Origin of the sequence: Sphingomonas sp. PL20 (assembly GCF_017875905.1) — a bacterium.
In the GTDB taxonomy this organism is placed as follows: domain Bacteria; phylum Pseudomonadota; class Alphaproteobacteria; order Sphingomonadales; family Sphingomonadaceae; genus Sphingomonas; species Sphingomonas echinoides.
Window position 1 is genome coordinate 233187 of sequence record NZ_JAGINH010000002.1, and the last position, 229445, is coordinate 462631.

Annotated in this window: 202 protein-coding genes, 1 tRNA gene and 1 riboswitch (2 of these 204 cut by a window edge); of the genes, 101 read left to right on the forward strand and 102 right to left on the reverse strand. The window is 65.8% G+C overall.

Features of this window, described 5'->3' with window-relative positions:
• The 4 genes from H4W01_RS01300 to murA form a co-directional block, all read left to right on the forward strand.
• Window positions 1–308, forward strand: partial view of a PHA/PHB synthase family protein gene (locus H4W01_RS01300; RefSeq protein ID WP_209609569.1) — the 3' end only. Its footprint begins 1438 nt before the window's first position; the window shows 308 of its 1746 coding nt (coding positions 1439–1746); the start codon falls outside the window, past its left edge; its stop codon occupies window positions 306–308.
• A 111-nt stretch (window positions 309–419) separates the two neighbouring features.
• On the forward strand, window positions 420–1256 hold the full coding sequence (locus H4W01_RS01305) for a phasin family protein (protein ID WP_209609570.1): 837 nt from the start codon (window positions 420–422) through the stop codon (window positions 1254–1256).
• Window positions 1257–1387: 131 nt separating this feature from the next.
• Window positions 1388–1729 carry an ATP-dependent Clp protease adapter ClpS gene (gene clpS, locus H4W01_RS01310; RefSeq protein WP_029622891.1) on the forward strand — a complete coding sequence of 114 codons (342 nt, stop codon included), beginning with the start codon at window positions 1388–1390 and terminating at the stop codon, window positions 1727–1729.
• Between the two features lie 81 nt (window positions 1730–1810).
• The gene (gene murA, locus H4W01_RS01315) at window positions 1811–3094 is read left to right on the forward strand and encodes a UDP-N-acetylglucosamine 1-carboxyvinyltransferase (protein WP_209609571.1); all 1284 of its coding nucleotides are present in this window, start codon (window positions 1811–1813) and stop codon (window positions 3092–3094) included.
• Between the two features lie 116 nt (window positions 3095–3210).
• Here the strand turns inward: murA and H4W01_RS01320 are convergent, their stop codons facing one another.
• From H4W01_RS01320 to H4W01_RS01330, 3 genes are all read right to left on the reverse strand, one after another.
• Window positions 3211–3729, reverse strand: a complete 519-nt coding sequence (locus tag H4W01_RS01320) for a phosphoribosyltransferase (RefSeq protein ID WP_209609572.1) — start codon at window positions 3727–3729, stop codon at window positions 3211–3213.
• A complete protein-coding gene (locus tag H4W01_RS01325; protein ID WP_209609573.1) occupies window positions 3726–4739 on the reverse strand; it encodes an adenosine deaminase in 1014 nt (337 codons plus the stop codon). The genes H4W01_RS01320 and H4W01_RS01325 overlap by 4 nt, the downstream gene beginning before the upstream one ends.
• 64 nt (window positions 4740–4803) lie before the next feature.
• Entirely contained in the window at window positions 4804–5658 is an 855-nt protein-coding gene (locus H4W01_RS01330; RefSeq protein WP_209609574.1) for an SDR family oxidoreductase, read from the reverse strand.
• Window positions 5659–5744: 86 nt separating this feature from the next.
• Here H4W01_RS01330 and H4W01_RS01335 point away from each other — a divergent pair, with 86 nt between their 5' ends.
• A complete protein-coding gene (locus tag H4W01_RS01335; protein ID WP_209609575.1) occupies window positions 5745–6131 on the forward strand; it encodes a winged helix-turn-helix transcriptional regulator in 387 nt (128 codons plus the stop codon).
• Between the two features lie 44 nt (window positions 6132–6175).
• Here the strand turns inward: H4W01_RS01335 and H4W01_RS01340 are convergent, their stop codons facing one another.
• Window positions 6176–7513: a cystathionine gamma-synthase family protein gene (locus tag H4W01_RS01340; protein WP_209609576.1), complete on the reverse strand. Its 1338-nt coding sequence runs from the start codon at window positions 7511–7513 to the stop codon at window positions 6176–6178.
• 95 nt (window positions 7514–7608) lie between these two features.
• Here H4W01_RS01340 and H4W01_RS01345 point away from each other — a divergent pair, with 95 nt between their 5' ends.
• Complete coding sequence (locus tag H4W01_RS01345) at window positions 7609–7989, forward strand: VOC family protein (RefSeq protein WP_209609577.1); 381 nt, start codon at window positions 7609–7611, stop codon at window positions 7987–7989.
• A 30-nt stretch (window positions 7990–8019) separates the two neighbouring features.
• Here H4W01_RS01345 and pgeF read toward each other — a convergent pair whose 3' ends face one another.
• The 4 genes from pgeF to lgt all read right to left on the reverse strand — a co-directional run bounded on the left by pgeF (window position 8020) and on the right by lgt (window position 11415).
• Window positions 8020–8751 (reverse strand): peptidoglycan editing factor PgeF, encoded by a 732-nt coding sequence (gene pgeF / locus H4W01_RS01350; protein ID WP_209613198.1) that lies wholly within the window; start codon window positions 8749–8751, stop codon window positions 8020–8022.
• A gap of 35 nt (window positions 8752–8786) precedes the next feature.
• Window positions 8787–9296, reverse strand: coding sequence for a GNAT family N-acetyltransferase (locus H4W01_RS01355; RefSeq protein ID WP_209609578.1), 510 nt, complete (start codon window positions 9294–9296; stop codon window positions 8787–8789).
• Window positions 9293–10258: a class I SAM-dependent methyltransferase gene (locus H4W01_RS01360; protein ID WP_209613199.1), complete on the reverse strand. Its 966-nt coding sequence runs from the start codon at window positions 10256–10258 to the stop codon at window positions 9293–9295. The genes H4W01_RS01355 and H4W01_RS01360 overlap by 4 nt, the downstream gene beginning before the upstream one ends.
• Window positions 10259–10503: 245 nt before the next feature.
• Window positions 10504–11415 (reverse strand): prolipoprotein diacylglyceryl transferase, encoded by a 912-nt coding sequence (gene lgt, locus H4W01_RS01365; RefSeq protein WP_209609579.1) that lies wholly within the window; start codon window positions 11413–11415, stop codon window positions 10504–10506.
• Between the two features lie 65 nt (window positions 11416–11480).
• Here lgt and H4W01_RS01370 point away from each other — a divergent pair, with 65 nt between their 5' ends.
• From H4W01_RS01370 to phbB, 4 genes are read left to right on the forward strand one after another with little or no spacing between them, the layout of a single operon-like run.
• Complete coding sequence (locus H4W01_RS01370; RefSeq protein WP_209609580.1) at window positions 11481–13184, forward strand: class I adenylate-forming enzyme family protein; 1704 nt, start codon at window positions 11481–11483, stop codon at window positions 13182–13184.
• A gap of 46 nt (window positions 13185–13230) precedes the next feature.
• Window positions 13231–15468, forward strand: a complete 2238-nt coding sequence (locus H4W01_RS01375) for a xanthine dehydrogenase family protein molybdopterin-binding subunit (RefSeq protein WP_209609581.1) — start codon at window positions 13231–13233, stop codon at window positions 15466–15468.
• Entirely contained in the window at window positions 15468–16481 is a 1014-nt protein-coding gene (hemH, locus tag H4W01_RS01380; RefSeq protein ID WP_209609582.1) for a ferrochelatase, read from the forward strand. The genes H4W01_RS01375 and hemH overlap by 1 nt, the downstream gene beginning before the upstream one ends.
• 36 nt (window positions 16482–16517) lie before the next feature.
• Window positions 16518–17240, forward strand: a complete 723-nt coding sequence (phbB, locus tag H4W01_RS01385; RefSeq protein ID WP_209609583.1) for an acetoacetyl-CoA reductase — start codon at window positions 16518–16520, stop codon at window positions 17238–17240.
• A gap of 103 nt (window positions 17241–17343) precedes the next feature.
• Here phbB and H4W01_RS01390 read toward each other — a convergent pair whose 3' ends face one another.
• Window positions 17344–17748, reverse strand: coding sequence for a glycine zipper 2TM domain-containing protein (locus H4W01_RS01390; protein ID WP_010406658.1), 405 nt, complete (start codon window positions 17746–17748; stop codon window positions 17344–17346).
• A gap of 151 nt (window positions 17749–17899) precedes the next feature.
• Here H4W01_RS01390 and H4W01_RS01395 point away from each other — a divergent pair, with 151 nt between their 5' ends.
• On the forward strand, window positions 17900–18895 hold the full coding sequence (locus H4W01_RS01395) for an esterase-like activity of phytase family protein (protein WP_209609584.1): 996 nt from the start codon (window positions 17900–17902) through the stop codon (window positions 18893–18895).
• Window positions 18896–18903: 8 nt separating this feature from the next.
• Here the strand turns inward: H4W01_RS01395 and rpmB are convergent, their stop codons facing one another.
• Window positions 18904–19206 (reverse strand): 50S ribosomal protein L28, encoded by a 303-nt coding sequence (gene rpmB, locus H4W01_RS01400; protein WP_010406662.1) that lies wholly within the window; start codon window positions 19204–19206, stop codon window positions 18904–18906.
• Between the two features lie 176 nt (window positions 19207–19382).
• On the opposite strand from rpmB, the gene H4W01_RS01405 reads away from it, so the two are divergent.
• From H4W01_RS01405 to H4W01_RS01415, 3 genes are all read left to right on the forward strand, one after another.
• Window positions 19383–19670, forward strand: coding sequence for a hypothetical protein (locus tag H4W01_RS01405; RefSeq protein ID WP_010406664.1), 288 nt, complete (start codon window positions 19383–19385; stop codon window positions 19668–19670).
• Between the two features lie 77 nt (window positions 19671–19747).
• Window positions 19748–20176, forward strand: a complete 429-nt coding sequence (locus H4W01_RS01410; RefSeq protein ID WP_209613200.1) for a nucleoside deaminase — start codon at window positions 19748–19750, stop codon at window positions 20174–20176.
• 88 nt (window positions 20177–20264) lie between these two features.
• Window positions 20265–21590, forward strand: a complete 1326-nt coding sequence (locus H4W01_RS01415; RefSeq protein ID WP_209609585.1) for a hemolysin family protein — start codon at window positions 20265–20267, stop codon at window positions 21588–21590.
• 39 nt (window positions 21591–21629) lie between these two features.
• Here the strand turns inward: H4W01_RS01415 and virB11 are convergent, their stop codons facing one another.
• From virB11 to H4W01_RS01465, 10 genes are all read right to left on the reverse strand, one after another.
• The gene (gene virB11 / locus H4W01_RS01420; protein ID WP_209609586.1) at window positions 21630–22619 is read right to left on the reverse strand and encodes a P-type DNA transfer ATPase VirB11; all 990 of its coding nucleotides are present in this window, start codon (window positions 22617–22619) and stop codon (window positions 21630–21632) included.
• A complete protein-coding gene (locus tag H4W01_RS01425; protein WP_209609587.1) occupies window positions 22616–23746 on the reverse strand; it encodes a TrbI/VirB10 family protein in 1131 nt (376 codons plus the stop codon). Before H4W01_RS01425 ends, virB11 begins: the two co-directional genes overlap by 4 nt.
• Entirely contained in the window at window positions 23743–24549 is an 807-nt protein-coding gene (locus tag H4W01_RS01430; protein ID WP_209609588.1) for a TrbG/VirB9 family P-type conjugative transfer protein, read from the reverse strand. The genes H4W01_RS01425 and H4W01_RS01430 overlap by 4 nt, the downstream gene beginning before the upstream one ends.
• Window positions 24546–25280: a virB8 family protein gene (locus H4W01_RS01435; protein WP_334685408.1), complete on the reverse strand. Its 735-nt coding sequence runs from the start codon at window positions 25278–25280 to the stop codon at window positions 24546–24548. The genes H4W01_RS01430 and H4W01_RS01435 overlap by 4 nt, the downstream gene beginning before the upstream one ends.
• 2 nt (window positions 25281–25282) lie before the next feature.
• Window positions 25283–26536, reverse strand: coding sequence for a type IV secretion system protein (locus H4W01_RS01440; protein ID WP_209609590.1), 1254 nt, complete (start codon window positions 26534–26536; stop codon window positions 25283–25285).
• Window positions 26512–28884 carry a VirB4 family type IV secretion/conjugal transfer ATPase gene (locus tag H4W01_RS01445; protein ID WP_209609591.1) on the reverse strand — a complete coding sequence of 791 codons (2373 nt, stop codon included), beginning with the start codon at window positions 28882–28884 and terminating at the stop codon, window positions 26512–26514. The genes H4W01_RS01440 and H4W01_RS01445 overlap by 25 nt, the downstream gene beginning before the upstream one ends.
• A gap of 3 nt (window positions 28885–28887) precedes the next feature.
• A complete protein-coding gene (locus H4W01_RS01450; RefSeq protein ID WP_209609592.1) occupies window positions 28888–29175 on the reverse strand; it encodes a type IV secretion system protein VirB3 in 288 nt (95 codons plus the stop codon).
• A complete protein-coding gene (locus H4W01_RS01455) occupies window positions 29172–29507 on the reverse strand; it encodes a TrbC/VirB2 family protein (protein WP_209609593.1) in 336 nt (111 codons plus the stop codon). The genes H4W01_RS01450 and H4W01_RS01455 overlap by 4 nt, the downstream gene beginning before the upstream one ends.
• Window positions 29504–30121, reverse strand: coding sequence for a lytic transglycosylase domain-containing protein (locus tag H4W01_RS01460; protein ID WP_209609594.1), 618 nt, complete (start codon window positions 30119–30121; stop codon window positions 29504–29506). Before H4W01_RS01460 ends, H4W01_RS01455 begins: the two co-directional genes overlap by 4 nt.
• 72 nt (window positions 30122–30193) lie before the next feature.
• Complete coding sequence (locus H4W01_RS01465) at window positions 30194–31021, reverse strand: DUF4198 domain-containing protein (protein ID WP_209609595.1); 828 nt, start codon at window positions 31019–31021, stop codon at window positions 30194–30196.
• A gap of 203 nt (window positions 31022–31224) precedes the next feature.
• Here H4W01_RS01465 and H4W01_RS01470 point away from each other — a divergent pair, with 203 nt between their 5' ends.
• Window positions 31225–31806: a HupE/UreJ family protein gene (locus H4W01_RS01470; RefSeq protein WP_209609596.1), complete on the forward strand. Its 582-nt coding sequence runs from the start codon at window positions 31225–31227 to the stop codon at window positions 31804–31806.
• Window positions 31806–32288, forward strand: a complete 483-nt coding sequence (locus H4W01_RS01475) for a hypothetical protein (protein WP_209609597.1) — start codon at window positions 31806–31808, stop codon at window positions 32286–32288. The genes H4W01_RS01470 and H4W01_RS01475 overlap by 1 nt, the downstream gene beginning before the upstream one ends.
• 13 nt (window positions 32289–32301) lie before the next feature.
• Here the strand turns inward: H4W01_RS01475 and H4W01_RS01480 are convergent, their stop codons facing one another.
• Together H4W01_RS01480 and H4W01_RS01485 are read right to left on the reverse strand one after the other, a co-directional pair.
• The gene (locus H4W01_RS01480; RefSeq protein ID WP_209609598.1) at window positions 32302–32886 is read right to left on the reverse strand and encodes an RNA polymerase sigma factor; all 585 of its coding nucleotides are present in this window, start codon (window positions 32884–32886) and stop codon (window positions 32302–32304) included.
• 119 nt (window positions 32887–33005) lie between these two features.
• Complete coding sequence (locus H4W01_RS01485) at window positions 33006–33473, reverse strand: cupin domain-containing protein (RefSeq protein ID WP_209609599.1); 468 nt, start codon at window positions 33471–33473, stop codon at window positions 33006–33008.
• 225 nt (window positions 33474–33698) lie between these two features.
• Between H4W01_RS01485 and H4W01_RS01490 the strand changes: the two genes are divergently transcribed.
• From H4W01_RS01490 to H4W01_RS01500, 3 genes are all read left to right on the forward strand, one after another.
• Window positions 33699–34427 (forward strand): hypothetical protein, encoded by a 729-nt coding sequence (locus H4W01_RS01490; protein ID WP_209609600.1) that lies wholly within the window; start codon window positions 33699–33701, stop codon window positions 34425–34427.
• Between the two features lie 102 nt (window positions 34428–34529).
• Window positions 34530–36140: a DUF4331 domain-containing protein gene (locus H4W01_RS01495; RefSeq protein WP_334685108.1), complete on the forward strand. Its 1611-nt coding sequence runs from the start codon at window positions 34530–34532 to the stop codon at window positions 36138–36140.
• Between the two features lie 26 nt (window positions 36141–36166).
• Window positions 36167–36412 (forward strand): hypothetical protein, encoded by a 246-nt coding sequence (locus H4W01_RS01500; protein ID WP_209609601.1) that lies wholly within the window; start codon window positions 36167–36169, stop codon window positions 36410–36412.
• Between the two features lie 182 nt (window positions 36413–36594).
• Here H4W01_RS01500 and H4W01_RS01505 read toward each other — a convergent pair whose 3' ends face one another.
• Entirely contained in the window at window positions 36595–38733 is a 2139-nt protein-coding gene (locus tag H4W01_RS01505) for a TonB-dependent receptor (RefSeq protein ID WP_209609602.1), read from the reverse strand.
• Window positions 38734–38917: 184 nt separating this feature from the next.
• Between H4W01_RS01505 and nikR the strand changes: the two genes are divergently transcribed.
• On the forward strand, window positions 38918–39391 hold the full coding sequence (nikR, locus tag H4W01_RS01510) for a nickel-responsive transcriptional regulator NikR (protein WP_010406720.1): 474 nt from the start codon (window positions 38918–38920) through the stop codon (window positions 39389–39391).
• Window positions 39392–39687: 296 nt separating this feature from the next.
• Here nikR and H4W01_RS01515 read toward each other — a convergent pair whose 3' ends face one another.
• Window positions 39688–40536: an alpha/beta hydrolase gene (locus tag H4W01_RS01515; protein ID WP_209609604.1), complete on the reverse strand. Its 849-nt coding sequence runs from the start codon at window positions 40534–40536 to the stop codon at window positions 39688–39690.
• Window positions 40537–40561: 25 nt separating this feature from the next.
• Window positions 40562–41926 (reverse strand): alpha/beta fold hydrolase, encoded by a 1365-nt coding sequence (locus tag H4W01_RS01520; protein ID WP_209609605.1) that lies wholly within the window; start codon window positions 41924–41926, stop codon window positions 40562–40564.
• Between the two features lie 107 nt (window positions 41927–42033).
• Between H4W01_RS01520 and H4W01_RS01525 the strand changes: the two genes are divergently transcribed.
• Entirely contained in the window at window positions 42034–42945 is a 912-nt protein-coding gene (locus H4W01_RS01525; RefSeq protein WP_209609606.1) for a LysR family transcriptional regulator, read from the forward strand.
• Between the two features lie 260 nt (window positions 42946–43205).
• On the opposite strand, the gene H4W01_RS01530 is transcribed toward H4W01_RS01525, so the two are convergent.
• A tRNA-Ser gene (locus H4W01_RS01530) sits at window positions 43206–43298 on the reverse strand.
• Between the two features lie 170 nt (window positions 43299–43468).
• Here H4W01_RS01530 and H4W01_RS01535 point away from each other — a divergent pair.
• The 4 genes from H4W01_RS01535 to H4W01_RS01550 all read left to right on the forward strand — a co-directional run bounded on the left by H4W01_RS01535 (window position 43469) and on the right by H4W01_RS01550 (window position 47248).
• Window positions 43469–44311 carry a DUF1134 domain-containing protein gene (locus tag H4W01_RS01535; protein WP_209609607.1) on the forward strand — a complete coding sequence of 281 codons (843 nt, stop codon included), beginning with the start codon at window positions 43469–43471 and terminating at the stop codon, window positions 44309–44311.
• Window positions 44296–44739, forward strand: coding sequence for a DoxX family protein (locus tag H4W01_RS01540; protein WP_209609608.1), 444 nt, complete (start codon window positions 44296–44298; stop codon window positions 44737–44739). The genes H4W01_RS01535 and H4W01_RS01540 overlap by 16 nt, the downstream gene beginning before the upstream one ends.
• Window positions 44736–44885, forward strand: a complete 150-nt coding sequence (locus H4W01_RS01545; RefSeq protein WP_209613526.1) for a hypothetical protein — start codon at window positions 44736–44738, stop codon at window positions 44883–44885. Before H4W01_RS01540 ends, H4W01_RS01545 begins: the two co-directional genes overlap by 4 nt.
• Before the next feature lie 170 nt (window positions 44886–45055).
• Window positions 45056–47248, forward strand: coding sequence for a KAP family P-loop NTPase fold protein (locus H4W01_RS01550; RefSeq protein ID WP_209609609.1), 2193 nt, complete (start codon window positions 45056–45058; stop codon window positions 47246–47248).
• A gap of 113 nt (window positions 47249–47361) precedes the next feature.
• Here the strand turns inward: H4W01_RS01550 and H4W01_RS01555 are convergent, their stop codons facing one another.
• On the reverse strand, window positions 47362–48684 hold the full coding sequence (locus H4W01_RS01555; protein ID WP_209609610.1) for a dihydroorotase: 1323 nt from the start codon (window positions 48682–48684) through the stop codon (window positions 47362–47364).
• Between the two features lie 92 nt (window positions 48685–48776).
• Between H4W01_RS01555 and ygfZ the strand changes: the two genes are divergently transcribed.
• From ygfZ to aroC, 8 genes are all read left to right on the forward strand, one after another.
• Complete coding sequence (ygfZ, locus tag H4W01_RS01560; protein ID WP_334685109.1) at window positions 48777–49526, forward strand: CAF17-like 4Fe-4S cluster assembly/insertion protein YgfZ; 750 nt, start codon at window positions 48777–48779, stop codon at window positions 49524–49526.
• 110 nt (window positions 49527–49636) lie between these two features.
• Window positions 49637–50824 carry an MFS transporter gene (locus H4W01_RS01565; protein WP_209609611.1) on the forward strand — a complete coding sequence of 396 codons (1188 nt, stop codon included), beginning with the start codon at window positions 49637–49639 and terminating at the stop codon, window positions 50822–50824.
• 174 nt (window positions 50825–50998) lie between these two features.
• Window positions 50999–53476: a circularly permuted type 2 ATP-grasp protein gene (locus H4W01_RS01570; RefSeq protein WP_209609612.1), complete on the forward strand. Its 2478-nt coding sequence runs from the start codon at window positions 50999–51001 to the stop codon at window positions 53474–53476.
• Between the two features lie 175 nt (window positions 53477–53651).
• Window positions 53652–54530 carry a transglutaminase family protein gene (locus H4W01_RS01575; protein ID WP_010406751.1) on the forward strand — a complete coding sequence of 293 codons (879 nt, stop codon included), beginning with the start codon at window positions 53652–53654 and terminating at the stop codon, window positions 54528–54530.
• Window positions 54531–54608: 78 nt separating this feature from the next.
• Window positions 54609–55544, forward strand: coding sequence for a DnaJ C-terminal domain-containing protein (locus H4W01_RS01580; protein WP_010406752.1), 936 nt, complete (start codon window positions 54609–54611; stop codon window positions 55542–55544).
• Between the two features lie 22 nt (window positions 55545–55566).
• Window positions 55567–56532: a YihY/virulence factor BrkB family protein gene (locus H4W01_RS01585; RefSeq protein WP_435804032.1), complete on the forward strand. Its 966-nt coding sequence runs from the start codon at window positions 55567–55569 to the stop codon at window positions 56530–56532.
• A complete protein-coding gene (fabI, locus tag H4W01_RS01590; RefSeq protein ID WP_334685110.1) occupies window positions 56529–57332 on the forward strand; it encodes an enoyl-ACP reductase FabI in 804 nt (267 codons plus the stop codon). Before H4W01_RS01585 ends, fabI begins: the two co-directional genes overlap by 4 nt.
• Before the next feature lie 155 nt (window positions 57333–57487).
• Complete coding sequence (gene aroC, locus H4W01_RS01595; protein ID WP_209609614.1) at window positions 57488–58555, forward strand: chorismate synthase; 1068 nt, start codon at window positions 57488–57490, stop codon at window positions 58553–58555.
• 83 nt (window positions 58556–58638) lie between these two features.
• On the opposite strand, the gene H4W01_RS01600 is transcribed toward aroC, so the two are convergent.
• A complete protein-coding gene (locus H4W01_RS01600; protein WP_209609615.1) occupies window positions 58639–59007 on the reverse strand; it encodes a hypothetical protein in 369 nt (122 codons plus the stop codon).
• A gap of 71 nt (window positions 59008–59078) precedes the next feature.
• Between H4W01_RS01600 and H4W01_RS01605 the strand changes: the two genes are divergently transcribed.
• The gene (locus H4W01_RS01605; protein ID WP_209609616.1) at window positions 59079–60377 is read left to right on the forward strand and encodes an Hsp70 family protein; all 1299 of its coding nucleotides are present in this window, start codon (window positions 59079–59081) and stop codon (window positions 60375–60377) included.
• A gap of 3 nt (window positions 60378–60380) precedes the next feature.
• On the opposite strand, the gene H4W01_RS01610 is transcribed toward H4W01_RS01605, so the two are convergent.
• The 6 genes from H4W01_RS01610 to H4W01_RS01635 are packed head-to-tail and all read right to left on the reverse strand — an operon-like array spanning window position 60381 to window position 73594.
• Window positions 60381–62312 carry an alpha-L-fucosidase gene (locus H4W01_RS01610; protein ID WP_209609617.1) on the reverse strand — a complete coding sequence of 644 codons (1932 nt, stop codon included), beginning with the start codon at window positions 62310–62312 and terminating at the stop codon, window positions 60381–60383.
• A gap of 18 nt (window positions 62313–62330) precedes the next feature.
• Window positions 62331–64649, reverse strand: a complete 2319-nt coding sequence (locus tag H4W01_RS01615) for a GH92 family glycosyl hydrolase (RefSeq protein ID WP_209609618.1) — start codon at window positions 64647–64649, stop codon at window positions 62331–62333.
• Window positions 64646–66076, reverse strand: a complete 1431-nt coding sequence (locus H4W01_RS01620) for a glycoside hydrolase family 125 protein (RefSeq protein WP_209609619.1) — start codon at window positions 66074–66076, stop codon at window positions 64646–64648. The genes H4W01_RS01615 and H4W01_RS01620 overlap by 4 nt, the downstream gene beginning before the upstream one ends.
• Complete coding sequence (locus tag H4W01_RS01625; RefSeq protein WP_209609620.1) at window positions 66073–68622, reverse strand: glycoside hydrolase family 3 C-terminal domain-containing protein; 2550 nt, start codon at window positions 68620–68622, stop codon at window positions 66073–66075. The genes H4W01_RS01620 and H4W01_RS01625 overlap by 4 nt, the downstream gene beginning before the upstream one ends.
• Window positions 68619–71222: a beta-mannosidase gene (locus H4W01_RS01630; protein ID WP_334685111.1), complete on the reverse strand. Its 2604-nt coding sequence runs from the start codon at window positions 71220–71222 to the stop codon at window positions 68619–68621. Before H4W01_RS01630 ends, H4W01_RS01625 begins: the two co-directional genes overlap by 4 nt.
• Window positions 71222–73594 carry a beta-N-acetylhexosaminidase gene (locus H4W01_RS01635; protein ID WP_435804034.1) on the reverse strand — a complete coding sequence of 791 codons (2373 nt, stop codon included), beginning with the start codon at window positions 73592–73594 and terminating at the stop codon, window positions 71222–71224. Before H4W01_RS01635 ends, H4W01_RS01630 begins: the two co-directional genes overlap by 1 nt.
• 257 nt (window positions 73595–73851) lie before the next feature.
• On the opposite strand from H4W01_RS01635, the gene H4W01_RS01640 reads away from it, so the two are divergent.
• Together H4W01_RS01640 and galA are read left to right on the forward strand one after the other, a co-directional pair.
• Complete coding sequence (locus tag H4W01_RS01640; RefSeq protein WP_209609621.1) at window positions 73852–74589, forward strand: GntR family transcriptional regulator; 738 nt, start codon at window positions 73852–73854, stop codon at window positions 74587–74589.
• Window positions 74590–74629: 40 nt separating this feature from the next.
• Window positions 74630–77539 (forward strand): beta-galactosidase GalA, encoded by a 2910-nt coding sequence (gene galA, locus H4W01_RS01645; RefSeq protein ID WP_209609622.1) that lies wholly within the window; start codon window positions 74630–74632, stop codon window positions 77537–77539.
• 117 nt (window positions 77540–77656) lie between these two features.
• On the opposite strand, the gene nagE is transcribed toward galA, so the two are convergent.
• The 6 genes from nagE to H4W01_RS01675 form a co-directional block, all read right to left on the reverse strand.
• Complete coding sequence (gene nagE / locus H4W01_RS01650) at window positions 77657–79381, reverse strand: N-acetylglucosamine-specific PTS transporter subunit IIBC (protein WP_209609623.1); 1725 nt, start codon at window positions 79379–79381, stop codon at window positions 77657–77659.
• The gene (ptsP, locus tag H4W01_RS01655) at window positions 79378–81882 is read right to left on the reverse strand and encodes a phosphoenolpyruvate--protein phosphotransferase (RefSeq protein ID WP_209609624.1); all 2505 of its coding nucleotides are present in this window, start codon (window positions 81880–81882) and stop codon (window positions 79378–79380) included. Before ptsP ends, nagE begins: the two co-directional genes overlap by 4 nt.
• A 43-nt stretch (window positions 81883–81925) precedes the next feature.
• Window positions 81926–83083, reverse strand: coding sequence for an N-acetylglucosamine-6-phosphate deacetylase (gene nagA, locus H4W01_RS01660; RefSeq protein ID WP_209609625.1), 1158 nt, complete (start codon window positions 83081–83083; stop codon window positions 81926–81928).
• Complete coding sequence (locus tag H4W01_RS01665; protein ID WP_209609626.1) at window positions 83080–84120, reverse strand: SIS domain-containing protein; 1041 nt, start codon at window positions 84118–84120, stop codon at window positions 83080–83082. The genes nagA and H4W01_RS01665 overlap by 4 nt, the downstream gene beginning before the upstream one ends.
• A gap of 68 nt (window positions 84121–84188) precedes the next feature.
• Window positions 84189–84947 carry a copper homeostasis protein CutC gene (locus tag H4W01_RS01670; RefSeq protein WP_209609627.1) on the reverse strand — a complete coding sequence of 253 codons (759 nt, stop codon included), beginning with the start codon at window positions 84945–84947 and terminating at the stop codon, window positions 84189–84191.
• Window positions 84944–85945, reverse strand: a complete 1002-nt coding sequence (locus H4W01_RS01675; RefSeq protein WP_209609628.1) for a N(4)-(beta-N-acetylglucosaminyl)-L-asparaginase — start codon at window positions 85943–85945, stop codon at window positions 84944–84946. The genes H4W01_RS01670 and H4W01_RS01675 overlap by 4 nt, the downstream gene beginning before the upstream one ends.
• Before the next feature lie 172 nt (window positions 85946–86117).
• Here H4W01_RS01675 and H4W01_RS01680 point away from each other — a divergent pair, with 172 nt between their 5' ends.
• Complete coding sequence (locus H4W01_RS01680; protein ID WP_209609629.1) at window positions 86118–89153, forward strand: TonB-dependent receptor domain-containing protein; 3036 nt, start codon at window positions 86118–86120, stop codon at window positions 89151–89153.
• Between the two features lie 49 nt (window positions 89154–89202).
• On the opposite strand, the gene H4W01_RS01685 is transcribed toward H4W01_RS01680, so the two are convergent.
• The 18 genes from H4W01_RS01685 to rimP form a co-directional block, all read right to left on the reverse strand.
• Window positions 89203–90483 carry an arsenic transporter gene (locus H4W01_RS01685; RefSeq protein WP_209609630.1) on the reverse strand — a complete coding sequence of 427 codons (1281 nt, stop codon included), beginning with the start codon at window positions 90481–90483 and terminating at the stop codon, window positions 89203–89205.
• On the reverse strand, window positions 90483–90923 hold the full coding sequence (gene arsC, locus H4W01_RS01690) for an arsenate reductase (glutaredoxin) (protein ID WP_209609631.1): 441 nt from the start codon (window positions 90921–90923) through the stop codon (window positions 90483–90485). The genes H4W01_RS01685 and arsC overlap by 1 nt, the downstream gene beginning before the upstream one ends.
• Window positions 90920–91273 (reverse strand): ArsR/SmtB family transcription factor, encoded by a 354-nt coding sequence (locus H4W01_RS01695; RefSeq protein ID WP_209609632.1) that lies wholly within the window; start codon window positions 91271–91273, stop codon window positions 90920–90922. The genes arsC and H4W01_RS01695 overlap by 4 nt, the downstream gene beginning before the upstream one ends.
• Window positions 91274–91364: 91 nt before the next feature.
• Entirely contained in the window at window positions 91365–93308 is a 1944-nt protein-coding gene (locus H4W01_RS01700; protein ID WP_209609633.1) for a TonB-dependent receptor plug domain-containing protein, read from the reverse strand.
• Window positions 93309–93487: 179 nt separating this feature from the next.
• A riboswitch (cobalamin riboswitch) is annotated at window positions 93488–93704 on the reverse strand.
• Window positions 93705–93843: 139 nt separating this feature from the next.
• Window positions 93844–96204, reverse strand: a complete 2361-nt coding sequence (gene pnp / locus H4W01_RS01705; protein WP_209609634.1) for a polyribonucleotide nucleotidyltransferase — start codon at window positions 96202–96204, stop codon at window positions 93844–93846.
• A 175-nt stretch (window positions 96205–96379) separates the two neighbouring features.
• On the reverse strand, window positions 96380–96649 hold the full coding sequence (gene rpsO, locus H4W01_RS01710) for a 30S ribosomal protein S15 (protein ID WP_010406799.1): 270 nt from the start codon (window positions 96647–96649) through the stop codon (window positions 96380–96382).
• A gap of 19 nt (window positions 96650–96668) precedes the next feature.
• Window positions 96669–97682, reverse strand: coding sequence for a tRNA pseudouridine(55) synthase TruB (truB, locus tag H4W01_RS01715; protein WP_209609635.1), 1014 nt, complete (start codon window positions 97680–97682; stop codon window positions 96669–96671).
• Complete coding sequence (locus tag H4W01_RS01720; protein ID WP_209609636.1) at window positions 97679–98383, reverse strand: site-2 protease family protein; 705 nt, start codon at window positions 98381–98383, stop codon at window positions 97679–97681. The genes truB and H4W01_RS01720 overlap by 4 nt, the downstream gene beginning before the upstream one ends.
• Window positions 98384–98399: 16 nt before the next feature.
• Entirely contained in the window at window positions 98400–98978 is a 579-nt protein-coding gene (locus H4W01_RS01725; protein WP_209609637.1) for a thymidine kinase, read from the reverse strand.
• An 8-nt stretch (window positions 98979–98986) separates the two neighbouring features.
• Window positions 98987–99271 carry a hypothetical protein gene (locus H4W01_RS01730; RefSeq protein ID WP_209609638.1) on the reverse strand — a complete coding sequence of 95 codons (285 nt, stop codon included), beginning with the start codon at window positions 99269–99271 and terminating at the stop codon, window positions 98987–98989.
• A 611-nt stretch (window positions 99272–99882) separates the two neighbouring features.
• Window positions 99883–100065: a hypothetical protein gene (locus H4W01_RS01735; protein ID WP_209609639.1), complete on the reverse strand. Its 183-nt coding sequence runs from the start codon at window positions 100063–100065 to the stop codon at window positions 99883–99885.
• A 357-nt stretch (window positions 100066–100422) separates the two neighbouring features.
• Window positions 100423–101598: an acyltransferase family protein gene (locus tag H4W01_RS01740; protein WP_334685112.1), complete on the reverse strand. Its 1176-nt coding sequence runs from the start codon at window positions 101596–101598 to the stop codon at window positions 100423–100425.
• A gap of 178 nt (window positions 101599–101776) precedes the next feature.
• Window positions 101777–102169, reverse strand: a complete 393-nt coding sequence (gene rbfA, locus H4W01_RS01745; protein ID WP_209609641.1) for a 30S ribosome-binding factor RbfA — start codon at window positions 102167–102169, stop codon at window positions 101777–101779.
• 201 nt (window positions 102170–102370) lie between these two features.
• Window positions 102371–105163 (reverse strand): translation initiation factor IF-2, encoded by a 2793-nt coding sequence (infB, locus tag H4W01_RS01750; RefSeq protein WP_209609642.1) that lies wholly within the window; start codon window positions 105161–105163, stop codon window positions 102371–102373.
• On the reverse strand, window positions 105160–106017 hold the full coding sequence (locus H4W01_RS01755; protein WP_334685113.1) for a DUF448 domain-containing protein: 858 nt from the start codon (window positions 106015–106017) through the stop codon (window positions 105160–105162). Before H4W01_RS01755 ends, infB begins: the two co-directional genes overlap by 4 nt.
• Entirely contained in the window at window positions 105998–106246 is a 249-nt protein-coding gene (locus H4W01_RS01760; protein WP_209609643.1) for a tautomerase family protein, read from the reverse strand. Before H4W01_RS01760 ends, H4W01_RS01755 begins: the two co-directional genes overlap by 20 nt.
• A complete protein-coding gene (gene nusA / locus H4W01_RS01765) occupies window positions 106246–107868 on the reverse strand; it encodes a transcription termination factor NusA (protein WP_010406823.1) in 1623 nt (540 codons plus the stop codon). The genes H4W01_RS01760 and nusA overlap by 1 nt, the downstream gene beginning before the upstream one ends.
• Entirely contained in the window at window positions 107868–108452 is a 585-nt protein-coding gene (gene rimP / locus H4W01_RS01770; protein WP_334685114.1) for a ribosome maturation protein RimP, read from the reverse strand. Before rimP ends, nusA begins: the two co-directional genes overlap by 1 nt.
• A 180-nt stretch (window positions 108453–108632) precedes the next feature.
• Here rimP and H4W01_RS01775 point away from each other — a divergent pair, with 180 nt between their 5' ends.
• A complete protein-coding gene (locus H4W01_RS01775; protein ID WP_209609644.1) occupies window positions 108633–109874 on the forward strand; it encodes a PQQ-dependent sugar dehydrogenase in 1242 nt (413 codons plus the stop codon).
• Window positions 109875–109893: 19 nt separating this feature from the next.
• Here the strand turns inward: H4W01_RS01775 and H4W01_RS01780 are convergent, their stop codons facing one another.
• Both H4W01_RS01780 and H4W01_RS01785 read right to left on the reverse strand, forming a co-directional pair.
• Complete coding sequence (locus H4W01_RS01780) at window positions 109894–110271, reverse strand: PaaI family thioesterase (RefSeq protein WP_010406830.1); 378 nt, start codon at window positions 110269–110271, stop codon at window positions 109894–109896.
• Window positions 110271–110720 (reverse strand): PaaI family thioesterase, encoded by a 450-nt coding sequence (locus tag H4W01_RS01785; protein ID WP_209609645.1) that lies wholly within the window; start codon window positions 110718–110720, stop codon window positions 110271–110273. The genes H4W01_RS01780 and H4W01_RS01785 overlap by 1 nt, the downstream gene beginning before the upstream one ends.
• A 188-nt stretch (window positions 110721–110908) precedes the next feature.
• On the opposite strand from H4W01_RS01785, the gene H4W01_RS01790 reads away from it, so the two are divergent.
• The 6 genes from H4W01_RS01790 to H4W01_RS01815 are packed head-to-tail and all read left to right on the forward strand — an operon-like array spanning window position 110909 to window position 115873.
• Window positions 110909–111067, forward strand: a complete 159-nt coding sequence (locus H4W01_RS01790) for a hypothetical protein (protein ID WP_154651335.1) — start codon at window positions 110909–110911, stop codon at window positions 111065–111067.
• Window positions 111060–111968, forward strand: a complete 909-nt coding sequence (locus H4W01_RS01795; RefSeq protein WP_209609646.1) for a hypothetical protein — start codon at window positions 111060–111062, stop codon at window positions 111966–111968. The genes H4W01_RS01790 and H4W01_RS01795 overlap by 8 nt, the downstream gene beginning before the upstream one ends.
• A complete protein-coding gene (locus tag H4W01_RS01800; protein WP_209609647.1) occupies window positions 111968–112870 on the forward strand; it encodes a transposase in 903 nt (300 codons plus the stop codon). Before H4W01_RS01795 ends, H4W01_RS01800 begins: the two co-directional genes overlap by 1 nt.
• A 41-nt stretch (window positions 112871–112911) precedes the next feature.
• Complete coding sequence (locus H4W01_RS01805) at window positions 112912–113505, forward strand: winged helix-turn-helix domain-containing protein (protein WP_334685115.1); 594 nt, start codon at window positions 112912–112914, stop codon at window positions 113503–113505.
• A 47-nt stretch (window positions 113506–113552) separates the two neighbouring features.
• A complete protein-coding gene (locus H4W01_RS01810; RefSeq protein WP_209609648.1) occupies window positions 113553–115088 on the forward strand; it encodes an acyl-CoA synthetase in 1536 nt (511 codons plus the stop codon).
• Window positions 115085–115873: a crotonase/enoyl-CoA hydratase family protein gene (locus tag H4W01_RS01815; protein ID WP_209609649.1), complete on the forward strand. Its 789-nt coding sequence runs from the start codon at window positions 115085–115087 to the stop codon at window positions 115871–115873. Before H4W01_RS01810 ends, H4W01_RS01815 begins: the two co-directional genes overlap by 4 nt.
• Window positions 115874–116051: 178 nt before the next feature.
• Here the strand turns inward: H4W01_RS01815 and H4W01_RS01820 are convergent, their stop codons facing one another.
• From H4W01_RS01820 to H4W01_RS01830, 3 genes are all read right to left on the reverse strand, one after another.
• Window positions 116052–116480, reverse strand: a complete 429-nt coding sequence (locus tag H4W01_RS01820; RefSeq protein WP_209609650.1) for an acyl-CoA thioesterase — start codon at window positions 116478–116480, stop codon at window positions 116052–116054.
• Window positions 116481–116629: 149 nt separating this feature from the next.
• Window positions 116630–117412 carry an SDR family NAD(P)-dependent oxidoreductase gene (locus H4W01_RS01825; RefSeq protein ID WP_010406847.1) on the reverse strand — a complete coding sequence of 261 codons (783 nt, stop codon included), beginning with the start codon at window positions 117410–117412 and terminating at the stop codon, window positions 116630–116632.
• A 115-nt stretch (window positions 117413–117527) separates the two neighbouring features.
• The gene (locus tag H4W01_RS01830; protein WP_209609651.1) at window positions 117528–118700 is read right to left on the reverse strand and encodes an acetyl-CoA C-acetyltransferase; all 1173 of its coding nucleotides are present in this window, start codon (window positions 118698–118700) and stop codon (window positions 117528–117530) included.
• Window positions 118701–118801: 101 nt separating this feature from the next.
• Between H4W01_RS01830 and H4W01_RS01835 the strand changes: the two genes are divergently transcribed.
• The gene (locus H4W01_RS01835; protein WP_209609652.1) at window positions 118802–119467 is read left to right on the forward strand and encodes a nitroreductase; all 666 of its coding nucleotides are present in this window, start codon (window positions 118802–118804) and stop codon (window positions 119465–119467) included.
• A gap of 147 nt (window positions 119468–119614) precedes the next feature.
• Here the strand turns inward: H4W01_RS01835 and H4W01_RS01840 are convergent, their stop codons facing one another.
• From H4W01_RS01840 to H4W01_RS01850, 3 genes are all read right to left on the reverse strand, one after another.
• Window positions 119615–121057, reverse strand: a complete 1443-nt coding sequence (locus H4W01_RS01840) for a DEAD/DEAH box helicase (protein ID WP_209609653.1) — start codon at window positions 121055–121057, stop codon at window positions 119615–119617.
• A 381-nt stretch (window positions 121058–121438) separates the two neighbouring features.
• Complete coding sequence (locus H4W01_RS01845; protein ID WP_209609654.1) at window positions 121439–122737, reverse strand: amidohydrolase family protein; 1299 nt, start codon at window positions 122735–122737, stop codon at window positions 121439–121441.
• Complete coding sequence (locus H4W01_RS01850; RefSeq protein ID WP_209609655.1) at window positions 122734–124173, reverse strand: amidohydrolase; 1440 nt, start codon at window positions 124171–124173, stop codon at window positions 122734–122736. The genes H4W01_RS01845 and H4W01_RS01850 overlap by 4 nt, the downstream gene beginning before the upstream one ends.
• Before the next feature lie 246 nt (window positions 124174–124419).
• Between H4W01_RS01850 and H4W01_RS01855 the strand changes: the two genes are divergently transcribed.
• Window positions 124420–124644 (forward strand): hypothetical protein, encoded by a 225-nt coding sequence (locus H4W01_RS01855; RefSeq protein ID WP_209515971.1) that lies wholly within the window; start codon window positions 124420–124422, stop codon window positions 124642–124644.
• A gap of 427 nt (window positions 124645–125071) precedes the next feature.
• Complete coding sequence (locus tag H4W01_RS01860; protein WP_209609656.1) at window positions 125072–126985, forward strand: DUF4209 domain-containing protein; 1914 nt, start codon at window positions 125072–125074, stop codon at window positions 126983–126985.
• Window positions 126986–127147: 162 nt separating this feature from the next.
• Here H4W01_RS01860 and H4W01_RS01865 read toward each other — a convergent pair whose 3' ends face one another.
• Window positions 127148–128302, reverse strand: a complete 1155-nt coding sequence (locus H4W01_RS01865) for an acyl-CoA dehydrogenase family protein (RefSeq protein WP_209609657.1) — start codon at window positions 128300–128302, stop codon at window positions 127148–127150.
• 134 nt (window positions 128303–128436) lie between these two features.
• Here H4W01_RS01865 and H4W01_RS01870 point away from each other — a divergent pair, with 134 nt between their 5' ends.
• Entirely contained in the window at window positions 128437–129438 is a 1002-nt protein-coding gene (locus H4W01_RS01870) for a fumarylacetoacetate hydrolase family protein (protein ID WP_209609658.1), read from the forward strand.
• A gap of 10 nt (window positions 129439–129448) precedes the next feature.
• Here H4W01_RS01870 and H4W01_RS01875 read toward each other — a convergent pair whose 3' ends face one another.
• Genes H4W01_RS01875 through H4W01_RS01885 form a run of 3 tightly spaced genes read right to left on the reverse strand, consistent with a single transcriptional unit; the run spans window position 129449 to window position 135499 of the window.
• A complete protein-coding gene (locus tag H4W01_RS01875) occupies window positions 129449–132793 on the reverse strand; it encodes an error-prone DNA polymerase (protein ID WP_209609659.1) in 3345 nt (1114 codons plus the stop codon).
• Complete coding sequence (locus tag H4W01_RS01880) at window positions 132790–134862, reverse strand: Y-family DNA polymerase (protein ID WP_209609660.1); 2073 nt, start codon at window positions 134860–134862, stop codon at window positions 132790–132792. Before H4W01_RS01880 ends, H4W01_RS01875 begins: the two co-directional genes overlap by 4 nt.
• Window positions 134780–135499: an ImuA family protein gene (locus tag H4W01_RS01885; protein WP_126845601.1), complete on the reverse strand. Its 720-nt coding sequence runs from the start codon at window positions 135497–135499 to the stop codon at window positions 134780–134782. The genes H4W01_RS01880 and H4W01_RS01885 overlap by 83 nt, the downstream gene beginning before the upstream one ends.
• Window positions 135500–135769: 270 nt before the next feature.
• Here H4W01_RS01885 and H4W01_RS01890 point away from each other — a divergent pair, with 270 nt between their 5' ends.
• The 7 genes from H4W01_RS01890 (at window position 135770) to H4W01_RS01920 (ending at window position 143411) form a co-directional block, all read left to right on the forward strand.
• Entirely contained in the window at window positions 135770–137068 is a 1299-nt protein-coding gene (locus H4W01_RS01890; protein ID WP_209609661.1) for a 3-methyl-2-oxobutanoate dehydrogenase (2-methylpropanoyl-transferring) subunit alpha, read from the forward strand.
• A 172-nt stretch (window positions 137069–137240) separates the two neighbouring features.
• Complete coding sequence (locus tag H4W01_RS01895) at window positions 137241–138248, forward strand: alpha-ketoacid dehydrogenase subunit beta (RefSeq protein WP_209613209.1); 1008 nt, start codon at window positions 137241–137243, stop codon at window positions 138246–138248.
• A gap of 97 nt (window positions 138249–138345) precedes the next feature.
• Complete coding sequence (locus tag H4W01_RS01900) at window positions 138346–139698, forward strand: dihydrolipoamide acetyltransferase family protein (RefSeq protein ID WP_209609662.1); 1353 nt, start codon at window positions 138346–138348, stop codon at window positions 139696–139698.
• Window positions 139699–139730: 32 nt separating this feature from the next.
• Entirely contained in the window at window positions 139731–140552 is an 822-nt protein-coding gene (locus H4W01_RS01905; protein ID WP_209609663.1) for a protein phosphatase 2C domain-containing protein, read from the forward strand.
• Window positions 140553–140755: 203 nt separating this feature from the next.
• The gene (locus tag H4W01_RS01910) at window positions 140756–141460 is read left to right on the forward strand and encodes a hypothetical protein (RefSeq protein WP_334685116.1); all 705 of its coding nucleotides are present in this window, start codon (window positions 140756–140758) and stop codon (window positions 141458–141460) included.
• 117 nt (window positions 141461–141577) lie between these two features.
• Window positions 141578–142774 (forward strand): bifunctional alpha/beta hydrolase/OsmC family protein, encoded by a 1197-nt coding sequence (locus H4W01_RS01915; RefSeq protein ID WP_209609665.1) that lies wholly within the window; start codon window positions 141578–141580, stop codon window positions 142772–142774.
• Window positions 142775–142859: 85 nt separating this feature from the next.
• Window positions 142860–143411 (forward strand): rRNA large subunit pseudouridine synthase E, encoded by a 552-nt coding sequence (locus H4W01_RS01920; protein WP_209609666.1) that lies wholly within the window; start codon window positions 142860–142862, stop codon window positions 143409–143411.
• A gap of 9 nt (window positions 143412–143420) precedes the next feature.
• On the opposite strand, the gene H4W01_RS01925 is transcribed toward H4W01_RS01920, so the two are convergent.
• On the reverse strand, window positions 143421–144617 hold the full coding sequence (locus H4W01_RS01925) for an acetyl-CoA C-acyltransferase (RefSeq protein ID WP_209609667.1): 1197 nt from the start codon (window positions 144615–144617) through the stop codon (window positions 143421–143423).
• A gap of 127 nt (window positions 144618–144744) precedes the next feature.
• Here H4W01_RS01925 and H4W01_RS01930 point away from each other — a divergent pair, with 127 nt between their 5' ends.
• From H4W01_RS01930 to hisC, 5 genes are all read left to right on the forward strand, one after another.
• Window positions 144745–145437: a response regulator transcription factor gene (locus tag H4W01_RS01930; protein WP_334685117.1), complete on the forward strand. Its 693-nt coding sequence runs from the start codon at window positions 144745–144747 to the stop codon at window positions 145435–145437.
• Window positions 145434–146999 (forward strand): sensor histidine kinase, encoded by a 1566-nt coding sequence (locus H4W01_RS01935; RefSeq protein ID WP_209609668.1) that lies wholly within the window; start codon window positions 145434–145436, stop codon window positions 146997–146999. Before H4W01_RS01930 ends, H4W01_RS01935 begins: the two co-directional genes overlap by 4 nt.
• A 568-nt stretch (window positions 147000–147567) precedes the next feature.
• Window positions 147568–148746: an NAD(P)/FAD-dependent oxidoreductase gene (locus tag H4W01_RS01940; protein ID WP_209609670.1), complete on the forward strand. Its 1179-nt coding sequence runs from the start codon at window positions 147568–147570 to the stop codon at window positions 148744–148746.
• 145 nt (window positions 148747–148891) lie between these two features.
• Window positions 148892–150610 (forward strand): DEAD/DEAH box helicase, encoded by a 1719-nt coding sequence (locus tag H4W01_RS01945; RefSeq protein WP_209609671.1) that lies wholly within the window; start codon window positions 148892–148894, stop codon window positions 150608–150610.
• Between the two features lie 186 nt (window positions 150611–150796).
• A complete protein-coding gene (hisC, locus tag H4W01_RS01950; protein WP_209609672.1) occupies window positions 150797–151891 on the forward strand; it encodes a histidinol-phosphate transaminase in 1095 nt (364 codons plus the stop codon).
• A gap of 127 nt (window positions 151892–152018) precedes the next feature.
• Here the strand turns inward: hisC and H4W01_RS01955 are convergent, their stop codons facing one another.
• Window positions 152019–153263, reverse strand: a complete 1245-nt coding sequence (locus H4W01_RS01955) for an NAD(P)/FAD-dependent oxidoreductase (protein ID WP_209609673.1) — start codon at window positions 153261–153263, stop codon at window positions 152019–152021.
• A gap of 179 nt (window positions 153264–153442) precedes the next feature.
• On the opposite strand from H4W01_RS01955, the gene H4W01_RS01960 reads away from it, so the two are divergent.
• The 4 genes from H4W01_RS01960 to H4W01_RS01975 all read left to right on the forward strand — a co-directional run bounded on the left by H4W01_RS01960 (window position 153443) and on the right by H4W01_RS01975 (window position 156695).
• On the forward strand, window positions 153443–153985 hold the full coding sequence (locus H4W01_RS01960; RefSeq protein WP_209609674.1) for a GNAT family N-acetyltransferase: 543 nt from the start codon (window positions 153443–153445) through the stop codon (window positions 153983–153985).
• An 83-nt stretch (window positions 153986–154068) separates the two neighbouring features.
• Entirely contained in the window at window positions 154069–155601 is a 1533-nt protein-coding gene (locus tag H4W01_RS01965; RefSeq protein WP_334685118.1) for a PAS domain-containing sensor histidine kinase, read from the forward strand.
• Window positions 155591–156244 carry a response regulator transcription factor gene (locus H4W01_RS01970; protein ID WP_209609677.1) on the forward strand — a complete coding sequence of 218 codons (654 nt, stop codon included), beginning with the start codon at window positions 155591–155593 and terminating at the stop codon, window positions 156242–156244. The genes H4W01_RS01965 and H4W01_RS01970 overlap by 11 nt, the downstream gene beginning before the upstream one ends.
• A 58-nt stretch (window positions 156245–156302) precedes the next feature.
• Window positions 156303–156695 carry a response regulator gene (locus H4W01_RS01975; RefSeq protein WP_334685119.1) on the forward strand — a complete coding sequence of 131 codons (393 nt, stop codon included), beginning with the start codon at window positions 156303–156305 and terminating at the stop codon, window positions 156693–156695.
• Here H4W01_RS01975 and H4W01_RS01980 read toward each other — a convergent pair.
• Together H4W01_RS01980 and H4W01_RS01985 are read right to left on the reverse strand one after the other, a co-directional pair.
• Window positions 156692–157702, reverse strand: a complete 1011-nt coding sequence (locus tag H4W01_RS01980) for an acetate/propionate family kinase (protein ID WP_209609679.1) — start codon at window positions 157700–157702, stop codon at window positions 156692–156694. The genes H4W01_RS01975 and H4W01_RS01980 overlap by 4 nt on opposite strands.
• A complete protein-coding gene (locus H4W01_RS01985) occupies window positions 157690–160101 on the reverse strand; it encodes a phosphoketolase family protein (RefSeq protein ID WP_209609680.1) in 2412 nt (803 codons plus the stop codon). The genes H4W01_RS01980 and H4W01_RS01985 overlap by 13 nt, the downstream gene beginning before the upstream one ends.
• Window positions 160102–160315: 214 nt before the next feature.
• Between H4W01_RS01985 and H4W01_RS01990 the strand changes: the two genes are divergently transcribed.
• The 4 genes from H4W01_RS01990 to H4W01_RS02005 all read left to right on the forward strand — a co-directional run bounded on the left by H4W01_RS01990 (window position 160316) and on the right by H4W01_RS02005 (window position 164175).
• On the forward strand, window positions 160316–161536 hold the full coding sequence (locus H4W01_RS01990) for an AAA family ATPase (RefSeq protein ID WP_209609681.1): 1221 nt from the start codon (window positions 160316–160318) through the stop codon (window positions 161534–161536).
• A gap of 176 nt (window positions 161537–161712) precedes the next feature.
• Window positions 161713–162102, forward strand: coding sequence for a hypothetical protein (locus H4W01_RS01995; RefSeq protein ID WP_209609682.1), 390 nt, complete (start codon window positions 161713–161715; stop codon window positions 162100–162102).
• A gap of 207 nt (window positions 162103–162309) precedes the next feature.
• Complete coding sequence (locus tag H4W01_RS02000) at window positions 162310–163419, forward strand: Acg family FMN-binding oxidoreductase (RefSeq protein ID WP_209609684.1); 1110 nt, start codon at window positions 162310–162312, stop codon at window positions 163417–163419.
• Window positions 163420–163506: 87 nt separating this feature from the next.
• Window positions 163507–164175 carry an NAD(P)H-dependent oxidoreductase gene (locus H4W01_RS02005; protein WP_010406940.1) on the forward strand — a complete coding sequence of 223 codons (669 nt, stop codon included), beginning with the start codon at window positions 163507–163509 and terminating at the stop codon, window positions 164173–164175.
• Window positions 164176–164327: 152 nt separating this feature from the next.
• Here the strand turns inward: H4W01_RS02005 and H4W01_RS02010 are convergent, their stop codons facing one another.
• The gene (locus H4W01_RS02010; RefSeq protein WP_209613211.1) at window positions 164328–165200 is read right to left on the reverse strand and encodes a LysR family transcriptional regulator; all 873 of its coding nucleotides are present in this window, start codon (window positions 165198–165200) and stop codon (window positions 164328–164330) included.
• A 101-nt stretch (window positions 165201–165301) separates the two neighbouring features.
• Here H4W01_RS02010 and H4W01_RS02015 point away from each other — a divergent pair, with 101 nt between their 5' ends.
• The 7 genes from H4W01_RS02015 to mmsB all read left to right on the forward strand — a co-directional run bounded on the left by H4W01_RS02015 (window position 165302) and on the right by mmsB (window position 172682).
• Window positions 165302–166801 carry a CoA-acylating methylmalonate-semialdehyde dehydrogenase gene (locus H4W01_RS02015; RefSeq protein ID WP_209609686.1) on the forward strand — a complete coding sequence of 500 codons (1500 nt, stop codon included), beginning with the start codon at window positions 165302–165304 and terminating at the stop codon, window positions 166799–166801.
• A gap of 80 nt (window positions 166802–166881) precedes the next feature.
• Window positions 166882–167274, forward strand: coding sequence for a hypothetical protein (locus H4W01_RS02020; protein WP_334685120.1), 393 nt, complete (start codon window positions 166882–166884; stop codon window positions 167272–167274).
• A gap of 113 nt (window positions 167275–167387) precedes the next feature.
• A complete protein-coding gene (locus H4W01_RS02025) occupies window positions 167388–168482 on the forward strand; it encodes a polysaccharide deacetylase family protein (protein WP_209609690.1) in 1095 nt (364 codons plus the stop codon).
• The gene (locus tag H4W01_RS02030; protein ID WP_209609692.1) at window positions 168479–169624 is read left to right on the forward strand and encodes an acyl-CoA dehydrogenase family protein; all 1146 of its coding nucleotides are present in this window, start codon (window positions 168479–168481) and stop codon (window positions 169622–169624) included. Before H4W01_RS02025 ends, H4W01_RS02030 begins: the two co-directional genes overlap by 4 nt.
• Before the next feature lie 114 nt (window positions 169625–169738).
• The gene (locus H4W01_RS02035) at window positions 169739–170782 is read left to right on the forward strand and encodes an enoyl-CoA hydratase/isomerase family protein (RefSeq protein ID WP_209609694.1); all 1044 of its coding nucleotides are present in this window, start codon (window positions 169739–169741) and stop codon (window positions 170780–170782) included.
• Window positions 170783–170892: 110 nt separating this feature from the next.
• Window positions 170893–171666, forward strand: coding sequence for an enoyl-CoA hydratase (locus H4W01_RS02040; protein WP_209609695.1), 774 nt, complete (start codon window positions 170893–170895; stop codon window positions 171664–171666).
• Window positions 171667–171803: 137 nt separating this feature from the next.
• Complete coding sequence (gene mmsB, locus H4W01_RS02045; RefSeq protein ID WP_209609696.1) at window positions 171804–172682, forward strand: 3-hydroxyisobutyrate dehydrogenase; 879 nt, start codon at window positions 171804–171806, stop codon at window positions 172680–172682.
• A gap of 99 nt (window positions 172683–172781) precedes the next feature.
• On the opposite strand, the gene H4W01_RS02050 is transcribed toward mmsB, so the two are convergent.
• The 9 genes from H4W01_RS02050 to cyoA form a co-directional block, all read right to left on the reverse strand.
• Window positions 172782–173012 carry a hypothetical protein gene (locus H4W01_RS02050; protein WP_209609697.1) on the reverse strand — a complete coding sequence of 77 codons (231 nt, stop codon included), beginning with the start codon at window positions 173010–173012 and terminating at the stop codon, window positions 172782–172784.
• Window positions 173013–173087: 75 nt separating this feature from the next.
• Window positions 173088–174602 carry an acetyl-CoA hydrolase/transferase family protein gene (locus H4W01_RS02055; RefSeq protein ID WP_209609698.1) on the reverse strand — a complete coding sequence of 505 codons (1515 nt, stop codon included), beginning with the start codon at window positions 174600–174602 and terminating at the stop codon, window positions 173088–173090.
• Between the two features lie 124 nt (window positions 174603–174726).
• Window positions 174727–175269 carry a response regulator transcription factor gene (locus tag H4W01_RS02060; RefSeq protein ID WP_209609699.1) on the reverse strand — a complete coding sequence of 181 codons (543 nt, stop codon included), beginning with the start codon at window positions 175267–175269 and terminating at the stop codon, window positions 174727–174729.
• Window positions 175266–176504: an ATP-binding protein gene (locus H4W01_RS02065; protein WP_209609700.1), complete on the reverse strand. Its 1239-nt coding sequence runs from the start codon at window positions 176502–176504 to the stop codon at window positions 175266–175268. The genes H4W01_RS02060 and H4W01_RS02065 overlap by 4 nt, the downstream gene beginning before the upstream one ends.
• Before the next feature lie 38 nt (window positions 176505–176542).
• A complete protein-coding gene (locus H4W01_RS02070; protein WP_209609701.1) occupies window positions 176543–177238 on the reverse strand; it encodes an SURF1 family protein in 696 nt (231 codons plus the stop codon).
• The gene (cyoD, locus tag H4W01_RS02075; RefSeq protein ID WP_209609702.1) at window positions 177235–177657 is read right to left on the reverse strand and encodes a cytochrome o ubiquinol oxidase subunit IV; all 423 of its coding nucleotides are present in this window, start codon (window positions 177655–177657) and stop codon (window positions 177235–177237) included. The genes H4W01_RS02070 and cyoD overlap by 4 nt, the downstream gene beginning before the upstream one ends.
• A complete protein-coding gene (cyoC, locus tag H4W01_RS02080; RefSeq protein ID WP_209609703.1) occupies window positions 177654–178295 on the reverse strand; it encodes a cytochrome o ubiquinol oxidase subunit III in 642 nt (213 codons plus the stop codon). The genes cyoD and cyoC overlap by 4 nt, the downstream gene beginning before the upstream one ends.
• Complete coding sequence (gene cyoB / locus H4W01_RS02085) at window positions 178292–180316, reverse strand: cytochrome o ubiquinol oxidase subunit I (protein WP_209609704.1); 2025 nt, start codon at window positions 180314–180316, stop codon at window positions 178292–178294. The genes cyoC and cyoB overlap by 4 nt, the downstream gene beginning before the upstream one ends.
• A 1-nt stretch (window position 180317) precedes the next feature.
• Window positions 180318–181403 carry a ubiquinol oxidase subunit II gene (gene cyoA / locus H4W01_RS02090; protein WP_209609705.1) on the reverse strand — a complete coding sequence of 362 codons (1086 nt, stop codon included), beginning with the start codon at window positions 181401–181403 and terminating at the stop codon, window positions 180318–180320.
• Window positions 181404–181521: 118 nt separating this feature from the next.
• Here cyoA and H4W01_RS02095 point away from each other — a divergent pair, with 118 nt between their 5' ends.
• Both H4W01_RS02095 and H4W01_RS02100 read left to right on the forward strand, forming a co-directional pair.
• Complete coding sequence (locus H4W01_RS02095; RefSeq protein ID WP_209609706.1) at window positions 181522–182847, forward strand: MFS transporter; 1326 nt, start codon at window positions 181522–181524, stop codon at window positions 182845–182847.
• Between the two features lie 217 nt (window positions 182848–183064).
• Window positions 183065–183406, forward strand: coding sequence for a hypothetical protein (locus tag H4W01_RS02100; RefSeq protein ID WP_010406969.1), 342 nt, complete (start codon window positions 183065–183067; stop codon window positions 183404–183406).
• A 182-nt stretch (window positions 183407–183588) separates the two neighbouring features.
• On the opposite strand, the gene H4W01_RS02105 is transcribed toward H4W01_RS02100, so the two are convergent.
• The 8 genes from H4W01_RS02105 to H4W01_RS02140 all read right to left on the reverse strand — a co-directional run bounded on the left by H4W01_RS02105 (window position 183589) and on the right by H4W01_RS02140 (window position 193977).
• A complete protein-coding gene (locus H4W01_RS02105) occupies window positions 183589–184266 on the reverse strand; it encodes a flagellar hook assembly protein FlgD (RefSeq protein ID WP_209609707.1) in 678 nt (225 codons plus the stop codon).
• Between the two features lie 12 nt (window positions 184267–184278).
• Entirely contained in the window at window positions 184279–186708 is a 2430-nt protein-coding gene (locus H4W01_RS02110; RefSeq protein ID WP_209609708.1) for a flagellar hook-length control protein FliK, read from the reverse strand.
• A 60-nt stretch (window positions 186709–186768) separates the two neighbouring features.
• Window positions 186769–188853: a flagellar biosynthesis protein FlhA gene (gene flhA / locus H4W01_RS02115; RefSeq protein ID WP_209613212.1), complete on the reverse strand. Its 2085-nt coding sequence runs from the start codon at window positions 188851–188853 to the stop codon at window positions 186769–186771.
• A gap of 5 nt (window positions 188854–188858) precedes the next feature.
• Window positions 188859–190193, reverse strand: a complete 1335-nt coding sequence (locus H4W01_RS02120) for a sigma-54-dependent transcriptional regulator (protein ID WP_154651343.1) — start codon at window positions 190191–190193, stop codon at window positions 188859–188861.
• Between the two features lie 5 nt (window positions 190194–190198).
• Window positions 190199–190552, reverse strand: a complete 354-nt coding sequence (gene fliN, locus H4W01_RS02125) for a flagellar motor switch protein FliN (protein WP_010406976.1) — start codon at window positions 190550–190552, stop codon at window positions 190199–190201.
• A 13-nt stretch (window positions 190553–190565) separates the two neighbouring features.
• The gene (gene fliF, locus H4W01_RS02130) at window positions 190566–192116 is read right to left on the reverse strand and encodes a flagellar basal-body MS-ring/collar protein FliF (protein WP_334685121.1); all 1551 of its coding nucleotides are present in this window, start codon (window positions 192114–192116) and stop codon (window positions 190566–190568) included.
• Between the two features lie 159 nt (window positions 192117–192275).
• Window positions 192276–192935 (reverse strand): FliH/SctL family protein, encoded by a 660-nt coding sequence (locus H4W01_RS02135; protein WP_209609710.1) that lies wholly within the window; start codon window positions 192933–192935, stop codon window positions 192276–192278.
• Between the two features lie 13 nt (window positions 192936–192948).
• Window positions 192949–193977: a flagellar motor switch protein FliG gene (locus H4W01_RS02140; protein ID WP_435804090.1), complete on the reverse strand. Its 1029-nt coding sequence runs from the start codon at window positions 193975–193977 to the stop codon at window positions 192949–192951.
• Between the two features lie 84 nt (window positions 193978–194061).
• Between H4W01_RS02140 and H4W01_RS02145 the strand changes: the two genes are divergently transcribed.
• Window positions 194062–196926 (forward strand): hypothetical protein, encoded by a 2865-nt coding sequence (locus tag H4W01_RS02145; protein WP_209609712.1) that lies wholly within the window; start codon window positions 194062–194064, stop codon window positions 196924–196926.
• 2 nt (window positions 196927–196928) lie between these two features.
• Window positions 196929–197354 (forward strand): flagellar basal body protein, encoded by a 426-nt coding sequence (locus tag H4W01_RS02150; protein ID WP_209609713.1) that lies wholly within the window; start codon window positions 196929–196931, stop codon window positions 197352–197354.
• 10 nt (window positions 197355–197364) lie between these two features.
• Here H4W01_RS02150 and H4W01_RS02155 read toward each other — a convergent pair whose 3' ends face one another.
• Window positions 197365–198198 carry a DeoR/GlpR family DNA-binding transcription regulator gene (locus tag H4W01_RS02155; protein ID WP_209609714.1) on the reverse strand — a complete coding sequence of 278 codons (834 nt, stop codon included), beginning with the start codon at window positions 198196–198198 and terminating at the stop codon, window positions 197365–197367.
• A 163-nt stretch (window positions 198199–198361) separates the two neighbouring features.
• On the opposite strand from H4W01_RS02155, the gene H4W01_RS02160 reads away from it, so the two are divergent.
• Together H4W01_RS02160 and H4W01_RS02165 are read left to right on the forward strand one after the other, a co-directional pair.
• The gene (locus tag H4W01_RS02160) at window positions 198362–201076 is read left to right on the forward strand and encodes a TonB-dependent receptor (protein ID WP_334685122.1); all 2715 of its coding nucleotides are present in this window, start codon (window positions 198362–198364) and stop codon (window positions 201074–201076) included.
• 67 nt (window positions 201077–201143) lie between these two features.
• On the forward strand, window positions 201144–203270 hold the full coding sequence (locus tag H4W01_RS02165) for a phosphocholine-specific phospholipase C (protein WP_209609715.1): 2127 nt from the start codon (window positions 201144–201146) through the stop codon (window positions 203268–203270).
• A 13-nt stretch (window positions 203271–203283) separates the two neighbouring features.
• Here the strand turns inward: H4W01_RS02165 and H4W01_RS02170 are convergent, their stop codons facing one another.
• Both H4W01_RS02170 and H4W01_RS02175 read right to left on the reverse strand, forming a co-directional pair.
• On the reverse strand, window positions 203284–204039 hold the full coding sequence (locus H4W01_RS02170) for an acid phosphatase (protein ID WP_209609716.1): 756 nt from the start codon (window positions 204037–204039) through the stop codon (window positions 203284–203286).
• Window positions 204032–206170, reverse strand: coding sequence for a phosphocholine-specific phospholipase C (locus H4W01_RS02175; RefSeq protein WP_209609717.1), 2139 nt, complete (start codon window positions 206168–206170; stop codon window positions 204032–204034). The genes H4W01_RS02170 and H4W01_RS02175 overlap by 8 nt, the downstream gene beginning before the upstream one ends.
• Window positions 206171–206291: 121 nt before the next feature.
• Between H4W01_RS02175 and H4W01_RS02180 the strand changes: the two genes are divergently transcribed.
• Together H4W01_RS02180 and H4W01_RS02185 are read left to right on the forward strand one after the other, a co-directional pair.
• Complete coding sequence (locus H4W01_RS02180; RefSeq protein ID WP_010406990.1) at window positions 206292–206849, forward strand: HD domain-containing protein; 558 nt, start codon at window positions 206292–206294, stop codon at window positions 206847–206849.
• Window positions 206850–206877: 28 nt separating this feature from the next.
• Window positions 206878–207612: a UTRA domain-containing protein gene (locus H4W01_RS02185; RefSeq protein WP_209609718.1), complete on the forward strand. Its 735-nt coding sequence runs from the start codon at window positions 206878–206880 to the stop codon at window positions 207610–207612.
• On the opposite strand, the gene phhA is transcribed toward H4W01_RS02185, so the two are convergent.
• Window positions 207609–208475 (reverse strand): phenylalanine 4-monooxygenase, encoded by an 867-nt coding sequence (gene phhA, locus H4W01_RS02190; protein WP_209609719.1) that lies wholly within the window; start codon window positions 208473–208475, stop codon window positions 207609–207611. The two genes, H4W01_RS02185 and phhA, sit on opposite strands and share 4 nt — an antisense overlap.
• Before the next feature lie 87 nt (window positions 208476–208562).
• On the opposite strand from phhA, the gene H4W01_RS02195 reads away from it, so the two are divergent.
• A complete protein-coding gene (locus H4W01_RS02195) occupies window positions 208563–209255 on the forward strand; it encodes an esterase/lipase family protein (protein ID WP_209609720.1) in 693 nt (230 codons plus the stop codon).
• Between the two features lie 100 nt (window positions 209256–209355).
• Here the strand turns inward: H4W01_RS02195 and H4W01_RS02200 are convergent, their stop codons facing one another.
• Window positions 209356–209634, reverse strand: a complete 279-nt coding sequence (locus H4W01_RS02200; RefSeq protein ID WP_209609721.1) for a hypothetical protein — start codon at window positions 209632–209634, stop codon at window positions 209356–209358.
• Window positions 209634–210683, reverse strand: coding sequence for a glycerophosphodiester phosphodiesterase (locus H4W01_RS02205; protein WP_209609722.1), 1050 nt, complete (start codon window positions 210681–210683; stop codon window positions 209634–209636). Before H4W01_RS02205 ends, H4W01_RS02200 begins: the two co-directional genes overlap by 1 nt.
• Before the next feature lie 111 nt (window positions 210684–210794).
• Here H4W01_RS02205 and H4W01_RS02210 point away from each other — a divergent pair, with 111 nt between their 5' ends.
• From H4W01_RS02210 to H4W01_RS02230, 5 genes are read left to right on the forward strand one after another with little or no spacing between them, the layout of a single operon-like run.
• A complete protein-coding gene (locus H4W01_RS02210) occupies window positions 210795–211295 on the forward strand; it encodes a 2Fe-2S iron-sulfur cluster-binding protein (protein WP_209609723.1) in 501 nt (166 codons plus the stop codon).
• Entirely contained in the window at window positions 211292–212266 is a 975-nt protein-coding gene (locus tag H4W01_RS02215) for an FAD binding domain-containing protein (RefSeq protein ID WP_209609724.1), read from the forward strand. Before H4W01_RS02210 ends, H4W01_RS02215 begins: the two co-directional genes overlap by 4 nt.
• Window positions 212263–214470, forward strand: coding sequence for a xanthine dehydrogenase family protein molybdopterin-binding subunit (locus H4W01_RS02220; RefSeq protein WP_209609725.1), 2208 nt, complete (start codon window positions 212263–212265; stop codon window positions 214468–214470). The genes H4W01_RS02215 and H4W01_RS02220 overlap by 4 nt, the downstream gene beginning before the upstream one ends.
• A 36-nt stretch (window positions 214471–214506) precedes the next feature.
• Window positions 214507–215427, forward strand: coding sequence for an XdhC family protein (locus H4W01_RS02225; protein ID WP_209609726.1), 921 nt, complete (start codon window positions 214507–214509; stop codon window positions 215425–215427).
• A 4-nt stretch (window positions 215428–215431) separates the two neighbouring features.
• Window positions 215432–216007, forward strand: coding sequence for a nucleotidyltransferase family protein (locus tag H4W01_RS02230; protein WP_209609727.1), 576 nt, complete (start codon window positions 215432–215434; stop codon window positions 216005–216007).
• A gap of 1 nt (window position 216008) precedes the next feature.
• On the opposite strand, the gene H4W01_RS02235 is transcribed toward H4W01_RS02230, so the two are convergent.
• The 3 genes from H4W01_RS02235 to H4W01_RS02245 all read right to left on the reverse strand — a co-directional run bounded on the left by H4W01_RS02235 (window position 216009) and on the right by H4W01_RS02245 (window position 219511).
• Window positions 216009–216707, reverse strand: a complete 699-nt coding sequence (locus tag H4W01_RS02235) for an SDR family NAD(P)-dependent oxidoreductase (RefSeq protein WP_209613214.1) — start codon at window positions 216705–216707, stop codon at window positions 216009–216011.
• A 61-nt stretch (window positions 216708–216768) separates the two neighbouring features.
• Entirely contained in the window at window positions 216769–218148 is a 1380-nt protein-coding gene (locus H4W01_RS02240; RefSeq protein WP_209609728.1) for a methyl-accepting chemotaxis protein, read from the reverse strand.
• Between the two features lie 19 nt (window positions 218149–218167).
• Entirely contained in the window at window positions 218168–219511 is a 1344-nt protein-coding gene (locus tag H4W01_RS02245) for a methyl-accepting chemotaxis protein (RefSeq protein WP_029622943.1), read from the reverse strand.
• A 241-nt stretch (window positions 219512–219752) separates the two neighbouring features.
• Here H4W01_RS02245 and sdhC point away from each other — a divergent pair, with 241 nt between their 5' ends.
• The 4 genes from sdhC to H4W01_RS02265 all read left to right on the forward strand — a co-directional run bounded on the left by sdhC (window position 219753) and on the right by H4W01_RS02265 (window position 223008).
• Entirely contained in the window at window positions 219753–220163 is a 411-nt protein-coding gene (sdhC, locus tag H4W01_RS02250) for a succinate dehydrogenase, cytochrome b556 subunit (RefSeq protein ID WP_083834118.1), read from the forward strand.
• 1 nt (window position 220164) lies between these two features.
• Window positions 220165–220563, forward strand: coding sequence for a succinate dehydrogenase, hydrophobic membrane anchor protein (gene sdhD, locus H4W01_RS02255; RefSeq protein ID WP_209609729.1), 399 nt, complete (start codon window positions 220165–220167; stop codon window positions 220561–220563).
• Window positions 220556–222358: a succinate dehydrogenase flavoprotein subunit gene (gene sdhA, locus H4W01_RS02260; protein ID WP_010407029.1), complete on the forward strand. Its 1803-nt coding sequence runs from the start codon at window positions 220556–220558 to the stop codon at window positions 222356–222358. Before sdhD ends, sdhA begins: the two co-directional genes overlap by 8 nt.
• Before the next feature lie 89 nt (window positions 222359–222447).
• Window positions 222448–223008: an ATP-dependent Clp protease proteolytic subunit gene (locus H4W01_RS02265; protein WP_209609730.1), complete on the forward strand. Its 561-nt coding sequence runs from the start codon at window positions 222448–222450 to the stop codon at window positions 223006–223008.
• 63 nt (window positions 223009–223071) lie between these two features.
• On the opposite strand, the gene H4W01_RS02270 is transcribed toward H4W01_RS02265, so the two are convergent.
• Window positions 223072–223809: an SDR family NAD(P)-dependent oxidoreductase gene (locus H4W01_RS02270; protein ID WP_209609731.1), complete on the reverse strand. Its 738-nt coding sequence runs from the start codon at window positions 223807–223809 to the stop codon at window positions 223072–223074.
• A gap of 92 nt (window positions 223810–223901) precedes the next feature.
• Between H4W01_RS02270 and H4W01_RS02275 the strand changes: the two genes are divergently transcribed.
• From H4W01_RS02275 to sucD, 8 genes are all read left to right on the forward strand, one after another.
• The gene (locus H4W01_RS02275) at window positions 223902–224255 is read left to right on the forward strand and encodes an ArsR/SmtB family transcription factor (RefSeq protein ID WP_209609732.1); all 354 of its coding nucleotides are present in this window, start codon (window positions 223902–223904) and stop codon (window positions 224253–224255) included.
• A gap of 70 nt (window positions 224256–224325) precedes the next feature.
• A complete protein-coding gene (locus tag H4W01_RS02280; RefSeq protein WP_209609733.1) occupies window positions 224326–225111 on the forward strand; it encodes a succinate dehydrogenase iron-sulfur subunit in 786 nt (261 codons plus the stop codon).
• A 193-nt stretch (window positions 225112–225304) separates the two neighbouring features.
• Entirely contained in the window at window positions 225305–226414 is a 1110-nt protein-coding gene (gene zapE, locus H4W01_RS02285; protein ID WP_209609734.1) for a cell division protein ZapE, read from the forward strand.
• Window positions 226415–226477: 63 nt separating this feature from the next.
• Entirely contained in the window at window positions 226478–226804 is a 327-nt protein-coding gene (locus H4W01_RS02290) for a YbjQ family protein (RefSeq protein ID WP_209609735.1), read from the forward strand.
• Window positions 226805–226814: 10 nt separating this feature from the next.
• The gene (locus H4W01_RS02295) at window positions 226815–227114 is read left to right on the forward strand and encodes a hypothetical protein (protein ID WP_209609736.1); all 300 of its coding nucleotides are present in this window, start codon (window positions 226815–226817) and stop codon (window positions 227112–227114) included.
• A gap of 151 nt (window positions 227115–227265) precedes the next feature.
• Window positions 227266–228228, forward strand: a complete 963-nt coding sequence (gene mdh, locus H4W01_RS02300) for a malate dehydrogenase (RefSeq protein ID WP_209609737.1) — start codon at window positions 227266–227268, stop codon at window positions 228226–228228.
• A 53-nt stretch (window positions 228229–228281) separates the two neighbouring features.
• Window positions 228282–228578: a GIY-YIG nuclease family protein gene (locus H4W01_RS02305; protein ID WP_010407049.1), complete on the forward strand. Its 297-nt coding sequence runs from the start codon at window positions 228282–228284 to the stop codon at window positions 228576–228578.
• A 62-nt stretch (window positions 228579–228640) separates the two neighbouring features.
• Window positions 228641–229445 carry the 5' portion of a succinate--CoA ligase subunit alpha gene (gene sucD, locus H4W01_RS02310; protein ID WP_209609738.1) on the forward strand. It continues 80 nt past the right edge of the window, so only the first 805 of its 885 coding nucleotides appear in the window; the start codon lies at window positions 228641–228643; the stop codon falls past the right edge of the window.

Genomic DNA, 229445 nt, shown 5'->3' on the forward strand with positions numbered 1-229445 from the left:
GGGCGCTGATGCGGCTCTTCTCGGGCGAGCGGCGCTTCGTGCTGGCGGGGTCGGGGCATATTGCCGGGGTGGTCAACCCGCCGAGCGCGAACAAATATCAATATTGGGTCAATCCCGAACCGGTCGACACGCTTGAGGCCTTCGTCGCCGGGGCGCAGGAGACCAAGGGGAGCTGGTGGCCCGATTGGGTGGCATGGCTGCGCGATCAGGACGCGGCGATGGTCCCGGCCAAGGGCGCGCGCCAGCCGGGCAAGGGGGCGCTCAAGGCAATCGAAGACGCGCCGGGACGCTACGTAAAGGCGCGCTGAAGCGCGCGGGAACTCCGTAATTTCACTTATGCTGCAGTGCAACATTTTGCTTGTATTGACCGCCAATGTTGCTATATTGCAGTGCAGCATTGGTGTGGGAGAAATCCGGTCATGGCAAGCAAAGGCCCGAAGTCAGACGCGGCACCAAAAGCCGCAAAGCCGACCGCGAAGGTTGACGCTCCGGCGGCTGTAGCCCCCCCGGCTGTTGCTCAGGCAAAACCCGCCGCGCCCAAGACGCGGACCGCTGCGGCGGCCGTAAAAGCTCCCTCGGTTCCTGCAGCGCTCCCGGTTTCGGTCCCGGCAGCGTCGGAACCGGTCGTCGCGGCCCCGGCCGCCGACGTGGTTGTTCCGGCACCGATCGTGGCAGAACCCGAGGTCGCTGCGCCGATCGTGTCTTTGCCCGAGCCTGTGCGTACCCCAGACCCGATTGTTACCGCCGAAGCCCCTAAACCCGTCGCCGCCGCCGCGCCGACTGTATCGCAGAAGGAAATCTTCACCATGGAAAACACCATCAAAGCCGCTACCGACAAGGTCCAGGAACAGGCCAAGGCGCTGTTCGCCGATGTCAACGATCGCACCAAGACGGCCGTTGAAAAGGGCACCAAGCTGGTCGAGGAATTCAACGAATTCTCGAAGGGCAACGTTGAAGCCATCGTCGAATCGTCGAAGATCGCTGCCAAGGGCATCGAGACGATGGGCCAGGACGCCGCCGAATATGGCCGCAAGCATTTCGAAGGCGCGACCGCTGCGCTGAAGAGCCTGTCGAGCGTCAAGACCCCGTCGGACTTCTTCAAGCTGCAGAGCGACTATGTCCGCAGCGCGTTCGACTCGATCGTCGCCGAAACCTCGAAGAACACCGAGTCGCTGGTGAAGCTCGCCGGTGAGGTCGCCCAGCCGATCTCGAACCGCGTTGCGCTTGCCGCCGAGAAGATCAAGATCAGCGCCTAAGCCGATCTTCGTCCGTATCGGACAGGAGAGGGCGGTCCCGAATGGGGCCGCCCTTTTCGTTTGCCCCCTTGCCCTCACCCCCGGCAATGCCATATTTTAGGCACTAGATGATCGACAGCAGCGCAATCTCGATGGCGGAACGCCGTGATGACGGAACCGGGGACGGGCCGGACGACGGCACCGGCCTGGGCGTCGCGACGCGCACTCGCGCCAAGACCAAGCAACCGACCCCCTATCGCGTGCTGCTGCTGAATGACGATTACACCCCCATGGAGTTCGTGGTGCTGGTGCTGCAGCGCTTTTTCCGCATGGATATGGAAGCGGCGACCCGGGTGATGCTCCACGTCCACCAGAAGGGCGTCGGCGTGTGCGGCATCTTCAGCTACGAAGTCGCCGAGACCAAGGTCAGCCAGGTCATCGATTTCGCCCGGCAGAACCAGCATCCGCTACAATGCATGTTGGAAAAGGCCTGATTTAGCCGGACGTTCCTGCGCGTCTCGTCGCAATTCGGCTATCGTGCTTGCGCGGGCGGTGCGAGGCGATAAACGAGATCCATGGATCGTATTCTCATTCGCGGCGGCAATCGCCTGTCGGGCCGTCTCCCCATCTCCGGTGCCAAGAACGCCGCGCTCACGCTGATGCCGTGCGCGCTGCTGACCGAGGAGCCGGTGACGCTGCGCAACCTGCCGCGTCTGGCCGATGTCGACAGCTTCGGGCATCTGCTCAACCAGCTCGGTTGCTCGACTCGGATCGAGGGCGCGCGGCCCGAGGATTTCGGTCGGGTGATGACGATCCGCGCGGGCAAGCTGACCGCGACCGAAGCACCGTATGACATCGTGCGCAAAATGCGCGCGTCGATTCTGGTGCTGGGCCCGCTGATCGGGCGCGCAGGCGAGGCGACCGTGTCGCTGCCGGGCGGCTGCGCGATCGGCAATCGCCCGATCGATTTGCATCTGAAGGCGCTGGAGGCGATCGGCGCGCAGCTCGAAATGGCGGCGGGCTATGTCAAGGCGATCGCGCCGGGCGGGCGTCTGCCGGGCGGCAAATATACCTTCCCGATCGTCTCGGTCGGCGCGACCGAAAATGTCGTGATGGCGGCGGTGCTGGCCAAGGGCGGCAGCCGCATCGAAAATGCCGCGCGCGAGCCCGAGATCGTCGACCTGTGCAATTTGCTCGTCGCGATGGGCGCGAAGATCAGCGGCATCGGCACCGAGACGCTTGAGATCGAAGGCGTCGACCGGCTGCACGGCGCGACCTATCGCGTGATGCCCGACCGGATCGAGGCGGGCAGCTATGCCTGCGCCGCTGCCATCACGGGCGGTTCGGTCGAACTGGTCGGCGTGAAGATGGACGATATGCGCGCCACCACCGCCGCCTTGATCGCGGCCGGGGTGACGTTGGAGGAGCGCGGCGACAATCTGCTGGTTTCCGCCACCAACGGCATCAAGCCGCTGACGCTGTCGACCGCGCCCTTCCCCGGCTTTGCGACCGATATGCAGGCGCAGTTCATGGCGATGCTGTGTCTGGCCGATGGGGCCAGCGTACTGACCGAGACGATCTTCGAGAACCGCTACATGCACGTGCCCGAACTGGCGCGGATGGGCGCGGACATTCTGGTGCAGGGCCGCACCGCCGTCGTGCGCGGCGTGCCCAAATTGGTCGGCGCGCCGGTGATGGCGACCGATCTGCGCGCGTCGATGAGCCTGATCATCGCTGGCCTCGTCGCCGAGGGCGAGACGCAGGTCAGCCGCGTCTATCACCTCGATCGCGGCTATGAGCGGCTCGAGGAAAAGCTGAGCGCGGTTGGAGCGGATATCGAGCGCGTCGGGGACGGTTAAAGTCGTCCGCCACCACTCCCGTTCGTTTCGAGCGTAGTCGAGAAACTTGGCACAGCGCTTGTTGCTGTTTCTCGACTACGCTCGAAACGAACGGGTTAAAGGACCGCGATCCCGCTTTAAGCCGTCCGCTCCGGCACGGCCGCGGCGTCGGCCTGGATGGCGAGGTCGGGCGCAACTGCTTCCCATGGGAAGATGAACCAGTCCTTGGTCACCGCGCGGTCGATTTCGCGCGCGTGATAGTCGACGCGCTCGCCCGAGCGGATATTGTCGAGCAGCGTCGCGAACCGCACGCTGCCCGGCACCGCGCCCGCCGCCGCCAACATCGCTCGTAGCCGCGCGATCGTGCGGCCCGTATCGTTGATGTCGTCGAGGAACAGGAAACGCTCGCCGCCGCGCGTCCGCGCTGCCAGGCGTGCGATCGGGTCGAGCGCGAAATCCTCGACCTGCGCCGAGAAATCGACCGAGAGCATCGGCAAGCCGCTTGCGTGGCTGAGGAACACCGCCGGGACCAGCCCGCCGCGCCCGATGCCGATCAGGAAGGTCGGTGCCCATGCTGCATCCTCGCCCAGACGTGCCGCCAGCAGATGGATGTCGGCGACGAAACGTTCCTGCGCAATCGGCGTGTAAATGGTCATGCCGCCGCCTCCGCATAGGCATCGAGCCGCGCCAGATGCTCGGCCACGGCGGCATCGGGAAGGAAGGACCCGAGGAAGCTGTTGCGCGCCAGCGTGACCAGATCGGCGCGATCAAGCCCGCGCGCGGCCGCGACCGCACGATAATTGTCGGCCACATAGCCGCCGAAATAGGCGGGGTCATCGGAATTGATCGTCGCACGTAACCCGGCGCGCAGCATCTGGTCGATCGGGTGCTCGGCCATATCGCCCACCACGCACAGCTTGAGGTTGGACAGCGGACACACCGTCAGCGTCATGCCCATGCGCGCGAGCCGGGTGACGAGCAGCGGGTCCTCCAGGCTGCGATTGCCATGGTCGAGCCGGTCGACGCCGATCACGTCGAGCGCCTGCGCTACATAATAGGGCGGGCCTTCCTCCCCGGCATGGGCGACCAGCTTCAAACCCTTCGCGCGTGCCGCTGCGAAAACGCGCGCGAACTTTTCTGGCGGGTGGCCGAGTTCGGATGAGTCGAGCCCGACCGCCGCGATCCGGTCGAGCCACGGCTCGGCGGCCTCCAGCGTCGCAAAGGCATCGGCTTCATCAAGGTGCCGCAGGAAGCTCAGGATCAGCAGCACGGTCATGCCGTGCTTGGCCTCTGCCTCGGCAATGGCGGAGAGCAGTCCGGTGATGACCGTGTCGAACGGAATCCCGCGCGCGGTGTGCGTCTGCGGATCGAACATGATTTCTGCATGGACGACCCCGTCGGCGGCCGCACGATCGAAATAGGCGGCGGCGAGATCGTGGAAATCCTGCTTGGTGCGCAGCACGTCCGCCCCGGCATAATAAATGTCGAGAAAGTCCTGCAGCCGCGAGAAGTTATACGCGGCGCGGACCTCCTCAACGCTTGCGAACGGGATCGCCACCCGATTGCGCTGTGCGAGCGCGAACATCAGTTCTGGCTCAAGACTGCCCTCGATATGCAAATGGAGTTCGGCCTTGGGCAAGCCGGTGATGAAGTCGGGATCGGTCATTCGCGCACCATTGCCAGGTTGCTGGCCGTGGGCAAGCGGCGAACCACCACCCACGGCATCCGCTTCACCCGTTAAGCGCACTTTCCAGCGTCGTGCGCCACGGCGTGGTCGGTCGGCCGATCACTTCGCTCAACGCATGGCTATCGTCGAACAGCGCGCCGTTGGCCGCCTTGGTGTCGCTTTCGGCCAGCATCGCGGCAATCGCTGCGGGCAGGCCAACCCCCTCCAGCGCAGCGCGATAGTCGGCTTCGGGCAGATCCTGATAGGCGACTGGCTTGCCCGAAAGATCGCTCAGCGCCGCGGCCAGATCGGCAAGGGTGAACGCCTCGTCGCCAGCCAGTTCATAAATGGCAGGCTTGGCCGCGTCCGCCGTCAGTACGGCCACAGCCGCCGCCGCGTAATCGGCGCGCGCAGCCCCCGAAATGCGGCCCGTGCCGGCGCTGCCCAACACCGCCCCATGCGCGACCGCCATCGGCGCGCTTTGCGCATAATTTTCGGTGTACCAGCCATTGCGCAGCAGCGCGTGCGGCACGCCGCTTTCGGCCAAGGCCAACTCGGTCGCACGATGTTCGACCGCGAGGTTGAGCGGGTTGGTGTCGGCATGGAGCAGGCTGGTATAGGCGATGAAGCCGACCCCGGCGGTCTTGGCGGCGGCGATGACGGCCTGATGCTGTGCTACGCGCTGGCCGATCTCGCTCGACGAGATCAGCAGCAGCCGCTCGACACCGACGAGCGCGCTGGCAAGGGTTTCGGCGTGATTATAGTCAAACGCCCGAACAACCACCCCCCGCGAGGCCAAATCGGCGAGCTTGGCCGGGTCACGCACCAGCGCGACGATCGTCTCGGGGGCAACTCTCTCGAGCAAGCCAGCAATGACAAGGCGACCCAGTTGGCCCGACGCTCCGGTAACAGCAATCATGATGGCACTCCCAAAAACCATTGAGACGCACCATCTAGGGGTGTAGCTTATGAAAAATAAGTACGCACAAAAAGGTAAGTGATGAAATGTTAGAGTGGAGCGCCACCCCGCTTTCGGAAGCGCTGGAACGCGGCGACGTGCTGAGCCCGGACTGCCCGTCCCGCCTCATCCTCAATCATGTCACCAGCAAATGGGGGGTGCTGACGCTGCTGTCGCTGCGGTCGGGCACGCTGCGCTTCAGCGCGTTGCGCCGCAAGGTCAGCGGCGTGAGCGAGCGGATGCTGGCGCAGACGTTGCAGCAATTGGAGGGGTGTCGCCTGGTCGATCGGCGGAGCTATGCCGAAGTGCCACCGCGCGTCGAATATTCGCTGACCCCGCTCGGGCGCGAGGCGGCCGACCGAGTCGCCGCGCTGGCGGACTGGATCGAAGCGTCGCTGCCGTTGCTGCTGGAGCCAGCACCGGTCGCAGCGTGATAGTCAGCCCGGGCGGACGCCGTGCGCCGCCCGGGCCACGCTTATCAGATCGCTGCCAACGCCTGCTCGAAATCGGCGATCAGGTCATCGGCGTCCTCGACCCCGATCGAGATGCGCACGAGATTGTCGGTGATGCCGAGCGCCTGTTTGCGCGCATCGGGCACCGACAGATGCGTCATCGCCGCCGGGTGCGAGGCGAGCGTCTCGGTGCCGCCCAGCGACACCGCCAGCTTGGCGATTTTCAGCGCGTCGAGAAAGGCGAACGCCTCCTTCTCGCCGCCCTTCAGGATCAGCGAGAAGGTCGATCCCGCACCGGTGCAATGGCGCGCATAGATGTCGGCCTGGCGCTCCATGCCCGGCGTATCGGCTAGGAAGCCAAGGTAACCGACTCGCTCGACCTTGGGGTGGCTACGCAGGAAGCCACACACCTTGACCGCATTTTCGCCCGCGCGGCTCATGCGCAGTTCGAGCGTCTCGAGACTGCGCATCAGCATCCACGCGGTATTGGGGTCGCAGATCGTGCCGATCGTGTTGCGCATCAGGCGGATCGTGTTGATGTGCTCCTTGGACCCCAGCACGCCGCCTGCAACCAGATCGCTATGGCCGCCGGCATATTTGGTCAGCGAGTAGACGACGATGTCGGCCCCATGTTCGAGCGGCTTGAGCCAGAGCGGGCCGAGGAAGGTGTTGTCGATCGCGATCGGTGGTTTCGCGCCCTTGAAGATTGCGTCACGGCTCGCCGCCACCGCCTGAATGTCGACCAGCGCGTTGGTCGGGTTGGCGGGGCTTTCGAGATAGATCAACGCGACATTGCCGGTCGCCGCCTTGCTCATCACCGCATCGATTTCCTCGCGCGTCGCGCCCGCCGGAAAATCGAGCCAATGCACGCCGAAACGGCCGAGAATGCGCGCGATCAGCGTCTCGGTCGCGGCATAAAGCGGGCCCGAATGGACGATCGTGTCGCCGGGTTTGACCATCGACAGGAACAGGGTGGCGATGGCCGACATGCCGCTGGAGAAGACCAACGCATCCTCTGCCTCTTCCCACACGCCCAGGCGATCTTCGAGAATCTCCTGATTCGGCCCGTTGAAGCGCGAATAGACCAGCCCTTCGGAGCCGCCGGGCCGCTTGCCGGTCACCCCTTCGAAATGGCGCTTGCCTGCGGCGGCATTGGGGAAAACATAGGTCGAGGTCGCGAAGATCGGGGGCTTGAGCGAGCCTTCCGACAGCATCGGATCATAGCCATGGCCCATCATCAGCGTGGACGCCTTCAGCTTGCGGTCGCCGATCTTTTCGATCGAGGGCTTGGGCTTGGTGCGTGGCGCGACGCCGGTCAGATCGGCTTCGGTCTGCGGGTCGGTCCGGTCGGTGGGCGTCGCCATGAGGGTGCATCCTGTGTCGAAAAATGATAGGAGGCTTTACCGCGAGATAGTCTCGAATGATACTATTTCGCGGCGGATCCGTGGGGGGACAGGACATGCCGATCGCAATCGTTTCAGTGCCCGTGACCGATGTGGCACGCGCGCGGACTTTTTACGTGGAGACGCTCGGACTGGTGGTGCTGCGCGACGAGGCGATGGGCCCCGATATGCGCTGGGTGCAGTTGCAGCCCAAGGATGGCGGCGCGACGGTTGCGCTGGTGACATGGTTCGATGCGATGCCCCCTGGTTCGGTGCAGGGGCTGATGCTGGCGGTGGACGATATCGATGCCGAACATGCGCGGCTGGCGGCGGCCGGGGTGACGGTGTCACCGGTCGACGAACAGCCATGGGGGCGCTTCACGATGCTGCAGGACCCGGACGGCAATGGCTGGATCGTCGCGCAATTGACCAATCCCGGCGAAGTGAAGACTCGGTAACGGGCTTTTGACCGCCCGTTGGGGGAGGCGTCAGAGGCCGATGATCGAAATCTGGCGGCCATAGCCCGGTTCGCCGCGATGCGTTGCGCGGCGGAAGCTGAAGAAGCGCGCTTCATCGGCATAGGTGTCGAGCCCGAGCATCGCCACGCGGGTGACCCCGGCGGCGGCGATGCGGTTCGCGACATAGGCTTCCAGATCGAACTGGAAATGGCCCGCGCGGCCTTCGGCGAAGAAGCGTTCATTGGCCGGGTCGTCGGCTTCAAAGCGGCGCGCAAAGGCTTCGTCCACTTCGTAACTGGCGCGCGCGATGCACGGGCCGATCGCGGCGGCGATGCGGTCGCGCTGCGCACCGAGCGCTTCCATCGCCTGGATCGTCGCATCGGTCACGCCGCCGAGCGCGCCCTTCCACCCGGCATGCGCCGCGCCGATGACGCCGGCCTGCACATCCGCCAGCAACACCGGCGCGCAATCGGCGGTGACGATGCCGAGCGCGAGACCGGGGCGATCGGTCACCAGCGCATCGGCATGCGGGCGCGCATCGTCCGCAAACGGCGTGGCCACAGTGACGCAATCGGCGGAATGCACTTGATAGGGCGATAGCAATCGCGCGCCGGGCTGCACCGCCGCCACGGCCCGCGCGCGGTTTTCGATGACGGCGGCCGCATCGTCGTCGGAGCCGATACCGACGTTCAGCCCGGCATGCACGCCGGTCGAGACGCCGCCGACCCGCCCGAGAAAGCCATGCGGGGCCCCCGCCAGCATCGGCGCGCGGATCACCTCGACCAGTGCGGGCGCGCTCACAGCACCAGCCGCATCAGATTGTCGTCATCGACGGTCGAGCCGACGCGAAACGCGATCCGCCCAATGTCGCGAAAGCCGTATTTCTCATAGAAACGGTGCGCCCTGTGATTGTCGACATAGACGCTCAGGATCACCTCGCGCGCGCCGTGGCTGCGCGCATGGTCGAGCGACCACGCCATCAGCTCCTGCGCGACGCCCTGTCCGTGCCAGTCGCTGAGCACATAGAATTGGTAGAGCTCGATCGCATCGGGTCGCCATTCGCCGGGGAAGGTGACCGGCCCCATTTTGACGAAGCCGATGATCTGCCCCTCGTCCAGCGCCAGCCGAATCGCGAAATCGGGGTCGGACAGTTGCGCGGGCAAGCCATTGGGCCCGAACGCCTCGTCGAGAAACGCGCTCAGATCGGATTCGGGATAGAGCATGCCGAAGGTTTCGGTGAAGGACTGCCGCGCCATTGCGGCCAGCGCTGGCCCGTCGATCGTCCGGGCGTCTCGGTAATGGATCATGCAAACCCCGCTGGGAGTGGCCAGTCGGGGGAGGAAACCGCCAGAACCTGGAATAAAGTGCCCATCGCCTGGGTCAGGCGCTGGTGATCGGCGGTGATACCCTCGGCGCGGTCGGGCGCGGCTCGGGCGAGCGCCGCCGCGCGCGCCGCGATACCAAGCGCGCCGAGGAATGCGCCCTGGCCGATCGGCCCCGCAACCTGCGCGCCCTCGACGATCGCCGCCGCGGCGAGCGTGCCGAAATCGACATGCGCGGTCAGGTCCTGCTCGCCGGGCGCCTCATAGGGGTTGGCGTAGGCATGGCCGCGCACCGCCTGCAGCGTGTCGCCGACGGCGGGGCCATCATAGCCGTAATCGACCACCAGCAGCGCGCCGCCTTGCGCGACGATGCGCTGGGCGAGGCTGCGCAGGATCGCCACGCTGGCGGGCGACGTCTCGATCACCGATCCGGCGGCGGCATCGCGCAACACTTCGGGGATGACGCCATCGGGCACTTGCTTGCCGGCAATCGGCAGGAACAGCGTGTCCTGGCAGGCAACCAGCCGCTCGAACCAGCCGCCCGCACCTTTGACGAGTTGCCGGATCGGCAGCGCGTCGAAGAATTCGTTGGCGATAACGATCAGCGGGCGATCGGTGGGCAATGTGTCGATCGCGTCGTGCCAGGTCGCGTGCGGCAAGCGCTCGGCTTGCGCCGCGCGCAGCACCGGGCTGGTCTCCACCAGATGCACCGGCGGCGCGAAACCGGCCTTGCCCGCCGCGCGCAGCGCGTCGGTCGAAAGCGTTCCGCGACCGGGGCCGAGTTCGACCCACGCCGCGTGCGGCCGCCCGGCGCGGTCCCACAGATCGGCACCCCACAGCCCGATCAGCTCGCCGAACATCTGGCTGATCTCGGGCGCGGTGGTGAAATCGCCGCCGCTGCCGAGCGGATCGCGCGTCGCATAATATTGCTGGTTGGCCGCCGCCATGAACTGCGCGAGCGAAATCGGCCCGGCGAGCGTGATCGCACGGGCGAGGCGGTCGGCTAGCGGTGCGGTCGTTTCATCTCCCCTCCCGCTTGCGAGTTCGGGGTCGACAGCGCCCCGCGCTGTCGAGGATGTGCCGGGGGCACATCCGACCCCGAACTGGGCTGGGGGAGGGGCTGTTATAGGATCGAGGGACGCTGCGGCCATTCCCTCCCCTAACCCCTCCCGCAAGCGGGAGGGGGACTTTTTCATGCCACGCTCGCGTCGCCCGCGATCGGCACGACGCGGTGGCGGCGGCCCTTAGCGGTGACGATCAGATAGAGCCCGCCGATAATCATCGGCAGCGTCAGCACTTGTCCCATATGGATCGTGTGCGCGAAGAAACCGCCCCACCATTGATTGAACTGCGCATCGGGCTCACGGAAAAATTCGACCGTGAAGCGTGCCAGACCATAGCCAAGCAGGAACAGCCCGACCAATTTGCCCGGCTCATAGCGCGCCTTGGTCTTCCAGAAGGCAAACCACAGCACCGCGAACAAGGCGACGCCCTCCAGCCCGGCTTCGTACAATTGGCTCGGGTGGCGGGCGGGTTCGATCATGCCGCTTTGCACGGTGTCGTTGAACACGATTGCCCATGGCACGTCGGCGGGCTTGCCCCACAATTCGCCGTTCACGAAATTGGCGATCCGCCCGAAGAACAGACCGAACGGCACCGCGCAGGCGAGATAATCGTGGACACGGAGCCAATCGAGCTTTTGCGAGCGTGCGAACAGGATGATGCCGATCGAGGTGCCGATCATGCCGCCGTGGAACGACATGCCGCCATCCCACAGCTTGAACAGGCCCCAGGTGGTCAGCAATTGCGGCGCATAGAACAGCGCATAGCCCAGCCGCCCGCCCAGGATGATGCCGAGCGTGGCATAGAATACCAGATCGTCGGCATGGCGGCGCGCCATCGGTGCGCCCGGCTGGCGCAGCAGCTTCAGCAGATACCACCAGCCGACCAGGATGCCGGTGATATAGGCGATCGAATACCATTTGATCTGGAAGAAACGCAGGTCGATCGCCACCGGGTTGAGGTGGAGATCGGCGAAATGGAGGTGGCCCTGCGCGGCCGAAGCGGCATTGGCGAGCACGGGCAGGGCGGCGGTCAGGATCAAGGCTTTTCCCCGAGGATTTGCGCCTCCATAATGGGGGAAGGCGATAAGACCAAGTGGAGAGCGAGATGCCGAGCAAACTGGACCTGCGGATGGATGCCGCGCTGGCGGGGCTGACGGGCCCCGGGGCACCATTCGGCTTGGGATCCGTAACGGCAGGTGGCGTCGAGCTGCCGCTGATCACCGGCGTGCCGCAGACCTTGCCCCCCTATTTCGCGCATTATTGTGCGAATCACGCCGAGCTGCCTTTCCTGGTGGCGGGTCCCGAGCGGCTGACCTTTGCCGAGGTCTATGCGGTCGCGCAGGGCGTCGCGAAGAGCCTGATTGCACACCATCACGTTGCCCCCGGCGACCGGATCGGCATCGCGATGCGCAATTCGCCGTCGTGGATCGCGCTGTACATGGGCATCGTGATGGCGGGCGGTGTCGCGACGCTGCTCAACGGCTGGTGGCAGTCCGAAGAGCTGGCGACGGCGGTGGCCGAGGTCGAATGCCGTCTGGTCTTTGCCGACCCGCCGCGCGCCAAACGGCTGGCGGATATCGATGGGCTCGATGTCGCGGTGGTGACGGTGGATGACGTGCAGCCGCTTGGCGTCGCGCTGGCGGCGCTGGCCGGGCCGGCCGATGTCGCCCTGCCGACGATCGCGCCCGAAGACCCCGCCACGATCCTGTTCACCTCGGGCTCGACTGGGCAGTCGAAGGGCGCGATCAGCAACCACCGTGCGGTAACGCAGGGTGTGTTCAACTATCTGGCGCAAGCGCTGGTGATGCTCGGTATTACGACTGCCGACGGCAATCCGCCGGTCGGCCAGCCCGCGACCTTGCTCAACGTGCCGCTGTTCCATGTCACCGCCGAAGTGCCGGTGTTCCTGCAAAGCTTCGCGATGGGGCGCAAACTGGTGCTGATGCCGAAATGGGATGCCGAAGAAGCGATGCGGCTGATCCAGGCGGAAAAAATCAGCTATTTCGTCGGTGTGCCGCTGATGAGCTTCGAAATCCTGACGCACCCCAAGCGCGCCGAGTATGATCTGTCCTCGGTTACCGATTTCGCGGCGGGCGGCGCGCCACGCCCGGTCGAGCATGTCCGCCGCATCGCCGACGAAATGGGCGGCCCGAAGCCGCTGCTCGGTTATGGCCTGACCGAGACCAATGGCGTGGGCTGCGGCAATTTCCGCGACAACTATTTGGCCAAGCCCAATTCGACCGGCCGCGCATCGGCACCCCTGGTTGATCTCGCGATCCTGGATGGTACGGGCAAGCCGGTCGCGCAGGGCGAGCGCGGCGAGGTCGGCATTCGCTCGATCTGCAACTTCACCGAATATTATGGGCGGCCTGATGCCACCGCCGCCGCCTTCACCGCCGATCGCTATTTTCTGACCGGCGACATCGGTTATCTGGACGAGGATGGGTATCTGTTCATCGTCGATCGCAAGAAGGACATCATCATCCGCGGTGGCGAGAATATCTCGTGCCAGGAAGTCGAGGCCGCGATTTACGAGCATCCGGCGGTGGCCGAGGCAGCCGTATTCGGCCTTCCCGACGAACGCTTTGGCGAAGTGCCGGGCGCGGTGGTGCTGCCGCGCGAGGGCGAGACGCTGACGACCGAGGCGCTGTGCGCATTCCTGTTCGCGCATGTTGCCGCCTTCAAGGTGCCGCAGCGCATCTGGATCGTCGACAGCGCCTTGCCGCGCCTGGGCACCGAGAAGATCGACAAGGTATCGATCCGCACCAAATATCGCGCACTGGCGGCGGCGGAGACCGTGACGGCATAGCCACACCGAACTGGCGGTGCGACGCTTGGCGCGATAGAGCAAAGCGATGGCTTCCCCCGCACCCCCGAAGATCGATCGTCGCACGCTGCTGATCGGTGGTGGGGCGGGGATCGGGCTGGTGGTCGCCTGGGGGCTGTGGCCACGGCGCTATTCCGGCAATCTCACCGCCGACAAGGGCGAGAGCGTGTTCGGCGCGTGGCTCAAGATCGGCGACGATGGCCATGTCACCGTCGCCGTGCCGCAGGCCGAGCATGGGCAGGGCGTCTATACCACGCTGCCGCAAATCATCGCCGATGAACTGGGCGCGGACTGGCGGACGGTCGCGGTGGAGGCGGCCCCGTTCAACCCGCTCTACGCCAATGCGCTTGGCGCGCGCGAACTGTTCGAGCAGCCGGGCGACGGCCTGGTCAAGGCGTGGCGCGAGGCCCATGCCGGGCGGATGGGGCTGATGCTGACCGCCGGATCGACCTCGATCCGCGCATTTGAGGACCCTTTGCGCGCGGCGGGGGCGGCGGCGCGCGTGTTGTTGTGCCAGGCTGCGGCCAAACGGTGGAAGGTCGCGTGGCAGGCGTGCACCACCGCCGAGGGTTTCGTCGTCCACGGCAAGGACAGGTTGCGCTTTGCGGAGCTTGCGGCTGAGGCGGTCAGTGGCACCCTGCCCGATCCGTTGCCGCTGCGGGGGGATGGTGGCGACCGGCTGTCGGGCCAGTCGCTGCCCCGGCTCGATGGCCCCTCCAAGATCGACGGTTCGGCCAATTTCGCAGGCGACGTGCGCCTGCCCGACATGGTCTATGCCAGCATCCGTCAGGGTCCAGTGGGTGACAGCACGTTGCTGCGGGTCGACCGCACGGCGGCAGAGCGCATTCGCGGCGTGTTGCAGGTCGTCACCAACGATCGCTGGGTCGCGGCGATCGCCAATAATTGGTGGGCGGCGAACACGGCGCTCGATGCGCTCGCCCCCCGGTTCGAGACCAAAAGCCGCTTGGTCAACACCGCCAGCATCACTGCGGCGCTGAAGGCCGCGCTCGACGGGCCCGGCGCACGCATCGCGCGGCAAGGCGATCTGTCGGCGGTGTTCAAGGGCGCGCGCGTGGTGACCGCCGATTATCATGTCGGCCTTGCCGCGCACGCCGCGATCGAGACGATGACGGCGACCGCGCAGTATCGGGACGGGCGGCTGGAGCTGTGGTTGCCGACCCAGGCACCGGGATTGGCGCGCAGCGCGGCGGCGGCAGCGATTGGCCTGGCTGAGGATGCGGTGCTGGTGCATCCGATGCTGATCGGTGGATCGTTCGGCGCGAATCTGGAAACGCAGTGCGCGGCGCAGGCGGCGGTGCTGGCGCACAGCCTCAAGCGCCCGGTGCAACTGGTGTGGAGCCGGTCGGAGGATCTGCTGCACGATCGTTATCGCCCCCCGGCAATGGCCCGGATGGCGGCGCGGCTCGGCGGCAATGGGCAGATCCTCGGCTGGTTGGCCAAGATCGCCGCCCCTGCCACCGGGCAGGAACTGGCGGCGCGCTTGCTGGCGCACGATGCGGGGTTCCGCACGGCACAAGCCGTCGCGCCGTTCGGCGATGGCTATGCGGTGGCCGGGGCCGCGCCGTTCTACCGTATTCCGGCTTATGCGATCGACCATCACCCGGCCGATATCGGTGTGCCAACCGGACATTGGCGCTCGGGCGCGCATAGCTACACGACGTTTTTTACCGAGTGTTTTCTGGATGAACTGGCGCATGTCGCGGGGACCGAGCCGCTGTCCTTCCGCATCGGCATGCTGGGCGGGGATGCGCGGCTGGCGCGGTGCCTGTCGACCGCCGCGTCGCTTGGCGGTTGGGAAGGCGGCATTGCGGGAAGCGGGCAGGGCATTGCCTGCCACAGCTTTCGCGGCAGCCATATCGCTGTGCTGGTCGAGGCGCATGTCGGCGAGGGCCAGGCGGTCAGCGTCGATCGCATCGTCGCCGCAGTCGATTGCGGGCGGCAGATCAATCCCGACATCGTCCGCCAGCAAATCGAGGGCGGGTTGCTGTTTGGCATGGCGGCGGCGACCGGCAGTGCGACCGGGTTCAAGGCCAATCTGGCCGAGGCGCGGGGCTTTGGTGATCTCGGCCTGCCGCGACTGGCCGACACGCCCGACATTACGGTCGAGCTGATTTCGAGCGAGGCGGAGCCGGGCGGGGTGAGCGAGCTCGCCGTGCCGCCGGTTGCGCCCGCAATTGCCAATGCCCTGCAAGCCGCTACGGGCTATCGCTTGCGCCGCCTGCCGCTCACTCCGGGAACCGTTTGATGCCACCGATTCTCCCCGCCGGACATCCGGTCGTGCCCAAGCCGAAGATCGGCGTTCTGCTGACCAATCTGGGCACGCCGGACGGGCCCGATACCAAGTCGGTTAAACGCTATCTCGCCGAATTTCTCTCGGACCGGCGTGTGGTGGAGATTCCGCCGCTGATTTGGCAGCCGATCCTGCGCGGCATCATCCTCAACACCCGTCCGCAAAAATCCGCGGAAGCCTATGCCCAGGTGTGGAGCGCCGACGGCTCGCCTTTGGCCGCGATCACCAAGGCGCAGAGCGCGGCGATGCAAGGGGCGTTCGGCGCGGACGTGCTGGTCGATTGGGCGATGCGCTATGGCAATCCCTCCATCCCCGATCGCCTGCAGGCGATGAAGGATGCGGGCTGCGAACGGATCCTGGTCGCGCCGCTCTATCCGCAATATTGCGGGGCGACGACTGCGACCGCCAATGACAAGGCCTTTGCCGCTTTGGCCAAGATGCGCTGGCAACCGGCCTTGCGCACCTTGCCGCCTTATTATGACGACCCCGCTTATATCGATGCGCTGGCGCAATCGCTGACGGCGGGGCTGGCCGCGCTCGATTTCGAGCCGCAGGCGATCGTTGCCAGTTTCCACGGCATGCCGCAGCGCACGCTCGAACTGGGCGATCCCTATCACTGCCATTGCCAGAAGACCGCGCGGTTGCTGGGCGAGCGGCTGGGGCGGCCGCTGACGGTCACCTTCCAATCGCGCTTCGGGCGCGCGAAGTGGCTCGAACCGGCGACCGACGCGACGCTCGATGCGCTGCCGGCCAAGGGCATTACCAAGGTCGCGATTTTCGCCCCCGGCTTTTCGGCCGATTGCCTTGAAACGCTGGAGGAACTGGCGATTCGGGGGCGGGAGAGCTTCGAGGAAAATGGCGGCACCCATTTCGCCTATATCCCCTGCCTCAATGCCGATGAGATCGGCATCGGAATGCTGCGGGTTTTACTTGCGCGTCAACTTGAAGGGTGGACGCCATCCGCCTAGCGTGGGCTAGGCGATAGATCCTGGGAGGAGAGTTTAATGGCACGCGTCGCGATCGTAACCGGCGGCACTCGCGGGATTGGGGAGGCAATCAGCCTCGCGCTGAAGGATCATGGCATGACGGTCGCGGCGACCTATGCCGGCAATGATGATCGTGCGCGCGACTTCACCGAACGCACCGGCATCGCCGCCTTCAAATGGGATGTGGCGGATTACGATGCCTGCCAGGAAGGCACGGCGAAAGTGGTCGAGGCGCTGGGGCCGGTCGACGTGCTGGTCAACAATGCCGGCATCACGCGCGACGGCACGATCATGAAGCTCAGCTACCAGGCGTGGAAAGAGGTGATCGACACCAATTTGGGCGGTTGCTTCAACATGGCCAAGGCGGTGTTCCCGGGCATGCGCGACCGCAAATGGGGGCGCATCGTCAATATCGGGTCGATCAATGGCCAGGCCGGGCAATATGGCCAAGTCAATTACGCCGCCGCCAAATCGGGCATTCACGGCTTCACCAAGGCGCTGGCGCAAGAGGGCGCGCGGGCGGGCGTAACGGTCAACGCGATCGCGCCCGGCTATATCGATACCGACATGGTCGCCGCCGTCCCGGCGGACGTGCTGGAGAAGATCGTTGCCAAGATCCCGGTCGGTCGGTTGGGGCAAGCGAGCGAAATCGCACGCGGCGTTGCCTTCCTGTGTTCGGACGAGGGCGGGTTCGTCACCGGCTCGACGCTCAGCATTAATGGCGGGCAACATATGTATTGATCGCCCGGCGCATCGCGCCCGGACATAAAGGAGGCCGACCTCTAGGGAAGCCGACCTCCGCCCCCTGTTCCGCAACGCGGGGGATCTCTGAAAAGCGTAGCGGTTAGCGGCAATAGCCCGGCTGACCGTCCTTCTGGATCGCACGACCGGCCAGGGCACCGCCGCCTGCACCCAGGACGGTGCCGAGCGTGCGGTCGCCGCCACCTGCGATCACATTGCCGAGCAAGCCACCCGCGATCGCGCCGATAATGGTCCCGCGGTCGTTATTGCAGCGGTTGCGCGCGCGGCTGTAATAGCGGCGGTCCTGATAATAGCCGTCGTCGCGATAGCCGCGCCGATCATCCCGGTACCCGCGATATCCGTCATCGCGATTGTAGCCGTCGCGATACGCCTGATCGTAAGCATAGCCTTGGCCGCCATCATAGCGCTGGGCGGCGGCAGGGGTCGCGGCCAGACCGGAAGCGGTCATGACCATCGCGGTGGCTGCGAGCGTGAGTTTCTTGAACATGATGCGTCTCCCGGTTGGTGTTTCCGATGATCCGGTTATGGCCGAGTCGGGCTGAGGTCAGCCTGAATGGCGCTGTTAGCCGCCGTTCATCGTCGCCAGTGCCCGACGAATCGCGGTTGCGTGTCGCTGCTGGCTCCCGCAGGGGCGGGGGATGCGCATTTTATGGTCGGTTTTGTTTGCCCTGCTGTTCGTGCCGGATTCGACGGTGCCAGGGCGTCGCGTGAGGCTCGGCACCGATCCGCATTTTCGCGCCGTGCCGGTGATGCTTGATCCGGCCCGACCCGACCTCACCCGCGTGGGGGATCTGGTGTGGCTGGGCGGTGTGCAGTTGCGCAGCCGCGATCCGCAATTCGGGGGCTTCTCCTCGCTCAGTGTCGCGGGCGACCGCTTCACCTTGCTGAGCGACAGCAGTGACATTGTGCGCTTCACGATGGGCTCGGATTGGAAGGTCCGTGACCCGAGCTTCGCAGAACTGCCCGCTGGCCCCGGCACGGGATGGTTCAAGCGCGACCGCGACAGCGAATCGATGAGTATCGACCGCAAGACGGGCGCGATCTGGGTCGGTTTCGAGAGTTACAACGAGTTCTGGCGTTACGATTCGCGGTTCCGCCGAGCGGAAGCGCATGGGGCTCCGCCGGTTATGTCGAAATGGCCTGAGAATGAGGGGCCAGAGGCGATGACGCTGCTTCCGACAGGAGGGATGGTCACGATTGCCGAAACCAAGCCCTGGCCCAAGGCAAGCGGGCGTGGTGGCATCGTGTTCCTCGGCGATCCGGTGCAGCGGCCGCGTTGGGGCTATCGCTTCAATTATCTGCCCCCGCGCGGCTACGATCCCAGCGACATGACGGTGCTGCCCGACGGGCGCTGGTTGATTCTCAACCGTCGCTTTGCCGGGGCACGCTTTTCCAATGTGCTGACCGTGGTCGATCCAGCGCAGGTCAGGCCGGGGGCGACGGTGCGCGGGCGCGATATCGCGACGCTGGCCGCCCCGCTCATCCACGACAATTTCGAAGGCGTGGCGGTGACGCGCGAAGGCGCTGCAACGATCATCTGGCTCGTCTCGGACGATAACCAATTGTCGCTACAGCGCAGCCTGTTGCTGAAGTTCAGGCTCGATCCGGTCGCGCCGAAGCGCAACCGGAGCTGAGAGGGGTCTTACGCGGCGGCCTGCGGCGCGGCGGTCAGCTTCTTGGCGACATCGCGCTTCAGGCGACGGGCGCGCAGCGACAGCTTGTCGTCGGTCGTCTTGACCAGCCAGTTGTCGAGGCCGCCGACATGCTCGACCGAACGCAGGCCGTGCGCCGAGACACGCAGCTTGACGCTGGTGCCGAGCGCGTCGGAGATCAGCGTGACGTTCTGCAGGTTCGGCAAGAACGTGCGCTTGGTCTTGTTGTTCGCGTGGGAAACGTTGTTACCCACCATCCGGCCCTTGCCGGTCAGTTCGCAGATCCGCGACATCGTAAATTCCTGAATGTCCGTGAGCCCATGAAGAGGCTCGTGAAGGCGGGGCGCATACCGAATGCAGTGCGGTCGGTCAACCGTCCGAGGCGATTCGATGTCGCGATGCAACCATAAGGCCGGACGCCGGTTTGGTTACGGTAACGATTCGATGTTGCGAACACGGGAGAAGATCCATGCGCTTTCTTTTAGCTTTAGTCGGCCTTGCCGCGCTTGTCGTCGTTGCGCTCGTCTCGCTCGGAATGCTCAAGATCGATACCAAGGCGGGCTCGCTGCCCACGCTCAGCGTGAACGGCGGCAAGGCACCCGAAGTCAGCGCCAATATGGCAACGGTCGAACTCGGCACCGAAAACAAGACGATCGAAGTGCCGACGGTCGGCACCACCACCAAGACGATTTCGGTACCGACGCTAAAGGTCAATAAGCCGGTCAGCGCTGACGGTAACGCCGTTACGACGCAATAACCGACCGCCCCTTGCCGCAAGTTGCCGATTCGGCGGCAACACGGCATGGCAGAACGATGTTTCCGCTTCCCCCCCCAATGCGTGCCGCGCTGGCCGCTGCTGCCGATGCGGCGGCGGCGGGGGAGGTTCCGGTCGGCGCAGTGGTGGTGCTCGACGGGCGCATCATCGCGACCGCTGCCAATGCGCCGCGCGCGCTGCATGATCCGACCGCCCATGCCGAAATGCTGGCGATTCGCGCGGCGGCTGCGGCGATCGGGTCGGATCGATTGAGCGATTGTGATGTGTGGGTGACGCTGGAGCCGTGCGCGATGTGTGCAGGTGCCATCGCCCATGCCCGAATCGCGCGCCTTTATTATGGAGCGAGCGACCCGAAGGGTGGGGCGGTGGAGTATGGACCGCGCCTGTTTTCCCAGCCGACGATTCACCATCGGCCCGAGGTGTTTCCGGGAATCGGTGACGGCGAGGCGAACGCGCTGCTGCGCGATTTTTTTAGCCGACTTCGCTGATTTCGTCCGCCTTCGCCAAATAACGGCAAGGCGATAGCCCTCGCGCGGTTGTGAAATGGCGCGATTCGCGCAAAGGAGGGGCTGCGCCATGGCACCGCTCCCCCCCTTTCCCTGGATCGACGTCGCGATCATCTTCGCGTTGATCGTGTTGAATGGCGTTTTCGCCATGTCCGAACTGGCGATCGTCTCGGCCCGCAAGGCGCGGCTGGAGGCGATGGCGCGCACTGGCTATCGGGGTGCGCGCACCGCGCTGACGCTGGCGGCGGATCCGGGCAAGATCCTGTCGACGACGCAGATCGGCATCACCTTGATCGGGATTCTGGCGGGTGCCTATTCGGGCGCGAGTCTCGGCGGCCCGGTTGCGGCGCGGCTGCATTTTCTAGGGTTGAGCGCGGCGACCACCGAAAGCATCGGCTTTGTGATCGTCATCGGCATTACGGCCTATGCTTCGCTGGTCATTGGCGAGCTGGTGCCCAAGCAAATCGCGCTGCGCGCGCCTGAACCGCTGGCGGCCGCGATGGCGGGGCCGGTGCTGGCGCTGGCATGGAGCACCGCGCCCGTGGTGTGGCTGCTCGATTCGTCCTCCGGGCTGCTGTTCCGGCTGATGGGCCTGAAGCGCGAGAGCGAAGAGCATGTCACCGCCGAGGAACTGCATCTGATCGTCGCCGAGGCGAGCAAGTCGGGTGTGATCGAGGAGCATGAGCGTTCGATCATCTCGGGCGTGGTGCGGCTGGCGGATCGGCCGGTGCGCGAGGTGATGACGCCGCGCACCGACATTGAATGGATCGACGCGACGCTCGACGACGCCGGGCTGCGCGCGGCATTGGTCGCCGCCTCGCACAGTCGGCTGCCGGTAACCGAAGGTTCGGTCGATACCGTGATCGGCGTGGTGCAGGCGCGCGACATTGCCGTCGCTTTGTTCAAGGGCGAGCCGCTCGATCTGCGCGCGCTGATGCGGCAGGCACCGATCGTGCTCGACCAGATCGACGCGATGGATGCGCTTGACGCGCTGCGCCAGGCCGAAGTGCCGATGGCGCTGATCCACGACGAATATGGCCATTTCGAAGGCATCGTCACCCCGGCGGACTTGCTCGCCGCGATCGCGGGCGAATTCGCGTCAGATACCGATCCGGATGATGCGCCCTCGGTGGTGACGCGCGACGATGGCTCGCTGCTGGTTGCCGGGCAAATGGCGGTCGACATGCTGGCCGAACGGCTCGGCATCGATTTGCCCGAGGACCGGGATTATGCGACCGTCGCGGGGCTTGCGCTCGCGGTGTTCCGCCATTTGCCGGGCGAAGGCGAAAGCTTCATCGAACAGGGCTGGAAGTTCGAAGTGGTCGATCTCGACGGGCGGCGAATCGACAAATTGCTGGTCAGCCGCGCGCGCACCGCCGGCTATCGGCCGACCTAGCCACCGTCGCCTCGCACTGCGAACCGAGTGCGGCGGACCTTATCGCCGCAACACGATCCGCCCGACTCGCCGCCCGCCTTCGCCGCGCACCAATTGCACCGACACATCGATCACGCTTTCGACATAGCGGACGATCTCGCCGCGACCGAGGCTGGTGCCCGCTTGCATCACCATCAGCGCGATCTGGTCGATTGCGGCGGCGGGGCTGTCGGCGTGGACGGTGGTGATCGAACCGGGATGCCCCGAATTGACCGCGCGCAGGAAGCTGAAGGCTTCGCTGCCGCGCAATTCGCCCAGGATGATGCGGTCGGGGCGCAAGCGGAGCGAGGCCTTGAGCAAATCCTCCGCCTCGACCTGTGCTTCGCCCTGTCCGCCGCGCACCGCGATCAGGCCAATGCTGTTGGGGTGGGTCATCTCCACTTCGGGCGTGTCCTCGATCAGCACCAGCCGTTCGCGCTCGGGCACCGCTTTCAATAGCGCGTTGAGGAAAGTGGTCTTGCCGGTCGAGGTGCCGCCCGAAATCAGGATGTTCTTGCGCGCCCGCACTGCCTGGCGGAGGAAGTCACCGATCTGTCGCGCCTCCAGCAACGCCGCCAAGGCGATGTCCTCGGCGCTTTCGTGCTGGGTATCGCCAATCGCGGTGGCGGCGAAGGCATCGCTCGCCTCGTAATCGGCGAGGGATAGCGCCCGTACCACTTGCCGACGGATCGCCATGACCAGAGCGCCGCGCGTCGCGGGTGGGGCGACGATCTGCACGCGCGCGCCGCCGGGCAGCGTCGCCGACACCAAGGGATGCTCCCGGCTGATGCCTTGATGCGTGATCGCGGCGATCTGGGTGGCGAGGCGCCACAGATTGGATTCGGTCAAATCGGGCGCGGGGTGGCGCGTGCTTTGGCCGTCGAGCGTCTCGACCCAGATTCCGCCGGGTGCGTTGATATAGATGTCGGTGACATCACCGCGCTCCAGCCACGGCGCAAGCGGGCGCAGATAGGCGTCGAGATAGGTGCCGGGCGGCGACAGCGCGTTCATTCCGCCGCCCCGCCGACTGCGGTGAAATCAAGATCGCGCGCCACGAACACGCGCACCGGTGTGCCTTGCGCGACCTTGATCGTCGGCGGGATGGTCTGGGTCGGCAGCAGCGCGGCAGCGAGGCCGGTTGCCTCCTGGCTCGACCCGATCAGGATTTGCGTGTTCGATCCGCGCGACACCGCTGCCACTGCGGCATTGACCACCGACAGCAGCACCGAATTGGTGAAGCGCTGAAAGAAATGGCGGTTGACGCTGCCCGCCAGCCCGGCGCGGCCTAGCGTATCGGCGGCGGGCGAGCCGATCTGGATCGAGGCCCCGTCGGGCCGGATCACTCGCGTCCAGATCACGAAGGCGCGCGACTGCCCCTGCGCGACTGCGCTTTTATACTGGCCAACCAGCCGACTGCCGCGCGGGATCATCACCGCGCTGCCATCGAAACTGCGCACGTCGCGGCTGACCACCGCGCGCGCGAAACCGGGCAAATCCGAATTGAGCGCGGTTTCCAATACCGCGGGTATGATTGCGCCTTGCGGCACCACCGTTGCCAGATTGTGCAGTTGCGAGGCGCGCGCGCGCTCGGGCTCGGCGGACGAGACGCGCTCGGCAAATTGTTCGTCGCCGTCCAGGCGCGCAGCACCGCCGTTCTTGCCGTCTGCGGCTTTGGCGGCATCGGTGGCACCGGCTTTGCCTGGTTCGGTGGCGGGGGCGGGAGGCGCGACCGAGAGATCGACGATCAGCGCGGGCGCTTTCAGCCGCTGCGCCTCGTTCAGCGCTGCCGCCGATGGGCCGATAAAGCCGGGGGGGGCAACCGCCACCGGCGGCAGCGGTGTGGCGATGGGCACGGAAGTGGGCGTAGCCGTCGGCATCGGTACGACGCCATGCGCCGCCGCCTCGACCGCCGCGATCTCCGCAGGCGGGGCGAGTGGGGCGACCAAGTCGGCAGGGCGGCCACTGCGCGTGACGATGCCATCGCTGACGGGTGCCCGCGCGGCGTACAGCAAGGTGAAACACAGCAGCCCAAGCGAAATCGCCCCGGCACCAATCAGCCAGCCACCCCGCTGCGGGCGCGCGGAGGCAACGGCGGGCCGGGGTGGGCCAGCGGCGCTGGGGGAAAGCGGATCGGTCATGGCTTGGCTCGCTCGGCGGATTTGGCGGCTTTTGCGGTTTTGGCGTCGAATGGCGGCGGCGCGTCGGGGCCGGGGTCGGGCTCGCGCCAGCCTTCGTTGATCAGCGTGGTCGTCTCACTGCCGTTGCGCAGCAGGAAGCGCGGCGCGATCTGTTCGACGATGGTATAGCCCTGGCGCACGCCATAATTGACCAGGCTTTCCTCGCCCTTGCCGGTCACGGCGAAGAGGGCCGGGGTGGGGGTCTGTTCGGCCCATTTGAAATAGGTGAAATGGCCGTCGTCGAACACCAGGGTCGGCAGCAGCGACCGCGCGCCGGTATAGCGGTAGCGCGTGTTGCTGCGCACCGGTGGCGGCGGCGCGGCCGGTGCGGCGGCGACTTCGACGGGGGCGGCGGGATAGACGAAGCGCACGACATAGGTGCGTGCGCCGCCATGCGCGGTCTTGCCGCGGCTGGCGTCGAGATCGAAGATATAGCGGCGCTGGTCGGTCACCACCGACATGTTGGTCAAAATGTTGGCGTCGAGCGGCTTCAGGAACAGGATGTTGGCGCGCTTGTTGGGCACCACTTGCCAGGCCAGCGCATCGCCGATCGAGACGTTTTCGATATGCTCATCGGGCGCGAACTCGATCATGACCTGGAAACCGAGCTGCCCGTGCAGCGTGACCAGATGATCGGGATCGTAAGCGATGTTGCGGATGTGCGGATCGACCCAGGCGGGGCGGTCGGGCGCGGTCGTCGCTGCGACGCATGCCGTCCACGTCACCGCCAGCGCGATCAGCCAGGGGGCGGTATTGCACTTCATCGCGTGGGCACCCCGAGCGCGCTGTCGAACTGGACCGGCGTGGGGGCGGTGTCCTCGGCGTCGCGGCGATAATGCGTCACCTGAAAGCCGAGCGGATTGACGAAGCGATCCTCCATCCGCATCGGCGCGCCCGAAAAGCGATAGTCGATCACCGCCGTCCAGCTCCGCCGTTCGCCGCCGGCCGCGCCCTGATCGTGGCGGATCGTGTCGAAGCGCACCGTCGCGCTGCCCGCGCGCGGCATCGTTACGCTCTTCACCGTGGTTGAGACGACGGTGGTCGCGGGATAGCGGGTGAGCGGGCTGTCGGGATTGCCCTTCTGGAACAGGTGGCGATAGGCGGCGCGCGTCGGGCCATCGGACCACAAGGCGGTCTTTTCGTAATTGGCGCGCAGGTCGCTTGCGTCGAAGGTCTCGCGGGCGATGACATATTGGACGATCGCGGCTTGGGCGATGGCGTTGTCCTGCGTGAGCGCTCCGGGGGCAAGGCCTTTGATCGTCTCGGCATAGCCGCTCTGGCGATCGACCAGGATCGTATAGGGCACCACGGTCTTGAGCGGGGCGAGCGCGGCCAGCGCAACCGCCTCCAGCACCGCGATCAGCGCCGCGACGCCCGCCAGCATCAGCGCCCGCCGCCGCGCCGCCTCCGCGCGCGCGATCAGATCGTCGCCCCAGCTATCCGGGCGCTGCTGCAGGATCCGCTTGAACGCGGGTTCGGGGGTGGCTTGGTGCATGGTCAATCGGGCCTTCTCGAGGCGGTGCCGGAAACGGTGCGGGTGGGGGTGATGCGTCGCGCGCCGTCGCCAAGGCGGGTTTGGTCGCGTGGTGGAGTCCAAGGATCGCGGCTGGCGGCGGCGCTGGCCCCGGTGCTGCCGAGGATACGAATGCTGGTCTCGCCGCCTTCGGCGCGGACCAGCCGATCCTCGCGCCGGGCCAGCGCGGCGACGGCGGCACTGGTGCGCGCAGCGGGGGAGGCGAGCGCTTCCACGGCGGGGGTGGACGACGCCGGTGTGCGAAGCGGGGGAGGCGTGGCGGTGGCGGCCTTGCGTTCGGGCAGGCGAAAGCCGCGAAACACGGTCGCCGCGGCGATCAGCAAACCCGTCGCCACCGCCGCGAACACCAGCACCAGCAACAGCACGCTATAGGCGGTGTCGGCGTGTACCGCCCCGGTCGCGCGCTGCTCGGCCATCGCCGCCAGCGACGGCTCGAGTATCTCCAGCATCACCGCCAGCAGAAAGATCGTCGTCATCGGGGCATAGGCAAAGGTGAGTGTCGCGCGCAGCCACCCCTCGAACAGCCCGCGCGTCACATCGAACAGCAACAGCGCGATGAAAATCGGGCCGATCGCCAGCAACACCCCCAGCACCACTTTGGCGGCGAGCAACAGGCCAAGGCTGAAGAATAGCAGCATCGCTGCCGCAGCCTTGAGCGCCAGCACCTTCACCCCGCCGCCGAGCAGCGGCAGCGCTTGCAGTGCGGCGATCTGTGGCACGGCGGCGAGCGGTCCCGTCGGCTTGGCGGGCACGGGCGGGGTGGGCGCGGCGCTCAGGATGTCGAAGGCGCGCTGCAGCCGGTCGAAAATGTCACCGCCGCTTGCGGTCGCCGAATCGAGGTGCAGCATGGCGGTCGCGATCTGCGCAGTGCCGTCGAACAGCACGCGCACCACGATCGCCTGATAGGTATCCCATTGCGTGGCAAAGGACAGGATCGCGGCGAGCTTCACCACCGACAACGTCACGTCGCCAATGCGCAAGCCGCCCCGGCCCAGCATCAATTGATAGCCGATCAGCGCGACATAGAGCGTCATCAGCGTGGTGAGGACGCCCGCGAAGCTGCCCCCGCTCTGGAACAGCCCGTCATAGCCGGTGTGGACCAGCGCACGCACCTGACAATCGGTCCCGCGCAGCAGCGCATGGACCAGATGGACATCGGGCGGGGCGGCGGGGCAGGCGTTCGACATGGCGGTCAGGCCAGCAGCCGTGGCAGCCACTGCGCCGGATCGTCGCCGACCTCGGCGCGGATCGCATCGAGGCGGCGCACGCTGCTTTCGCGGCCCGACAGGATCGTCAGCAAATCGGGCATGCCGCCCAGATTGAGCCGCGCGATCACGCTGTCCTTGCCATGTTTTATCAGGAAACAGCGCGCCGTGTCGGGCAGCGTGCGGATCAGGTCGAATTCATGCGCGGTCAAGCCAAAGCCGTCGCAATAATCGACCGCCTGCGCCTTTGGGTTGACCATGAAGATTTGCGTCGCGGCCTGTTCGATGATCGCGCTGGAAATCTGGCTGGCCAGCGCGTCCGACGCGCTTTGGGTGCAGAAGCCGACGATGCCGTTGCGTTTGCGGATCGTCTTTTCCCAATCCTTGATGCGCAGCACGAACGCGGGATCGTCGAGCGCCTTCCAGCCTTCATCGATCACGATGATGCTCGGCGTGCCGTCCAGCCGCTGTTCGACACGGTGGAACAGATACATCATCACCGGCGTGCGCGCGGCAGGATCATCGAGGATTTGTGTCATGTCGAAGCCGAGCGTCGCCACGTCGAGATCGAGCGCGTCTTCCTCATTGTCGAACAGCCACGCATAATCGCCCTTGCCGCACCACGCCGCCAGGCGCGCGGCGAGATCGAGCGTGGTCGGGCGTCCGCGCCCGCGGAACAGCTCGACGAAATAGCGCAGCCGCCGGAGCGCGCGCGGCTGGCTGAAATTGGCGTCGACCGCATCGGCGATGCGCGCCAGGTCCTCCGCGTCGAGCGCGGGGCCAGTGCCCGATACGAGCTTCGCCACCCAGTCGCACAGAAAGCGCCGGTTGGCGGGCTCGTCCTCCAGCAGCAGCGGGTTGAGCCGGGTCGGCTGGCCGGGGCGCAGCAGATCATAACGCCCACCAATCGCGCGCAGGAAGATTTCCGCGCCGCGATCCTTGTCGAAATAGATCGTGCGCGGCGACAGCTTTTGCGCCTGGGCGAGCAGGAAGCCCATCACCACGGTCTTGCCCGCGCCCGATGGGCCAATCACGGTGAAATTGCCGAGATCGCCCTTGTGGAAATTGAAATAATAGGGCCCAGCCGATGTCGTCTCCAACACCGTGATCGCCGGCCCCCAATGGTTGCCCTGCGCCGAGCCGGACGGGAAGCAATGGCCGCTGGCCAGGCTGGCGAAATTGCCGCTCGACACCAAGGCGCGCCGCGCGATGAATTTGAAATTGCCGGGGAACTGCGCCCAGTACGCCGCTTCGAGATTGACGTCCTCGCGCACCGCGATCACGCCCAGTTCGCTAAAGGCGGTCTGCACATCGGCGGCGGCGAAATTGAGCGCGTCGAGCGTGTCGGCCTTGACCATCACGGTCAGGTGATGCTCGCCAAAGCCCGATCGGCCCGCCGCGACATCGTCCTTGGCCGATGCCAGCTCGTAACGCTGGCTCAGCGCCTCATCATCGGCGGCCTTCATCCGGCGCAAAGCGAGGTTCATGCGATCAAGCGTTGCCTGGCGATCGACAAAGGCGAAGCTCTCGCTCAGCACCATTTCGGCGGGAAGCCGCAGCAAATCGTCGAACATGCCGGGCACGGTTTGCGCCGGATAATCCTTGATCGACACCATCGCGGCGAAGCGACGCGGCGCATCGCCAGTGGCCGCGAGTTCGAGGGCGTCGGCCCCGAAGCTGATCCGGCGATCGGGCAGATACTGGCCGAAATCGCCGCCCGGCTCCATCACCCGGCGCAAATCCCCGCCATAGAGCAATGCGAGAAATTCGAGCGGCTCCGAACAGCGTCCGGCGGGCCCGGCATAGCTGGTGAGCAAGCGCGCGCCATAGGGTTCGAGCGAGGCGAGCAGAATGTCGCGTGCGGCGTTGAGCGCGACCAGATCGCGCATCCGTCGCGCGTTGCTTTCCGCGCGCCCGCTCCCGCGGAACAGATTCTGCAGCACCCCGATCCGCCCCGGCAGCGGACGCCGCACCAGCGTGAGGAACAGGTCGTTGACGTAGAGTTTGCGGCTGGACAGCTTGGTACGCCACGCGGCGTCGAGCGACTGGCTGAAGGGATCGGCAAAGGTTCCTTCGAACAGCGGCTGCACTTCGCGGCGGACGACATGATGATAGAGCGCAAAGCGCGCATCGGCGATGCCGCGCAGCATCGTGTCGCGCAGCGTCTTGCGGTAATTCAGCTCCTCCGAATCCGCCGTTTCGAACGGAAAGCCGGTCAGCCGGATGACTTGCATCATCCGCCCATCGCGCAGCTCGATCGTCGCATCGTCGAGCGCGCGGGCATACGGCAAATATGTGCCCGCCGAGCGTTCACGCGCGAAGCTCGGGGCCTGTTCGGCTGGGGAAGTGCGCGCCAGCATCGCTCAGGGACAGTAAGAGTTGCAGCGCCAATAGGCGTGGTTGCGCCCGCGCGGACATTGCGCGAGCTTGGTCATCCACAAATCGAAGAAGCGCGGCTCGCGCAGGCACGCGAGATATCCGCCCAGATGGATGACGAGCGACAGCAGCAGCACCAGAAACGATTTGGTGAGGAGAAACGCCTCCATCGTGATGACGGCGTTGAGCACGAAGAAGCTGTAGGTGACGCCCGCGAACATTTGCGGGCGGGTCAGCGCGCCGAACACCGGATCGCGGGCGAGCGGCGTGTTCACAGCCCCGGCCCGGTCGCGGCGGATTTGATCCCGGCGACGATCGCGGCGGCCCCGAACACGATGAAACAGCCAAGGATGACGGTTGCGCCGCGCCGCCAGTCGATGCGGCCGGTGAGCATCCCCAGCCCGGTCGCGCCGACCGCGATCACCGCCAGCGAGGTCGCCACCGCGCCGAGCAGGGTGCCCTGCACCCAATCGACCGCCGAGACGATCACGCCCGACCCCGACGGATCGAGCGAGGCCGATTGGGCGTGCGCCATCGTGTTCCACAGCAGGCCAAGGCCCGCCGCTGCGGACCGCGCAAGAATAGGAGTACGCCGAAGCGATATCATCGATCATTCCTCTGCTTGAACTTGGGGGCGACGCCCTCGACCGTGCTGCCGAGCCGCCCGAGCACCGCCCCGACATACTCGCGCGTTTCGCGATACGGCGGCACGCCGCGCCAGCGATCGACCGCGCCGGGACCGGCATTATAAGCGGCGAGGCTGAGCACGAGATCGCCGCGATAGCGCCGCATCAACCGCGCGAGATACAGCGCGCCGCCCTGATAATTCTGTTCCGAATCATACGGATCAACCCCCAGTGCGCGGGCGGTGGCGGGCATCAACTGCATCTCGCCAATCGCACCCGCGCGCGACACCACGCCCGCACGAAAGCGCGATTCCTGCCACGCCACGGCTTCGATCAACGCGGGGCTGACCCCGGTTGCCAGCCCGGCGCGCGCGGCGGCTTGCGCGGTCGGGTTGATGGCGACGCGGCGCTCTCGCACCGGAGCTGGCGGCACGATGGCGCGGCTGCCCTCGGCGGTGAATTGCGTCGGCCCGGTATAGACGTTGGTCTGCCCGTCGTTGCCGATTTCGATCACTTGCGCCGCTACGGGCACAGCGAGGCCAAGCACGGTCGTTGCCGCCGCTCTTATGCTCCACACGCCGATCCGCGCCATCATCTCGCGATCCTTCGATGCGGGGCGATTGCATCGCCGACCGCGGTTGACAGCGCCCGGATGCCAGCCGCCGCCTTACGGCGCGCGGCGCGACATTGGGGGCCGGGGATAGCCGAAGGTCAGGCTCGAAAACGTCGTTTCGAAATCCGCTTTGGGATTGCCCTTGATCGGCTTTGTCCAGATTACGTTGAGCTGCCAGTTTCCGATGCGCGGCACGCGAAATAAAGCGCGCCCGGTGGCGTCGCTCACATGCGTGGCGAGCGGGCGTTCGTCGAAATCGAGATTGTTGAGCTTGACCGTGCCGCCCACCAGCGGCTTGCCCTCGAAGAACACGCGCACCGGCAAATCGGCACCTGGCGGCAAGGTGTAGGGATCACGCTCCAGCACGAGTTCCAGGCTGAGGCCGATGCGCCGGGTCGCCACGTCGGTTGCGGGGGCGTTGCCGACCTGGATCAACGCCTTCGCGCGGCGTGAATAGAGCTCGCGTCCGGGAGAATCGGTCATGCCGGTGCGTTGGCGCAGCGCAAGTGCAGGGGTGAGCCCCTCCACTTTCAGATAATCGGTGAAGCGGATGCCGGGGAGCTCGCTCGCGGTGGCGTTGGTCGCTAGTGCGTACATATACTCGCCCGGCTGCGCGAAATGGAGCGTGGTGTCGGTCGTGGCGGACCCCAGCTTCAACTCGGGTCGCCGATCGCTGTGCCCGTCGGGGCCATAGCGGTCGAACCGGGTGATGCGGTTCGCCTCGATCAGCGATTTCGAACGATAGCTGCCATGACCGACCAGGATCGACATGCTGGTGGTGCCGCCGGGCGCGATCCAGAAGGCGTTGGGCTGGATCCAGAAATCATGCGCCAGCGCCAGGCCAGGCAGCGCCAAAACCGCCACTGCGCTTAAGCGCCACATGGTGCCGCGGCGCGGTTTTATCCGGCGCGAAGGCATCGATTTGGCGCACTGGCCCGTAAGCCTGGCACATTCCCGGGCGACAAGGTTTGCAAATGACACGGTCTCGAAATCTCCCAAGCGATGCTGGCTTTACGGAGCAGGAGCGGATTTCGGTGCAGGGACGGGCAAACAATCCGCGCGCGCCGAGGTGGGGGTCGCCGCTTGTGCCACTGGCCTGCGCGCTCACCCTGGCGAGTGTGCTCGCCGCGCCCGCCAGCGCGCATACCGGCACCGGCCTCGCCGGGGGGTTCGTTTCGGGGATGCTCCATCCGCTCAGCGGAATGGATCACTTGCTGGCGATGGTGTCGGTCGGTTTGTGGGGCGCGATCCTGGGGCGACCGTTGCTGGTGGCGTTGCCGGTGATCTTCCCTGCGATGATGGCGGGCGGGGCGATCCTTGGCATGGTCGGTGCGCCGGTGCCGCCGGTCGAACTCGGCATCGCGCTGTCGGTGCTGATGCTGGGCGTGGCGATTGCGTTCGGCCTGCGCCCGCCGGTGTGGCTGGCGTGCGTGATGGTGGGCGTGTTCGCGCTGTTCCACGGCTATGCGCATGGCCGCGAATTGCCGTCCGCTGCCGATCCGATCGGCTATAGCGCGGGCTTCGTGCTCAGCACCGGGCTGCTGCATATCGCCGGTATCGCGATCGGGACAGTGAACGATACGCCGCGCGGCGCGCTGTTCGTCAAAGGGCTGGGCACGGGGATCGGCGTGACTGGGCTGTACTTTCTGGCCAAGGTTTTGCTGTGATGCGCGACGGTTTGCTTCCCTCGGCGATGCTGTGCGTCGCGCTGGCGCTGGCGCTGGGGTTTGTGCCGACCCGCATCTGGGGGGGCGCTGTCGCGGCCTTGTTGTTCGGATGCGCCGCCGCCTTGCTGCCGCCGATCACGCCCGATCATGCGGATGTGATTTTCCTGGGGTGCTGGGTCAGCACCGTCGTGCTGGCGGCTTGCGTCCATCTGCCGCACGGCATGAACCGCGCCACCGCAGTGGCGCTGGGCCTTAACGCAGGCGTGTGGGCCTGTCTGGTGGCGCGCGTCGGCGGGGGCGCGGCAAACCTGCTGGTCGCGCTCCCGCTTGTGCTGCTGTGCGTGCCGGCGCGCTGGCTGGTGCTGAGCGGGCGCGGGATTGCGCTGAAAGTCGCGGCAAGCTGGCTGCTGGCGATCGGGGTTATGGAGATGGTGCTGATGCTGACACCGACGCCGGGCTACAAGCCTGATCATATGGAGTGAGTGTGGCTTGGCGTCAGGAGGGCAGCGCCACCGCCTGATCGAAAAACACCCGCAATTGCTGGACCCCGCGCCGCATTCTCGCTTTGGCGGTGCCGACGGGGACGCAAAGCACCGTAGCCAGTTCCTCATGCGTATAGCCATAGACCAAGGCGAGCGTCAGAACCTCGCGTTGCTTGTCGGCCAGTTTCGAAAAGCCGCTGAACATGTCGAGCCGCTCGATCACCGGGTCGGCCAGCGAGGCGATGTGATCGACATGGTCGGCAATGTCCTCCAACTGTGTGCGGTTGCGGCGGACATGGTCGATCGCGGCATTGCGCGCGATGCGCGAGATCCACGCCATCGCCGGGCCTTTGGAAGGATCGAACTGCTTGGCCTGCGACCAGACGCGCACGAAGGTGTCCTGCGTCACGTCTTCCGCGATCACGGTCTGGCCGACGATGCGCAGCGCAATGTTGAACAGGCGGCGGTTGATCGCCTCATAAAGCGCGCGAAAGGCGCGGGTGTCACCGGCGGCGGTGGCGCTGAGCAAGCGCGAGAGGGCAAGGTCGAACCTGTCGATCGCAGCGGTTTGTTCCGCCGTTTCTAGTGCACTCGACATGATACCCCCACCCGTCCCAAAATCGTGTCGGGCTGCTTGAAGGCACCGACATCCCCAATACGGGCGGGCCATCCGAAAGGATGCGGGGCGGGTGGGGCCGGTTCGCGTAACCCCGCAGATTACAGGTCGAACGGGTCGCCGGGCGTGTCTTCGTCAAGCGGGGCCAGCGGGCCACGAATGTAGAGGAGCGCACCGTCGCGACTGGTCAGCGTACCGTGATCATGCCCGGTAAAGGCGATATGCAAATCGCCCTCGCGCGCGATGTCGCCATCAACCTCGATTTCGCCCGACAGGACCAGACACTCTTCTACGGAGGTGTGCGGATGCGGTGGCACCTCGGCACCGGGTTCCAGCTTCAGATAATAGGATTCCCAACCCGCATTGGCATCGACATAGAGCTGGCGCTTCAGCACCTTGGGGCCAATGCTCAGCCACACGGCCGAGTCCTTGGTAATCGTCAAGCGCGGGCGCGCCGCCACCAAGGCGGCAATACGCGCCTCGATTTGCTGCCAGCGCGCATCGCCATCCGAATCGACCGATGCCGATGGATCCGATCGGCCGCTTTCGGGCTCTGCGTCTTCAACCATCGTCATATCGAACCGGTGCCCTTCACCCACTATTCCTCAGCTCTTACGCAGCATTTCCCAATTGCGATGCGCTACCATAGCGATGGCGCATGATCCACAATCCGGCGCGCCTCCGTGCCGAAGCTCGGGGATCGCGGTTCCACCTGCCAACGGCGCATCCATTTGATCGATCGCTTCGTAAACGCATCATGGTCTCATTCGGTTCAGCAAAGTGACGCGACGGGCATGTGGCGATCAACCGTGTCGTGGCCTGAGCCGCCGCTCCTGCGCCGTCGCCTCGCGGCGATCGGCCTGTCGCTATGTGTTGCCGCGCTTGAACTGATCCTGGCATTTTGGGGGTTTTCCTTCGGGGTCCCGGTACACGGCTCTCAATCCCATGGCGCGAACGGCATCTCGGCACCGCTCTCGGTCTTTAATCTTCAGGCGGTCGCGTCCACCCGTCCTGCCCAACGCGCGGCAAAGGCGACACCACTCCCAATACCCAAACCGAAACTGGCAAAGCCCGCACCTCAGGCGGCCGGGCCTGCCGCGATCGATCCTGATCTCCTCGAGAGTCACGAAGCGGATGAAGCGAGCCTCGCCGCGTTCGAGCCGCTATCGGGGCAGCACGGGGCGGAAGCGCCCTGTAGCCTGGCGCAGGATCTCGTGCGCGACCTCCAAGCCAACCCGCTGGCGCAACGCGCGCTAGAACGCATCCCGGCAAGATCGACTGCGATCGCGGGCGCGTTGCTGCTGTGGGACGGTCGCTGGATCATCGCGGAGACCGATCCCGGCGCGGTGATGTTGCGCGCGATCGTGCTGCGCGAAGTGCTGGCCGCCAAGCCGGACTGTCGCGCCGCCGTGAACATCGGCCCGCACTTTCTGTTCGTGAGCAGCGGCAGCAGCGGCAAAACCACCACGATCGTGATCGGATCGGGCCAGTGGCGCTGGGGCGATCTGACGACCAGCCCATAATTTTTGGCACAATATTTTCGGCGGGGTGATCCGGATTTTGCGCGGCTGCGTAACGAAGGTGCGGTCCCAATCGGGGATCGATCCATATCCCCGGAGATAGCAGTGAAACCACGCACACGTACATTCGTCGGGCTCATGTTGGCGACCACGGTCCTGGTGACCGATGCCGCCGCCAGCTTTGCCTCCAGCCACCGGGAAGCCCCCGGCATCACCAAGTCGCCGAAGACCGATTCGACCGACCTCTACATGTTCCGCAGCTACGAACCCGGTCGCGACCAGTATGTCACGCTGATCGCAAACTATCAGCCGCTGCAGGATCCGGGCGGCGGCCCCAACTATTTCACAATGGACCCCGATGCCGTCTATGAAATTCACATCGATAACGTTGGCGATGCCAAGGAGCATCTGACCTATCAGTTCAAGTTCAGCAACACGCTGCAAAATGGCGGCCTGATGCTCAACATCGGCGGCACCAACGTGGCGACCGCGCTGCGCCAGAGCGGCCCGGTGACCAAGGTCACTGACCCGAACACCGCCGAAATCGAATCCTACACCGTCACGCTGATCACCGGCGATCGCCACACCGGCACGCGCGCCGCGATCACCAATGCCGCCGGTGGCGGCACGACCTTCACCAAGCCGCTCGACAACACCGGCGTGAAGACGTTTCCGGACTATAACAGCTACGCTAAGCAATTCATCTATAACGTGAATATCCCCGGTTGCGGCATGCCAGGTCGCGTGTTCGTCGGGCAACGCGCCGAAGCCTTCGCGGTCAATCTTGGCGGCGTGTTCGATATGGTCAACTTCGTGCCGATCGAGGGCGATTCGGCACCGGGCGCTGGCGACAAGGGCGGTTTCCCGCTCGGCATCACCCAGAACCGCGCGAATGACGAACTGGTCGGCAAGAAGAACGTCACCAGCATCGCGATGGAAGTCCCGATCAGCTGCCTGACGGCACAAGGCGGCAATGGCGTGATTGGCGCTTGGCAGACGGCAAGCCTGCCGCAGGCCCGTTTGGTCGATCCGAAGGCAAGCTATGCCGCACCGACGCTGTCGGGTGGTGCCTATACCCAGGTCTCGCGTCTCGCCAACCCGCTCGTGAACGAACTCGTCATCGGCCTGCCCGACAAGGACAAGTTCAACGCGTCGGACCCCAAGGATGACGCGCAGTTCGCCACCTATGTCACCAACCCGACCTATCCCGAAGTGCTCAACCAGCTCTTCCTCGCGCCGGTAAACCAATTGGCCAAGGCGAACTTCAAGACGCTCGCCCCGACCAACTTCCCGCGTGCCGATCTTGTCGCCACCTTCCTCACCGGCTTCAAGAATTTGAACCAGCTCGGCACGGTCACGGCGTCGGAAATGATGCGCCTGAACACCAACGTACCGGTCACGCCACAGGCAAAGCAAGCCAATCTCGGCGTCGCGGCGGGCGATCTGGCCGGTTACCCGAACGGTCGTCGTCCGGGCGATGACACGGTCGATATCACGCTGCGCGTTGCAATGGGCGCGCTGTGCTACCCCGTGCCGATCGGCGCGAACGGGGCTCCGACGGATCTCGGCCTGTGCAAGCCAGCCGATGCTTCGACCGGTCAGGTTCCTTACACTGATGGCGCGCCGATCAGCGCCAATGATGTGCAGGGATCCTTCCCGTATCTGAACGCCCCGCTGCCCGGCACGCCGCTCTCCGCGCACCGGGTTGGACAGTGACCGCCGTCTCCGAAAGGAATGGAAGCATGAGAAAAATCACGCTCATCGTGTCGGTCTCCGGCCTGGCGCTCGGCCTGGCTGGCTGCTCGGGGTCCTACACCGCCCCGACGCCAACCCCCACGCCGACGCCGAGTCCGGCGTTCCAGGAGCAGTTCGGAACCGGGTTCAACAGCGCCTTCCAGGCGTCGCCCAACGCGACCCCGGCGGCGGTTAAGCCCGGCGACGTCATCCCGGTCGATCCGGCGGCGACGCCACAGACCCTGCCGAAATGACCGGTTGGGCCGGGCCTTTGTGACCCGGCCCGATTGTTCAGGGCGAAAAGGCCGTTGCGGTGTTACCGCAGCGGCCGTTTTGTTTCTCTTCGGTTCGCCCTGAGCCTGTCGAAGCCCCGCATCCCGCTCTGGCAATCTTATGCGGGGCCGGCCCTTCGATAGGCTGAGGGCGAACGGCGAAGCTAAAAGCCATAGCGCAGGCTGACGCGCACCTGGCGCGGTTCGACCGGATGCAGGTGATAATCGTCGACGCCGCCGCTTGGTTCGCCCTGTAGGCGCGAGGTGTAGAAATAGGTGATGTCGGCGTCCTTCGCGTCGAACACATTCAGGACATCGACGCCAAGTTTCAACCGACCCAGCGTGTAATAGCCGCCGAAATTGACCAGCGTGGTCGGTTGCGACCGCGCGCTGCCGTCTTCGATCAGCGGCGCGCTGCCAAAGTGGCGCAACCGCACCGATCCGGTGATTCCGTGCCCGAAATCGACCGCCGCGCCACCGGCAAGGACGTTGCTGACCGAATTGGGGATGTGGTCCTGCCCGGCTGCGACAGTGTGGAAGCGGGCATGGGTGAACGCCGCCGATCCGTCGAGCGCGAGCCACGATGTCGGCCGCCAGAACAATGTGGCCTCGGTACCGTAGCGACGGGTCGCGTCATTGGGTTCGGTTGTCCCGTCATCGCCGGAAAACACCAGTTCGGAACCAAGCGTCAGATAATAGCCGACGATCGATGCGGTGAAGCGCTGATATTCCACCCGCGCGCCGAGTTCCCCGCCGCGCGCCTTCACCAGCACCGGCAGGCGGTCGGCGGGTGCGCCGCTCTTCGGGTCGACCGTGATCGCGGCACCGCGCACGTCATTGGAGTGAAAGCTCTCGCCATAATTGGCGTAAAGTTCGAGATGATCAGTCGCGCGCCAGGCCAGCGCGGCCTTGGGGCCCAGGATGGTATCGGATCCGCGCCCGGAATTGGCGGCCTGCGTTTGCGCGTGCACATCATAGCCGTAAAGGTCGCCGCGCAACCCGAGGACGAGCCGCAGACGCGGAGTCAGCGCAGCGGTCGCCTCGCCATAGAAGGCAGCGCTATATTCCTCCACCTGGTCCTGGCGCACGGTGCCGATCGGGACGCCCTTGACGGTGTGATACAGGCCGATCTTGCCGATATGATCGTAGCGCGTGTCGCCACCGATGACGAACGTCACGGGCAACCCGGCGATCGTGGCAGGCATGGTGTGGCGGATCGAACCGCCGAAAACCCCGCGCTGGTCGCGCTGCTGAAACTCGTCGCCATTGACGGGATCGTCGAGGAAATAGGTGAAATTGGAGGTCAGGCGGAAGCGGTAATAGAGACCGAAGAGCGAGACCTCGGTTTCGCCGAAATGACCGTTGCCGGTCAGCCCGATCCGCGTCGTCTCGCCGCCAAGAAAGGGGTCGATATTGCCAAAGCGGCTGATCAAGCCGCTGTCGATCGCGCGGAGCGGCACCTGGTCGGTGGAGTTCCAGGTCGCGTGATAGGCGGTCAAGCCAAGGCTCAACCCGTCGCGCGTATATTTGGCAAGCGCGTTCACCTTGCGCAGCCGTTCGTTCAACACCCACGGCCCATCGGACACCGTGCCATCGAGCCCGAGCAACAGATCGCCGCCCGCCACCCCGGTACTGCCCGCCGCCAGCGCCCGATAATAGCCGAAACTCCCAGCGGTGACTTGCGCGATCGGCTGGGCGAGGTGGCTGGCGGTGGTGAATTTGACGGTGCCTGCGGCCGAAAAATCCCCGACATCGGCAAAATAGGGGCCTTTGCGATAATCGATCCGTTCGACCAGTTCAGGGATGAGGAAATTGAGATCGAGATAGCCCTGGCCGTGCCCATGCGTGCGCATGTTGATCGGCACGCCATCGACAAACCCTGCGAAATCGGTGCCGTGATCGAGGTTAAAGCCGCGCAGGAAATATTGATTGGCCTTGCCCGTGCCCGAATGCTGGGTCGCGATCACGCCCGGCACATTCTCGACCAACTCGCCGACGCGCGAGAGCGGTTTGTCCGCGAAATCCTTATAGCCGACAACACCCTGCGATCCCGACGTGGCAATGCCGATCTGGGCGATGGCGCGACCGTAGACGATGATGTCGTCGGGGTGCTGCGCGTCGGTCGGCGCGGGAAAATCCGGGGCTTGCGGCATCTCTTGCGCAGCGGCGGGGTTCGCGGCGAGCGATTCCGCGATCAGCAAGGTGGCGGCCCCGCACAGCAGTGCACGCCAGTGTCGCGATCGCCCGGGGCCACGGTGCCGCGCGGCGTTGATCGCGCTTGCGGACGGGGTCTTTCGTGGCACGGGCGTTTCCCTTTCGTATGCAGTTTTTTCAAAAAGTTCACACGTGAAAGGGTACGTTGCGGGCCGTCGATTTGGGTGCCTCCGCGCGCAAAGAAATTTGGTGGATCGGCACTGGATAAAAATATCGCCCGGCCTCCCACTGCGATATGTGCGGTCAGCAGGAGAACAGGAGCCGTCCCCAACGATGCAACGCGTGACCGTTTCGCTGGATCTCAGGATTGCGCCGCTGTTCGATGCGATGCTCAAGGAGCAGGGGTACCAAACGCGATCGGAGGCGGTTCGCGATCTGGTGCGTGAGGCCGTGGAGACGCATCATCGCAACTCGACGACGGAGGGGGAGTGCGTCGCGAACCTTGCCTATGTCTACAGCCACAGCACGCGCTTGCTCGCGCAACGGTTGCTCGACATCAAGCATCAGCATCATGATCTCATCGTCTCATCGACGCAGATCATTCTGGATCATACCAGCTTGTTCGAGACGGTTATTTTGAAAGGGCCGACGCTTGCCGTGCGGGCGCTGGCGGATTTGATCCGCGCGGAACGGGGCGTGCGCTTTGGCTCGGTCAATGTGGTGGCGGTCGAACCCAATGGCGATCACCACACCGAAGGCGCGCACCACCACGCCAGCAAAAGCCATTTGTCGCCCCTGCACGGCTGAGCCGAGCGGCGGTGCGCATAAAATGAGCGGCGCGCCGATGGTCGGCGCGCCGCTCGGCCGTCTTCGTCAGAAGGCGTAGCTTACCGTGACCCGGTACGACCGCCCGAAGATCGGGCGCACGTCGGGCAGCGTGGCCCCTGGCCCGGCGAGGAAGCGCGGGTTGCCGTGAAGATCGATGTTCATGGGTTTTTCCTTTGATGGGATAAAACAGGGAGGCCCGCAGTGCCGTCAGGCGGGTGTCAGGATCGCAAGCGAGACGGCGCGGCGGCGGTGGATCTTGACGCTGCCATTCGTGCTCAGGCGGACGCGCGTTGCGCAATCCAGTTGCCGATATCGTTGGTCACACGGTCCCGGTCGAGGTCGTTGAGCAAATCGTGATAGTGTCCCTCGTACAGCTTGAGCGTCTTGTCGCTTGCGCTGGCCGCATCGAAGAATTCCCGACTGCCTTCGACGTCTGCTGCCTTGTCCGCGTCCCCGTGCAGGATGAGGACGGGAAGGGCGACGCGGTCGAAGGTTGCGCGCAACCGATCCGCCGCGCGCGCCAGCGCCGCGACAGTCTGCACCGGCTGCACCTCGTCGCGCACCAGCGGATCGTGCTCAAGCTGTTCGATCCATGCAGGATCGCGCGAAAAGTCCGCGATTTTTAAACGCAGGACGTGCGCGTGCGGCACGACGTGGCTGGCGCCCCGCAGCAGCGTCAACGCGAAATCCGGCGCGAACACCCGGTACGCAAAGCTCTCGCAGATCAATCCGGCGATGCGATCCTGACCGCCGAGCACGTAGCTCAGCGCGATCACCCCGCCGGCGCTGTGTCCGAGGAGGTACACCGGCAGATCGGGTGCCTGTGCGCGGGCAAAGTCGATCGCGTGCGATAGGTCGGACACATAGTCGTCGAACGAGTCGACATAGAAGCGCTCGCCCTCGGAACGCCCGCGACCGCGCAGGTCAGGTGCCGTGACGGCGAGGCCACGCTGCGCGAACACCTCGGCGGCGCGCGCATAGTGCCCGCTATGCGCGTTGAAGCCGTGGCAGATCACGAACGATGCGGCGGCGGTGCCGATCGCGGGCCAGTGCCGGACGAATAAGCGTCCGGCAGCCCCCTCGACCCAATGGTCCTGCATCGCGCTCGAAGAGAATTGTGGCATTTTCTGTCTCCTGAACAGCGGTGGATCAGCGCGGTGCCGGTTCGGCCACGAAGACGGTGTCGCTCGGACCGGTGCCGGTGATGCGGACGACCGCCGACTCGTCGCGGGTGGCGGCGAAGTGCGGCACTTTGCCGGGCTCGGTATAGAAGCCGCCGCTCCCGAGCGCGCGGATCGGCGCGTTCGATGCATCAGTACCGTAGCCGAAATACCATGTTCCCGAGACGACGGTCGCGACGCGATCATCGCGGTGCGTGTGCGGCGCGATTGTGGTGTGCGCCGGCACGCGGATCTCCAGCGTGTAAGGGCCTGGCTTGGCGGGATCGCCGGAGAGCAGCACGGTGCGGATACCGGCCATGCCGGACGTGCCGGCACCGGCCCCCGCAGTCGGCAGGCGATCGGTCTGCTCGCCCGAGAGCGCAGTGGGCGCAAACCGCACGCGCGTCGTGATGACGGGCGTGTCGAGATAGCTGCGGATCGCCCGAACGGTTGCTTCGGGCTGTTCCTCCATCAGCCAGTGCCCGGCATCGGCAATCACGCGCTCCTGCACATCGACGGCACCTGCGCGACTGACCACTGCCATGGTCGACCCGAACGACTTTTCGCCGCCGATCGCCAGCACGGGCAGCGTCAGCTTGCCGTGCGCCGCGATCCAGGCGCGGTTGTCGATCGCGTCCTGCTCGAATGCGGCAAATTGCGCGAAACCCGCATGCATCCGCCCCGGCCCTGCATACAGCGCTGCATAATGCGCACGCGCGGCTTCGGAAAAACGTGCCGGCTTGGCGGAAAAGTCGTTCCAGAAGCGGTCGAGATAAATCCGCTCGCGGCCTGCGACGAGCCGCTCCATGTCCGGGCCACCGAAGCGGAAATGCCACAGCAGCGGGTTCTTGAGGATTTCCTCCCACGGGCCAATGCCGGGCACCGGCGCATCCATGAGCACGAGCTTCGTCACACGGTCGGGATGCCGCGCGGCAAGCGCATAACCGACCATGTTGCCGATATCGTGCGCCACGACATCGGCACGCGCGGCACCCAGCACGTCCATCACGCCGACGATATCATTTGCCTCGTTCGCCTTTTCGAACCCGGTGTCGGCCCGCGCGGACAGGCCCATGCCGCGCAGGTCGGGCACGATCACCGTGTGATCGCGGGCGAGATCGGTGGCGAGCGGCACCCACATGTCGCCGGTGTCGCCATAGCCGTGCAGCAGCACGACCGCCGGTCCCGAACCACCAATGCGGACATGCAGGGTGGTGCCGTTGGTCGCGATGTCCTGCTCGCGGAAGGTTGTGGGGAAATGCGGGCCGCTCTGCGCGAGCGCGGTGCTGCTCGCGAGGCTGATCAGGGATGCCGCGGCAAAGGCGAGGCGGCGAGGGGTGCAGTGCGTCGTCATCGTCTGTCTCCTCAAAGGGGCTCGATGCGCCCAAGCAAAGAGTAGACAGAATAGCGTGCTTTGATTAGCCGGATCGAAAGGCAAGAACCTTTGATGCCGAGGCAAAGATGGGCAGCTTTGATCGCGCGCGTGACTTGTCGGTATTTGCGGCCGTTGCCGCGACCGGCAGCTTCTCCGCCGCAGGGCGGCAACTCGCGCTGACGCCGTCCGGCGTCAGCCGCACGATCGACCGGATCGAGGCCCGGCTCGGGACTCGGCTGCTGTTGCGCACGACACGCGCGCTCACGTTGACGGCGGAGGGCAGGACCTATCTTGGCGGTGCGCGTCGCATCCTCGCCGATCTCGACGAGGTCGAGCAGGGGATCGCCGACCAGGGTGCGCCGCGGGGCCGGATCCGGGTGAGCGCCGCCGTGTCGCATGGGCGGGTGTGTATCGTGCCGCTGCTCAAGGCCTTTACGCGGGCGCATCCCTTGATCGTCGTCGATATCAATCTGAGTGACGAGAAGGTCGATGTCGCGCAGGGGCAGGCCGATGTCGCGGTGCGTTCGGGGCCCCTGCCCGACAGCGTGCTGATGGCGCGCCGCCTGGGCGATAACGGTCGCACCATCGTTGCCTCGCCCGAATATCTCGCCGAACGCGGAACGCCGCGCGCGCCGCAGGACCTCGCGCAGCACAATTGCCTAAATTTCAATTTCCGCCGCGCCGAACCGACCTGGCCGTTCCGCGTGGACGGTGAAACAAAGGCACTGACGGTGGACGGCTCGATCGAGGCCAATAGCGGCGAGACGCTGCTGCAACTGGCGCTGGATGGCGTCGGCATCGCGCGCGTCGGTAATTTCGGGATTGGCCGGGCGCTTGCGGACGGGCGGCTGGTGCCGTTGCTGGAACCGTTTAATCCCGGCGACCGGGAGGTATTCCACGCCGTTTTCGTGGGCGGCGCGAACATCCCAGCACGCATCCGGCTGTTCGTCGATTATCTGGCGGAGCATTATGGCGAGGTCACGGACCAGCAAATCTGAGATTGCAGGGCGAGACCCTGTTTGTTGCCCTCCTCCAAGGGATCGTACCCGCCCTGGCAAGCTTGCGCAGATCGGCCGCTGCAGAAAGATCGCGGACTTGATCATGGTCAGGTTTTCCAAGACCAAGGCGCAGCATTGTCACGCCGGACCTGAACCCAGATCGCCACGGAGACAGATCAACGTCAGCGAATAGATACCGATCATTGTCAGAAATTTACGCGCCCTTGGCGGGCGTCAGCGCAGGCTGGAAAATGATGGATTGGCGGAGACGGAGGGATTCGAACCCTCGGTACCAGTAAACCCGGTACGGCGGTTTAGCAAACCGCTGGTTTCAGCCACTCACCCACGTCTCCGGATCACGGCGAAGGCGGGCTATAGCCGCGCATGCGTTGCGGATCAACAGCGCGTTCGCATGTTACCTGGCCTAAATTCGACTCGGTTGGTCGCGCGCGCAGGCGTGGTTCATTGTCGCGACAGGCACGATGGCGTTACGGGGGCAGATTGAGGCGTGGGGAGAAGAACGATGCGAACAGGATGGCACAGCGTCCCGAAATGCGGGGTCGCGTTGGCACTGGCACTCGCCACCGCCTCCGCAGGCGTCGCGGGGCAAGTGCGCACGATCGATCCCAACCAGGCGATCGACGCCGATTTGCGCGGCCAGACCACCCCAGCGCCCGCCCAGCCGCAATATCCGAACCCCGTGCCGACCGCGCCCGATGCGCAACGCTACCCCGATGCCCCGCGCTACCCGGATGCGCCGCAGTCGAGCGCGCCGCTCCCCGGACCGGCATCGACGACGCCGACACCGGCAGACGGCACCACACGCGATGCGCGGGCGCAATCGGCGGCGCGCAACGGGGCCGACGCCGAATCCGCCGCCAGCCAGACCTTCCAGAAGCAGGAACTGCTCAACGCCGCCGAGGGCACCTTCGGCAAGGGTGCGGCTGGCCTGGCCGGCATCCTCGAGCGCACGCTGAAGGAGCAGGGCGAGCCCAACGCCTATATCGCCGGGCGCGAAGCGTCGGGCGCGGTGGTGGTCGGCCTGCGCTATGGCAAAGGCACGATGTTCCACAAGATCGAGGGGCAGCAGCCCGTCTATTGGACGGGGCCGTCGGTCGGCTTCGACCTGGGCGGGGATGCCAATAAGGTGTTCGTATTGGTCTATAATCTTTACGATTCGGAAGACCTGTACAAGCGCTTCCCGGCGGGCGAGGGGCGCGTTTATTTCGTCGGCGGGTTCGCCGCCACCTATTTGCGGCGCGGCAATATCGTGCTGATCCCGATCCGGCTGGGCGTCGGCTGGCGGCAGGGCGTGAACCTTGGCTATATGAAGTTCAGCCATACATCGAAGTGGTTCCCCTTCTGAGCCAGCGCTCCGCCAGCGCCGCACCGCGTGCCCGAGCGGTGCTGCGCGCGGTGCTGGCTGTGGCCTATCTCGCGGCGGGGGTGTTGCACGTTGCGGTGCCGGGGCCGTTTCTGTCGATCACGCCCGCCTTCGTGCCCTTTCCCAAGGCCGTGATCCTCGTGACCGGCCTGTGCGAGATCGCCGGGGCGGTGGGGCTGTACCTGCCGCGCTGGCGGTGGTGGGCGGGGGTGATGCTGGCGCTGTATGCGGTGTGCGTCTATCCCGCCAATGTGAAACATGCGGTGGATTATATCGAGCATGGCACCGGCGGATTGAGCCTGTGGTACCATGTCCCGCGTTTGCTGTTTCAGCCGGTGATCGTGTGGTGGGCGCTGTTCGCCGGCGGCGTGATCGACTGGCCCTTCAAGCGGCGGAGCAGCTTCCGATGAGCGACATGGACGACACCATCATCGACACCCCCGACGGCCCGATGACCTGGGCCGCGTGGAAGAAGAAGAACCCGGTGCAGATCCCCTCGCGCCGCACCAAGGGCAAGGATTTGCCGGTGAAGGTGAAGCGCTTCACCGAGAAGTGAGCGCGCCTGCCGCAGCGCGGAAGGTTAGTGTTAAACCGGTTCGGTTGACAGGCGTTGCTGTGTATCGGGATCTTTAATTCGACTCGGATCAAAGGTATGAGCTCGGAACTGGCGTGGTCAGTTTTGTGCGGTAGACTAGCGCTTCAGGACAAATAGTCCAATGTGTATACATGACTCACAACAGCCACCAATTTTCCGACGATTCTCCCAAAGCGAATCCTTGGCGCGACGATGCGCTTGGCTTCGCGAACTTCGCTGGTCGGCTTGCCGACGCGCTGGTCGCACAGGAAGCACCTTCGGGCTATGTTTTCGGGCTCCACGGCGATTGGGGATCGGGCAAATCTACGGTCCTAAATTTCGTGAGAAGCCATCTCGAAAAGTGGCGAGAGGAAGCGCGTGAGGATTTAGCGAACCTCCAGTGGTTCGACTTCGAACCGTGGATCGTTTCGGGCCACCAGGACCTCGCTTCTGCCTACTTCAAGGTGTTGTCGGAGAAGCTCGGAGATGCCGCCGAAAAGCGGGCCACAATCCGTCGTCTGACGAAAGGTGCAATCGATGTCGGCGGGGACAAGCTCATTGACGCCGCCGCAAAGCTTGGTTGGGTTATCGATCATACCGGTGGAGCGGCGTCCAAAGCCGGTGCCTCGATCGGTAAGATCGCGGTAAAAAAAGCTGCAGAAAAGTGGTTGTCCGAGCCTTCTCTGCAGAAGACCTACGGCGAACTCGTCGGGCGGCTAAAGAAGGCAGATCGGCGTTTCATCGTGTTCATCGACGATATCGACCGGTTGACCAACGAAGAAATTCGTTCGCTTATGCAGATGGTCAAGACCGTCGGTCGACTGCCGAACGTGACCTATGTCCTATCGTACGATCGACAGATCGTGTGGTCGGCGCTTGGCAGTTTGGCACCTACTGACGGTGCGCGGTCGGGTTATGCGGAGAAGATCGTCCAGCATGAACTAGAAGTGCCGATGCCGAGCCGGACCGGGATCATGCGCATGCTGGAACTGGGGCTGCCTACTCTACCTCCACGCCCGACGCTGGGGATTCGATGGATGGAAATGTTGCAGGCTGGACTGCACAGGTGGTTGCGGCACCCACGCGACGTCGTGCGCTTGTCCAATGCCATGCATTTCGCGTGGGCGGCTTTGAAGGACGAGATCGACGCCTATGATGTTCTATGTATGGAGGCACTGCGCCTGTTTGATCGCAAGGTATTCGACTGGATCCGCAACAATCGCACACTACTCCTTGGCGAGGGACTGAGTTATGCGATAGCAGCTAACGACGAAGCCTCCCTTGCTGCCGCCAATGCCTTGGGCGACATGCTGAGCGAGGGTGCCAGGGCAGATATCGTTCCGATGCTTCGCCTGCTCTTCCCGACCAAAACCGACCTGTTTGGAAACAGCAGACGAGCTTATTCGGCAGAGAATTGGACTGATGTCGTCGCGCGCCGAGGCGTCGCCACGAAGCCTGGCTACACTGCTTACTTCAGCCTATCGCCTTCCCCATATTCGATTCCGAAACTGTGGATCGAGCAAGCGGCGACACCTGGCCTGTCGCGCCAACAGCACCTTGAGCTGATCGACGCTGCGTTGGCCCTTCAGGATGAAGGCGGCATCAGCCTTGTCGGCGAGTATTTCCAGGAGGTTGGTCATCGCGTCCGGCTGCTCGACGCTTCCGACCTTACCACGCTTCTGGGTGCCTTGGTAGATCGGTGCGTTGCGGTGTCGTTTGCCAATGGGGAGATGGGAGCGTTCGGTCCCTCTTCCGCTCATTTTTATCTCATCACGCAAATCTTCGAGCGCCTTGGCCCGGGGGCCACAGCGGATGTGGTGGATGATATTTTTGCAAACTCTAACGATGTCGGGGCGTTGGCTGCGTTGTATGTCGATCTCGGTCGGTCGACTGGGGCTATCGCAATGGATGGAGGATCACGAAAGTATTTCATCCCAAGTGATCGACTTGCCGCGCTTGGGGAGGCGCTGCTGCCGCTCATCGAGGCTGCGAATGCGGCGGACATCTTAACGGATTTGCCCCACTATTACGAAGTGGCGCGGGCTTGGGCTCATCTCGGCAAGTTGAAAGAAGCGAGGGCATGGCTCGCGCGGGAAGCCCGTCGCAGCGGTCATACACTGGCGCGTCTTTCGCGGGGTTTGCTCGGCCGGTCAAATGATGGGTCGCGCATGGAATTTGGCCTATACAGGGATCCTGAGACGGATCTCTATGACGTCGAGGCGATCGCAGATGGTTGCGAGCGCTTTTCTAAATCGCCGGATCTGACCGAGGTTGAACGGGATAGGATTGAGGCGTTGCGCGTCGGGCTCGACGTGCTACGACGCAAGTCGCTTCCGCCGCCCTAGCGAAGACGAACGCGGCGGGAGAAAGGCCATGTTGCATCCAGTGGAGGGGTTGGATGTCGACAGCCTAACGCGGGATTTCATTACTCTACGCTTGCCCGATTTATCCACCCCCCTCACCCAAACTCCACCGCCTCGAACCGGATCGGCTCGCCGACCGCCGCGCCAGCCAGCGCGCCGTCCCACATCACGCGGTGGCCGCGGATGATGGTGCCGATCGGGCGGCCGGTGAGGTCCATGCCGGTAAAGGGCGACCAGCCGCAGCGCGAGGCGAGCCAGTCTTCGGTGATCGTCCAGCGCGCCTTCAAGTCCACCACCGAGAAATCGGCGTCATAGCCGACCGCGATGCGGCCCTTGCCGACGATGCCGAACACGCGCTGCGGCCCGGCGCTGGTGAGGTCGATCACGCGGGCGAGCGTGGTTCGCCCCTCCGCCACATGGTTGAGCATCAGCGGCAGCAGCGTCTGCACGCCGGGCATGCCGCTGGGCGAGCCGGGATAGGGCTTGGCCTTTTCCTCGAGCGTATGCGGGGCGTGGTCGGAGCCGAGAATGTCGGCGACGCCCTGGTCGACCCAATGCCACAGCCCGTCGCGATGCGCGCCCGAGCGGATCGGCGGGTTCATCTGTGCCAGTGTGCCGAGCCGGGAATACGCCTCCTCGCCCGCCAGCGTGAGGTGCTGCGGGGTCACCTCGCAGGTCACGATGTCCTTGTGCGCGCTCAGGAACTCCAGCTCGGCGGGGGTGGTGATGTGCAGCACATGGATGCGCCGCCGCGCCGCACGGGCGAGCGCGACGATGCGCTTGGTCGCGAGCAGCGCGCTTTCATCGTCGCGCCACACCGGGTGCGAGGACGGGTCGCCGGGCACGCGCTCGTCGGCGCGGGCGTTCATGCGGTCCTCATCCTCGGCATGGATGGCGACGCGGCGATGGCCCGAAGCGAGCACGGCGGCGAGCGAAGCGTCTTCCGAGACCAGCAAATCACCGGTCGAGGCACCCATGAAAATCTTGACGCCAGCGGTGCCGGGCATCCGCTCCAGCTCGGCGAGATCGGCGGCATTGTGGTTGGTCGCGCCGACATAGAAAGCGTGGTCGCACCACATCCGATGATGCGCGCGGGCGAGCTTGTCGGCAATCGCCTCGGCCGAATCGGTATTGGGCTTGGTGTTGGGCATTTCGAACACGGCGGTCACCCCGCCGAGCACCGCCGCGCGCGCGCCGGATTCGAGGTCTTCCTTATGGACGAGGCCGGGTTCGCGGAAGTGGACTTGCGTGTCGATGACGCCGGGCAGGATGTCGAGCCCGGTGCAGTCGATCGTCTCGCCCGCATCGCCGCTTACGCCGATCGCGGCGATTTTCCCTGCGATGACGCCGACGCTGGTCTGCACGGGGCCCGCGGGCAAATGGACGGTGCCGTTCTTCAGGAGGAGATCGAAAGTCACTGCACGCACTCCGTTCGGGCGGAATTTGTCGAAGCCCTGACCTTGATCCCCGCCCGACGGGGAAAGGCAGCCTGGCGGGAAGCGCCCTGCGCATGGGTGACAAAGAGTCGCGGGCTTCCTACCTGTTCGTCATGCCAGAAACCACCCTGACCGACCGAGCGCTCCTTCGCATCGCGGGCGATGACCCGCGCGGCTTCCTGCAAGGGCTTGTCACGCACGACATGGCGAGCGTGGTGCCGGGCGCGCCGCAATGGGGCGGGCTGCTGACGCCGCAGGGCAAGGCGCTGTTCGATTTCGTGCTGTGGGCTGAGGGTGACGCGATCCTGGTCGATTGCGAGGCGAGCGCGGCGGAGGCGCTGGCGCGGCGCTTGTCGATGTACCGGTTGCGGCGCGCGATCACGATCGAACGCACTGGCGGCGCGGTGCATTGGGCGCGCGAGGGTGGCGAGGGCGTGCCCGATCCGCGTCTGGCCGCGCTCGGGCGGCGCTGGATCGGCGATGCGGGGGCGGCGGCCGAGGGCTGGCTGGCGCACCGGCTGTCGCTGGGGGTGACCGAGGGGCTGGCTGAGCTTGGCAACGACCAGACGTTGTGGCTGGAATGCAATGCGCGCGAGCTGAACGGGGTGAGCTTCACCAAGGGCTGCTATGTCGGGCAGGAGAATACCGCGCGGATGCACCATCGCAGCAAGGTCAACCGGCGGCTGGTGGTCGCGCCGCTGGGCGAAGCCGGGGACCGCACGCGGGCGACGTATCCCGAGCTCGGGCTGATGGTGGAACTGCGCCGGGTGGAGGCGCTGGGCGATGCGCGGGTGCCCGACTGGATGGCGGCCGCGTTGGCGTAACGCAGCCGACGGTCCCCTATACCAAAGGGTGAGTCCGGATCGGGGCACGGCTCGCTATTTTCATGATCGATCGTCAGCTTTGACGGTGGCCCGCGCAGAAGGACGAAGCGATGGATAGGACAGCGCAAGCGAACCGCGCCGAACCGCGCGCGCTGTCGCACGGGCTCACGCTGACGATGGCGGTCGCGACCGGCATTGCCGTATCCAACATCTATTATAACCAGCCGATGCTCGGCATTATCGAGCGGGATTTGCCCGGCGCGTGGACCGGGCTGGTGCCGACCGCGACGCAATTGGGCTATGCGGCGGGGCTGTTCCTGCTCACGCCGCTGGGCGATCTGCTGGAGCGCAAGCGGCTGATCGTCGTGCAGTTCGTGGTGCTGGCGCTGGCGCTGGCACTGGCGGCGGTGGCCCCCAATGTCGCCTTGCTGCTGGTGGCGTCGCTGCTGGTCGGGGTGACGGCGACGGTCGCGCAGCAGATCGTGCCGTTCGCGGCGCATCTGTCCGATCCGGCCAAGCGCGGCGCGACGGTCGGCACGGTGATGGCTGGGCTGTTGTGCGGCATCCTGCTCAGCCGGACGCTCGCCGGGCTGGTGGCGACGCATGCCGGATGGCGCGCAATGTTCTGGCTGGGCGTGCCGCTGGCGCTGGGCGCGGGCGGGCTGATGGCGGCGCGGTTGCCGCGCAGCCTGCCCGAGACGACGATTGGTTATCCTGCGCTGATGGCGTCGCTGACCGGCCTGTGGCGCGAATTCGCCGAACTGCGGCTGGCCGCCGCGACGCAGGCTTTGTTGTTTGCGGCCTTCACCGCGTTCTGGACGATCTTGGCCCTGTATCTGCAGACGCCGCGCTTCGCGCTGGGGGCGGATGTCGCCGGGCTGTTCGGCATTGTCGGCGCGATCGGCATTCTCGCGGCACCGGTGGCGGGGCGTTTCGCCGACCGCTACGGGCCGCACCGCGTGATCGTGCTGGGGGCGGTGCTGACGCTGCTGTCCTGGCTGATTTTCGGGGCGTGGCTGTCGATCGCGGGGCTGATCGTCGGCGTGGTTCTGCTCGACTTTGCGGTGCAGAGCGCGCTCGTGTCGAACCAGCATCTGGTCTATGCGCTGCGGCCCGAAGCGCGGGCGCGGCTCAATACGATCTTCATGGGGGCGATGTTCCTGGGCGGGGCGGGCGGATCGGCGGCGGCGACGGCGGCGTGGAATGCCGGTGGCTGGAGCGCGGTATCGGGCCTGGGGATCGCGCTGTCGGCGGGGGCGGCGCTGCTCCAATTGCGCAGCATGATGCGGCGGCGCTGACCTTTGGCGGTGTGACCGCGCGGTTCGCGCGCACTCGCATGTTGCGTGTGCGAGCCGATTGTGGCCATGTCGCGCGCGACAAAGGGACCACTGAGTGATCGATAGCGCATCATCCATAGAGCGTTGCCCGGCACCAGGCCGGCCGCAGGGCGAAATGCCGGTGCGCGGTTTCTGATGGCGAGCGCGCCCGCCCCGTCGCTGCTCGACCCCGGCATCCACGCCGCGCGCTGGGTCGCCGAGTATCGCGCGCGGGCGGTCACCGGCGATGTGCTCACTGCCGATCCCGATCCGGCGTGGGTGGCGATGTTCGAGGAACTGGCGGCGGCGGCGGGCGACGATCTCGGCCTCGCGCGCGAACGCGTGCAGCGCCATGCCGAGGATATCGGCACGGGCTTCCGCATCATCGGCGAAAGCGAGGAACGGCCGTGGCCACTGTCGCCGGTGCCGCTGCTGATCGGCGCGGACGAATGGCGCACGATCGAGGCGGGGATCGTGCAACGCGCCGATCTGCTCGAAAGCGTGATCGCCGATCTGTACGGCGATGCATCGCTAGTCGCGCGTGGGCTGATCCCGGCGGCGCTGGTCGGGGGATCGCCCTTCTTCCTGCGACCGATGGCGGGCTTGGTGCCGTCGGGCGGGCATCATCTGCAGTTCATCGCGGTCGATCTCGGGCGCGGGCCGACCGGCGAATGGCGCGTGCTGGCCGATCATCTGCGCAGCCCCGCAGGCGCGGGCTATGCGCTGGAGAACCGGCTGGCGATCGCGCGGACGCTGGGCGGCTTGCAGGCGCGGCTGAACGTGCAGCGCCATGCGCCCTTCTTCGCGGCGTTTCGCGATGGGCTGGCGGCGGCGTGCCGCCGCGCGGAACCGCGCATCGGGCTGCTGACACCGGGGCGTTATAGCGCGAGCTATGCCGAGCAGGCGCATCTGGCGCGCTATCTCGGCTTCCTGCTGGTCGAGGGCGCGGATCTCGCTGCGCTGGAGGACAAACTCTATGTCCGCACGATTGGCGGGCTGAAGCGCGTCGATGCACTGTGGCACCGCGTCGACCCGCGTTTGCTCGATCCGTTGGCGTTCGATTCGCATTCGCGCATTGGCGTCGCCGGGCTGATCGATGCGGCGGCGGCGGGCAATGTCGTCATCGCCAATGTGCCGGGCGCGGGGGTGCTCGAATCGGCGGCGTTCGGCGCGTTCCTGCCGCGCCTGGCGACGCGGCTGTTTGGCGCGGACCTGATCCTGCCCAACATCGCGACCTGGTGGTGCGGGCAGGATGATGCGCGGGCGGCGGTGATCGAGGATCTCGACCAGATGTTGATCGGCCCGGCTTTTGGCGTGGCTCCGCTGGGGCTGGGCAGCGCGGTCGCGGTGCCGGGGGCGGAGATTGTCGGCGATGCACGCGTCGCGCTGCTCGATGACATGACGCGGCGGCCACAGGATTATGTCGGGCAGGAGATCGTCCGACTGTCGACCATGCCGGTGGTGACCGATGCCGGGCTGGCCGCGCGCCCTTTCACGCTGCGCGTCTTCGCGGCGCGCGGGGCGGATGGGCATTGGACCGTGCTGCCCGGGGGTTTCGCGCGCATCGCCGAACATCCCGATCCGCGCGCGTCGGTGATGGGGGAGGGCTGCTGGTCCGCCGATGTCGCGATTCATGGCGGTGAGGCGGTCGCGCCGGTCTCGCTCTTACCGCCCGCCGACACCATCCATGTGCGCCGCAACCCCGGCACCTTGCCGAGCCGCGTCGCCGACAATTTCTTCTGGCTCGGGCGCTATCTGGAACGCGGCGAGGCGTTGCTGGCGATCATCCGCGTGATGCTGGGCAATTCGATCGATGCCGATGCCGGGGCGGCACTCGCGCCCGAGACGGTCGGGCGGCTGGTCGGGCTGGCGGTCAATGTTGGGGCGGCACCGCACCCGCCGAGCTTGCGCCGCGCCGATCTCGCCGCCTTTGCGCGCACCGCGATGGAGGATGGCGACTGGCACAGCGTGCGCTCGATCAACCGGCTGGCGCGCGGCATCGGGCAGGGGTCGCGCGATCGGCTGGCGGCGGATGTCGTGCGGCTGCTCGATGCACCCTATCCGAGCAAGGGCGGGATGCTCGATCGCGCAGGCACGCTGCAGCGCCGCTATGCCGCTTTGTCGGGCCTGTCCGCCGAACATATGGGGCGCACCGCGGCGTGGCGCTTCCACGATCTCGGGCGCAGGCTGGAACGCGCGCTGACGGTGACGCGCGCGCTGCGCGTGTTCGGCATGGCGCAAGCGAGTGCCGACGATCTGTCGAGCCTGCTCGACCTTGCCGACAGCCAGATCAGCTACCGCCAGCGCTATCTGACCGGCATCGCACGTGTGCCGGTGGTCGATCTGGTGGCGCTCGATCCTGGCAATCCGCGCTCGCTCGCCTTCCAGATTTGCCGGATTTGCGAACATCTGGCGGCGCTGCCGGTGCTGGAGGATGACGGGATGGAAGAGCCGCAGCAGACGCAGGGCACGGTGCTGACCGCGATCGTGTCGACCGCGACCGCCGCCGGGCTCGACGCCGACGTGCTGGGCGATGTCGAACGGCGGCTGTTCCAATTGTCCGAGGCGATTGCGCGGCGGTATTTCCTGCAAGGGGCCGAGCCGCTGCGCGCAGCGGGGATGGTGCTGGCGTGAGCCGCAGCGCGGCTTGGAGCGCCTCGCGCCAAGACTCGCGCCAGGCCGGCCGGCGTCGCGCAGGCGACGTCCGACGACGCGGGATTTACTCCCGCGTCCGCGCTAGCGGCAATGCCGTCCATCCCTCATGCCAACCCACCCCCAGCCCCTCCCTTCCAGGGAGGGGAGGCAGAAGATGATCTACGACATCCGCCACATCACGCGCTTCGATTACGGGGCGAATGTGAAATTCGCGCGCTGCAATTTGCGGCTGAAGCCGATCCATTGGTCTGGGCAGGATTTGCTCGACTATCGACTCACCATTTCGCCGTCGGGGCGCGTCTCGCCCGCGCGCGCCGAGGCAGGGCTCGCCAATGTGATGCGGATGGTGGTCGATGCGCCGGTACGGCATCTGACGATCGAAAGCGTGTCGCGGATCAAGGTGGATCGCCCGGTGCCGATGCCGTCCAACGGCTCGCCACCCTTGCGCGAAATCGCCGCCGCCGCGCGCGCCAGCCGTGATCCGTCGCCCGCCGGCCCGGCCAATTATATTTTCCCCTCGCCGCTGATCCCGCTGGATCGCGACATTGCCGATTGGTGCGCGCAGGATCTCCACCCCGATCGCCCCGCGCTCGACGCCGCCATTGGCCTTGCGCAGCGCATCCAGCACGATTTCGCGTTCGATCCGCAGGCGACGTTGGTCGATACGTCGCCGCATGAGGCGTTCATGAAGCGCGGCGGTGTGTGCCAGGATTTCGCGCAGATCATGATTACCGGCCTGCGCGCCGCCGGACTGCCCGCCGCTTATGCCTCGGGCTATATCCGCACGATCCCGCCACCCGGGCAGGCGCGGCTGGTGGGGGCCGATGCGACGCACGCCTGGGTGCTGCTGTGGTGCGGGGCCGAACTGGGCTGGGTCGGCGTCGATCCGACCAACGGCATCTGGATGGCGGGCGACCATATCGTGATGGCGATTGGCCGCGATTATGGCGAGATCGCGCCGATCGACGGCGTCGTACTCGGCTCCAGCGCGCAGAAAATGGACGTCAGCGTCGATGTGGCACCGCTAATCTAGGCTACGGCGTTTGCACTCGCTCCCGCGATACCCCAAATAGATCGCACCTAAGACCATATCAGCACACCGGGGACATTCGTGGCCGATCCATATGCAACGCTGGGCGTCGCGCGCACCGCGACCGATGCGGAGATCAAGAAAGCATATCGCAAGCTCGCGAAAGAGCTGCATCCTGATCGCAACAAGGACAACCCGAAGGCGACCGATCGCTTCGGCCAGGTGACGCAGGCCTATGATCTGTTGCTCGACAAGGACAAGCGCGCGCGCTTCGATCGCGGGGAGATAGACGGCGATGGCAATCCGGCGTCGCCCTTTGGGTTCGGTGCGGGCGGCGGCAATACCGGCGGGTTCCGCCCCGGCCCGGGTGGTGCCGGCTTCCAGGCCGACGGCCCCGATCTGAGCGACATTTTCGAGAACATGTTCGCAGGCAGCAGCGGGCGCGGCGGCTTTGCCGGGGGCTTTGGCGGTTTTGGGCGGCGCGAACAGCCCAAGGGCGCAAACGTGCTGTACAAGCTCGACGTGCCGTTCGTTGACGCGGTGGCGGCCAAGCCGCAGCGCATTACGCTGGCCGACAATAAGACGATCGACCTGAAATTGCCTGCGGGTCTTGAGAGCGGCGCGCAAATGCGGCTGGCCGGCAAAGGGCAGGTTGGACCGGGCGGCAATGGCGACGGCATCGTCACCATCACCGTGCTGCCGCATCGCTTCTTCGAACGCGTCGGCGACGATGTCCGGCTCGATTTGCCGATCAGCCTGTCGGAAGCGGTGCTGGGGGCGAGCGTGCGCGTGCCGACCGCCGAGGGCGCGGTGATGCTGACGATCCCCAAGGGATCGAATTCGGGCAAGGTGCTGCGGTTGCGCGGGCGCGGGTTCCACCGCAAGGATGGCACGCGTGGCGATCAGTTGGTGACGCTGATGGTCGATCTGCCGGTCGATGACGATGCGCTGATCGAGTTTGTCGAGGGCTGGAAAGACAAGGACTTGCGGAACCCGCGCGGCGGAATGGGCGTCTGACCCGTTCCAGGAGACCGACCGCGTGAGCCATATTTCCCCCGTATCCCCCGAAGAGCGCGAAGCGCAACGAGCGGCGGGGGGCAGTGCTGTGCCGGTCGGCCGGACGTACCTGGAGCGGCTGGCCAGGCGGGCCTGGCAAGTGTTGCAGCGGGTGTTGATCGGGGTGTTTTCCGACGGCTTCATTCACGCCGGTAACCTGGCCTATCTGGCGCTGCTGACGGTGTTTCCGTTCTTCATCCTGGCGGCGGCGATCGCCTCGCTGATCGGGCAGAGCGCGGAGACGCAGCGCGCGGTCGCCTCCTTCCTTCACGTCCTGCCGCCCAATGTCAGCGAGTTGCTCGCCAAGCCGATCGCGGATGTGCTGGTCGCGCGGACGGGCTCGCTTCTGTGGCTGGGCGCGATTGTCGGGCTGTGGTCGGTCGGGAGTTTCGTCGAGACGATCCGTGACATTTTCCGCCGCGCCTATGGCGTGAAGATGAGCCGACCGTTCTGGCATTACCGGCTGAGTTCGATGCTGGTCATTATCGTGTCGGTGGTCGTCGCCTTGCTGTCCTTCCTGGTGCAGGGCGTGCTGACGGCGGCAGAGCGCTTCATTTACGACGTGCTGCCGGTCGCGCGCGATGTGGCGGGCTGGGTCGGCGTGTCGCGCGCGGTGCCGGGGGTGGTGATGTTCATCGCGCTCTACATGCTGTTCTTTTCGGTCACGCCGGCCAAATATCGCCTGAGCAAATGCCCGAAATGGCCGGGCGCGCTGTTCACCAGCGCGTGGTGGGTGACGATCACGGCGTTGCTACCGGTGATCCTGTCGCGCCTCAGCAGCTACAGCCTGACCTATGGCAGCCTGGCGGGGGTGATCGTGGCGCTGTTGTTCTTCTTTCTGGTGGGGCTTGGCATCGTCGTCGGGGCGCATTTGAATGCGGCACTGGCGGAACCCCCCGAACCGGGAGTAGAGAGCGCTCACGGAATCAAGGAGTTTATACCGGCGTGATGGAATTGATGGCAGGCAAACGCGGGCTGATCATGGGCCTCGCCAACGATCGCTCGCTCGCCTGGGGCATTGCCAAGAAGCTCAGCGAAGCGGGGGCAGAGCTTGCCTTCAGCTATCAGGGCGAGGCGATGGAGAAGCGCGTGCGGCCGCTGGCCGAGCAGCTTGGCGTGGCACGATTGTTCGATTGCGACGTGTCGGACATGACGGCGCTGGACGCGACCTTCGCCGAACTCGCGAAGGAATGGCCGACGATCGACTTCGTCGTCCATGCGATCGGCTTTTCGGACAAGAACGAGCTGCGCGGCGGCTATGTCGATACCACGCTCGACAATTTCCTGATGACGATGAACATCTCGGTCTATTCGTTCGTCGCGGTGGCACAGCGGGCCTCGAAGATGATGCCCAATGGCGGATCGCTGCTGACGCTCAGCTACTATGGCGCGGAAAAGGTCATCCCGCATTACAACGTCATGGGCGTGGCCAAGGCGGCGCTGGAGACGAGCGTGCAATATCTCGCGGTCGACCTCGGGCGCGACAATATCCGCGTTAACGCGATCTCGGCCGGGCCGATCAAGACGCTGGCGGCCTCGGGGATTGGCGATTTCCGCCTGATCCTGAAGTGGAACGAGTTGAACTCGCCACTCAAGCGCAACGTGACGATCGAGGATGTCGGCGGGGCCGGCCTGTATCTGCTGAGCGACCTGTCGAGCGGTGTGACTGGCGAGACGCACCATGTCGATGCGGGCTATCATGTGATCGGCATGAAGGCCGAAGACGCGCCGGATATCGCGCTGGCGTAATGCACCCTCTCCCAACGGGAGAGGGAAGGGGCCCGCGCCGCAGGCGTGGGAAGGGTGAGGGCGACAGCCATGATTGATCTAGCAGGCGTGGGTGTATCACCCTCACCCTCCCATGCTGCGCATGGGCCCCTCCCTCTCCCGTTGGGAGAGGGAAAGTGAGCGTCAACACATTCGGCCATCTCTTCCGCTTCACCACCTGGGGCGAATCGCACGGTCCGGCGATCGGCGCGGTGGTCGATGGGTGCCCGCCGGGGATCGCTTTGTCCGAAGCCGATGTGCAGCCGTGGCTCGACCAGCGTCGCCCCGGCACCTCGCGCTTCACCACGCAGCGGCAGGAGCCCGATCAGGTCCGCATCCTGTCGGGCGTGTTCGAGGGGCGCACGACCGGCACGCCGATCAGCCTGATGATCGAGAATGTCGATCAACGCTCCAAGGACTATTCGGAGGTCGCCAAGGCGTATCGCCCCGGCCATGCCGATTATGCCTATGACGCCAAATATGGCTTTCGCGATTATCGCGGCGGCGGGCGGTCCTCGGCGCGCGAGACCGCGTCGCGCGTGGCGGCGGGTGCGGTGGCGCGGCTGGTGATCCCCGAGGTGAGTATCACCGCCTGGGTCGAGGCGATTGGTGGCGACGCGATCGACCCCGCCAATTTCGATGCCGCCGAGATTGGCCGCAACCCATTCTTCTGCCCCGATCCGCACGCCGCTGCACGCTGGGAAGGGCTGGTCGATGCTGCGCGCAAGGCAGGCTCCTCGCTTGGCGCGGTGGTGGCCTGTGCGGCGACGGGCGTGCCGGCGGGCTGGGGCGCGCCGCTTTATGCTAAGCTCGATGCCGAACTGGCGGCGGCGTGCATGGGCATCAATGCGGTGAAGGGCGTCGAGATTGGCGATGGATTTGCCGCGGCGCGCTTGCGCGGTGAGGATAATGCCGATGCGATGCGCCCCGGCACCGATGGCCCGCAGTTCCTCGCCAACCATGCCGGGGGCATTGCTGGGGGGATTGCGACGGGGCAGCCGATCACGCTGCGCGTCGCGTTCAAGCCGACCAGTTCGATCCTCACCCCGGTCGAGACGATCGACCGCAATGGGACCGCCACCGAAATCATGACCAGAGGACGGCATGACCCGTGCGTTGGTATTCGCGGTGTGCCGGTGGTGGAGGCGATGGTTGCGTTAGTATTGGCGGATCACAAACTGCTGCATCGCGGACAATGCGGCTAAAGCAGGCCAGTCGTGGTCTCTGCGCGATAAAAGGAGCGACCGATCGATCGGCGACGCGTTGTTAGGTTCGACCCATTTGGTGGTCACTGATTTAAAGGACCAGAACCAATGCGTATTGCAACTTTGACCGGTATTGCGGCTTTGACCCTTTCGACTGCGGCGTTTGCGCAAACCACAACGCCCGCACCAGGCGCGCCGACCAGCACGGTGCCTACGACGCCATCGACGACGCCCGGTACCCCCGCGCCGACCACGACCACACCGGCGACCCCGGCTGCGGATCCGGCCACCACTCCGGCGGACCCGATGGCCGGTCCGACTACGACCACGCCGGATTCGACGATGACGACGCAGACGCCAACTGATCCGGCGACGCCGACGACGAAGAAGTCGAAAAAGCGCCCGATGTAATCAATCGCTGTAGTGCGGTTTCGGATCCCGGCCTTGCGCAAGCGAGGCCGGGATTTTTTGTGCCTGATGCTTTTGCGTGAACGCGGCTTTCCCCGTACAGGCCCCGCCGACCATGACCATTTCCTTGCCGTCCGCGATCGGACTCGACTTTGGGACCACCAATTCGGTGGTCGCCCTCGCCCAGCAGCCGGGCGCGGCCGACATGCTGCTGTTCGACGGGCCAGCTGCGCCCGGCGCGGTGTTCCGCTCGGCCTTGTGCCTGTGGGAGGAAGAGGGCGAGCCGCAGGGTTTGGCGAGCGAAGCGGGGCCATGGGCGATTGCGGAATATCTCGCCTTTCCGCAGGGCAGCCGCTTCCTGCAATCGTTCAAGTCGGTCGCCGCCAATGCGAGCTTCGAATATGCCAGCGTGTTCGAGCGGCGGTTCCGCTTTGAGGATCTGGGGCGTTTGTTCCTCGGCAAGATGTCGGGCCGCGCGCGCGGCGCGCTGAACGGCAAGACGTCGCGGCTGGTGGTCGGGCGTCCGGTGAAATTCGCCGGAAGTCGCCCGGACGAGGCGCTGGCGCGGACGCGTTATGATGCGATGTTCGGCCACCTCGCCGACGAAATCCATTATGTGTATGAGCCGATCGGCGCGGCGTTCAGCTATGCCTCGCGCATCACCGACCCCGCTACGATCCTGGTGGCGGATTTCGGTGGCGGCACCAGCGATTTTTCGGTGGTGCGGATCGATGTTCCGGGCGCGGCGCGGCGCTGCACGCCGCTTGGCCATGCCGGGGTCGGCATTGCCGGGGACCGCTTCGATTTCCGTATTGTCGATCATCTCGTCATGCCGCTGCTGGGCAAGGGCGGGTCGTATCGCTCGTTCGACAAGGTGCTCGATATTCCCGGCGGGTATTTCACCGATTTTGCCGACTGGTCGCGCCTCGCGCTGATGCGCAACCGCCGGACGATGGCCGAACTCGACAAATTGCGCCGCGTCGCGCTCGATCCAGAAGCGATCGGGCGGATGATCGCGATCATCGATCAGGAATTGGGCTATCAACTGTACGATGCGGTCGGTGCGTTGAAGCGCGCCTTGTCGCAGAGCGATGTGGCCGAGTTCCGCTTTGCGGGCGCGGGGCTGTCGATCGCGGCGGAGGTGCGGCGCGACGCGTTCGAGGCGTGGATCGCCCCCGACATCGCGCAGATGGAGCAAGCGGTCGACCAGGCGCTGGCCCGCGCCGAAACCGACGCGAGCGCCATCGACCGTGTGTTCCTGACCGGCGGCACCTCGCTCACCCCGCGCGTGCGACGGCTGTTCGTCGAACGTTTTGGGGACGAGCGCATCGCCGCCGGTGGTGAACTCACCTCGATCGCGCACGGCCTGGCGCTGATCGGCCAGCAGGACGATATCGCCGCCTGGGCGGCGTGACCGTCAGCGCTTGACCGTAAACGCTCCGATCCCGGCCAGCGCTATCGATCCCGTCGGCAGCGCGGGCGCGTCGAACGCCAGGCGCAGGAACCGCGCCTGGCGTGGGTGGTCGAAGGTCAGACGCTGCGTGGCGAGCGCATAAGCGATATTGGCGAGCTCGCCGCTGCCTGCGGCTTCCCACTGCGTGCCATCCAGGCTGGTCTCGCAGCGATAGTCGCGCGGCGGGGACACATCCTTGGCGATGGTGCGCGAGGGCGAGATGCTCACCCCGGCGAGCGGCACCACCTGTCCTATGTCGATCGTGACGCTGACGGGCGCTCCCGGCGTCGGGGCTGGGGTGGTCCAGCGCGTCGCAGCATCGTCATCGAGCAAGGCCTCGGCACCCGGCGTGGTGGCGGCGACAATGTGCCAGCCTTTGGTCGACAGGATCGTCGGGTCGCTCGACCGCGCCGGTGCAACCGCGACGGGTTGAACCTGACGGAACAAGGCGATCTCGCTGATTGCCGGGCAAGCGGGAGCCTCCAGGATGCGCAGCCGCACGCGGCGCGCAGTGATGGGCGCAGGCAAGCGGATGATGCGTTGTGCGCCAATGCACTCATGCTCGGCGAGCGTCTTCCATACGCCGCCTACCTCTGCATCGACCGCGAAGCGCGTTACGCGCACGCCGAGCGGCAGATATTCGCGGATGCGGATCAGATCGAAGTGGCGGCCGGGCGGCAGATCGAGCGTCAGCGACGGTGTGTGGTCGGCATCGGGCGTCGACCAATAGGTCTCGCGATTGCCGTCGAGCACGCGCGCGGCGCTGAACGCGGCGGCACGCTCCGCGCTGGCGTGGGCGACCGCGCCCTTGGCGAGATCATGGGCATAGGTCGCGGCTTGCGCATCGCCGAAGGAGCGCAGCACCGCGACATCGGTGTCGGCCAGCCGACCGCGCCGGTCGGGTGGCAGATTGAGGTTGAGGTTGGTGCCACGCCCGACCGATTCATCGAACAGCTTGAGCAGGCGCTCGGGCGTCTTGACCTTGGCGTCCTCATCGGCGTGGTAGAACCAGCCGGGGCGGATCGACACGTCGGTTTCGGCGGGCCACCATAAGGGGGCACCCCGCACGCCGCTATTGCCCTCCGACTGGACATAGGGGTGGTTGGGCATGGTCGGCCAGCACGGGTCTCCCGCCACGCCATCTTCATTGCCGACCCAGCGGATCTCGGCACCGAGCGGATCGAAGGTGCAGGCCATTGGCTGATATTTGTGAACCAGCGCGATCGTGGTCGGCCAGTCGTAATAAGCCGGGGCGTCGATCTTCCGGGTCTCGCGTGCGCCGCCATAATAGCCGTCGCCGCCATTGGCTCCGTCGAACCAGAATTCGAACAGTTCGCCATAGCGCGTGCAAAGCTCGACGATCTGCTTGCGGAAATAGTCGACATAGGCCGGGCGGCCATAGTCCGGGTGATGCCGGTCCCATGGCGACAGATAGAGGCCGAAGGCGAGGCCGGCGCGGCGCGTTGCCGCAGCCATTTCGCCGACGATATCGCCCTTGCCGTTCTTGTACGGCGTATTGCGGATGCAGCGTTCGGTCAGCAGCGTCGGCCACAGGCAGAAGCCGTCATGATGCTTGGCGGTGAGGATGATGCCGGTCATGCCCCCGGCCTTGGCCGCCGCTACGATCTGGTCGGCCGAGAAATCGGCCGGGTTGAACAGCGCCGGGTCCTCATCGCCATAGCCCCATTCCTTGTCGGTGAAGGTGTTGATGGAGAAATGGACGAAGGCATATTGCTGGCGCGTGTGCCAGACGAGCTGGCGCGGCGCGGGGGTGGCCCCCCAGGGCTGCGGCGCGCCGCTTGGTGCCTTATTGGCCAAAGCGGGCGTGGCGAGCGTCGGCAAAGCGGTGGCCGCAAGGCCGGAGGCGATTACGCCGCGACGCGAAGGATGGGTCATCGGGGAGGCTCCGGGAAATCAGGCCGTATGGCCGAAAGAGGGGGGACGATCGGCGCGCGCCGCACCGAAATTGGGGTTGGGCGTGGCCGACATGGTAAAGCGCAGCGTGCCGCCGCTGCTGAGCGTGCGGTGGTCGATCCAGCTCTTGGTCCATGGCTGGCCGTTCCACGAAACTGCCGTGACATAAGGCGTGTCGGCGCGATTGCCGGGGGCCTCGATCGTCAGCGTGCGGCCGGTGCCGACGCGCACCGTTGCGCGTTCGAACAAAGGCGAGCCGAACACATAGGCCGCCTCGACCGGATCGACCGGATAGAAGCCGAGCGCGGAAAAGACGAACCACGCGCTCATCTGGCCGCAATCATCATTGCCGATGATGCCATCGGGCGCGTTGCGGTACATTTCGGTGCAGAGCCGCCGTACCATCGCCTGCGTTTTCCACGGCTGGCCGACATAGGCATAGAGATAGGCGGCGTGCTGGTCGGGTTCGTTGCCGTGCGCATATTGGCCGACCAGCCCGGAAATGTCGGGCGGGGCATTGTCGGGCAGCGTCGAGGGTGCAGAGAAGAAGGCGTCGAGCTTTGCGGCGAACGCGGCATCGCCGCCGACATGCCCGATCCGGCCATAAATATCGTGCTGGTTGAGGAAGGTCGCCTGCCAGCCATTGGCCTCGGTATAATCGCGCCACCACGGCTTTGGCATATGGCCGAGCTGGACCGGGTCATAGGGTGTCCACCATGTGCCATCGGCGAAGCGCGGGCGGGCGAAGCCGGTGTCGCGGTCGATAACGTTGCGCCAATGGCCCGATCGCTTGAGCAGGCGCGCCGCGTCCGCCTCGGCCCCCGCCGCACGGGCGAGGTGTGACGAGGCCCAATCGTCATAGGCATATTCCTGCGTCCGGCTGACGCTTTCGAACACTTGGTCGGCCGGGACATAGCCGAGCTTGTCATAGGCTTCGCGGGCCAGGCTATTGTCCTGTTCGGGGGCCTTGAAATCGAAGCTGCGCTTGGCGATGGCGGGCCAGGCGGCGGCATAATCGGCAGGAATGCCCTTGGCCTGCGCCTCGGCGATGGGCACGACGCCGTGCCAGCCGATCATCGTGCCGGTTTCCTTGCCCTGCAGCGGCCACACCAACGGGCCGTAGGGCGATTGCTGGGTTTGGCGGATCAGATCGTCGATCAGGCTCTTGGTGCGTGCGGGCGCGATCAGCGTCAGCAGCGGGTGTAGCGCGCGATAAGTGTCCCACAGCGAATAGGTGCTGTAGGCGGCGCCGCCCGGCGGCACGGTGTGGATTTGCCCGTCCAGTCCGACATAGCGGCCATCGACATCCGAGAAGAGCGTGGGGGCAAGCTGCGCGTGATAGAGCGCCGAGGCCATGATCGTGCGCTGGTCGGCGCTGCCGCCTTCGACTTGCACCACGCCGAGCGCCTCCGCCCAACGCTGGCGGGCGGCGCGAAGCGTGCGGTCGAAATCCCAACGCGGGGCTTCTGCGGCAAGGTTGGCGCGCGCGCCCGCGACATCGACACCCGAAATGCCACAGCGCAGCAGAATCGGCGCGGCACCTGCGTCGTTCCAGTGCAGCGCCATTTTCAGGCGCTTGCCGGAGATGTGCGTGGTGCGGGCGGGTTGCTCGGCATCGCCATCGCCATAGAAGGTGACACGATCGGGCTGCCGCGAGCATTGCAGCGCGAAGTGGATGCGCCGCCCCTTGGCCCAGCGGAACACGCGGCGGCTGCCGGTGATGGTGCCGTCAGCGTCGATCGCGAGGCTCGCCTCATCGACCAAGGGCGCATGGTCCGACGTGTCGAGGATCAGATGCGACAGGTCGATCAGCACATGGCCCGGCCCTTTCGGGTAGCTATAGCGGTGCCAGCCGGTGCGATCGGTCGTGGTCAGTTCGGCGCGCACCCCCGATTCGAGCGTGACGCGATAGGAGCCGGGCTCGGCGATCTCGTTGGAATAGCGCTGGCGATAGCCCGCATCGGGATTGTCGAGTGGCCCGGGGGTGAGCTTGACCGGTCCGGTGGTCGGCACGACCAGCACGTCGAGCATGTCGCCGATCCCGGTGCCCGACAGATGCGTGTGGCTGAAGCCCATGATCGAGCCGTCGCCATGGTGATAGCCCGAACAGGTCGCCCAGCGCTCGACATCGGTATCGGGGCCGAGCTGGACCATGCCGAAGGGAAGCGATGGCCCGGGATAGGTATGGCCGTCGCCGCCGGTGCCGACGAACAGATTGGGGGCGGTCGCAGGGGCGCGGGCGTCGAGCCGCCATGGCAGCGCGCTGGCGAACAATGCGAGGGTGGAGCTGCTGAGCAGGGTACGGCGGTCGATGGTCACAGGGTACCTTCCAGCAAAGCGGGTCGGGTATTGGCGAGGCGGACGATCAGTTCGCCGAACAGGCCGTTGGCCCAGGCGAACCATGGCCGGGTGAATTTGGTGGAATCGTCCTGATCGAAGGTTTCGTGGATGAAGCCGGTGTCGGCATCGGTATCGCGCAGCGTTTTCAGGCAGGCGCGGATCACCGCAGGGTCCTCGCTCGACAGCGCACGGACGATCAGCGACATCGGCCAGATCTGGCGCAATCCGGCATGCGGGCCGCCAATGCCTTCGCCGGCTTTTCCCTTGAAGAAATAGGGGTTGTCCGGCCCCCAGGCGGCGGCCTGGGTGCGCTGCCACAGCGGATCGGTCTGGGCGACGCAGCCGAGATAGGCGAGGCCGGAGAGCGAGGGGACGTTGGCATCGTCCATGAAAATCGCATTGCCGAAGCCGTCGACCTCATAGGCCCACACTTCGCGCCCGTCGCGCAGCCGCATCCGGCCATGCTCGAGCAGCGCCTGCTCGATCTCGGCGGCAAGTGCGGTGGCGTCCTGCGCCAAGGCCGCATCGCCGCGCGCGCCCTGCGCCACCACCGCCAGCTCACGCAAAGCGCTGACCGCGAACAGATTGGCGGGGATGAGATACGGGTAGAGGCAAGCATCGTCCGAGGGGCGGAAGCCGCAATGGATGAGGCCGACGGGGCGCGACGGATTGCCATAGCCGTCGAGCGGCTGGGTTTCGGTATTGCGATCGGAGTCGCGCAGGAAGCGGTAGGGGCCGGGGCCATGCTTGCGCTGCTGTTCGCGGAAGGTGGCGATGCTGAGCCGCGCCGCCGCCGCCCAGCGCGCGTCGAACGGGGCGGGGTCGCGCGTCGCCTGCCAATAGCCGTGCGCCAGCCGCATCGGATAGCAGAGCGAGTCGATCTCCCATTTGCGCTCGGCGACCCCGGGCTTCATCTCGGTCTTGTCGTCCTTCGCCCAGCCGAGATTGGTTCGGGCCGACGGATCTTCCATGAAGGCGTTGGCATAAGGGTCGATCAGGATCGAGCGCGCCTGTCGCGCGATCAGGCCGTGAAACAGCGTGCGCAAAACGGGATCGTCGCGCACGAGATGGAGATAGGGCGCGAGCTGCGCCGAGGAATCGCGCAGCCACAGGCAGGGGATGTCTCCGGTGATGACGAACGCATCGGGCGCGCCGTCGACCGTGCTCATCCGCACCGTGGTGTCCAGCGTGTTGGGATAGCAATTGGCGAACATCCAGCGCAGCTTGGGGTCGCCGATCTTGGCCGAGACGCGCGCGATCTCGCGCTCGACCGCGCGGCTGGTGAACAGCCGTTCCTTGACTGGCGGGCGCTTGCTGGGGAGCGGCGCTGCGGCGAGCGCGGGGGAGGCGACGAGCGCGGCCCCCGCCGCACTGCCGAGGAGGGTTTCACGCCTGGTCAGGATCATTTGTGCAATTCCTGCCGGGTACCGGTAATGGTCAGGTCGATCCAACTACCGGGCGCGCTGCCCGGCTGGCCGCCGCCGACGAACAGGCGGTAAGCGCCGGGCTCGACCGCGCGCGTACCGTCGCGCGCGACCAGGCTGAGGCTGCGCGGATCGAGCGTGAAGCTGGCATCGCCCGCCTTGCCGCGCGCGATCGCCAGCCGCTGGAAGCCCACCAACTGGCGCTGGAGCACCGGGGTAGTGAAGCCAGCCCCCTTGGCGGCAGGCGGGACCAGATAGGCTTGTACCACCTCCTCACCGTCGCGCGTGCCGACATTGGCGACGCGCACGCGCACCGTTGCGCTTTGCCCGGCGGCGACGCTGATCGCTTTGGTCGGGGCGGTATAAGCGAAGCGCGTGTAGCTGAGGCCATGGCCGAAGCCCCACACCGGCGTGCCGGTGAAGTAGCGATAGGTGCGCTCCTTCATGCCGTAATCGACAAAGGCAGGCAGGTCGGCGGTGTGGGCGTAGAAGGTGACGGGCAAGCGCCCCGAGGGGTTGTTGCGCCCGGCCAGTGTCTCGGCGATCGCGGTGCCGCCGGATTCGCCGGGATACCAGGCAGCGAGGATCGCGTCGGCATCGGTGGGATCGAGCGCGACGGCGCTGCCGCTGGTCAGCACCAGCACCAGCGGCTTGCCGGTCGCCTTGAGCGCGGCGATCAGGCGTTGCTGGGCGTGCGGCAGCGCGATGTCGGTGCGGTCACCGCCGACAAAGCCTGGCACGCTGACCGAGAGCGCTTCACCCTCCAGATCGGGCGAGAGGCCGACCGAGACGACCACTACGTCGGCGGCCTTGGCGGCGGCCACGGCCTCGGCGATCAGCGGCTCGGCGGGGGGCAGCCACAAGAGCCGCACGCCTTCATCGTCGCTGACATGGTCGAGTTCGAGCTTGAACGGCACGGCGTGGCCGTCGCTGTCGAACGCGACTTCGATCCGGCCCTTCTGGATCTCGCCGGTCGCGACTTGCTTGCCGTCGATCCACAGCCGCGCGGCATCGTGCGCCTTGCAATATTTCCAGCAGGCGGGTGCGTCGATGACGAGGCGGTAGGCACCGGGGCCGGGCGGGACCAGTTCGCCGGTCCAGCGCGCGCTCCATTGCGCCCCCAGACCGGGGGCGGGGACGGCCCGGTTGAGGTCATGGTCGATATGGCGCTCGCGCCGGGTGACGACGGGTTTCCCTGCGACGCGGGGGGCTGCGAAATATTCGGCCTGGAGGCCGGGCGCGCCGTTCCAGCGCAAGGCGGTTTCGGGAACAAGCACCGCCGCACCATCGGCGAGCAGCGAGCCTTGCGCATAAAGGACGTTTTCCGCGCCGAATTGCTGGCGCAGGCCCTCGAGCGGAGTCACCGGCGAGATCGCGGTGCCGTGATAATTGCCCTGCAATACGCCAATGTCGTCGGCATCGGCGCCGATCAGCGCGATGCGCGTACCGATCTTCAGCGGCAGCCGATCGCCCTCATTCTTGAGCAGCACGATGGCCTTGCGCGCTGCTTCCAGCGCGACGGCGTGGTGTTCGGGCGTGCCGATGTCCCTGGGCGAAATGCGCGCCCAGGGGCTGGTCGCACCAAAAGCGATGCCGAGTGCCTTGCGCGCGGCCATCGCGCGGTCGAACGCGGTGTCGATGTCCTGACTGGTGACCAGGCCGCGCTGGAGCGCTTCGGGCAGCGCTGCATAGGTGTTGCCGCAATTGAGATCGGTCCCGCCCTTGAGCGAGGCCGCCGCCGCGCCCGCCGCATCCAGCCGGTAATGGTGGAACAAATGGACATTGGCGACGGCGTCGCAATCCGACACGGTGAAGCCGGTAAAGCCCCAGTCGTGGCGCAGCCGATCGACCATCAGCGGCGCATTGGCGCAGGCGGGGACGCCGTGGATGGAGTTATAGGCGCACATCAGCGACTGCGCCTTGCCCTCGGTCACCGCCAGACGGAAGGCGGGGAGGTAGGTCGCTTCCAAGTCTTGTGGCGAGGGGTCGACATCGAAGCCGTCGCGTCCCGCTTCGGGGCCGCTATGCACCACGAAATGCTTGGGCGTGGCGATGACCTTGGGGTGCTTCGGGTCTGGCCCCTGCAGGCCGGTGATGAAGGCGACACCGAGATGGCCGGTGAGATAGGGATCCTCGCCATAGGTCTCTTGCCCGCGGCCCCAGCGCGGATCGCGGAAGATGTTGATGTTGGGCGACCAGATCGTCAGCCCTTGATAGATTTTGCGATCGGCCGCGACCGGTTGCGCGTTGAACTTGGCGCGGGCTTCGGTCGCGACGACATCGCCGATGCGGTTGAGCAACGGCGCGTCCCACGTCGCGGCCATGCCGATCGCCTGCGGGAACACGGTGGCATAGCCATTGCGCGCGAGGCCGTGCAGGCCTTCATTCCACCAGTCATACGCCGGCAGCCCGGCGGCGGGATCGGCGGGCGCGCTGCTTTGCAGCTGGGCCGCCTTTTGCGCGGTGGTCAGCGTTTCGGGGGCGGGAGCGACTTGCGCGGCCTCGGCGGCGAGCAACATCCAGATCATCGACGGGATCCCAGCGAACGGAGGGTGAGGGCGGCGGCCAGCGCCGTGGGCGACGCCGTGGACGTCACGGTGACGGTGCGGCTTTCGCCCGGCAATAGGTCAAAGCCGTCATCGGAGGGATGCGCGCCGATTTGGCCGAAATCGAGCATCACTGCGCGGGCGAGCGCGGTGCTGTGGAGGGTGACGCTCTTGCCACTCCACGTCGCGGTCAGGCCGGGATCGGGATAGTGCATCGTCTTGGGCACGCCGCGCTCGATGATGGCGCGGCTGACCACGGCATCGCCGACCAGCAATTCGGCGACGGCATAGCTGCTGGCGGCATCGGCCCCGGCGAACAGCGTCGCATCGTCGAGTTTGGCGACATCGGTCGCGGACAAAGCGGGCATGCTTGCCGCCGCGCCCTGTTCGCCAAGCGGCTTGCCCGCCATGTCGAACGCGCGGACGCGCCAGCGCGCCGCGATCGGCGTGACCGCATCCGACACCAAGGCGATGCGCGTTGCCGCGTCCTTATGTTCGGCGACGATCACTTGCGGCGCGAAGAAGCGGCGCGCGGCATAATGGAGCAGCTTCCAGCGGCCGTCATAATCGACGCTCGACCAGGAGATGGACGGCCATACGTCGTTGAGCTGCCAATAGAGCGACCCCATCGTCACCGGGCGACAGGAGCGGTGGTGGAGCGCTGCGAGCGCGATCGCCTCGGCCTGGTTGACCTGGCTGAGATAGACGAAGTCGGCAATGTCCTTGGGCTCGCCCAGCCGGTTGCGAATATACATCAACAGGCGTTCATTGCCCTCACCGGCCAGGAACTTCTGGTGCGCTTTCAACACCGGGCTGTCGGGCGTGAGCGGGCCATTCCCGGCAAAGGCGCGCACCGTCGCCATTTCGGGCATCGCCTGGAAGCCGTATTCGGACATGAAGCGCGGGCACGCGTCGAGATAGCGCTCGACCGGCTTGGAGCCCGACCACACATCCCAGAAATGGCGGTCGCCCGCCGCATCGGTATCGACCGGACCTTCATAATCGGTCGAGGGCGAGCCTGGCCAATAGGGCGTGCCGGGCGAGCGCGTCAGCACCGCATCGCGCAGCACGCGATCGAACAGCACCGCCATGCCAGCGCCGATGCGTTCCTGCTCATCGGCACCGATCGCCTTTTTGAAGGCCTTGCGGTCACCCCAATTCTCCCAGCCCGACAGCACTTCATTGCCGCCCGACCAGAGAACGATCGAGGGATGGTTGCCGAGCCGCTCGACCTGTTGCTCGGCCTCGATCCGCACATTCTCGCGATAGGTGGCATCGGGCGGGGTGATGGCACCGCCGAACATAAAGTCCTGCCACACCATCAATCCGAGTTCGTCGGCTTGATCGTAAAACGCATCGTCGAGATAGTAACCGCCGCCCCAGATGCGCAGCATGTTCATATTGGCGTCGCGCGCGGCGGTGAGCAGCGGGCGCAGCGATGCGGGGGTGACGCGCGCCGGGAAGCTGTCGAACGGGATGACGTTCGCGCCCTTGGCGAAGATCGGGATGCCGTTGACGCGAAAGCCGATCGCGCCGCCGCCACGGATCAATTCGACCGTGCGCAGGCCGATGCGGCGCTCGGCAGTGTCGGTCGCTTCGCCATTCTGATTGAGCGTTGCGGCGACGCGGTAGAGCGGCTGCGTGCCATAGCCGACTGGCTGCCAGCGCTGCGGGTTGGCGACGGTGATCGGCACCGACACGGCGTTGCTGCCGGCGGCGAGTGTCACTTGCTGCACGACCTGCTGCTGCGATCCGTCGGGCGCGGTCAGCGTGAGGCGGACATTGGCAACGGTCTCGCGATCGGCCTGGATAACGGCCTTGGCGGAGAGGCGCGCCTCGCGATCGTTGAGCGCATCCTGATCGATGCGCAGCGTGTCGATCCGCGCACTGTCCCACGCCTCCAGCCGCACCGGACGCCACGGGCCGACGTTGAGGATGCGCGGACCCCAATCCCAGCCATAATGGTATTTGGGCTTGCGGATATAAGGCGAGGTCTGGCGGCCCTTGGGCTCATCGCCATAAGCGGAATCATATTCGCCGGGCAGCGACGCCTTTTGTGCCAGCACCATCGGTTGCAGCGTTTTGATCGGCGCGGCGAAGGTGATGAGGATCTCGTTCGCGCCCGCTTTGAGCAGCGGCTTGGCCGCGATCCGCCAGCGGCGGTGGGCATTGTCGGCGGTAAGCGCGAGCTGCCCGTTGATCGCCACGGTGGCGAAGGTGTCGAGCCCGTCGAACACCAGATCGAGATGATCGCGCGCGAGCATCGCGGGTGTTACCTGCAGCGTCCGGCGATAGTGCCAGTCGGTGCGCCCGACCCACTGGATCGCGGCTTCGTTGGTGGCAAGGAACGGATCGGGCACGCGGTGGCGCGCGATCAGATCCTGCTGAATGCTGCCCGGCACATGCGCCGGGAACCAGCGCGTCTGTTCCTTATGCGCGATGGTGGCAGCGCTGTCCGATGGCGCGATCCGCGCCTGCCAGCCATCGTTGAGGCTGAGGGTGGTGCGCGGTGCGGCGGCAAGCGGCGCTGCCGCGCCCGCGAGCAGTGCGGCGAGGATCGCGCGGCGCAGCGTCCTGCGCATCACCGGCGCTCGGTCAGTTGGACCGACGCCACGGCATAATAAGGCTCGGCGACGGGCGAGGTGAACTGGAAGCACAAGTCACGGTTCCCGGTCAGCTGCGGCAAGGTGCCCTTGAACGTCATCTTGGTCGGCGATGCGGCGGGATCGGGGAGCGGGAAGGTCGCGACCACGACGGGTTTGGGGGCATCCTTGTCGGGCGCGCCCTTGCGGCCTGCCTGGCATCCGGCGAGCACGACCAGTTCGCCATGCGCGGTGACGCTATAGGGCTCGCGCACGGCCGATGCCTCATGCGCCAGGCCGTAATGGCGCGCCAGGCGCGCGACCTCGATCGTGAAACCCCCGGCCACGTCCAGCGGGGCCGCCGGATAGGCGCTGCACGTATCGAACAGGTTGACGTTGAAAGCGGGGCCGTTGCTTTCGGCATCCGCAGTCAGCGGCACGCGCAGCCCCAGCGCGCCGCGCGGACAGGAGACGAGATCGGAGGCATTGCGATACAACAGCGCGCTGCGGCTCGTCGCGAAATCGCGGATGCGCGCGGTGGCGATGCCGTCTGTGTCAAAGGCGGCGGCCTTGATCGTCGCGCCCGGGACGAGGCTGAGGGGTGCTGCATAAACGGGCGAGCGTGCGGTCGGCGTAGTGCCGTCCAGCGTATAGCGGATCGTGCCGACCGGGACTTGCGTAGCGAGCGCAACGGTCACTTTATTTGCCCGCAGCGCATCGCCGCGCGCGCCTTGCAGGGCGTAGGTTACCGCAAAGGCGCTATCGGCCACCTCAATCCCACCGCGCCGCCAGCGCGCCGCCTGCGGGGCCAGCCGCGCCGCGAAGCTCGTGAAATCGCGCGGCGCGTTCGACCAGGTGTTCTCGGCGAGCGCCGCCGCGCGCGGGAAGATCGCGTGTTGGATTTGATAGGGCGTGACGAGATATTCGCTCCACGCATTGACCTGCGCGCCCAGCACATGTTTCGCGCGGGCCCCATCGATGCCCTTGGGCAGCGGATCATAGGCATAGACATCCGCCAACGTCTGGATGGACAAGCGGCCGGGCGGTTCGTCACGCTGGTCGCTTTGCAGGCTGTCGACGTACAGCGTCGGGGCTGGGGTCAGCACGACATCGTGTCCGGCATTGGCGGCATCGACCGCGCCCTTTTCGCCACGCCACGACATGACCGAAGCCGAGGGCGGCAGCCCGCCTTCGAGGATTTCGTCCCAGCCGATCAGGCGGCGGCCCTTGCTGGCGAGATAGCGGCCGAATTCGTCGATCAGCCAGCTTTGCAGCGCATTTTCGGTCTTGAGGCCGAGCTTGGCCATCTGCGCCTGGACTTCGGGCGAGCGTTCCCACTGATCCTTGACCGCTTCGTCGCCACCGAGATGGATGAAGCTGCCGGGGAACACCGCCATCACTTCATCGAGCACATTCTCGACAAAGCTAACGCCCTTGGGGCCGGGGTTGAGCAGATAGGGATTGACCCCCCAATCGTGCGACACCACCGGACGATCCCCGAACACGCCGATCTCAGGATAGGCCGCGACCAGCGCCTGCGCATGGCCGGGCAGATCGATTTCGGGGACAATGGTGATGCCGCGCTCGGCGGCATAGCGGACCAGATCCCGCAGTTCGGCCTGGGTGTAGAAACCGCCGACGCGCGTCGCCGGGGCGGGGCCGCCGGTGCTTGGCGGCGCGCGGAACGCACCCAGTTCGGTCAGCTTGGGATAGCGTTTCACTTCGAAGCGCCAGCCCTGATCGTCGGTCAAATGGAGATGCAGCACGTTGAGCTTCACCGCGACCATCTGGTCGACGATTTGGTAGAGCGAGGGCAATGGCTGAAAATGCCGCGCAACATCGACCATCACGCCGCGCCAGGCAAAGCGCGGCGCGTCACGGATATCGACGCCGGGGACGGTGACGGGTTTGCCGAACGCCTGATCGGGGCTGAGCAATTGCGCCAGCGTCATCGCGCCATAGACGAAACCGCCGCGCGCCGAAGCCGCGATCCGGATGCCGCTGGCATCGGCGGTCAGGCGATACGCCTCCGCGCCGACAATCGCGGGGTCGCGCACGAAGCGGACCACCGCTCCGGTGCTGGTGGTGCGCAGCGTCAGCCCGCGCGTGTTGCCGACTTGCGCGATCAGCAGGCGCGCGGCGGCTTCGGCTTCGGCGTCGCCGCTGGGTACGGCAACGCCCGCGCCATTGGCGATGGTGATGCTGTCGGCGGTGCGCGTGATCGTGGCGGGAAGCGGGAGCAAGGGGAGGGGCGCTGGCGTGGTTTGTGCCGTCGCCGATGCGGTGATCAGCAGCGAGGACAGCATTCCGAGCGTAGCACCGCACCGCCGAAAATTGCGCTCCGCGGTGCCGCGCTGCTTGCTTTGCATCATAAAATCTCCCTGCCGCCGCTCTGGCGTATCTTTGGCTCGAAGTGTAACCAATATAAGTCCACTTGCAAGCGGACGGGATAACGGTTTTTGATATAAAACGGCGGTATCGACCGGTGCGGCATGCGTGCAGAGCATACCAATATGAAATCGCAACAATCCCGATTGCTCACCTGCCACGCTTTGATTAGGCTGGCCGCTCACACAGCGACGCACGTACGGGACGGGGGCGTTCTACGGCGCGGCGAAAGGGATGGGCATTGGCGTTTTCGCAACAAATCGGACAGTTTCGCGAAGGCAATCCGGCACCGCTCTACCTGCAGCTCCAGCATCTCATCCGCGAGGCTATCGCGCACGATGTGCTGGCGCAAGACGATGCGATTCCCGCCGAGCGCGACCTGGCGGTCGAATATGATATTTCGCGCATCACCGTGCGCAAGGCGATTGGTGGGCTGGTCGAGGAAGGGTTGCTGACGCGGCGGCGCGGTGCGGGCACCTTCGTCACCGGGCGCGTGGAAAAGAGCTTTTCCAAGCTGTCGTCCTTTTCCGAAGACATGGCGGCGCGCGGCAAGACCGCGTCGAGCAGCTGGATCAGCCGGGCAGCGGGGACGGTCGACCCCGATGAAGCGATGTCGCTGGGCCTGTCGCCGGGGACGCCGGTCTATCGCTTTCACCGCATCCGCTATGCCGATGACCAACCGATGGCGCTCGAATTCTCGACCATCGCCGGTTACTGCCTGCCCGGCATCGGCGCGGTCGAGGACTCGCTCTATACCGCGCTCGACAAGGCAGGCAGCCGCCCGGTGCGCGCGCTGCAGCGGTTGCGCGCGGTGCCGTTCGGGCCCGAACATGCCAAGATGCTGGGCGTCAGCGCGGGGCATCCGGGCTTGCTGATCGAGCGCCGTGGCTTCCTGAAGGATGGCCGCGCGGCGGAATTCACCCGGTCTTATTATCGCGGTGACGCCTACGACTTCGTCGCCGAACTGTCCGACCTGTAGCCGCGTTCGCGCGCCGACCTTTCCTCCCCGGAGTGTTGCCATGAACCGTCGCCAGCTTCTGCTCGCCAGCGCGGGCGCTAGTGCCCTGCGCGCCGTTCCGGCCGTCGCCGTCGCCGCCGTCGCCGCGCCGCCAACGGCCGACGGCTTTCCGATGCCGCGCCCCGAAACCAGCCTGCCGCCAAGGCCCGTCCGGCAGGACCCGGCGCGGACGCTGCTCGAGCTTGGCTGGCGTTTTCACGAAGGCGATATCGCAGCACCCGCACCGGCGGGCCACGCCGAGACCTATCTTTCCGCCATGGCGGGGAATGCGATTGGTGCGGCGGCGGTGCTGTATGACGATAGCGACTGGGCGGCAGTGCGCGTGCCGCATGATTGGGCAGCGGCGCAGCCCTTCGTCGAGAGCGCGAACATCTCGCAAGGCTATCGACCGCGCGGGATTGGCTGGTATCGTCGCACACTGCTGCTCGACCCCGCCGATCGCGGCAAGACGATCGAGCTGCATTTTGACGGCATCGCCACCAATGCGACGATCTGGGTGAATGGCAGCGTCGTCGCGCATAGCTGGTCGGGTTATGCCAGCGTTTATGCCGACATCACGCCGTTCGCCACCTTTGGCGACGAGCCGAACGTGATCGCGATCCGGGTCGATGCCAGTGCGTGGGAGGGCTGGTGGTATGAAGGGGCGGGGCTGTATCGCCACGCCTGGCTGGTGCGCCGCGCGCCGGTCGCGATCATCAGCGACGGCGTCTATTGCGATCCGCGCCGCGATGCGGCGGGCCGCTGGCAGGTGCCCGTGGTGGCGACGCTGGCCAATAGCGGGCGCGCCGCAGCGACGGTGACGGTCGAGGCGACCCTGTTCGATCCTGAAGGCCACGCGGTCCAGCGCGCGAGCGTCGCGGCGACGGTGCCGGTGCTGGAGCAGGCCGATGCCACGCTGACGCTCGACATTGGCGAGGCGCGGTTGTGGTCGGTGGAAACGCCGACGCTCTACACGCTGCGGGTGCAGGTGCTGCGCGACGGGGGCGTGGTGGACGTGCGGCAGATTCCGATCGGTTTCCGCACGATCCGGTTCGATGCTGAGCGCGGGCTTTTCCTCAACGATCGGTCGGTGAAGATCAAAGGCGTGTGTCTCCATCAGGATCACGCCGGGGTCGGCACCGCCATGCCCGATGCCTTGCTCTATTGGCGGCTGCAACGGCTGAAGGCGATGGGCTGCAATGCGGTGCGCATGTCGTCCAACGCGCCGACCGCCGAACTGCTCGACTATTGCGACCGCATCGGGTTGCTGGTGATGGACGAGAACCGCCATTTCAACCCGTCGCCCGACTATCTGGCCCAGCTCGAATGGCTGGTGCGGCGCGACCGCAACCACCCCAGCGTGATCATCTGGACGCTGTGGAACGAGGAACCGCTGAAATCGACGCCGCAGGGTGTCGAAATGACGCGGCGGATGGTGGCGGCGCTGAAGCAGCTGGACGATGCGCGGCCCGTGACCGTCGCGATGAATGGCGCGTTCAACGATCCGGTCAACACCTCGACCGAAGTCGATGTGACCGGGTTCAATTATTATCAGGACCAATATGACGTCTATCATCGGCTGGTCCCGACCAAGCCGATCATCAGCACCGAGGACACCAGCGCGTATCAGACGCGCGGCGCGTTCGAGAGCGACCCGAAGGCGCATATTGCGACGTCCTATGACCGCGAAGCGGCGGGCTGGGGGGCACCGCATGGGCCGAGCTGGAAGATGATCGCCGATCGGCCGTTCGTGGCTGGCGGGTTCGTATGGACCGGCTTCGATTATCATGGCGAGCCGACGCCCTATGAGTGGCCGACGATCTCGAGCTTCTTCGGCATTCTGGACCTGTGCGGTTTCCCCAAGACCGCCTTTGGCTTGCGCAGCGCGCAGTGGATCGACGATGCGCCGGTCCTGAGCCTCGCGCCGCATTGGACGTGGCCGGGGCGCGAGGGGCAAACCATCGATGTCGTGGTGATGAGCAATGCCGAACAGGTGACGCTCAGCCTGAACGGGCGCGAGCTGGGCACGCAATCGGTCGACCGGTTCTTGGGGAACAGTTGGAAAGTGCCCTATGCGCCGGGCCGGATCGAGGTGGTCGCACGGCGCGGCGGTCGGATCGTCGCGCGCGCGGCGCAGGAGACGGCGGGGCGACCGGTTGCGTTGCGCCTGACGCCGGCCCGCAGCGTGATGGCGGGCGATGGCGAGGATGTGCAGCCGGTGACGGTCGATGCGGTCGATGCAAAGGGGCGGCACGTGCCGACCGCCAATCTGCCGGTGCGCTTCACGGTCGCTGGCGCGGCGATCATCGGGCTCGGCAATGGCGACCCCAACAGCCATGAGCCCGAACAATCGCCGCCCGACCATGGCGCGCGCTCGCTGTTCAATGGTCTCGCCCAAGTGATCGTGCACGCCGAGACCGGGCGTGGGCGGATCGTGATGACGGCGCAGGCGGACGGCCTTGCCCCGGCGCGGCTGACGATCGACCGGCTGGCGATCGATCCGCCCGGCCAGGTTCCTGCGATCGCGCCGCAGCAGCGCATTGCGCAATGGCGGCGCTCGGCGGCGTTCGACGCGCGGCCTTCGCCCGATCTCGCGCCGAGCGACGGCGACAATAATAGCTGGGCGTTCGTGCGCAGCGGCACGCCGACGCCGGTCGAGCGCGGCGGACGCTGGCGCGTTTATCGCGCCGCGATCACGCCGTGGCGCGCGGTGGCGGCGGGCGGCGGGATGCTGCGCTTCGCCGCGATCGGCGGGCGTGCGGAACTGTGGGTCGATGGCAAGCGCCTCGCGGACAAGGCCGATGGCGCGGCAGGGCCGTTGACCGCGCAGGTGCCCGCCGGGGCGGGTGCGCGGCGGATCGTGCTGCTGATCGAGGCGGATGCAGGCGCGGAGTCGGGCGTTTTGGGGCCGGTTACGCTGTCGGCGGGGTAGGGTTCCCTTCCCCCGTTCGTTTCGAGCGAAGTCGAGAAACAGGCAACGGGCGCTGCGCGGGGTTTCTCGATTACGCTCGAAACGAACGGGTGGGGGGAGAGGCTTGCCCCCAGAGGCTCAGGCGGCGGTCAGCCGCCCGAGCGTGGCTTCGTCGCCGAGCAGATGCAGCAGCCCCGGGGCGGGGCGTGCGACTGCGTGCAGGTTGAGCGCGTCGAGCGCCGCCTGGTCGGCCTTGGCCGAATCGCGCAGCATGACCCGCAGCCGCCCGAAGTAGCGAGCGCTGTCGGCGATATTGTCCGCGCCGCCCAGCGCTGCGAGCAAAGGCGCGGTGAGGGTCAGTTTGGGCTCCGCGGTCGGCGCGGCGGCAGCCGGTGCAGCCACAATGCCGCCGCCGAGCGCCAGCGCATCGCGGATTTCGACCGAGACGACATCGGCGATCGGCCCTAGCACCACTTGCAGCGCGGTCGCCGAGGGGCGGATGATGCCGCGCGCGCCGAGCGCCTTGAGCGCGGCGTCATCGACCAGCGCCTGATCGCGCACCACCAGCCGCAGCCGCGTCGTGCAGGCGCCGACGGTGGTGAGATTGCCCCCGCCGCCAAGCGCCTGCGCAAAGGCCGCACCGCGCCCGCCTGCGACGACTGGGGAGGATGTCGCAGGGGTGTCGCTGAGCGGCTCGCGGCCGGGGGTCGGCAAGTCCATCCGTTTGATGAAGAAACGGAAGATGCCGTAATAGAGCAGGAAATAGACCGCGCCGACCGGCAGCAGCAGCAGCGGGCGCGTCGCCTTGCCGTAGTTCAGCACGTAATCGAACAGCCCGGCCGAGAAGCCGAAGCCGAGCTTGACGCCGAGCAGGTCCATCAGCGCCATCGACAGGCCGGTCAGCACGGCATGGATGCCGAACAGAACGGGGGCGAGGAACATGAAGCTGAATTCGATCGGCTCGGTCACCCCGGTCAAGGCCGAGGTGAGCGCGAGGCTGAACAACATGCCGCCGACCGCCTTGCGCCGATCGGGCGCGGCGGCGTGGTACATGGCGAGGCAGGCGGCGGGCAGGCCGAACATCATCACCGGGAAGAACCCGGCCATGAAGCTTCCGGCGCTCGGGTCGCCCGCGAAGAAGCGGCGCAGATCGCCGGTGGTGCCGTGCCAGTCGCCGACCACGAACCAGGCGACGTTGTTGAGGATATGGTGCAGCCCCGTCACCAGCAGCAGCCGGTTGAGCAGGCCGAACACGAACAGCCCCGGCGCGCCCGCGCTGGTGGCGGCGGTGCTGAGCGCATCGATGCCATTGCTGATCGACTGGAAGCCAAGCCCGACGACAAGCGCGAGCGCGAGCCCGGCCAGCCCGCTGACGATCGGCACGAAGCGGCGGCCGCCGAAGAAGGCGAGATATTCGGGCAGTTTGATCGCCGAGAAGCGATTGTAGAACAGGCCGCCGACCAGCCCCGACAGGATCCCGATCGGCACGTCGAGCCGCGCCATGACCTTGGCTTTCCATGCCGCTGTGGCGAGGTCGACCGACGGGCCGGTAAAGCCTGCAATGGCTTCGGGGGGGACGGTCAGCAGCGTCTTGCCCGCCTCGGTCGTCACCAGGAAGCAGGTGACGCCCGCCAGACATGCCGCACCATTGCCATCGCGCGCAAAGCCGGTTGCGACGCCGATCGCGAACAGCAGGCCGAGATGGTCGAAGATCGCTTGCCCCGCCGCGCCGATAAAGGGCAGGCCGCCGGGGATGAGATCGGGCTGGCCGAGCCGCATCAGCAGGCCGGCGATTGGTAGCACCGCGATCGGCAGCATCAGCGCGCGGCCAAGCGGCTGGAGCGCCCCCAGGATCGATTTCATGCCGACATCTCCTTGGTCGCGAAGCTTCGGGCGAGGGCGCGTACCTCGGCGGCGGAGGCGCAGGCGAGCGCGGCGGCGGCATGATCGCGGCAGGCCGCGAGCGTGACGTCCGACACCAGCGCCTTGATCGTCGGCACCATCACCGGCGCGGTCGACAATTCGGTGACGCCGAGCCCGAGCAGGATCGGCACAGCGAGCGGATCGGAGGCGAGGCCGCCGCACACGCCGGTCCAGCGGCCATGCGCGGCACCGCCGCGACAGGTCTCGCCGATCAGGCGCAGCACGGCGGGGTGGAGGCCGTCGAGCGCGCTTGCGACTGCCGGATTGGCGCGGTCCATCGCCAGCGTATATTGCGTCAGGTCATTGGTGCCGATCGACAGGAAATCTGCCTCGCGCCCCAGCAGATCGGCGGTGACGGCGGCGGCGGGGGTTTCGACCATGATGCCGAGCTGCACCGGCGTGGTGATGCCGAGCTCGGCGCACAGCCGGTCGAGCAGCGTGCGCACCCGGCGCAGTTCCTCGATCTGGGCGACCATCGGCAGCATGATCTTGCATTGGCCGGTGGGCTGTACCGCGAGGATCGCGCGCAGCTGCTCTTCGAGCAAGGCGGGGTGCGCCAAGCCGACGCGGATACCGCGTAAGCCCAGCGCCGGATTTTCCTCGCCCGCGATCGGCAGATAGGGGGCGGGCTTGTCGCCGCCAATGTCGAGCAGGCGCACGATCAGCGGGCGACCCTCGAGCGCATCGGCGATTGCCTGATATTCGGACGCCTGTTCGGCGACCGACGGCGCGGTGTCGCGGTCTAGGAACAGGAATTCGGTGCGCAGCAGTCCGCACCCCTCGGCACCATTGGCGATAGCGGGGGCCGCTTCGGCGGCGGAACCGAGATTGGCGACGACTTCGATGCGGGTCCCGTCCGCCGTGTGGCAGGGTGTGCCCGCCCGCGCGAGCGCGCTTGCGCGGCGCGCGGCGGCCTTGGCTTGCGCGGCTTCGGCTTCGGCCAGCTGCGTGGCGGAGGGGGCGGTGTGGAGCAGGCCGTTGCTCGCATCGAGAATGACGCGGGTGTCGTCGGGGATATCCAGCACGTCGGGACCGATCGCGACCAATGCGGGCAAGCCCATGGAGGCAGCGAGGATCGCGACATGCGAGGTCGGCCCGCCCTTGGCGATGCACAGACCGGCCAGGCCCTCGGCCGAGCCGATCAGATCGGACGGCATCAGATCCTCGGCGATCAGGATCGTGCCGACGGGATAGATCTGCGCGGTTTCGGCACCGCCCAACAGGCGGGCGAGCAACTGGCGTTCCAGGTCGCGCAGATCGTCGGCGCGTTCGGCCAGGTGTGGGTCGCCACCGGCGCGCAGTGCATCGGCCTGCGGGCGGATCGCGGCGCGCCAGGCGTGGCCAGCACTTTCGCCGCGCGCGATACCGGTGTGGGTCGTGTCGATCAAAGCGGGGTCGCCGAGCAACGCGGCGTGCGCCTCCAGAATGGCACGTGCCGGGCCGTGGGCGGCGGCGGCCTGCCGGGTCATGTCGGCGATGAGCGCGGCATGGGCGGTGGTGAAGGCGGCCTGCTCGGCGGCAATGCCGCGCCCCAGCAGCGGAACTTCTGGGTCAATGGCGCGGTGATGCCGTACTGGCCCGATCGCGAGGCCCGGCGCTGCGGTCACGCCCGCAAGCGCGCCCTCGGGCACATCAGCGCGGCGCACGGCGGCGGGCGGCGGCGCGGCAGGCGCGGGCGCTTCGTCCATGCCGCCGGAGATCAGCGCGACCAGCGCATCGAGCGCGGCGGTGCCGTCGCTGCCCTGCGCGGCCAGCGTGATCGTATCGCCATGCCCAATGCCCAGCGCGAGCAGCCCGGTCGGGCTGAGCGCTGACGCAGTGCGCGCGCCCTTGCCGAGCGTGATCGAGGCACTGAAGGCGCGTGCGCAGGCGGCAATGCGGGCGGCCGGGCGGGCGTGGATGCCGTGGGCCAGATCGATGCGCAGCGTGCGCTCTTCGCGCGGTATATCGCTGCGGTCGGTTTGCTCGGTCGCCGACGGGGCGATCGCCCGCACCGTCATCAGCGGCGCACCGACCGCGATCGGCCCGATCGCCGCGCGATCGCTCAGCGCATAGCCTTCGCCTTCCACCAGAAGAATCGGCGTGATCACGGCTGCGGCTTCGCGCACCAGCAAATCGAGATCGAAGTCGATCAGGGCGTCGCCCGTAGCGACTCGGTCCCCGGCGCGCACATGTGGGGTGAAGCCGCGCCCGCCCAGCCCGACCGTGTCGATGCCGAGGTGGATCAGGATTTGCGCGCCGTTATCGGCTTCGATCGTCAGCGCATGGCCGGTCGATTGCACGCTGACGATGCGCCCGTCGCACGGCGCGTACAGGCAAGTGCCGGTTGGATCGATCGCCAGCCCGTCGCCCAGCATCCGCCCGGCGAACACGGCGTCGGGAACATCGTCCAGCGCAGTGACCCAGCCTTGTAACGGTGCGGACAGCACGATCGACGCCATGGTTTCTCCTCAAACGGGGCAGGGACGCGCAAAGCGCGAAGGGTCAGGCAGGGACGGGCTCGGACCGGGCCGTCGCCGCAACGTCTCCGCCAATGATGGTCGCGATTGGGTGGAATGCGGCGTCGAGCTGCACCCAGTCCGCGCGCTTGCCCGGCGTGATCGCACCGCGATCCCGCGACAGGCCGAGGAAGGCGGCCGGATGGGTTGCCGCCATCGCCGCCGCGCGCTCGGGCGTGATGCCGAGCCGGGTAATGGTGTTGCGCACCGCGCGTGCCATGTCGAGATCCGACCCGGCGAGCGTACCGTCCGCCCCGATGCAGCGGCCACCCTCGACATGGATCGGGCGGCCTTGCAGCAGGAAGGTGGTCTCGGCGGTGTTGACGCACGGCATCGCGTCGGTGACCAGCATCATGCGATCCGCCGGGCGCGCGCGCAGCGCGATGCGCAGCGCGGCATCGTCGACATGGAAGCCATCGACGATCAGCCCGCAGTACACCGACTGGTTGTCCAGCGCGGCACCAACCGCGCCGGGCGCGCGCTGAATGAGCGGCGACATGGCGTTGAACAGATGGGTGACCCCCGTCACGCCGGCGGCGAAGCCTGCCGTCGCTTCGGCATAGGTCGCATTGCTATGGCCAAGGCTGACCAGCACGTCGGCGCGCGCGAGCGCGGCAATGCGATCGAGCGGCACCAGTTCGGGCGCGATCGTGACCATCACGCGACCACGGCGCGGCCGCATCAGCAACGCCATCAGCGTATCGTCGAGCGTGACGAAGCGCGCGGCATCGTGAATGCCCTTGCGCGCAACGTTGATGACTGGCCCCTCGATATGCACGCCGACTACACCCGGCACGCCGGCCGCAATCGCCGCGTCGGTTGCCTCCAGCGCCTGGCCGATGACCGTTGCCGAATCGCTGATCAGCGTCGGCAGGAAGGCGGTGGTGCCATAAGGCCGGTGCGCCGCACCGATCGCGGCAATCCCGTCGACGGTCGGTTCGTCGTTGAACAGCATGCCGCCGCCGCCATTGACCTGGGTATCGATGAAGCCGGGCATCAGCCATCCACCGTCAAGATCGATCGCCCCGGCGCTGGCGCGCTCCATGATCGCGACGATGACGCCGCCCTCGACGTCGATCGTCGCAGCGGACAGGATTCCGCGCGGCGTGACGATATTGCCGTTTACGAAAGCATAAGACGTCATAGCGTGCGGGTAACCTTGCTGAGATGGCTCGGCGCATCGGGATTGTACCCGCGCGCGCGCGAAAGCGCATCGGCCATGCGATAGAAGCTCTGGATCATCAGAATCGGCTCGATTGCGGGGTCGGCGGTAAGCGCGGGCGGGTCACCCGCCCCATCGACACGTGCGTCGGCCAGGCTGACACGCGCACCGCGCGCGGCAAAGTCCGCCGCAACCGCGCGGACGTCGTCGCCAATCACGTCGGAGGTGGCGAAGGCGATGATTGGAAAGCCGCTGCCAACGATCGCCATCGGGCCGTGGCGCACCTCGGCCGAACTGAAGGCTTCGGCGTGAAGCCCACACGTTTCCTTCAGTTTCAACGCCGCTTCCTGCGCAACCGCAAGGCCAATCCCGCGCCCGATGACGAACAGGTTGGTCGCGTCCTGCAGGCTCGCGCCGACGCTGCCCCAGTCCAGCGCCCAGGACCGCGCGAGCGCATCGGGCAAGCCCATGACGGCGCGGCGCAGCGTGTCGTCCTCGGCCCACTCCGCCACCAAGGCAGCAAGTGCTGCCAGCGATGCAATGTAGGATTTGGTCGCAGCGACCGACCGTTCGACCCCGGCCGACAGCGCGATCACCGTATCGGCGGTGTCGGCGAGCGGGGAGGTGGCGTCGTTGACCAACGCGACGACATGCGCGCCCGCCGCCTTTTGCGCGGCCACGGTGGCGAGCAAGTCCGGGCTGCGCCCGCTTTGCGAGATGGCGATGCAAAGCGCATGGCCCTGTACGGCGGGCGCGGCATAGACCGAGGCGACCGACGGTGCGGCCGACGCCACCGGAATGCCGGTGCGCGTCTCGATCAGATATTTGCCATAGGTGGCGGCATGATCGGACGATCCGCGTGCGCAGGTTACGATAACGGCGGGCGGGGCGGCGCGCAGCTTCGCGCCGAGCGCGGCGAAGGCCGGTCCATTGGCGGCGAGCATGCGGGCGACGGCGGCACCGGCCTCCGCCGCTTCCTGAAACATCAGCGTTGGGCCCGAAACGGGCGAAGCGGTCATGGATATGGTATCGTGCATGGCTGGTCCGATTGCTATCTCAGCCGGGATAGGTTTTATATTGGTATTACTCAAGCCGCAAAATGCACCAGCTGCGCAAGCGCTGCGACGCGATCGACATCGGTATCGCCGTCCTGCGCCGCAACGAAGCCGAAGCGGCGTTCGGGGGCGTCCGGGGCGATCTCGCGGGTGCTGCGGCACGATGCGTGGAGTTCGGTGATGCCCGTCGCCAACAGCGCGGGCGCGGTTTCGACGCTTACCCCACTTCCCGCGAGGATGATGATCCGCCCCGCCGCCTGCCGATGCAACGCAGCGAGCGTTGTCACGCCGTCGATCGCACGCGGCTCTCCGCCCGAGGTCAGGATGCGATCGAACCCCAAGGCCACTGCCTGCTCGAGCGGTGCAAGCGGATCGGGCACCAGATCGAACGCGCGGTGCAGGGTCAACGACAGCGCGGCACCGCGCTGCTGCCCGAGTGTGCGTGCGTGATCCACCCAGCGTGCGAGCACAGCGGTATCGAGCTGTCGGTCGGCGCCACTGGCCCCGATCACGACACCGGCGAGCCCGGCGTCGGCGGCGGCGCGAATGTCGTCGGCGATCAGCGCCTGTTCTGCCGCGTCATACATGAACCCGCCCGCGCGCGGGCGGGCCAGCAAATGGACCGGCAGGGGGCTGGACGCGGCCGCGCGGATCAGCGAGCCCGGCGGGGTCAGCCCACCGACCGACAAGGCGGCGCACAATTCGATCCGGTCGGCCCCACCACGGAGTGCCGCCTCCAGCCCCGCGACCGTTTCGACGCAGACTTCGAGCATGCCGCGTTTGGGTGTCACGCCTGGAATAGCGACGTTCCTTTATGCACCACGGTGCGGCCGGCCATGTCGGTGACGGCATAGGTGAAGCCCGGCAACAGGCAGAACGCGCCGACATTGCCATGCGGATCGAGCGCCAGAAAACCGACCTGGACGCCACGAATGGCGTCACCGCGCAGCTTGGCAATGTGCTTCACCACTTCCTCGCACGCTTCCTGCGGCGAACGTCCGGCGCGCATCGACGCGATCACGCGCGCGGTGCCCGCGATGCGCGTCACTTCCTCGCCCAGTCCGGTCGAGGTTGCGCCGCCAACGCCCGCTTCGACGAACAGCCCGCTGCCGACCTGGGGCGAATCGCCGACGCGGCCGCGCATCTTGAACGCCATGCCGGACGTGGTGCACGCACCCGCCAGCCGCCCGCTGGCATCGCGCGCGAGCAGGCCGATCGTATCATGATCGAGCGCGCCGCCGGGCGTGCGGGTGATGCGGTTCTCGCTATTGGCTTCGGGTCGATAATTTGCGGTCTTGAGCCATTCGCGCCACGCCTTTTCCGATTCTGGCGTCAGCAATTTGCAATAAGGGAAGCCTTGATCCTTGGCGAAGCGCGTCGCGCCTTCGCCGACCAGCAGCGTGTGCGGGGTCTTTTCCATCACGCGGCGCGCGACCGAAATGGCGTGCATGGTATCTTCGAGCGCGGCGACCGCGCCGACCCGGCCGGCATCGTCCATGATGACGGCGTCGAGCGTGACGTGACCGTCGCGGTCGGGATAGCCGCTATAGCCGACGGAATGGTTGTTCGGGTCCGCTTCAGGCACCATCGCCCCGGCTTCGACCGCATCGAGCAACGATCCGCCGCTGGCCAGCTTCGCATAGGCAGCGTCGTTTGCGGCCGCGCCAAAGTCCCAGGTCGAGACAATTTGCGCGGCAGGCCCGGACGTTACGTCGGCCAAGGCTTTGGCGGCGGGCAATGCGCCGGCGGCAACGCCCATCATGGCGAGCAAGGATCTTCTACTGGTCATGGTCACCCCGGTTCATTCTTTATGTACGATCATGACATGGACGCATAAAATGTCAAAATCGGTTTGGCGTGGTATCAATTAGGTATTGACGGTTTGCCAATTTGAATAGAACCTCTTGTCACGGTGCCGTAACGCAAAACGCGGGCGGCATGTGTAATTAGGGGAAATTTTCATGATGCTCCGTCACTCTGTATCCTTTGCTGCGCTGGGCGCGGCGCTGGCTTTCGCCGCGCCTGCGATGGCGCAGCAGGCCGCCGCCGACGATCACGTCTCGAAACCGGATGCAGCCGATGCCACACCGGCAGACGGCGACATTCTGGTAACCGGGACGCGCATTTTGCGTCCGAACATCGCGTCGGCCGCGCCGATCACCACGGTGACCGCGCAGGACATCCGGGCGCAGTCGCCGACCAATATCGAAGAGGTGTTGAACCGCCTCCCGCAGATCGCGCCCGACAGCCAGCAAAATTACCAGGATTCGGACGGTCGCCAGCGCATCAAGCTGCGCAGCCTGGGTTTTGAACGCACGCTGGTGCTGATCGACGGCAAGCGCCTGGGCACGCAAAACGGTGAGGATGCGGGGATCATTCCGGTCTCGCTGATCGATCGCGTCGACGTGCTGACCGGCGGTGCTTCGTCGGTCTATGGCTCGGACGCGGTTGCAGGCGTCGTCAACTTCGTCCTCAAGCCCGATTTCAAGGGCATCCGGATCGACGGCAATTACAATTTCTACAACCACCAGAACCGCGCGAACATCGTCACGCAGCAGGCGCAGGCATCGAGCTTCCCGACCAATACCGGGATGGTCAATGACGGTGGCCGTGCCGATGTAACGTTGACCGCCGGGACCTCGCTGTTTGACGACAAGCTGAAAGTGTCCGGCTTCGTCAATTATAAGCACCAGGATCTGGTGCCGTACGACGCGCGATCGACCTCGGCCTGCCAATTGGTGCAGACCGGCACCGATGGCCCGCTCAGTTGCTCGTTGTCGTCCTATTCGGTCAGCGGTTACATCTCGCCGCGCTCGGGGGCCAATAACGGCACGGCCTATGTCAATAATCCGGACGGCACGCGCAGCTTTGTTCCCTATGGCGCGGGTGCGGGCAATGCGGCCAACCCCTATGACGGCTATTCGTACCAGCGCGCCTTCACCCGCGTGAACGCCGGGGGCTTCGCGACGCTGAAGCTGTCGCCGGCGGCGGAAATTTACGGGTCGGGCATCTGGTTCCGCGATAAGTCGACCAACCGCTTCCCGACCCGCGTGTTTGCTGCCGCCAATTATGGGTCCGACCCGTATCAGGTGAACTGCAACAACCCGTTCCTGTCGGCGTCGCAAGCATCCGCGATTTGCGGGGCTGCGGCCGGAACCGCGACGCTCGCGCCGCTCGATGTGCGCTATCGTTTCAACGTGCCGTATCTGACCGATACCTATGTCAATAGCGGCATTCGCGCGACCGGCGGTGTTCGCGGCAAGATCGGCGATGCATGGACCTATGACATTGGCGGCGTCTATGCGCGCAACCAGCAGGACTATATGCCCGCCTCGCTGCCGCAATTTGCCAACGTCAACCGCTCGCTCAACGTGGTCAACGTCAATGGCACGCCGACCTGCGCCTCGGTCGTCGATGGGACCGACAAGAATTGCGTCCCGTTCGATGCGTTCAAGGCGGGGAACAGCAACCAGGCGCTGGTCAACTATCTGTATAGCGGTCTCGCGGCCGAGAAGCAGACCACCGTTGGCATCCTGTACGATGTGCTCGCCAACGTGACCGGCGACCTCGGCAAATATGGCATCAAGTCACCCTTTGCCGAGCAGGGGCTCGCCTTTGCGGCGGGTGTGGAATATCGCGAGGATCGTCAGTTCTCGACCGCGAATGCGGCATTCCGGGCCGACAATGGCGGATCGGATGCCGACCTCCGCCAGCATGTCTGGGAAGGCAATATCGAGCTTCAGGCACCTTTGGTGCAGCACAAGCCCTTCATCGAAGAGCTTCAGGTGAATGCCGGCGGGCGTCTGTCCAAATACAGCTCCAACCCCGACAAATTCACGACGTGGAAGCTGGAAGGGTTGTACGCGCCGGTTCGCGACATCGTGTTCCGCGCCTCCTTCAACAAGGCGCAGCGCGCGCCGACCGTGGTCGAAGCGTATCAGGCCAGCAACATCAGCTATTCGCGTCAGGGCGGGTCGCAGAACGATTTCTGCGCACCCGTGCCGCGTCAGATTGCTGACCCTGCCAATCCGGGTAAGACCATCACCACCACCGCGCCGCTCGCGTCGAAGGAAGTGTGCCGCGCAACCGGCCTGTCCGATTCGCTCTATGGCAGCGCAACGCTGCTGTGCCCGAACGACCAGTGCACGGTCCGTTCGGGTGGTTTCACCGCTGCGCCGGAAACGGCCTATACCCAGACCTATGGCATCATCCTGAAGCCGCGCTTCGTCAAAGGGTTGGTGTTCTCGGTCGATCGCTATCGGATCAAGATCAACAACTCGCTCGGCTATAATGACGACAGCTATTATACCGATGGCTGCCTGCGTTCGAACGGCGATCCGTTCTTCTGCTCGGGCATCGTGCGCGCCGCCAATGGCACGCTCTATGCGGCGGCCGGCACCAACCCGACCAGCGGCTTCATCCGCGCCGGTACGACCAACTATTATTTCTCGATCGCGCGCGGTTGGGACTTCCAGTCGCAATATGCGCTGGGTCTGGGCAAGGTTGGCCGGATGGATCTGAGCTTTAACGGCTCGCTGACCACCTTCGCCGGTGGCCAGGATTCGCCGCTGCAGCCCGAGCGCAATTGCGCCGGTTATTACGGCAATGGCTGTGGCCAGTTGCTGCCGAAGTGGAGCCATGGGATGCGCGCGACCTATGTAACGCCCGATGATGGCTTCAACGCCTCGTTCAACTGGCGCTATGTCGGGTCGCTCACCAGCGCCAACAATTCGGGCGATCCGGCGATCGGCGGCACGCCTGATCGGGTGCAGAAGACCTTCGGCTATATCGCCCCGGTCAGCTACTTCGATCTCGCGCTGACGTTCAACATTGCCAAGCGCTACAGCCTGCGCCTGATCGCGAACAACCTGCTCGACAAGGCCCCGCCGATCCTGGCGAATTCGTACAATATCAGCCTGGCGCGCAACAACACGATCCCGGCACGCTATGACAGCCTGGGTCGCAACCTCGCGGTTGGCTTCACGGCGAACTTCTGAACGATCCTTGGAGGGAGCACTGATGTGCTCCCTCCGCCCTTTCGATCGATCACCCCAACCGTATCGCCAGCGCCGCAAGCGTCACCAGCAGGATCGGCGTCGTGAGCGTGATGCCTACCCGAAAATAATAGCCCCAGCCGATCCGCACGTCCTTTTGCCCAAGCACGTGCAGCCACAACAAGGTGGCGAGCGAACCGATCGGCGTAATCTTGGGCCCCAGATCGCAGCCGATGACGTTGGCGTAGATCATCGCTTGCCGGACCGCGCCGGTCGCGTGCGTGGCGTCGATCGACAGGGCACCGATCAGCACCGTCGGCAAATTGTTCATCACCGAAGAGAGCAGCGCGGCAAGAATGCCGGTCGCGAAGGTGGCCCCCCAAAGCCCGCTCTGCGCCGTGCGATCCAGGAGCAGCGCGAGCCCATTGGTCAGCCCGGCGTTTTTCAGCCCATAAACGACCAGATACATGCCGAGCGAGAAGACCACGATCTGCCACGGCGCGGTGCGGATCAACTGGCGGGTGTCAATGGTGCCGCCCCGCGCCGCGATGCCGATCAACACCACCGCGCCGACGGCAGCCGTCGCGCTGACCGGCACGCCGAGCGGTTCCAGCAGGAAGAACCCGACCAGTAGCAGCGCCAACACGCCCCACCCGGCGCGAAAGGTCGCGCGGTCGCTGATCGCGTCCCCGGGCGTGCGGAGCAGTGCAACATCGTAATCGGACGGGATGTCGCGCCGAAAGAACAGCAGAAGCACCGCGAGCGTCGCCGCGATCGCGGCCAGATCGACCGGCACCATCACCCACGCATAATCGGCAAAGCCCAGCTTGAAGACATCGGCCGAGACGATGTTGACGAGATTGGACACCACGAGCGGCACGCTGGCGGTATCAGCGATGAAGCCCGCCGCCATCACGAACGCCAGCGTCGCCTTGACGCCATAACCCAGCGCCCGCAGCATCGCGAGGACGATCGGGGTCAGGATGAGCGCGGCCCCATCATTGGCGAACAGCGCCGACACCGCCGCCCCCAACACCACCACCAGCGCGAACAGCCTTTTGCCGTTGCCGCCGCCCCAGCGCGCGACGTGCAACGCCGCCCATTCGAAGAATCCCGCCGCATCGAGGATCAAGCTGATCAGGATGATCGCGACAAACGCGCCCGTCGCATTCCATACGATGTTCCACACAACCGGAATGTCGGCGAGACCGATGGTTCCGGTCGCAAGCGCGACGACCGCGCCCGCCGTCGCGCTCCAGCCAATGCCGAGTCCGCGGGGTTGCCAGATGACGAGCGTAATCGTCGCGAGAAAGATCAGAACGGCGATAAGCATCAGCCGACGCGCTGGCCGTGCGCGTCGATCACTTGCTCGCCATCTTCCTTGGCGAACGCACCGTGTTGCGGTGTCGGCAGCAAGTCCAGCACCCGTTCGGACGGGCGGCAAAGCGTCACGCCGAGCGGCGACACCACCAGCGGGCGGTTGATAAGAATCGGATGCGCGATCATCGCATCGACCAGCGCGGCGTCACTCAGGCTCTCATCGTCCAGGCCAAGCTCAGCATAGGGCGTACCTTTTTCGCGCAGCAAATCGCGCGGGCGCATTCCGGCGCGCGCGATCAACCGCTCGAGCAGCGCGCGCGATGGCGGCGTCTTGAGATATTCGACGACATGCGGCTCGATCCCGGCGTTGCGGATCATCGCCAGCGTGTTGCGCGACGTGCCGCAGGCCGGATTGTGATAGACGATGATATCGATGGCGATCGGGTCGGTCATGCGTGTCCTTCCTCAGTACAACGGCTGCGCAGCACGGTGTCGGCCAACTGCCCGCAAATCTCCGGATTGCCCCCGCAACAATCCTCCATGAGATATTCGAGCAAGTTCGCCATGCTGTCGTGCCGCGCGGAATAGATGACCGAACGCCCATCGCGGCGACTCGATACCAATTGCGCGTGCGACAGGATCTGGAGATTGGTCGACAAGCTGTTGGCGGGAACGTCCAGCCGCCGCGCGATTTCGCCCGCTGCAAGCCCTTCAGGACCGGCCTGGACCAGCATACGGAACACGCTGAGCCGCCCGGCATGGGCGAGCGCGGACAAAGCGGCGACGGCGTTCGCTATTTCCATAATTCCACTATAGTGGAACTATGGAGCGCTGCAAGGGTGCTGCTATGGCGCTCCGTCATCCGGGGCAGTGCCCGGATGACGGAGCGGGAGCTCAGAAGCGTGCGCGAACACCGCCGTAAACGGCGCGGCCCGGATTGGTGAAGCTGAACACGTCCTCATAATGCGCGTTGTTGAGGTTCTCGATCCGGCCGAACAGCGTGAAATGGCGGTTGAGCTTCACATCGCCATTGAGGTTGAGCAGCACATAATCGTGCAGCCGCACCGTGACCGGGACATAAGAGGGATCGGTATAGGCCACGTCGCTGGTGTCGCCATTGTAGCGTGCGACCGCGGTGAAGCCGAAGCGATCGTGCGGTGCGCGCCAGCCGACCGCGACGCTGGCGATATGGGTCGGGCGGCGCACTTCTTCCACGCCATTCTCGCGGGCGTGGAGATAGGTATAAGCGGCGTCGATCCGCCACGCGGTGCCGATGCGTGCGTTGAGGAACGCCTCGACGCCGTGTTGGCGCGATTTGGTGGTGCGGTTGGCGGGTGTCGCCACGTACGTTGGCGCGGGGTGAATGGTGTAGATTTCATCCGACAGGCGGCTGTCGAAATAGGTCGCGCCGATCAGCACATGGCCGTCGACGAAACTCTGCTCGATCCCGGCTTCCCATCCTTCCGAGCGTTCGGGTTTCAGACCCGGATTGCCGATGAAGCGCCCGTCGCTATAGCCATAGAGTTCGTAAAAGCCTGGATTCTTCACGCCCGATCCGGCCGCTGCGCGAACCCGCGTGCCGCTGTCGAAGCGATAGCTGCCTTGCACGCGATAGGTGGTGGTGTCCTGAAAGCGGTTGTTGAGGTCCTGCCGCAGCGAGGCGCCGAACGCGGCATGTTCGCCGAGCGTCAGGTCATATTGTCCGACGATGCCGACATTGTCGACTTGCCGCCGCCCGGTGAAAGCAAAGCCGGTCGGATCGGTATTGCGATAGCGCTCGCGCTCGACATCGACCGCGACGGTCAATTGGTGATGCAGTGCGCCCTGGTTGAGCTTGAGCGTTGACTCATACGAGCCCTTCAGCCGCTGGCCCGTGTCGCCATAAGTGCGCGCGGTCGCGCCATAGCCATTGCGCGTGGTGTCGGCGATTTGCCCGGTCAGCGCCTGCGTCCATTTGCCGTCGAGCAAATCGAGTTCGCCACGCAGCAGGCCGTAAACCGCTTCGTTGATGAAATGCGCGCCCGGCGTGTCGATCGTATAGCCAAAGGTCTTGCTGGCCGGGTTGCTGTCGCTGTCGTTGAAATCGGCCTGGGTGCGGGCATAGCGCGCGACGGCGGTGAGGCGCGCATTGGATGCGGGCGACCACGTCGATTTGAACGACACCGCGCCCGAGTCATTGCCAAGATTGCGCGTTCCCCCGCGCGCATTGGGCGTGCCGTCGGTCGTGTTGAGCGTGCCCGACAGCGCATAATCGAATGTGCCCGATACGCCCGCGATCCGGGCTGCCGCGTTGACCGTGCCGAACGAACCGCCTTCGACGCGTGCGCTGACACCCGGGGCCTCACGCCCGGTGAGCGTGATATAGTGGATCACGCCACCGATCGCATCGGAGCCGTAGATCGAACTTTGCTGCCCGCGCAGCACTTCCACGCGCGCGACATCATCTGCGATCAGCGTGCCGAAATCGAATTCGCCCGCATAGGGGTCGGACACTTCGATCCCGTCGATCAGCACCAGCGTGTGGTTGGCCTCGGCCCCGCGCAGGCGGACTTGCGTCTGACCGGGGATGCGGCTGACGGCGACGCCGGGGACATCGCGCAGGATGTCGGACACGGCGCGGGTCTGGCGTTGGTCGAGCGCATCGGTATCGAGCACGGTGACCGAACCGCCAATCTGATCCGCACGCAGCGGGGTGACGGTGGAGCGGATGCCAGTGACGACGATGGCCGACTCGTCGTCGGTGGTTTGCGCGGGTGCCGGATCGGGGGCGACCTGAGCGAAGGCGGTGGCGGGGAGCAGCAGCGCGGCAAGCGCGGCCGAGGAAAGCAGAGTCTTCATGGCGTAAACGAGTCCCTTGGGCGTCGAGCGACAAGGACCGGGGCTTCCGCTGCGAACGGTCGGGACACGCCACCGGACGGACGCATAAGCGCCCGGCACCGCCCCCCGATGCGGCCCCAGCCGCACGTTCGTCGCTCAGACGAAAATCGTTTCGCGCCTGGCCAATCCCATGAGCCGGGCAAGAGCGACCCGCGCCGGTCGGTCTCCTGGCTCACGGGTCATCGCACGATGCGCGCCTTCCCAGGTGGTCCGCCAAGGTGGCGGGCTTCCCCAGTGGCTGCGGAACCGTCGGTTCCACATGCGCGTCATACTCGCCGCTTACAGTTGCAGGGACAGCTGCAGATTTGCACGGATCGTGCGCACTGCATTCCCGTTACCGGCGCGAATGCGCGACGAACCCGAAAAGGCTGCATCGCGCGGTTCGGGGATAGGGCAGCGCGCGTCATAAACCAACCGCCTTTTGCGGGCTGCCAATTTACGAAAAAGGGGCCCGGATCGCTCCGAGCCCCTTCTTTCTCCGTAAGAACCGGAGGTTTTAGTCGCGATCACCGGTCAGGAAGGCGGGTGCAAACTCGGGCGCGGGGCCGTCGTCATTGCCCGAACGCTCTGCACGCGGTGCGCGCTCGCCGCCGCCATCGCGACGCGGGCCACGGCCACCGTCGCCATCACGGCGTGGGCCGCGATCACCACGGCCGCCGCCATCGCCACGCGGGCCACGGCCGCCGTCACCATCGCGACGCGGGCCGCGCGGACCGCGATCGCCACCTTCGCGCGGTTCACGCGCCGGGCGGGTGTCTTCGATCTCGGCACCGGTTTCCTGGTCGACGACGCGCATCGACAGGCGCACCTTGCCGCGCGGATCGATCTCGAGGACCTTGACCTTGACGTCCTGGCCTTCCTTGAGGACGTCCGCGACCTTCTCGACGCGCTCGTTCTTGATTTCGGAGACGTGGACGAGACCGTCCTTGCCACCCATGAAGTTCACGAACGCACCGAAGTCCACCAGGTTGACGACCTTGCCGTCATAGATCTTGCCGACTTCAGCTTCCTCGACGATGCCCTTGATCCACTTGATCGCAGCTTCGATCTGCGCGGTGTCGGACGAGCTGATCTTGATCAGGCCCTCATCGTCAATGTCGACCTTGGCGCCGGTCTGCGCGACGATCTCGCGGATCACCTTGCCGCCGGTGCCGATCACTTCACGGATCTTGCTCTTGTCGATCTGCAGCGTTTCGATGCGCGGGGCATGCGCCGAGAGCTCGGTGCGGGTCGACGACAGCGCCTTGTTCATCTCACCCAGGATATGCGCGCGGCCTTCCTTGGCCTGTTCGAGCGCCTTGCGCATGATCTCTTCGGTGATGCCGGCGATCTTGATGTCCATCTGCATCGTGGTGATGCCGGCTTCGGTGCCTGCGACCTTGAAGTCCATGTCGCCCAGATGATCCTCGTCGCCGAGAATGTCCGAGAGAACCGCGAACTTCTTGCCTTCCAGGATCAGGCCCATGGCGATGCCCGAAACCGGGCGCTTCAGCGGCACACCGGCATCCATCATCGACAGCGAACCGCCGCACACCGTCGCCATCGACGACGAGCCGTTCGACTCGGTGATGTCCGACAGAACGCGGATCGTGTAGGGGAACTCGTCCTTCGACGGCAGCACCGGGTGCAGCGCGCGCCAGGCGAGCTTGCCGTGGCCGACTTCACGACGGCCCGGCGCACCGAAGCGGCCGACTTCACCGACCGAGTAAGGCGGGAAGTTATAGTGCAGCATGAAGTTTTCGTAGGACAGGCCGGTCAGGCCGTCGATCATCTGCTCGGCGTCCTTGGTGCCGAGCGTGGTGGTGCAGATCGACTGCGTCTCGCCACGCGTGAACAGCGCCGAGCCGTGCGCGCGCGGCAGGAAGTGGACGATCGCCTCGATCGGACGGATCTGCGTGGTGGTGCGGCCGTCGATGCGCTGGCCGTCCTTCAGGATCGCGCCACGGACGATTTCGGCTTCGAGCTTCTTGACGAGCTTCTGCGCGGCCATCTGGTCCTGCGGGGCGGCATCGGCAAAGGCTTCCTTGGCCTTGGCGCGCGCGGCGTTGAGCAGGTTCGAGCGCTCGGACTTGTCGGTCACCTTATAGGCGGCGGCGATGTCCTTGCCGATCAGTTTCTTGAGCTTGTCCTTGGCGGCCGAGAGATCAGCCTGAGCGGCCATTTCCCACGGATCCTTAGCAGCCTGTTCGGCCAGATCGATGATGAGGTTGACGGCTTCGCGGCACGCCGTGTGCGCGAACTGCACGGCACCGAGCATGACCTCTTCGGAAAGCTCCTTGGCTTCGGATTCAACCATCATCACGGCTTCACCGGTCGCGGCGACGACGAGATCGAGATCGCCTTCCTTGACCTGGTCGAGCGTCGGGTTGAGCACATATTCGCCATCGACATAGCCGACGCGCGCTGCGCCGATCGGGCCCATGAACGGCACGCCCGAAATGGTCAGCGCAGCCGAGGCGGCGACCATGGCGAGCACGTCGGGCTCATTCTCGCCATCATAGCTGAGCACCTGGCAGATCACGTTGATCTCGTTGTAGAACCCTTCGGGGAACAACGGGCGGATCGGGCGGTCGATCAGGCGGCTGACCAGCGTTTCCTTTTCGGTCGCGCCGCGCTCACGCTTGAAGAAGCCACCGGGGATGCGGCCGGCAGCCGAATATTTTTCCTGATAGTGAACGGTCAGCGGGAAGAAATCCTGGCCTTCCTTCACCGATTTGGCGGCGGTCACGGCGCAGAGCACCACGGTTTCGCCGAGCGTTGCCATAACGGCACCATTGGCCTGGCGCGCGACGCGGCCGGTTTCCAGCGTCAGCGTCTTGCCACCCCACTCGGTGGTCACGGTCTTGGTATCGAACATCTTTTTTCCTTCAACACCGCCGGCCGGATGCCGACGGGGCCACTGTGCGGGTTAAGCCGACCCGCGCGGTTTGGAGCCTTTCGTGGCTCCCCTGCCATGCCGCCGGAGTGCGGAATGGCGAAAGAGGGACATATGAAAACGGCGCCGCGAGGGCGCCGTTTCCGTACTGGTCGCGTTACTTGCGCAGGCCCAGCTTAGCGATGAGGTCGGTATATCGCGCGCCGTCCTTGTGGCGGAGATAGTCGAGCAGCGAGCGCCGCTTGTTGACCATCATCAGCAGGCCGCGCCGCGAGTGATTGTCCTTCTTGTGGCCCTTGAAGTGCTCGGTCAGGTTGCGAATACGCTCGGTGAGGATCGCGATCTGGACTTCGGGGCTGCCGGTGTCGCCTTCGACGCGGCCATGTTCCTTGACGAGCGCATTCTTGCGCTCTGCAGTGATCGTCATATTCTTTCCTTCGACATCGTCACAGGTTGAAACCGCGAATGACGCGGACCTCGCGGTCCTGAACCTCCACCAAAGCGACCGGACTTTCGTCCAGCGTCGCGAAGTATTGGCCATCATCTGCGGCGATCCCGATCAACACCCGCCCTTGTCGGAGCAGCCCTGCCTGATCGGGGGAGAGGGATAGAGCCGGGATGTCGTCCAGCCCCGCCCTCAACGGCAGGAGATTGTGTTCAAGGGTGCGCGCATTACCGAAATCGGCCAGTTTGTCCAGCGATATTGCGTGGTCGAGCGTGAACGGCCCGGCCTTGGTGCGGCGGAGCATTGTAACATGACCGACCGTGCCAAGCGCGAGCGCGATGTCGCGCGCGAGGCTGCGAATATAGGTGCCTTTGGAGACGTGGGCGGTGAGGGTGATGGAGTCCAGCCGGTCTTCTCCGTCACCCCGGCCTTGTGCCGGGGTCCACCCATCCTCTCGGGCATCGGTCTGGGACATGGTGGACCCCGGCACAAGCCTGTCCCGAGCTTCGTCGAGGGGGCCGGGGTGACGGCAGGAAAGGGCGTGCACCGTCACAGCCCGGCTTGCCAGCAGCACGGTTTCGCCAGCCCGCGCGAGATCATAAGCGCGCTCGCCATCCACCTTGAGCGCTGAGTAAGCTGGCGGCACCTGCTCGATCGGGCCGGTGAAACGCGTCAGCACCGCTTCGACCTGGCCGAGGGTGGGGCGCACCGCGCTCTCGGCAATGACCTTGCCCTCCAGATCGAGCGTGTCGGTCTCCACCCCGAACCCGATCGTAAAATCATACACCTTGTCGCTGTCGAGCATCCGCCCGGCGAGCTTGGTCGCTTCGCCCAGCGCGATCGGCAGCACGCCGGTCGCCAGCGGATCGAGTGTGCCGCCATGCCCGACCTTGATGCCGCGCTTGCTCGCATCATAGCCAGCGGCACGCAGCGCGCGCTTCACCGCCGATACGCCCTGGGTCGACCCAAGCCCCAAGGGCTTGTCGAGAATCAGCCAGCCATGCAAGCCGGTCATGCGACGCCCAGATTGGCGATGCCGAAGAAAAAGTCGGTGGCGGCGCCGGCGATGGGCGCGACCAGGCGGCGCACGATGTCGGCCTGCGGGCTGATCATCGGCAGGACGAACAGCAACACGATCAGCAGCGGAAAGCCGTAGCGCGCCAGTTTGGCATAGTGGATTGCGGCGGCGCGCGGTAGCATTCCCTGCACGACATGCCCGCCATCGAAGGGTGGCAGCGGGATCAGGTTGAAGATGCCGAGGAAGACGTTGACCTGAAGGAAATTGCCGAGGGTGTCGACTGCGAAGCGGGAAAGTGTGAAGGGCGGCACTGGCGCGGGAACACCGCGCAGCAGGAACAAAAGGCCCGCCAGCGTCAGCGCGGTCAGCGTCGCCAGCACGAAATTGGTCGCCGGGCCTGCCAGCGCGACCAACACCATGTCGCGGCGCGGGTTGCGCATCCGCCGTGCATCGACCGGCACCGGCTTGGCCCAGCCGAAGATCGGCGCGTGCGCGATCGCCAGCACCATCGGCAGCACCACGGTGCCGATCGGGTCGACATGGCGCAGCGGATTGAGCGTCAGGCGACCAAGCCGTTCGGCCGTGTGATCACCGAACAGGCGCGCGACATAGCCATGTGCCACTTCGTGAAACACGATCGCGATGACGAGGGGAATGAGCCACACCGCGATGGTGTAGGGCAAGTTGGGGTCGGTCATGGGGGTCCGTTCGAAATCAGGCGGCGGCGAGCGCTTCGCTGAAATGGCGACGGCACAGCGCAATGTACAGGTCGTTGCCGCCAATCTCGGTCTGCGCGCCCGCCGCAATCGCGCGGCCATCCGCCCCGACGCGCAAGTTCATCGTCGCCTTGCGCCCGCACGCACAGACCGATTTGATTTCGATCAGCGAATCCGCAATCGCCAGCAGGCGCGCCGAACCTTCGAACAGAGTGCCGAGAAAATCGGTGCGCAGGCCATAAGCCAGCACGGGAATGCCGTGGAAATCCGCCAGCGTGGCGAGTTGGTCAACCTGGGCTGCGGTCAGGAATTGCGCTTCATCCACCAAGACGCAGGCCGGTGGCGCTTCCCCTTCGCGCGTGACGACCGCGACCAGATCAGTATCGCGCTCGAACGCGATCGCATCGGCGGCAAGCCCGATGCGCGAGGTGATCGTGCCCGCGGCAAAGCGATCGTCGATCGCGGCGGTGAACAGCACGGTGCGCATGCCGCGTTCGCGATAGTTGAAATCGGCCTGCAACAGGTTGGTCGATTTGCCCGCGTTCATCGAGGCGTAGTAGAAATAGAGTTTGGCCATTAGGCCCTTTACGAACCAATCGTCGCGCGCGCGAGCGCCGGATCGCGCAAGCGCGGCGCTCGCTGCCACGGCTCGGGTTGCAGGACGAAAGGAGTGATCGCCATCGCGGCGAAGAACATCGCGTTGAATGGCGCGGAATCGATCAACGTTCCTGCGCCCAGTGAGGGAATGAAAATGGCCAGAAAGCAAATGCGTGCACCGGAAACGAGCGTTGCCAGCGCCGGGTTGCCACGCGGGAGGCGGCGGAGGAAGCAGATCGCGATGGACCCGAGCATCAATGCCGTGCCGAGCAAGCCGATCGAAGCGAGCACGATCGCGGGGTAGGAGGAAGCGAGCGTCGATCCGATTCTGACGCCATAGCCGCCCGTCCCGCGCCATGCTTCGGGACTCCCGCTGGTGACATAGCGCGCGTCTCGTAAGACGTGCTTGCCCCTTTCTGAAGGACGATTCCGTCGATCAACTGGGCGACCTGTTCAACGGCTTCCCATCGCAGGATGATGACGCTTGGTAGCGATAAAAACGAGGACACCAAGGCCACGGCTTTCGCGCCGCAAGTGGGCGCTGATCTGGCTTCAACCATTCTATAGAGGTAATCCCCCAAGAACAGCAGCATCAGCCCTCCTAAGCCGATATAGGTCCCGGACGAGGTCGAAAGCAACGCGAAGGTCAGGGTAACGAGCGCGATCGGATAATCGAACAGCCGCCATGCCCCACCGATCACCTGTCAGGCCTGAGGCATAGCATTGCCGAACCAAACCAAACCCTAAGGTAAGTCCGCCGGACGACGACGCTTCCGAACAGAAACCGATGACGCGGCGCATCGTCCCCACGAGATTGTCGTTGAGCAGTACATAGGTCGCCGTGCGCAGCGGCGAGAGCGAGGTCCCCGCCGTCGCCACGTCCACTAGTCCGACAGCGACACCGTCACGCTGCCCAGCACCAACCCCCGCGCGAAAACTTTCTGCCCTTCAGCATTTTGAAGCAACAGGCAGAAACTGACCACGGTCAGGCAGGACGACGTCAGGTAAAGGATTTGCGACAGGTTCGACGGCCGGAACTGAAGCGGAGCGATGTTTCCGGTGTTCAACTCTACGACTGACGTCCCCGCGAAAAAAAGGGGGCGGATGTGGTGACGGCAAGGCCGACCAGCCACGTCGCGGTCAGCAACCCGAGCTTGCGCCAATCGAACAACAGGTCCTGCACCGCCGCGGCATCGCGACCAGCAGTTTGATTCCGATCAGCGGCGCGAACAGTGACATCGGGACGAAAGTGATCCCGCCCCTGATGTCCATCGGGATAACGGCAAGCATGTGGAAGGATATGCTCACGAAAAACAGCTACACGCTGAACTGCACGGCGCTCAGCACGGCGATCACGAAGAGCAGCCAGAATATGCCGATCGCCATCAGGATACTTCTATCGCGAAAGAGACTGTCATGCGACTTTATCCTACCTCGCGGCGAGGCGATAGCATCTGCCTTAACATGGTGCGGGGAAGCGATACCAGTGTCGGTCGCTCCACAGTGAGGAAGAACGCCATGCCCGCCAGGGTCGCCGATCCTGACAGGAGAAGGATCCAGACGACATATAGCTGCCACGTCACGGTCATGGGTAAGATCCGCGGAAGGATCGTCGCCAAGGCCTCCATTACGACGATATGAATGAGATAGATCGAGAAAGACATTACGCCCAACGCGCCGACCCATCGGTTTGCAAGCAACCGGCTGGCGCGGGGGCCGTGGATGCCGCCCAGGAACGTGCCGATGATCACAATCGAGAGCGCGGCCTGCGCCGCGACATCGGCCCACCCACCGCCGAACCGTGTGTCGACCCGCGTTATCTCACGTCCTACAAAAATCATCCCTGCAAGACTTGCAAGAAACAGCGTGTCATAGCCGGTGTGTCGTACGGCAAGGCGGCCCGGATGGTGATACCGTTCGCGCAGCAGCATCCCGATCAGGAACAAATGAGCATGGGCCAGCAGCCCGAAGCGGAAACGGCCATCGAATCCTAATCGGACATCGAGCATCGCCGACGCCGCGACGCAAAGTCCGGCGAAGACCGCGAGCAGCACGATCCGCTGTGGACCCGCCCGAACCCGTGCGAGCCCGACGCCGATCAGCGGGGCAAGAATATAGAATTGCGCCTCGACCTCAAGCGACCACATCGGTGGATTGAACGGCGACGGCGTATCGCGGACGATCCCGTTCATAAAGCCGAGCCCGAGGATCGCTGCGTAGCCCAGGGGATCGGGTCCGGCGTGGCGGGTAAGACCAAGCCCTGCCACGATCGCCCAGCATGACAGCAGCGTGATCGCGTAAGGGGGATAGATCCGCCCGAAGCGCCTTCGGTAGAAAGTCCTTGCCCAGTGCTCCTTCTGCGGTCGCGTCGTAAGCGATGGCGCTATGACGAACCCGCTGAGCGCGAAGAAAAGTGCAACGCCGACCTCGCCGTGGGGAAAGGCAAAGTACAGGTTTGTAAGGCTATGCGTCGCCCCCCCCCGAGACGGGATGACTGTTGACGAGATCGATGTAACGGCAAACGCGCAATGCGGCATGCCAGAAGAGAACCGACAGTATCGCCAGCGACCGCAGTCCATCCAGTTGCGGTATATAGGCATGAGCCGTCGTCATGCGTCGAGGAGCGGAAGGCAAGCTCCAGATCAACTGCTATTACCTCGCGGGAATCCGTGACACTATCCCCCGATATGTCAGTGATTCTCTTACTGGCTGGAGTTGTGCGCGCGAGCTGACGCTTTGGCAATAACGATCGGGCCGGATGCCCGTTGTCGAAACGCTTTATTCCTGCTTGAGATCCCGCGCAACCTTGGGATCCCGCAGCAATTTGTCGATATGGCTGCCTTCGTCGAAGCTCTCGTCCGCGAGAAACTTGAGCTTGGCGGCGTATTTCATCTGAACGCGGGCGGCGACTTCGCGCTGGAGATAGGCGGTGTTGGTGCGCAGCGCTTTCAGCACCGCTTCCTCATCCTTACCGAGCAAGGGCTTCATGAACACGGTTGCGTGGCGCAAATCGGGGGACATGCGCACTTCGGTGATCGTCACCGGATGCTTGGCCAGCGTCTCGTCATGCACATCGCCGCGCGCGAGGATGTCGCTCAGCGTGTGGCGCACTTGCTCGCCCACGCGCAGCAGGCGGACGGAGCGGGTTTCTGGGGTTTCGGTAGGGCGCATTTCTTACTCCTCCCTCTCCCCTCCGGGGAGTGATGGGTCGAACCGTCCCCCGGACGGTTCGCGACCGTGCGGGGCACGGTCGCCCCATCACTGGTCGGGGAGAGGGGCTGTACCGAAAAACGAACGCTTCCGCTCGGCCCCTCTCCCGACTTCGCTTCGCTCGTCTGCCCTCTCCCCGCAAGCGGGGAGAGGGAGAAGCACTTACAGCGTCCGTTCGCGCAGTTCGACTTCGAAGGTTTCGAGGAAGTCGCCCGGCTTGATGTCGACGAAGTTCGACGTGAAGGTCACCCCGCACTCCAGACCCGCCCGCACTTCGGCGACGTCGTCCTTGAAGCGGCGCAGCGAGGCGATTTCGCCCTGGTAGATGATGACATCGGCCCGGGTGATACGCGCCTTGAGCGCCTTGCGGATATTGCCTTCGGTAACCAGCAGACCAGCCGCCTTGCCGTGCTTGCCCGCCGAGAAGACCTCGCGGATTTCGGCGCGGCCGACGACCGTTTCGAACGCCTCGGGGCCAAGCTCGCCCGCCATGCCGGCGCGGATCTCGTCGATCAGGTCATAGATCACGTCGTAATATTTGAGCGCGACCTTCTGGCGTTCGGCGATTTCGCGCGCCTTGGCATTGGCGCGGACGTTGAAGCCGATGATCGGCGCGCCGCTGGCACCCGCCAGCGTCACGTCGCTCTCGGTGATGCCACCGACGCCCGAATGCAGCACGCGCGCCTTGATGAGATCGGTCGAGATCTTGTTGATCGACGACACGATCGCCTCGACCGACCCTTGCGTGTCGGCCTTGACCACCAACGGATATTCGATCGCCTGCTTTTCCTTGAGCGCGCTGAACATCGATTCGAGGCTGGCCGGGCCACCCCCGGTGCGCTTGCTGGTCATCACGCCCTGCCGATATTCGGCCACTTCGCGCGCGCGCGCTTCGTTTTCGACCACCGACAGCGGATCACCCGCACGCGGCACGCCCGACAGGCCGAGCACTTCGACCGGCATGGACGGGCCCGCTTCCTTGATCTGCATGCCCTTGTCGTTGGTCATCGCGCGGACCTTGCCGCTCTCGGCACCGACGACGAAGATGTCGCCGACCTTGAGCGTGCCGCGGTTGACCAGGATCGTCGCAACCGGACCACGGCCCTTGTCGAGCTTGGCCTCGATCACGGTGCCTTCGGCGGCGCGATCGGGGTTGGCCTTCAACTCGAGCAGTTCGGCCTGCAGCTGGATCTTCTCGATCAGCTCGTCCAGCCCGGTCTTCTTGAGCGCCGAGACTTCGACATCCTGCACGTCGCCCGACATTTCCTCGACCACGACTTCATATTGCAGCAGGGCTTCGCGCACCTTTTGCGGATTGGCGTCGTGCTTGTCGACCTTGTTGATCGCCACGATCATCGGCACGCCGGCCGCCTTGGTGTGGTTGATTGCCTCAACGGTCTGCGGCTTGATGCTGTCGTCCGCTGCCACCACGAGCACGACGATGTCGGTCACATTGGCACCGCGCTGGCGCATTTCGGTGAAGGCTTCGTGGCCCGGCGTGTCGAGGAAGGTGATCTTCGACTTGTCCTTCAGCGTGACCTGATAGGCACCGATATGCTGGGTGATGCCACCAGCCTCGCCCTTCACGACATCGGTGCCGCGCAAAGCGTCGAGCAGCGAGGTCTTGCCGTGGTCGACATGGCCCATGATCGTGACGACCGGCGGACGCGGACGCAGCGTATCCTCGGGATCGGTATCGGTTTCGACCGCGATATCGATGTCCGAATCGCTGACGCGGACGATGTTGTGGCCGAATTCGGTGACCAGCAGCTCGGCCGTGTCCTGGTCGATCGTCTGCGTCATGGTGACGGGCATACCCATCTTGAACAGCGTCTTGACCAGATCCGCGCCCTTTTCCGCCATGCGGTTGGCGAGTTCCTGCACGGTGATCGCTTCGGGCACGACGACGTCGCGGATCTGCTTGGCCTGCGCTTCACGCGGGCCGCCCATCCGGCGGTTTTCCTTCTCACGCGCACGCTTCAGCGCGGCGAGCGAACGCGCACGTGCGCCATCGCCATCGTTGAGCGCACGGTTGACGGTCAGCTTGCCGCCGCGACGTTCGTCGCCCTTGCGGTCGCGCTGGCCGGGGCGCGACGGCGCTTCGCTGGCGGGAGCCGCAACGCCGACGGCGGGGCGCTTGGCAGCACCGGCCGCGCTGCTGGTCGTGGGTGCAGGGGCTGCCTCGGCTGCGGGAGCAGGCGGGGGCGGCGGGGCCGGACGCGGGCGCTCGGGGCGTGGCACGGGGGTAAACAGCCGCGGCGCAGGCAGCGACGGATCGAGCAGCAGGCCGAGCGGGCGCGGGGGCGCAGCTGGCGCGGGTGCCGGTGCTGGCGGGGCGACAGGAGCGGGCGCTGCCGCGACCGGAGCTGGGGCGGGTGCGGCTGCCACGGGCGCAGGTGTAGCGGCTGGCGCGACCGGCGTTGGCGCAGCCTCAACCGGGGTCGGGGCTTCCGCCACGGGGGCGACCGGCTCTGGCGCGGGTTGCGGCGCGGGGTCGGGCGCGGCCGGGCTATCGGGCGCATCGCCGGCGCGGCGATTTTCCTCGGCGCGGCGACGCTCTTCGGCTTGCGCCTCGAGACGGTCGCGCTCTTCGCGGCGGCGCGTTTCTTCAAGGGCGTTCATGCGCGCTTCGTCGGCTTCGCGCAGCAGCTTGGCCTGCAGCTCCTGCCGCGACAGCAAGGAATTGCCCGGCGAAACCGGCGCGGGTGCCGGGCGCGGCGGCGGCGCGGGTGGGGCAGGCGGCGCAGCGACGGCGGGCGCGGCATCCTCGACAACGGCAGCCTCGACCGGCGCACCGCCGGGGCCGAGCACGCGGCGGCGCTTCACTTCGACCACGACGGTGTTCGACCGTCCGTGGCTGAAGCTCTGCTTGACCTTGCCGGTCTCGACCGTGCGCTTGAGCCCCAAGGGCTGACGCATTCCGAGTTTCGGCTTTTCGTTGTCGGTATCGCTCACTCAAATTCCTCGCATGTGTCTTCGTCAGCCGCAACAGGGGCGCCACGTCCCGCTGGGTTGGATATAAGCGCCGATGCGCCCTGCGATGGTGTTTCGCAAGGCACGAGGGCGGGGTGGGGTCCGATAAAATGCAGCCAGCGGTCGAGCGTTTCGCTCACCCGCCGCGCCGCATCGCGCTCCGTTAGGCCGATATGTACCACATTCTGCCGCCCCAGGGCCACGGCCAATATGGTACGCGACACGGGAAGTGCCAACCCCCTGAGCGCACTCCCCTCTTCATCGTTGCCGATGCGCCACGCCTGGTCGAGCTTGCGGTTGCCATCGGTGCTGGCATCGCTCGCATGCAGCAGCAGATGCAGCTTGCCCGAACGCGCCGCCGTTTCGATCTTTTCGGCACCGGTCAGCAAGTTTCCGGTGCGCGCTTCCAGCCCTAGCCGGTCGAGCGTCGCGCGTTCCAGCGCGGTCGCGATCATGGCGGGCAAATCGTCGGGAATCAGCACCGGTCCTTTGAAGGCCCGGGCGAGTGCGCCCTTCAATTTGCCCTTTGCGATCGCGGTTTCCAGCTCGGCGCGCGTCACGCCGATCCATGCGCCGCGCCCCGGCGCCTTGGCGCGCACGTCGGGCAGCACATGCCCATCGGGCGACAGCGCAAGCCGCACCAACGCCGCGCGGGGTGCCCGCTCGCCGAGCAGGATGCAGCGGCGGATCGCTTCCTCCCCCTCCCGCTTGCGGGAGGGGTTAGGGGAGGGGCTGTCAGCAGGGGACGCGCCCTCGTCAGGCCCTCCCCTAACCCCTCCCGCAAGCGGGAGGGGAGTTTCGGTAGCGCCTAGCGTGTCATTGCGAGGATTCCGCATGAGCGTCCTCCTGCGGCTTGAATTCAGGCTGGGGCTGAGGCGCATCACGGTCGGCGATCAAAATTCCGCCCGCGCCGTAATTTTCCAGGCTCACTTCTTCGATCACGATCTGCACCGCAGCCGGGTTCTTGCCCAGCCGCGTAACCAGCGACTGGGTGACATCGGCGACGATGGCGGACTTCTGGTCCTTCGTGGCCGTGCCGGCAAGGCGGATGCTGACGAACGGCATCAGGCTTCGCTCGCCTCCGTCGTCTCGCCAGCGGTTTCCTCATCGGCGAACCAGTGGGCGCGCGCGGCCATGATGATCTCATTGCCCTGCGCTTCGCTCAGGCCATATTCGCCGAGCACGCCACCCTTGTCCTCGGCGCGCTTGGGCGCGTCCTCGGCACGGCGGCGCTGTTCCTGGCGCTTCTTCTGGATCAGTTCGTCGGTCGCCAGATCGGCGAGATCGTCGAGCGTCTTGATCCCGGCCTTGCCGAGCGTGACCAGCATCGCTTCGTTGAGGTGCGGCAGCGCGGCAAGATCGTCCTCGACGCCGAGCGCGCGGCGCTCTTCGCGATTGGCGGCTTCGCGGCGTTCGAGCGCTTCGGACGCGCGGCTCTGCAATTCGGCGGCGAGATCGTCGTCAAAGCCTTCGATCGACGCGATTTCGTCGACTTCGACATACGCGACTTCTTCCAGCGCGCCAAAGCCCTCGGCGACCAGCAGCTGCGCCAGCGTCTCGTCAACGTCCAATTCGGTCTGGAACATCTCGGTGCGCTCGGCGAATTCCTTCTGGCGCTTCTCGCTGGCATCGGCCTCGGTCAGGATGTCGATCGCCTTGCCGGTCAGCTGCGAGGCGAGGCGCACGTTCTGGCCGCGACGACCGATGGCGAGGCTGAGCTGATCGTCGGGGACGACGACTTCGATGCGGTCCTCTTCCTCGTCGATCACGACGCGCGACACGGAGGCTGGCTGCAGCGCGTTGACGACGAAGGTCGCGGTGTCGGGCGACCAGGGGATGATGTCGATCTTCTCGCCCTGCATTTCCTGAACGACCGCCTGGACGCGGCTGCCCTTCATGCCGACGCACGCGCCGACCGGATCGATCGACGAATCGTGGCTGATGACGCCGATTTTCGCGCGCGAACCCGGATCGCGGGCGGCCGCCTTGATTTCGATGATGCCGTCGTAAATCTCGGGCACTTCCTGCGCGAACAGCTTCTTCATGAAATCTGGATGCGCACGGCTGAGGAAGATCTGCGGCCCGCGATTCTCGCGGCGCACGTTGAGGATCAGCGAGCGGATGCGGTCGTTGACGCGCACCACTTCGCGCGGGATCTGCTGGTCGCGGCGGATGACGCCTTCGGCGCGGCCAAGGTCGACGACGACATGGCCGAATTCGACGCGCTTGACGACGCCGGTGATGATCTCACCCATGCGGTCCTTAAACTCTTCAAACTGGCGCTCGCGCTCGGCGTCGCGGACCTTCTGGAAGATGACTTGCTTGGCCGCCTGCGCGGCGATGCGGCCGAACTCGATCGGGGGCAGCGGATCGACAATGTAATCGCCGACGACCGCACCCTTTTGGAGCTTCTCGGCTTCCTTCAGGTTGACCTGCTTGAAATAGTCATCGACCGCCTCGACCACTTCGACGACGCGCCACAAGCGCAGATCGCCGGTGACGGGGTCGAGCTTCGCACGAATGTCGTTCTCGGCACCGTAGCGGGCGCGGGCGGCGCGCTGGATCGCGTCTTCCATCGCTTCGATGACGATGCCCTTGTCGATCATCTTCTCGGTCGCGACGGCATTCGCAATGGCGATCAGCTCGGCGCGGTTGGCGGTAACGCCAGAGGTTCCTGCGGTGGCCATCAGTTCAGTCCTTCGTCTTCAGTGCCTTCGGGCACCAGTTCGTCTTCAATTTCTTCCGCACCGTCGAGTGACAGCGGCCGCGTGGCGGCGATCAGCGCATCGGTCAGCAACAATTTGGCGGTGCCGACCTGCGCGAAGCTGATCTCCATCTCGCCATGCTTCTGCACGTAGATGGTGATGCGGTCGTCGCTCACGCCTTTCAGCAGCCCGGTCAGCACCTTGCGCCCCTCGATCGGCGCGGCCAGCACGATTCGCGCTTCATGCCCGGTCCAGTCGGCGAAGTCCTTCAGCCGGGTGAGCGGGCGATCGATGCCGGGGGAGGACACTTCGAGGCGATATTCCTCGGTGATCGGATCACGGCCTTCGGCCTCCAGTGCGTCGAGCACGTCCGAGATGCGGCGCGACAAATCGGCGCAATCCTCGATGGTGAGCTGGCGCGTGTCGGGGCGTTCGGCCATCACTTGCAGGGTCAGGTCGCCCTTGCCGCCGAACAGCTTCACGCGCACAAGATCGAAGCCGAGCGCAGCGGCTTCGGGGGCGATCAGCGCAGTCAGGTCGGGCGTGTCGGCCAAGATATGTCCCATGCAAAGGTCTTCGCTGCCGGAACCGGGTGGCTCCAGCCTCTTCACCTGGCGATGTAGAGAATAAGCGTCGTATAAGCGTGTGGAGCGACGCTGGCAAGCCGTCGCGGATGTCGCACTGTCGCGCAACGGAACAACTGAGGGGGGATGACGGTAGTGGTTTGGAAAAGCCGGAGAGTCCGTATGCTGTCGTCCCGTCTGCCGCTTGTTATCGCCTTTGTCGCTGCGACCGCCTGTTCGGCGCAACCGCAGCAGAGCGGAACCGCGCCGCCAGTGGCATCGCCCGGCGATCCGGCCACCCCGACTCCGTCCCCCAGTCCGCCGCCGGTGACCACACTGCCCGACAATGCGCCCGATGCGACGGTGCCCAACGTTCCCGCGACCACCGGCCGCGCCAATCTCAGCGCAACCACGCCGCCCTTCGCCACGCAGAAGATCGGCCAGTTTGTCGAGCCGTTCGCGATTGCGATCCTGCCCGACGGATCGGCGCTGATCACCGAGAAGGCCGGCAAGCTCAAATGGCGTCGGGCCGACGGGACGGTCGCCGATATCAGCGGTGTGCCCAAGGTGCTGAACGAGGGGCAGGGCGGGCTGCTCGATATCGCGCTTGCGCCCGATTTCGCGACGAGCAAGCTGGTGTACATCAGTTATTCCGAACCGCGCACGGTTGGGAGCAGCCTGGCGCTGGCGCGCGCGCAGTTGAGCGGAGCGGCGCTGTCGAACGTGCAGGTGCTGTGGCGCGCGGGCTCGGACGGGGTCGGCGGGCAGTTCGGGGCCAATATCCTGTTCGCGCCCGACGGCCAGTCGCTATATCTGTCGTCGGGCGAGCGGCAGCGCTTCACCCCGGCGCAGGACCCCGAGCAGCGATTGGGCAAGATCCTGCGCCTGACGCTCGACGGCAAGCCATGGCCGGGCAATCCCGAGTATAAAGCGGGCGGCGCGCGCGCCGAGACGTGGAGCACCGGGCACCGCAACCCTTATGGCATGGTGTTCACCGCCGATGGCCATTTATGGGAAGAGGAGATGGGGCCGCAGGGGGGCGACGAGCTCAACCTGATCCTGCCGGGGCGCAATTACGGCTGGCCGATCGTCTCCAATGGCGACAATTACAGCGGGAAGATGATCCCCGATCACCCCAGCCGCCCCGATCTGGAAGCGCCCAAATTGTGGTGGAACCCATCCATCTCACCGGGCGGGATGATCGTCTATTCGGGCGCGCTGTTCCCGCAATATCGCGGCAATTTGCTGATCGGGGCGTTGTCGGGCGAGGCGCTGATCCGCGTCTCAGTGTCGGGCGACACCGCCAAGGCCGAGGAGCAATGGGCGATGGGCGCGCGCATTCGCGACGTTGCCCAGGCACCCGACGGGGCGATCTGGGTGCTGGAAGATGATGGGGCCTTGGTGCGACTTACGCCGAAGGGGTGAGCGTCGCGCCCCAGGTCGATCAGGGGCGCACGATCAGATAGTTCATGCGCGCCGCCGCGATCGGCTTGTCGGCATCGTCCTGCCACGCGGTCGCCTCGACATTGGCGACGCGCCCACCGAGGCGGGTGACCGATCCTTGCGCAAAGGTCGGCTTCTCGCGCCCGCCGCGCATGTAATCGACCGTCACGTTGATCGGCTTGATCTGGCCGCCGCCATCTTCGGCCAATGCGCAGCGCAGAGCCACGATCGCGGCCATTTCAAGCAATCCGCCAATCGCGCCGCCATGCAAATAGCCCGGTCGCCCGAGTAGGGTGTCGGCACTCGGCATCAGCAACAGCGTGGGGTCCGCCGCATCGGCCAATGTGATTCCGAGCAGTTCGGCATAGGGTGGCAGCATCATGCGCGCTCCGCCGGGGCGTCAGTGAACATGAAGGTGCCCGCGACATGCGCCAGCGGATCGGCCGGATCCCCATCATGCGCCTGCCCGCGCACGAATGAGATCGAACGTGTGATGCGGTAGCATTCGCCGCGTCCGAACACCGTTTTGCCCGGCGTCGCGGGGCGCAGATAATCGATCCGCAAATCGAGCGTTGCGTGCGGCCGGAACTGGCCGAGTCGCGTCCACACCGCCAGGCTGGTCGCCATGTCCATCATCGTCAGGATCGGCCCGGAGGCGAGCACGCCGCTATCGGGGTCGCCGACCAGGGCCGCTTGATAAGGGAGCTGCAGCTCGACCCAATCGGGGCCGTGCGCGTGATAGCTGAGCTTCAGCAATCCGCCATGCCCGCCCACGCCGTGGCGGATGAAGCGCTGAGGATCGAACGGCGGCAAGGTCTCTGGCGTCATCGTGCTTGCGATGTACTGCAATGCAGCACCAGCGCAAGCGTGTTGGTGGACGCGCAGCACTACCGTGGGCGGGCTGCGGCCGCGCAATATTACAGCGAATTAACTCCGCCAAGGCTTCGTCGCACGCGTAGCATCCATGGGCCCGGAGGATCGGGTGCTAGGTGGGTGGCAAACTAGGGAGACGCGCGATGGATATTTTTAACATCGACATCAATCAGATCGTCGATCTTGGGACGCAAATTGGCACCAGCGGAGCGATTCGTAGCCTCGAATTGGTTGGCGATGACGTGTTTGATTACATTATCGGCGTCGCGATCCTGATCTACGAAATCTACCCGAATGGCTGAGCGCAGTGCGCTTGATGCGGCGGCGGCGCGGTCTTTTGCCGCCGCCGCCCGTTTTCGGGCGAGCGAGCCGTATCGTGCGCTGGAAGCCGCGTTTTCCGGGAATGCGGTGGAGGATGCGGCCGCCATCGTGTTGGCCGATGCGGAGTGGGTCGGCGTGCTGATCGCGCCGCTGGTCGCCGCACTGGCCGACGATCCATGGTTCGAGCCGCCCTTTCGCGTTGCCCGCGATGGTCTGCGGATCGGGACGGTGCTGTTCGAAAACCCCGCAGTTTCGATTGCGGCAACGGTGTTGTCGGCGGATGCGCTTTCGGCTGCACCGCGGCCGCAAACGGTGGTGGTGCCGGGGCGCTTGACCTTGACGCGGTATGTCCGCGCCGGAAATGCGCGGCTGCGGTTATGGGATGCCGAGCCGATGGGGGAGGATTTTTCGGCGGAGACGGCGCGGCCTTGCCGTCCAGCGCCCGAACTCGTGCTGCGCGATGGCGCGGTGGTGCGGCTGGACGGGCGCACGCGCGGCCATTTGATCGAGTCCGCGCAGAGCGATGTGGTGACGCTAAACGCGACGATACGCGCGGCGACCGCCCCTTATGCGCGCGAATATGCGATCGGCAGCGGGGCATTGGTGCGCATCGCGACCAATGATGATCGCGCGGCGCGCACGCAGATGCTGCTGGCCTATCTTCGCCTGACGCAACGCCCCGGCGCGCAGCAGCGCTTCGCCGCCGCGACGCGCGACCCGGCATTCTTCCTGCGGTGGGGCGCGATGCGGGAGTGGCTGGCGATCGACACCCGCGCTGCGTTGCCACGCTTGCGCGAAATGGCGGAGGCGGATCCCAATGCCGAGGTGCGCGCGGCGGCGCGCGCGACGCTGGCGCTGGTTGAACACCGGATCGCCGCCTGATGCCGCGCGTGCTGGACCCCGGCAGTGGGGACGCGATCGGCCTTGATGATCTGGTGGCCGCGCTCGACGCGACACCGTTCGACGCGCGCGACGAGGATTCGCTGGCAGCGCTTGGTCCGCTTTTGGCGCGGCTTGGGCGCAACCGCGATTTTCTGGCGGATCTGGTGATTGCCGAACTGGAGGACCGCTGTTCGGGGCAATCGAGCGGCAATACCTATGGCGCGCAGGTGTTCCTGTTGCGGCCGGCCAATGGCCGCTATGTGCTGCGGGCCAATTTCTGGCCGGCCCGCAGCGATGCCGTGGTGCGCGCGAGCGGCACTGCGCCGTTCTTCTACGATCTGCCGCACGATCACAATTTCTCGTTCCTGACGGTGGGCTATCAGGGGCCGGGCTATTGGAGCGACTATTACGATTATGATGTCGACGCCGTGACGGGGTTGCCCGGCGAAAGCGCGGACTTGCGCTTCGTCGAGCGGTCGCGGCTCGAACCGGGCAAGGTGTTGCTGTATCGCGCGCGGCGCGATGTTCACCGGCAATTGCCGCCCGATAGCCTGTCAGTATCGCTCAATATCCTTGCTTATGATCGTGCGCAGCCATGGCGCGACCAGTTCCGTTTCGATGTAGAAGCGGGCACGATCGCGGAAGGGCTGACCACTGCGCCGTCGGAAGCGTTGGTTGCGCTGGCGGTGTATTATGCGGGGGAAGCGGGTCTGGCCTTGACCGAAGACCTGGCCAAGCGCCACCCGGCACCGCGCATGCGGGTCACCGCGTTGCGCGCGCTGGCGTCGCGCGAGCCCGGCGTGGCGGAGCGCGGTGCGGTCTGGGCTCGCGGGTTGGACGACCCCGACGCTTATGTGGCGGGCTATGCGCGACGGGCGCTATTTGATCCAAATTGGATTTAAAGCACAGCATTTGCACATTTGGCCGCTGCTAAACAGATGCGGTGGAACCCGTTCTGGCCCTGGGCCCGCTCCGTCCCGGACTTGGTGTGGAGGCCGCAAAGCGCGGCCTTCGCTTCGTGCCCGACGGGTCGTCCGCGCGCGCCGGGGTGCGGTTCTTCCGTGGGGCGGTCGGCGTCGCCGATATTCCGATGCTCGAGGTGGTTGCGGGCGACGACGCGGCGGTCGCGGCGGCGATCGATGCGGGGGCCGATGATGCGGTTGCGGCATCCGCCAGCGACGCGCTGATCGCGGCGCGGCTGGCGGCGCTGGTGCGACGGAATTCGGGGCGGCTTCGGCTCGGCGCGCTGGACATCGATCGGGTGGAGCGCCGCGTGTTGCGCTCGGGGCGGGCGCTGGATTTGTTGCCGCGCGAATATCGCTTGCTGCTGCATCTGGCGGAGCGCGCGGGGCAAGTGGTGCCGCATGACGAATTGCGCCGCGCGGTGTGGGGGTTGAATTTTCACCCCGGCACCAATGTCGTTGCGGTGCATGTCTCGCGATTGCGCGCCAAGCTCGATCGCGGATTCGCGGCACCGCTGCTGCACACCGAAAAGGGCCTCGGCTACCGCCTTGCGGTCCCGGAAAGCGCGGTATAGCTTCACGTTGCAAAACGAAACCAAATAGCCGGTGAGAGGGCCCTGATATGTCGCACCCGAGCGTTCACGCGCGGACCGATCCCGCGAAGCCTGCGCTGATCGTGGCGGAAACGGGGGAGGCGATCAGCTTCGCCGAGCTTGATCGCCGCTCGAACCGCGCTGCACAGCTGTTTCGCGCAAGCGGGTTGAAGGCGGGCGACACCATCGCTTTGTGTCTGGAGAACACGCCCGAATTTTACGATATTGCCTGGGGCGCGCAGCGCGCCGGGCTGTTCTTCGTCTGCATTTCGACCAAGCTCACCGCGCCCGAGATCGACTATATCCTGCGCGATTCGGGGGCGGCGCTGGTGGTCGCTTCGGCAAGCCTGGGTGCGGCGGTGTCGGCGGCGGGCGTCGACATTGCGCGCTTCGTCATCGGGCGCGCGCTGGCGGGGTGGGAGGCGTGGGAGCCCGCCGTCGCGGCCATGCCCAACACGCCGATCGCCGATGAGCGCGCCGGCATCGACATGCTCTATTCCTCGGGCACCACCGGTCGGCCCAAGGGCGTGCGCGTCGCCTTGCCCGAAGACCCTGACATTGCGGGCGCGACCGTGCTCGAAATGCTCGCGCGCGGGCTGTATGGCCTTGGCCCCGACAGCCTCTATCTCAGCCCCGCGCCGCTTTATCATGCCGCCCCGTTGCGCTGGTCGATGACGGTTCAGCGGCTCGGCGGCACGGTGGTGATGATGGAGCATTTCGACCCCGAACGCGCGCTCGCCGCGATCGAGCGCTACCACATCAACGCCAGCCAATGGGTGCCGACGCATTTCGTGCGCATGCTGAAGCTCGATGACGCCACGCGCGCGCGCTATGACCTGTCGAGCCTCAGGGTCGCGATCCATGCCGCCGCGCCGTGCCCGGTGCCGGTGAAGGAAGCGATGATCGCCTGGTGGGGGCCGGTGCTGTACGAATATTATGCCGGGTCGGAGGGCAATGGCCTGACCACCATCGCCTCGCCCGAATGGCTGACGCACAAGGGTTCGGTCGGCAAGGCGGCTTACGGCGTGCTGCACATCTGTGATGAGCACGGCGAGGATTTGCCGCCCGGCGCCGAGGGGCTGGTCTATTTCGAAGGCGGCGGCGCGTTCGAATATCATAATGATCCCGCCAAGACCGCCGAGGCGCGCAATGCGCGCGGCTGGTCGACGCTCGGCGATATCGGGCGGATGGATGCCGACGGGTATCTCTACCTGACCGATCGCAAGAGCTTCATGATCATCTCGGGCGGGGTGAACATCTATCCGCAGGAAATCGAAAACCGACTGATCACGCATCCGCGCGTCGCCGATGTCGCGGTGATTGGCGGGCCGTGCGCCGAAATGGGCGAGCGGGTCGTGGCGGTGGTGCAGCCGGTCGACATGGCCGAAGCGGGCGAGGCGCTGGCGGCGGAACTGACCGCCTGGTGCCGCGCCGAACTGTCGGGCGTAAAAACCCCGCGCCAGATCGATTTCGCAGCGGAATTGCCGCGCCATGCCACCGGAAAATTGTACAAAAGGCTGCTTCGCGACCGTTATTGGGGCGAAACCGGGAGTAAGATCGTATGAACGACCGCGTATCCACCACCATCGAGCACCACGTCGCCGACGTGCGGCTGACCCGCGCCGACAAGATGAACGCGATCGACCCGGCGATGTTCGAGGGGATCGGCAAGGCGATCGACGCGCTTGGCCCCCGCAAGGATGTGCGCGCGGTGGTGCTGTCTGGCGAGGGCAAGGCGTTTTGTGCGGGGCTCGACATGACCAGCATGGCGGGCGGTGGATCGGGCCTGTCGCGCGTCGATCGCAACGCGCAGGGCGCGATCCTGCCGCAGCATGTGACGTGGGGTTGGCGCAACCTGCCGGTGCCGGTGATCGCGGCGGTGCATGGCGTCGCCTTTGGCGGGGGCTTTCAGATCATGTCGGGCGCGGACATCCGCATCGCGGCCCCGGGCACGCGTTTTGCGATCCGCGAACTCTATTGGGGGCTGGTGCCCGACATGGCGGGCTTCCCGATCTGGCGCGGGCTGGTGCGCGACGACGTGCTGCGCGAACTCATCTACACCGCGCGCGAATTCGATGCCGAGGAAGCGCTGCACCACGGCTTCATCACGCGCATTGCCGAGGACCCGCACGCCGCAGCCATGGCGCTCGCGCACGATATCGCCGCCAAGAGCCCCAATGCCATCCGCGGCGCCAAGCGCCTGTGCAACATGGCGTTCGATGCCGATCCGCTGGCGATGCTGGAGGCCGAAACCGCCGAGCAGATCGCGGTGATCGGCCAGCCGCCGATGATGGAGCAAGTCGCCGCCAACATCCAGAAGCGCCCGGCGGTGTTCCACGACGCGGATTAGAGGCGATTTCCTTTAGGCAGGCCCCTCTCAAATTCCGTTCGGGCTGAGCGTGTCGAAGCCCTCCTCTCCCCAGGCGCAGCGATTGCGGGGGGAGAGGTGCCCTTCGACAGGCTCAGGGCGAACGGGGAGGGGACAGCTTTACCCTCGACGGAAGGGGGGAATGCGTCCGCACCACCTCTCACGCCCGGATGCGGTGCGCCTCCAGCCCGGCGCGGAATTCCGGGGGCAGTTCGGTCAGGCCGCCGCTGGCGCTCATCACCAGCACCACGTCGGCGGTGGCGATGCATTCGCCCTTTTGGAAGGCGGCGGCGAGGATGCTCCAGCTCCGCTTGCCGATCTCGCCGATCCCGCTGGCGATTTCGACATCGTCGGGGAAAAAGCCCTCGCCCAGATAATTGATCTCGAGCTTGGCGACGAGCCAGCGATGGCCCGACCATCCGGTCAAGTTCATCGCACGGTTGAAGCGCACGCGCCCGCTTTCGAACAGTCCGGCCATTGCGACATTGTTGATATGGCCGAGCACGTCGAGATCCTGGAAGCGCGTCTGGATCGCCTCGCGGTGCGGATAGGTGGCGGGATCAAGGCGATGGGGGGCGGGGCGGGGCATGAAGGTTCCTTATTCCCCTCCCGCTTGCGGGAGGGGGTAGGGGAGGGGCGTGGGGCGGCGAGGTTTGGCCGGCAGGCCCTCCCCCAGCCCCTCCCGCAAGCGGGAGGGGAGAATAGGGTTACGCCCTCCCGCGAGCGGGAGGGGAGATGTTACCTTGGGGCCATGCGGATCGCGCCGTCGAGGCGGACGTCCTCGCCGTTGAAATAGCTGTTCTCGACCATGGCGAGCGCGAGCTTGGCATATTCCTCGGGCTTGCCGAGCCGCTTGGGGAAGGGCACCGAGGCAGCGAGATTGTCCTTCACCGCTTGCGGCGCGCCTTGCATCAGCGGCGTTTCGAAAATGCCGGGCAGGATGGTGTTGACGCGAATGCCCTCACCCATCAGGTCGCGCGCGATCGGCAGCGTCATGCCGACGACACCGCCCTTGGACGCGGAATAGGCAGCCTGGCCGATCTGCCCGTCCTCGGCGGCGACGCTGGCGGTCATCACGATCGCGCCGCGCTCGCCATCTTCGCCCGGCTCCAGCGTCAGCATTCCCGCCGCCGATTTGGCGACGCAGCGGAAGGTGCCGACTAGGTTGATCTGGATCAGCCAGTCGAACGCGGCCAGGCTGAAATGCTTGATGCTGCCGTCTTCCTTGGATCTGCTGGCGGTCTTCATCGCATTGCCGGTGCCCGCGCAGCAGACGAGCACCGACTCCTGCCCATGCGCCGCGCGCGCCTTGGCGAAACCGGCATCGACCGAGTCCTCCGAGGTGACATTCACTTCGCAGAACACACCGCCGATTTCGGCGGCAATCGCCTCGCCCTTTTCGGTCTGCAGATCGAAGATCGCGACCTTCACCCCCTTGGCGGCAAGCGCGCGGGCGGTGGCGGCACCGAGGCCGGAGGCCCCGCCGGTGACGACGGCGGCTTTGGTGGAATCGAGATTCATGAGGTCTCCCCTACTTCGTCGCCCCGGCGAAGGCCGGGGCCGCTTTGGTGTGTGCAGTGCCGGTGTTGCGCTTCGCAACGTGGCGGCCCCGGCCTTCGCCGGGGCGACGCCGTGGTCAAACCCGCTCGATGATCGTCACATTGGCGATGCCGCCGCCTTCGCACATCGTCTGCAGGCCGTACCGCCCGCCCGAGTGCTTGAGCGCATGCACCAAGGTCGCCATCAACTTGGTGCCTGAGGCCCCCAGCGGATGGCCGAGCGCAATCGCGCCGCCATTGACGTTCAATTTGGCATGGTCTGCGCCTGTATGCTTCAACCACGCCAGCGGCACCGGCGCGAAGGCTTCGTTGACTTCGTACAGGTCGATATCGTCAATCTTCATGCCCGAGCGCTGCAGCGCGCGGTCGGTCGCGAACAGCGGCTCCTCCAGCATGATCACCGGGTCGCCGCCCGTTACCGTCAAGTTCACGATCCGTGCGATCGGGGTGAGGTTGTGCGCCTTCAGCGCGGCTTCGCTGACGATCATCACCGCGCTCGCGCCGTCGCAAATCTGGCTGGCATTGGCGGCGGAGATGCTGCCGCCTTCCTGCAGCAGCTTGACCGAACCGATGCTCTCCAGCGTCGCATCGAAGCGGATGCCTTCATCGGTGGCGTGGGCGACGACGCCTTCGGGGGTCTCGATGTCGAGCGCGATGATCTCATCGGCAAAGGCCCCGCGCTCGGTGGCGGCGGCGGCGCGGCGGTGGCTTTCGAGCGCGAAGGCGTCGAGCTGGGCGCGGTCGAAACCGTGCTTCTTGACGATCATCTCCGCCCCCATGAACTGGCTGAACAGGATGCCGGGATATTTCTCCTCCAGCCGGGGCGATTTGTAATTGCCGAGCCCCTCTTTCATGAACAGCGTCGCGGTCGAGCCCATCGGCACGCGCGTCATGCTTTCCACGCCCGCGGCGATGACGATATCCTGCGCGCCCGACATCACCGCTTGCGCGGCGAACTGCATCGCCTGTTGCGAGGAGCCGCATTGCCGGTCGATCGACACGGCGGGAACGCTGTCGGGCAGGTTGCGGGCGGCGAGCACGGCATTGCGGCCGACTTGCCCGGCCTGCTGCCCGCCCTGCATCACGCAGCCCATGATGACGTCGTCGACCGCGGCCCCGTCGATCCCGGTGCGCGCGACGATCGCATCCAGCACCGCCGCCGCCATGTCGACCGGGTGCCACCCGGCGAGTTTGCCGCCGCGTTTGCCACCAGCGGTGCGCACCGCATCCACGATATATGCCTCGGCCATGCTCGACTCTCCATATCCGTTGTTATTTGCAACCTCTCTTGCCGTGATCCTCCGCGCTCGGCAAGGTGGTTCGCATACCGAATGATCGAAAGGATAGGGTGATGGAGGTCAGCGAAGCGATTGTGGCGCGGCGATCGGTGCGCGGGTTCCGTGCCGATCCGGTCGATCCGGCGGTGTTGCACGGCATCGTCACCAAGGCCGCGCGCGCGGCGACGGGGGGCAATTTACAGCCCTGGCATATCGACGTGCTGACCGGCGATCCGCTCGCGCGGCTCAAGGCGGCGGTGTTGCACAAGCTCCAATGGGGCCAGCCCGAGACCCCGGCTTATGACATTTACCCCAAGGAGCTGGTCGCGCCGTACCGCGACCGCCGGTTTGCCGTGGGCGAGGCGATGTATGCCGAGATCGGCATCCCGCGTGAGGACAAGGCGGCGCGGCGCTTATGGTTCGCGCGCAACTTCCAGTTCTTCGGCGCGCCTGCCGCGTTATTTTGCACCGTCGACCGGCGGATGGGGCCGCCGCAATGGGCCGATCTTGGCATGTATCTGCAGAATGTCATGCTGCTGGCGGTCGAGGCCGGGCTGGCGACCTGTGCGCAGGAATGCTGGGCGATGTATCCCGACACGGTGGGCGATGCGATCGGCATTTCGCCTGAGCGGATGCTGTTCTGCGGCATGGCGATCGGGTTCGAGGATACAGAAGAGCCCGCGAACCGCTTGCGCAGTGCACGGGCTCCGGAAGAGGAGTGGTTGCGGATCTGGGATTAATTCCCTCTCCCTTTGGGAGAGGGAAGGGGCCCGCCCAGCGTAGCTGGGTGGGAAGGGTGAGGGCGCTTTTCGCGGCTGCTCACCCTCACCCTTCCGTCGCTTCGCTCCTCCCTCCCTCTCTCTCCCACAGGGAGAGGGAAAGGGAAATCAGCCTGCCGCTGGGGAGCGACGGCCGCCGCCGCCGCCGGCTGGGCGACCCTGGCCACCCGAGCGACCGCCACCCGGACGACCGAAGCCGCCGCCAGGGCGACCCTGGCCACCGGGACGACCGCCGCCTGCCGGACGGCCTGCGCCTTCGGGGCGTGCGCCAGCCGGACGACCGGCACCCGCGGAGCGATCACCGGTTGGGCGCGCGGCGTGGGTTGCCTTGGGCGGGGCGCGGTGACGGCCGGAGTCATCGCGACGTTCGAACGTGTCCGAACCCGCCGGGCGTGCCGCCTTGATGCGGGCGGCTTCGGCGGTGAAGCCCTCGGGAAGCTGCATCATCTCGGGCTTGACGCGCGTCAGCTTCTCGATGTCGCGCAGGTACGTCCGCTCATCATCCGCCACGAAGCTGATCGCGGTGCCCGATGCGCCGGCGCGCGCGGTGCGGCCGATGCGGTGGACGTACTGCTCGGGCACGTTGGGCAATTCGAAGTTGAAGACGTGGCTGACGCCCGACACGTCAATGCCGCGTGCGGCGATGTCGGTCGCGACGAGCACCTTGGCCTTGCCCGACTTGAACTCGGCGAGCGCGCGTTCACGCTGCGGTTGGCTCTTGTTACCGTGGATCGCGTTGGAGACGATGCCATTGGCGCCGAGCAGCTTCACGACGCGGTCGGCCCCGTGCTTGGTGCGCGTGAAGACGAGCGCGCGCTCGACCTTCTCGTCGCGCAGCAGGATCGTCAGCAGCGCCTGCTTTTCGCCCTGGTTGAGGAAGGTGACGAACTGGTCGACGCGCTCGGCGGTGCTGGAGGTCGGCGCGACCTTCACCGTCTTGGGATCGTTGAGGAACTGGTTGGCCAGTTCGCGGATCGCATTCGGCATCGTCGCCGAGAAGAACAAGGTCTGGCGCTGCTTGGGCAGCATCCGCACGATCTTGCGCAGCGCGTGAATGAAGCCCAGATCGAGCATCTGGTCGGCTTCGTCGAGCACGAGGATTTCAAGCATTGCGAGGCTGACGAAGCGCTGCTCGATCAGATCGAGCAAGCGCCCCGGCGTGGCGACGAGGATGTCGACGCCGCGCGCCATGTCCTGGCGGTTCTTGTTGATGCTGGTGCCGCCGAACACGGTTGCGACCGACATCTTGGAGAATTTGCCATATTCGCGCGCGCTTTCGGCGATCTGGCTGGCCAGTTCGCGCGTCGGGGCGAGCACGAGCATGCGGCAATGCGTCGGCAGCACGCGCTTTTCGTTGTTGACGAGCTGCTGGATCGACGGGAGCACGAAGGCCGCCGTCTTGCCGGTGCCGGTCTGCGCGATGCCGAGCAGATCGCCGCCTTCGAGCAGGATCGGGATCGACTGCTTCTGGATCGGGGTGGGGGTGGTGTAGCCTTTGGCTTCGAGCGCGCGGACGAGCGGCTCGGCGAGGCCGAGTTGTGCGAAAGTCATACTGGTTCAGTCCATTGCATGTGCCATGGACGCGCGTCTTGGACGCACGGATGGCGGGGGAAAATGACACCCCGCGTGAAAAGGGAAGTCCGTTGGATAACGACCGAGGCGGAGCTTGGGCTACCGGTTAACGGCATACCTAATCACGCTGCATGACGCCTCGATAGGGCACCTATGACTGCTGCAGTGCGGAAAGTCAAGATGGTGCGGGCCTGGCAATCGCCCTTTCGCCCTCACCCCGGCCTTGTGCCGGGGTCCACCCAGCCGCGGCCGATACCGCCAGCAATGTAGGGCGTGGTCGCCGCGAAGTGGACCCCGGCACAAGGCCGGGGTGACGGCGGGAGTTGTGGTGCTGCGTCAAGGCAGGGCGTCAGCCGCTCGTCACCGCTCATAGGCCTTGGGCAACGCGCCTTCCTGCGGCACCATGTAGCGCTCGCGGAGTGCATCCTGGCGGGTGCGCAGCGGTTGCTTGATGCCGTCGATATAGACCGCCGCCACGGCGGTGCCGAGTTCGAGCGGGTCGCCGTCCCAGATCACCACGTCGCCGCGCCGCCCCGCTTTGAGCGAGCCGATCTCGTCGCCCAGGCCGATCGCTTCGGCCGGTGCCGAGGTGATTGCGGCGAAAGCGGCGTTCCAGTCGAGCCCGGTTGCGCCGGGCAGTTTGGTCAGCGCCACCAGATTGCCGGCATATTGCTTCTCGCGCCGGGCCTGGCGGGCTTCGTCGTCGTTGATCGTGCCGATGCCGACCAGCACGCCCGCCGCCTTCATCCGCCCGACATTGGACTGGGTTGCGCCGAGCTGGTCGAACGATTCGGGCAGATCGGCCAGCGCCGAGGCGATGACGGGTACGTGCGCGGCGGCGAGTTCGCGGGCGACCATCCAGCCTTCGCCAGCGCCGACGAACACCAGCTTCAGCGCAGGGAAATCGCGCTTGAGCTCGATCAGCGCGAGCATGTCCGCTGCGCGCTCGACATGGATGAGCAGGGGCATGCGGCCATTCACCACCGGCACCAGCGCCTCGGCATCGGCGCGCGTCAGCAGCGCGTCCTTGCCCTGATCTGCATAATGGGCCGGATCGCGGGCATAATCGCGCGCCTGGGCGATGGCGTTGCGGAAGGCGATGAGCGCGGCCGGGCGGCTGCCACCGGCGGCGCGGGCACCGCCCTCGCCATATTCCATGAACTGAAAGGCGCGCGCCTTGGTGATGGGACTGCGGTCGGCGCCGAGGTCGATCACCGCGCCCTGTCCGGCGAAGATCGACCCGGCAGTGTCGGGCGCGACGATCGCGCGCGTCACGCCCTCCGCGCGGTTGAGCGGGATCGAGGAGGTGGCCGGGTTGACGGCAGGGGCGATGTCGATCGCGGCGTGGAACGGGCTGGTACGCGCGCCGGCATCGTTGGTTTCATCGACGCCATCGACCTCGACGATGCCCATGCGCGTGAAGCCCGCGACGATGCCGGGGGTGACCCAGCGGCCACTGGCATCGACCGTGGCGATTCCAGCGGGGACCGCCACCGCCTTGCCCGCCGCGACGACGCGGCCGTCACGAACGATGACGGTGCCACCCTCGATCGGTGCGGAGCCGTCGCCGATGACGAGCTTGGCATTGGTGATCGCGACCGACTGGGCGGCGGCGGGCGCGGCGAGGAAGGCGGCGCTGAGCAGCAGGAGGCGCTTCACTTGGTATCTCCCGCACCGGGCTGGCCGAGTTCGAAATCGGAGACGGGCCGTCGCTTCGGATCATTGGCGTCGTAGAGCAGCGCCCCGTCGATCCACACCTTTTCGGGCCGGGTGTAGACGCTGAACGGATTGCCGTTCCACAGCACGACATCGGCCATCTTGCCGGGTTTGAGGCTGCCGGTCTTGTCGGCGATGCCGAGTGCCTTGGCCGGGTTATAGGTCAGCCATTCCCACGCGACCGCGTCCGAAATGTCGATGCCGGCATGGCGGCCCGAGGCGAGCGCCTTGGCCACTTCCTGGTTGAGGCGCTGGATGCCGTTGGCGTCGTCCGAATGGATCATCGCGCAGGCACCGTTCTTCTGCAGCAGTGCGAGGTTCTCGCCGATCGCGTCATAGGACTCCATCTTGAAGCCCCACCAATCGGCCCAGACCGCCGCACAGGTGCCGTTCTGCTTGAGCAAATCGGCGATCTTATAGGCCTCCACCGCGTGGTGGAAGGCGGCGACGTGGTAGCCGAACTCCTTGGCCATATCCATGACGATGGCCATTTCATCGGCGCGGTAGCAGTGGTTCTGGACCAAAATCTCGCCCGACAGCACCCCTGCCAGCGTATCCATGGCGATGTCGCGGCCGGGGATTTCGCCGCCGTCCTTCTCATATTTGTCCCATTTGCGCTTATATTCGGCGGCGCGCGCCCAGGTTTGGCGGTCGACTGCGATATTGCCCATGCGGGTCGAGGGTTCACGGCCTTTGGAGCCATAAACGCGCTTCGGATTCTCGCCGCACGCCATTTTGAGGCCGTAGGGCGCGCCGGGGAACTTCATGCCCTGTTCGGTGCGGGCATAGACGTTCTTGATGACGACCGAGCGGCCGCCCATCAGATTGGCCGAGCCGGGCAGGATCTGCAGCGTGGTGACCCCGCCATTGACCAGCGCGCGGCTGAACCCCGGATCCTGCGGCCACACGCTATGTTCGGCCCAGACATCGGCGGTGATCGGCCCGGTCGCTTCATTGCCGTCGGAATTGGCCTGCACGCCGGGCGAGGGGTAATCGCCCAAATGGCTGTGAATATCGATGATGCCGGGGGTGAGCGTCTTGCCGGTGCCATCGATGACGGTCGCGCCCGCCGGGGCCGCGACGCTCTGGCCCAACTCCACGATCTTGCCATCGGCGAACAGCACCGCGCCATTGTCGATCCGCCCGCCTTCGCCATCGAAGATGGTGACATGGGTGACGAGCGTCGGCACGCCGGGATAGGGCTTGTAGGTCGAGGGGTAAGGATCATGCGCAAAACCCTTTCCCGCGCCGGGCCCGGTCTTGGTCGAGGCGGTGGCAGGCTTTGCCCCGCCGTCGCTGGCGCAGCCCGTGAGCAGCGCCGTGATGGCCGCGGCACCCAGCAGCGCCCGCAGCCGTGCGGGCAGAATTCGATCCGCCATGAAAGTCCCCCTTGCGCCGCGATCGGCTTGGTTTTGCGCAACATTCCGGGATTGGCAGGGGCTGTCAACCGCGCGCGGCGTGGGGTGCCGCGTGGCGAGAACGGCAAGTGCGCTGAAAGAAAAACTTTTGGCCCCTAAAGATGAACGCAATTGAATGCATAGGCTTTTAGTAGAGATTGATGCGGTGCCTGGGGGGCAGTGGTGCGGATGCCGCTGGCTGGGCCGAGATTTCAAGGAGATTCGACGATGAAGAAGGTTCTGGCCCTGACGCTGACGGCCGCGATGGCGCTTTCGCTGGCGGCGTGCGGCGGCGGCGGCAGCAACACCAGCGCGGTGGCGAACGAGGATCTCTCGCTCAACGACACGCTCGGCAATGATGCATTCGGCAACGACACCATCGGCAATGACACGGTGATCGACAGCAACGCAGCCGATACCAATGCCGCTGCCGCGACGGGCAACGCGCTCTGACCTGATTTTCGTCCTATAGTGGATTCAGACACGCCAGGTTTGCTCCCTAGGCGCACCCTCAGGCCCGGCGGCACCACCGCCGGGCTTTTTGTTTTTGGGCGGGGTGGAGGGGTAGACGAAAGGAGGTGCGTGGGGCGCTAAATTTCACCAAGTTCGCGCATATCGTAAAAGCGCGACGTGCGAAGATCCGACCGTGAGAAAGAGCGGGCGGGATTATAGCGTGCGGGCGGGGTGTAGGACATTTTTGTTTTCGACGGTTGGACCGTTAAGCGACAGATGCTTTTGAGCGGCCATTCGTCGGGCAGGGGGTTCCAAGGGCGCAAAGACTACCGATTGGCACCTCAGTGTCGTTTTCCCTGCGCTTCAACGGCCTGCTTACTGTTGCTCGCCATGCTCGCAGAGGCCATGATCCTCTCAGGTGGGGATCATGGCTGACGAAACAAACGAAGACGATTCGGTAAGCTCAAGTAGGGGCGATCGGGAAGACTTTGCTCGCGCCAAGCTACTTGTCACAACCGAGATGATCTCGAAGGCCGACCTTGGTGCAGTTCTCGCAGCTGTGTCGGATCAGGACGACTATGCAATCGAAAACCAGCTGCGCGCATCCGCAAAAGTTGCAGCGGACGCAGGCGACGCTGACCGCGCGAATGCGCTCGAATTGTTTGCTTCGATCATGTCGATAGCAGTTCGTCCCGACGACGAGGCGAACCCGTTCGCCGCTAAGCTCGTCATGGACGGCCGCCGAAGTATGATACCGGACGATATTGTCGGCGAGCAATCAGCGATTTTAGCAGAAAGTGTCGAAACGTTGCCTAACCCGCACCTGCGCGCGAAAGTTGGCGATATTTTATTCTACAACAGTCGAAAGTACTGGAAGGCGGCTGCGACAGCCATCGATGCTTATTGCGAGATCGCACGAGGTCGGCTGGATGACACGATTCATCCGTCCCCATTTCGACCGGCGGATTCAATCATGGACGTGATTGAGCCTCTTGCGCGCGCGGCTGCTTTGACACGCCTGACCAGGAAGCGCGACGACATTCCAGCCATAGTTCGCCAGACCCTACGGGCTTGCTATGACGCTGCCTTAGCGGGCTGTCACTATGTCGTATTCGTCAAGATATCGGAACTCGGGGTCTGGTACCGCATTCTAGAAGAGAGTCAGGTCGCTCACGATGCCGAGGAGCTTGCGCGGAATGCCCCGCCAGGAACCTTTCCAGAAGCTATAAAGCGCGTGTGGATCATCGCCGCAAGCAGTCACGAGCGCCTCGCCAACAAGGATCACGCGAACCGCTGCCGGATTGAGGCGGCCGAGCAGACGCTCAAGATGCGTGAGGATTCAAACCAGCCCGCTGTGAAAGCCCACTGGACGAAGGTCGCGCTCGGGGAAATGCGCCGTTTGTCTGGGACTCGCGACCGGGTTCAGCAACTGAGAGACGAGCTTCGAACGTTCCAGATGGCGGCTCAAGATGACTTCGGCTCTTTCACGACGCCGATGGATCTGAGCGGGCCGCGAGGCGAGATTGAAGCTCTTTTCGTTGGCATCTCGTTCGCCGATGCCTGTATCCAGTTCTACCATATGAGCGAAGCTCCATCTAAACAGGAACTTCGGGACATTGTTCTGGACCTTGCTCGAAAACATCCGCTGACTGCGATGATTTCCTCAAGCCATTACGACGCTGAAGGCCGTGAAGCGGCCCGCGCGCCCGCTATGCCCTCCGACGGGAGTCCATCCGAGGAGTGGTTTAAGGCGGAGGCAGCCAGATACATGGATGTGGTGATGTTTCAGCAGGTGCAAGGAAAGATCGAACCTGCGCGGCTTTCGATCGCAGAGCGCATCTCAATACAGGAACGTCACGTTTTGCCGATCGCGGAGGCGAGTTTGTTTGTGCCCCCGGAACGGGAGGCGCTATTCGCCATCGGCTTTGCGCGCATGTTCCAGGGTGACTATGCTACTGCTGTGCATCTCCTGCTGCCGCAACTCGAAAACTCCCTGCGTCACATTCTTATGCTATCGAACCGCGACCCGTCCAAGATCGAGCAGGATCTGATTCAGGGAGACCGAGCGCTTTCACAACTGCTCGAGGTCAACCGCAGGGAACTCGAAGCCATCCTTGGCGAAGACGTTGTCCACGAGATCGATATCTTGTTTAATTTCAAGCCGGGGCCAGCTCTCCGAAATGAGGCGGCGCACGGGAAGCTGCCTTGGGGTGCCTTCTTTCACCACGCCACAATATTTGGATGCTGGTTCATATTCGGCCTAACGTGCCGACCGCTGTTCCATGTCTGGCGAGAACAGATCGCGCCTCTTCTCACGGCAGAGACGGAGGCGCAGTTGTAGGTCAACATCCCGCATGTACCGACCTAACAATCGATCGGAAAAGGCCGTTAGGTCGTTTGAAAGGGCCTTTCTTTCCTAGGAAGCTGGCCCCCAATATCACGGCCTGCATCACGGTGGACCCCGGCACAAGGCCGGGGCGACGGATGCAGCGCGGCGGCTCCGCTACAAAGACCGCCCAATCAACTCCTTCATGATCTCGTTCGTGCCCCCGAAAATGCGCGTCACGCGGGCGGCGCGCCAGGCGCGGGCGATGGGGTATTCGTTCATATAGCCAGCCCCGCCATGGAGTTGCAGGCAGGCGTCCATCACTTCCCATTGCAGATCGGTGTGCCACAATTTGGCGGCGGCGCCTTCTTCGTTGGTCAGTTCGCCCTTCAAATGGCGCGCGATCGCCCAGTCGAGATGCGCCCAGCCGACTTGCAATTTGGCCTTGAGGTCGGCGAGGACGAAGCGGGTGTTCTGGAAATCGAACACCATTCCCGCGAAAGCCTTGCGCGTCTTGGTGAACTCCACCGTCTCGTCGAACGCCTTTTGCGCCGAGGCCTGGACCGAGACCGCGATCGAGAGGCGTTCCTGCGGCAATTGGCTCATCAGGTAGATAAAGCCCTTGCCCTCCTCGCCCAGGCAATTGGTCATCGGCACGCGCACGTCGTTGAAGAACAATTCGGAGGTGTCGGCGGCGTCCTGCCCGATCTTGTCGAGCTTGCGGCCTTTCTGGAAACCTTCGCGCTCGCTTTCGACCAGGATGATCGACATGCCCTTCCAGGCGGGCTTGGCATCGGGATCGGTCTTGGCGACGACCAGCGTCAGATCGGTATTCTGGCCGTTGGTGATATAGGTTTTGGAGCCGTTGATGACATAGTGATTGCCATCCTTCTTGGCCGTGGTGCGGATCGCCTGCAGGTCGCTGCCGGTGCCCGGTTCGGTCATGGCGATGGCGGTGATCACTTCGCCCGAGACCATCTTGGGCAGCCACTGTTTCTTCTGCTCTTCCGAGCCATAGGTTTCGATATAGCCCGCGACGATGTCCGACTGGAGCGAGAAGCCGGCGGGGACGCCGTTATAGGCCATCTCCTCATCGACGATCGCGTTATAGCCGAAATCGAGGCCGAGCCCGCCGTAAGCCTCGGGCGCGGTCGGGCAGAGCATGCCGATGGCGCCGGCCTTGATCCAGAAATCCTTGGGGACGAGCTTGTCTTCCTCCCATTTCGCGACGTGCGGCACGCCTTCCTTTTGAAGGAACTGGCGCACGGTCTGGCGGAACGCCTCATGATCCTCGGTATAGGCAAAGCGGCCGGCGACGGAATCGAGCGTCATGTCAGGTCTCTCCAATAACAGTTGTCGTCTGCAACTCTTTTGCTGGGTGTGCGGTGAGGTGACGCGTTCGTCAAGCGCGTTGCGCTCGACACGCCCGATGGGGGAGCTATGATCGCGCGAAACAGGAGAGCTTCATGAAACTGGCCAGCCTCACATCGGGTCGCGACGGCAAGCTCGTCGTGGTTTCCAACGATCTCGCCTGGTATGCCGATGCTGCGCACATCGCGCCGACGCTGCAGGCCGCCCTCGACGATTGGGAGCGGCTGCTGCCCGATTTGCAGAATCTCAGCACCGATTTGGAACATGAGATGATTCCGATGCGGCGCTTCCACGAGCATCAGGCGGCGGCACCCTTGCCGCGCGCGTACCAATGGGCGGACGGATCGGCCTATGTGAACCATGTCGCCTTGGTGCGGCAGGCGCGCGCGGCGGAGCTGCCCGACAGCTTCTGGCATGATCCGCTGATGTATCAGGGCGGGTCCGATGGGTTTTTGGGGCCGCGCGCGCCGATCCCGCTGGCGGACGAAAGCTGGGGCTGCGATTTCGAGGGCGAAGTGGTGGTGGTGACGGGCGACGTGCCGCAGGGGGCCACCCGCGAGGAAGCGCTGGCGGCGGTGCGGCTGGTCGGGCTGACCAATGACGTGAGCTTGCGCAACCTGATTCCGGGGGAACTCGCCAAGGGCTTCGGGTTCTTCCAGTCCAAGCCCGCCAGCGCCTTTTCGCCGGTGTTCGTCACGCCCGAGGCGCTGGGCAACTGGTGGCAGGACGGCAAATTGCACCGCACGCTGATGGTCGATCTCAACGGCAGGCCGTTCGGGCGCGTGGCGGCGGCGGTCGACATGACCTTCGATTTCGGCACGCTGATCGCGCATGCCGCCAAGACGCGCGCGCTGGGCGCGGGGACGATTATCGGCTCGGGCACCGTCTCCAACCGCGACGCCGACGGGGGCCCTGGCAAGCCGATCGCCGAGGGCGGCGTCGGCTATGCGTGCCTGGCCGAACTGCGCACGGTCGAGACGATCCTGGGCGGCGCGGCGGTGACGCCGTTCCTGAAAGCAGGCGATACGGTGCGGATTTGGGCGGAGGATGACAAGCATCACCCGATCTTCGGGGTGATCGAACAGACGGTGGGGTGAGCGCAGAGGCTCAGTGGAAATCGTGGCTGCGGATCGGGATGACCGGTTCCAGCTCGCTTCCCACCCTGCGCCGTTCGCGCGGGTCGATCGTGCCGCCGTGGGTGGCACCGTCTCCAGGCATGGTCAGGCGCGGCAAGTCGATGTCGCCGATCTCGCGCAGCAGCCCGGTGAGATCGCTGATGTGATCGGCGATGATGTGGATGGTCCCGCTTTCGCTTTGCACGCGACCGCGCACGCTGAGCATCGCCGCGGCCATCACCGTGCGGCGCTGCGCTTCGAAGCGATCGGGCCACAGGATCGCGTTGGCGATGCCGGTCTCGTCCTCCAGCGTCACGAACACCACGCCCTTGGCGCTGCCGGGGCGTTGCCGCACCAGGATGAGCCCCGCCACTTCGACGCGGGTGCCGTCCTTCACCCCTTTGAGATCGCCGCAGCGGGTGATGCGGCGGTGGTCGAGGTCGCGGCGCAGGAAGCTGACCGGGTGTGCGCGCAACGACAATTGCGTCGCGCGGTAATCCTCGACCACTTCGCGCCCGGCAGTGAGCGCGGCGAGCGTGACGCTGGGTTCGCTGGGGGATTCGATCGCGGCGAAGAGCGGCAGCGGCTTTTGGCCCAGTGCCTTCACCGCCCATAAAGCCTGGCGGCGGTCGAGGCCGAAGCCGTGGAACGCATCGGCCTGGGCGAGCTTTTCAAGCGTGAGCAACGAGACGCCCGCGCGCCGCCAGACATCCTCGATCGAGCTGAACGGGCGCGTGGCGCGGGCGATGAGGATGCGGCCGGCATCCTCGCCCGACAGGCCGAGCACGATGCGCAGGCCCAGGCGGAGGGGATCTCCCTCTCCCCGCTTGCGGGGAGAGGGTCGGGGAGAGGGGGAATATGGCCGCACTGCCCCTCTCCCGACCTCGCTTCGCTCGGCCACCCTCTCCCCGGAGGGGAGAGGGAGTAGGGTTGTGTCCCAGTCGCTTCGGTTGACGCACACCGGCACCACCCGCACGCCGTGTTCGCGCGCGTCGCGGACGATTTGCGCGGGGGCGTAAAAGCCCATCGGCTGGGCGTTGAGCAAGGCCGCGCAGAAAATGTCGGGGTGGTGGCATTTCAGCCAGGCCGAGGCGTAAGCGATCTTGGCGAAGCTCGCCGCGTGGCTTTCGGGGAAGCCATAGCTGCCGAACCCCTCGATCTGCTTGACCAGCCGCTCGGCGAAATCCTGGCTGATGCCGTTGGCGCGCATGCCTTCGATCAGCGGATCGCGGAATTTGCCGACGCCGCCGGTCATCTTGAAGGTCGCCATCGCGCGGCGCAGCCGGTCGGCTTCGCCCGCGCTGAACCCGGCGCCGACGATGGCGACCTGCATCGCCTGTTCCTGGAACAGCGGCACGCCCAGCGTCTTTTCCAGCACCTCTTGCAATTTGGGGCTGGGATATTGGATCTCCACCTTGCCGATGCGGCGTTGCTCGCGCCGTTTGAGATAGGGGTGGACCATGTCGCCTTGGATCGGGCCGGGGCGGACGATCGCGACCTGGATTGCGATGTCGTAGAAATTTTCGGGGCGCATCCGCGGCAGCATCGACATTTGCGCGCGGCTTTCGATCTGGAAGGTGCCGAGCGTGTCGGCCTTTTGAATCATCGCATAGGTGGCGGGGTCATCCTCTTGCATCTCGGCACTGTCGAGCCGCAGGTCGATGCCCTTATGGTCGCGCAGCAGATCGAAACAGCGGCGCAGGCAGCCGAGCATGCCGAGACCGAGGATATCGACCTTCATCAGCCCGATTTCCTCGACATCGAGCTTTTCCCATTCGACCACGCGGCGATCGATCATCGCGGCGGGTTCGACCGGCACCAGATCGTCGAGCCGGTCATGCGCGAGCACGAAGCCGCCGGGATGCTGCGACAAATGGCGCGGCGTGCCGATCAATTGCTTGGCGAGGTCGAGCGTCAGCGCAAGGCGCGGCTCACTGGCATCGAGGTTGAGCGCGGCGACATGCTCCTCGGGCACGCCGTCATTCGACCAGCCCCAGATTTGCGAGGCGAGCGCGGCGGTCATGTCCTCGGGCAGGCCGAGCGCCTTGCCGACTTCGCGCACCGCGCCGCGCGAGCGATAGCGGCTGACTACGGCGGTAAGCGCGGCGTGGTTCCGCCCATAGGTGTCGTAGATCCACTGAATCACTTCCTCGCGCCGTTCATGTTCGAAATCGACGTCGATGTCGGGCGGTTCGTGGCGTTCGGTGGAGATGAAGCGTTCGAACAACAGCTTGTGCTTGACCGGATCGATCGAGGTGATGCCGAGCACGAAGCAGATCACCGAATTTGCCGCCGATCCGCGCCCCTGGCACAAAATGCCCTGGCTGCGCGCATAGCGCACGATCGAATTCACCGTCAGGAAATAGGTCGCATAGCCCATATGCGCGACCAGGCCGAGTTCGTGTTCGAGCAAGCTGGTGTAGGCAGGTGGGGGCGTGCCATTGAAGCGCTCGGCCAGCGCGGTGCGCGCCATCGCCGCCAGCGCCTCCTGCGGGGTGCGCTGGCTGATCACGATCTCGTCGGGATAGCGATACTGGTCCTTCAGCTCGCGCAAGCTGAAGGTGCAGCGCTCGACGATCGCGGCGGCGGCGGCGAGCGCGCGCGGGTGCAGCCTGAAGCGGCGCGCCATTTCTACGGGGCCTTTGAGATGGCGGTCGGCGCTGCGTTCGCGGGCATGGCCGAGCGCGTCGATCGTGCAGCGATGGCGGATCGCGGTGACGACGTCCTGCAGCATCCGGCGCTCGGGCACGTCATACAGCACGTCGCCCGTGGCGAGCGGGGGCAGGCCGAAATGCCGGGCGTGCGCGTCGAGCGTGTGGAGCCGCTGCGCATCGCCGGGGCGGCGATGCTGCGTCAGGCAGAGATGGCCGCGCGTGCCGAACACGTCCGCCATCCAGCGCAACGCCTGGTCGTCTTCGGCGAAGGTTTCGGTGAGGCCGGGGACGAGCGCGGCGACCAGCCCCTCGGCATGCGCCGCGACATCCTCCCAATGCAGGAAGCACTGCCCTTTCTCGCCCTTTTGCGGATCGGCGCGGCCCTTGCCGAGCGTCAGCAGCCGGGTGAGGCGGCTCCAGCCGGCGCGATCCTCGGGCCAGACCAGCACCGATGTGCCATCGACCAGATCGAGCCGACACCCCGCGACCAGCCGGATCGGGCGGATCGCCGACATTTGCTCGGCCGCGACCAGCCCGCGCACCACGCCGCCAACCGAATTGCGATCGGTGATGCCGAGCGCGGGCATCCCGGCAATGGCGGCGGCCTGGAACAGATGCTCGGGCGAGGACGCGCCGCGCAGGAAGCTGTAATGCGTCGTCACCTGGAGTTCGCACCACGTCATCCGAACGATCCGTGCATGAACCAGGCGAGATCGCCGGTTTCGCCGCGCTCGCCATCGCCGCGCCGGAACAGCCAGAAACGCTGCCCGGCGTCATCCTCGACCTGGAAATAGTCGCGCACGCTGTGCCGCTCGGTGCCGCGCTTCCACCATTCGCCGAGGATGCGTTCGGGGCCATCGGCGCGGACCACGCGGTGCGCCATGCCGCGCCAGGTGAAGCGTTTGGGCGGCTGATCGGGCAATTCGGCGAGGACATGGTCGAGCAGTTCGGGGCGCCGCAACAGCCGCACCGGGCGCGGCCAGCGCGCATCCCAGGGATGTAGCGGGCGCGAGCGATCGAGCTGGCGGACATCGTCGGGCTTGCTTTTGGGCGCGGCGCGCGGCGGCGGATCGAGCGGCGGGGCGGCGGCGACCGAGCGTTCGGGCACGTCGCTTTCGACCGGCACGCTGCGCCACAGCGCGCTTATGCCGATGCGGTTGGCGAGCGTGTCGATCAGCGGTGCGAGATCGGGCGCGCGGTCTTCGAGCGTTTCGGCAAAGGGTTCAGCGCCAAGCGGATCGGCGCGGCGGACGTGGAGCGCGAGTGCGTCGATGCCATAGCCCGGCGCGATTTCCTCGATCCGGCGCACGATCAGCCGCAGCAGATGCGCGCCATCGCGGGTCGGGCGGGCAAGGCCGATGCGCAGGCGCTGCGGCACGCCGTCGATGCGATCCGCAACCAGATCGACCAGGCGCGCGCCTAGCCCCGCTTCGGCCAATGCGGTGACGAGGCGCGGCATCAACACCCCCAGCCAATGCGCGATCGCCTCGGCGGTGGCGATCGGCTCGGCGAAGCGTTGTACGACGGCGATGGCTTCGGGCGGGGTCACCGGATCGAGCGGTTCCGCCAGCCGCCCCGATGCCTGATCGAGCCGGGCGATGAGCGTGCCGCCGAACCGGCGCGCGAGCGGGGCGCGGGGCACGGCGGCGAGCTGGCCGATGGTTTCGATCCCCAGCCGTTTGAGCAAGTCGCGGGCGCGCGGTTCGAGCCGCAGCGCAGCGGTCGGCAGCGGGGCGAGCGCGTCGGGGTGCGCGCCGGGCGGGCAGATTTGCGGGGCGTAGCGGGCGAGCGCCCAGGCCGCGCCCGGCGTATCCGCCACGGCAACGCGCGCGGTGAAGCCGTGCCGCTTTAGCAACGCCACGATCCGCTTTGCCATCCGCGCCTCCCCGCCGAACAGATGCGCGGTGCCGCTGATATCGAGGAACAGCCCATCGTCGCCCGACGGCATCACCACCGGGCACCAACGCCTGGCCGCGAGCATGGCGAGACGCAGCAAGGCGGCGCGGTCGCCCTCCGGGTCGGCGGGGCGGATGTCGAGCCCGGGCACCAGCGCCCGCGCCTGCGTCACCGCCATGCCGGGCACCAGCCCGAGCGCACGCGCGGCGGGGCAAGCGGCGGCGATGACGAGCGCGTTGCCGGATTGGAGGCTGGTGATGATAGCCTTGTTCGTCACCCCGGCCCCCTGGCGGGGGTTGTGCCGGGGGCCACCCATTACCGCATTCTGACGTCCGAGGGGAGGAGTGGGCCCCGGCACAACCCCCGCCAGGGGGCCGGGGTGACGAAGCGGCATGGTGGCAGGAGGCGCGGCTTTTCCGCCCCTCCCTGGAAGGGAGGGGGTAGGGGGTGGGTCGGCCCGTAAGCGGGCGGACGGGCTGCCATCGGCCGATCCACCCCCGGCCCCTCCCTTCCAGGGAGGGGCGGCAGAAGGAGGCGTGACGCGCGGATCCCGCACCGGCGTGCGCCCCTCATCGGGCGGCATCGCCTTGAACGGATGCGGTGCGGCCTCGCTCACGCGCCCGGCGCGACGGTCGCGCGGGCGCGCATCGGCACCTTCGGTCCGTGCCCAGCGCGCGCCGGGACGCCAGCCACCCCCGCGCGGCACCGAACAGGCGACGGCCTGTTCCTGCGCGGCGATGGCGTTCAGCGGCGTGGTATCGACCGGCGTGCGCTCAGGCGGCGTGGCGATACGCTCGGCCTGCGCCAGCCGTTCGATCGGCCAGTCGGGCAGGTAGAGCGAGGCGACCCGTTTCATCGCATGCCTCCATCGTCCAGTCGGCGGGTTCGCCGCCGCGTTGGCGGACCAGCTCCACCCGCCAGCGCGCCCGCCCGACTCCGTTAGCGCCGACCGGCAGCGGGGCGGATGGGGCGGCGGCGATGCGCCAGCGCGTCACCGCCGCCGACGGCACAGCGAGCGGGTTGCCGCCGCCTTTATCGGTCGCCGCGCGGGCATGGCGCTTGAGCAGCAAGGCGATCGTCTTGCCGCCCTCCGCCGCCAGCTGCAGCCGCCGCGTATTGGGCATGGCCGCGCGCTTCACTTCGCCGACCACCGCGCCGAGGCCACGGTGGCGCAGGCCCTCCTCCATCAAGGCGAGCAGTTCGGCATCATCGGCGGCCTCGGCATAGATCAGCCGTTCGGGGGCGAGCCCGGCCTGGTACAGCCCTGGCGCGAACAGATCGCGCCGCCGCACCACCCACAGCACCGGCCCCCAGGCGCGCGCGGCGATCCCGGCCATGAACAGCGTCGCGGCGGCATCGTCGGATGGGGCTGCGCTGGCCGCGGCGATCTCATGCAGCGAATCGAGCCGGAGCCCGCCGGGTGCCAGCTTCTCGTCGATCGCGCCGATTCCGAAGGGCAGCACCGGGCGACGACGCAGCCCGTCGCGTTCCACCTTCTTCAGGCTTTCGCGAAGCTCGGCTATGATGGCCGAGGAGGGAATGGCAGGACAGGACACGGCCACGACTCGCACAATAGGTTCGTTCCTATTTTGTTCCGTTTGTAAGCCCCGAGTCAAGCGGCCGCTTATCGCAATTGGGACGGTCCGTCGTTTCCCCGCCTTCGCCCCTCTCGCCAAAGCCCACGAAATTTTATAACAACGATTCGAAAGAGCGTTTCCGCGTGCCCGAGCGTTGGTACAGCGCACGCCCCGTTTGGAGAGATCATGGCAAGCGACCGCGTTCCTGCGCATTTGAAGCCCAATTTGCCGCCTTTGTCGCTCTATGTGCCCGAACCCAAATTCCGGCCGGGCGACACGGTCGATTTCACCCAGGTGGCGATTCCGCCCGCAGGCGAAACGCGGCGGCCCGACACTGCCGATCATGCCGAGAGCTTCACCGATCTGGCCTATCAACTGGTGCGCGTGCTCGATGAAAACGGCCAGGCGGTCGGCCCGTGGAACCCGCGGCTGTCGCCCGATATGCTGCGGGCGATATTGCGCAGCATGGCGCTGGTGCGTGCGTTCGACGAGCGCATGTTCCGCGCACAGCGCCAGGGCAAGACCAGCTTCTACATGAAGTGCACGGGCGAGGAAGCGGTCGCGGTCGCCGCCGCCTTTGCGCTCGATTATGAGGATATGTGCTTTCCGTCCTATCGCCAGCAAGGTCTGCTGATCGCGCGCGGCTGGTCGATGGTCGACATGATGAACCAGATCTATTCGAACACCGCCGACCGGCTGCACGGCAAGCAATTGCCGATCATGTATTCGGTCAAGGAAGCCGGGTTCTTCTCCATCTCGGGCAATTTGGCGACGCAATATCCCCAAGCGGTCGGCTGGGCGATGGCGAGCGCGGCCAAGGGGGACACGCGCATCGCGGCGACCTGGTGCGGCGAGGGATCGACCGCCGAGGGCGATTTCCATTCGGCCTGCACCTTTGCCAGCGTCTACCGCGCGCCGGTGATCTTCAACGTCGTCAACAATCAGTGGGCGATTTCGAGCTTTTCGGGTTTCGCCGGTGCGGAATCGACCACCTTCGCGGCGCGCGCGGTCGGCTATGGCATCGCCGGGCTGCGCGTCGATGGCAATGACGCGCTGGCGGTCTATGCCGCCACCGCCTGGGCGGCGGAGCGCGCGCGCACCAACCAGGGGCCGACGCTGATCGAGCATTTCACCTATCGTGCGGAGGGGCATTCAACCTCGGACGATCCGGGGCAATATCGCTCGGCCGGCGAGCCGACCGCCTGGCCGCTGGGCGACCCGATCGCGCGGTTGAAGGATCATCTCATCGCAATCGGCGAATGGGATGAGGAACGCCATGCAGCGCAGGACAAGGAGTTGGCGGAGCAAGTGAAGGCCGCGCAGAAGGAAGCCGAGGCGAACGGTGTGCTCGGCCACGGTCTGCACCAGCCGCTCGACAGCCTGTTCGATGGCGTGTTCGAGGAAATGCCGTGGCATTTGCGCGAACAGCAAGCGCAGATGATCGCCGAAGAAACCGCCAGCGGCCGTCCATGGGCGCGCAAGTGATGGGTGCGAAGCTTCGCGGCGCAGCCGCAATTTCCTTCCCTCTTCGTGTCTTCGCGTCTTCGCGTGCAAGATTTTTGATCACGCGAAGGCGCGAAGACACGAAGAATAAGACTTTAAGAGCCGCTGTCGCGGCGGGTGCAGCAGTATGACCGACACGCCAGAATCCACCCGCATGAACATGATCCAGGCGATCAATTCCGCCATGGACGTGATGATGGCGCGCGACCCCGATATCGTCGTGATGGGCGAGGATGTCGGCTATTTCGGCGGCGTGTTTCGCGCGACCGCGGGCTTGCAGTCCAAATATGGCAAGACCCGCGTGTTCGATACGCCGATCACCGAATGCGGCATCATCGGCGTCGCGGTCGGCATGGGGGCCTATGGCTTGCGGCCGGTGCCCGAAATCCAGTTCGCCGATTATATCTATCCCGCGCTCGATCAGTTGGTGAGCGAGGCGGCGCGCTTGCGCTATCGCTCGGCCGGGGAATTCACCGCGCCGATCACGGTGCGCTCGCCCTTTGGCGGCGGCATCTTCGGCGGGCAGACGCACAGTCAGAGCCCCGAGGGTATTTTCACCCATGTCTCGGGCATCAAGACGGTGATCCCGTCGACGCCCTATGACGCCAAGGGCCTGCTGATCGCGGCGATCGAGGATAATGATCCGACGATCTTCTTCGAGCCCAAGCGCATCTATAACGGCCCGTTCGACGGCCATTGGGACCGCCCGACGCAGAATTGGTCGCAGCATCCGGCGGGCGACGTGCCGACCGGCTATTACAAGATCGAACTGGGCAAGGCCAAGGTCGTGCGGCCGGGCGAAGCGCTGACCATTCTCGCTTATGGCACGATGGTGCATGTCGCGCTGTCGGTGATCGCCGAAGCGGGGGTCGATGCCGAGGTGATCGATCTGCGCACGCTGGTGCCGCTCGACATTGAGACGATCGAGGCGTCGGTCCAGAAGACCGGGCGCTGCATGATCGTGCATGAGGCGACGCGCACCAGCGGCTTTGGTGCGGAACTGTCGGCCTTGGTGCAGGAGCGCTGCTTCTACCATCTCGAAGCCCCGATCGAGCGCGTGACCGGCTTCGACACGCCGTATCCGCACAGCCTGGAATGGGCGTATTTCCCGGGCCCCGTCCGTATCGGCGAGGCGCTCAAGAAGATCATGAAGGACGCATAATGGGGCTTTTGTCCCTCCCGTTCGTGTCGAGCGAAGTCGAGACACCTGCGCGGCACCAAATTTCTCGACTTCGCTCGAAACGAACGGATCTAGTGTAATGGCACGCTTCACCTTCAAACTCCCCGATATCGGCGAAGGCATTTCCGAGGCCGAAATCGTCGCCTGGCATGTGAAGGTCGGCGACCGGATCGAGGAAGACCAGCAGATTGCCGACATGATGACCGACAAGGCGACGGTCGAAATGGAATCGCCCGTGTCTGGCATTGTGATCGAGCTGGCGGGCGAGGTCGGTGACCAGGTGTCGATCGGCGCGGCGCTGGTGGTGATCGAGACCGAGGGCGATTTCTCGGCATCGGAAGCGCCTGCGTTGGAGCCGGTGACCGACACGGTCAACATCGCTCCTGCCAGCGCCGAGCAGATCGAAGTGGCCGAGCAATATGAGGCGGAAAATCCGGGGGTGGAGGAGACGCAACTTGCTCCCCTCCCGCCTGCGGGAGGGGCTGGGGGAGGGCAGGAGCCCGGTTCGCTATCCGCGTCTGGACCTGCTTCCCCTCCCCCAACCCCTCCCGCAAGCGGGAGGGGAGCCATGAAACATGTCCTCGCCTCCCCCGCTGTCCGCGCCCGCGCCGCCGATCTCGGCATCGACCTCGCGCAGGTGAAGACCGAGGGCGACCGCGTGCGCCATGCCGATCTCGATGCGTTCCTGCGCTATGGTCAGGGTCAGGGCTATCACGCCCCGCACATCAGCCACGCCCGCGCCGATGAGGCGATCAAGGTGATCGGCATGCGCCGCCGCATCGCCGAGAATATGGCGGCGTCGAAGCGCGCGATCCCGCATTTCACCTATGTCGAGGAAATCGACGTCACCGCGCTGGAGGCGATGCGCGCCGATCTGAATGGCGCGCGTGGGCAGCGGCCCAAATTGACGATGCTGCCGCTGCTGATTGCCGCGATCTGCAAGACGGTGCCGGCCTTCCCGATGATCAACGCGCGCTATGACGATGAAGCCGGCGTGGTGACACGGCATGGCGCGGTGCATCTCGGCATGGCGACGCAGACCGATGCCGGGCTTACCGTTCCCGTGATCCGCGATGCGCAGGACCGCAATGTCTGGCAATTGGCCGCCGAAATTCTGCGCCTGGCCGAGGCGGCGCGCGCCAATAAGCTCAAGCCCGATGAGATGGGCGGCGGCACGCTGACGGTGACGTCGCTCGGGCCGCTTGGCGGGATCGCGACGACGCCGGTGATCAACCGGCCCGAAGTGGCGATCATCGGTCCCAACAAGATCGTCGAACGTCCGGTCTTTGTCGGCGATGAGATCGTGCGCGCCAAGCTGATGAACCTGTCGATCAGCTGCGATCACCGCGTGGTCGATGGCTGGGACGCGGCGAGCTTCGTCCAGGCGCTCAAGCGCTATCTCGAAACGCCGGTGCTGTTGTTCGCCGACTGAAATCCGTCATGATCGGCTGGTAGGAGGATCTTATGCGCTTCGATCTGCTCCAGTCGATCAGTCTTGCGGGTGACGCCGCCATCGCCAATGACGATCGCGCGGGGTCGAGCGACGCGCTCGCCTGGGTGATCGACGGCGCGACCGATCTGGGGGAGCCGGGGCTGGTCGGGTCGCGCGGCGGGGCCGCATGGCTGGCGCTGGAGGCGGACGCCGCCTTTGCGGCCGCGGGCGACGCCTCGATCGACGCGATCTGCAAGGGCGTGTTCGCCAGGCTCGCGCGGCGCTTTGCGGCGCAGCGGACACGCGCGCCCATCTCCGCCTGGGAATTGCCGAGCGCGTCCTTCCTGGCGGCGCGCGTCGGTAAGGACGGTCTCGCCTGCCGCTGGCTGGGCGATTGTGCGGGGCTGCTCAAGCGCGGCGATACCGTCGAGCGGATCGGGCCGCCTGCCAGCAAGGACGACGAAAATGCCAGCGCCGCCGCGCTGGCCGAGCATGGGCTGGGCCTGAAGCAGCGACCGCAGCCGATCCTTGAGGTGTTGCGCGCCGCGCGTGACCGCCCCGACCGCTATATCCTCGGGGTCGATCCGGCCGCCGCCGCGCATTTGGGCGGGGCGGTGCTGCCGTGCAGCGTTGGGGACGAACTGCTGCTGATGAGCGACGGCTTTGCGGCATTGATCGACGTCTATGGCCTGCACGACGAGGCGGGTCTGTTTGGGGAACTCGCAACCAGCGGCTTGACCGGACTGGCGCTGCAATTGCGCGCGATCGAGCAGGAGGATGGCGATTTCGGCCGCTTCCCGCGCTTCAAGGGGTCGGACGATGCCACCGCTTTGTGGCTGCGGATCGCCGCCTGACCCCGGTCGCCAGACACATTTGAGAGACATTTCCCGCGTAGCACGCCGGTTCGACGCATCCGGAGGGCAAGATGGTGGGTTTTTGGCTTGGGCTGGCACTGATGGCGGGTGTGCAGCAAGGGGGACCCGGGCCTGACGGACCACCGCCACCCCCACCGCCGGGCGGACCCCGCCCTCCGCACGGTCGCTTGTTCATCAGCCCGATGGGCGAACCATTCCGTGGGGAAGATCCGATTGGGGCCTGGTTCGCCGGTGCCGACGCCAATCATGACGGCGTGGTGACCGAGGCCGAATTCATCGCCGATGCCGACCGTGTGTTCCTGCTGCTCGATCGCGAGCATGATGGCGAGATCGATCCCCAGGACATCGATTATTATGAAACCGTTCTTGTCCCCGAAATCCGCTATGGCGGTGGCGAGCCCGGCGGCCCGGGCGGGCCCGGCGGCGGCGGCGGGCGTCGCGGCGGCGGGCATGGCGGCGGCCGTGGTGGCGGAGGGCCCGACGGCGAGGGCGGTCCACCCCCGGGTGGCGGTGGCGGTGGCGGGGGCCATGGTGGTCGTCGTGGCGGCGGCGCGCCGGAGGGTGGCGGCGAGTCGGGCAAATCCGGTCCGGCGTATGACGACGTTGCGCGCGGCGCGGCACGTTTTGGTTTCTTTGCCTATCCCGAGCCGATCACGGCGGCCGACGCCAACCTCAACCGTGGGGTCGACATCAGCGAGTTTCGCAAGGCGGCGGCGGAGCGCTTCGCGATGCTCGACAAGAAAGGCGATGGGCGGCTGACGCGCGATGAACTGCCCAAATTGTCGCCACCACCCGGCCGTGGCGGCCGTCAGGGCTGGTATGGCGGCAAGCGCCGTACCGCAGGCGGCGGCCCCGAGCCGGTCGAGCAGGCCCCGCCTGAGCAATGACCCTGCCATCCCCGCCCCTGTCATAACAAGCGCGGTTCGGCTTGCCAGTTTCCGTTCGCGCGATGCTATAGCGCGTCGCGGGTTTGGCGGGGCGGCCGGACCCGGCAGGAGAGGGTGATGAAGCGCGACGTACGGTTTCCCAATGCGACCGGGGTTCAACTGGCCGGGTCGCTGGAAGTCCCGCCCGGGCGGATTCGCGCAGTGGCGCTGTTCGCGCATTGCTTCACCTGCACCGCGCAAAGCCATGCCGCGCGACGCGTCAGCCTGGCGCTCGCCGAACAGGGCATTGCCACGCTGCGTTTCGATTTCACGGGCCTTGGCCAAAGCGATGGCGCGTTTGCCGACAGCCATTTCGGCGCGAATGTCGAGGATCTGGTCGCGGCGGCGGCGTTCCTGGAAAGCGATGTTGGCGCACCGGCGATCCTGATCGGCCATTCGCTGGGTGGGGCAGCGGTGATTGCCGCTGCCGACCGTATCCCGTCTTCCAAGGCGGTGGTGACGATCGCCGCGCCGTTCGATCCCCGCCATGTGCTGCATTTGATTCAGGGCGCGCACGACATTGCCGATACCCCGCGCGACGTGTCGATTGGCGGGCGACCGTTTCGCATCGGGCGCGAATTTCTCACCTCGGTCGAGGGGCAGGACCAGGCGGCGCGGCTGGCGCGTTTGAAGCGGGCGTTGCTGGTGCTGCATTCGGCCACCGATGCGACCGTCGGTGTCGAAAATGCGCGCGCGATCTTTGAAGCGGCCAAACACCCCAAGAGTTTCGTCGCGCTCGACGGGGCGGACCATTTGCTGACCGATGCCGAACAGGCGCAATATGTCGCACAGATCATCGCCGCCTGGGTGCAGCCGTTCCTGGGGCCGACAATGGCGATCGACGCGGTGCCCGAGGGGCATGTGCGGGTGAGTTCGACCGATGCCAAATTCGTGCAGATCGTCGAATCCTCGGGTCACAGCTTTCTTGCCGACGAACCGCTGGCGGCGGGGGGCAGCGATTACGGGCCGACGCCGTATGACTTGCTGTTGTCGGCGCTGGGCACCTGTACCGCGATGACGCTCAAGCTGATCGCCGAGAAGGAAGGCATCCCGCTCACCGGCGTTTCGGTCGTGCTCCACCATAGCCGCCGCCATGCCGATGATTGCGCCGCCGCAGCCGGTGGGCGGCCGCAAATCGAAGTGATCGAGCGGCGCATCGCCTTGCAGGGCGATTTGACCGAGGCACAGCGGATGCGGATGCTGGTCATCGCCGACAAATGCCCGGTGCATCGCACGCTGGAGAGCAGGCCGGTGATCGAGACGCGGCTGGTTTGATGCACGCCCCCCGCTGGACAGGGGGCGCTACCCTGCGCAAAGCCGGGTGCGGGCATCTGGGGCCTGAGCGGAAAGACATGAGGCGATGGCGCGGCTGATCCTGTTCAACAAGCCGTATGACGTGCTGTCGCAATTCACCGATCGCAGCATCGGCGCGGCCCGCTCGACGTTGTCGGACTTCATCGCGGTGCCCGGCGTTTATCCGGCCGGGCGGCTCGACCGGGATAGCGAGGGGCTGTTGCTGCTGACCGATGACGGGCGGTTGCAGGCGCGCATTGCCGATCCACGCTTCAAGCTACCCAAGACTTATCTCGTTCAAATCGAAGGAGAACCCGATTCCGCCAGCCTCGATCGGCTGCGGCAGGGGGTGACGTTGAAGGACGGCATCACCCGCCCGGCCGAGGTCGAGCGGATCGACCCGCCCGCGCTGTGGCCGCGCGATCCACCGGTGCGCTTCCGCAAGAGCGTGCCCGATTGCTGGATCCGGCTGACGATCCGCGAGGGGCGCAATCGCCAGGTGCGGCGGATGACAGCGGCGGTGGGCTTCCCGACCTTGCGGCTGGTGCGCTGGAGCATAGGTGCGTGGACGCTCGATGGCTTGGCACCGGGGACGTGGCGCGAAGCGCCGGTGGGGTAAGCCGGGGGTTTACACGATTTCGAACAGACCCGCCGCGCCCATGCCGCCTGCGGTGCACATCGACACCACCACCCAGCGTACCCCGCGCTTGCGCCCTTCGATCAGCGCGTGGCCGACGAGGCGCGACCCGGTCATGCCGAAGGGGTGGCCGATCGCGATCGCGCCGCCATTGACGTTGTAGCGATCGGGATCGATGCCGAGCATGTCGCGGCAATATAGGCATTGCGAGGCGAAGGCTTCGTTGAGTTCCCACAGCCCTATGTCGTCGACCGACAGTCCGGCGCGGGCGAGCAATTTGGGAATAGCGAAAACCGGGCCGATGCCCATTTCATCGGGCGCGCACCCGGCTGCCTGGAAACCGCGGTACAGGCCTAGCACCTCGCGTCCCTCGGCGAGGGCCGTCGCATGGTCCATCACGATCTGCGCGGAGGCACCGTCGGACAATTGGCTGGCATTGCCCGCCGTCACATGCTGGCCGGGGCCGGAAAAGTCGCCGCCGGGCCACACTGTCTTCAATCCCGCCAGCGTCTCCGCCGTCGTGCCCGCGCGAATGCCTTCGTCCTGTGCGAGCGTCACGGTCTCGCTGCCAGTGCGATTGCCCGCTTTGTCGAACAGCGCCTTTTCGACGGTGATCGGTGCGATTTCCTCGCGAAAGGCTCCGGTTTCGAGCCCGCGCGCGGCGCGCTGCTGGCTTTGCGCGGCATAGGCATCCTGCGCGGCGCGGCTGATGCCATAGCGCTCGGCGACGATCTCGGCAGTTTCGATCATCGGCACATAGGCCGCCGGTTCACGCGCGATCACCGACTGGTTGATGTAGCGCGGCGCTTCCTTGGTGACGGTGAGGCTGATCGATTCCATGCCGCCGGCCAGCGCCACGTCGATTTCGTTGCAGATGATGCTGCGCGCGGCGAGTGCGATCGCGGTCAGCCCCGATCCGCATTTGCGGTCGAGCGTGAAAGCGGGGACGCTCTCGGGCAAGCCCGCCGCGAAGGTCGCCATGCGCCCGGCATTGCCGCCTTGGCTGCCCCATTGATTGCCGACGCCCCAGAAAATCTCGTCGATGCGCACCGGATCGATCCCGGCGCGCTCGACCGCGGCGTTCATCACATGCGCCGCGAGCACCGGTGCTTCGGTCGCGTTGAACGCGCCGCGATAGGCCTTGCCGATCGGGGTACGGGCGGTGGAGACGATCGCGGCTTCACGCATGGCAGATGCTTTCGAGCTTTGGGTATGGAAAAGGGGTGTAGAGCCTGCACGCTTTCTCCACAAGCGCCGGATCATGCGTGGACGCGCCGAACGCTACACGGTTGACCGGTCGCATCCCGGAGCCACAATGACACGCATGAGCCATATCCTGATCGTCGATGACGACCCGCATATCCGCGACCTGCTCGCCTTCGCGCTGGGCAAGGCAGGGATGAGCGTGGCCGAAGCGAGCGACGGCGAGGATGCTCAAGCCGCGATCGCGCGGCGCATGCCCGATCTGATGGTGCTCGACATCAACATGCCACGCCTGAACGGGCTCGATCTGTGCCGGATGCTACGCGCCGAGGGCGGGGCGGGGGCGGCGCTACCGATCCTGTTCCTGTCCTCGCGCGATGACGAGATTGACCGCATCGTCGGGATCGAGATTGGCGGCGACGATTATGTGGTGAAGCCGTTCTCGCCGCGCGAAGTGGTCGCGCGCGTCGGCGCGATTTTGAAACGCGGTACGCGCGCGACGGTGGGGGCGACGACGGTGACGCACAACCGCCTGACGCTCGACACCGATGGCTGGGAAGCGCGCTGGGACCAGGCGCCGGTTGCGCTGACCGCGACCGAATTCCAGTTATTGCTGCTGTTCGCGACCAGCCCGGCAAAGGTGTTCTCCCGCGATGCGATCATCGATCGGCTGCACGGGCCGGGCTTTGCCATCACCGATCGCACGATCGACAGCCATGTGCGCAACTTGCGCGGCAAGTTTCCGGGTGTCGATCTGGTCGAGACGCGCGCCGGGATCGGCTATCGCATCGGTCGTTGTGCGTGATCGGCTGGCTGAAGGCGCTGGCCAAGGCGCATTGGCCCCGCCTGCATCTGAGCGCGATCTTGTTTGGCACCTTGCTGCTGGTGGCGTCACTGCCCGGCGTCGCGGCACTGTCGCTGCGCGTTTATGAAAATACGCTTGTTCAGCAGACCGAATCCGAACTGATCGCGCAAAGCGTGGTGCTGGCGGCGGCGTATAAGGCGGCGTGGTACGATGTCGCGCACGCGCCGCAGCCCGATCCTTCGTCCCGCCCGCTCGCGCCCGAAGCGCCCGCAATCGATTTGCGCACCATGCCGGTGCTGCCGCGCGCGCCGGGCGGGGTGCGGGCAGGCGCGGCCGACCCGCACGCGCTGCAGGTGGCGGCGCGGTTGCGGCCGATGGTCGGCGATGCGGTGGCGGTGACGCTGACTGGAACGCGGTTGTTGGATGCGCAGGGCATTGTCGTGCTGGGGCGCGGCGATGCCGGACAGAGTCTTGCCGGGCTGGCCGAAGTCCGCGCGGCGCTGGCCGGGCACAGTGCGACCGTGCTGCGCGAACGCAGTGCCGCCGAAATGGCCGATTGGCGCGCCGCGCTCAGCCGGGCGTATGCGATTCGCCTGCACCATGCCCGCCCGGTGATCGCCGACGGCAAGGTGATTGGCGTGGTGATGGTGACGCGCTCGCCGCGCGGGCTGTTCATCGGCATCTGGCAGGACCGTTTCGCGATAGTGCTGGGTGCCGGGCTCATTTTCCTGACGCTGCTGGTGCTGGCGGGTTTGGTGTCGCGCGGCATTGCGCGGCCGATCATGGCGCTGGCGCGCGCCAGCGAGGAGGTCGCGCGGGGTGTGCCGGTGGTGCCCGAAACGCCGGTGACCGCCGCGATCGAGATCGCGCAGCTCTATGACAATTTCCGCGCAATGGCCGAGCGGATCGAGCGCCGCCAACGCTATTTGCGCGATGTCGCGGCGGCGGTGGCGCATGAGTTCAAGACGCCGATCGCGGGGATTCGCGGGGCGCTGGAGCTGCTCGACGAGCATGGCGCGGCGATGAGTACGGCCGAGCGCGCGCGTTTTATCGGCAATGCGACGGCGGATGCCGATCGATTGGCGCGCCTGGTGCAGCGTTTGCTGGACCTGGCGCGCGCCGACATGGCGACGATCGATGCGGATGCGCGCGCCGATATCGTTGCGGCGGCGCGGCGCGTGGCCGATTCCTTTCGGGGGGAAGGCTTTGCGGTCGAGGTGCAGGCGGGTGCCGTGGCCGAGGCGCGGGTGACGAGTGCTGCGATCGAGACGATCCTGGAAACGGTCGTTGAAAATGCGCGGCAGGCGGGGGCTTCGTTGGTGACGATCCGGGTTGAAGGCGTTGGCGGCGTGCGGCTGACCGTGGCGGACGACGGGCCGGGAATCGCGGCGGCGGATATCGAGCGCATCTTCGAGCCGTTCTTCACCGGGCGGCGCGAGGAAGGCGGCGCTGGCCTTGGCCTCGCCATTGCGCGCTCCTTGCTGGCGGCGAGCGGCGGCACGATCGTCGCCGAACCGGTGGCGGTGGGGGCGTGCTTTCGGATTTGCCTCCTGCGCGCTTGAGCGGGGATGCGACGAAGGGTTTTCACGCGAAGGCGCGAAGGCGCGAAGGCGCGAAGAAGGGGTGTTCGCGCGGAGACGCGGAGGCGCGGAGGCGCGGAGAGGTTGGATTCGGGTCTGATGTCGGGAGACCAAAGGGGCGCTAGGGGAGCGCTGCGCGCTCGTTTTTGGGCTCTTTCTTCTCTCCGCGCCTCCGCGTCTCCGCGTGAACCGACCTTCTTCGTGGCTTTGTGGCTTTGTGCGAGAAATTCCCGAGCGCCGGTTACACTGGTCGGTGGGGCGCTTGGGCGTTGGGGAAAAGGATTTCTCGCACAAAGCCACGAAGAGGAAGAAGATGTGTTCGCGCAGAGGCGCGGAGGACGCGGAGGGGGTGGGTTTCGAGTGTTGGGCCGGGAGACCCAAAGCGCGTTTGGGGGAGCGCTGTCGCGCTCGTTTGTGCTCTCTCTTTTTCCTCTGCGCCTCTGCGCGAAAAAAACCTTCTTCGTGTCTTCGTGTCTTCGTGGCTTCGCGTGGAAACCCTCTTCCTCGCCTTCCCCAGAGAAATTTCCGCAAAAGCGTGTAGAGCCGCCCGATGACGACCTCTTGTTACGATACCATCATCCTGGGCGCGGGTGCCGCTGGCCTGATGTGCGCCGCCACCGCCGGACAACGCGGACGCCGCGTGCTGCTGATCGATCATGCCGAGGCGATCGGTAAGAAGATCCTGATTTCGGGTGGCGGGCGGTGCAATTTCACCAACCTCCACACCGCCGCCGACCGTTATCTCTCGGCCAACCCGCATTTCGCCAAATCGGCGCTCGGGCGCTATACTGCTGCCGATTTCATCGCCTTGGTCGATAAGCACGGCATCGCCTGGCACGAAAAGACGCTCGGGCAATTGTTCTGCGATGGCTCGGCCAAGCAGATCGTCGCGATGCTGCAGGACGAATGCGATCGCGGGGGCGTCGAGATCGCGCTGGGCGCGGCGATCAGCGGCGTGGCGCATGGCGACGGGCAGTATCGCGTCACCTTCGGCAACCGCACCGCCAGCGCGCCTGCTCTGGTGATCGCGACGGGTGGCCCGTCCATCCCGCAAATGGGCGCGACCGGCTTTGCGTATGATCTGGCGCGGCGCTTCGGGCTGAAGGTGGTCGAGCCGCGCCCGGCGCTAGTGCCGCTGACGCTGGGGGGTGAAGAGACGCTGTTCCGCGCGCTTTCCGGGGTGGCGGCGGAGGTGGTCGCGCGCGTTGGCAAGACGCGCTTTCGCGAGGCGGCGTTGTTCACGCATAAGGGGCTGAGCGGCCCGGCGATCCTGCAAGTCTCGTCTTACTGGCGGCATGGCGAGCCGGTCGCGATCGATTTCCTGCCCGCGCTGAAACCGGGCTGGCTGGTGGCGGCCAAACATGCGCGGCCGCGCGTGTCGCTGGCTTCGGCTTTGTCCAACCATTTGCCGGGGCGGCTGGCCGAGACGCTGGCCGACCGGCTTGGCATCGAGGGCGAATTGGGCGCGGCGACCGACAAAGCGGTCGAGGCGGCGGCGCGGCAACTGGCCGACTGGGCGTTCATGCCGAACGGAACCGAGGGGTTCGCCAAGGCCGAAGTGACGGCGGGCGGGATTTCGACCGCGGAGCTTTCGTCGCAGACGATGGAAGCGCGCAAGGTGCCGGGGCTGTATGCGATCGGGGAGGCGGTCGATGTGACCGGGTGGCTTGGCGGGTATAATTTCCAATGGGCCTGGGCGAGTGGCTGGGCGGCGGGGCAGGTGGTTTAAGCAGGGGGCCTGCCGGATCACGACACGGCACCTCGCGAAATCCCGCCCGCATAATACCAATTGCACACCCCCCGTGCTTTTCCCGTGCGGCTGTGCTAAGGGCTCGCTTTGGCGTGCGCCCCCGCCGCCCCAGATCCGGAATATCATGCCCTTTTCACACCTCCCCACGCTTCTTGCCGAAGCGCTTTCCGCCCGTGGCTATGCCGCGCCGACTCCGGTCCAGGCCTCGGTCATCGAGCCCGCCGCCGAGGGCCGCGATCTGATCGTTTCGGCGCAGACCGGCTCGGGCAAGACCGTTGCGTTCGGCTTGGCCATCGCCCCGCAATTGCTGACCGAAGACGAAGGCCGCCTGCCGCCGCCGCGCGCGCCGCTGGCGCTCGCCATCGCGCCGACGCGCGAACTGGCGCTGCAGGTGAGCCGCGAGCTCGAATGGCTCTACGCCAAGGCCGGTGCGCGGATTTCGACCTGCGTTGGCGGGATGGACGCCAGCCGCGAGCGCCGCTCGCTCAGCCACGGCGCGCATATCGTCGTCGGCACGCCGGGCCGCTTGCGCGACCATATCGAGCGCGGCGCGCTCGATCTGTCCAACCTCAAGGCGGTGATTCTCGACGAAGCCGACGAAATGCTCGACATGGGTTTCCGCGAGGATCTCGAACTGATCCTCGACGCGTCGCCGTCCGAGCGCCGCACGCTCTTATTCTCGGCGACGATGCCCAAGTCGATCGTGGCGCTGGCCAAGCGCTACCAGAAGGATGCGCTGCGCATCTCGACCGTGGGCGAGGATCGCGGGCATGGCGACATCAGCTATCAGGCGGTGACCGTCGCGCCGGCCGATATCGAGAATGCGGTCGTCAATCTGCTGCGGCTGCATGAGGCCGAGACCGCGATCCTGTTCTGCGCGACGCGCGACAATGTGCGGCATCTGCACGCCGGGTTGATCGAGCGCGGGTTCGCCGCGGTCGCGCTGTCGGGCGAGCATAGCCAGAATGAGCGCAATGCCGCGATGCAGGCGCTGCGCGACAAGCGCGCGCGGGTGTGCGTGGCGACCGACGTTGCCGCGCGCGGGCTCGATTTGCCGTCGCTCAGCCTCGTCATTCACGTCGAACTGCCGCGCGATGCCGAGACGCTGCAGCACCGTTCGGGCCGCACCGGCCGCGCGGGCAAGAAGGGCACCGCGATCCTGATCGTGCCGTATCAGCGCAAGCGCCGCGTCGAGATGATGCTGCGCGGCGCGCGGATCGCGGTCGAATGGATGAATGCGCCGACCGTCGACGACATCCGCCAGGCCGACAAGTCGCGGCTGATGACGATGCTGATGGAAGACGTCGAAGTCGACGAGGACGATCGCGCATTGGCGCAGCAACTGCTCGAGAAGAAGAGCCCTGAGGACATCGCCGCCGCTTTGGTGCGCAGCTATCGCGCGCGGATGCCCGCGCCCGAGGAGATGATCGAGCAGAGTGGTTCGAACCAGCGCGAGCCCGGCAAGGAGCATCACCGCGAGGGCTTTGACGACGTCAAATGGTTCCGCATGGACATCGGCCGACGGCAGAATGCCGATCCGCGCTGGATCCTGCCGCTGATCTGCCGTCGCGGGCACATCACCAAGAATGAAGTCGGCGCGATCCGCATCGCCGCCAATGAGACGATGTTCCAGGTGCCGAGCGCGATCGCGGCCAAATTCATGGCGGCGGTGAAGCGCACCGCGGGCGAAGAGGCCGAAGGCGGCGTGCAGTTCGAAGCGGTGCAGGGTGGCCCGGTCGAAGCCGAGCGTGGCCCGCGCCGCGCGAACGGCCCGGCGCCGGTGCGCCACAACCCGCGCCCGACGCTGCGCCCCGGCGGCCCGAACAAGCGCCCGCAACGCTGATTTTTTATCCTCCCCGGCACGGGGAGGGGGACCATGAGCATTTAGCGAATGGTGGAGGGGGCTCGCCGCGGGCGTAGCGCTTGTGGCGGGCCCCCTCCACCACCAGCCTGAAGAAGGCTGGCGGTCCCCCTCCCCGTGCCGTGGGGGGATTTGAAGTTGCGCGCATTCCCCGCTAACGCGCGGGGCATGAACGCACCTCAGCCCAAGCCATGGGTCATGGCTATCGCTCCTTATGTTCCGGGTCGCTCGACGGTCGAGGGCGACACGCCGGTTATCAAGCTGTCGTCGAACGAAAATCCGCTCGGCACCAGCCCAGAGGCAGTCGCGGCATTCACGCGCCATGCGGGTGATCTGGCGCGCTATCCCGATGCGGGCGCGGCGGTGCTGCGCGAGGCGATTGCGGCGCATCACGATCTCGACCCCGCGCGGGTGATTTACGGCACCGGATCGGACGAAGTGCTGCATCTGGTCGCCGGGGCCTATGCCGGGCCGGGCGATGAAGTGATTCAGGTCCGCTATGGCTTTGCGGTCTATGAGATCGCGACGCGGCGCGTCGGCGCGACCCTGGTGGTGGCGGACGACCGCGACTATGCGACCGATGTCGATGCGATTCTGGCGGCGGTGACCGCGCGGACGCGCGTGGTGTTCGTCGCCAACCCCAACAACCCGACCGGCACCTTTACGGCCAAGGCCGAGATCGCGCGGCTGCATGCGGGCTTGCCGCCGCAGGTGATGCTGGTGCTCGACCAGGCCTATGCCGAATATCTGGCACCCGAGGATGACGATGGCGGGCTCGAGCTCGCGCGCACTGCGTCCAATGTGATCGTCACGCGCACCTTCTCCAAGATCCACGGGCTTGCCGCCGAACGCATTGGCTGGGGTTATGGCTCGGCCGAGGCGATTGCGGCGATGCACCGCATCCGCGCGCCGTTCTGCTGCACCACGGCGGGCCAGGAAGCGGCGATCGCGGCGCTGGGCGCGGCGGACTTCATCGCCGCCTCGCGCGCGCATAACCGCGTATGGCGTGCCTGGTTCAAGGACGAGATCGCCAAGCTCGGCAATGCCGGGCTGCGCGCGGTGCCGAGCGAGGCCAATTTCCTGCTCGTCCTGTTCGAAGGCGCAGTCACCGCCGAGACGGCGTATAAGGCGCTGCTCGAGCGCGGCTATATCGTGCGCTGGCTGCCGGGGCAGGGGCTGGCGAACGGTCTGCGCATGACGATCGGCACCGAGGCGGAAACGCGCGGGCTGGCGGCGGCTTTGCGTGAGATCGTGGGCGCGTAAGCGAAAGCCCCGCCCGAAGCCCCACCCCCGTTCGTTTCGAGCGCAGTCGAGAAACGGCCCCACGCGCTGTGCCAGGTTTCTCGACTACGCTCGAAACGAACGGGTTGGGGCGAGATGCCCCCCTCGCTCAAGCGGGCAGCAGCTCCTTCAGCGGCACCGCTGCGTCGGCCAGCCGCGCCGGATCGACCACCGCGCGCGCCACCACCAGCGCGCGGCCCTGCACATAATCGCGCGTGGCGTTGACGCAGTCGAGCGCGATGACGTGGCCCTGTTTCAGGTAGATCACCGAGAAGCTGCGCGCCGCCACGTCACCGCGCAGCACCACCGCATCATAACCGATCGACAGGCCCACGGTCTGCAGCTTCAAATCATATTGGTTCGACCAGAACCACGGCACCGCGTCATAGGGCGTTTCCTCGCCGGTCAGCAGCTTGGCGACGGTGGTTGCCTGATCATTGGCGTTCTGCACTGATTCGAGCCGGATCACCGCGCCATCGGCATACGGATTGGGGTGCGCCGCGCAGTCGCCGATCGCGAAGATATCGGGCAGGCTGGTGCGGCACAGCGCATCGACGCTCACGCCATTGCCGCCGTCCGCGCCCGCCGCGAGCAGCGGGGCGACGGCGGGGATGATGCCGATGCCGACGATGACGAGATTGCCGGGCAGCACCGTGCCGTCGGCCAGGCGCACGCCGCTGGCGGCCCCGTTCTCGCCGACAATCGAGTCGACGGTCACGCCGGTGCGCAGATCGACGCCGTGCGCGCGGTGCTCGGCCTCGTAGAAATGCGACAGCGCTTCACCCGCGACACGCGCCAGCACGCGCGGGGCCGCCTCCAGCACGGTGACGGGCTTGCCGAGCTTGGTCAGCACGGCGGCGGCTTCCAGCCCGATATAGCCGCCACCGATGACGATCGAGTGCGTGACGGCGGGCAGTTCGGCGATCATCCGGTCGACATCGGCGCGGGTGCGCACGCCGTGGACGCCGCTGAGATCATGCCCCGCGCACGTCAGGCGGCGCGGCGCACCGCCGGTCGCCCAGATCAGCGTGCGATAGCCGATCGTGCTGCCATCGGCGGTGGTGACCTGATGCGCGGCGGCGTCGACCGACACGACACGCCGCCCGGGCAGCAGCGTGATGTCGCGATCGACCCAAAAGGCGGCGGGGCGGATCAGCAGGCGCTCGAACGGCTTGTCGCCGGCCAGATATTCCTTCGACAGCGGGGGCCGCTCATAGGGCAGTTCGGGTTCGTCGCCGAGCATGGCGATCGTGCCCTCGAATTTCCGCTGGCGCAGCGCGATCGCCGCCTGCGCGCCGCCATGCCCGGCCCCAACGATCAGGACATCGAAGGGCGTCGGGTTGGTGTCGGTCATTGCAGATCCTCTCCGGCAGGGCAGTGTTCTTTGCGCCCTCATGAAAGCGCGACTGGCGCGGATCAACCCCCGCGCGCCAATAGGTAGTTTCCGCAGCTACCCGGGCGGGCTTCGCAATCCTATTTCCAGCCAGCGAAATGCGGCGTCGATCAACCGCCGCTGTTGCGAAAGGTGGCCCGATGATTGAGCATCTCACAACCCGGACGGGCTTTGAATTTCACGTTCGCCCCGCGCGGCCCGAGGATGACGGCACGGTTGCCGAGTTTTTCACGCACGTAACGCATGAGGATTTGCGTTTTCGGTTCCTGACCGGGCTCAACGAAGTGCGCCCCGACCAGATCGCGGCCTTGACGCATGTCGACCATCGCTGGTCGGAGAATTTTCTCGCCTTCACCAAGGATGGGTCGATGATGATCGCCACCGCGATGCTGGCGTGCGACGCGACGTTCGAGCGCGGCGAAGTGGCGATTGCGATCCGCAAGGACTTTAAGAACAAGGGCGTGGGCTGGGAATTGCTCGCTCATGTCGCGCGCTTCGCCGAGGTCAAGGGCGTGAAAGTGCTCGAGGCGATCGAAAGCCGCGAAAACCACGCCGCGATCGAGCTGGAGCGCGAAATGGGCTTCACCGTCGAAAGTTATCCCGGCGATTCGAGCCTGTTGCTGGTCAGCCGCAAGCTCGCGCACGACGCGCCGCGAGCGGGAATGCCAAATCGCCCGATGTGAGAAATCTGGGGTACGTAAAGACTGCGGTGATGGTCGCCGCCGAATGTGTGCCGGTTCGGCGCGATGGCGTGGTACGAACGCCCATGACGCTAGCCGAATCCCAAGGCAGCGATGCACGCGATCTTGCTCTGCTCAATGAAGAGCTTGGCTTGCTGATCGACGGCGCGACCAACCACGCCATTTATATGCTGGATCCGCGTGGCCATGTGACGATCTGGAATCGCGGAGCCGAGCGGATCAAGGGGTGGGCGCAGGCTGAAATTCTGGGCCGTCACTTTTCGCTCTTCTATCCGCCCGAGGATGTGGTTGCGGGAATGCCGCAGCGCGATCTCGATCGCACGAGCCTGACCGGTCGGCTGGAGGAGGATAGCTGGCGGTTGCGGCGCGACGGGTCGGAATTCCTCGCCAATATCACCATGACCGCGCTGTATGACGAAGCGGGCGCGCTGCGCGGCTTTGGCAAGGTGGTGCGCGACATTACCGACCAGAAAGCCGCCGAAACCGCGCTGGCGCGGCGCGAGCAGCATTTGCTCTCGATTCTGGCGACCGTGCCCGATGCGATGATCGTGCTCGACGAACAGGGCCGGATCGCTTCGTTCAGCGGGGCGGCGGAACGGATGTTCGGCTATTGCGAGGCCGACATTGTCGGCGAAAAGGCCGATATGCTGTTTCCGCGCATCGACCGCGATCGCGATGGCGGGTTTCTGGGCAGTTATCTGGTTTTTGACGACCGCGCCGTGGCCGGTGCGGTGCGGACGGTGCGGGGGCAGCGCAAGAATGGCGAGATCTTTCCGGTCGAACTCGCGGTCGGGGAGGCGTTGAGCGGCGGACAGCGGATCTTCACCGGCTTCCTGCGCGATCTGACGCAGCGGCATCGCACCGAAAGCCGATTGCGCGATGTCCAGTCCGAGCTGATCCATGTGTCGCGGCTGAGCGCGATGGGCACGATGGCCTCGACCCTGGCGCATGAACTCAACCAGCCCTTGACCGCGATCGCCAATTATCTGGAGGCGACGCGCGATCTGATGGTCGATCCGTCGCCCGAGACCGTGCTGCTGGTGCGCGGGGCGCTGGACGAGGCGGCGGGGCAATCGCTGCGCGCCGGGCAAATCGTGCGGCGGCTGCGCGATTTCGTGGCGCGCGGCGATGTCGAGCAACGCGCCGAGCCGCTGAACGCGCTGGTGCGCGAGGCCGCCAGCCTTGGTCTGATCGGTGCGGGGCAAGCGGGGGTCGAGACGGTGATGAGCTTTGTCGACGACAGCGTGTGCGTGCAGGTCGACCGCGTCCAGATCCAGCAGGTGCTGGTCAATCTCATCCGCAACGCCCTCCAGGCGATGGCCGACAGTCCGCGACGCGTGTTGACGATGACGAGCGCGACGCTGCGGGATATGGTAGAAGTCACCGTGGCCGATACCGGCACCGGTATTGCCCCCGAAATGACCGATCGCCTGTTCCACGCCTTCGCCTCGACCAAGCAGGATGGCATGGGGCTGGGCCTGTCGATCTGCCAGACGATCGTGGAGGCGCATGGCGGGCGCATTTGGGCGGCACCGGTGCCGGGGGGCGGGACGGCGTTTCATTTCACCTTGATGCGGAGCAGTGCCGATGCCGGATAGTCGCCAGGACAAGCGCATCATCCATCTGGTCGATGATGAAGAGGCTATCCGCCGCTCGGCCGGCTTCCTGCTGCGGACGGCGGGATTCGAGGTGCAGACCTACGCATCGGGTACGGCCTTCCTTGCCGCCGCAGGCCATGCCACGCCGGGGTGTGTGCTGCTGGATATTCGCATGCCGGGGATTGACGGGCTTGAGGTCCAGCGCCTGCTCAATGAGCGCGGCATCGCGTTTCCGGTGATCGTGCTGACCGGGCATGGCGACATCTCGCTGTCGGTGCGCGCGATCAAGGCGGGCGCGGTCGACTTTCTGGAAAAGCCGTTCGACAAAGCGACGGTGTTGCACGCGATCGAAGAAGCGTTCGCGCGGCTGGCCAATTTGGAGGCGCAGCAGTTGAGCGCGATCGAGGCGAGCGTCCGCCTGGCCGCGCTGACCCCGCGCGAGCGCGACGTGCTGGAGGGGCTCGTCAACGGGCAACCCAATAAGATCACCGCCTATAAGCTGGGCATTTCGACGCGCACGGTGGAGGCACACCGCGCGAACCTGACGCACAAGCTGGGCGTACGGTCGATTTCGGATGTGTTGCGGCTGGCCTTTGCCGCGCGGCTGCATAGCCCCGTCGCCGAATGCGACACCGCGCCTTAGGTTTCTACCTACAGACCGCAGCGCGGTTATGGCCGATGGCAGTCCTGAACGATCGGGAATGACCATGGTACCAGTGCGGACGAACCCTCAAATCGCGCTGGTCGATGGCGATCCCGCGGTGCGCCATGCGCGGCAGCTGCTGTTACGCGCGGAAGGCTTCAATGTCCGGGCCTATGCCAGCGCCCCGTCCTTGCTCGCCGATCCGCTGGCGCGGGCCAGCGCGTGTATCCTGGCCGAAGTCGCCATGCCCGAGATTGGGGGTGTCGAGGTGCTGCGCTCGCTGCGGCGGATGGGCTGGGCCGGCGGCGCGATCCTGCTGGCCGATGCGCCGACCGAGTTGCTTGCGGCGGAGGCGAAAGCGCTGGGTTTTGTCCTGTTGGTGCCGCGCGACCTGCCCGACCGCACCTTGATCGAGGCGATCCGCCTGGCGATGGCCGAGCCCGCGCGTTAGCCGAGCAACGCCGCCGCATGCCGCGCGATCTGCGCATTTTCCTGCGAGGGCAGCACACGCTGCGCGATCGGCCCGGCAAAAGCGAGATCGGCGGAGATGGCGGCGCGCACCGCCGCGTCATGCTCGCCAATGCCGCCGGTGAAGACGATCAGATCGGCCCCGCCCAGCACCACCAGCATCCCCGCCATCTGCTTGGCGACCGAGCGGCAGAAGATGGCAAGCGCGAGCGTCGCGGCGGCATCGCCCGCTGCGTGCAGCACGCGCAGATCGCTGGAGCGGCCAGACAGGCCGAGCAGGCCGGATTGGCGATCGATCAGCGTTTCGATTTCCGCGGCATCCAAGCCGCGCTCGCGCATCAGATAGAGCAACAGGCCGGGATCGATATCGCCGGCGCGCGTGCCCATCACCACCCCGCCCGACGGGGTGAGCCCCATGCTGGTGTCGACAGAGTGCCCGTCCAGCACTGCCGTCACGCTCGCGCCATTGCCGAGATGCGCGATGATCAGGCGGTGCGGCACGGCGTCGCCCAGTTGCGCGAGGATCGATTCGCACGACAGGCCGTGAAAGCCATAGCGCCGCACGCCTGCATCGCGCAGCGCCTTGGGGATGGGCAGCGTGGCGGCGATGGCGGGCAAGCGGGCGTGGAAGCCGGTGTCGAAGCACGCCACTTGCGGCACGCCGGGATAGCGCGCCTGCGCCAGCGCGATCATCCGCAGCGAGGCCGGGCCGTGCAGCGGCGCGAAGGCGGTGGCCGCTTGCAGCCGCGCGAGCACGCCTGCATCGATCCGCACCGGTGCGAACAGGTCGATGCCGCCATGCACGATGCGGTGGCCGATCGCATCGGGTTGGCCGCCGCCGATCTCAGCGAACACGGCGGCATCGACATCGGCATGTTCGACCTCGCCCGCGGACAGCTCGACCACCGCCTCGCCGACCGCATAAACGCCGTATTTGACCGAGGACGAGCCGCCATTGAGCGTGAGGACGCGTGTGCTCACCGCGTCCATTGCCAGTCGCGCACCTCGGGCAGATCCTCGCCATGTTCGGCGATGTAGAGCTTGTGACGCTCGATCATCGTCCAATAGCGTTCGGTCTCGGCGGGCACGCGGTCCCGCAGGCGCGGGATGCGTTCGATTGCGTCGAGCGCCAGGCGATAGCGGTCGAGATCGTTGAGCACGACCATGTCGAACGGCGTCGTCGTGGTGCCTTCATCCTTGTAGCCGCGCACATGGAAATTGCGGTGGTTGGTGCGGCGGTAGGCGAGCTTGTGGATCAGCGACGGATAGCCGTGAAAGGCGAAGATCACCGGTGTGTCGGTGGTGAACAGCGCATCGAAGGCGCGCTCGTCAAGGCCGTGGGGATGCTCCGATTGCGGTTGCAGCACCATCAGATCGACGACGTTGACGACGCGGATGCGGATGTTGGGGACGAATTGGCGGAGCAACTGCACCGCCGCCATCGTCTCCAGCGTCGGCACGTCACCGGCGCACGCCATCACCACATCGGGGTCTCCGGAATCGCTCGCCCATTCCCACACGCCCGCCCCGGTGGTGCAGTGGCGCACGGCCTCCTCAATGCCGAGCCATTGCCATTCGGGCTGCTTGCCCGCGACGATGACATTCACATAATTGCGGCTGCGCAGGCAGTGATCGGCGACCGACAACAGGCAATTGGCATCGGCGGGCAGATAGATGCGCACCACCTCGGCGCGTTTGTTGGCGACATGATCGAGGAAGCCCGGGTCCTGATGCGACAGGCCATTATGGTCCTGCCGCCAGACATGCGAGGTCAGCAGGTAATTGAGCGAGGCGATCGGCCGCCGCCACGGAATGCCGCGCGTCACCTTCAGCCATTTGGCGTGCTGGTTGAACATCGAGTCGATGATGTGGATGAAGGCTTCGTAGCACGAGAACAGCCCGTGCCGCCCGGTGAGCAGATAGCCTTCGAGCCAACCCTCGCAGAGATGTTCGCTCAGCACCTCCATCACCCGGCCGTCGCGCGACAGATTCTCATCGACCGGCTCGACCTCGGCCATCCACGCCTTGCCGGTGACCTCATACACCGCCTGCAACCGGTTGGAGGCGGTTTCGTCGGGGCCGAACAGGCGGAAATTGGCGGCCTCCAGATTGAGCGCTATCACGTCGCGCAAGAAACCGCCGAGCACCGCCGTCGCCGCCGCCTTGACGGTGCCGTGCCCGGCTTGCGCCACGGCGTGGTCGCGGAAATCGGGGAGGACCAGCGGCACGAGCAATTCCCCGCCATTGGCATGCGGGTTGGAGCCCATGCGGCGGTGCCCGGTCGGCGCGAGCGACGCATAGTCCTCGCGGAACTTGCCGCTCTCGTCGAACAATTCGGCGGGGCGGTAGCTCAGCAGCCATTCTTCGAGCTGGCGGAGATGCTCGGGCTCCTTGAAATCGGCGATCGGCACCTGGTGCGCGCGCCAGGTGCCCTCGACCGGCTTGCCATCGACGAATTTCGGCCCGGTCCAGCCCTTGGGCGTCTGCAGCACGATCATCGGCCAGCGCGGGCGCTCGCCATCCGGCGCACCGTATCGCGCCTGCGCCTGAATATCCTGGATCTGCGCCAGCACCGTGTCGAGCGTTGCGGCGAGCGTCTGGTGAACCGCCTCGGGATCGTCCCCCACCACGAAATGCGGATCATAACCATAGCCGCGCAGCAACTCGGTCAGCTCCGCGCGGGTGATCCGCGCCAGCAGCGTGGGGTTGGCGATCTTGAAGCCGTTGAGATGCAGGATCGGCAGCACCGCGCCATCGCGCGCGGGGTTGAGGAACTTGTTCGAATGCCAGCTCGTCGCCAGCGCACCGGTCTCCGCCTCGCCATCGCCGACGACGCAGGCGACGATCAGATCGGGATTGTCGAACACCGCGCCATACGCATGCGCCAGCGAATAGCCGAGCTCGCCGCCTTCATGGATCGATCCTGGGGTCTCCGGCGCGACATGGCTGGGGATGCCGCCTGGCCAGGAGAATTGGCGGAACAGCCGGTCCATGCCGCCACGGCTGCGCTCGATCGCGGGATAACGCTCGGTATAGGAGCCTTCGAGATAGGTGTTGGCGACCAGCCCCGGCCCGCCATGCCCCGGCCCGATCACCGCGATCATGTTGAGATCGTGTTCGACGATCAGCCGGTTGAGATGGACATAGAGCAGGTTGAGCCCCGGCGTGGTGCCCCAATGGCCGAGCAGCCGCGTCTTGACGTCGGCCAGCGCGAGCGGGCGATCGAGCAGCGGGTTGGCGCGCAGGTAAATCTGCCCGACCGACAGATAATTGGCGGCGCGCCAATAGCCGTGCATCCGCCGCAGCAGATCGGGCGAGAGCGGGCCGGAGATGGGGGCACCGGGAATGGGCGCGCCGGAGCCAAGCGGGGCGGGGAGCGGATCGGTCATGGGCATTCCTGTGCTGCGCGCGGTGTGGCGACGGTTATGCCTGCGGGGGGCGTGCGGCGGCAGCTTCGGGAAATACGGGGGGTGGTGTAGGACAGGGTGGCTTGGCGCTGTCTGGAAGTCGCTTATCCGTCAGAGCAATGTCATACTGCGTTGTAATCACGTTATTGACGAATTATCGTTACAAACCTATTTTTAGGGCGAAATAGGTGATGCCATGATCCATTTGATCGAGATTGAGAATTTCCTTTCGATCCGCGATCGACAGGTTGTCGACCTGCGCGTCTCGGGGAAGGTGTCGGATCGGTTCGATCGCTTCGCGCCGATTTTCCCCGGCGCGTCGGTACGAGCGCCAAAGGTCATAGCGCTGTTTGGCGCAAACGCTTCGGGCAAGACCAACGTGCTCAAAGCGCTGAATTTCATTATCCAATTCGTTCGCAATCCGGCGGCGCGTGCTATTTCTGGCGCGTTCGTCGAGCGGTTTAATGACGAGGAGTCCAAAGATCGCCCGGTCCGATTTGCGCTGGAGCTAGCGGGCTTGATGGACGCCACGCCTGCTGTCATCGAACGCGCCCGCCGCGACGAAGCGGTAGTTTACGGCACCTACCGGTATGAGCTCGAGTTGGCGGTACAAGGTGGCCAGGTTCAGCATGTTGCGCACGAAAGTCTCCGCCAAAGGCCGAATGATCGCGGCAAATGGCAACGGGTGTTCGAGCGGAGTGGCCCTCAGCAGGCGTTGGGATCGAAGGCCTTTCCCATTCAGGGATTCCGCCACCTGCTTAATACCCTCGATCCGGTCGGCTCGATCGTCGCCAGCTTTGCGCAATTTCAACATCCCGGCGCGCTGTTCTTGAAGAGTCTCGCCGACAGCGCCTATCCGTTCCTCGACTACCAACCGTCGTCGGGTGACGACAGGCTTATCGAATTCATCGGCAATCGCCCGGACCTCCTTTCCACGCTTAACGAGGACCTTAACCGGATCGATCTTGGCATCGAAGAGATGCGTGTGGACCAGACACCACAGGGGTGGCTGGCCAAGTTCAGGCATCGCAAGCTCGATGCCGACATGCCGTGGGGGCTACAAAGCCACGGGACGCGGGCGTTCATTCGCCTCTATCCCTTAATTGCCGAGACGCTTGCCAGCGGTGGCACCGCCATCGTCGACGAACTCGATCTCGCCATTCACCCGCTGGTTCTTCCTGAGCTGATCCGCTGGTTCCATGACCCCGGCCGAAATCCTCATGGGGCGCAGCTCTGGTTCACCGGCCAGTCGACCAGCCTCCTTGACGATCTGGCACCCGAAGAAATTCTGTTTTGCGAAAAGGATCGTCAGGGTCGCACCGGCCTCTATCTCGCGCGCGATATCGCGCGCCGGGACGATAACCTCCGGCGAAAATATCTGTCGGGTGTCTACGGCGCGGTGCCGCAGATCGGATGAGGCGGCCTCGACCCTCGCGCCCGCAGCGTGCGCCCGTCTTTATCGGTGGGGAAGGGCGAAGCGAGGTCGCCTATGCGGGATGGCTGCGTAATCTGGTGCGTGATCGCGACATGCCGTTTCACCTTGAGTTGTGCGATCTCGGGCAGGGTGCCGGGGACCCATACACGCGAATCGAAATGGCGATCGAGCGTGTGGAGCGGATCGAGCGAAACCGCGAGCCGTTTATCGGACGATATGTCTTCCTCGACACCGATCAGATCGAAGGCGATCAAGCCCGCGCTGATTTGGCGCGTCGCCACGCGCGCGACAATAATTTTACAGTGATATGGCAACAGCCGACGCACGAAGCGTTCCTGCTGCGGCACCTGCCCGGCCGTCACATGAACCAGCCCCCGGACAAACGGACTGCCGATGCCGCGCTGGCAAGGGATTGGGTCGAGTATCGAAAGCCCTGTACCCCGCAACAACTCGAGCAGCGTCTGACGCTTGATGGCGCAATCCGGGTGGCTGAGCGTCTGCCCGAATTGGCCGAGCTGCTGCGCCTGATCGGCCTGTGTGAGGCCTGAGGGATCGCCGTGACGGACGATGCACGGGATGGAGAGCATCCCCTCATGCTGCACCTGAACGAACGGCGGCTTCCGGGAACCGCTCGCAGCGCGTCGGATGACCGAAATGGGGCGCGTAGCCGCCCCCCCCCCTACGTACTTCCCGCCCCTCGACCCGGCCGCCGCGCCATCGCATCTCCCGCAAGCGCACAGCGGGGAGCCAAGCCGATGACCGTCGAACGCCGCTTCAGTCGCCGGGCCACCTTGATCGGGGGCGGGGCGGTGGTGTTGGCCGGGGTGGGGGCAGCCGGGCTCGGCTATCGCGAGCTGGCGTCGCTGGAGGGCTATGAGGCCGCCGTGGCGGAGAGCCGCGCCGCGCTGGCGGCGCAGCCTGCCGCGCGCGATCTGGTGCGGTTTGCGACGCTCGCCGCCAATGGGCACAACACCCAGCCCTGGCTGTTCCGCATCGGCGAGAACCGCATCGACATCCTGCCCGATCGATCGCGCCGGACGCCGGTGGTGGACCCGGACGACCATCATCTGTTCGTGAGCCTTGGCTGTGCGGCGGAGAATCTGGCGCTGGCTTCGGCGGCGGCGGGGTTGCCGTGCGATGTCGGTTTCGATGCCGCAAGCGGCGCGGTGTCGGTGCGGCAGCAGCGCGGCGCGCCGGTCGCCTCGCCGCTGTTCGCCGCGATCCCGCACCGCCAATCAACGCGCACGGTGTATGATGGGCGCGCGGTTGCGCCGGAGCTGCTGCGGCAATTGGCGGAGGCGGCGGCGGAGCCGGGGGTGTCGCTGGTGCTGCTGACCGATCGCCCGCGCCTCAACCACATCCGCGATCTGGTGGTGGCGGGCAACAGCGCGCAACTGGCCGATGCCGCGTTCCTGCGCGAACTCAAAAGCTGGATGCGCTTCACCCCGCAGCGTGCGCTGGCGACCGGCGACGGGTTGTTCAGCGTGACCTCGGGCGCGCCGGTGCTGCCCGAATGGCTGGCCCCGCTGCTGCTCGACCAAGTGTTCACCGCGTCTTCGGAAAACGCCAAATATGCGCGGCAAATGGCGTCCACGGCGGGGGTGGCGGTGTTCGTCGGGGAGCGCGCCGACCCCGCGCATTGGGTGCGCGTGGGGCGGGCGTGCCAGCGTTTTGCGTTGCAGGCGACCGCACTTGGGCTGCGCCATGCGATGATCAACCAGCCGGTCGAAGTGGCGCGGTTGCGGCCCGAGCTGGCGCGGTTGATCGGCGCGCCGGGCGTGCGGCCCGATCTGGTGATGCGCTTTGGCTATGGCGCTGGCCTGCCCTTTTCCGCGCGGCGACCGGTGGAGGCGGTGCTGGCCTGAGCCGCGCGCCCGCTACGTACTTCCCGAGTCTGCCTGGGCATCGGGCCGCGCGTTATGCTGTGACCACGCGCCACCCGGGGAACGACCATGCCTGCCAACCAACCGATCCGCCATGTCATCGTGCTGGGGCACCCGTCGCCCGGCAGCTTCAACCACGAAGTCGTCCAGCGCTATTGCGCAACCGTCCGCGAAAACGGGCAGGAGGCGGTGGTGCGCGATCTTTATGCGCTCGATTTCGACCCGTGCCTGCGCGCCGACCGGCTGCCCGGTCACGCCAGCGGCATGTCCGCTGATGTCGCGCATGAGATCGGGCTGTTGCGGCAGGCCGATGTGATCGTGTTCGTTTATCCGATCTGGTTCGGTATGCCGCCCGCGATCATCAAGGGCTATGTCGACCGCGTGCTGGGCGTGGCGCAGACGCCGTCCTCGATCCGCGACCATCGCCCGGATTCGGTGCTGGTCGGCAAATCCTTCGCGACCTTTTCCAGCTCGGCGACGACGCGGATCTGGCTGGACGAACAGGGCCAGATGGAATCGATCCGCCAGGCGTTCGACCGCTATCTGATGGGCATTTTCGGGCTGCGCGATGCGGGCCACGTGCATTTCGGCGCGATCGTCGCGGATATGGAGGCGCGCTTCGTTGCCGAATGCCTGCTCGAGGTGGAAACGCAGGCGCGCAAGATCTGCAGCGAGGTCGCCGCCGCGCGCCACGCCGCCCGCGCGCAGGATGCAGTGGCGGCGTTTACCGGGGACTAAGCGTTTGTTTGGAAATGCGCCACGGCGCATTTCGCGGCACCGGCCCGCTCCCCCACCCGGCCACCCAACGGCAGTATTCTATGGGTGGCCGGGTGGGGGAGCGGGCCGGTGCCGCCTTGAAATTCGCTCTTTCGCGAATTTCCAAACGGCCTCTAAGCGAGCGTTTCCGCCAGGCCGCGCAGCCAATCGCCGACCGCCTGGATGCGCGGGGTGGCGTGGGTGTCCTGATGGGTCACCAGCCAGAAGGTGCGCGTCAGATGCACGCTGTCGCCGAGCACGGGCACCAGTGCTGCATCGCGCGCGGCGATGAAATCGGGCAGCACGCCGATCCCGGCCCCCGCGCGGATCATGGCGTGTTGCACGGTGATGCTGGTGCTGCGCGCCCGCGCGACGAGGCCGTCCTGAATTTCCGACAGATAATTGAGCTCGGGCGCGTGGACGTGTTCGGGGACATAGCTGATCAGCGCATGGCCGTGCAGGTCGGCGGCGCTGGCGACCCGCGCGTGATCGGCGAGGAAGCCGGGCGTGGCGTAGAGCCGCAGCCGGTAATCGGTGAGTTTGGTCGCGCGCAATTGCCGGTTGCGCGGGCGCGCGAGCATCACCGCCATATCGGCCTCGCGCCTGGACGGGTTGAGGAAGCCCGAGGCGGTGATCAGGTCGATCCGCAAATTGGGCTGGTCGCGGCGGAAGGCGGGCAGAGCGGGCGCGACGACATGCGTGGCGAGGCCCTCGGCAATGCTGAGGCGCACCTGGCCCGCGAGCGCGGCGCTGCTGGGGTCGACCTCGGTCGCGGCGAGCACGGCGGCTTCGATCGTCTCGCTATGGATGAGCAGCGCCTGGCCGGTTTCGGTCAGGCGGCGTTCGCCAGCGATCGTCTCGAAGATCGCGGTGCCGAGCCGCTGTTCCAGCCGGGCGAGGCGGCGGCCGACGGTGGTGACGTCCAGCCCCAGCGCGCGCGCCGCACCCGCCATGCGCTGCGCCCGCGCGACGGCGAGGAAAATGCGCAGGTCATCCCAGTTTTCCACGGATACCCTCATGCAAAAATGCACTACCTAGCAGCAAAGATGGAGGGTTGAATGCAAAAATGCTGGGTGGGATAGGGGGGTATAAGCTTTAGGAGAGCGCCATGCGGATCATCGACCACCATATCATGGGTCTAGCGAGCGGCACTGCCGCGCGGACGGGCGAGGTGTTCGATCCCAACACCGGTGCGGTGCAGGCCCAGGTCAAGTTCGGCACGCAGGCCGATCTCGACGCCGCCGTCGCCGCTGCGCAAAAGGCGCAGCCGGGTTGGGCCGCAACCAACCCCCAGCGCCGCGCGCGTGTGATGTTCAATTTCAAGGCGCTGGTCGAAGCGCATATCGACGAACTCGCCGCCCTGCTGTCGTCCGAACACGGCAAGGTGATCGCCGATTCCAAGGGCGACATTCAGCGCGGGCTGGAAGTGATCGAATTTTGCTGCGGCATTCCGCATGTGCTAAAGGGCGAATTTACCCAGGGCGCCGGGCCGGGGATCGACGTCTATTCGATGCGCCAGCCGCTCGGCATTGGCGCTGGCATCACCCCGTTCAATTTCCCGGCGATGATCCCCTTGTGGATGAGCGGCGTCGCCATCGCCACGGGTAATGCCTTCATCCTGAAGCCCAGCGAGCGTGACCCGTCGGTGCCGGTGCGGCTGGCTGAATTGTTCCGCGAGGCGGGGCTGCCCGAGGGTATTTTGCAAGTCGTCCACGGCGACAAGGACATGGTCGACGCGATCCTCGATCATCCCGCGATCAGCGCGGTCAGCTTCGTCGGATCATCCGACATTGCGCATTATGTCTACCGGCGCGGCGTCGCGGCGGGCAAGCGCGTGCAGGCGATGGGCGGGGCCAAGAATCACGGCATCGTCATGCCCGATGCCGATCTCGACCAGGTCGTTGCCGATCTGTCGGGCGCGGCATTCGGCTCGGCGGGCGAGCGCTGCATGGCGCTGCCGGTGGTGGTGCCGGTGGGCGAGAAGACCGCGATTGCGCTGCGCGAGAAACTGATCCCGGCGATCGCCGCGTTGCGCGTGGGCGTGTCGACCGATGCCGAGGCGCATTACGGCCCGGTGGTGAACGCCGCGCACCGCACGCGCATCGAAAACTGGATCCAGACCGGCGTCGACGAGGGCGCGGAGCTGGTCGTCGACGGGCGCGGGTTCGAGCTGCAGGGGCATGAGAAGGGCTTCTTCATCGGCCCGACGCTGTTCGACCATGTCACGCCCGACATGTCGGCCTATAAGGAAGAGATTTTCGGCCCCGTGCTGCAAATCGTCCGCGCCGACGATTTCGAACATGCGCTGCGGCTGCCGAGCGAGCATCAGTACGGCAATGGCGTCGCGATCTTCACCCGCAACGGCCACGTCGCGCGAGAATTCGCGGCGCGGGTGAATGTCGGCATGGTCGGCATCAACGTGCCGATCCCGGTGCCGGTCGCCTATCACACCTTTGGCGGGTGGAAGCGCTCGGCGTTCGGCGATACCAACCAGCACGGCATGGAAGGCGTGAAGTTCTGGACCAAGGTCAAGACCGTGACGCAGCGCTGGCCCGATGGCGGGGTCGGCGATGGCGCAAACGCCTTCGTCATTCCGACGATGGGGTGAGGCGGGTGCGGCGTGCGGCCTTGCCCTTCTTGTTGATCGCCCTGTATTGCGGCGCGGGTGCCGCATCGGCGAGTGAATTGGTGGGGCCGGGTCGCTTCTGCGGCTATTCTCCGATCATCGACCTTGAAAAGGGTGAGCGCATCACGCCTCTGGAAGGCGGCATTCACGGCGGCAGCTTTCGTTGGGAGGGCAGCTTCGGGACGCTTGAAGTGCGTGGAATTGGATGGGCCGCTCGCCCCAAGGGGCCGAGGCTACGCCATCCTTCTCGTACGGGGGCGACGGTTTTTCGTCCGCGCCTAGTTGACGGGCTCTATCAGGCGGCGATCTGGAACGGCAGGCAGGGCGCTGCCTATTTCTCTTCGCCAACGCCCTTTACGGCGGTGCAAATGGCGGCGATCGACCGCGTTGCGCTTTTCCAGGAAGGAGAAGATCCTGGCAAATGCAACCTTCGGACCGTGTTTTCCTGGGAGTGAAAGCGGGGGAATGACCTTGCACCGGAATTCCTGCGCGCCGCTTGGCGTACCTCGTGGAATGCGGACGTGCGTCTGCAATTGGTGTAGCACGGTCGCACCATGAGCGTTGCCCGATGAACCTCTTGCGCCAGGCCATGTTGGTGGGCGGCATCGTGCTGGTCGCGTTGCCGCTGGCCTGGGCGTTTCTGCCGCGCGCCACGGTGCCGGTCGCGGTGGCGCAACCGGTCGTGGTGGCGCCGGTCGGCAAGCGCATCGCGCTCAGTTTCGATGATGTCCCGCGCGGGGCGGGCGCGTTCTACACCCCGTCCGAGCGCACCGCGCGGCTGATCGCGGCGCTCCGGGCGAGCGGGGTGGAGCAGGCGGCGTTCTTCGCCAATCCCGGGCGGATCGGCGCGTCCAATGATGGTGCGGCGCGGCTGGCGGCCTATGCTGCGGCGGGGCATGTCGTGGGCGACCACAGCTTTGCGCATCGCGATTTGCGCGCGGTTTCGGCGCAGGCGTTTCTCGCCGATATCGACCGCGCCGAGGGCTGGTTGAAGGGCAAGCCCGGCTATCGCCCGTGGTTCCGCTTTCCCGGCCTCAACCAGGGCGGGCGCGATGCGGTGAAGCGGCGCGCGGTGCTGGATGGCCTTGGCGCGCGCGGCTTAAGCGTCGCGTGGGTGACGGCAGATGGCTCCGACTGGAATATCGAGCGGCAGACGATCGCCGCGCGCAAGGCAGGCCAGGCGATCGACGAAGGCGCTCTGCGCGATCTCTATGTCGAGACGATGGTGCAATCGGCCGATTTCTCCGACGCGCTGCTGCGCCGCGTGACCGGGCGCAGCCCGCCGCAAATGCTGTTGCTGCACGAAACCGATGTCGCGGCGCGCTATATCGGCGATCTGGTCGCGGCTTTGCGCCGTGATGGCTGGACGATCGTGACGGCGGATGCGGCCTATGCCGACCCGCTCTATCGCCAGACCGGCGATTTCGACAGCGCCAACGGCACCTTGCCCGAGGCGATCGGGTGGCAGCAGCGCGCGCCCGGCCCGCTATATTATGCGCGCAACGACAAGCCGCTCGCCGATCGCCTCTTCGCCGAACGTGTGCTGCACCGCACGCCCATCGCCACGCCGCGCTGCCGGGTGCAACGCCATCCGTGGCGGCGCGTCTGTTCCCAGACGGCCTTTGTGCCGCGCCGACCTTTACCCCTAGGGATTGCCGCATGACCGACCAGTTCGATTTAACCGACGACCAGCGCGAGATTCAGGAACTCGCGCGGCGCTTCACCGCCGATCGCATCACGCCGTTTGCGGCGGAATGGGATGAGAAGCACATCTTCCCGCGCGACACGATCAAGGCGGCGGCCGAGCTTGGCTTTGCGTCGATTTATGTCAGCGAGGAATCGGGCGGCATCAACCTCGGGCGGCTGGAGGCGGCGCTGATCATGGAGGCGATGGCCTATGGCTGCCCCTCGACCAGCGCATTCATCTCGATCCACAATATGGCGAGCTGGATGATCGATCGCTTCGGCGGGCAGGCGGTGAAGGACAAGTATCTGCCCTCACTCGTCACGATGGACCGGATCGCCAGTTATTGCCTGACCGAGCCTGGCTCGGGCTCGGATGCGGCGGCGCTGAAAACGCGCGCGGTGCGCGATGGCGATCGCTATGTCGTCAACGGCACCAAGCAGTTCATCTCGGGCGGCGGCGAGAATGAGGTCTATGTCACCATGGTGCGGACTGGTGCGGAGGGGCCCAAGGGCATTTCCTGCCTGGTGATCGAGAAGGACATGCCCGGCGTCAGCTTCGGCGCGAACGAGCGCAAGCTCGGCTGGCATTCGCAGCCGACCGCCCAGGTGATCTTCGAGGATGTGCGTATCCCTGTGGATAACCTTGTGGGTGGCGAGGGCGAGGGCTTCCGCATCGCGATGATGGGGCTGGATGGCGGGCGTCTCAACATCGGTGCCTGCTCGCTCGGTGGCGCGCAGCGCTGCCTCGACGAGGCGATCGGCTATACCCGCGACCGCAAGCAGTTCGGCACCGCCATTGCCGATTTCCAGAACACCCAGTTCATGCTGGCCGATATGGCGACCGACCTCGAGGCGGCGCGCGCGCTGCTGTACATGGCGGCGGCCAAGGTGACGGCCAACGCGCCCGACAAGACCAAATTCGCGGCAATGGCGAAGCGGCTGGCGACCGACACGGGTTCCGCCGTGGCCGATCGCGCGCTGCAACTGCATGGCGGCTACGGCTATCTGATGGATTACCCGATCGAACGTTTCTGGCGTGACTTGCGCGTGCATTCGATCCTGGAGGGGACCAACCAGGTGATGCGGATGATCATCGGCCGGGAGCTGACACGGCAATGACCCCGCGCAGCGGAATCCCCCTTCTTCCTCTTTGTGGCTTTGTGGCTTCGTGCGAGAAATTTTGGTCGCACAAAGGCACGAAGACACGAAGAAGATCATGAAAGACGTGTGCGCATGACCAGTGATGTTGTGATTGAGGGTGAAGGGCCTGTCGGCCGGATTCGGTTGAACCGGCCCAAGGCGCTGCATGCGCTGACCACCGATATGTGCGTCGCCATGCTGGCGGCGCTTGATGCGTGGCGGACCGATCCGGTGGTCGAGACGGTGATGATCGACCATGCAGAGGGCCGGGGCTTTTGTGCGGGGGGCGACATTCGGATGCTCGCCGAGAGCGGGGCTAAGGATGGTACGGAGGCGCGGGCCTTCTTTCATACCGAATATCGGCTCAACCACCGGCTGTTCACCTATGCCAAGCCGACCGTCGCGTTCATGGACGGCATCACCATGGGCGGCGGGGTTGGCCTCGCCTGCCCGTGCGATTTCCGTATCGCGACCGAGAACACCAAATTCGCCATGCCCGAAACCGGGATCGGCCTGTTCCCCGATGTCGGCGGCGGCTGGTATCTGTCGCGGCTGCCGGGGCGGATCGGGCAATATCTGGCGCTGACCGGGCACCGGCTCGACGGGGCGGAATGCCATGCGCTAGGGCTGGCGACGCACTATCTGCCGAGCGCCGCGCTGGACGAGGCCAAGGCGCGGATCACGGCCGACCCGCAGGCGATTGCCGCGATCCTTACCGGTCTCTCGGTCGCGCCGCCGCCTGCGCGGCTGCTCGATCAGCGCGAGGCGATCGACCGTTTGTTCGCCTCCGACGTGTTGGAGGACATCTTCGCCGCGCTCGCCGCCGATGGCGGGGACTGGGCGACGCAGACGCTCGCCACGCTCACCACCAAATCGCCGCAGACGATGAAGGTGTCGCTGCGGCTGCTGCACGAAGGCGCGATGATGCCGACCTTCGAGGACGAAATGCGCCAGGAATATGCGGTCGGCGCGCGCGTCGTGCAGCGGCATGATTTCCTGGAAGGCGTGCGCGCGGTGATCGTCGACAAGGACAATGCCCCGCGCTGGGACCCGGCGACGCCCGAGGGCGTGACGCCCCACGTCATCGACCAGATCTTCGCGCCGCTTCCCGATGCGGAGGCGTGGACGCCGTATTGAATTCCCCTCCCGCTTGCGGGAGGGGCTAGGGGAGGGCCTGTGCGGTGCTCGACCCTACAAGCCCTCCCCCAACCCCTCCCGCAAGCGGGAGGGGAGAAAAGGTAAAAGACATGACCTACGAAACCATCCTCGTCGAACAGCGCGGCGGCGTTACGCTCGTCACGCTCAATCGCCCGCAGGCGCTGAACGCGCTCAACAGCCAGGTGTTGGCCGATATGCTCGCCGCGATGGCGGCGTTCGATGCCGATCCGTCGCAGGGCTGCGCGGTCATCACCGGCAGCGAAAAGGCTTTCGCGGCGGGGGCCGACATCAAGGAGATGCAGGCGCAGGGCTTTGCCGACATGTACGCGCATGATTTCTTCGCCGGATGGGATCGCTTCACCCGCACGCGCAAACCCATCATCGCGGCGGTGGCGGGCTATGCGCTGGGCGGCGGGTGCGAACTGGCGATGATGTGCGACTTCATCCTCGCCGCCGATACCGCCAAGTTCGGCCAGCCCGAAATCAAGCTGGCGGTGTCGCCCGGCATGGGGGGATCGCAGCGGCTGACGCGTGCGGTCGGCAAGGCCAAGGCGATGGAGATGTGCCTGACCGGTCGCATGATGGATGCGGCTGAGGCCGAGCGCGCCGGGCTTGTCAGCCGTGTGGTGCCTGCCGCCGATCTGGTCGAGGAAGCGGTCAAGACCGCGACCACAATTGCGGGGATGGCACCGCTCGCGGTCAAGGCGAACAAGGAAATGGTCAATGCCGCGTTCGACACCACGCTGGCGACGGGCGTGCAGTTCGAGCGGCGGCTGTTCCATGCTTTGTTCGGCACCGACGACCAGAGCGAGGGCATGACCGCCTTTGTCGAGAAGCGGCAGGGGGTTTGGACGGGGAAGTAGCACCCTAACCCCTCCCGCTGTGCGGGAGGGGTTAGGGGAGGGGCGTGTCGGTAATGCACCCGGTCTGCGGCGCGACTGCCCTCCCCCAGCCCCTCCCGCACGGCGGGAGGGGAGTAAGAAAAAATCAGGAGAGAAAAATGACACGCATCGCCTTTATCGGGCTCGGCAATATGGGCGGCGGGATGGCCGCGAACCTCGCCAAAGCGGGGCATGATGTCCGCGCGTTCGATCTGTCGCAGGACGCGCTCGATCGCGCCAAGGCGGCCGGGTGCCTGCCGATGGCGAGCGCGGGCGAGGCAGCAGACGGGGCCGAGGCGGTGGTGACGATGCTGCCGGCGGGCACGCATGTCGAAGCGGTCTATGGCGATCTGTTCGCCGCGAGCCTGTTGCCGGCCGCGATCCTGATCGATTGTTCGACGATCGACGTCGCCACCGCCAAGCGCGTGGCCGAGGCGGCGCGTGCCAAGGGGATTACGGCGGTCGATGCGCCGGTGTCGGGCGGGATCGGGGCTGCCAATGCCGGCACGCTGACCTTCATGGTCGGCGGCAGCGAGGAGGCGTTCGCGCGCGCGCAGCCGATTTTGGCGGCGATGGGCAAGGCGGTGATCCATGCCGGGGCGAACGGCACGGGCCAGGCCGCCAAGATCGCCAACAACATGCTGCTCGGCGCGACGATGGTGGCGACGTGCGAGGCGTTCCTGCTGGCGGAGAAATTGGGGCTCGATCCGCAGACTTTCTTCGATATTTCGAGCGTGTCGTCAGGGCAGAGCTGGTCGATGACGAGTTACTGCCCGGTGCCGGGCGTCGGGCCGGATACGCCTGCCGATCATGGCTATCAGGGCGGCTTTGCGACCGCGCTGATGCTGAAGGATCTGAAGCTCGCCGCCGCGGCGGCGAGCGATACGGGTGCCGACACGCCGATGGGGGCGAAAGCGGCGGAATTGTATCAGCGCTTTGCCGATTCCGGGCATGGCGGGCTGGATTTCTCGGCGATCATCACCGCGCTGCGCGGCTGAGGCGAGGGGGCTCCCCTCCCCTTCAGGGGAGGGGCTGGGGGTGGGGCCTTCCCACATGCCTCAGCGCTTGCTGGACGGCCCTCCAACCCCGGATCTATATTAGACGTGACGCTCGGCGATGAACCAGCCAGCGACGACGACCGGGAACATTAGAAAGAACGGCCAATCATCTGCACCCGGAACGCCAAAATGTCTGCAAACGGCTTGCGTCCCGAAGACCAGTGCCAACGCAATTGCAACCAGCGCGACCGTGAATGCCCAGCCTTTCCAGTGGATCGGCATATAGCTCCACAAAATTTTATAAAACCAAATCTCGCGCTCGCCCTTCATGCAATGACGCTACCACGAAAAAGCCCGGCTGGTTAAGCCGGGCTGGTTGGTTAAAGGTCGTGCTCTCTATCGCGTTCAGAGCCGCATCGATCCCGTGTCCATGAAGCGCTGGTGCCAGGACAGCGCTTCGCCCGGCAGCGAAGGCGATTGCTGGCCGTAGGAACCCACCCGCGCGCGCGCATAATAGTCCGCCAGCATCGGGCGATAGTCGGGATGCGCGCACTTCTCGATGATGAGGGCAGCGCGCTGCTTGGGGCTGAGGCCCCGCAGATCGGCGAGGCCCTGTTCGGTGACGATCACCTGCACGTCCTGGCTGATATGGTCGACATGGCTCGCTTGCGGCACGATCGCCGAGATCTTGCCGCCCTTGGCGGTCGAGGGGGTCATGAAGATCGAGACATAGGCGTTTCGCGCGAAATCGCCCGATCCGCCAATGCCGTTCTGGATGCGCGAGCCCATCACGTGGGTGGAGTTCACGTTGCCGTAAATGTCGGCCTCGATCAGCCCGTTCATGGCGAGGCAGCCGAGCCGGCGGATCAGTTCGGGATGGTTGCTGATTTCCTGCGGGCGCAGGATCATTGTGTCGCGGTAGCGGCCCATATCGGCATTGAGCCGCGCCGCCGCCTCCGGGCTGAGCGAGAAGGCGGTGGCCGAGGCCATCCGCAATTTGCCCGAATCGAGCAGGTCGAGCATCCCGTCCTGGATCACCTCGGTATAGGAGGTCATGTCCTCGAACGGGCCGTTGACCAGGCCGGTGAGCACCGCATTGGCGATGTTGCCGACGCCCGATTGCAGCGGCAACAGCGAAGCGGGGAGGCGCCCGCGTGCCACTTCATGGGTGAAGAATTCGATCAGGTGCCCGGCAATCGCATGCGCCGCCGCATCGGGCGCGGCGAAGGGCAAATTGCGGTCGGGCGCTTCGGTCTCGACGATCGCGACGATCTTGTCGGGGTCGCAGCGGAAATACGGCTCGCCAATGCGATCGTCGGCGCGCACCAGCGGGATCGGTACGCGGTGCGGCGGCAGTGCAGTGCCGTAATAGATGTCGTGCATCCCCTCCAAAGCGGGGTTCTGCCAGCTATTGACCTCGAGGATGACCTTGCTCGCGCGGTCGAGCCAGGTCTTGTTGTTGCCGATCGAAGAGGAGGGGATGAGCGAGCCATCGGCGCGGATGCCCGAGACTTCGATCACCGCAGTGTCGAGCGGCCCGAGAAAGCCCTGCCACGCCATCGGCGCGACCTGGCTCAAATGCATGTCGAAATATTCCATCGTGCCGTTGTTGATCTTCTCGCGGGCGATGGGATCGGAATTATAGGGCAGGCGGAATTCGATGCCGTCGGCCTTGGCCAGCGCGCCGTCGAGTTCGGGGCCGGTCGAGGCTCCCGTCCAGATGCGCACGCGGAATGGGTTGCCGGCGGCATGTTCCGCCTCGATCCGCGCGGCCAGCGCCAGCGGGACCGCCTTGGGATAGCCCGAGCCGGTAAAGCCGCTCATGCCCACCGTGCTACCAGAGGTGATAAAGGCGGCGGCCTGTTCGTCGCTCATCACGCGCGAACGGAGAGTCTCGCAAGCGATACGGCTGGTGCGCATTCCCATCCCTTTTTTATCATCGTTACGCCTGCGGCTAGGCGCGCAAAGTGGCGGATGCGCAAGCGCCGGGTCTTTTTGGTCACATGCAATTTTTGCAATCGTGTCCGGGCCGGGGCCGTCGCGCTTATTTGATCGGCTGCTTCTCGAGCTTTCGCGCCAACGTTCGGCGGTGCATGCCCAATTGCCGCGCGGTTTCGGAAATGTTGAAATTGTTCTCGGCCAGCGTCTGGTGGATCCGCTCCCATTCCAGCGTCTTGATCGAGGTCGGGCGGTTGCCGAGCGGCGTCGCGACATCGCCGGCCGCACCACCCTCGGCCTTGGCGAAGGCGGCTTCGATGTCGTCGGTGTCGGATGGTTTGGGCAGGTAATTGCTCGCCCCCAGCTTGATCGCCTCCACGGCGGTGGCGATGCTGGCATAGCCGGTCAGCACGACGATCCGCGTGCGCGCATCCTGCGCGTGGATCGCCTGGACGCAGACCAGCCCGGACGTGGCCCCGAGTTTCAGATCCACCACCGCATAATCGGGCGTGCGCTTGGCCAGCGCGGCTTCGACACCGGCCTGATCGGAGGCCAATTCGACGCTATAGCCACGCCGCTCGAACGAGCGCCCCAGCGTCTTGGCGAGCGCGGCATCGTCCTCAACGATCAACAGATGCTTTTCGGTCATCGCTCGCCCCATTCCAGCGCGGACAATGGCAGCGTGATCGTCACGGTCGCGCCACCCTCGGGCCGGTTGCGGGCATCGACCGTGCCGCCGAGCTTGCGCATCGCGTTGACCACCAGAAACAGCCCGAGTCCACTGCCGAGCCGCTCGCGCGTGGAATGATACGGTTTGCCGAGATTGGCGAGCATTTCCGGGGTAAAGCCGGGGCCGGTATCGCGCACCGACAGCACCAACGATGCCCCGTCGCGCGTCACATCGAGCGCGATCGGCTGGCCCGAGGCTTCGGCGGCATTGTCGAGCACGTTCCAGATCACTTGCTTCACCGCCGTATCGGCGACGATCGCCATGTCGGTGCCGAAGCGATTGTCATAGACGATCGCCTCGGGTGCATGCTGGACGCGCCATTCGGCGACGACTTCGTCGAAGAAGCGCTTCACGCTGGTGATCGTCGGGTTTTCGCCACGCGCTTCGCCCGCCGCGAGCAGGATGCCGGTGACGATCGCCTTGCAGCGCGCGAGCGCGACCTGCATCTCGCCAATCTCTTCGGCGAAGCTCTCCTGCGCCATCAGGGCAGGCGCGTGCCGCCAGTCATTGACGATCACCGACAGGGAGGCGAGCGGGGTGCCGAGTTCGTGCGCGGCACCGGTCGCGAGCAGGCCCATGCGCACGATATGGTCCTCCTCGGCCGCTTGCTGGCGCATCGTCGCGAGACGGGCGTCGCGCGCGCGCAAATTGCTGTTGATGCGCGTGACGAAGGCGACCAGCAGCACCGCGACCAGCCCGAAGCAGATCAGCGTGCCGATCATATACAGATCGCCCCAGTCGGACAGGAAGCGCGGTGGCAGCGCAAGCGGGACATGGACTTCGGCCAGCAGGATGAAGGCCGCGCTGGTGATCGCGACCAGCACCCAGCTCGACCATGCTTCCAGCAGCACCGCGCCCATCACCACCTGCAGCAGATACAGCGAGATAAACGGGTTGGTCGCGCCGCCGCTTTGATACAGCAACGCCGTCAAGGCCGCGACATCGAGCAAAAGGCTGGCGAACAGCGCGCTGTTGGAATTGGTCACGCGGCGCGACAGTTGCGCGAGGCTGACGAGATTGAGCACGACCAGCGCCGCGACCACCGACAGCATCGGAAAAAGCGGGAGCGGGACGCCCATGCCGAAGCGCACGATCAGGATCGTCGCGCATTGGCCGCACACCGCCAGCCAGCGCAAATTGACCAGCTGACGCATGTTGTCGCGTTCGGTTGTATCGACGGACGCGGGCGGACTCATGCCGGGCGGCGGGCGGGGCGGAGCAGCATCCCGGCTGCACCGGCAACCATCACCGCGAGCGCAAACCATGTCAGCCCATAGACCAGATGGTTGTTGGTGAAGCGCACGACCGTCAGGCCTCCCACCGGGGCTGTGGCGGCCGGCCCGGCATCGGCATCGATGAAATAGGGCGCGACAGGACCGAGCCCGCGCGCCGTGGAAATGGCCGAGACGTCGCGCGAATACCAGCGGTTCGTCCCAGGATCATTATAGCGCAAGAATGCGCCCTTCGGTTCCGTCAACCGCAACAGGCCGGTGACGGTCGCGGTGCCGCCGGGGGGAACCGCGTCGCGCGTTGGCACGAACCCGCGATTGACCAGCACGGTAAAGCCGCGATCGGTGACCAGCGGGGTCATGACCCAGAAGCCGGGGCCGCGCTCGGTGACGGCCTGGACGAAGGTCGGTCGGTCATCGCGGTAGCGCCCGCGCACCTGCACATGGCGATAGCCGTCGCTGTCATCAGTGATGTGGGCCCAGTGGTCGGGGCCGGGAGCCGGGGAGGCGGGGGCGTGAATCCGCTGCTCGACCCGGGCGATCAGCGCCAATTTCCAGGTGCGCCGCTCGATTTGCCAAACGCCCAGCGCCACCAGAGCGGCGCAGAGCACACCTGCGACGATCAGCAGAAACGCGATCGTCGCAGGGGATCGTCTCATTGCTGGCTCATGGTCTCGGTAACAGCCGCCGGGGACGGCATCATGTTGGCGTTCATATGATACATCACCCAGATCGATCCGGACAGGGTGATGACGATGACGATCACGGTGAACAGCAAAGCGAGGAACGACCAGCCGCCCTCCGCCGTCGTGGTCATGTGCAGGAAGAACACCATGTGCACGACGACCTGGATCGCCGCCATGGCGAGCACGATGACGGCGGTGGTGGTGCCGTCGAGCTTGCCGGTCATGACGAGCGCGAAGGGAATCGCGGTCAGGATCACCGAGAGGATGAAGCCGATCATATAGCCGCGCAGCGAACCGTGCGGGGCCTCGCCATGCCCATGATCTCCGTGGGCGTGATCGTCATGGCCATGATCGTGGCCATGGGCCGAATTGTGCAGCGTATCGGCGCTCATCCGAGCACTCCCATGAGATAGACGATGGTGAAGACGCCGATCCAGATGACGTCGAGAAAGTGCCAGAACATGCTGAGGCACATCAGGCGACGGCGGTTGGCCTGGCCGAGGCCGTGCATGCCGATCTGCGCGACCAGCGTGATCAGCCAGATCAGGCCGACGGTGACGTGCAGACCGTGCGTGCCGACCAGCGTGAAGAAGGACGACAGGAAGGCGCTGCGCCACGGACCCGCACCTTCATGGATCAGGTTCGAGAATTCGTAGAGCTCGATGCACAGGAAGGCGAGGCCGAACAGACCGGTGACGATCAGCCAGCCCTGTACCGCGCGGACGCTGGCGCCGGGGCGTTCCATCGTCAGCATGGCAAAGCCATAGGTCAGCGACGAGAACAGCAGCATCGCGGTGTTGAGCGCGACCAGCGGCAGTTCGAACAACTGCTTGGGCCCTTCGCCGCCGCCATAGCTATGGCCGAGCACGGCATAGCAGGCGAACAGGATGGCGAAGATGAGGCAGTCGCTCATCAGGTACATCCAGAAGCCCAGCATCGTGCTGCTGCCCTCGGGATGATGATGCTCTTCGACTTCGTAGAACAGCGGTGTCTCGCCGTTGGCGGTCGCTTCGAAGGTCTGCGCGCTCATGCCGAAACTCCTTCGCCGGCGAGAAGGCGGGTGCGTTCATCCTCGGTGCGGATCACATCCTCGACCGGGATGTAGAAGTCGCGCTTGTAGTTGAACGAGTGGCCGATCGCGACGGCGAAGATGCCGACCAGCGAGACGACCGCCAGCCACCACATGTACCAGATCATGCCGAAACCGAAGGCGACGCTGAGCCCTGCGAGGATGACGCCGGTGCCGGTGTTCTTGGGCATGTGGATCTTGCGGAAGCCGGTGGTCGGGCGGACATAGCCGCGCCGCTTCATGTCCCACCACGCATCATTGTCGTAGACGACGGGCGTGAAGGCGAAGTTGTAATCCGGCGGCGGCGACGAGGTCGACCATTCGAGCGTGCGGCCATCCCAGGGGTCGCCGGTCACGTCGCGCAGCGCCTCGCGGTTGCGGAAGCTGACGTAGAACTGGACGAACATCGCCCCCGTACCCGCCAGGATCAGCAGCGCGCCGAACCCTGCGACCAGGAAATAGGGCTGCAGCGAGGCATCGTCGAACTGGCTGAGGCGACGCGTGACGCCCATTAGGCCGAGCGCATAGACGGGGGCGAAGGCGAACCAGAAGCCCAGCACCCACAGCCAGAACTGGCGCTTGCCCCACACGCGGTCGAGCTTGAAGCCGAACGCCTTGGGCCACCAGTAATTGATGCCCGCGAACATCCCGAACACCACGCCACCGATGATGACGTTGTGGAAATGCGCGACCAGGAAGAGCGAGTTGTGCAGCACGAAATCGGCCGGGGGCACGGCGAGCAGAACGCCGGTCATACCGCCGATGACGAAGGTGAGCATGAACGCGATGGTCCACATCATCGGCAGCTCATAACGGATGCGGCCGTGATACATGGTGAACAGCCAGTTGAAGATCTTCGCGCCCGTCGGGATCGAGATGATCATCGTGGTGATCGCGAAGAACGAGTTGACGCTGGCGCCAGAGCCCATGGTGAAGAAGTGGTGCAGCCAGACGAGATAGGCGAGGATCGTGATGACGATCGTCGCATAGACCATCGAGGTATAGCCGAACAGGCGCTTGCTGGCGAAGGTCGCCACCACTTCCGAGAACACGCCGAAAGCGGGCAGGATGAGGATGTACACCTCCGGGTGGCCCCAGATCCAGATGAGGTTGACGTACATCATCGGGTTGCCGCCCAGGCCGTTCGTGAAGAACTGCATGCCGACATAGCGGTCGAGCGACAGCAAAGCGAGCACGGCGGTCAGCACCGGGAAGGCGGCGACGATCAGGGTGTTGGTGCACAGCGAGGTCCACACGAACACCGGCATCTTCATCAGCGTCATGCCAGGCGCGCGCATCTTGACGATGGTCGCGATCAGGTTGACGCCCGACAGCAGCGTGCCGACACCGGCAATCTGCAAGCCCCAGATATAATAATCGACCCCCACGTCCGGGCTGGCGGCAATGCCCGACAGCGGCGGCATGGCGAGCCAGCCGGTGCGCGCATAATTGCCGACGAACAGCGAGATCATGGTGATCACCGCGCCCGCCGTCGTCATCCAGAAGCTGAAATTGTTGAGATAGGGGAAGGACACGTCGCGCGCGCCGATCTGCAGCGGCACGACGAAGTTCATCAAGCCCGCGACCAGCGGCATCGCCACGAAGAAGATCATGATCACGCCGTGCGCGGTGAAGATCTGGTTGTAATGGTCGGGCGGCAGGTAACCGGGGTTGCCGTTAAAGGCCATCGCCTGCTGCGCGCGCATCATCAGCGCGTCGGAGAAGCCGCGCACGAACATCACCAATCCGAGGATGATGTACATGATGCCGATCTTCTTGTGGTCGACGCTGGTGAACCAGTCGCGCCACAGCATGCCCCATGCCTTGAAATAGGTGATGATCGCGAGCAGCGCGATTCCGCCAACAGCGACGCCGGCAAAGGCGACGAGCACGGGCAGTTCGTGCAGCGGCAACGCATCAAGCGAGAGACGGCCGAAGATCGGGCTGATCGCCGGGGACGAAAGCGGGAGGGGGGACGTCATGTCAGAAAGTCCTTCGGTCGCCGGCGGTCGCCGGGACGTCTGTTGCGCGGGTGCCGGGCATCGGCATTCCAGCACCGGTAAGGCGCGCGCCGGGTTGCGTAGTGGCAGGAAGCGGGGCGGAGGTTGCCATCGGCATCGCCATTTTCTGGGTCGGGCGGCCAGCGGCGACATTGGCGTGATGTTCACCGGCATCGGCTTGCATCATGGCGCTCATGCAGGTCTCGCCGGGGGCGACGCAGCGGTTGGCGGCGGCATCGAACAGGCCGGGCGTCACACTCGCGAAGCGGGCGACGGGAACATTGGCGCTCGGCCGCGCGAGCTTGAGATAGCCCTGCCGGTCAAGCGCGCCACCGCCAGCGCGGATCCGCCCGACCCACTGGTCGAACTGCCCCTCCGACACCGCATGAAAGCGGAAGCGCATGCCCGAGAAGCCATCGCCGCTGAAATTGGACGAGAAGCCCGCATAATTGCCGGGATGGTTGATGACCGCGTTCAGCTTGGTGGTCATGCCGGGCATGGTGTAGATTTGGCCGACCAGCGCCGGGATATAAAAGGCGTTCATCACATTGGATGAGGTCAAATCGAACTGAAGCGGGCGATCGACCGGTGCCGCCAGCTCATTGACCGTCGCGATGCCGTAATCGGGATAGATAAACAGCCATTTCCAATCGAGCGCGACCACCTGAACGCGCACCGGCTTGGCCGTGGCGGCGACCGCGCGACCCGCATCGAGACGGCCGATCGGACGATAGGGATCGAGCAGATGCGTGCTGGTCCAGGTCACCGCGCCGAGGCAGATGATGATCAGCAGCGGGGCCGCCCAGATGACGAGTTCGAGCGCGGTCGAATGGTGCCATTCGGGCGAATAGGGCGCGTCGGTGTTGGTCGAGCGATAGCGCCACGCGAACACGGCAATGAGCGTCATCACCGGCACGATGATCAGCAGCATCAGCACCGTCGAGAAAATCACGAGGTTGCCTTGCTGCACTGCAAGATCGCCCGCCGGGTCCAGCACGACGGCGCTGCACCCACCGAGCAAGGCAGGCGCAAGCAGCGCCAAGGGGCGGAATAAGGGGGTTCGGGTCATGCCGGCGCAGATACGCGCGGGACAGCGGGCCTCCCATTGGACACTTTGTCCAATCCCCGCTGCAGTGCAGCACGCTTAGAGGGGGCGTTCGGCGATCATGCCGGGAGTTCGAACACCGATGACTGCAGCCACCACGCCTACCTCGCGCGCGATCGAAGCCGATGCCGGCCGAATCAATGCCGAGCACGGCGAAATCACCTCGGGCGAAATCGCGATCGGCGTCGTCATTGGGCGTACGTCGGAGTTTTTCGACTTCTTCGTCTATGCGATCGCCTCGGTGCTGGTGTTTCCGACGCTGGTCTTCCCCTATGTCGATCGTCTGACGGGGACGCTCTATTCCTTCGCGCTGTTCGCGCTCGCCTTCATCGCCCGCCCGATCGGATCGTTCCTGTTCCTCGCGATTGACCGCGCCTTTGGGCGCGGCACCAAGCTGACCATCGCCTTGTTCCTGCTTGGCGGGTCGACCGTGGCGATCGGCTTCCTGCCCGGTTACGCGCAGGTCGGCGTTTATGCCGCGATCCTGCTCGGCCTGTTCCGTATCGGCCAGGGCGTTGCGCTCGGCGGTGCCTGGGACGGTTTGCCCTCGCTGCTGGCGCTCAACGTGCCCGAGAATCGGCGCGGCTGGTATGCGATGATCCCGCAGCTCGGCGCGCCGCTGGGCCTGATGGTGGCCGCCGCTTTGTTCGCCTATCTGACGAGCAGCCTGTCGGCGGCGGATTTCCTCGATTGGGGCTGGCGCTATCCGTTCTTCGTCGCCTTTGCGATCAACGTCGTCGCGCTGTTCGCACGGCTGCGCATCGTCAGCACGGCGGCTTATCAGGACATGTTCGAAAGCCGCGCGCTGCAGCCGGCTCCGGTGCTGGAGACGGTACGCGGGCAGGGCCGTACGATCGTGATCGGTGCCTTCGCACCGCTGGCGAGCTTCGCCTTGTTCCACATGGTCACGGTGTTCCCGCTGTCGTGGGTGTTCCTCTACACCAGCGGCGGCCCGGAGCGCTTCCTGGTGATCGAAGTGCTGGGTGGCGTGATCGGTGTGCTTGCGATCGTCGCCTCGGGCTATCTGGCGGACCGGTTCGGGCGGCGCTCGCTGCTCGGCGCGTCGGCGGTGGCGATCGCGGTGTTCTCCGGGTTCGCGCCGCAATTGCTGGGCGCTGGCGAAGCCGGCGAAGTGCTGTTCATGGCGCTTGGTTTCGTGCTGCTCGGCGTGTCGTTCGGCCAGTCGTCGGGCGCAGTGGCGGCCAATTTCTCGGGCGATTTCCGCTATACCGGCGCTGCGTTGACGTCGGATCTGGCATGGCTGGTCGGAGCAGGCTTTGCGCCGCTGGTCGGCCTGTTCCTGTCGTCGCACTTCGGGCTGGCGGCGGCGGGTGGCTATCTGCTGTCGGGCGCACTCGCGACGCTGGCGGCCTTGTGGCTGAACAAGGAACTGGCGGGTCGGGCCTAAGCTTCGGTCCGGGCACCGCCCGGATCACCCCGACATTCTTAAGCGCCACTTGCGTTACCTGGAACGCGAACCGTCCTATAATAGAACAGAATCGCTTCGAGGGAAATACCGGGTTTCCAACCTAAGGGGTTGCCCTCAATTCGGCCGATCGCTCGCCTTCGCTAGATCGTGGTCGTTCGCTGCGGTTCGCGGCGATCGCGTTGGGGGGAGAGTGCGAGTGGATCTGAGCGACCATCAAGCTATGTCGGCTTATACCAACCCTGGCGTCAGCCAAGGCGATCGATACCGAATCAGCATTGCCATAGATGTCGTCAACACCCGCGCCTTGTGGAACGCGGCCTTGAGCCGCGGCCTGATGGCCCCCGGTGCGACCTTCGAAGATGTCGTCGATACGATCGGCCCGTGTGACGATCCCGCGATCGCCGATTGCCTGGCGATGCTGGCGCTGCCCGCTGACCTTAAGGGCTGTTTGGTCGACGATTTCACGATCGATCCGGCGTTGCCGCGTGGGGTGATGGAAGCATCGCGCCCATGGACCGGGGCTTCCGCAGCGCGCTGAGTCGCATGCTGCAATAGATGCGCTCAATAAAGAGCACATCTATACTACACATTGCAACTTATAGATAATTTTGATGATCGGGTGAGATCTGCCGGAGTCATTGGGGGCTGACGCGGGCAGATCTCACTTTTAATATAGTATAAATTCAAATTTCTTCAAACATTATTGCGATTTTCTTTGATTCAGTTGCTGGCTGCGGCAATGCCGAGCAACTTATCGCTGGTGTAGGGTGCCCCATTGACCTTGAGCGTCAATGCACCGTTGGCGGAGCTGACTTCCTGCACGGTTCCTTGGGCATGGATGGTCACCGGAACCGGGTTGCCCGCCGCATCGGTCGCCGTGAGCGCCAGCGTGTAGCTGCCGGCAGGCGCGGTCGATCCATCGGCCAGTTTGCCATCCCACGACAAGGTTCCTTGCGCAGTCGGCGTCATCGGCCCGGTCATCACCACTTTTCCCGACGCATCCGTGATCGACGACGTTAGCGTCGAAACCGGGAGCGTGGCGGAATAGCTCCAGCTCGCAGGGGTTCCGGCGGAAAGGCCGGCGACATCAGAATTGATGGTAACGCTGCGGCCGATCATGCCCGATGCCTGGGTCAGGCCCTGATTGTTCAAATTGCTCAGGATCGAGTTCAGCGTCGTGTTCTGCTGGACCGATTGCTCGACCTGCGAATATTGCACCAGCTGCTGGGTATATTGCGAGGTGTCCATCGGGCTCAGCGGATCCTGATTCTGCATCTGCGCGGTGAGCAATTTCAGGAACATGTTGAAATCGGCTTTGATCCCGGTCGCGGGCGCAGCGGCGGTCGCCGTCGTTGCGGCGGTGGGGCTGGTGGCTCCGATGGCGGTCGTCGTGGTCATCGCGATGGTCCCTTATGCTAGAAAGTCGACACGGCTGCTGGTGCGCAGCGGCTGATAGGAATCGGGGATGGGTGTGGTCGGCGAATCGGCCTGTTGCCCGCGTTGGGCGAAGGCGGCGAAGGGCGATTGCTGGCGCGACCCGGCCGGTTGGCCGTCGGCACCGCGCCCCTGAAAGGAAAGGCTGGCCGAGTCCGAGCGCACCCCTGCCTGATCGAGCGCGCGCGACAGGTCGGTGCTGTCCCGGCGCAGCAAGTCGAGCGCGGCGGGATTGTCGGCGCGCAACGTGGCGCGCAGGCTGCCATCCTCGAACGCGATCTTGACCTCGATCCGGCCGAGGCTGGCCGGGCTGAGGTGCAGCGTCATCTCATCGCCACCGGTGCCGATACGATGCGCAATCGCCACGCCGGTTTCGCGACCGATCCGTCCTGGTTGCGCGGAGATCAGCGTGCGGGGTGCGGCGGTAGCGATCGGCGCGCGCGCGCCAACCGCCGTTGGTGCGACCATTGCCGCAGCGGCAGTGCCGGCGGGCTGGCCGGGTGGGAGATCGGTGCCGCGCGGGTTTTGCGGCGCATCGGCGGGGGTCGGCAGCCCAGATGTCGGCAGGGTCGGAGCCGGGTTGCTGGCGAGCGAAGGGTGTGGGGTGCTGAGCCCGGTATCGGCTGGCGGAAGGATTGCGGAAACGCTTACCTCGCGCGGGGCGGGGGCGCTCGCGGGGGCGGCGAGCGTTGTGTCTTGCGCGGCGGTTTGCGGGGGTGGCGAGGGCTGCGCCGTCGCGGGAATGCCGCCTGTCGCATCCGTCGGCGTCGGTGGTGGCGTTACGGCGGCCATCGCGGGGCTGCTTTGGTCAGGCGTTTCAACCTCGGCATCGGCATGATCGCGCCGCGCACGCACGGCGGGCCGGGCCGCTGGCGTGGCCGGGCTTTCCGCTGGAAGGACGGTCGCGGCGATGGCGTCTGGCGCGGTCTTGGCAACCGGCACCGCAGGCCCTGCTGGCGATGCACTAGGCGGAGCGTCGGCGATCGGGTTTTGCGCCGTCGGCAGCGGGGTGCCTTGTCCGACCGGTGATGGTGGTGAGGCCGGACTCGCCGACTCTATGCGGGATTCCGGCGCAGACAGGCGCGGCGATCCGTCGGGTAGCGCGCTGGAAGCGGCTGCCGGTGGCGCTGGAAGGGCGTTGGGGGCTTCGATTGGCTGGCGTGAGTCGGGCACCAGTGTGCCGGGGGGCGCAACCGGTGCCGCAGGGGGGTCCGTGACGCTGGCCGACACCGCTGGCGTTGCCGTCGCGACCGTCGCGACAGGCATGACGGGCACGGTCGTTGCGGCGAGGGCGACCGGTGCCACTGCCATTGGCATGGCCGGATCCAGCGTGCCGTCGTTCGCCGCACTGCTTTTGGCCTTGCCGGGCCGCGCGGGCGCAGCGGACGCGGCATTTTCCGGCGCGGCGGGCATCGCGGCATCGACCGGTGCCACCGCCATTGCCTGCGCTGGCATGCTTTGCGGCGGGAGCGGGATTGGCGCGGTTGCGGTGGGGGTGGTCGTCGGTCCTGGGGCGGGCGCGGATGCCGGGGTGACGGTTGTGCCTGCGGCATCCGCTTTGCCCCCTGCCAGGACGGTTGACGGCGGCAGTACCGTTTCGCGGTTGGCGTCGTCGATCGGGGAGGCAAAGGTGGTTGCGACCGGCACTGCGCGCGGTGCTGCGGCCTGGATGAGAGGACTGGCGGCCACGACGCCTGCAGGCGGAACGGGAGCCGCGTTGGCCGCTGGCGCATCGGGCGCAGCAGCGGCTGGCGTGTCGGTGGTCGCCGCGACGGCGGGCGTCGTCGCGACGTTGGTCGCGGTGGCGTTTGACGCGACCGCGTTGCCGAGCTCGCGCGCCGGGGCTGCTGCGGTCGTGCCTGGCGCGCCCTGGCGGGTTGGCAACGGCGCGGCGACGAGGGAACCGTCAGTAGAAACAAGGGGTGCCGCCAGCAGCGTCGGCGCTAGGTCAGTCGCAATCTTCGGCGCGGAGGGTGCGGTGATCGCCAACCCTGCGGAGCTGGGCTTCAGCACAAGATCGCCAACCGATGGCGTATTGGACGGACGGGCGGGTACGGTGGCGGGGGATGCTACAGTACCAAACGGTGCCGTAACGCCCTCCGATACGGTCGGGGCGGTGCCCAACGCGCCGATCAAAGACGGCGCGGGCGGGTTCGGTGTCGCAGCGGCCTGTGCGGTCGTCAGCGTCGTCGCCGATGCACTCCCCAGCAGGGCGAGCGTGGTGAACGCCATCGCACCGGTGTCGCTGGTGGCGGTCGACAACGGCAGCACTGGCGAAGCGGTAGCAGCCGCCGGAACGCTAAGCGAAACGAGGTCGCCAAGGGTTGCCGCAAAATCCTGCGCTACACCGTTGGGGCGACCGATTGCGCCGGGCAATCCGGCCATTCCGCTTCCAACGATCTGCATGCAGTTCCTTTCACGGCGAGGCCTTCATTCCATTATAGGCGGGTCGCAGCGGGAGCGTGCTCAACTGACCGTGCCAAGCGCACGAATGCGGGCGCGGGCGTGGATTTCGTTCTGCGACAGCACCACGGTCGAAGGCCGCACGCGCTCGATGATCGAGCGGACGAACGGGCGCACGCTGGGGTTGGTGAGCAGGCACGGGATCTCGCCGCTCTCGGCCAGCCGATCGTAGGTTTCGCGCACCGCCGACACGAAGCCCTGCAGCGTGGAGGGGGCCATGGCGAGCTGGCGGTCGTCGCCGGTGCCGACAATGCTGTCGGCAAAGGCTGTGTCCCATTCGGGCGACAGCGTCACCACCGGAATGGCGTTGTCGCGGGTTTGCGCCACCGAAATCTGCCGGGCGAGGCGCGAGCGGACATGTTCGGTCATCATCGTCAAATTGCTGGTCGAGGCCGACGCCTCGGCAATGCCTTCGAGGATGGTCGGGATGTCGCGGATCGAAATCCCTTCCGACAACAAATTCTGCAGGATGCGCTGCACGCTCGACACCGAGACCTTGGACGGCACGATATCGGCGACCAGCTTGGCCGCGTCCTTGTGGATGTCACCGAGCAGCTTTTGCGTTTCGGTGTAGGACAGCAGATCGGCGATATTGTCCTTCACCAGTTCGGTCAGGTGCGTGGTGATGATCGTGCCGCAATCCACGACGGTCAGGCCGCGGAAGCCCGCTTCCTCGCGCAACTCGCGATCGATCCACAAAGCGGGCAGGTTGAACACCGGCTCGCGCGTTGGCTCGCCGGGCAGGCCGGGATTGCCGCCGCCGGGGTTGATCAGCAGCAATTTGTCGAGCCGCACCTCGCCGCGCGCGGCTTCGCTTTCCTTGATGTAGATGACGTACTCGCTCGCCCCCAGCGCCATATTGTCGATGATGCGCACGGCGGGCAGCACGAAGCCGTAGTCGGTCGCCATCTGGCGCCGCAGCGCGCGGACCTGATCATCAAGGCGGGGTTCGCGCGTCGCATCGTTGATGATCGGCAGCAGCGCATAGCCGATTTCGATGCGCAGCGAATCGATCGCCAGCGTCTGCGCGATCGGCTCCTCAACGATCTTGACCGTCGCGGCCTCGGTCGCTTCGGCCAGTCGCTCGGCATTGGCGGTGGCGATTGCCTTGCGGCTCATGCTCCAGGCAAGCCAACCCGACAGACCGGCAAAACCGGCGAAGGGCACGAAGGGCAGGCCCGGCATCAGCGCCAGCGCGCCCATCAGGAAGGCGACCATGCCGAACGCCTTGGGGAAGCGGCCGAGCTGTTCGCCCAGCGCATTGCCGGTCTTGCCGCGGGCACTGCCCTTGGACACCAGCATGCCCGCCGCAACCGAGACGATCAGCGCCGGAATCTGGCTGACCAGGCCATCGCCTGCGGTGAGCACGGTATAGGTGCGGAACGCCTCGGCGACCGGCACGCCGTGCGAGAACACGCCAATGCCGAGCCCGACGATGATGTTGATGCCAGTGATCAGCAGGCTGGCGACGGCGTCGCCCTTCACGAATTTGGAGGCACCGTCCATCGAGCCGTAAAAACCGCTTTCGGCCTCCACCTCGGCGCGGCGTTCCTTGGCTTGCTCCTCGGAGATCATGCCCGCCGAGAGATCGGCGTCGATCGCCATCTGCTTGCCGGGCATGGCGTCGAGGCTGAAGCGCGCGGCGACTTCGGCGATGCGGCCCGCGCCCTTGGTGATGACGACGAAATTGATGACGATCAGGATCGCGAAGATGGTCAGGCCGATGATCGTCTCGCCGCCCATCAGGAACTCGCCGAACGCGCCGATCACCCCGCCTGCCGCTTGTGGCCCCTCATGCCCGTGTCCCAGGATCAGCCGGGTCGAGGCGAGGTTGAGGCCAAGCCGCAGCATCGTCGCGATCAGCAGGATCGTCGGGAAAGCCGAGAGTTGCAGCGGCTTTTCGATGAACAGCGAGGTCATCAGGATCATCACCGACAAGGTGATCGACAAAGCGAGGCCGATATCGAGCAGCCATGCCGGGATCGGCAAAATGAGCATGCCGATGATGGCGATGACGCCGAACGCCAGCGCGAGATCGCGCCCGGCACCGATCCGTTCGAGCAAGCGGGTAATGGGTAGCGGCAGCACAGCGTTCACGGCGCGGGCGACACGGCGATACCGGCCTCAATAAAGGTCTTCAGCTTGTTGCGCATCGTCCGCACCGAAATGCCGAGGATGCCCGATGCCGAAGTGCGGTTGCCGTGGCAGCGCTGCAGCGTTTGCAGGATCAGTTCGCGCTCGACCTCTTCGACGGTGCGGCCGACCAGTCCTTCGATTTCGAGGCGGCCTTCGGTGGCGGCGTGCTCCTGCGCGAGTTGCGAGCCATCGACCAGGACGATGTCGCGCGCCTCGATCCGGGGGCCGCGCGCGATCAGCACGGCGCGGTGGATGGCGTCTTCCAGTTCGCTGACATTGCCCGGCCAGCCATAGGCCTGCAGCACGCCTTCCGCCGCATCGCTGAGCGGACGCGGCGACAGCCCGTCCGCGTCGGCGAGGCGGTGGGCAAAGTGCCGCGCGAGCAATGCGATATCGCCACGCCGCTGGCGCAGCGGCGGCATTTCGATGCGGGCAAGGCCGAGCCGGGCGAGCAGATCGGCGCGGAATGCGCCTGCCGCAACGCGCTGCTGCAGGTCGATCGTGGACGTGGCGAGGACGCGCGCCTGCACCGCCACCGAATGGCTGCCGCCGATGCGCCGGATGTGATGTTCCTGCAGTGCCGACAGCAGGCGCGCCTGCGTCCCCGGCGACAGCGCCCCGACCTCGCGCAGCAGGATCGTGCCGCTGCCGGCCTTTTCGAACCGGCCGATGCGCAGGCCAAGCGCACCGGCAAAGGCACCTTGCTCATGTCCGAACAGTTCCGAATCGACGATTTCAGGCGCGACTCCGGCGCATTCGACGACCAGGATCGGACCGAGCCGACCCGATGCTTCGTGGATCGCGCGGGCCATCAGGCCCTTGCCGGTGCCGGTTTCGCCAACCAGCAGTACGGGCGACGCGCTGCGCGCCACCGCCAGCGCAAGGTTGCGCGCCCGCGCAAGATCGGGCGCGTCGCCCAGGATTTCGATCGACCCGCGCGCGACAACCGACGCGATCGCGGCGGCGATCAGCGCGCGTTCGGGCGGCAGCGGCAGATAGTCGCGCGCGCCAGCCCGGATCGCCGCCACCGCTTGCTGGGCCGAGGCGTTGATGCCGCACGCAATGACCGGCACGGCGAAGCGTTCGTCGCGCAAATGCTGCAAGAACCCGCGCACATCGGCATCGACATCGATCATCACCAGATCGCCACCGCTTATCCGCAGCAGTGCGATGGCTTCGGCGGCATCGTCCGCCATCGTCACGTCCGCCCCCGCCGCGCGCGCCAGATCGGCGGCGAGGCGAAATTCGGAGCCGGGGGCCCCAACGAGCAGCAATCGTACCGCTGGGGTCATGCCCTTCATCGTTCGCCCCGCACGATTTCGGTCAGCGTCACGCCCAGCGAGCCGTCGATCAGCACGACTTCTCCGCGCGCGATCAGGCGGTTGTTGACGAAGATGTCGACCGGCTCCCCAACGCGACGGTCGAGCTCGACGACGGTGCCGACGACGAGTTGCAGCAATTTGCCGACCGGCATGCGCGACCGGCCGAGCACGGCCTGCACCTTGACCGGCACATCATAGACCGCTTCGAGCCCCTCGGCCGGGCTGCCCCCGGCGGGCGCGCGGCTTGGCTCGTCCGCGAAATCGGCGATGAAGGGTTGTTCGGTCTGCACAGGCGGGTCGAGCGCGACCAGCGAGGGTTCGGAATCCATGGGCTGTTCCATCTTATGAGTTCATCCATTGCCGGATTACGGAGGCGGATTCGGGCGGGCTTTCGGCGATCGTGGTGCCGATGCGTTTGAGCGCCGAAAGTTTGATGCGGCCATCGACCTGGGCGAGCGCGATTTCCTGGTCGAGCAGATGCTGGTCGCCGCCGAGCGCGGCGATTTGCTGCATCGCGTCGGGGTCGCCATCGGCGGCGCGCGCGGCCAGCGCCAGGCGCTCGGGGTCGCTGCCGAGCTGTTGCACCTGCTCCGCGACGACGACGGGTTCCGGCGATGGTTTCGGCAGCAACATGCGCAGCACGATCACCCCGACCACCGCGATCACCAGCAGTTCGATCAGCGAGAAAATCTTGTCCATTGGCAACAGCGACAGCAGCCCGCTCTTGTTTTCAGCCAGCGCATCGCCAGCGGTGAAGGGCATGCTCTCGACGACGACGCTATCGCCGCGCTTGGTGTCGATGCCGGCCGCATTTTCGACGATCCGGGTCAGCCGCTGGATCTGGGCAGCGGGAAGGCCCTTCGGGCCGCCATCGACCATCACCGCGATCGACAGCCGCTTGATCTGGCCGGGAACGCGCACCGTTACGGTGTGGGTGCTGCTATTCTCATAAGTGGTGTCTTCGGAATTCTGCGTGCTCGCGGTCTTGCGCGAGGTGCCGGTTCCTCCAGCGGGTGTCGCCTGCGCGTCGGGCAATTGCCCCGCGACCGAGGCTTGCGGCGTGGTCGCGTTGTTCTCGGCATTCTGGTCGCCGGATTCGACCGTGGTCTGATGGCCGATGACCTGCTTGTCGGGGTCGAAGGCGGTGGTTTCCTCGCGCGTCTGGTCGCGGTCGATCAGCGCGGAGACCTCGGCGCGGACCTTGCCCATGCCGACGATCGGGGCGAGCAGCGATTCGATTTCGTCGCGCAATTTGGCCTCGGTGGCGGTCTGGCGCTCATCGGCTTCGGCTCCGCCCGCCGATCCGGCATCGCCCGCACGGGCCAGCAGGGCACCGGTCTGATCGACCACCGACACCGCTTCGGGCGCGAGCTCGGGCACTGAGGAGGCGACGAGATAGCGGATCGAGGCGACCGCTTCGGTGGACAGCCGCCCCTTGGTCTTCACCGTGACGGCGGCGGTCGATTTGCGGCTTTCGGTCGCGAACATCGCGCGCTCGGGCATGACGATGTGAACGCGCGCCTTGGATACGCCGTCCAGGCTTTCGATCGATTTGCCCAATTCGCCTTCGATCGCGCGGGTCTCGTTCAGCTTCGCGCGCGAAGCGGACACGCCGAAGCTCTGTTCGTTGTCGAGCACGTCATAGCCGATCTTGCCGCCAAGATGGTCGCCCGCCATCGCCATGCGCAATTCGGCCAACTTGTCCTGTGGGGCGAGGATCGAGGTGCCGTCGGCGGACAGGCGATACTCGACGCCCTTCGCCTTCAGCTTTTCGGTGATCGATTGGGCGGCGGCAGGATCGAGGTCGGTGAACAAAAAGCCCATCGAAGAGGTCGATCCGCGCGTCGCGACGAACGCCAGCGCCGCCAATACGGCCAGCGCCACACCCGCCATTACGGCAAGCCGTCTTACGCCCAATTGCGAAAAGAGAGTGCGCGCTGCTTCCAAAGTGAGTCCCGATCCTGACCGTCGGGGCGAGCCCCCATGACTATCTTATAGGATGGAGACGGGCGGCAATTTCTGCCGGGCGGAAAAAATTGCCGTGTGGAGCCATCAGGCGGTCGGGGGAGGGGGGAGCAGCGAGGCCAGTTCGCTTTCCACTGCGGCCAGTCGCGCGGCCCTTTCCAGCAGCAGGCCGCCTTGTTCCCAATCGATCAACGCATCGCCCGGGGCGAGCGTCGCATCGGGCACGACGCCGACATGCAGCTTGCGCCGGTCGGCGGCTTGGCGCGCGGCGACGCGCTGCTCGACCGCCTCGACCAGATCGGGGTGGACGCGGACTTGCAGCTCGGTGCCGCGCGCGACCTGCTGCAGCACCCGGCCGATTCCGTCATCGATCAGCCCGGTCGGATCGCGCGCGAGCGCGCGGCCGGCAATGGCATCGGCCGCGGCCAGCGCCACGTCGGTGGCGTCGGCAACGATGCGGCGTGTGGTCTCGGCAAAGCGCGCGTCGAGCGCATCGAGCGCGCCGTGCATCGCATCGATCGCGCACAGCAATGCCGCGTCGCGTTCGGTGCGTGCCTGAGCAAGCCCGGCTTCGAACGCATCGGCGCGGGCGATCGAGAGGGCATTTTCATGATCGGCCTTGCGCGCGTCCAGCTCGGCGCGCAGCGCCGCCTGATCGAGCATCGAATCGGGCATGTCGAACGGCGTCGGGCCCATCTCGGTAAAGACGCGGTCGAAGGCGAAGCGCTGGACGGTTTCAAAACTCATATGCCTGTCTCCGTCACACGATCATCGTGTCGTCGCTCTTGGGATCGACCAGCGTGATTTCCCCGGCATCGGCCAGGGTCTTGGCAAGTCGGACGAGCGAGGACTGGGCTTCTTCGCAATCGCGCGCACGCACCGGCCCCATGCCGGCCATGTCCTCGCGCAGCAGCTTGGCGGCGCGTTCGGTCATGGTGCTGAAGAACAGCTTCTTCATCTCCTCCGGGGCCCCCTTCAGCGCCAGCGCCATTTCGCGCTTGTCGGCATTGCGCACGACCACGCCGATCGCGGCGGGCAGCAAATTGCCCAGATCTTCGAAGGTGAACATCAAGGCGCGAATGCGGATGGCGGATTCGGGCACGCGCTCGTCGAGCGCCGCCAGCATCTTTTCCTCGGTCGCGCGATCGAGCGCGTTGAACATGTCGGCCATCGCCTCATGCGGATCGCGCTTGTTGGAGCGCGACAGATTGGCCATGAATTCGGTGCGCAGCGTCTGCTCGATTTCGAGGATGACTTCCTTCTGGACGGTCTCCATTCGCAACATGCGCATGATGACATCGACCGCAAATTCGCTGGGCAATTCGGACAGCACGCGGGCGGCATGTTCCGAGCGCAGCTTCGACAGGATCACCGCCACCGTCTGCGGATATTCGTGGCGCAGCCCCTGGGCGAGCACGGTTTCGCTGACGTTGGACAGCTTGTCCCACATCGTCCGGCCCGAGGGGCCGCGAATGTCCTCCATGATGTCCTTGACGCGATCGCCCGGCAGGATGCCCGAGAGCAAGCGCTCGGTCGATTCATAGGAACCGTGCAGCGAGGCCATGCTGGCGACCTCGCCGCTGAAATGCACCAGCAGATATTCGACCACCACCGCAGGGATGCGGCCAAGGCCCGCGATCGTGGCGGACAATTCCTTAATTTCGTCGACCGACAGCTGTTCCCAGATCGGCGCGCCATGTTCTCTTCCGAGTGCGAGCATCAAGGCCGCAGCCCGCTGTTGCCCGGTGAATCGCTTCATTTCAGGCGGTTCGCCCATTTGCGCCATCATGTTCACCAATTTTCCCCAGAAAATTCGCCGAAAGCACGGCCTTCGAGCGTCTCTCCCTGCTATTATAGGAAGAGTCTTATAGGGATGACGGAGATGTCGGCGGATTTATCGGGTAGCTTGATCGGTCTCAGCCTCATGACGGGCAGCAATTCGTTCGCGGATTTCAGCGCGTCCAACAGCAGTGCGCCCGCGATCGAGACCAAAGCCGTGCGCGTCGCCAAGGCGCAGTTTACGACTGCGCCAACCACGCCGCCGTGGAAGGAAACGCCGACGACCTTGCCGGTGTCGGCGCAGGTGTCTGCGATCAAGGCGATGACGACGATCATCGACAAGCCCGCGACGGGCCCGGCTGCGCTGCCGAGCGACGTGCAGACCAGCTTTACCACTTATAAGGCGCTCGATCGCTTGCGGCTGCTCGCCGAAACCGCGACCGCCACCACCAGCAACGCCGCGCAGCGCGCGACGCTGCAGACGACCTTCGCCAAAGGCCTGACGGATTTGCAGGGCTTTCTGGCACACGCGCCCAACGGGATACTGGATCTCTCGCTCGCTCAGCCCGCGCGCAGCGCGACGAGCGTCGGGATTCCGTCGCCCGATGCGTACACCGTAAAGGGGCCGGAAGTGGCGGCAAGCCGGTCGGACCCGCTGCCGGGGATGACCGGGCAGGAGCAACTCAAAATCACGCTCTCCAAGCCGGGGGCGAGCGACACGCTGACGGTCGATTTGTCGCAAGGGCCGCAACCGCCGACGCTGGACTCGGTCTCGGACGCGCTCAACGCCGCCATTTCAGCGCTTCCGCGCCTCAATCCTGATGGCAGCTTGCAGCTTGATGACAAGGGGATGCAGCAGCCGAAGTGGCTGGCGCACTTCACCCCGGAACGCGGCACCGACAAATGGGGCCTGACGCTCAACGCGCCCAACGGCACCGACCGTGTGACGATCGACCAGATCAACGCCAAGCCCGCGCTGCTCGTCGCGACCGGAGAGAGCGGGCCGGTCGCGCTCGCACCCGGGCAGACGGCGGTCGCCGGGCAGCAGACCGCCACCACGCCGACCGCGACGCAGATCTTCCGCTTCGCCGATCCTGCCGGCGCGATGGTGCAAAAGTCGGTGGCGACGCTGAGCGCGCTCGACCGTGTTGCCACCGAACAGGCAAAGATCGCCGGCAAGACGACCAGTTCGACGACGACCTTCAAGACCGATTACAATGGCAAGGCGGTGGCGACCACCACCAAGAACACCGCCGTCCAGGCCAATACCGATGCCGCAGCGATGGCGACCGATGCGCAGGGCAACACCTATGTGGTGGGCACGACGCGCGGCGATCTGGGGTCGGAACGCTCGAACGGATCGGACACGCTGTTCCTGACCAAGCTCGACGGCGCGGGCAAGGTCGTATGGGAACGCGGTCTCGGCGCGGCCGGGGCCTCGACCGGCGCTGCCGTCAGTGTCGCCGCCAATGGCGATGTCGTGGTGGCGGGTACCGTCACGGGCAGCCTCGACGGGGTGACGCATGACGGCGACATGTTCGTCGCGCGCTACAGCACGCTGGGCGATGAAGCGTTTACGACGGTGGTGCCGGGCACTGGCAATGACGTCGCCAAAGCGCTCGCCATCGGGAATGATGGTTCGGTCTTCGTCGGGGGCAAGAGCGCGACCGGGGGCGGCGACGCCTTTGTCGCGCGTCTCGATTCGACGGGCCACGTTGCCGATCGTCGCGCGATCGATTCGGGTGGAAGCGAATCGGTCACGGCGCTGGCGATCGGCAGCGACGGCAATGTGCTGGCGCTTGTGAACAACAACGGCACCGCGCAACTGCGCAAGCTCGATGCGAGCGCCCTGTCCAACGATCTGGCGACGCTTGATCTGGGCACCGCCGATGCCCGCGCGCTGGCGGTCGGAAGCGATGGCACGATCGCGGTCGGCGGTTCCGTGAGCGCGGCGCTTTCGGGCACACAGGTGAATGGCACGTCGGGCGGGCGCGATGGCTTTGTCGCGCGCATTGACGGTGCACTGAGCGGCGCGGCGGTCACGTATGTTGGCAGCGCGCAGGATGACCAGGTCGATAGCGTCGCCTTTCTCGACGGTGCGATCTATGTGGGCGGGCGGACGTCCGGCACGATCGGTGCCGCGCGCTCGGGCACGGTGGATGGTTTTGTCAGCCGGATCGACGGCGCGACCGGCGCGATCGCCAGCACCACCCAATTCGGTCAAAGCGGGCAGACGACGCAGCCGGTGCGGCTGGCGGTGGCGGCAACCGGGGATAACAGCCTGGGCGCGATCGGCTTTGGCACGGGCACGATCAACCCCGAAGTCTCGGCCAAATTGGTGACGCAGACCGCACTCCGCGTGGGCGACAGCTTCTCGATCAGCATCGATGGCGGCACCGCCAAGAAGATTACCATCACCGCCGATGACACGATGCAGACGCTGTCGGACCGGATCGGCAAGCTGACGGGCACCAAGGGCAGCACCAGCACGCCCAGGATCAGCGGCATGAAGAGCCTGCGCATCGATGCCGCTGCGGGGCATTCGATCGAGCTTATTCCCGGCACCGGGGATCGCGACGCGCTGTCCAAGCTCGGCATTGCGCCGCAGCGGATCGAGACGCCGCTGCCGGTCGCGGCCAATGCGCCGACCGTGCGACCGGGCGGTGCCTATGGGCTCGACCTCAGCACCTCGCTGACCTTGGCGACGCCTGAGGATGCCAAAGCGGCCTTGGGCAAGATCAAGTCGGCATTGTCGATGACGCAGACTGCGTATCGATCTCTCTATTGGGACGATACCAAGGCGTCGATCGTCAATAACACGAAGAAGGCCGGTGGCGGCACGGTGAGCGCCTATCAGCAGGCGCAACTGGCGGGGTATCAATCTGCCCTTGCGCGCTTGAGCTCGTCGACTTCGGACACGAGCAATAGCGGTTCCCTCGTATCCCTGTTCGGAGGCTGAGCATGGCTGTTCCCGCGATCCTGTCGGGCATCCGCACCGAAATGAAGCATCTGGCCGATCGCCAGCGCGTCATTTCGCAAAATATCGCCAATTCCGAGACGCCGGGCTTCAAGGCCCGCGATGTCGCGGCCCCCAATTTCTCGGCGCTGCTTGCGGCGCAAGGCGGCGCGGCGGGCGGTGCACCGGGTATCGCCGTGCCCACGGTGCAATTGACCGAGGGCATGGCCGCGCTCGGCGCGCGTGCGCCGATGGGGGCATCGTCGATCCTCGATACCAATGTGAGCGAGACCAAGCCTGACGGCAACAACGTCACGCTGGAAGATCAATTGCTCAAGATGGGGCAGATCCAGGCCGATTTCGCGGCGATGACCAACATTTACCGCAAACAGCTTTCGATGCTGAAGACGGCGATTGGCCATGGCGGGTAAGGCGTTGGCCTTATAGCGGCTGGGCCTCTGCGGTCGCCGGGCGGGCCACATGGACTGCCATGCCGGTGGCTGCCGCCGCCGTGACAAAGCGGTGGGGCGGCGGCGCATCGGTCACCAGATCGGCAACATCGCCAAAGCCTGCCACCCGCGTTGTGCCCTTGCGCCCGAATTTGGTCGAATCCGCCAGCACGACGATCCGGCGCGCACTTTCGATCAAGGCGCGTTTGAAGGTGGCTTCGTCGGGCTCGAAATCGAGGAAGCCGCGCTCCACATCGATCGCGCCCATCGAAAAAATCGTCAAATCGGGAATGAAGCCGCCACAATAAGCGATCGCCTCCGGCCCGAAGGCGGCGCGATAATCGTGATTGATGATGCCGCCTGCGAGGAACAGGCGTTGTTTCGGGCGGCCGAGCACTTCGCTCGCGACCTCGATACTGTTGGTGACGATGGTGAGATCGGGCACCCGCGCCAGCGCGCGCACCAGCCAGAAGGATGTGGTGCCCGAATCGATCAGCAGCGACATGCCCGGCTCGACCAGTTCTGCAGCCGCCCGGCCGATCTGTTGTTTGGCATCGGCTTGCTCGCGGAAACGCAAGCGATAGGGCGCTTCGAAGTCCGCATCGGGCATGCGCACGCCGCCATGCACCTTCAGCACGCGGCCGGTTTGCTCCAATTGGCGGATATCGCGGCGGATCGTTTCTTCTGAACAGTCAAAGCGTGCCGCCAGCTCCGCGATCGACAGGCTGGAGCGCGCCTCGAGCAATTTGAGGATCGCCGCAATCCGCGAACTCTGGATGACGCGCGGCCCTGGAGCATCGTCGAGCGGAGAGAACGGAGTCTGCATGGCCGGATCATATCGCGGCTGTCACACAATGGAAACTCACATTTATCCACATCAAAGCCGCCATAAAACCACAAAATGTCACATGAGCGTCATGTGCGCGCTCTACCGGCCGGGTCGGGCAGCGCGGCATGGGCTTTCACCGCCGCGCAGGGAGGGCACCAAAATGCGTAAAATGAGCACGGCGATCCTGGCGATCGCAACCGCCACGAGCGGAGTTTTTGCAACCAGCGCGATGGCGCAGACCGCGACCGATCCAGCCGCCGCCAGCACCGATGCGGCACCGGCCGATATCGTCGTCAACGGCTATATCCAGTCGCTCGCCAAAGCGCGTGCCCTGAAGCGCGATTCCAACATCGTCAAGGATGTGATCGTCGCGGAAGACATGGCGAAGTTCCCCGAACTCAACCTGGCCGAATCGATCCAGCGCCTGCCGGGCGTGGCGATCAACCGCGAAGCGGGCGAAGGCCGCCGCATCACGCTGCGCGGCCTGGGGCCGGATTATACCCGCGTCCAGCTCAACGGCATGGAAGTGCTGGGCAACGTCGACTCAGCGATGGACAGCCGTGGCCAGCGCTCGCGCGACCGCGCGTTCGACTTCAATATCTTCGCGTCCGAACTGTTCTCGCGCATCGAGGTCGAAAAGACCTATCAGGCGGCGCAGAATGAAGGCGGCATGGCCGGCACGGTCGGCCTGTTCACCGCCAAGCCGCTGGAATATAAGCAGGGCATTACCGGCGCGATCTCGGCGAAGCTCGGCACCAACAGCTACACCAAGGATGCGCAGCCGCGCATCGCCGCGATGATCGGCCAGAATTGGGGCGACACCTTCGGCGTGCTCGTCTCGGTCGCCTATTCGAAGCGCAAGACCGAAGAGCAGGGCTACAACACCTATTCGCCGACCCAGCTCAGCGCGAGCAAGATCGCCGGTTACCTCAAAAGCGGCCTCGACATCTCGTCATTGTCTGCCGACCAGCAGACCAAGTTCAAGTCGGGCGATCTGGTGTTCGCCTCGGGTAACCGCCTGTCGGTCTGGGACGCCCAGCAGGAGCGTCTCGGCCTGACGCTTGCCACCCAGTGGCGTCCGGCGGACAATGTGCTGTTGACGCTCGATGCGCTGCATGGCGAATTCACCACGCACCGCGACGAATATCATCTCGCGACGCGGCCCAACAACACCTCGGGCTCGGTCGCGTTCGACACGACGTCCAAGATCAACGCGATCCATTGGGACAGCAGCAACTTCGTCGATTCGATCAACGTCGATAACGTGACCTATGCCAGCGAACATCGCCGCTCGCTCAACAAGAACCGCTTCAACCAGATCGCGCTGACCGGCAAATGGGATGTGAACGACAATCTCGGCTTTGACGGGCATGTCGGCTATGAAGATTCGAAATACACCACGCCGTATGACGACAAGCTCTACCTGCGCGCTTACGGTGGCATGACCACGACCTATGCGGCGGACGGCACCTCGGCGACCAACGTCTATCGTTGGAACACCACCGATGCGTCGAAATATGAGTTCAAGGAATTCTACTTCCGCGAATTCTGGAACAAGACCAGCCTGCGTGAAGCGACCGGCAACGCCCACCTGAAGCTGGGCGACGTGTTCACGTTGCGCGGCGGGGCGAGCTATCGCCGCTACAGCACGTCGGGCTCCGAAATCTACAATGACGGGCAGTTCCGCCAATTTACCGGCACCGCGGTGACCGCCTATGCGGACGTCTTCACGCAGAACAAGGCGGCGAGCTGGATCACCGGCAATTATGCGGCCGCGTTCGCCCAATATAATGCGTCGCACACCACCGCCGGTGCGACCGACATCGAAAACACCTACACCGTCACCGAAACCACCAAGGCGACCTATGGCCAGCTCGATTGGGATGGCCATGTTGCGGGGATGCGGCTGCGCGGCAATGTCGGCCTTCGCGCATATTTCACCGACCTCAACAGCAATGGCCTGATCACCAACAGCAACGATACGCCGATCGGCAGCAACGTCACCAAATCGAGCTATTCGGGCGTGCTCCCGGCACTCAACGCCATTTTGGAAGTCACGCCGAGCTTCCTCATCCGCGTGGCGGCTGCCAAGAACATCAACCGTCCCTCGCTGGGTTCGCTGGCGGCGGCGGGCAGCGCCAATGCCGATAGCGGCCAGATCACCGCAAGCGTCGGCAACCCCAACCTGCAGCCGTATAAGGACAATGCTTACGACCTGTCGGCCGAATGGTATTTCGGCAAGATCGGGCTGATCTCGGTTGGCGTGTTCCACAAGGACATCAGCAACCTGATCTCGACCGAGACGCTGTACAATGTCCCGTTCAGCACGACGGGCCTGCCGCTTTCGACGCTGTCGGGCGTGACGCCGACCACCATCGTCGCGCAATTCTCGCGGCCGGTGAACCTGAGCAAGGCCTATGTCACCGGTTTCGAGGCCGCGGCGCAGACCAACTTCACCTTCCTGCCGGCCCCGTTCGACAAGTTCGGCGTTTCGGCGAACGTGACGGTGCTCGATTCGAACGCGCCGGTGAAGGGCATCAAGTCTCCGATCCCGGGTCTGTCGAAGACCAACGCCAACGGCACGCTGTATTACGAAACCAAGCGCTGGGGCATTCGCGGATCGGCGAACTATCGGTCGTCCTATCTGCTCAGCGTCTATGACGGCTCCAACCCGGCGAGCCAGGACGGTTTCGACGGCACGGTGTATGTCGACGCAGCGGCGTTCGTGAACCTTACGAGCAAGCTGCGCCTGACGGTGGACGCAATCAACATCGCCAACACCACCGAGGTGCAGTATAACAGCATCTATCACCGCTTGCATAACGAGACTCAGAGTGGCCGTACCGTCTTTGCCGGTTTCACGCTGAAGTTCTGACGACCCCCACCGGGCGGCGCGTCGGGCTTGTCCGGCGCGCCGTCTTCTTGTGAATGGACGAACGCCCATGTCGCTGCCCCCCGCCGATCGCCGCGCCTTCCTGAAGACCCTGATGGCCGGTGGCGGCGCGGCGGCGGGCGGCATGTTCCCGTCGATTGCGCGCGCCTTGTCGATCCCCGCCAATCGCCGCACGGGGACGGTGATGGATGTCGAACATGTCGTGATCCTCACCCAGGAAAACCGCGCGTTCGACCATTATTTCGGGGCGATGCCAGGGGTGCGCGGCTTTGGCGATCGCTTTGCCATTCCCGTGCCCGATCTGGGCGAACGGCGCGGGGCGACGGTGTTCGTGCAGCCGAGCGAACATGCCGGGCCGCCCGACTGGATCGCGCCCTTCCACCTCGATACCAAGCGTGATTTCCGGCTGATGCGGCCGCTCGGCACGCCGCACGGTTTCCCCGACAGCCAGGCGGCGTGGGACAATGGCCGCATGGGCGGCTGGCCCAAGGCCAAGCACGACCATGCGATGGCCTATTTCACGCGCGAGGATATTCCCTTCCAATATGCGCTGGCCGAGTCCTTCACGCTGTGCGACGCCTATCATTGCGCTTTGCATCTCAGCACCAATCCCAACCGGCTCTATGTGTGGACCGGCACGCATGATCCGCAGGGGCGCGGGCATGGCCCGGCGATCGACAATGGCTATGACGGGCTGGAAGATCCGCGCGGCCATGGCGGCTATGCCTGGACGACCTATCCCGAGCGGCTGCAGGCGGCGGGGATCAGCTTCCAAATCTATCAGCAGATGGAGGACAATTTCAGCGACAACCCGCTGATCGGTTTCCGCCGCTATCGCGATGCGCGCAAGGCGACGTCGGGGCCGGACGCCGATCTGATCCGGCGGACGCTGACAACGCGCGGGCTCGATTTGCTCAAGGCCGATGTGCTGGCCGACACACTTCCCCAAGTCTCATGGATCATCGCGCCGACGGCGGCGTCCGAACATCCGAGCGTTTCCACGCCGCTGCAGGGGGCGGACTATACCGCACAGGTGCTCGACGCGCTGACCGCCAATCCCGAGGTTTGGGCCAAGACAGTGCTGTTGCTCAATTTCGATGAGAATGACGGGCTGTTCGACCATGTCCCGCCGCCCGCACCGCCCGCGCACGATCCGCGCGATCCGGCACGCTTGCTCGGCGGCACCACGGTTGCGGCCCAGGACGAATATCATCGGCATTCGCAAGGCGAGGCCGATGCGGCGTATCTCGGCCGTCCTTATGGTCTGGGGCCGCGCGTGCCGATGTATGTCGTCTCGCCGTGGAGCCGCGGCGGCTATGTCGCGTCCGAAGTGTTCGATCACACCAGCGTGATCCGCTTCCTCGAAACCCGCTTCGGCGTGGCCGAACCCAATATCAGCGCGTGGCGGCGTGCGGTCTGCGGTGATCTGACGTCTTGCTTCGATTTTTCGCGTGCCGATGACCGGGCCTTTGCCAGCGCCTTGCCGCCGACGCGGGCGCTGTCCGACCGTGCAGCGACGCTCAAGGAAATGCGCCCGCTGCCGCCCGCCGCGCTGACCGCGCCGGTGCAGGAAGCGGGCATTCGCCGCCGCCGCGCAACGCCCTATCGGCTCGATGCGACGCTGGCGGTTGTTCCGGGGCAAACGCCGGGCCTGCTGCTGTCCAACACCGGGCGCGAGCGGGCGGCGGTGTTCCACCTCTATCCGCTGACCGATCTGGCGGGCGGGCCGCGCCGCTACACCGTGGGCGCAGGGCAATCGCTTTCCGCCGAACTGCCGGTGGGCGCGGATGGGGCCTATGATGCGTTCCTGCTCGGGCCGGCCGGGTTCCACCGGCGCTTCACCGGGCGCAGCGCGGGCTTCGCGCCAGTGCTGGAGGGCGAGGGCAAGCGGACGACATTGCGGATACGCAACCATAAAGACGGCGCGTTAGCGCTTAGCGTGCACGATCTCGCTTATGGCCAGCCACCGCGCACGATGCATGTTGCCGCGCGCGCCGAAAGCGTCGTGCCGGTCGATCTGTCCGGCAGCCATGGCTGGTACGATCTGCTCGTCACGAGTGCTTCCGAGCAGGTGCGGCTTGCCGGGCATCGGGAGAGCGGCACCGAAGGGTTTAGCGATCCGGTCGCGCATGGCGCGGCTCCGCTGGTGATGGCGTCGCCCAACCCGGTCGCGTGAGGCGACCGGAGCTTCAATAATACGCGCGCGCCAGCACCTCCGCCTCGATCGCGCACGCAGCGGGATCGACCTTGGGGGCGGTCATGCGGGCGCGGACGAGTTCGACGCGCGCCAGATCGAGCTGCTGGCGGAACGAGGCGGAGCCGTGCAGCACCGCCGACGCTGCGGCCCCGGCTTGCCAGCCACCCTCGACCGCGCTGGCCGAATGCGCGCCGCAAATCACGCGGCTTTCGCCCGCCTGGCGACCGCGCGCGAGGATCTCGCTCGCCCGGTCGGGCGCGAGTTCGGCGAGCAACAACGCCTCCAGCCAGCCATTGGCTGCATGGCCCGAGGGATAATCGCCGCTGCGGGCGAGCGCGGCGGTGCGCGCCTGGCAGATGGGCGCATCGTTGTCGGCATAGGGCCGGGCCCGCGCGTAATGGGTTTTGACGGGCTCGACGAGGAAACCCGCGCCTGCACGGTCGAAGAGACTGGCGAGGATTGGCACGTCGCTGGCCTTCAACGTCACGCCGAGCGCGCAGGCATAACGCGACAACGGGCCATTCTCGACATCGCGCTGTGCAATCTGCCAGCGCGGACTGCCTTCCAGCGCGCGCGTCGCCTGGAAGATGGCGCGATCGGCAATATCGCGCGGCGATCCGGCGGCGGGTGGGGCGGACAGGATGCGCACCCCATCCACGGGCAGCATCCATGGATCGCCGATCGCGGCGACGGCGCTGCCCATTGTCGCAACCGCGACGAGGCCTGCGAGGAAAAGGCGCTTAGACATAGAGACGCATCTCTCCAATGGCGGGGTCGGTCCGGCCCGGTCGTCCGTTTTCGACCTTGCCCGCGAAGCGACGCAAAAAGGTGGGGTCGTCGGGCGAACGGATTGTCAGGTCATACCAGCGGTCGCTCGCCGCCAGATCCCAGCGGTCGCGCAGCGTTGCTCCGGCGGGCACCGTGAGGTCGCGCGTTCGCGCGGCCACAGTTGGATAGGCCGGATCGAGCGTGATCGTGTAGCGGCGCGGCGCGGTGCCGGGATTGGCGAGCAGGAGCTCGACCGCATCCTGGCTGGGCAGCGCGACCATGCCGACCTCTGCCGTGTCCGCCAACGTTCCGGCATAGCGGCGCAGCAGCCCGTCAGGGCCGATCACGCTCAGGTCGTAGCGGTCGGTGACGGTGCCGTCGTCATGCCACTGCGTGCTGGCATAGTGGTCGCCCGCGCCGATCGTATAGTGCCATGGGCCGCCGCGATCGAGATTGTCGTGGACGGTCAACACCGCGCCGGTCGTGCCGCGATTGATCAGGTCGATCCGGAAGCGCCGATCCGCATCGACCCGAGCGAGGATGTCGAGCCGATAGGGCAGCGCGCGGGCCGGCCGTTGCCCCGCCATTTGGCGCGCTGCGCGTTGCACCGCCGGAATTGCGGTGGCGCGCCCGGCCTGGGAGCGCGCGATGCGCTGTTCGAAATCGGCGGTGCCGGGCAAGGTGAGGCTCGCCCAGTCGCGATTGGGGTGCGCGAAATCGAAGGCGGAGATGAGGTCGCCACACACCGCGCGCCGCCATGGCCCGATATTGGGTTCTGCCACGCCGAAGCGCGCCTCGAGAAAGCGCAGCACCGATGTATGGTCGAACAGTTCGGAGCAGACAAAGCCGCCGCGGCTCCACGGCGACACGAGGAGTGCGGGCACGCGAATGCCCAGGCCGATCGGCTGTGCGCCCGGATTGTCGCCGCTGGCATAATGCTTCGCTTCCCCGGCGATCGAGACGGTGCTGTGGCCCGGCACGTCCCCCACCGGCGGCACGGGCGAGGGCATATGGTCGTAAAAGCCGCCGCTCTCGTCATAATTGACGATGAACACCGTTTTGGCAAAGACCTCGGGATGGTCGACCAAGGCGGCGATCAGCTCGGCGCAAAGATGTTCGCCGCGCGCGGGCACGGCGGTCGGATGTTCGGACAGGTCGGCGGCGGTGACGATCCACGACACTTGCGGCAAGGTCCCCGCCGCCAGATCGCGCCGGAAGCCCTCGACCAGTTGCTCCCCGTCCGAGCGGGTGCGGTCGGCACCGGTCTTATGTTCGCTCACCCACGATCGACCGCGCCGGTACAAAGCGGAATCGCGCGCGCACGGGCGGAAGGCGGGAAAGACCGACAGCGTGTTGTCGCCGAAATTGTCATATTCCTGATAGACCTTCCAGCTTACCCCCGCTTGTTCCAGCCGCTCGGCATAAGTGGTCCAGCGATAGGCATCGGGGCGTAGCGGCTGGTCGGTCGCCATGTCAGCGCTGGGCGTTTCGTCCTCGCCATAATTGTCCATTTCGGGATCGCCACCGACGGTGCCGCCGCCATTGCAGCCGGTGAACAAATGCAGCCGGTTGGGATAGGTCTGCGTCAGCGTCGAGGCGTGATAGGCGTCGCAAATTGTGAACGCATTGGCGAGTGCGTAATAAAAGGGCAGGTCGCCCGCGCCATAATGCAGCATCCGCTGGTGCAATTGCCGCGTCGCGCCCCAGCGATCGCACCGACCCCGGTTGAAGATGGTGAGATTGTGCTGATGGCCCTGTTCGGAGCCATCGACGCGGAACGACTGCGTCGTGGTCGAATCGCCGTGGAAGGGCAGCACGAAGCCATCGGGATGCTGTGCGCTTGGTTGCGCCCACACGCTGCGCCCGCCGGGCAGGCGCAGTGGACGCGGATCGCCCAGCCCGCGCACGCCATTATAGCTGCCGAAATAATGATCGAACGAGCGGTTTTCCTGCATGAAGATCACGACATGCTCGACATCGCGGATCGTGCCGGTCGGGCTGTTGGCGGCGATCGCGGCGGCGCGCTCGATCAGGCCCGGCAGCATCCCGGCTGCGCCCGCACCGGCCCCCGCCGCCATCTGCAGAAACCGCCGTCTGGTCGCATCGCTCACCACAAACCTCCGTCGATCCGGGCGGGTGTCGCCAGCGGGTCACAAATCTGGTATAGTCCAGTTAAGCGACAATCGTGCGACACTCGCGCTTGGGGTCATCGCTTTTGCAAAGGAAAATGTCATGTCCGCCGCCCTTATCGACCAGATTTACGCGATGTTCGCCGAGCATGGCGACGATCGTTATGGCGAGGAGGTCGATCAGGTACAGCATGTGCTGCAAGCCGCGCAGGCTGCGCGCGAAGATGGCGCGTCGGACACGCTGATTGCGGCGGCCTTGCTCCATGACATTGGTCAGTTCGTCGACGGGGCCGGGCTTGCTGCCGATCTGCACGGCGCGGACGCGCGGCACGAAGAGCTTGGCGCGGCGTTGCTCGCCACGGCCTTTCCCCCCGCCGTATATGAGCCGGTGCGCCTGCACGTCGCCGCCAAGCGCTATCTCTGCGCGGTCGAGCCGCGCTATGAAGCGGGCCTGAGTGCCGCCTCCGCGCTCAGCCTGCGCTTGCAGGGCGGTGCGTTTGATGCAGCGGGCATCGCCGCGTTCGAACAGGAACCGTATTTCGCCGATGCGGTGGCGCTGCGCCGCTATGACGATATCGGCAAACAGCCCGATTGGCAGGTGCCTGATCTCGCCAGCTATCGCCCGCTGCTGGAACGGCTCGCGGTGCACACGCTGGCGTGACCCTCCGGCTTCGGCCATGACGGAGCGTATGCAGAACGCAGCAGACGCTGGGCCAGGCCCACACTATCTCGCGCTGCGCGATCACCTGGCCGGGGAGATCGCGCAGGGGACACTAGCCGTGGGGGCGCGGCTACCGTCCGAGCGGCAGCTTCAGCTTGGGTCGGGCGCGGCGCGCGGCACGGTGCGCGAGGCGCTGTTCCAATTGGAGGCGGAGGGGCTGATCTATCGGCGCGACCGCAGCGGCTGGTACGTCTCGCCACCGCCGGTGGTCTATGATCCGACGCGCTGGGCGGGCTTCATGGCCTATGTCGCCGAGCAGGGCCGCGTGCCGACGACCGAAACGCTGGGCAAGCAGTCGGTGGCGGCGTCGGCGGCGGACGCGGCGGTGTTCGGTTGCGCAATTGGCACGCCGTTGTTCGCGCTCGACCGCCGCCGCGCGATCGACGGGCGACCGGTGCTGGTCGAGCGGATCCTGGTCGATCCCGCGATCGCGCCCGACTTGCTCGATGAGGGTCTGGATGGCTCGCTGACGGCGGTGCTGACCGGGCGCTATGGTGTTCGGGTGGTGCGCAACCATGTCGAGATGCGGCCGTGCGCGCTGATCAAGGATGTCGCGCGGGCGCTGGGGGTTGCGTCGGGCACGCCGGGGTTGCTGGTCGTGCGCCGCAGTTACGATGCGGGCGACCGCATCATCGAATATGACCATGAATATTGGCGCCACGACGCGATCCGCGTGCTGGTCGAGGTGCGCACGCGCGATTAGCCCTTGCTGAGTGCGTAGGCCTGCGTCCCGTGCGTAAGGACGCGGTCCTGGGGCAGCAGCGTCGCGACCGGTATGTCGGACATGCCGACCAGTTCCTCATAAAGCGGCGCGAAATCGGTCTCGACCGTCACGCGCAGCAGTTCGTCGAAGCTCGGGATCACGAAATAATTCTGCTGGAAATCGTCAATCCGGTAGTCGGTGCGCATCACGCGTTTGAGATCGAAGGCGATGCGGTTGGGGCTGGCATCGTCGAGCGCAAAGCGGCTTTCGGCGAAGCTGGAGACGATGCCCGCGCCATAGATGCGCAAACCCTCGGGCTCGGCGATCAGCCCGAATTCGACCGTATACCAGTAAAGCCGCCCGAGATATTTGAGCGCATCCAGCCCCTGCGCGCGCTGCCCGCCGCGCCCATAGGCCGCGAGATAATCGGCAAAGACCGGATCGGCGAGCATCGGCACATGGCCGAACACGTCGTGGAACACGTCGGGTTCCTGCAGATAATCGAGCTGGTCGGGGCGGCGGATGAAATTGCCCGCGACGAAGCGGCGATTGGCCATGTGATCGAAGAACACGTCATCGGGCACCAGCCCCGGCACCGCCACGACTTGCCAGCCGGTCAGCTTCATCAGCCGTTCCGACAGCTCCTCGAAATCGGGAATGCCGGGTTTGGACAGCTTCAGTACATCCAGCCCGCGTAAATAGGCGTCCGAGGCACGGCCCGGGAGCAGCTTCGCCTGACGGGCGAACAGCGTGTCCCACACCCGGTGTTCCTCGGGCGTGAAGTGCGCCCAGTCTTGCGGGATCGTCCAATCATCCGCCGCGTTGGCTGGTGGGCGGTCGAGAACATGCGTTTCTTCGGTCATGTCGATAGGGTATCATAGTGGTGGCAGGGCAGGAAATAGGTTGCAGATGAAACGACTGTCCCATGCGGCGTACCAAGTCCTGCCCGCATGAAGCCCCCATCGAAACTTTTATGGGCGCTGGAACTGCCACGCGGCGCATGGGGCCTCGCCTCGCTGGCGGGGGCGCACGCGCTGTTGGCGCAGGCTCCGCGTGGTGACGGGCGACCCGTGCTGCTGCTGCCGGGGTTGTTCAACAGCGATGTTTCAGGCGTGTTCCTGCGGCGCTATCTGTGTCGGCTCGGCTATCGCGCCGAGGGCTGGGGGCTTGGACGCAATCTCGGCGCGCGCACGATTGGACCGAACGGCGAGCGGCTGTTGGCGCGCATCCGCGCTTTGTATGACGAAACGGGCGCGCCGGTAACGCTGGTCGGCGTCAGCCTGGGCGGGATCATGGCGCGGTTCGCGGCGCACCGCTTGCCCGCCATGGTGCGCGAGGTGGTGACGATCAGTTCGCCCTTTGCAGGCGACCCGCGCGCGACCAATGTGTGGCGCGCGTTCGAACTGCTAACCGGGGAGCGCGTCGACGCGCCGCATGTCCGCGCGCAAAGCGCGCTTGTCGCGGAGCCGTTGCCGGTGCCGAGCACCGCGATCTGGAGCCGCAGCGACGGGCTGGTCAACGGCATGATCTGTCATGATGCCGCCGGTCGCGCGATCGAGGTGCGCAGCAGCCATGTCGGGGTGCAGGTGCGCCCGGCGGTGATGCTGGCGGTGGCGCGGGTGCTGGGCAGCGCACCCCCGTAACGCGCGCCTGCGAACCGCCGGTTTAGAGTGTCAGGACGTTTGACGGACCCCCCTCCCCTTCAGGGGAGGGGCTTGCGGATCAATGTAACGTCATCCCGCTCTAGCGTTGGGCGTGGGGCCGGTACTGATCGCAATCGTCGCGATTTTGCGCGCGGCATTCCTTATATTGCCGCTTCAACTCCCGCCCTTCGCGCGCTTCCTGCTTGCGCATCTTGCGGCCGTAATTGCGGTCGGCTTCGGACTGGCTCGTCGTGGTCCAGTCGACCACCTTGCTGGTGGCGCGCACGGGCAGGGTGGCGACATTGACCGCCGTCTTGGCAAGGCATCCGCCGGCAAGCAGCGGAAGCAAGGCGACGACGGCGATCACGGATTTGCGCATTACTGGCCTTTCGCCTTGGCGCGCTGGGCGTTGCGCGCGTCCACCCCGATATAGGCGAAATCGGTAAAGAAGCCATCGATGCCGAGATTGAGGAAGCGCGTGATTTCCTCGGCCAGCTTGCCGTGCGCGACCGGATCGGTGCCGACGCGCAGCGAGGGCGGCAGGAACAGGTTTTCCGCGCGGAAGGTCCAGGGGTGGAGCCGCAGCCCTGCCGCGTGCGCGTCCGCCACCAGCGTCGACGGGGCGGCATCGCCGCGCTGGATCATGTCCTTGTTAGGGCCGATGCCATAAGCATAAGCGGCGACAGCCTTCAGTCCGTCTGGCGTTGCCATCGCGGCGTAGCTGGGCGCGGCCTTGTCGGCGGGGGCACCGGCACCGTCCATCAATTGGATCAGGCGCAGGCCGGTCATGCTGTGGAGCTGCTTGAGGTTGTTGACCTCGAACGACTGGATGAACACCGGGTCGCTCGGCTTGGACCAGCCCGCCGCGTTCAACTGCGCGACGAGGCGCGCTTCCATCGGATGGCCGATGCTGGCGAAATAGGTCGGGTGCTTGGTCTCGGGATAGATGCCGACGACGCGGCCGCCGACCGAATGCTTCTTGGCGAGCGCGATCACCTCGGCCAGCGTCGGCACTTCGAACTGGCCATCATATTTGGCGTTGTCGGGGCGGACCTTGGGCAACCGCTCGATCGCGCGCAGCGTCTTCAACTCGGCGAGCGTGAAATCCTCGGTAAACCAGCCGGTATGGGTTTCGCCGTCGATCACCTTGGTGGTGCGGCGCGCGGCGAATTCGGGATGCTTGGCGACATCGGTGGTGCCGGTAATGTCATTCTCATGGCGCGCGACGAACACGTCGTCCTTGGTCAGCACCAGATCGGGCTCGATGAAATCGGCACCCTGTTCGATCGCCAGCGTATAAGAGGCGATGGTGTGTTCGGGACGCAGCCCGCTCGCGCCGCGATGCGCGATGACGATGGGGGAGGAGAGCGGCTTCACCGGCACAGTCTGCGCCATCGCGCCGCCCGATACCAGCAGCAGCGCCGCCATACCGGCTATTCGCGTGCGCGCGATCCCTTTAAGAAGGGCGGGCGTGCGCCGATATACGGAAACCAAAGCGTTCATAATCGTTACCCCAAGCTCAACGGGAGGCGAGCCTCAATGCATTTCACCATCAACGGCGCGACCCATTCGGTCGAGCCTGACATCCGTGCCTCGCTGCTCGATGTGCTGCGCGAGCATCTCGGGCTGACGGGAACGAAGAAGGGCTGTGACCATGGCCAGTGCGGTGCGTGCACGGTGCTGGTCAACGGTCGACGGATCAATGCGTGTCTCACTTTGGCGGTGATGCATCAGGATGATGACATTCTGACGATAGAGGGACTTGGCCGCGCAGAGGATTTGCATCCGCTGCAGGCCGCCTTCATCAAGCATGATGGATATCAATGCGGCTATTGCACGCCGGGGCAGATCTGTTCGGCGGTTGGGATGCTCGATGAGGTAGCCAAGGGCTGGCCGAGCCATGTCAGTGCCGATCTGGAAACGGTCACGCTCGATGGTCGCGAAATCTCGGAGCGGATGAGCGGCAATCTGTGTCGCTGCTCGGCCTATCCCAATATCGTCGATGCCATTGCCGAAGTCGCGGGGGCGGAGCGCGCATGAAGACCTTCACCTATAGCCGCGCCGAGAGCCCCGAAGCTGCGGTCGCCGCCGGTGGTCGTTTCATTGCGGGCGGCACCAATTTGCTCGATCTGATGAAGCTGCAGATCGAGACGCCCGAGAAACTGGTCGACATCAGCCGGCTCGATCTCGCGCGGCTTGAGCGGCGCGGCGATGGCGGGCTGACGATCGGGGCGCTGGTGCCCAATAGCGACCTGGCTGCTGATCCCCAAGTGATCGCCGATTATCCGGTGCTGAGCCGCGCTTTGCTCGCCGGGGCATCGGGGCAATTGCGCAACAAGGCGACCACTGGCGGCAATCTGCTCCAGCGCACGCGCTGCCCATATTTTTACGACACGGCGATGGCGTGCAACAAGCGTGACCACGGCGCGGGCTGTTCGGCGATGGACGGGTTCAACCGCAACCTCGCGGTGCTGGGCACGAGTGCGCAGTGCATCGCGACCAACCCGAGCGACATGGCGGTGGCGCTGCGCGCGCTGGATGCGACGATCGTCACGCTCACTGCGGATGGCGACAAGCGCCGCATCGCGATCGGTGATTTCTATCGCTTGCCGGGGGATACGCCGCACATCGAGACGGTGCTTCGACCGGGCGAACTCATCACTCATGTAGAACTGCCCGCGCCGCCTGCCGGGGTGCACGCCTATCGCAAGGTGCGCGACCGCGCGTCTTATGCGTTCGCGTTGGTGTCGGTGGCGGGGGTGGTTGCGGTTGCGGAGGGGAAGATCGCCTCCGCCGCATTGGCCTTTGGCGGACTGGCACCCATGCCGTGGCGCGATGCAGCGGTCGAGGCGGCACTGGTCGGGCAGGTGCCGAGCGACGCGGTTTTTGCGGCAGCGGCGGATGCGCTGCTGGCGGGTGCCAAGGGCCACGGCGCGAACGATTTCAAGATCCCGCTCGCGCGCCGGACGCTGATCGCGACGCTGCGTACGCTGACAGGAGGTGTCGCATGAGCGACTTCACGATGAATGCCGATCATCCCGGCCTTGCGATGGATCGCGGGGTGCAGGGCGTGCTCGGCGCGGGGCTCGACCGTAGCGAAGGTGCGCTCAAGGTCAGCGGCACGGCGCGGTACGGCTATGAACATCTGGTCGAAGGTGAGGTGGCCTATGGCTATCTGATCACTGCGCCTGCCGCCAAGGGCAAGGTGACGGGCATCGATACCGACGCCGCGCGGGCACTGCCCGACGTGCTCGACATCATCGTCGATGATCCGCGCATTCCGCGCCAGGCGGCGGCGTTTGGCCCTGCCCATACAGGCAATGACGAGATCGACCATTGGGACCAGGTCGTCGGCGTTGCGGTGGCGACCAGTTTCGAGGCGGCGCGCGCGGCGGCGAAGGCGGTGCGCGTGCATGTCGCGATCGAACCCGGCCATTTCGACACGATGGCCGACATCGACAAAGCGAGCGGCCCGCCCAAGGATTCGCGCCTCCAGGACATTGCCAAGGGCGATATCGATGCCGCCATGGCGCAGGCGGCGGTGACGATCGACCAGATCTATGCCACGCCCAACCACGTCCATGCCGCGATGGAGCCGCATGCTTCGGTCGCGATCTGGGATGGCGATTCGCTGACGCTGCATTCCAGCCTCCAGATCCTGAAGGTCGCGCGGCCCGTGCTGGCCAAATCGCTGGGCGTCGCCGACGACAAGGTCCGCATCCTGTCGCCCTATATTGGCGGCGGCTTCGGCGGAAAGATGCTGGGGCCGGATGCGGTGCTCGCCGCCATCGCCGCGCAGAAATTGGGGCGACCGGTCAAGATCGCGATGGCGCGCCGCCAATTGTTCCACAATGTCTATCGCCGCACCGATACCAACCAGCGCATTCGTCTCGCCGCCACCGAAGACGGCAAGTTGCTCGCGGTCGGGCATGACAATGTGGTGAGCCAGGGCCCTGATGGCGGTTTCATGGAGCCGGTCGCCTTGGGCTCGATCTCGCTTTACGATGCGCCGGTCCGGCATTTCAGCCACAAGGTGGTCACGCTCGATATGGTGATGGCGGGCGCGGTGCGTGCGCCGGGCGAGGCGGTCGGTACGCTCGCGCTCGAAACCGCGATGGACGAAATGGCTGAGGCGCTGGGCCGCGACCCGATCGACTTCCGCAAGCTCAATGAGCCCAAGGTCGATCCGATGACGGGCGCGCCGTTTTCGACGCGCAGACTCGTCGCCTGCCTCGATCGCGGGGCGGAGGCGTTTGGCTGGGCCAAGCGGTCGGCGCAGCCGGGACAAGTGCGCGAGGGCGAGTGGCTGATCGGCATGGGCGTGTCGGCGGCGGTGCGGATCAATCTGCTGGTCGATTCGGAAGCGCGCGTGACGCTGTCGCCCGATGGCCGCGCGCGGATCGAGACCGACATGACCGATATCGGCACGGGCAGCTATACGATCCTCGCGCAGATTGCGGGTGAGGCGCTGGGGCTGCCGATGGAGCGGATCGACGTGATCCTGGGCGATACCGATTTGCCGCCGGGTGCCGGCTCGGGCGGGTCGTTCGGTGCGGCGAGCGCGGGCTCCTCGGTCGCGCTGGCGTGCGAGGATATCGTTGCGACGCTGGCGGAGCGGATGGGGGCCAAGGCGCAGGACATGACGTTGAAGGACGGCCATGCGGTTGCGGGCAACCGGCGCGTGCCGCTTGCCGAACTCGTCGGTGATGCGCCGCTGGTGGCGATGGGCAAGATTTCGCAAGGCTCCAACGCGCGCACCTTCAGCCAGGCGGCTCATGGCGCGCAATTCGCCGAAGTCGCGGTGAATGCCGTCACCGGCGAAGTGCGCGTGCGGCGGATGCTCGGCGTGTTCGAGGCGGGGCGCATCCTCAACGCCAAATTGGCGCGCAGCCAGGCGATTGGCGGGATGATCTGGGGCATTGGCTATGCGCTGATGGAGGAAGCGGTGCTCGACCAGCGCCACGGCCAGTTCGTCAACCAGGATCTGGGCGAATATCATGTGCCGAGCCATGCCGACGTGCCGCCGCTCGACGTGCTGTTCCTCGAAGAGATCGACACCCATGCCAACCCGATCGGGGTGAAGGGGCTGGGCGAATTGTCGATTTCGGGCGCGGGCGCGGCGGTGACCAACGCGATCTACAATGCCTGCGGCGTGCGCGTGCGCGATTTTCCGCTCACGCTCGACAAGATTCTGGCCGGTTTGCCGGAGATGTAAATCCTCCCCGTGCCGGGGAGGATTTAGGAGACGATGATGGCCGATAACGATTCCGTGCTGAACGCCGCCGCGCAGTGGAAGGGCGCGCCGCTGGCGCTCGCCACGGTGGTTTCGACCTGGGGGTCCGCCCCGCGCCCGCGCGGCAGCCATATGATCGTGCACGCCGATGGCCGGTTCGAAGGCTCGGTATCGGGCGGCTGCGTCGAGAGCGACATCTTGGCGACCGCTGCCGAGGTGATTGCGGGCGCGCCGTTCCAGTTGAAGAGTTACGGCGTGGCTGATGCCGCGGCCTGGGAAGTCGGTCTGCCATGCGGGGGTGAGATTTCGGTGCTCGTGCAGCCGGTATCGGCCGAGGGCTTCGACCCCGAACTGTTCGACCGCATCGCCGAGGCGCAGGCGAGCGGCAAGGCGCTGGCGGTGTCGACCGATCTCGCCAGCGGGCAAAGCTCGCTGCGCCCGCTGGAGGGCGCGGCGTTCGTCAATCGCTACGATCCGCCAAGGCGGCTGTTGATCGTCGGCGCGGTGCAGATCGCGCAGGCGCTGTCCGGTCTCGCGCGGCAATTGGGCATCCAGGTGACGATCATCGATCCGCGCGCGCGTTTCCTGACCGAGGAGCGTTTCCCCGGCGTCACGCTCGACGATCGCTGGCCCGATGAAGCGATCGCGGCGCTCGATCCCGGCCCGGCGAGCGCGGTGGTAACGCTCAGCCACGACACCAAGATCGACGATCCCGCGCTGATCGCGGCGCTGGCGCGGCCAACCGCCTATGTCGGCGCGCTCGGTTCGCGCCGCAGCCATGCCGCGCGGCGGGAGCGTTTGGCGGCGGCGGGCGTTGCAGAGACGGACATCGATCGCATCGATGCGCCGGTCGGGCTCGATATCGGTGCGATCGGTCCCGCCGAAATCGCGCTGTCGATCGCGGCGGCTATGGTAGGAGCGTTCAACCGGAAGGATTGAAGCGATGATCGCGGTCGAAGAGTGCGTGCTGATTCTGCTCGCCGCCGGGCGATCGCGCCGGTTCGGCGACGCCGATAAATTGCAGGAACTTTTTCTGGGCAAGCCGCTGGCCTATCATGTGGTCACCGCCTTGGAGGATATGCCGTTCAAGGCGCGGCTGGTGGTGTGTTCTGGCACCGGGCTCGATTTCGCCAGCCGGGGCTATGTCGTGCTCCACAATCACAATCCGGATGACGGCATGTCGGGATCGGTCAAGCTGGGTGTCGCGGCGGCCCGAGAGATCGGCTGCGCGGCGGTCGTCATTGCGCTGGCCGACATGCCGCGCGTGACCGCGACGCACATCCATCGCTTGCTTGAGGCGGCGAATGGCCCCGATGCAGTAGTCGCGTCGAGCAACGGTATCCACAGCAGCCCGCCTGCTGTCTTCGGGGTCGATCAGTTCGAGGCGCTGATGATGCTGTCCGGCGACGAAGGCGGGCGCGCGATGGTGCGCGCCGGGCGGCATGTGATCGCACCCGAAGCCGAATTGCTCGATATCGACCGGCCCGAGGATCTCGAACGGTTGCGCGCGCTGCGCTGACTTAGCGCACGTAGCTCGCGCCGTTCACGTCGAGCACCGCGCCGGTCATCGATGGCGGTGCGTCGAGCGCGAGGAAGCGGGCGACCTCGGCCACTTCCTCGGGACTGGCGACGCGGCCGAGCGGAATGTCGGCGAGCAATTTGTCCCCGCCGCGACTCTCCAGATAGTCTTCGGCCATGCCGGTCATGGTGAAGCCCGGGCACACCGCAAAGGCGAGAATGCCGTCCTTGGCATAGCCGCGCGCGATGCTCTTGGTCATCGCGACCATGCCCGCCTTGGATGCAGCATAATGCCAATGCTGCGGCGAATCGCCGCGATAGGCGGCACGGCTGGCGATGTTGACGATCCGACCGCCAGTCCCACGGTCCTGCCAATGCAGCACTGCGAGGCGGCACAGTTCGGCGGCAGCGGTCAGATTGATGCGCATCGTGCGCTCCCATTCCGCCACCCAGGGGGCGTCGTCGCGCGTGATCGGATTGGCCTCGAACACCCCGGCATTGTTGATCAGCACGTCGATCCGCCCGCCCTGCGCCGCGAGCGCCGCATCCCACAGCGCGCGCGGAGCCGCCGGATCGGCAAAGTCGGCCGGGATGCCGCTTGCGGTCCCTTGACCGATCACGGTTGCTCCAACGGCCTGGAGCGCGGTCAGGGTGGCGGCACCGATGCCGCGCGAGGAGCCGGTGAGGAGAATATGGGTCATGCGCGCGGTGTAGCGGGCGATCGCGGTCGCCGCCATATCGCTCGACGGTGATGGTGAGCGGTCAGGCCGCGACGCTGGCCGAGAAGGTGTCGGCGGCACGCTTCAAGCCACCGAGCCGGTCGTCGACCTCGCCGAAATCGTGTTCGAGCGTTTCGATTTCCCCCGCAACGCTTTCGGTGTCCTCGCGGATCGCGGTGATGGTGTTGGACATCGAATCCGCAGCAAGCGCGGTTTCGTCGACAGCGGCGGTGATGGCGGTGACGGTCTGCGCCTGTGCCTCCATCGCGTAGCGGATGCGGTTGGCGCTTTCCTGCACCTCGGCCACGGTCGATTTGATCGAGGCGTTGGTCGCGACCGTCGAGCGCGTGGCGGATTGGATTGCGGCGATCTTGGCGGCAATGTCGTCGGTCGCGCGCGCGGTCTGGCTGGCGAGGCTCTTCACTTCCTGCGCGACCACGGCAAAGCCGCGCCCGGCGTCTCCGGCGCGGGCCGCCTCGATCGTGGCGTTGAGCGCGAGCAAATTGGTCTGCCCGGCAATGTCGCGAATGAGGCCAAGGATCGATTCGATCGACTTGGCGTGGTCGCTCAGCGTTTCCGACATGCCGACGGCGGCCCCCGCCTGAGTCGAGGCGCGGGTGGCGATTTCTGCGGCGGCTTCGACTTCGGTGCGCGCATCCTCGATCGCGCGGATCAGCCCGGCGGCGGTCTGCGCCGCTTCGCGCATCGCCATCGCCGATTGTTCGGCGGCGGCGGCGACTTCGCTGGTCTTGCCCAGCATTCCGCGCGCCGATCGCGCAGCGCCCTGCGCCTGAATGCGGATGCGATTGCCGAGCGCGGCGGTGCCCTCGATCGACCCGGCGATGGTCGCGCTGAACGCGCTTGACCGCGTGCGGCGCTCGTCGCGGGCCCGCTCGGCATCGCGCGCGCCGAGATGCGATGCCATCACATCGGCCTCGACCAGCCCAAGTCGCTGCACGCAATCCGCCAGCACCCGCAACCGGGGGGACCCCATCCCGAGCTTCGCCTCGATCCGTTCGAGAGTACGGCTATGCGCGAAGCTCAACGAGGTCAGCAGCGCTGGCAGTGGAATATTGGCCTTTTGCGAATCGGTGGCGTGGCGGATCGCCATGCGCATCCAATCGTCGTCCAGCGGGGCGGCGTATTTCGCGCGGGTATATTTGGCGCTGTGCGCCACGCGCGCGGACAGATAGTCGGGCGTGAAGAACCCCCGGATATGCGCCGTTTGCGGCAGCGAGAGATAATACTCCCAGAAAGCGCGCGCGATTTCGCCCTCATGGCCGACAATGGCCTCTGCGATTTCGGTGGAGGCCGCGGCGACGCTGCCATCCCAATCATAATCCGCGACGCGCGCGGCGGCGGTGCGGCTTACGCCACTCCAACCACCGGCGGTCGCGCCCTCGGGCGTCCCGCTTCCAGCCATGTCAGGTCCTCTCCAGGGCTCATGCAGCGACTTTTGCGACGAATTCGCTTGCGCTGTTCTTGAGCATGCCAAGTTTCGTATCGAGCGAATCGAAGCCGCGCCCGACGCGGTCGATCTCGGAGGCAACGCTTTCGGTGTCCTCGCGGATCGCGGTGATGGTGTTGGACATCGAATCGGCGGCAAGCGCGGTTTCATCGACGGCAGCGGTGATGGCGGTGACGGTCTGCGCCTGTGCTTCCATGGCGTAACGGATGCGGTTGGCGCTCTCCTGGACTTCCGAAACGGTCGCCTTGATCGAGGCGTTGGTCTCGACCGTGGAGCGCGTGGCGGACTGGATCGCGGCGATCTTGGCGGCGATGTCGTCGGTCGCGCGTGCGGTCTGGTTGGCGAGGCTCTTCACTTCCTGCGCAACGACGGCAAAGCCGCGCCCGGCATCGCCCGCACGCGCCGCTTCGATCGTGGCGTTGAGCGCGAGGAGATTGGTCTGCCCGGCAATGTCGCGAATGAGCCCGAGAATCGATTCGATCGACTTGGCGTGGTCGCTCAGCGTTTCCGACATGCCGACCGCAGCCCCGGCTTGAGTCGAGGCGCGCGTGGCGATTTCTGCGGCGGCTTCGACTTCGGTGCGCGCATCCTCGATCGCGCGAATCAGCCCGGCGGCGGTCTGCGCGGCTTCGCGCATCGCCATCGCCGATTGTTCGGCAGCGGCGGCGACTTCGCTGGTCTTACCCAGCATCCCGCGCGCCGAGGTCGAGGTTTTGACCGATTGGCCGCGCAGCACTTCCGATTCCTGCGTTGCCTGTTCGACCGTGGCCGCGATCCCCTCGCGGAAATCGATCGCCAGCCGGTCGCGTTCGCCGCGCGCGGTGTGGGCCCGGAAGGCGTTATAGATTTCCACGGTAATCTCGGCTTCCAGGCCGGTCAGCCGCATCACGGTGTCGATAAAGCTCGGCAAGCGCGGATCGTCCGACTTTACCCGCTTGAACAGAATTTCAAGGGCGGCGCGGTCGCTGGCGCAGGTCATCGACAGCAACGCCATGGTCGAGACGCCAGCCTTGTAGCCCGAGGCGACCGAGCGCTCCATCGATTCGACCCACAAGCGACCCGACACGTCACAGAAGCGGTGGCGCAAATAGGTGACGCCCAGTTCCACCATCTTGGCTTCTTCATGCGGTTGCCAGCTTTGCGCGCCCGGGCTGGCGCGACGCCACTGCGCCCAGAAAGCAAGCGCGATGTCCGCCGCATCGGGTTCCAGCACCGTCCACACGTCGCGCGCAGCGCTTTCCAGCGTGGCGTCGGAATCGAACGCGCGCAGCCGCGCCCGAATGTCGATCGTCGCAGCAACCGTGCCGGGCGCGGGCAATTCATTGACGGTCAAGGCGAAAACTCCGTGTTTGGCAGGACCGATGAAGCGGACGGTCCGACACGTGGCGTAGCGCGATTTGGTTAACGGGCTGTAACCGCAACGCGTGTGGCGGCCTGCTTGCAGCGTTTGCATGTGCACAGGCCCCCACACACCTTGCATCGCGCGCTTCGGTGTCTAAGAGGGCACACCTGTATCAGACCGTAGATTTCGACCCATCCATCGACGAGGACGTTCCGCCTTGGCCAGTTCTGCTCCCCGCGCCCGCCCGCTCAGCCCGCATCTGTCGATCTGGAAACCCGGGCCGCACATGATTGTCTCGATTCTGCATCGTATCACTGGCGACGGCATGGCGACGGTCGGGACGGTGGTGCTGGTGTGGTGGCTGGCGGCTTTGGCCGCTGGTGCGAAAAGCTATGCGACCTTCACCTTCGTGTTCGGCGGGTTTGCCGGCGGGGCGATCGGGTATCTGTTCGGCATCGGCTTGACGCTGTGCTTCTTCCAGCATCTCGCCACCGGCATCCGCCATTTCGTGCTCGACACGGGGGCCGGCTATGAACTGAAGGGCAACCGCACCGGGTCGATCGCGACGATGGTGTTCTCGGTCCTGGCGACCGCGGCCTTTTGGGCCTATTTGCTGATGGTGAAATAAGATGGGCAATGGAACCGAACTCGGCCGCGTACGCGGTCTCGGCAGCGCCAAGGAAGGCGCGCATCACTGGTGGGCGCAGCGCGTCACCGCAGCGGCCAACCTGTTCCTGATGGTCTGGTTCTTCGTCGCGATCGCGCGGATGCCGGCTTATGATTACGACACCGCCCGCGACTGGCTGCAATCGCCGTGGGCGGCGATTCCGATGGGCTTGCTGATCGTGTCGGTCTTCTACCATTTCCGACTCGGCCTGCAGGTGCTGATCGAGGATTATGTCCACGGCGCAGCACGCGTCTTGTGGTTGCTGGTCCTCAACTTCTTCACCTTCGGCACCGCCGCCATCGCCCTTTTCGCGATCCTCAAGGTCGCCTTCACCGTCACCACCGGAGCGCCGCATGCCTGAGGCATATAAGATCATCGACCACACCTATGACACGGTTGTCGTGGGTGCCGGGGGCTCGGGCCTGCGCGCGACGATGGGCAGCGCCGAGGCGGGGCTGAAGACCGCGTGCATCACCAAGGTGTTCCCGACGCGCAGCCACACGGTGGCAGCGCAGGGCGGCATCGCCGCCAGCCTCGGCAATATGGGCCCGGACCATTGGACCTGGCACATGTACGACACCGTCAAGGGCTCCGACTGGCTCGGCGACCAGGACGCGATCGAATATATGGTCCGCGAGGCACCGCAGGCGGTGTATGAGCTGGAACATGCCGGTGTGCCGTTCAGCCGCACCAACGAAGGCAAAATCTATCAGCGCCCGTTCGGCGGCATGATGCAGAATATGGGCGAAGGCCCGCCCGCGCAGCGCACCTGCGCCGCCGCCGACCGTACCGGCCACGCGATGCTGCACGCTTTGTATCAGCAGAGCCTGAAATATGATGCGGACTTCTACATCGAATATTTCGCGCTCGACCTGATCATGGAAAACGGCGTGTGCCGGGGCGTGATCGCTCTGTGCATGGATGACGGGTCGATCCACCGCTTCCGCAGCCATGCGGTCGTGCTGGCGACGGGCGGCTATGGCCGTACCTATTTCTCGGCGACCTCGGCGCACACCTGCACCGGCGACGGCGGCGGGATGGTGCTGCGCGCCGGGCTGCCGCTGCAGGACATGGAATTCGTGCAATTCCACCCGACCGGCATTTACGGCGCAGGCGTGCTGATCACCGAGGGCGCACGCGGCGAGGGCGGGTATCTCACCAACTCCGAGGGCGAGCGCTTCATGGAGCGCTATGCGCCGAGCGCCAAGGATCTCGCCAGCCGCGACGTCGTGTCGCGCTCGATGGCGATGGAAATCCGCGAGGGGCGCGGCGTCGGCAAGGAGAAGGACCATATCTTCCTTCACCTCGACCATATCGACCCCAAGGTGCTGGCCGAGCGGCTGCCCGGCATCACCGAGACCGGCAAGATCTTCGCCGGCGTCGACCTGACCCGCCAGCCGCTGCCGGTCACGCCGACGGTGCATTACAATATGGGCGGCATCCCCTGTAACTTCCACGGCGAAGTCGTGCAGTTGAAGGATGGGAACCCCGACAGCGTCGTGCCGGGCCTGTTCGCGGTCGGCGAGGCGGCGTGCGTCTCGGTGCATGGCGCGAACCGGCTGGGCTCGAACAGCCTGATCGATCTCGTGGTGTTCGGCCGCGCGACCGGCCTGCGCCTGAAGGACACGCTCAAGCCCAACACGCCGCATGGGCCGCTGCCCAAGGGGTCGGAAGAGCTGGCGCTTGGCCGTCTCGACCATTTCCGCAACGCCAAGGGCGGCTCGCCGACCGCGGCGATCCGGCTGGAGATGCAGCGCACGATGCAGAAGAATTGCGCGGTGTTCCGTGACAATGCGCTGCTCAGCGAAGGCGTCGAGAAGATCGGTGCGACCTACAGCCGCCTGGCCGATGTCGATGTGCAGGATCGCTCGTTGATCTGGAACACCGATCTGGTCGAGACGCTCGAACTCGACAATCTGCTGGCGCAGGCGGTGGTGACGATGAACTCGGCGGCCAACCGCAAGGAAAGCCGCGGCGCACACGTCAACGAAGATCATCCCGATCGCGATGACGTCAATTGGATGAAGCACACCACCGCGACCTTCACCGGTTGGGGCGGCAAGGACGGCACGGTCGATCTCGGCTTCCGCCCGGTGCACGACTACACGCTCACCGACGACATCGAATACATCAAGCCCAAGAAGCGCGTTTACTGATCGCGCGTCCCGGCCCTCCATTTTCAGGGGAGGGCCGGGAAGTTGCTTTCGCGCCGGAACTCCCGCGCGCGTCGGAGGTTTGCGCGCACATGTCCCAGCCCCGCTATCCCCTGCTCGCCAACCCGCACATCCGCCTGTCGGGTCCCGTCGACCAGATGATGTATGCAAACTTCCGCCAGCAGCTCGAGCAATGTCCGGGTGAAGGCACGCTCGTCATCGCGCTGACCACGCTGGGGGGCGATCCCGAAGTCGCGCGGACGATGGCCGACGACATCCGCTTGCTCGAAGACCATGACGGGCGCGAGATTTTGTTCCTGGGCAAGGTCGCGGTCTATTCGGCGGGCGCGACCTTCATGGCGGCGTTTCCGGTCAATCGCCGTTTCCTGACGCGCCATACCCGGCTGATGATCCATGAGCGGACGATCACCAAGACGCTCAACCTCAACGGCCCGCTGCGCATGGTCGTCGCCTCGATCAAGGCGGCGTTGCACGAGGTCGAGCATTCGATCCTGATCGAGGAAGAGGGCTTTCGCGACATCGTGACCGGCAGCCGCGTCGATTTCGAGGAATTGCGCGAAAAGGCCCCGTCCAACTGGTATATCGAGGCGGAGGAGGCGCGGTCGCTTGGTCTGGTGCTCGATGTGATCTGAGCGTCACCGCTCGCGGAACGCACAGCGAAGACGGGCCCCTCCGTTGGAAGGGGCCCGTGTCCGTCAGATGAAGGCACCACCGGCGACGTCGATCGTCGTGCCCGTGATAAACGAGGCTTCGTCGCTCGCCAGGAACGATGCGACCGAGGCGACCTCTTCGGGGCGACCATAGCGACCGAGAACGATCATCGGCATCATCCCCGCAGAGAATTCGCCATCGGCCGGGTTGAGGTCCGTGTCGATCGGCCCGGGCTGGATCACGTTGACGAGGATCCCGCGCGGGCCCAAGTCCCGTGCCCATCCGCGGGCGAACGCGACCACCGCCGCCTTGGTCCCGGCATAGACTGCGGTGCCGGGGAAGCCGGCCTTGTCGCCCGATACGCTGCCGACGATAATGATGCGGCCGCCATCGGCAATCAACGGGACTGCGGCGCGCGTTCCCGCGAAAACGCCGCCGACGTTGACGCCGAAGGTGCGGTTGTAATTCTCGGACGTGTCGGCGTCGATCGTCGCGAAGGTGGCGACGCCCGCGTTGTGGACAAGGATGTCGAGACCACCGAGCGCAGTGACCGCCTCCTGTATCGCCGACTCGACTGCGGCCGGATCGGCGGCGTCGGCAAGGATCGCCTTGCCGGTCCGCCCGTGCGCGGTGATTGCGGCGACGGTGGCCTCTGCGGCGGCCTGATTGCCGGCATAGGTGATGACGACATCGGCACCGTCCGCCGCCAGCCGCTTGGCGATCGCCGCGCCGATACCGCGCGAGCCACCGGTGACGATGGCCTTCTTACCCGTGAGATCCATGCTGTTCGCTCCTGTGCCCGCGATCACGACGTGTGCGCTGTCGGCCGGTTCACATCTGGTACCGACGTGCAATAGTTCAATGGTTCCGAACTATGAAATCGACAAAATGTGCCTATCTGGGGTTTGTGGCAAGCTTCGTGCATCCTAATCTCGACGACGTCAGTCTGGCGGTGGCGCTTCACGCGCTGGCCGACCCGGCGAGGCTGGCGATGGTCGCAGCGCTTGACGCGAACGTCACGCTCAACTGCTCGTCCACCATCAGGTGTGGCGCGATTCCGAAGAGCACGCTGTCCAATCATCTGCGCATCCTGCGCGGCGCAGGGCTGATCGAGACGCGCTCGGTCGGGCGGGAGATGCATAACACGCTGCGTCGCGCCGATTTCGAACGCCGCTTCCCCGGTTTGCTGTGCGCGGTGCTCGCCAATCGACCGGACGATGCGCCATAGCGGGGTTGCGCTGCATCCGCAAAAGGCATAGCCGCAGCGCAACACGCGATCTGCCAAAGGACCAGAGGGCATGGCCGAATTCTCTCTTCCCGCCAATTCGAAGATCAAGCCGAAGGGCAAGGTGCACAAAGCCGCTGCCGAAGCGTCGCGGATCAAAAATTTCAAAGTCTACCGCTACGATCCCGATGCCGGCGAAAACCCGCATTACGACACGTTCGAGGTTGATCTCGATTCGTGCGGGCCGATGGTGCTCGATGCGCTGATCAAGATGAAGTCCGAGCAGGATTCGTCGCTGACCTTCCGCCGCTCGTGCCGCGAAGGCATTTGCGGGTCGTGCGCGATGAACATCGATGGCACCAACACGCTCGCCTGCACCAAGGCGATCGAGGACGTGAAGGGCGAGGTGCGCATCACGCCGCTGCCGCACATGGAAGTGATCAAGGACCTCGTCCCCGATTTCACGCATTTCTACGCGCAGTACAGCTCGATCAAGCCGTGGCTGCAGACCGTCACACCGCCGCCTTCGGGCAAGGAGCGGCTGCAGTCGCCGGAAGACCGCGAGAAGCTCGATGGCCTGTACGAATGCATCCTGTGTGCCTGCTGCTCGACCTCGTGCCCGAGCTATTGGTGGAATTCGGACAAGTTCCTGGGCCCCGCGATCCTGTTGCAAGCCTATCGCTGGCTGGCCGACAGCCGCGACGAAATGACCGGTGAGCGGCTTGACGATCTGGAGGATCCGTTCCGCCTGTATCGCTGCCACACGATCATGAACTGCGCGAACGTCTGCCCCAAGGGCCTGAACCCGGCCAAGGCGATTGCCGAGATCAAGAAGCTGGAAGTCGAACGGATCGTTTGATGGTTCTCCCTCTCCCACCGGGAGAGGGAAGGGGCCCGCGCCCTCGGCGCGGGAAGGGTGAGGGCGACGTTGGCGATAGTGTGCGTCACCTCATCCGGCGCTTCGCGCCACCTTCGCCCAAAGGGAGAAGGATTTACCGCAACGTCGCCCGGTGACTGCACTGCCGCGGGGTGCCCGTACGAGGCGCTAAGCCATGACCGACATCCTCAAACGCTACGCCGCGCTGCTTGCCTCGGGCGAGCTCAAGCCCGATCCGGAGCAAGCCGCCGCCGCCCAGCGCCTCGCCGATCTCGCGACCGCGCTGCAAGCCACCCCGAAGCGCGGTTCCACCTTATGGCGCGCGCTCGGTCGCAAGCCCGCGCCGCCGCGCGGGTTATATCTGTGGGGCGGGGTCGGGCGCGGCAAATCGATGCTGATGGACCTGTTCTACACCAGCCTCGACATCCGCCGGAAACGGCGCGTCCATTTCGCCGAATTCATGCTGGAGGTGCACCAGCGCCTCGCGATCGAGCGCGCCAAGGAGCAGGGCGATCCGATCCCCGGCCTCGCCCATGTGCTAGCCGAGGAAGCGCGGCTGCTCGCCTTTGACGAGATGATGGTGACCAACAGCCCCGATGCGATGATCCTGTCGCGGCTGTTCACGCACTTGCTCGAGGAGGGCGTGACGGTGGTGACCACCTCCAACCGCCCGCCGGTCGATCTCTACAAGAACGGTCTCAACCGCGAGCATTTCCTGCCCTTCATCGCGCTGATCGAATCGCGGCTCGACGTGATCGCGCTCAACGGCCCGACCGATTATCGGCGCGACCGGCTGGGGCAGGTCAATACCTGGCTGGTGCCCAACGGCCCCGAGGCGACGCGCATCCTATCGGGCGATTTTTTCCGCCTGACCGATTTCCCGGTCGAGGATCGCGCGCACGTGCCGTCCGAGGATCTGATTGTGCAAGGCCGCACGCTGCATGTGCCCAAGGCACTGAAAGGCGTCGCGGTGTTCAGCTTCAAGCGCCTGTGCGCCGAAGCACGCGGTCCGGCCGATTATATTGCGATCGCCCGGCGCTTTCACACGGTGATTCTGGTCGGCATTCCCAAATTAGGGCCGGAAAACCGCAACGAAGCGGCGCGCTTCGTCGCCCTGATCGACGCCTTGTACGAGCAGAAGGTCAAATTGCTCGCCGCCGCCGACGCCGAACCGGCGCAGCTCTATGAGAGCGGCGACGGGCGCTTCGAGTTCGACCGCACGATCAGCCGCCTGGAAGAGATGCGTTCGGAAACCTATCTCGCGCAGGGGCATGGCGCGGACTGAACCCGCTTAACAGCGCCGCACCGGCGCGTTACAGTGCGGAGCTGCCCCTGGGGACCCAAGCCCATGCTCGTCACCACTACCGAGACTGTCCCCGGCCACACCGTGCGCGAGACGCTCGGTCAGGTCTTCGGCGTCGTCGTGCGCAGCCGCGGGATTGGCGGCAACATCACCGCCAGCCTGCGCTCGATCGTCGGTGGCGAAATCCCTGAATATACAAGGCTGGTGGAAGATACGCGCCGCCATGCGATCGACCGGATGGTGGCCAACGCCACGCTGATGGGCGCGAACGCGGTGGTGATGATGCGCTTCGACTCGGGCGAGATCGCGCAGGCGATGAACGAGGTCGTCGCCTACGGCACCGCCGTGCTGCTTGATCCCGCGCCCGAGTGAGGCCCCGGCAATGATGCTGCGCACCTTCGTGCTGGTCGCCGCCGCCTTGTTTTTGACAGCGGCGCTGATTGGCGTGGTGCTGGATCCGGGGACGTGGCCGACGGTCCTTGCCGCCGGGCTGCTGGCGGGCGGCATTGCGTTTGAGCGCGTGCGCTACGGCGCGGTGCAGCGCGCGCCCGAAGGGCCCGACTGGCGCGAGACATCGGAGCGTTTCATCGACGATGTCTCGGGCAAGCCGGTGTCGGTATGGTTCGATGCGAAGACCGGTGAGCGGCGGTACGTGGCAATGGAGCAGCCGGATGCGGAATAATTGCACTTGCGAACCATGTGCAATAGGCCTTGACAAAGGCGTTGTGTTTCGGGTTGCCCCGCAGGGAAAACCGGCCTAAGCCGCGCGCGTTCAGGCCGAACGCGGCCGAGACAGGTCGGCCGCACGCGGCCACAGCGAAGAAGGACATTCGATGGCTCGCAAGAAGATCGCGCTGATCGGCGCCGGCAACATCGGCGGCACGCTCGCCCATCTCGCAGCACTGAAGGGTCTGGGCGATGTCGTCCTGTTCGACGTGGTCGAAGGTGTGCCGCAGGGCAAGGCGCTCGATCTCAGCCAGTGCTCGCCGGTCGAGGGCTTCGATGCCAAGATCACCGGCACCAATGATTACAAGGACATCGCAGGCGCGGACGTGATCATCGTCACCGCCGGTGTCGCGCGCAAGCCCGGCATGAGCCGCGACGATCTGCTCGGCATCAACCTCAAGGTGATGAAGGCCGTCGGTGAGGGTATCGCCGCCAACGCGCCCGACGCCTTCGTGATCTGCATCACCAACCCGCTTGATGCGATGGTGTGGGCGCTGCGCGAATTTTCGGGTCTGCCGCACAATAAGGTGGTCGGCATGGCCGGTGTGCTCGATTCGGCGCGCTTCAGCCACTTCCTCGCCGAGGAATTCCAGGTGTCGGTCAAGGATGTCACCAGCTTCGTGCTTGGCGGGCACGGCGACACGATGGTCCCGGTGATCCAATATTCGGCGGTTTCGGGCATCCCGGTGCCGGATCTGATCGCAATGGGCCGTTCGACCCAGGAAAAGATCGACGCGATCGTCAAGCGCACGCGCGGCGGCGGCGGCGAGATCGTTGCTTTGCTCAAGACCGGTTCGGCGTATTATGCGCCCGCCACCAGCGGCATCGCGATGGCCGAGGCGTATCTCTATGACCAGAAGCGCGTGCTGCCGGCTGCGGCGCACCTCACCGGCCAATATGGCATCGACAATCTCTATGTCGGCGTGCCGGTGGTGATCGGTGCAGGCGGCGTCGAGCAGGTGGTTGAGATCGCGCTGGATGATGAAGCCAAGGGCAACCTCGCTGTGTCGGTCGACGCGGTCAAGGAACTGCTGGTGGCGTGCAAGGCGATCGATTCGAGCTTGAACTAAAGGGGTAGGCACCACCCCGGCGAACGCCGGGGCCCAGTCGTGGAAGGCTGGCTGTGAACGGGCACGCTTATGTCTACATCATGGCCAGTCAGCGCAACGGCACGATTTATCTGGGTTCGACGATAAATCTCGCCAAGCGCGCCTGGGAGCATCGCAACGGACTCGTTGACGGGTTCACAAAGCGGTACGGGTGCAAACTTCTCGTTTGGTACGAAGCCCGAGCCGATTGGGAAGATGCAAGGCAGCGCGAGCTGCAGATGAAGGAATGGAAGCGGCGCTGGAAAGTCGACGAGATCGAAGGGCTCAACCCGGATTGGGAAGATCTCTACGACCGGATCGCGCAGCCATGAGCCGAATCGCAACTGGGCCCCGGCGTTCGCCGGGGTGGAATTGAACGAAGAGCAGGACCCTTATGAGCATCCTCGTCGACAAGAACACCAAGGTCATCACCCAGGGCATGACCGGGGAGACCGGCAGCTTCCACACCAAGGCGGCGCTGGAATATGGCACGCAGATGGTTGGCGGCGTTACCCCCGGCAAGGGCGGCACGACGCACCTCGATCTGCCGGTGTATGACACCGTGGCCGAGGCGGTTGCCAAGACCGGCGCGACCGCGTCCGTCATCTACGTTCCGCCCCCCTTCGCCGCCGACTCGATCCTCGAGGCGATCGACGCGCAGGTTCCGCTGATCGTCACCATCACCGAGGGTATTCCGGTGCTCGACATGGTGCGCGTGAAGCGCGCGCTGTCGGGGTCCAAGTCGCGGCTGATCGGCCCGAACTGCCCGGGCGTGCTGACGCCAGGCGAATGTAAGATCGGCATCATGCCCGGCAGCATTTTCCGTCAGGGTTCGGTCGGGGTTGTCAGCCGTTCGGGCACGCTTACCTACGAAGCGGTGTTCCAGACGTCGAACGCAGGTCTCGGTCAGACGACTGCGGTCGGCATTGGCGGCGATCCGGTCAACGGCACCAACTTCATCGACGTGCTCGAGCTGTTTCTCGCCGACGAGGCGACCAAGTCGATCATCATGATCGGCGAGATCGGCGGCTCGGCCGAAGAAGAAGCGGCGCAGTTCCTGATCGATGAAGCCAAGCGCGGCCGCAAAAAGCCGATGGCGGGCTTTATTGCAGGCCGCACGGCGCCTCCGGGCCGCCGCATGGGCCATGCCGGTGCTATAGTAAGTGGCGGGCAGGGCGGTGCCGAAGACAAGATCGCGG

What these genes read in the sequence shown, in the direction of transcription:
- H4W01_RS01305 (WP_209609570.1), top strand. Translation starts at nt 420, where the DNA reads ATGGCAAGCAAAGGCCCGAAGTCAGACGCGGCACCAAAAGCCGCAAAG.
- clpS (WP_029622891.1), top strand. Translation starts at nt 1,388, where the DNA reads ATGGCGGAACGCCGTGATGACGGAACCGGGGACGGGCCGGACGACGGC.
- murA (WP_209609571.1), top strand. Translation starts at nt 1,811, where the DNA reads ATGGATCGTATTCTCATTCGCGGCGGCAATCGCCTGTCGGGCCGTCTC.
- H4W01_RS01320 (WP_209609572.1), bottom strand. Translation starts at nt 3,729, where the DNA reads ATGACCATTTACACGCCGATTGCGCAGGAACGTTTCGTCGCCGACATC.
- H4W01_RS01325 (WP_209609573.1), bottom strand. Translation starts at nt 4,739, where the DNA reads ATGACCGATCCCGACTTCATCACCGGCTTGCCCAAGGCCGAACTCCAT.
- H4W01_RS01330 (WP_209609574.1), bottom strand. Translation starts at nt 5,658, where the DNA reads ATGATTGCTGTTACCGGAGCGTCGGGCCAACTGGGTCGCCTTGTCATT.
- H4W01_RS01335 (WP_209609575.1), top strand. Translation starts at nt 5,745, where the DNA reads ATGTTAGAGTGGAGCGCCACCCCGCTTTCGGAAGCGCTGGAACGCGGC.
- H4W01_RS01340 (WP_209609576.1), bottom strand. Translation starts at nt 7,513, where the DNA reads ATGGCGACGCCCACCGACCGGACCGACCCGCAGACCGAAGCCGATCTG.
- H4W01_RS01345 (WP_209609577.1), top strand. Translation starts at nt 7,609, where the DNA reads ATGCCGATCGCAATCGTTTCAGTGCCCGTGACCGATGTGGCACGCGCG.
- pgeF (WP_209613198.1), bottom strand. Translation starts at nt 8,751, where the DNA reads ATGCTGGCGGGGGCCCCGCATGGCTTTCTCGGGCGGGTCGGCGGCGTC.
- H4W01_RS01355 (WP_209609578.1), bottom strand. Translation starts at nt 9,296, where the DNA reads ATGATCCATTACCGAGACGCCCGGACGATCGACGGGCCAGCGCTGGCC.
- H4W01_RS01360 (WP_209613199.1), bottom strand. Translation starts at nt 10,258, where the DNA reads ATGGCGGCGGCCAACCAGCAATATTATGCGACGCGCGATCCGCTCGGC.
- H4W01_RS01370 (WP_209609580.1), top strand. Translation starts at nt 11,481, where the DNA reads ATGCCGAGCAAACTGGACCTGCGGATGGATGCCGCGCTGGCGGGGCTG.
- H4W01_RS01375 (WP_209609581.1), top strand. Translation starts at nt 13,231, where the DNA reads ATGGCTTCCCCCGCACCCCCGAAGATCGATCGTCGCACGCTGCTGATC.
- hemH (WP_209609582.1), top strand. Translation starts at nt 15,468, where the DNA reads ATGCCACCGATTCTCCCCGCCGGACATCCGGTCGTGCCCAAGCCGAAG.
- phbB (WP_209609583.1), top strand. Translation starts at nt 16,518, where the DNA reads ATGGCACGCGTCGCGATCGTAACCGGCGGCACTCGCGGGATTGGGGAG.
- H4W01_RS01390 (WP_010406658.1), bottom strand. Translation starts at nt 17,748, where the DNA reads ATGTTCAAGAAACTCACGCTCGCAGCCACCGCGATGGTCATGACCGCT.
- H4W01_RS01395 (WP_209609584.1), top strand. Translation starts at nt 17,900, where the DNA reads ATGCGCATTTTATGGTCGGTTTTGTTTGCCCTGCTGTTCGTGCCGGAT.
- rpmB (WP_010406662.1), bottom strand. Translation starts at nt 19,206, where the DNA reads ATGTCGCGGATCTGCGAACTGACCGGCAAGGGCCGGATGGTGGGTAAC.
- H4W01_RS01405 (WP_010406664.1), top strand. Translation starts at nt 19,383, where the DNA reads ATGCGCTTTCTTTTAGCTTTAGTCGGCCTTGCCGCGCTTGTCGTCGTT.
- H4W01_RS01410 (WP_209613200.1), top strand. Translation starts at nt 19,748, where the DNA reads ATGCGTGCCGCGCTGGCCGCTGCTGCCGATGCGGCGGCGGCGGGGGAG.
- H4W01_RS01415 (WP_209609585.1), top strand. Translation starts at nt 20,265, where the DNA reads ATGGCACCGCTCCCCCCCTTTCCCTGGATCGACGTCGCGATCATCTTC.
- virB11 (WP_209609586.1), bottom strand. Translation starts at nt 22,619, where the DNA reads ATGAACGCGCTGTCGCCGCCCGGCACCTATCTCGACGCCTATCTGCGC.
- H4W01_RS01425 (WP_209609587.1), bottom strand. Translation starts at nt 23,746, where the DNA reads ATGACCGATCCGCTTTCCCCCAGCGCCGCTGGCCCACCCCGGCCCGCC.
- H4W01_RS01430 (WP_209609588.1), bottom strand. Translation starts at nt 24,549, where the DNA reads ATGAAGTGCAATACCGCCCCCTGGCTGATCGCGCTGGCGGTGACGTGG.
- H4W01_RS01435 (WP_334685408.1), bottom strand. Translation starts at nt 25,280, where the DNA reads ATGCACCAAGCCACCCCCGAACCCGCGTTCAAGCGGATCCTGCAGCAG.
- H4W01_RS01445 (WP_209609591.1), bottom strand. Translation starts at nt 28,884, where the DNA reads ATGCTGGCGCGCACTTCCCCAGCCGAACAGGCCCCGAGCTTCGCGCGT.
- H4W01_RS01455 (WP_209609593.1), bottom strand. Translation starts at nt 29,507, where the DNA reads ATGATATCGCTTCGGCGTACTCCTATTCTTGCGCGGTCCGCAGCGGCG.
- H4W01_RS01460 (WP_209609594.1), bottom strand. Translation starts at nt 30,121, where the DNA reads ATGATGGCGCGGATCGGCGTGTGGAGCATAAGAGCGGCGGCAACGACC.
- H4W01_RS01465 (WP_209609595.1), bottom strand. Translation starts at nt 31,021, where the DNA reads ATGTGGCGCTTAAGCGCAGTGGCGGTTTTGGCGCTGCCTGGCCTGGCG.
- H4W01_RS01475 (WP_209609597.1), top strand. Translation starts at nt 31,806, where the DNA reads ATGCGCGACGGTTTGCTTCCCTCGGCGATGCTGTGCGTCGCGCTGGCG.
- H4W01_RS01480 (WP_209609598.1), bottom strand. Translation starts at nt 32,886, where the DNA reads ATGTCGAGTGCACTAGAAACGGCGGAACAAACCGCTGCGATCGACAGG.
- H4W01_RS01485 (WP_209609599.1), bottom strand. Translation starts at nt 33,473, where the DNA reads ATGGTTGAAGACGCAGAGCCCGAAAGCGGCCGATCGGATCCATCGGCA.
- H4W01_RS01490 (WP_209609600.1), top strand. Translation starts at nt 33,699, where the DNA reads ATGTGGCGATCAACCGTGTCGTGGCCTGAGCCGCCGCTCCTGCGCCGT.
- H4W01_RS01500 (WP_209609601.1), top strand. Translation starts at nt 36,167, where the DNA reads ATGAGAAAAATCACGCTCATCGTGTCGGTCTCCGGCCTGGCGCTCGGC.
- nikR (WP_010406720.1), top strand. Translation starts at nt 38,918, where the DNA reads ATGCAACGCGTGACCGTTTCGCTGGATCTCAGGATTGCGCCGCTGTTC.
- H4W01_RS01515 (WP_209609604.1), bottom strand. Translation starts at nt 40,536, where the DNA reads ATGCCACAATTCTCTTCGAGCGCGATGCAGGACCATTGGGTCGAGGGG.
- H4W01_RS01520 (WP_209609605.1), bottom strand. Translation starts at nt 41,926, where the DNA reads ATGACGACGCACTGCACCCCTCGCCGCCTCGCCTTTGCCGCGGCATCC.
- H4W01_RS01525 (WP_209609606.1), top strand. Translation starts at nt 42,034, where the DNA reads ATGGGCAGCTTTGATCGCGCGCGTGACTTGTCGGTATTTGCGGCCGTT.
- H4W01_RS01535 (WP_209609607.1), top strand. Translation starts at nt 43,469, where the DNA reads ATGCGAACAGGATGGCACAGCGTCCCGAAATGCGGGGTCGCGTTGGCA.
- H4W01_RS01545 (WP_209613526.1), top strand. Translation starts at nt 44,736, where the DNA reads ATGAGCGACATGGACGACACCATCATCGACACCCCCGACGGCCCGATG.
- H4W01_RS01550 (WP_209609609.1), top strand. Translation starts at nt 45,056, where the DNA reads ATGACTCACAACAGCCACCAATTTTCCGACGATTCTCCCAAAGCGAAT.
- ygfZ (WP_334685109.1), top strand. Translation starts at nt 48,777, where the DNA reads ATGGGTGACAAAGAGTCGCGGGCTTCCTACCTGTTCGTCATGCCAGAA.
- H4W01_RS01565 (WP_209609611.1), top strand. Translation starts at nt 49,637, where the DNA reads ATGGATAGGACAGCGCAAGCGAACCGCGCCGAACCGCGCGCGCTGTCG.
- H4W01_RS01570 (WP_209609612.1), top strand. Translation starts at nt 50,999, where the DNA reads ATGGCGAGCGCGCCCGCCCCGTCGCTGCTCGACCCCGGCATCCACGCC.
- H4W01_RS01575 (WP_010406751.1), top strand. Translation starts at nt 53,652, where the DNA reads ATGATCTACGACATCCGCCACATCACGCGCTTCGATTACGGGGCGAAT.
- H4W01_RS01605 (WP_209609616.1), top strand. Translation starts at nt 59,079, where the DNA reads ATGACCATTTCCTTGCCGTCCGCGATCGGACTCGACTTTGGGACCACC.
- H4W01_RS01610 (WP_209609617.1), bottom strand. Translation starts at nt 62,312, where the DNA reads ATGACCCATCCTTCGCGTCGCGGCGTAATCGCCTCCGGCCTTGCGGCC.
- H4W01_RS01620 (WP_209609619.1), bottom strand. Translation starts at nt 66,076, where the DNA reads ATGATCCTGACCAGGCGTGAAACCCTCCTCGGCAGTGCGGCGGGGGCC.
- H4W01_RS01625 (WP_209609620.1), bottom strand. Translation starts at nt 68,622, where the DNA reads ATGATCTGGATGTTGCTCGCCGCCGAGGCCGCGCAAGTCGCTCCCGCC.
- H4W01_RS01630 (WP_334685111.1), bottom strand. Translation starts at nt 71,222, where the DNA reads ATGCGCAGGACGCTGCGCCGCGCGATCCTCGCCGCACTGCTCGCGGGC.
- H4W01_RS01635 (WP_435804034.1), bottom strand. Translation starts at nt 73,594, where the DNA reads ATGATGCAAAGCAAGCAGCGCGGCACCGCGGAGCGCAATTTTCGGCGG.
- galA (WP_209609622.1), top strand. Translation starts at nt 74,630, where the DNA reads ATGAACCGTCGCCAGCTTCTGCTCGCCAGCGCGGGCGCTAGTGCCCTG.
- nagE (WP_209609623.1), bottom strand. Translation starts at nt 79,381, where the DNA reads ATGAAATCGATCCTGGGGGCGCTCCAGCCGCTTGGCCGCGCGCTGATG.
- ptsP (WP_209609624.1), bottom strand. Translation starts at nt 81,882, where the DNA reads ATGGCGTCGATCGTGCTGTCCGCACCGTTACAAGGCTGGGTCACTGCG.
- nagA (WP_209609625.1), bottom strand. Translation starts at nt 83,083, where the DNA reads ATGACGTCTTATGCTTTCGTAAACGGCAATATCGTCACGCCGCGCGGA.
- H4W01_RS01665 (WP_209609626.1), bottom strand. Translation starts at nt 84,120, where the DNA reads ATGACCGCTTCGCCCGTTTCGGGCCCAACGCTGATGTTTCAGGAAGCG.
- H4W01_RS01675 (WP_209609628.1), bottom strand. Translation starts at nt 85,945, where the DNA reads ATGACCAGTAGAAGATCCTTGCTCGCCATGATGGGCGTTGCCGCCGGC.
- H4W01_RS01680 (WP_209609629.1), top strand. Translation starts at nt 86,118, where the DNA reads ATGATGCTCCGTCACTCTGTATCCTTTGCTGCGCTGGGCGCGGCGCTG.
- H4W01_RS01685 (WP_209609630.1), bottom strand. Translation starts at nt 90,483, where the DNA reads ATGCTTATCGCCGTTCTGATCTTTCTCGCGACGATTACGCTCGTCATC.
- arsC (WP_209609631.1), bottom strand. Translation starts at nt 90,923, where the DNA reads ATGACCGACCCGATCGCCATCGATATCATCGTCTATCACAATCCGGCC.
- H4W01_RS01695 (WP_209609632.1), bottom strand. Translation starts at nt 91,273, where the DNA reads ATGGAAATAGCGAACGCCGTCGCCGCTTTGTCCGCGCTCGCCCATGCC.
- H4W01_RS01700 (WP_209609633.1), bottom strand. Translation starts at nt 93,308, where the DNA reads ATGAAGACTCTGCTTTCCTCGGCCGCGCTTGCCGCGCTGCTGCTCCCC.
- pnp (WP_209609634.1), bottom strand. Translation starts at nt 96,204, where the DNA reads ATGTTCGATACCAAGACCGTGACCACCGAGTGGGGTGGCAAGACGCTG.
- rpsO (WP_010406799.1), bottom strand. Translation starts at nt 96,649, where the DNA reads ATGACGATCACTGCAGAGCGCAAGAATGCGCTCGTCAAGGAACATGGC.
- truB (WP_209609635.1), bottom strand. Translation starts at nt 97,682, where the DNA reads ATGACCGGCTTGCATGGCTGGCTGATTCTCGACAAGCCCTTGGGGCTT.
- H4W01_RS01720 (WP_209609636.1), bottom strand. Translation starts at nt 98,383, where the DNA reads ATGACCGACCCCAACTTGCCCTACACCATCGCGGTGTGGCTCATTCCC.
- H4W01_RS01725 (WP_209609637.1), bottom strand. Translation starts at nt 98,978, where the DNA reads ATGGCCAAACTCTATTTCTACTACGCCTCGATGAACGCGGGCAAATCG.
- H4W01_RS01740 (WP_334685112.1), bottom strand. Translation starts at nt 101,598, where the DNA reads ATGCCTATATACCGCAACTGGATGGACTGCGGTCGCTGGCGATACTGT.
- rbfA (WP_209609641.1), bottom strand. Translation starts at nt 102,169, where the DNA reads ATGCGCCCTACCGAAACCCCAGAAACCCGCTCCGTCCGCCTGCTGCGC.
- H4W01_RS01755 (WP_334685113.1), bottom strand. Translation starts at nt 106,017, where the DNA reads ATGCGGAATCCTCGCAATGACACGCTAGGCGCTACCGAAACTCCCCTC.
- H4W01_RS01760 (WP_209609643.1), bottom strand. Translation starts at nt 106,246, where the DNA reads ATGCCGTTCGTCAGCATCCGCCTTGCCGGCACGGCCACGAAGGACCAG.
- nusA (WP_010406823.1), bottom strand. Translation starts at nt 107,868, where the DNA reads ATGGCCACCGCAGGAACCTCTGGCGTTACCGCCAACCGCGCCGAGCTG.
- rimP (WP_334685114.1), bottom strand. Translation starts at nt 108,452, where the DNA reads ATGGGACATATCTTGGCCGACACGCCCGACCTGACTGCGCTGATCGCC.
- H4W01_RS01775 (WP_209609644.1), top strand. Translation starts at nt 108,633, where the DNA reads ATGCTGTCGTCCCGTCTGCCGCTTGTTATCGCCTTTGTCGCTGCGACC.
- H4W01_RS01780 (WP_010406830.1), bottom strand. Translation starts at nt 110,271, where the DNA reads ATGCTGCCACCCTATGCCGAACTGCTCGGAATCACATTGGCCGATGCG.
- H4W01_RS01785 (WP_209609645.1), bottom strand. Translation starts at nt 110,720, where the DNA reads ATGACGCCAGAGACCTTGCCGCCGTTCGATCCTCAGCGCTTCATCCGC.
- H4W01_RS01790 (WP_154651335.1), top strand. Translation starts at nt 110,909, where the DNA reads ATGGATATTTTTAACATCGACATCAATCAGATCGTCGATCTTGGGACG.
- H4W01_RS01795 (WP_209609646.1), top strand. Translation starts at nt 111,060, where the DNA reads ATGGCTGAGCGCAGTGCGCTTGATGCGGCGGCGGCGCGGTCTTTTGCC.
- H4W01_RS01800 (WP_209609647.1), top strand. Translation starts at nt 111,968, where the DNA reads ATGCCGCGCGTGCTGGACCCCGGCAGTGGGGACGCGATCGGCCTTGAT.
- H4W01_RS01810 (WP_209609648.1), top strand. Translation starts at nt 113,553, where the DNA reads ATGTCGCACCCGAGCGTTCACGCGCGGACCGATCCCGCGAAGCCTGCG.
- H4W01_RS01815 (WP_209609649.1), top strand. Translation starts at nt 115,085, where the DNA reads ATGAACGACCGCGTATCCACCACCATCGAGCACCACGTCGCCGACGTG.
- H4W01_RS01820 (WP_209609650.1), bottom strand. Translation starts at nt 116,480, where the DNA reads ATGCCCCGCCCCGCCCCCCATCGCCTTGATCCCGCCACCTATCCGCAC.
- H4W01_RS01825 (WP_010406847.1), bottom strand. Translation starts at nt 117,412, where the DNA reads ATGAATCTCGATTCCACCAAAGCCGCCGTCGTCACCGGCGGGGCCTCC.
- H4W01_RS01830 (WP_209609651.1), bottom strand. Translation starts at nt 118,700, where the DNA reads ATGGCCGAGGCATATATCGTGGATGCGGTGCGCACCGCTGGTGGCAAA.
- H4W01_RS01835 (WP_209609652.1), top strand. Translation starts at nt 118,802, where the DNA reads ATGGAGGTCAGCGAAGCGATTGTGGCGCGGCGATCGGTGCGCGGGTTC.
- H4W01_RS01840 (WP_209609653.1), bottom strand. Translation starts at nt 121,057, where the DNA reads ATGACTTTCGCACAACTCGGCCTCGCCGAGCCGCTCGTCCGCGCGCTC.
- H4W01_RS01850 (WP_209609655.1), bottom strand. Translation starts at nt 124,173, where the DNA reads ATGGCGGATCGAATTCTGCCCGCACGGCTGCGGGCGCTGCTGGGTGCC.
- H4W01_RS01855 (WP_209515971.1), top strand. Translation starts at nt 124,420, where the DNA reads ATGAAGAAGGTTCTGGCCCTGACGCTGACGGCCGCGATGGCGCTTTCG.
- H4W01_RS01860 (WP_209609656.1), top strand. Translation starts at nt 125,072, where the DNA reads ATGGCTGACGAAACAAACGAAGACGATTCGGTAAGCTCAAGTAGGGGC.
- H4W01_RS01865 (WP_209609657.1), bottom strand. Translation starts at nt 128,302, where the DNA reads ATGACGCTCGATTCCGTCGCCGGCCGCTTTGCCTATACCGAGGATCAT.
- H4W01_RS01870 (WP_209609658.1), top strand. Translation starts at nt 128,437, where the DNA reads ATGAAACTGGCCAGCCTCACATCGGGTCGCGACGGCAAGCTCGTCGTG.
- H4W01_RS01875 (WP_209609659.1), bottom strand. Translation starts at nt 132,793, where the DNA reads ATGACGTGGTGCGAACTCCAGGTGACGACGCATTACAGCTTCCTGCGC.
- H4W01_RS01880 (WP_209609660.1), bottom strand. Translation starts at nt 134,862, where the DNA reads ATGAAACGGGTCGCCTCGCTCTACCTGCCCGACTGGCCGATCGAACGG.
- H4W01_RS01890 (WP_209609661.1), top strand. Translation starts at nt 135,770, where the DNA reads ATGGCAAGCGACCGCGTTCCTGCGCATTTGAAGCCCAATTTGCCGCCT.
- H4W01_RS01895 (WP_209613209.1), top strand. Translation starts at nt 137,241, where the DNA reads ATGAACATGATCCAGGCGATCAATTCCGCCATGGACGTGATGATGGCG.
- H4W01_RS01900 (WP_209609662.1), top strand. Translation starts at nt 138,346, where the DNA reads ATGGCACGCTTCACCTTCAAACTCCCCGATATCGGCGAAGGCATTTCC.
- H4W01_RS01905 (WP_209609663.1), top strand. Translation starts at nt 139,731, where the DNA reads ATGCGCTTCGATCTGCTCCAGTCGATCAGTCTTGCGGGTGACGCCGCC.
- H4W01_RS01910 (WP_334685116.1), top strand. Translation starts at nt 140,756, where the DNA reads ATGGGCGAACCATTCCGTGGGGAAGATCCGATTGGGGCCTGGTTCGCC.
- H4W01_RS01915 (WP_209609665.1), top strand. Translation starts at nt 141,578, where the DNA reads ATGAAGCGCGACGTACGGTTTCCCAATGCGACCGGGGTTCAACTGGCC.
- H4W01_RS01920 (WP_209609666.1), top strand. Translation starts at nt 142,860, where the DNA reads ATGGCGCGGCTGATCCTGTTCAACAAGCCGTATGACGTGCTGTCGCAA.
- H4W01_RS01925 (WP_209609667.1), bottom strand. Translation starts at nt 144,617, where the DNA reads ATGCGTGAAGCCGCGATCGTCTCCACCGCCCGTACCCCGATCGGCAAG.
- H4W01_RS01930 (WP_334685117.1), top strand. Translation starts at nt 144,745, where the DNA reads ATGACACGCATGAGCCATATCCTGATCGTCGATGACGACCCGCATATC.
- H4W01_RS01940 (WP_209609670.1), top strand. Translation starts at nt 147,568, where the DNA reads ATGACGACCTCTTGTTACGATACCATCATCCTGGGCGCGGGTGCCGCT.
- H4W01_RS01945 (WP_209609671.1), top strand. Translation starts at nt 148,892, where the DNA reads ATGCCCTTTTCACACCTCCCCACGCTTCTTGCCGAAGCGCTTTCCGCC.
- hisC (WP_209609672.1), top strand. Translation starts at nt 150,797, where the DNA reads ATGAACGCACCTCAGCCCAAGCCATGGGTCATGGCTATCGCTCCTTAT.
- H4W01_RS01955 (WP_209609673.1), bottom strand. Translation starts at nt 153,263, where the DNA reads ATGACCGACACCAACCCGACGCCCTTCGATGTCCTGATCGTTGGGGCC.
- H4W01_RS01960 (WP_209609674.1), top strand. Translation starts at nt 153,443, where the DNA reads ATGATTGAGCATCTCACAACCCGGACGGGCTTTGAATTTCACGTTCGC.
- H4W01_RS01965 (WP_334685118.1), top strand. Translation starts at nt 154,069, where the DNA reads ATGACGCTAGCCGAATCCCAAGGCAGCGATGCACGCGATCTTGCTCTG.
- H4W01_RS01970 (WP_209609677.1), top strand. Translation starts at nt 155,591, where the DNA reads ATGCCGGATAGTCGCCAGGACAAGCGCATCATCCATCTGGTCGATGAT.
- H4W01_RS01975 (WP_334685119.1), top strand. Translation starts at nt 156,303, where the DNA reads ATGACCATGGTACCAGTGCGGACGAACCCTCAAATCGCGCTGGTCGAT.
- H4W01_RS01980 (WP_209609679.1), bottom strand. Translation starts at nt 157,702, where the DNA reads ATGGACGCGGTGAGCACACGCGTCCTCACGCTCAATGGCGGCTCGTCC.
- H4W01_RS01985 (WP_209609680.1), bottom strand. Translation starts at nt 160,101, where the DNA reads ATGACCGATCCGCTCCCCGCCCCGCTTGGCTCCGGCGCGCCCATTCCC.
- H4W01_RS01990 (WP_209609681.1), top strand. Translation starts at nt 160,316, where the DNA reads ATGATCCATTTGATCGAGATTGAGAATTTCCTTTCGATCCGCGATCGA.
- H4W01_RS01995 (WP_209609682.1), top strand. Translation starts at nt 161,713, where the DNA reads ATGGCGATCGAGCGTGTGGAGCGGATCGAGCGAAACCGCGAGCCGTTT.
- H4W01_RS02000 (WP_209609684.1), top strand. Translation starts at nt 162,310, where the DNA reads ATGACCGTCGAACGCCGCTTCAGTCGCCGGGCCACCTTGATCGGGGGC.
- H4W01_RS02005 (WP_010406940.1), top strand. Translation starts at nt 163,507, where the DNA reads ATGCCTGCCAACCAACCGATCCGCCATGTCATCGTGCTGGGGCACCCG.
- H4W01_RS02015 (WP_209609686.1), top strand. Translation starts at nt 165,302, where the DNA reads ATGCGGATCATCGACCACCATATCATGGGTCTAGCGAGCGGCACTGCC.
- H4W01_RS02025 (WP_209609690.1), top strand. Translation starts at nt 167,388, where the DNA reads ATGAACCTCTTGCGCCAGGCCATGTTGGTGGGCGGCATCGTGCTGGTC.
- H4W01_RS02030 (WP_209609692.1), top strand. Translation starts at nt 168,479, where the DNA reads ATGACCGACCAGTTCGATTTAACCGACGACCAGCGCGAGATTCAGGAA.
- H4W01_RS02035 (WP_209609694.1), top strand. Translation starts at nt 169,739, where the DNA reads ATGACCAGTGATGTTGTGATTGAGGGTGAAGGGCCTGTCGGCCGGATT.
- H4W01_RS02040 (WP_209609695.1), top strand. Translation starts at nt 170,893, where the DNA reads ATGACCTACGAAACCATCCTCGTCGAACAGCGCGGCGGCGTTACGCTC.
- mmsB (WP_209609696.1), top strand. Translation starts at nt 171,804, where the DNA reads ATGACACGCATCGCCTTTATCGGGCTCGGCAATATGGGCGGCGGGATG.
- H4W01_RS02050 (WP_209609697.1), bottom strand. Translation starts at nt 173,012, where the DNA reads ATGAAGGGCGAGCGCGAGATTTGGTTTTATAAAATTTTGTGGAGCTAT.
- H4W01_RS02055 (WP_209609698.1), bottom strand. Translation starts at nt 174,602, where the DNA reads ATGCGCACCAGCCGTATCGCTTGCGAGACTCTCCGTTCGCGCGTGATG.
- H4W01_RS02060 (WP_209609699.1), bottom strand. Translation starts at nt 175,269, where the DNA reads ATGACCGAAAAGCATCTGTTGATCGTTGAGGACGATGCCGCGCTCGCC.
- H4W01_RS02065 (WP_209609700.1), bottom strand. Translation starts at nt 176,504, where the DNA reads ATGCGTCAGCTGGTCAATTTGCGCTGGCTGGCGGTGTGCGGCCAATGC.
- H4W01_RS02070 (WP_209609701.1), bottom strand. Translation starts at nt 177,238, where the DNA reads ATGAGACGATCCCCTGCGACGATCGCGTTTCTGCTGATCGTCGCAGGT.
- cyoD (WP_209609702.1), bottom strand. Translation starts at nt 177,657, where the DNA reads ATGAGCGCCGATACGCTGCACAATTCGGCCCATGGCCACGATCATGGC.
- cyoC (WP_209609703.1), bottom strand. Translation starts at nt 178,295, where the DNA reads ATGAGCGCGCAGACCTTCGAAGCGACCGCCAACGGCGAGACACCGCTG.
- cyoB (WP_209609704.1), bottom strand. Translation starts at nt 180,316, where the DNA reads ATGACGTCCCCCCTCCCGCTTTCGTCCCCGGCGATCAGCCCGATCTTC.
- cyoA (WP_209609705.1), bottom strand. Translation starts at nt 181,403, where the DNA reads ATGACCCGAACCCCCTTATTCCGCCCCTTGGCGCTGCTTGCGCCTGCC.
- H4W01_RS02095 (WP_209609706.1), top strand. Translation starts at nt 181,522, where the DNA reads ATGACTGCAGCCACCACGCCTACCTCGCGCGCGATCGAAGCCGATGCC.
- H4W01_RS02105 (WP_209609707.1), bottom strand. Translation starts at nt 184,266, where the DNA reads ATGACCACGACGACCGCCATCGGAGCCACCAGCCCCACCGCCGCAACG.
- H4W01_RS02110 (WP_209609708.1), bottom strand. Translation starts at nt 186,708, where the DNA reads ATGCAGATCGTTGGAAGCGGAATGGCCGGATTGCCCGGCGCAATCGGT.
- H4W01_RS02120 (WP_154651343.1), bottom strand. Translation starts at nt 190,193, where the DNA reads ATGACCCCAGCGGTACGATTGCTGCTCGTTGGGGCCCCCGGCTCCGAA.
- fliN (WP_010406976.1), bottom strand. Translation starts at nt 190,552, where the DNA reads ATGGATTCCGAACCCTCGCTGGTCGCGCTCGACCCGCCTGTGCAGACC.
- fliF (WP_334685121.1), bottom strand. Translation starts at nt 192,116, where the DNA reads ATGGCGGGTGTGGCGCTGGCCGTATTGGCGGCGCTGGCGTTCGTCGCG.
- H4W01_RS02135 (WP_209609710.1), bottom strand. Translation starts at nt 192,935, where the DNA reads ATGAGTTTTGAAACCGTCCAGCGCTTCGCCTTCGACCGCGTCTTTACC.
- H4W01_RS02140 (WP_435804090.1), bottom strand. Translation starts at nt 193,977, where the DNA reads ATGATGGCGCAAATGGGCGAACCGCCTGAAATGAAGCGATTCACCGGG.
- H4W01_RS02145 (WP_209609712.1), top strand. Translation starts at nt 194,062, where the DNA reads ATGACGGAGATGTCGGCGGATTTATCGGGTAGCTTGATCGGTCTCAGC.
- H4W01_RS02150 (WP_209609713.1), top strand. Translation starts at nt 196,929, where the DNA reads ATGGCTGTTCCCGCGATCCTGTCGGGCATCCGCACCGAAATGAAGCAT.
- H4W01_RS02155 (WP_209609714.1), bottom strand. Translation starts at nt 198,198, where the DNA reads ATGCAGACTCCGTTCTCTCCGCTCGACGATGCTCCAGGGCCGCGCGTC.
- H4W01_RS02160 (WP_334685122.1), top strand. Translation starts at nt 198,362, where the DNA reads ATGCGTAAAATGAGCACGGCGATCCTGGCGATCGCAACCGCCACGAGC.
- H4W01_RS02165 (WP_209609715.1), top strand. Translation starts at nt 201,144, where the DNA reads ATGTCGCTGCCCCCCGCCGATCGCCGCGCCTTCCTGAAGACCCTGATG.
- H4W01_RS02170 (WP_209609716.1), bottom strand. Translation starts at nt 204,039, where the DNA reads ATGTCTAAGCGCCTTTTCCTCGCAGGCCTCGTCGCGGTTGCGACAATG.
- H4W01_RS02180 (WP_010406990.1), top strand. Translation starts at nt 206,292, where the DNA reads ATGTCCGCCGCCCTTATCGACCAGATTTACGCGATGTTCGCCGAGCAT.
- H4W01_RS02185 (WP_209609718.1), top strand. Translation starts at nt 206,878, where the DNA reads ATGCAGAACGCAGCAGACGCTGGGCCAGGCCCACACTATCTCGCGCTG.
- phhA (WP_209609719.1), bottom strand. Translation starts at nt 208,475, where the DNA reads ATGACCGAAGAAACGCATGTTCTCGACCGCCCACCAGCCAACGCGGCG.
- H4W01_RS02195 (WP_209609720.1), top strand. Translation starts at nt 208,563, where the DNA reads ATGAAGCCCCCATCGAAACTTTTATGGGCGCTGGAACTGCCACGCGGC.
- H4W01_RS02200 (WP_209609721.1), bottom strand. Translation starts at nt 209,634, where the DNA reads ATGCGCAAATCCGTGATCGCCGTCGTCGCCTTGCTTCCGCTGCTTGCC.
- H4W01_RS02205 (WP_209609722.1), bottom strand. Translation starts at nt 210,683, where the DNA reads ATGGCGGCGCTGCTGCTGGTATCGGGCGGCGCGATGGCGCAGACTGTG.
- H4W01_RS02210 (WP_209609723.1), top strand. Translation starts at nt 210,795, where the DNA reads ATGCATTTCACCATCAACGGCGCGACCCATTCGGTCGAGCCTGACATC.
- H4W01_RS02215 (WP_209609724.1), top strand. Translation starts at nt 211,292, where the DNA reads ATGAAGACCTTCACCTATAGCCGCGCCGAGAGCCCCGAAGCTGCGGTC.
- H4W01_RS02220 (WP_209609725.1), top strand. Translation starts at nt 212,263, where the DNA reads ATGAGCGACTTCACGATGAATGCCGATCATCCCGGCCTTGCGATGGAT.
- H4W01_RS02225 (WP_209609726.1), top strand. Translation starts at nt 214,507, where the DNA reads ATGGCCGATAACGATTCCGTGCTGAACGCCGCCGCGCAGTGGAAGGGC.
- H4W01_RS02230 (WP_209609727.1), top strand. Translation starts at nt 215,432, where the DNA reads ATGATCGCGGTCGAAGAGTGCGTGCTGATTCTGCTCGCCGCCGGGCGA.
- H4W01_RS02235 (WP_209613214.1), bottom strand. Translation starts at nt 216,707, where the DNA reads ATGACCCATATTCTCCTCACCGGCTCCTCGCGCGGCATCGGTGCCGCC.
- H4W01_RS02240 (WP_209609728.1), bottom strand. Translation starts at nt 218,148, where the DNA reads ATGGCTGGAAGCGGGACGCCCGAGGGCGCGACCGCCGGTGGTTGGAGT.
- sdhD (WP_209609729.1), top strand. Translation starts at nt 220,165, where the DNA reads ATGGGCAATGGAACCGAACTCGGCCGCGTACGCGGTCTCGGCAGCGCC.
- sdhA (WP_010407029.1), top strand. Translation starts at nt 220,556, where the DNA reads ATGCCTGAGGCATATAAGATCATCGACCACACCTATGACACGGTTGTC.
- H4W01_RS02265 (WP_209609730.1), top strand. Translation starts at nt 222,448, where the DNA reads ATGTCCCAGCCCCGCTATCCCCTGCTCGCCAACCCGCACATCCGCCTG.
- H4W01_RS02270 (WP_209609731.1), bottom strand. Translation starts at nt 223,809, where the DNA reads ATGGATCTCACGGGTAAGAAGGCCATCGTCACCGGTGGCTCGCGCGGT.
- H4W01_RS02275 (WP_209609732.1), top strand. Translation starts at nt 223,902, where the DNA reads ATGAAATCGACAAAATGTGCCTATCTGGGGTTTGTGGCAAGCTTCGTG.
- H4W01_RS02280 (WP_209609733.1), top strand. Translation starts at nt 224,326, where the DNA reads ATGGCCGAATTCTCTCTTCCCGCCAATTCGAAGATCAAGCCGAAGGGC.
- zapE (WP_209609734.1), top strand. Translation starts at nt 225,305, where the DNA reads ATGACCGACATCCTCAAACGCTACGCCGCGCTGCTTGCCTCGGGCGAG.
- H4W01_RS02290 (WP_209609735.1), top strand. Translation starts at nt 226,478, where the DNA reads ATGCTCGTCACCACTACCGAGACTGTCCCCGGCCACACCGTGCGCGAG.
- H4W01_RS02295 (WP_209609736.1), top strand. Translation starts at nt 226,815, where the DNA reads ATGATGCTGCGCACCTTCGTGCTGGTCGCCGCCGCCTTGTTTTTGACA.
- mdh (WP_209609737.1), top strand. Translation starts at nt 227,266, where the DNA reads ATGGCTCGCAAGAAGATCGCGCTGATCGGCGCCGGCAACATCGGCGGC.